Genomic DNA, 175,126 nt, shown 5'->3' on the forward strand with positions numbered 1-175,126 from the left:
TAGACCAGAAGAAACTGAACATGATAAATAGCAGTAACTTGATGGACCGTCTCGCAGGACAAATTCCGGGCTTAAGCGTAACTACTGGTGATGCGAAACCGGGGGCAGACCAAACCCTCCGTGTACGTGGTGAAAACTCACTAAGTGCTGACAATGCACCGCTTATTGTATTGGACGGTATTCCTTACAATGGTTCTTTGAGTGATATTGACCCAAACATCATCGAAAGCCTTAGTGTCTTGAAAGATGCTTCCGCAGCAGCTATCTACGGCTCACGCGGTTCCAATGGTGTTATCTTGATTCAATCAAAGAAAGGCAAGAAAGGTGCACCCCAAGTTACATACAAAGGGCAGTTCAGAATGTCGCAACCCCAACAGACTATTGATGTGATGACTCCAGACGAATACATCACATTTAAACAAGACATTGCACGCCTGAAAGATGGATGGAGCGGAGACCAATTGGCTCCTGAGAATATTCTGAGTGCCAGCGAACTTATAAATTACAAGAAAGGCGTTACAAACGACTGGCAGGACTATATTTTCCGCAATGCATTTACCATGGAACATCAAGTAGGCATTTCCGGAGGTACTGAAAGCACCACTTATATGGGGGCAGTTTCCTATCTGGATCAAGAAGGTGTAGTCTACAATTCTGCTATGAAACGTTACAATATCAATTTGAATGTCACACAAGTATTAAACAAATGGCTGACTATTGGTATACAGACCCAATTTATTCAAAGAGATGGCGGTGGTATAACCCCGAATATTGAACATGCTGTAAAGCAAAGTCCTTATGGTATCTACAAAGATGAAAACGGCAAGTATTATGAAGAACCTATGGACCAATCCCTGATTATTAACCCGATGGCCAATGTCAATGCCGACCAAGATCAAACAAGACGTAACTTCTTCATCAACACCTATGCTGACATTCTGTTGCCGGTAAAAGGTCTTTCAGCCCGTACAACCTTTGGTTACAACTATCGTAGCGACTTTACCGGCACATACTATGGCCGTGACACCAAAGACGGTAGAACAGCCAGCGGAAAAGCCAGCATCAACAATGAACACTACTGGGATTACACTTGGGAAAATCTGCTCAAATATAATCGTGAATTTGGCAAGCACCGTTTCGACGCTACAGGTTTGTTCAGTGTACAACAAACTCAGAAAAAGACTTCCAAGTCAAGCGCCGAAAGTTTTGTAAACGATGATTCCAGTTATCATAACATCAATGCAGGTGAAAAGAATAAAACCGTAAGTTCTGGTTTATCAGAAACCTCGATGCTGTCTTATATGCTTCGCTTGAATTATTCATATGCAGGAAAATATATGTTGACCCTGACCGGACGTTCCGACGGTTATTCTGCCTTCGGTGCAAACAACAAGTATGCATTCTTCCCGTCAGTGGCTGCTGCATGGAACATTGCTTCCGAAAGTTTTATGGAAAATGCACAAAACTGGCTGGACCAATTGAAGCTCCGCGTATCTTATGGTTCTAACGGTAACCAAGCCATCAACCCCTATCAGACATTGGACCGTCTGCACCTCACAAACTATATCTGGGGTGACGGTGGAGCAGGTGTCAACGGTGCTTATCTGGCCAACGACGGTGTCGGAAATCCGAATCTAAAGTGGGAAACAACCCAAACATTCAACGTCGGTATCGACTATTCATTCTTCAACGGCCGTATCAACGGTAACATTGAAATGTATGTCGCCAACACAAAAGACTTGCTGATGAAACGTACTGTTCCTATCATGAACGGCTATAAAACCATTTGGGATAATGTGGGTAAAACACGCAATAAAGGTGTTGAATTTACCTTGAACACCGTCAACATACGTAATAAGGACTTCGAATGGAGCACCGGAATCATCTTTTCACTGAACCGTGACAAGATTGTAGACCTACGTGGTGACAAAAAAGATGATATCACCAATAAATGGTTCATCGGCAAACCCTTGCGAGTTTACTACGACTATGACGTCGACGGCATCTGGCAGGAAGGTGACAAATTCACCTATACCGCAGCAGACGGTACAGAAAAAGAGATCCAAAAAGGTGCCAAACCAGGTTCTGCCAAAGTGAAAGATGCAGACGGAAACGGTTATATTGACTCCAATGACAAAGTTATCATCGGTTCAAAGAATCCAAGCTTCCTCATGTCTATGAGCAATACATTGACTTACAAGAACTTTTACTTGTCATTCTTACTGAATGGAACCTTCAAAGTTACACGTGAGTTGAACGAAGCCAATATCGGAAGTTGGAGTTACAACTTATACAACTATCTGCATAATGCCGATTACTGGACACCGGAACACACCAATTCCAAATATGCTTCTCCAGCATATAACAACTTCGACGGACACAGCTATTACAAAGACTTTACATACATCCAAATAAAGAATATCACTTTAGGATACAATTTTGAAAAGAATTTTGTAAAGAAATTGGGACTGAGCGGTTTGGGAGTCAATATCAGTGTGGAGAATCCTTATACATTCTGTGACATACGCAGCGTATTGAACTATGACAACAGTTGGTTTGCCTCTTACCCGACTGCACGTTCCTACGTACTTGGGCTGAACTTATCATTCTAAACTTACTTAAATATATATACAATGAAAAATTATATATCAAAAGCAACTCTAGCTCTGTTAGTAGCTCTGTCTGCTACCGGTTGCTCTGACTTTCTGGATGAGAAACTGAAAAGTGAACTGGCTCCGGACAACACATATACAAGTTCCTATGGTTTCGAAGTAGGTTCTACCGGACTTTATGCCGAAGCACGCTCTGAATACAACACTTGGGGTGAAAACGGTGCCTTCATGCACAATGCCGCTTGCCCTTACGAAGCATTACAGATTGCCACTGACCTTGCTACCATGGGTACCAAAGACGGTTCTATCCAACCGTTCGGTTTCTTGACATTAACTCCAAATACCGGTATTGTAGGCTCCTACTGGAACTGGGCTTATAGTCTGATTGCAGGAGCCAATGAGATGTTGAAATACTCGGAAATAAACACGAACTGGGATAATAGCACAGACAAGGCGCTCTATCAGGCAGAATCACGTTTTTTCCGCGCCTATGCATACCGTACATTGGTTTATCTGTATGGAGACGTTCCTTATGTAGACAAGATTCAAGATCAGTTCAGAATCGATTTTACCCGTACACCGAAGGAAGAGGTTATTGCCCACATGGTAGAAGACCTTCAGTTTGCTGTCGAGAACCTGCCTACTGACCCTGATGCCGTAAAAGTCGGCAAGCTGACCAAATGGGCGGCAGAACACTTACTAAGTGAGGTTTACTTGATGCAGGGTGATTATGCAAAGGCTGAAACTGCTGCAGAGAATGTCATCAACAGCGGATATTTCCACTTGATGGAAGACCGCTTCGGTGAAAAGGCAAAAGCAAACGGCGATGTGTTCTCCGACCTATTCGTTGAAAACAACCAAAATCGCACATCCGGCAATATGGAAAGCATTTGGGTCATGCAGTTTGAATATAACACTACTGGTGGCGGTACAAATTCCGATGACTGGACACGCCGTGCCTGGGAACCCAAATACTTCGAGATTACCGGTTTTGTTTTGGCAGACTCACTGGGTGGCCGCGGCTTGTCGCAATTGGTACCAATGAAATGGTGGATTGGAGAAGATACCGGTTTCTTTGATGAAGAAGACATTCGTAATTCCGAATACAACATCAAACGTAACTGGTATTACAACAACGAGAACATGCCCGACCTTTATGGTAAAAAAGCCACGATTACAGACGAAACATGGTTTACCACCTTCCGTCTTTATCCGGCTCTGACAAAATTCTTCTATGGCCGTTCCGAAAACCTTTCTTTGACCGGTTCCTACCGTGACCGCATGAAGTTCCGTTTGTCCGAGACTTATCTCTTACTCTGCGAAGCAAGGTTGGGGTTGAACGATATTTCAGGTGCCCGCGAAGCAATCAATGTTGTACGCCGTCGCGCACATGCTCCTGAAATTACGGACAGTGAAATGACCATGGACTTCTTGCTGGACGAACGTATCCGCGAGTTGGTAGGTGAAGAATCACGCCGCTTTACCTTATGCCGTACCGGCAAATTATTGGAGCGTACCCGCAAATACAATACAGAATCGGGGCCCGTTATGCGTGATTACCACACATTATGGCCGATTCCTCAGAGCATAATCGATTCAAATACGGGTGCAGAATTCCCGCAAAACGAAGGATATTAACAGCACAAAGACAAAATAAAACACGAATAAAGGTAAAAAGATAGTTTTCAAGATTCTCATAAAGGGAATTGTCCGCGTCCATTGAGAACAAAGGCAATTCCCTTAATTTTATCAATAAACAATCATGAAGATACACAGACAATTAACAGCAGCAGCCTTTCTGTTTATCAGTATGGCAATCATGGCACAAGTGCCATTCAGCAAAAAGGAAGTAAAAGAGAAAATGAAGCAAGTGGCAGACTGGCAAATTTCCAATCCTAACACTGCCCACGAACACCACGACCTGGATTGGACCAATGGAGCACTTTATGTAGGTATGGTAGATTGGGCTAAACTGGCAGAAGAGGAGTACAATGACAGCACCTACTATCAATGGCTCTATAAAATAGGAAGACGAAACTGCTGGCAACCCCATCAGCGGTTGTACCATGCAGACGATATAACCGTTTCCCAATCATTCATTGACTTATACCGTAAATATAAAAAAGAGGAAATACTGGCTCCTACCCTGGCACGTACGGAATGGATTGTCAACCATCCATCCAACGGTACATTCAAACTGGAGTATGGTGACAACAAAACCCTAGAACGCTGGACCTGGTGTGATGCCTTGTTTATGGCCCCCCCGGTTTATGCCAAGCTATACCGTGAAACCAACAACCGGAAATACCTCCAATTCATGGACAATGAATACCGGGCTACCTACGAATACCTATTCGATAAGGAAGAGAACCTTTTCTACCGCGATTGGCATTATTTCGGTAAAAAAGAAGCCAATGGCAAAAAGGTGTTCTGGGGACGTGGAAATGCCTGGGTACTGGCCGGTCTGGCAGAAGTATTGCAGGAGTTGCCCAAAGGCTTGATGGAACGCGCTTATTACGAAGAACTGTTTATCCGGTTATGCACACGTATCGCCGGATTGCAGAACGAAGACGGTTATTGGCATGCCAGCCTTCTGGATCCGGCTTCTTATCCTTCTCCCGAAACCAGTTCCACCGGTTTCTTTGTATATGCGTTGGCCTATGGCGTAAATGCGGGACTCTTGAATGAAGACGATTTCATGCCAGTCATTATAAAAGGCTGGAAGGCACTGATCGATGCTGTAGATGCAAGCGGTAAACTTGGCTGGGTACAGCCTATCGGTGCCGACCCCCGTAAAGTGACGCGTGACATGACAGAAGTTTACGGTGTCGGTGCGTTTCTTGCAGCAGGATGCCAGATATACAAGATGGCTGTAGATACGGAAGCTGATTATATAAAAATCTGGCCAGACAGAAAAACCATGCAGGGAAACCCTTTAAGTGGTTGGGTTGTTTATGCAAATGAGAATGTCAGCGATGACTTCTGGAAAAAATACGACCATATCTATGTACCGGAAAAAGGAACAACCGTGAAAATCTCCGATTATGCACGCGCACTCTATATCCGTACGCATTGGAGTACCTTCAATCCCGCCGAAGGAGTCTACGGCTGGGATACCAACGAAAAGTTGAAAAAAGTAATTCAAGGGGCACTCGACAGAGGTATGCGTCTCTCTTTCCGTGTAGTTGTCGACAGCCGCGACCGAAAAAATGAAGCCACTCCGGCCTATGTATTCGATGCAGGAGCCAAATACTATACAGACAATGGAAAACGCTCTCCCTATCCTGATGACCCTATCTTCCAGGAGAAATATGCAAAGTTCATAGAAGCATTTGCCCAAAAATACAATGACCCTGACCTGGTGGAATTTATAGACGGCTACGGTCTTGGCAAATGGGGTGAGGCACACACTATGAAGTACATTGACCCCAAGAACCGGGAAGCTGTGTTCAATTGGATTACAGACCTCTACGTCAAACACTTCACCAAAGTACCTTTAGTTATCAACTACCATCGTTGGATGGGTGCAGGCAAAGACTGGGCAGGTGAGGAGAATTTTGATCCCGATAGTAAACGCTTGTTGGACAGCGCTTGCGAGAAAGGCTTTTCCTTACGTCATGATGCTTTCGGAATGAGAGAGTATTACGGCCAGTGGGAGCGAAACTATGTGAAACCTTGGATTATGAAACGCCCGGTTCTACTGGAAGGTGGATGGATTGTGAGCAAGCACCCTTATCACAATGACCCGAGCGGTTACAAAACAGCCAAAGATGTGCGTATCGGAGAATTTGAAGACGGTCAGGAAGCTCATGTCAACATGATGGATTTCCGTGTAGGAGACGAAACCATGAGTTGGTTCCGTGATGCCTATCCTTTGGTTGAGCGTTTCATCTCCGAAGGAGGTTATCGTTTATATCCCGATTCCATTGTAGTTCCCAAAGAAATGAAGAGTGGTTCAAGAATAAAGATAGTACATCGCTGGAACAACTTAGGCTGGGGATATTGCCCAACCAATATACCACAATGGAACCAAAAGTATAAAGTAGCTTTCGCATTATTGAACCAAGACAATCAAGTAGTCTACTCTTATCTGGACAACAATACTGATTTATCCGTCTGGATAAAAGGCTATCCCACTTCCTATGAGTTCACTCCCAAACTTCACGGGGTAAAAAAAGGAACCTATACCTGGGCAGTAGCTTTAGTCGATACAACCAAAGGCAATGGAAGCAATGTTAAGGGGCTGGATATCTCTGCCAAGGGAACCTTCACTAATTCTGGTTGGTTAAAACTGTCAGAAGTAACTGTAAAATAAATAAGACACCCCATCGACTTTATAAACAAGAGGCTGAATTCAAGATTGAATTCAGCCTCTTGTTTATAAAGTCCAATCCATCTATTTCTTTTGCGGCAACCTCTTCAGCAAGTGGTCCACCGCCGCTTTCAGCTGTGCATCTTCTCCCTTCAAAACAGCTTCCGGTTCATTATAGACCAGGATATCAGGCTGCAACGTGCGGTTCTCCAGATAGTTGCCCTGCATATCCATGCAACCTACCTGCGGAATACCGAATACAATACTTGGATCGATCTGGCTTTCCCACCAGACAGCAGTCATGGTTCCTGCCACGGGAGCACCTATCAGCTTACCGATACCCAACGTCTTGTACACAAAAGGAGTACCGTGGGCATTGCTGTAATTATCCTCGCAAACCAGCATACACGAAGGTTTCAGCCATCTGTCAAAAGGATCGCTGCCGATGTACTGGCCACGCGGCACAAAGCGTTCATACTCCTTGCCGCTAAGTAACGTCGCTACTTGTTCGTGCAGCCACCCGCCTCCGTTATGGCGGGTATCCACCACAACAGCCTCTTTCTTACGACTGCTTTCGCTCAACAAATCGGAGTAAATCTTACGGAAGCTCGGACTATCCATACCTTTGATGTGAATATAAGCAATGCGTCCGCCGGAATATTCATCCACCTTCTTGCGGCAGTTTTCCACCCAGCGCTTATACAACAGCTCATTCTGGGCACCGTAAGATATGGGCTTCAAGGTTTCTTCAAACCGCTTTCCGGTAACAGGATCATAGACCGAGAGAATCACCTTGCGGCCTGCCTTACCTTCGAGTAACGGGAAATAATCAGCGCCAGCCTTAATGGCAACACCATCCACTTTCTCGATAATACAGCCCGGCTTGACATCCGTCTTTTTCTTCGTCAATGGACTCTGAGCTATAATTTCTTTAATCTTCAGTCCATCGCCCGCATAAGCTTCATCATAGAACACTCCCAAAGCAGCCGTAGGAAGTGCTGCGCCCGAAGCATAATAACGCGCTCCCGTATGAGAACCGTTCAATTCACCCAGCATCTCACTCAGCATTTCCGCAAAATCGTAGTTATTGTTGATATACGGCAAGAAGCGCTTATAAGTTTCTTTGTATCCATTCCAGTCCGTACCTTGCAAGTCTGCCACATAGAACTTATCATTTACCTGCTGCCAGATGTGGTCGAAGATATATTCACGCTCACCATAAGGGCGGTAATCGAAGAAAGCCTCAAATTCAATTGGAGAAATCTTGCTGCCTTCAATCTCTATCTTCTTCATTCCGTCGCGGGCACAAAGGAAGATATTCTTCCCTTCCTTGTCAGGCTGCAAAGCGCCTGCACCTACTTTCTTCAAAAGAACTTTTGTAACATTCTCTTTCAGATTGTGTTCCCAAAGATCGTACCCATCCTCGAAAACAGAAAGATAATAGAGTTTATCCCCTTTAGCAGAAAGCATGGCATCTGCCATATGCGAGGAGTTGACGGTCAGGCGTACAATACGGTCAAAGCGGTTTGCGAGGTCGAACTTTAACGGCTCTACCTTTTTCTCCTTATCTTTGTCGGCATCCCCTTTTTTCTTCTTGGCATCCTTTTCGTCTTTCTTCCCGGCTTTTTCCTTCTCTGCCTTCTCCGCTTCCTCGAGTAAAGCGGTTTCTTCCTTATTCATCAAAAAACGGTCGTATGCTTCAGCATCAAAGAACATGATATAAGTATCGTCTTCGGCTCCCCAACTGCCGTGGCTGCGATACCCCGCACGGTCACTGGTCCAAATCATGGCTTTTCCACCCAATACCCATTTGGCATTGCCATCGTTGTATCCGCTCTCGGTCAGGTTCACCATTTCACCCTTGCCATCGGCATTCAGCAGCACAACATCTTTGTTGTTCCATCCACCTACACCGATATAGTCCGAAAGAATCCATTTGCTGTCCGGACTCCACTGAAACCACTGGTCACCGTCCGAATAAGAGTATTGATACTTGCCATCCATAACGGTACGCACATCCTTTGTCTTCAAATTGATGACACGGATGGTGCTGCGGTTTTCGAGAAAGGCAATCTCTTTACCGTCAGGGCTGTATTGGGGTTGGAAAGAAGCGGCATCCGAGTTTGTCAAGCGTTCTTCCTTCAGCTCTGTGGCATAGGTAAACAGCTTTTCATCCTTACGCACAATCGTCGAAGTGTAAAGTTGCCAAAGCCCGCCACGTTCGGAAGCATAAACCAGTGTCCGCCCATCGGGGGCAAAGTCTACGGTACGTTCCTGACAAGGAGTATTCGTTATCTGCTTCGTAGTCTTATATTCCACTGAAGTGACGTAGACATCGCCGCGCAAAACGAAAGCCACTTCCTTACCATCCGGAGACACTGCCATTTCCGTGGCACCGCTACTCTTAATCTGGCGGATAATATCCTTGTCGTTTCTGTCGGAAACAATGCTGATGTTCACCTTTTGCGCTTCTCCACCGGGAAGCAGGGTGTAAATCTCACCATCAAATCCATAGCACAACCTTCCGTCCGTAGCGGCACTGAGATAGCGTACCGGATTTTTGGTATAGTGCGTCAACTGCACGGCCTTCGCATCTCCGGGAGTACGTCGGTAGATATTGAAAGAGCCGTTTTCCTCACTCAGATAGTAGAATGTTTTTCCATCAGGAGCCCAAACCGGTTCACGGTCTTCTCCTCCGAAAGTGGTCAGCTGGCGGTACTGCGGTTCTTTTCCCGGAGTATACATCCAGATGTCACGGGCAATGGGCGATACGTGATGTTTACGCCAGTAGTCCTCGTAACCTTTCTTATCTTGATACAACATCGCTCCCTCCTTATTGATGGAGATGCACTCCATAGGCATGGACGAAATCATCGTCGGGCGCCCTCCCTCCACTGATACTCGATAGACCTGATTGAACTGCCCGTTAGAGGGAAAGACAACAGCCTCGGCAGACGGCATGATGCCCGCAGAGAACAAGACATGTCCGGCATCTGTAAAAGCAAGCGGCGTTTCGCTTCCCGAGTGGGTAGTCAGCCGTCGTGGTTCGCCTCCGTCTTTGGCCACAATGTAGACGTCCAGGCTTCCCATACGGTCCGAAGCAAAAGCAATCCGCTTACTGTCCGGACTCCATACCGGAGCCGTATCATATGCGGGATTGGTAGTTATCTGCATGGCACGTCCACCGGCAACCGGCACCGTATAGATGTCTCCTTTATACGTAAAAGCAATGGTGGTCCCATCGGGAGAGATGACACTATGACGCATCCACAGCGGAGCATCCTGCGCAAAAGTAAAACCAGCCAGGCAAACGGCAGCAATACCTAATAGTAGTTTTTTCATAATGATTCTTGTTTTTGGAGAATAAAAAAAACCTCACGACTTTTCCTTTCGGAAAAAGACCGTGAGGTTTGCTTATCATTTTAAGTTACCCTCAATTAGAGAGCACCTACTTCCTTCAAAGCGGCATTTGTCTTGTGAACGGCAGCAGCGCTGGCAGCAAATTTAGCTTTTTCGTCAGCAGTCAGTTCCAGTTCAACGATTTTCTCGATACCGTTCTTGCCAAGGATTACGGGAACACCGATACAGATGTCTGATTCACCGTATTCTCCTTCCAGATATACTGAACAAGGAATCATCTTCTTCTGGTTGTGGATGATAGACTCAACGACATAAGCGCCTGCCGCACCCGGAGCATACCATGCAGAAGTACCCAGCAACTTAGTCAGTGTAGCACCACCTACCATAGTAGAAGCTACCACTTCGTTCAGTTTTTCTTCGCTCAGCAGTGTGCTTACCGGCTGTCCTTTGTAAGTAGCCAGACGAGCCAACGGAATCATGGTAGTATCACCGTGACCACCGATAACCATGCCTTCCACTTCGTTGGCGTTGCAGCCCAAAGCCTGAGACAAGAAATATTTGAAACGAGAGCTGTCCAAAGCACCACCCATACCGATGATACGGTTCTTCGGCAAGCCCAGAGACTTCAATGACAGATAAGTCATGGTATCCATCGGGTTGGAGATAACCACAAGGATAGCATTCGGAGAATATTTCAAGATGTTCTGTGCAACCGACTTAACGATACCTGCATTAACACCGATCAATTCTTCACGAGTCATACCCGGTTTACGGGGAATACCGGAAGTAATCACTACAACGTCGGAGTTGGCAGTCTTCTCATAATCGTTGGTACAACCTACAACAGTGGTGTCGAAGCCCAGCAGTTGAGCAGTCTGCATCATATCCATTGCCTTACCTTCTGAAACGCCTTCTTTCACGTCCAGCATTACCACTTCGTCAGCCACTTCATTAAAGGCTAACACATTAGCGCATGTAGCACCTACGTTACCTGCACCTACTACGGTTACTTTTGACATAATTTCTAAAGTTTTTTGTTTATAAGTGTTCTTTAAAGATGACGCAAAAGTACAGCGAACTTCGTAATTAGAGAAATATTTCCGTAATAATTTTAGTTAAATACACATTTAGCCAATGATTAGTGGACGATGATTAATGATTAATGATTAATTTTGCGGACGATTAATGAATGTAGGACGAATAATCAGCCACCAACCATTAATCACTTAACCATTAATCATTATCAAAAATGGCAGTTAAGAAGAATACACTTCTCATCGTGGCAGGCAGCCTCCTTATCTTATTATTAATAGGAGTTACCATTCTGCTGATTTCCGAAAAGCAAACCAACAAGGAACTGGTGATGGAATTCAATCTGGATAAAGAAGACCTTGAAAATCAATACACAGACTTCGCCAGACAATATGACGAACTGAAGTTGACAGTCTCCAACGACTCCCTCTCCGTACTCTTGGAGCAGGAACAATTGAAGACCCAACGTTTATTGGAAGAACTCCGCACCGTGAAGAGCAGCAATGCCACCGAGATACGCCGTCTGAAGAAGGAACTGGCTTCTCTCCGCAAAGTCATGATAGGCTATATCAACCAGATTGACTCGCTGAACCGCCTGACTGCCCAACAGAAGGAAATCATAGCAGATGTCACCAAGAAGTACAACGCCGCTTCCCGGCAAATCAGCAACTTGTCCGAAGAGAAGAAGAACCTGACCAAGACCGTGACACTTGCCGCCCAACTGGACGCCACCAACATCTCTGTGCAGCCCACAAACAAACGCGGCAAGACTGCCAAGAAGGTGAAAGACATCGTGAAGTTCAAAATAAACTTCTCCATCGTGAAAAACATCACTGCAGAGACCGGCGAACGTACCCTCTACATCCGCATCACCAAACCGGACAATGACGTGCTGACCAAAAGTTCCTCGAACACCTTCCCATACGAGAACCGGGAACTGGTATATTCCATCAAGAAGTATATAGAATACAACGGAGAAGAGCAAGCCGTCACCGTATATTGGGATGTAGAAGAATACCTCTATGCAGGCACCTACCGCGTAGACATTTTTGCTGACGGTACCCTTATCGGTTCGCAATCATTCAGCTTGAATTAATACAAAAAAATCTAAATTATTTTGCAATATCATTGAAAGCCTATACATTTGCATCGTTGTTTATGCAATTATTGTTGCTGTATAAACAACAGATTCATCACCTTAATTAATGTATAGCCCAATGAAAAAGTTCTTCTGTTTCATCTGTTTGGCATACCTATCCTTCCCCATGAAGGCCCAGGAAGCATTAAGCTTGGATAGTTGCCGTGCATTGGCAATCTCCAACAACAAAGAACTGCTGATAAGCCAGGAAAAAATCAACGCTGCCCACTATCAAAGGAAAGCGGCATTTACTAATTACCTTCCCAACATTTCGGCCAGCGGCGGATATATGCGCAGTCAAAAAGAGTTGTCCATCCTCAGCGACGCTCAGAAAGGAGCCTTGTCCGGATTGGGTACAAGTCTCAGCGGACCGTTACAGCAGGCTGCCCAAGTCATCGTACAGCTTCATCCAGAACTGGCAGGCCAATTGCCGGCTTTAGGACAAAGCCTGGTAGGTGCCCTCGACGGTGCAGGCCAATCCTTGGTTGACGCCTTTCGTACAGACACCCGCAACATGTATGCGGGCGCACTGACCTTGACCCAACCCCTATATATGGGCGGCAAGATACGTGCCTACAACAAAATTACCAAATACGCCGAAGAGCTGGCCCGCCAGCAGCACAACACCGGTATGCAGGAAGTAATCCTGAGTACAGACCAGGCATATTGGCAGGTAGTGTCCCTTGCCCATAAAAAGAAGCTGGCAGAAGGTTATCTGAAACTACTGCAGAAGCTCGACAGCGACGTTGACAAAATGATTGCCGAAGGCGTTGCCACCAAAGCAGACGGACTCTCCATCAAAGTAAAAGTGAATGAGGCCGAAATGACCCTGACCAAAGTAACCGATGGCCTGAGCCTTGCCCGGATGCTGCTGTGCCAATTGTGTGGTCTCGACCTTTCCACTCCCGTCATGCTCACAGACGAACAGAAGGAAGACCTGGCTCCCACTACTCCGGAAAACGGTGCCATCGACATCAACAATGTTTATGCTACCCGTCCCGAAGTACGTAGCCTGGAACTTGCCACGCAGATTTATAAGCAGAAAGTAAATGTCACCCGTTCGGAATATCTTCCTTCCATAGCACTAATGGGCAGCTATATGGCAACCAACCCTTCCGTCTTCAACAGTTTCGAGAAAAAGTTCAAGGGGATGTGGAATGTGGGTGTCATGGTGTCGGTACCCATCTGGCACTGGGGCGAAGGCATCTATAAAGTAAAAGCAGCCAAATCGGAAGCACGCATCGCCCAATACCAGTTGGATGACGCCAAAGAAAAGATAGAGCTGCAGGTCAACCAGTCGGCTTTCCAAGTGAACGAAGCTGCCAAGAAACTGACCATGGCCGAAAAGAACCTGGAAAAAGCCAACGAGAACCTGAGATACGCCACACTTGGCTTTGAGGAAGGCGTTATACCTGCCAGCAATGTGCTCGAAGCGCACACCGCATGGCTTTCTGCCCAATCGGAAAAGATAGACGCACAGATTGACGTAAAACTGACGGAAATCTATCTGAGAAAGGCAACGGGGGAATTGACAATTGATAATTGATAGTTTCTTCAATCGTAAATAGTAAACAGTCAAATAGTAAATAATATGTTGGATACAAAATCACAAAACAGTAACATGTTGTTGGCATTCCTCACGCTGACGGGAGTGATTGCCATCGTTGCCCTTGTAGGTTTCTTCATGTTGCGTAAAGGGCCGGAAATTGTGCAAGGACAAGCAGAAGTAACGGAGTATCGAGTATCGAGCAAAGTGCCGGGACGTATTCTGGAATTTCGTGTAAAAGAGGGACAAAGCGTACAAGCCGGAGACACCCTTGCCATTTTGGAGGCTCCGGACGTGCAGGCCAAACTGGAACAAGCACGCGCCGCCGAATCGGCAGCCCAAGCCCAGAACGAAAAAGCTCTGAAAGGCGCCCGTCGGGAACAGATACAAGCTGCCTATGAAATGTGGCAAAAGGCACTGGCCGGACTGGAGATTGCCGAAAAATCCTACACGCGTGTGAAGAACCTGCACGACCAAGGCGTGATGTCTACACAAAAGCTTGACGAAGTTACCGCCCAACGCAATGCAGCCCGGGCTACAGAGAAAGCCGCCAAAGCCCAGTATGATATGGCCAAGAACGGTGCGGAACGCGAAGACAAAGCCGCTGCCGCTGCCTTGGTGGAACGCGCCAAAGGAGCTGTGGCCGAAGTTGAATCGTACATCAAGGAAACTTACCTGATTGCACAGACTGCCGGTGAGGTATCCGAGATATTCCCAAAAGTAGGCGAGCTCGTGGGCACGGGTGCTCCCATTATGAACATCGCCATTCTGGACGATATGTGGGTAACCTTCAATGTACGCGAGGACTTGCTGCAAGGGTTGGGTATGAATACCGAATTCGAGGCGTTCATCCCTGCACTCGATAAGAATATCCGCCTGAAAGTGTACTATATGAAAGACCTCGGCACATATGCCGCCTGGAAAGCGACCAAGACTACCGGCCAGTTCGACCTGAAAACATTCGAAGTAAAAGCCGCTCCGCAAGAGAAGGTGGAAGGACTGCGTCCGGGAATGAGTGTTGTATTGAAGAAGTAAAGGAGTTATGAGTTATTGGAGAGGATGATGGAAAGAAATAAGAAACATACGGCTTTGTGGAATGTAGCAAGACGCGAATGCCGCCGTCTTGTTTCCCGCCCGCTCTATCTGTTCTGTATGGTGATAGCACCGTTGTTCTGCTACATATTCTTCACCACGCTGATGGACTCCGGGCTTCCTACGGACATGCCCGTAGGTGTGGTAGACCAGGACATGAGTGCCACTTCACGCCAGCTGATACGTAACTTGGACGCTTTTGAGCAGACAGCCGTCGTGGCTCGCTATCCCAATATCAACGAAGCCCGCACCGCCATGCAGCGCGGAGAGATTTACGGCTTCTTCTATATACCCGAAGGCACCTCCGCCAAGGCGCAGGCGCAACGGCAGCCCAAACTCTCGTTCTACACCAACAACACACTACTCATTGCCGGCTCACTGCTCTTCAAAGATATGAAGATGATGAGCGAACTGGCATCGGGGGCCGCCGCCCGCACCGCCCTCTATGCCAAAGGCGCTACCGAGGAGCAAGCGATGGCCTTCCTCCAGCCCATCGTCATAGATACGCATCCACTCAATAACCCGTGGCTGAACTACTCCGTATATCTGTGCAACACCTTTGCACCGGGTGTATTGATGCTGCTTATCTTCATGGTGACCGTCTATTCCATCGGAGTTGAGATAAAAGACCGCACCGCCCGCGAATGGCTGCGCATGGGCAACAACTCCATCTGGATTTCCCTTGCCGGCAAACTGCTGCCGCATACCGCCATCTTCTTCCTGATGGGAATATTATATAATGTATACCTCTACGGTTTCCTCCATTTTCCCTGCAACAGCGGCATCCTGCCGATGCTGCTTGCCACCCTTTGCCTGGTGCTGGCATCGCAAGGCATGGGAATATTGATGATAGGAACCCTGCCTACCCTGCGTCTGGGACTCAGTTTCGCTTCCCTATGGGGCGTACTCTCTTTCTCCATGTGCGGATTGTCATTCCCCGCCATGGGCATGCACCCCGTATTGCAGGCATTGGCAAATCTGTTCCCCCTGCGCCACTATTTCCTGATTTATGTGGACCAGGCACTGAATGGATACCCCATGATTTACTCGTGGGTCAACTACGTAGCGCTGCTTATTTTCATGATGCTCCCGTTCCTTATAGCCCATAGGCTGAAAGGAGCGTTGGTTTACTATAAATACATGCCCTAATGAAAGACCTGACGTTCAGACAGAAAGTGATACAAGGCATTCATGACTTGTTCTATATATGGAAACGGGAATTCGGCACCACCTTCCGCGACCAGGGCGTGCTCATCTTCTTCGTGCTCGTTCCGTTGGTCTATCCGTTGATATACGCTTTCATCTATACCAACGAAACTATCCACGAAGTACCCACTGTCGTGGTGGATGACTCACGCTCCTCGTTGAGCCGCGAATACCTGCGGAAAGTGGACTCCAGTCCCGAAGTGAGCCTCGTGAGCTACTGCGCTGATATGGAAGAAGCCAAACTGATGTTGAAGGACCGCAGGGCATACGGTATTATCTACATCCCCTCCACCTTCAGCGACGACATTGTACGCGGTAAGCAAACGCAGGTCAGCATCTTCTGCGACATGAGCGGACTGCTGTATTACAAAGCCTTGCTGACCGCCAACACCAACGTGTCGCTCGCCATGAACGCAGACATCAAAGTGGAGCGAAGCGCCAATACCACCGACCGCCAGGACGAAATTACCGCCTACCCGATAGAGTATGAGGATGTCGCCCTCTATAATCCGACCAACGGATTTGCCGCTTTCCTGATTCCGGCAGTATTGGTATTGATTATCCAGCAAACGCTGCTACTCGGCATCGGCTTGTCTGCCGGGACGGCACGCGAACAGAACCGCTTCCGCGACCTGGTGCCTATCAACCGCCACTACAACGGCACACTACGCATTGTGATGGGAAAAGGGCTGAGCTACTTCATGGTATATTCACTGGTATCGGTATATATACTGTGTGTGGTTCCATGGCTTTTCAGCCTCAACCAAATAGCGATACCCGGTGTCCTGACTCTGTTCACCCTGCCCTACCTGGCCGCTTGTATTTTCTTTGCCATGACAGCATCCATTGCCATCCGCAACCGCGAAACGTGCATGCTGCTGTTCGTGTTCACCTCCGTGCCGCTGCTGTTCCTCTCCGGCATTTCATGGCCGGGAGCTGCCATGCCCACTTTCTGGAAGTACTTCTCGTACATCTTCCCTTCTACCTTCGGCATCAACGGCTACGTACGCATCAACAGCATGGGAGCCACACTCAATGAAGTCTCTTTCGAGTACCAGGCACTATGGATACAAACGGGTTTCTACTTCATCACCACGTGCCTGGTATATCGCTGGCAGATATTGCAGAGCAGGAAACATGTGATTGAAGAGTATAAGAAGCATAAGAGTATAGAAGCGTAACACATTGTTCCAAGCCTACGAAACAAAGTGTTCACATGCGTTTGAACACTTTGTTTCAGCGTATCAGAACAATTTGTTCCAATATATAAAAACAGTTTGTTCGTCATATTGAAACAGTCTGTTCCCTTATAGGAAACAGACTGTTTTGTTAAAGGAAACAAATAGTTGCCCTACAGCATCGGCAAGGCAGCAAACAGACAAACGGTTGTAATACCTAATTACGGTCGCATGTGTTTCTCCAATATCGGGTAAAGTATCTCAGCATACCTCATAAAGCCCAAATCGGTAAAATGAATGCCGTCTACTGTAGCCTCCCCGTCGTGGCCGATGATGTCACGGGAAGAAAGGAAATAGATGTTTTTCTCTCCACGTTGCTTCAAAGAACGGAAAAAGGCATTCAATGTCTCATTCTTGTCCTTTACCTCCTTGGCAATCCTGGTGTCAAAAGGAGAGTGGGTAAAGAGAGGGTCTTCCACGAAAAGGACAGGCGTATCGGGATGCTTGCTGCGGATGATGGTATAGAATTTGTCAGCACGCTCCTTCATCTGCTCTACAGTGGCATTGGGTACGAAGTCAAGGACAAACATGGAAGCATCTACGCCAGCTATGACATCAGCAATCTCCAAATCGAGCAAGGCATTGCCACTAAAGCCCAGATTGATACACTCGCGATTGAGCCAACGTTCCAGAATATTGGTATGTGCCATACCCGGACGAGAAGCACAACCACCCTGCAAGATACTGGTACCATAGAACACCACCGGTTTCTCGCGGTGCGGCAAGTCCACTGCCGGTTGAGTAATCTCGGCAAGAGAATCCACTCCGATAGAAAGTGAAGTAACCCCGTCATATAAAGAAAGGTACAAGAGATATTCACGCTCCTCAGGCAACATATTGCTTACAATAGTTGCCTTGTTGACTTTGCCCTGCGGACGCCCGCTACCGGCAAATATCCACTTGCCGTCTTGCAAGCAGTAGAGGTCGAGGCCTTTAATGCCGGTCGGTGTCATGTGGTTCATACTCATATTGTTCCTTACTTCCCATTTGGCGGAAATGCTTGTAGAGTTGGAACGGAAGCGCACGGCGAGTCCGGCACTGTTGCGGCCTAAGTCCCACAATGGCTTGCGGGAGATGTTCTGCAGAGAGTCCGGCAGACGCTCATAGCGGGTAAGGGTAGATTCTGTTGCTTTGCCCAGAAGGGGGAAGGTGGAAGCATCATGATAAACAGTCTGGGCATTGGCAACAGCGGCCAACAACAAGCCCATCAGAAGAATTCGGATTCTCATATGACAAGATATTAAGTGTTAAGTATTAGGTTGCAAAGTTACTACAAAAAAGTGAAATGCGGAAAGATATAGTGATAGAATTGAGTTACAAGGGTTTTAGTTAAAGTGGCGATAATTCGTGAAGCCATTACAATCCTTGCCGAAGCCAAATCTTGACGCCGCAACGTTACTTGTTCGTAACCATGTCCGAAAATGCGACAAACGGGTACGAATGGCGAAACAAGACACTATGTTATAGTGAGTTACCCACAACTCACGTAACAAATACGGTTACGGAAAAAAGATTGCGCCGTTCCTCCCCGTTTTGCGTACCGACACCGGACTCTTCACCAACTAATTTTGAAATCCAAAAATTAAGAACGATGAAGAGTACATTTTCAGTAATCTACTACCTCAAGCGTCAGGTAGTGAAAAAGGACGGGACGGTTCCCGTCATGGGACGCATCACGGTGGACGGCAGCCAGACGCAGTTCAGTTGCAAGTTGAGTGTCGATCCGAAGCTGTGGGACACCAAAGGGGGACGTGTCACGGGCAGAAGCGCGGCGGCACTCGAAACGAACCGTATGCTTGACAAGATGCGGGTGCGCATCAACAGACACTATCAGGAAATCATGGAGCGTGACAACTTCGTCACGGCGGAGAAGGTAAAGAACGCCTTTCTCGGACTGGAACACCGCTACCACACGCTGATGCAGGTGTTCCGTCGGCACAACGAGAACTATGAGAAACAGGTGGAAGCAGGCATGAAAGCAAAAGGTACACTGGAAAAGTACCGTGTCGTTTACAAGCACCTGCAAGAGTTCCTCGACATCCGCTACCATGTGAAGGACATCGCCCTAAAAGAGCTTACTCCCGCTTTCATCTCCGACTTCGAGATGTTCCTGCGCACGGACAAGCACTGCTGCACCAATACCGTGTGGCTGTACGTCTGCCCGCTACGGACAATGGTGTTCATAGCCATCAACAACGAGTGGCTGACACGCGACCCGTTCCGCGAGTATGAAATCAAGAAGGAGGAAACGACACGCAGTTTCCTGACCAAAGACGAAATACGCCTGCTGATGGAGGGGAAACTGAAAAACGCCAAACAGGAACTGTACCGCGACCTCTACCTGTTCTGTGCGTTCACCGGATTGTCGTTCGCGGATATGCGCAACCTCACGGAAGAGAATATCCGTACCTATTTCGACGAACACGAGTGGATAAACATCAACCGCAAGAAAACGGGCGTGGTGTCCAACATCCGCCTGCTTGACATCGCCAACCGCATAATCGGCAAATACCGTGGGCTATGCGAGAACGGCAGGATATTCCCCGTTCCGCATTATAACACGTGCCTTGCCGGTATCCGTGCCGTCGCCAAGCGTTGCGGCATCACCAAGCATATCACGTGGCATCAAAGCCGCCACACGGCAGCCACGACAGTTTTCCTTTCCAACGGCGTACCCATCGAAACGGTCAGCTCCATGCTTGGACACAAGAGCATAAAGACGACGCAGATTTACGCGAAGATAACCAAAGAAAAACTCAATCAGGATATGGAAAACCTTGCCGCAAGGTTAAACAACGTCGAGGAATTTGCAGGTTGCACCATCTAAAAAAGAGGAGCCATGAAACGTGACATAATCATCATAGAGGACAAGGCGGTCAGCGTAACCGGTAACGATGTGTGGATGACCGCCACCGAAATAGCCGGACTGTTCCATACGACCGTCCCGGCAGTGAACGCCGTCATCAAAGCCGTCCGCAAGTCTGACGTGCTGAACGACTACAAGGTGTGCCGCTACATGCAGCTTGAAAACGGGCTGTACGCGGACGTGTACGCGCCTGAAATCATTATTCTGATTGCTTTTCGGCTGAACACCTACAACACCTACCTGTTCCGCATGTGGCTGGTAGGAAAGGTTCTCTCACAAGAGAAGCGGCAAACATACGTGATGTTTATACAGAACGGAAAAACTGCGTACTGTTGAAGATATCAAATGAAAATTATACGAAAGAATTTCTATATGGATCCTTATCTAAATAGCCATATCATATCTCAAAAAATATAGAGGTAATAATATGGCTATTATTTAATTCTTTTGATTTGTCGTTATGCAACGAATTCCGTTCATAAAATGTTTTAATATATATTTGTCAAATGAATGGAGATTAGGTATTTTTTGTTCAAGGTATTCAATTCCTATCGTGTTAAATTCCTGTATAACGATTGTAATCTCTTTAGAATCGTCTTCAAGATTTATAAGACCTGCATTTTGTATCTTTTTACTAATCATCCTCGGTAATCCGTATTCTTCAAGTTGAAATACAATTTTAGGTAAAAAGGCATTTGATGCTTTATATACAAAATTGGCGATATTTGAGGAATTAGGATAAAGTTCTTGACGTATAATATTAATTACCGCAATAATAGATGAGAGATTAAAGGATACATATCTTTCAAATGTAAATATATCCTCATATGTAATACCATAATCTTTTACTGTGTTATATAGCTCTTTTATAGTCATTTTCCATCCATTACTACATGCACATGCATAATACCGTAAATGTCCTTTTCGATGATATTCCAAAATTTCTATGATATCTCCTAAAGCATCCCTCCATTCCCATGTATTATTGTTTTGTAAAGCATCGCAATTTGTTGGCCAATTGGAATCAGTTTTCAATTTTTCCGCAATTATCTTTAACATTGATGGTTTACAACTTCTGATTTGTGGTATTCTTTCAATTCTATGCCAAATATCCGTTCCAAGAAGTTCTATCATTTCATCTTGATATCGTTGAATTTTTACATATTGTTCATTATTCAATTTTATACCGGGGTCATTTCCATCAAGTTTTTTTACTACATCATCAGGAAACTCTAATCTCAATTTAGTATTTTCTTGACTTGGTGGCTCTTCAAGCATATAGACACGACCTACAAAATAACGAAACATTCTGCCTGCGCGTCCAATGATGTTGCGAAAGGTAAAATAATCAATCTTATGAGCCCCGTTCTTATTTGACCATAAAACGACACTCTCTGCTTGAGTATTTACTCCTTCAATTATAGACGAGGTCGATACCAAATAATCTAACCCATTCTGTTCTTCAAATAGTTTTATTTGAATTTGACTAAGAGAACGATGTAGCTGACCATTATGAATACCAATACCATGTTTGACTAAATCTTTAAGAATATACTTTTCTCCATAATTGCATTCCAGCCAATCAGAAAAATTAGCAAGCAGTTCAGAGTCTTTATTATATAAATTTCTGTTAAGAATTGTTGTTACTTCTTCAATTCCCTTATATGTGCCGGTATATATCAAAGCTTTACCTATACCTGTATTTATTAATTCAATAAGTTTACGTGTCTTAAAACTCTGTTTATCTTCATTCTTTGGTCTGCTTTTATATAACCGCCATGCATGCGTTACAACGGTCTTAAAATCCATACGCAGAAATGTCATCCCTTCAGTGAATACATTTTCTTCTATTTCATGGATATTTGGGGCAAGATAATATCTTTGTTTAGCTTTCTTTCCGAGTTCTACCATTGAACTGAGTAAAGTGGAGCTTCTTTCAAGATCAAAATTTGTACTTGCCTTATAAAACTCATCAACGATTAGAATATCAATTGAAGGAAGTTTATCTATATAGGCAAAAGCTCTTTCTTGCGGAAATACCAATATGTTTTTCTCCGCAAGTTCTACATCTGTTGTTGTAATTATTTTATATTGATGAGAGAATTTTCGGCAAATTCGTCTTCTTGTTTCATCTGCAAGAGCAACCGTAGGTACTAATATTACAACATTAATTGGTTGTTTAATCGCAATAAATGCATCAATAACAAAACTTTTACCAAAACTTGTAGGAGCACTCACCGCAACGCTTTTCCCTTCTAATAACTTCTTTAATACCTGTGATTGAGCAGTATGTAAGACACAAGGTTTTCTTTCTCCAATATTAACTTTAAAAACTTCACATACAAACCGATCTTCCCAAGATGCAGTATATGTATCAATATACGGTAAAAGCCCCACTTCACGAATAAGATGGTTGACTAATTCCATATATGAATTATTGTTAGTACCATTAATCTCATGAAGTAATGTAATTACTTTGGATCTTGCATTACTTATATCACCAGCATTTAGAACATTACTTATATCTAAACATGTATTATATATATCATTCGTCTGCATCATTTTTGAGATTTTTTGCTTGTGAAATAAACCAGTTTACTATTTTTGTTTTATCAGGAACAGGAAAAAGAATCAAATGAAAGTTTATTTCCGAATACTTATGAACAGAACTAAGCTTGTTGATCTGCTTCTTAAAAAACGAATGAGCACGATCTCTATGAAAAGAAATAATACTATTTTTATACTCATCACTCATTTCAGTAGTACTTGCTGTTATCTGGCATTCATGTAATAAAAGAATAGGTATATGTAGTTTGGGTTTTATTTCGTCAATGGAAGTATTCTCATCGAAACATTCTTTTATCTTTTTAAGTAATGTTTGGTTTTCAATTTGTTTATCAAGTTCATTGAGATTGGTCATTATTCCGCATTCCTTTTTCATAATAGGTTTGCGCAACATTTGTTCAACAGAATTTATTGGTTCGTATAATCGCGCATCCTCAAGAGAATTATAAAATTTAGCTTCTCCTAACCAAAGTTGAAAGCCTCCATTTGGGTCAATTACAATGTGTACAGAATCAGAGCCCTTTGCATTATCATTATCATTCTGTTTATAAAAAATTTTAGGTATTGCAGATAAGGCTTTATAATGGTTCTTCATTATGCCATATAGAATAATTTCCGCTATTTCACTTCCCTTTCCATTCTGCTCTTTGTCAACAAGTCGTAAATGTTTGGCAGCCTCAATAAGCCTACCGTAATCATTATCTATTAATTTCTCTCGTTCTTGTGCAGACAAAGCTGTTTCTGCAATATTACTGAAAACAAATTCTTTGAATTGACGATATCTCCAACTGCCATCTTCAAAGCCATTAGCAACTGATAATAACCTGTCATTATGATCTGGATTTATTTCTTGCTTTTTTGTATTAAAATTAACAAAACAATCATCAACTAATATATCAAAATTCCAAATTTTATTGCTCATACACTTTATTTACATGCTTAAAAATGGTGAAACATCTATATTCCTTTAGATACTATTTTTTTGTATGACAAATAAGTTCATGAACATCAACATCAAGCAAATTTGCAATACGAACAAATGTGTACAAATCAGGTTGAGAATGATTATTACACCATTTAGATACTGTTGCAGGATCTTTCTGTAATTGTTTTGCCAACCATTTGCTCATAACTCCTTTTTCTGATAGTACATTTTTAATGTTGTTTAAAATTGCCATTACAATTAATTTTTAGATTGCGTTAAATGCAAAGTTACAACTTTTTATTAACTATATGAATTTCTAACGATAGAAATTGGTTGGATCAATCAAAAAACTGGTTTTAAGGTCATTAAAACACCCAAGTATATAAAAAGTAAACGGGCAGCACCACAAAATGTCGCCCGTTTCCTTTTTCATGTTGGCCGCCTCACTCCAGCGGCTTGCGGTAGTTCGCTTCCAGCACCTCGCGCAGCCCCGTTTCCGGGTAAAGCACCTTCCCTCCCAAAAGTATGAAGGACAACACGCGGTTGTTGCGGTATTCCTGCAAGGTGCGTCGGCTGACACGGAGCAGTTCCGCCACCTCACCGTCAGTCAGGTAACGTTCCCCGTCCAGCGGAGGGCGGTAACTTTCCAGAAATACAGACAGCCATTTCGAGCCTTTGCGCATATCCTGCATCACAGAGGCTATCGGCTCGTCTTCCATCGTAAAAACATCGTTGGTCTCGTTCATCATAACTTCGGATTCAGTGGGTGAATAAATCAAATCATCTGCCGTGCGAATAGAGCGTGCCGATAAGCGGTATCAACCTCTTAACCTCCTCCGGCTTGTAATAGAACCTGCGGTTTATCTGCGAGTAGCCGATAAGCCGCCTGTCGCGCAGCGTCTGCAACGTGCGCGGGCTTATTCTCAACTGCCCGCAGACCTCCTCGCCCGTGAGCCATCTTTCCATGCGCCCCGTGTCGCTTTTGCGCCTTAGGGCGGCGACCTTCTCCGAGAGTGCGCCGAATGCCGCCACCATCATCTCGAAAGTCTTTTTCTCGATAGATACTATTTCCATATTCATGCAATTATCGGTTTGCCCGCAAAGGTAACGATGCAGCCCTTAACACGTACCGTTTTCCGCTGAAAGGCTGCCTGTTGCACCGTTTGACCGGGTTACGGAGCCATCTTCCGTAAAAATCTTACGTGAGTCACGTAGTGAGTTGTTAAAGCCCCTTTTGTTTATTGCCGAATTTTGTCGCAGAAACATAGAGCAAGCCGAGTGTAGAGCGTCAAACTTGCTTGAACGGTATGCCGAGGCGCAGCCTATGTTCATGAAAATAAACAAAAATAAAGGACTGAATATGAAAGTGATAACGATGGAAAGTTCTGCCTTCCGGTCATTGACGGAACAGATAGCGGAGATTGCGGCACACGTCCGTGCCGCCTCCGGCGACAAGAAAGCGGCATCGCCCGACAGGTTGCTCACCACACGCGAGGCGGCGCACCTGCTTAACGTGAGTACCCGCACCCTCCAGCGTATGCGCAGCGAGCAACGCATCGGTTATGTCGTGCTTCGCGGTAAATGCCGCTACCGGCAGTCGGAAATAGACCGCCTGCTTGAAGCGTGTGCCGTCAACGAGGACGCGGCGACACCGCAGGAATTGAAACGCAACCACACGCTGCGCACTGGCGGCAAACCAAAAGGAAGGAGGACATAGGTCATGGAACTGCTCACACGAAACAACTTCGAGGGCTGGATGCAGAAGCTGATGGAACGGCTCGACCGTCAGGACGAACTGCTGCTGGCGATGAAGGCTGAGGGGAAACAGCCTACTATCACGGAAAGCATCCGCCTTTTCGACAATCAGGATTTGTGCATGCTGCTCCAGATAAGCAAGCGCACACTGCAACGCTACCGCAGTGTCGGCGCATTGCCCTACAAGACACTGGGCAAGAAAACCTATTACAGCGAGGAGGATGTGCTGACATTCCTTTCCAACCATATCAAGGACTTCAAAAAAGAAGATATAGCCTTCTACAAGGCTCGTATCCATAATTTCTTTCATAAATAACCCATTAAAACATTTTTCAAATGGCAAAGAAAAAAGACGAAAAGGACGTGCTGGTAGTCCGTGACGAGAAGACGGGCGAGATCAGCGTGGTAGCCGGGCTGAATGCAGACGACACACCCAAGCGTACCCCTGCGAAAGCTGAGAACGCGCAGAGTTTCCTGCAATTCGACCGACACGGCGACGTGCTGGACAACTTCTTCAAGAACTTCTTCCGGCAGTGCAAGGAACCCAGCCGCTTCGGTTTCTACCGCATCGCGGCAGACCAAGTGGATTCCATGCTTGGCGTGATGAAAGACCTGCTTCAGCATCCGTACCAGAACAAACAAATCCTTGCACCGCACAAAATCGACACCTTCCCTTATCAACAGCAGGTGCAGGAAGAGATGGCGGCACAAAAGACAGAGAAACAAGAACCTCAAAAACAGGAAAACATGGAACAACAGAAAGAACAGCAGGAAAGCCCGCAACAGACGCAGGGCAGACAGGGCTACCAACCCATCAACGAGAGCAAAATCAACTGGCAGGAGCTGGAGGACAGATGGGGCGTGAAGCGTGACGACCTTGAAAAGTCCGGAGACCTTACGAAGATGCTCCACTACGGCAAGTCCGACTTGGTAAAGGTCAAGCCCACCTTCGGCGGCGAATCATTCGAGCTGGACGCCCGCCTCTCCTTCAAGAAGGACGGCGAGGGAAATGTCAGCCTCGTGCCGCACTTCATCCGCAAGGAGCAGAAGTTAGATGAGTACAAGGAACACAAATTCTCCGACGATGACCGGAAGAACCTGCGCGAAACGGGCAACCTCGGCAGGGTCGTGGACATTGTGGACAGGGAAACGGGCGAAATCATCCCCTCCTACATCAGCATCGACCGCAAGACGAATGAAATCACGGACATTCCGGCAAACAAGGTGCGCATCCCGGAGCGCATCGGCAAGACGGAAATCACCAAACAGGAGCAGGACATGCTCCGCGCCGGACTGCCCGTGCGCGACAAGCTCATCGAGCGCAACGACGGCAGGAAGTTCGTCACCACCCTTCAAGTGAACGTGGAGCAGCGCGGCGTGGAGTTCGTGCCGGGAACCGGAAGGTCGCCCCGTACCGCACAGACGCAGGAAGCCAAAGGTGACACCTCGAAAAGTCAGGCGCAAGGCGGGGAAAATGCCGCACAGACCAAGAAGGAGCAACGCCGCAACACGTGGATGAACGAGGACGGCAGCATCCGCCCCATCAGCAAATGGAGCGGCGTGAACTTCACCGACAAGCAGAAAGCCGACTACGTGGCGGGTAAAGCCGTGAAACTGGAGAACGTGACCGACAAGCAGGGCTTCCATGCCACGATGTATATCAAGTTCAACCCGGAGAAGGGCCGCCCGTACCGCTACGAAACGAACCCCGACAACGCCCAGCAGGTCGCCCCGTCCAACGAGAGCCGCACACAGGTGGCGGTGAACAACGAGGGCAAAACCAACGAGGCGACAAAGAACCTGAAAGAGCCTTTGCAGAAAGGTCAGACCGCCCCAAAGGACGACCGCCAGCAACAGCAGCAGGAGAAGCCGAAAAAGAAGAACAACAAAGGCATGAAAATGTAATCCCGTGTCCGCCACTGAATCCAAAATAAAATCCAAAGTATCAACAAAAAAGCAAGAAAACATGAAGACAATCATTGCAGAAAAGCCCTCCGTGGCACGTGAAATCGCCCGCATCGTGGGCGCGACAAAGAGAGAGGAAGGATATTTCGAAGGAGGCGGCTATGCCGTGACATGGGCATTCGGACACCTCGTTCAGCTTGCCATGCCCGACGGCTACGGCGTGCGCGGATTTGTCCGTGACAACCTCCCGATTATTCCCGACACATTCACGCTCGTCCCCCGTCAGGTCAGGACGGAGAAAGGTTACAAGCCCGACAGCGGCGTGGTGTCGCAGATAAAAGTCATCAAAAGACTGTTCGACACAAGCGAACAAATCATCGTGGCGACCGATGCCGGACGCGAGGGAGAGCTTATCTTCCGCTACCTCTACCACTATACGGGTTGCACCACTCCTTTCGTGCGTCTGTGGATCAGCTCGCTCACCGACAAGGCTATCCGTGAGGGACTGCGCAACCTCGAAGACGGCAGCAGGTACGACAACCTATACCTCGCCGCCAAAGCGCGGAGCGAATCCGACTGGCTCGTGGGCATCAACGGCACTCAGGCGTTATCCATAGCCGCCGGACATGGCACGTATTCGGTGGGGCGTGTGCAGACACCCACGCTGGCGATGGTGTGTGAACGCTATTGGGAGAACCGCCGTTTTACGTCCGAAGCATTCTGGCAGCTCCATATCGCAACAGACGGTTGCGACGGCGAGGTCGTGAAACTCTCATCCTCCGAGAAATGGAAGTCGAAAGAACCGGCAACGGAGCTATATAATAAGGTAAAGGCGGCAGGCAGCGCAACGGTAACGAAAGCAGAGCGTAAGGAGAAGACGGAGGAAACTCCCTTGCTGTACGACCTGACCACGCTCCAAAAAGAAGCCAACGCCAAGCACGGCTTCACGGCGGAACAGACGCTTGAAATCGCGCAGAAGCTCTACGAGAAGAAGTTGATAACCTATCCGAGAACGGGAAGCCGCTACATCCCCGAAGACGTGTTCGCTGAAATCCCCAAGCTACTCGCCTTTATCGGCACGCAGCCCGAATGGAAAGACAAGGTGCGGGCAAAAGCCATCCCGACACGCCGTAGCGTGGATGACGGCAAGGTAACAGACCACCATGCCCTGCTCGTCACGGGAGAGAAACCGCTCTTCCTCTCCAAAGAGGACAGCACCATTTATCAGATGATTGCCGGACGAATGATAGAGGCATTCTCCGAAAAATGCGTCAAGGACGTGACTGCTGTCACGGCAGAATGTGCCGGAGTGGAGTTCACCGTGAAAGGCAGTGTCGTGAAGCAAGCCGGATGGCGTGCCGTCTATGGCGAGGAAAAGGAGGAAACTACCATCCCCGGCTGGCAGGATGGCGACACGCTCACGCTGAAAGCCACCTCCATCACCGAAGGAAAGACCAAACCCAAGCCGCTGCATACCGAAGCCACCCTGCTCTCGGCAATGGAAACAGCGGGCAAGGAAATTGAGGACGACGCGCTGCGGCAGGCGATGAAGGACTGCGGCATCGGCACTCCCGCCACACGAGCGTCCATCATCGAAACGCTTTTCAAGCGCGGTTACATGGAACGCTGCAAGAAGTCGCTTGTTCCCACCGAAAAGGGACTCGCCCTCAATTCCGTGGTGAAGACGATGCGCATCGCCGATGTAGCCATGACGGGCGAATGGGAAAAGGAACTGGCACGTATCGAGCGCGGGGAACTGCCCGCCGACACTTTCCGCAAGGAGATAGAGGCGTACACACGGGAAATCACCTCCGAACTGCTCTCGTGCGACAAGCTCTTCGGCAGCCGTGATTCCGGCTGCGCGTGTCCCAAGTGCGGCACGGGCAGGATGCGGTTCTACGGCAAGGTGGTACGTTGCGACAACACGGAGTGCGGACTGCCCGTGTTCCGGCAGAAAGCGGGACGCACCCTGTCCGACGACGAAATCAAAGACCTGCTCACCGACGGGCACACCAAGCCGCTCAAAGGCTTCAAGAGCAAGCAGGGCAAGAACTTCGATGCCATAGTCGCCTTTGACGGGGAATATAACACGACGTTCGTGTTCCCGGAAAAGAAATGCAAGTCTTCCTATCCGAAAAAAAGGAAATAATCACTAACTTTTGATAAGTTAGGCTGCATCTCAACAATAGAAACAAACAAGTTTTTTTCGTATTGTCTTCGATTTGCACTAACTTTGCCACTTGTTCAGAGTAATGAATTGTTCTTCGATACCGGATTACACTCATACTTTGGATTTAGTGGTGGCACTCGGAGGGATACCGAGTGCCTTTTTCTTCCTTTTTCCAATCAATTATCCCGTTAAATATCAATCCACTAAACTCCAAAGTAATGAACAACAAGAAGAAAAACGAGGGTCAGACCGACTTTTCCTATTACGGTCTGTACCTGCTGGACTACCTCCGCACGAACAAGTTTGAACAGGCGACTGACACCGCTTTCATACGGGAACGGGCCGACCGTGCCGCCGAAACGTATGAAAAGGCGCGGCTCGAAGGCTATCCCGCCGATGGCGCGCAAGAGCAGGCGATGGACACGCTGCTGCGCGGGCTGCGCTATTCCCGGTACGCCATTCTCCGTGAAGTCGTGGAGAGCGAGTTTTTCGACGAAGTGCCGGAAGAGAAACAAGAAGCCTTTATTCTGAAACTCATGCCGCTTGTCGGCAACGTGTTCTCCGTCTATGACCTTTCGGACGACAACTTCGCCCTGTCTTCCGATTACGACCTGCTCTACACGGAGCTGACGGGGGCAACCGTCCTTTACATCGGGGAATATGGCGTTTAACCGCAAACAGAAACTGCGGGACAACATCGAGGCGATACGGACGGCATTCATCCTTGACAGGGAAAACAGGACAGCGACAACCGAAGAGCGTGCCATACTTCAAAGGTACTGCGGTTTCGGCGGTCTGAAATGTATCCTCAACCCTGCAAAGGAACTGACGGATGCCGTCCGGTGGGCGAAATCCGACCTCGAACTGTTCGCCCCGACAGTGGAGTTGCACAGGCTTATCCGTGAGAACAGCAAGGACGAAACAGAGTACAAGCGGTTTGTGGATTCGCTGAAAGCGTCCGTGCTGACCGCTTTCTACACCCCCAAAGAGATAACCGACACCATCGCGGACGTGCTGGCAGATTACAGCGTCCGCCCCGCCCGTATGCTCGAACCGTCGGCGGGGGTTGGCGTGTTCGTGGATTCCATGCTGCGGCACAACCCCAATGCGGATGTGATGGCTTTCGAGAAGGATCTGCTCACGGGTACAATCCTGAGGCATCTCTATCCCGGCAAGAAAACGCGCACCTGCGGTTTTGAGAAAATCGAAAGACCGTTCAACAATTATTTCGACTTGGCGGTGTCCAACATTCCGTTCGGAGACATAGCCGTGTTCGACCCTGAGTTTCAGCGGAGCGACTCATTCGGCAGACGCTCCGCCCAGAAAGCCATCCACAACTATTTCTTTCTCAAAGGACTGGATGCCGTGCGTGACGGCGGTATCGTGGCGTTCATCACCTCGCAAGGGGTATTGAACAGCACCAAGACCTCCGTGCGTAACGAGCTGTTCAGTAAGGCTGATCTGGTATCCGCGATACGCCTGCCCAACAACCTGTTCACGGACAACGCGGGGACAGAAGTGGGCAGTGACCTGATTGTCCTGCAAAAGAACCTCAGCAAGAAGGAAATGTCGCAGGACGAGCGGCTGATGACCGTAATACAGACGGACACGAAAACCGACCTGACCGACAACGCCTATTTCATCCACCACCCGGAACGCATCGTGCATACGACGGCGAAACTTGACACCGACCCATACGGGAAGCCCGCTATGGTCTATCTGCACGAGGGCAAGGCAGCAGGCATCGCCGGGGATTTGCACCGTATGCTCGACGAGGATTTCCATTACAGGCTCGCCATGCGTCTGTATTCGGGTTCAATCCGGCAGTCGGGAACGGAAGAAAAAGTTACCGTTCAAAAGGAGGTGGAGCGTACTGCCATAAAGATGGAAACAACATCTTCGATGCAGGCGGTGGAAACTCCGACGGAGAAACCGCAACCCACAGAGGAAAAGCCGGAGATAGAGCCACGTCCGAAATATTCTGACGGTGTGCAGCTATCCTTGCTCGATCTCTGGGGGATGACGGAAGAAGTCAGCCAACAACCGAAAACCGCCAAAAAGAAAAAGGAGGCGAAAAAGGAAAGCTCGGCAAGGCGCGTTCTACCCAAGCCACAGGTGCATGTCACACAAAATGTTACGGCTGTGCCGACGGCTACCACCCCTAAGACTGTAACAGAGAACAAGGAGGCTAAAACGGAGAACACCGCCAAGCCTGCCGACCCGGACGACATCTATGCCACGTTGGACTGGGATACCAATCCTCCCATCAACGGCTTCTACGAGATGATGATGGATTTGACGCCGGAACGCAGGAAGGAACTTCGGGAACTGGCAAGGCAGCATAACGAGAAACAAGCGGCGGCGGAAAAGATGGAAGTGAAAGCCGTGCCGGACACTCCCCGTGAGCAACCACGGCAGGAGGAAACACAGCCGGAAGCAGTCACCGCACCTGCCGTTACAGATACCCCACCGGAAGCGGTGGCGACCTCCCTTTTCCCCGACATCGAAGCGGAGAAGCCGAAGGAAGAAGTCGTGGACCTTTCGCCGCGTGCCTACCACCGCACGCCGGAGATGCACCTGCGCGAAGGGTCGCTGGTGGCTGACAGGGGGCGTCATAACATCGGCTACCTGAAGGACATCACGCCATACGGGGCGACATTCCAGCCGCTCGACCTGAAAGGCTACCAGAAGGAGAAGGCGTTACAGTATGTTTTACTCCGTGACGCCTACGAGCGGCTGTACCGCTATGAATCGAACCTGCATGAAGCAAATGTCCCGTGGCGAGAGCATCTAAACACCTGTTACGATGAGTTTGTCATGCGCTACGGCAACCTCAACGCCAAGCAGAACGTGAAGTTAGTGATGATGGACGCGGGCGGGCGTGACATCCTTTCGCTGGAACGGGCGGAGAACGGGAAGTTTGTCAAGGCGGACATCTTCGAGCGTCCCGTTTCCTTCTCCGTGGAGAGCCATGCCAACGTCGGCTCACCCGAAGAAGCACTGTCCGCGTCGCTCAACAAGTTCGGCACTGTCGATCTCGACTATATGCGGGAGATAACCGACAGTACGGCGGAGGATTTGCTCACAGCCCTGCAAGGGCGCATCTATTACAATCCGCTCGTAACCGGTTACGAGATTAAGGACCGCTTTATTGCCGGAAACGTGATAGAGAAAGCGGAACGCATAGAGGCTTGGATGGGCGAAAACCCCGAAAGTGAACGTATGCCGGAGGTGAAGCAGGCGTTGGAGGCTCTGAAAGATGCCGAACCGCCGCGCATCGCTTTTGAAGACCTTGATTTCAATTTCGGGGAACGCTGGATTCCGACGGGTGTCTATGCCGCCTACATGAGCCGGCTGTTCGACACGGAGGTGAAAATCGCCTACTCTGCAAGCATGGACGAGTTTTCGGTGGCGTGCGGCTACCGCACCATGAAAATCACGGACGAGTTTCTGGTGAAGGGGTATTACCGTAACTATGACGGCATGCACCTTCTGAAACACGCCCTGCACAACACCTGTCCCGACATGATGAAGTCCATCGGCAGGGACGAGCATGGCAACGACATCAAGGTGCGCGACAGCGAGGGAATACAGCTCGCCAACGCCAAGATTGACGAGATACGAAACGGCTTCTCCGAATGGCTCGAAGAGCAGTCGCCACAGTTCAAGGAGCGGCTGACGACGATGTATAACCGCAAGTTCAACTGTTTCGTGCGCCCGAAGTATGACGGCTCGCATCAGACTTTTCCCGACCTCAATCTGAAAGGGCTGGCAAGCCGGGGCATCAGGAGCGTCTATCCCTCGCAGATGGATTGCGTCTGGATGCTGAAACAGAACGGCGGCGGAATTTGTGACCACGAGGTTGGAACCGGCAAGACGCTGATAATGTGCATCGCCGCGCATGAAATGAAGCGTCTGAACTTGGCGCACAAGCCGATGATTATCGGGCTGAAAGCCAATGTTGCGGAGATTGCCGCCACCTATCAAGCGGCATATCCCAACGCGAGGATTCTGTACGCTTCGGAGAAAGACTTTTCGACCGCCAACCGCGTGCGTTTCTTCAACAACATCAAGAACAACGACTACGATTGTGTCATTATGTCGCACGACCAGTTCGGCAAGATACCGCAGTCGCCGGAGTTGCAGCAGCGCATCCTGCAAGCGGAGCTTGACACGGTGGAGGAAAACCTCGAAGTGCTGCGCCAGCAGGGAAAGAACGTATCGCGGGCGATGCTGAAAGGTCTGGAGAAGCGCAAGCATAACCTTGAAGCGAAATTGGAGAAGGTGGAACACGCCATAAAGTCACGCACGGACGACGTGGTGGACTTCAAGCAGATGGGCATCGACCACATTTTCATTGATGAATCGCACCAGTTCAAGAATCTGACTTTCAACACGCGCCACGACCGTGTGGCGGGATTGGGGAACAGCGAGGGAAGCCAGAAGGCACTGAACATGCTCTTTGCTATCCGCACCATACAGGAGCGCACGGGCAAGGACTTGGGGGCGACCTTCCTCTCCGGCACGACTATCAGCAACTCGCTGACTGAGCTGTACCTGCTGTTCAAGTACCTGCGCCCGAAGGAGCTGGAACGGCAGGACATTCGATGTTTTGATGCGTGGTCGGCGATATTTGCCAAGAAGACAACGGATTTTGAGTTCAACGTGACGAACAACGTGGTGCAGAAGGAGCGTTTCCGCTACTTCATCAAAGTGCCGGAGCTTGCCGCCTTCTATAATGAAATCACGGACTACCGCACGGCGGAGGATGTGGGCGTGGACCGTCCCAACAAAAACGAGATACTGCACCACATACCGCCCACGCCGGAGCAGGAGGACTTCATACAGAAGCTGATGCAATTCGCCAAGACGGGCGACGCCACCCTGTTGGGCAGACTGCCGCTTTCGGAAACGGAGGAAAAGGCGAAGATGCTTATCGCCACGGACTATGCCCGGAAGATGGCACTCGACATGCGCATGATAGACCCGCATTACGAAGACCACCCCGACAACAAGGCGAGCCACTGTGCCAAAATAATCGCGGAGTATTATCAAAAATACGACGCGCAGAAAGGCACGCAGTTCGTTTTCTCTGACTTGGGGACTTACCAGCCGGGCGATGGGTGGAACGTCTATTCGGAAATCAAGCGCAAACTGACGGAGGACTACGGCATACCGCCAAGCGAGGTGCGCTTCATTCAGGAGTGCAAGACCGACAAGGCTCGGAAGGCGGTGATAGATGCCATGAACGCCGGGACGGTGCGTGTGCTGTTCGGCTCCACCTCCATGCTCGGAACGGGTGTGAACGCACAGAAACGGTGTGTGGCAATTCATCATCTTGATACGCCGTGGCGACCGTCCGACCTGCAACAGCGTGACGGACGGGGAGTTAGAGCAGGCAACGAGATAGCCAAGCATTTCGCCGGGAACAACGTGGACGTAATAATCTACGCGGTGGAAAAATCACTGGACAGTTACAAGTTCAACCTCCTGCACTGCAAGCAGACTTTCATCAGCCAGCTTAAAAGCGGTGCTATGGAAGCGCGTACCATCGACGAGGGGGCAATGGACGAGAAATCGGGCATGAACTTCTCGGAATATATGGCGTTGCTATCCGGCAACACCGACCTGCTGGACAAGGCGAAACTGGAAAAACGTATCGCCTCGCTCGAAGGGGAACGCAAGTCGTTCAACAAGGGCAAGCGTGATTCGGAGTTCAAGCTGGAATCGAAGACCCGCGAGCTGGGCAACAACACAGCTTTCATAGATGCCATGACGGAGGACTGGAACCGCTTCCTCTCTGTGGTGCAGACCGACAAGGAGGGCAATCACCTTAATATAATAAAGGTGGACGGAGTGGATTCCGCCGATGAGAAAGTCATCGGAAAGCGTTTGCAGGAGATAGCCAAGAATGCCACGACCGGAGGGTTGTACACGCAGGTTGGAGAGTTTTACGGTTTCCCGATAAAGGTGGTCAGCGAAAGGATACTCAAAGAGGGATTGGAGTTTACCGACAACCGCTTCGTGGTCGAGGGGAACTACAAGTACACCTACAACAACGGGCATCTGGCGCTGGCTGACCCGTTGGCCGCCGCCCGCAACTTCCTCAACGCGATTGAGAGAATCCCCTCCATCATCGACCAGTATAAAGCGAAGAATGAGGTCTTGGAACGTGAGATACCGCAGTTGCAGGAGATAGCAGGCAAGGTGTGGAAGAAGGAGGAAGAACTGAAACAGTTGAAGTCCGAACTTGCCGCCCTTGACCGCAAGATACAGCTGGAACTTGCGCCGCCTACACCCGAAATCACCGAAAAGGAGCATGAAGGGCAACAGGTCAAACCGGAAGCGAAAGGTGTGCGAAACGGTATCAGGCAATATCCCGAAGATACATCACCGCAAATACGCAATCCATCGGAAAGTATTATCGCCAATCACACCATAACTGGGCATCCGGGGCTGTATGCCAAGGAGGAAACCCGGTCCAAAGGATTGAAAATATAACCTTAGGAATTTTATCTGAAGTATTAATAAGGGCTATCCCAAAAGGTCTAAAAGTAAATTTTATCCTTTCTGCAAGTATCTGTAGGATGGCAACTGCATTTTTTTTCTTTTTGGGCAGCCCTTATTAAAATTTATTCTTATTTTAGATTTTTCTCGGTTTGACTTAACCGATTGAGAAATAAACTTTTAGCGAATTATTTGAGAAATAGAAGTAACGATTTAGCAACTGTGCGAATTTCAGCGTTTTGCGTTGCTATGCTGTCAAATAACTCTTTCATTTGCAAATATAACATCTTTTTCCGAAAGTACGAACTTTCGGTGGCAATTTTATAAAATCAACTTGCGAAAAAAGAAAATCATTCATCCCATTCATGGGTTGTGTCATCGGTGGCGTTGTACTGTTTCCAACGTCCCGATTTCTCGCCGTCGGTGTATTGCCCCTCGATGGTTATATAGGGTTTTCCGTCCCGTGTCGATTCCACACGATAAAAGCCGTCAAGTTTTCCGTTACGGTAGTGTCGTGTAGTCCTGCTGCGAAGCGTGCGCCCATCCTCGAATATTTCCCATTCCTCACCCTCTTTTTTGCCGTCTATATAATGAGATTCAAAAATCTGCTCACCCGTCTTGCTGTCAAAGCGGCGTTCCCGTCCGCTCTCCACACTCTGCCTATACTCCTTTTCGATTTCTATTTTGCCGTTACGAAAATAGGTCTTTACAGTTCCGTCTATCTTGCCTTGCTGCATGGGTGTTTCTTTTCGGGGAGTAACGCCATCTTGGTAATACTCCGTGAATATGCCGTTGCGCTTTCCTTTGGCATATATGCCCGATTCACGCAGTACCCCATCACGATAGCGGAGATAATCACCGTTTATTATGCCGTCGGAAAGTTTAACACGCTCCTCGTCAAGCCCTCGTATAATGCGATATTCTCCCTGCAACGGCTGTTTACTGCCTTTTTCATAATAGACCGTGCGCCGTGCGTTATCCGTTATAGTCTGTAAATCGTCCCATTTTACTATTTGTTGTGCGGAAGCCGTGCCACACAATAGCAAAAAGAGGTATAGTGTTAATATTCTATTCATTGTATTTTTGCTTTTCGAGGTTGATAACGGTTCTCAGCTATACGCAGGCAGGGATTTTAACCACTGAACTTCCTACGAAGAACTGAACTTTAAATTTACCACTTAACTGTCCTACGAAGCACGAAACCCCTGCTTGCGTATAGGTGATGTTATGCGGTCGGTTTTCATTTTCTCTTCTTTCTCGTTAATTTCTGCTGCAAAGTTACTAAATTTGCAGTCAAGTATTCACCTGTAAGAAGTTACTAATGACAAAAAAGAAATTGCCCGTTCGTTTTACGGGTCAGCACTTTACTATTGATAAAGTGCTAATAAAAGATGCAATAAGACAAGCAAATATAAGTAATCAGGATACGGTTTTAGATATTGGGGCAGGCAAGGGGTTTCTTACTGTTCATTTATTAAAAATCGCCAACAATGTTGTTGCTATTGAAAACGACACAGCTTTGGTTGAACATTTACGAAAATTATTTTCTGATGCCCGAAATGTTCAAGTTGTCGGTTGTGATTTTAGGAATTTTGCAGTTCCGAAATTTCCTTTCAAAGTGGTGTCAAATATTCCTTATGGCATTACTTCCGATATTTTCAAAATCCTGATGTTTGAGAGTCTTGGAAATTTTCTGGGAGGTTCCATTGTCCTTCAGTTAGAACCTACACAAAAGTTATTTTCGAGGAAGCTTTACAATCCATATACCGTTTTCTATCATACTTTTTTTGATTTGAAACTTGTCTATGAGGTAGGTCCTGAAAGTTTCTTTCCACCGCCAACTGTCAAATCAGCCCTGTTAAACATTAAAAGAAAACAGTTATTTTTTGATTTTAAGTTTAAAGCCAAATACTTAGCATTTATTTCCTGTCTGTTAGAGAAACCTGATTTATCTGTAAAAACAGCTTTAAAGTCGATTTTCAGGAAAAGTCAGGTCAGGTCAATTTCGGAAAAATTCGGTTTAAACCTTAATGCTCAAATTGTTTGTTTGTCTCCAAGTCAATGGGTAAACTGTTTTTTGGAAATGCTGGAAGTTGTCCCTGAAAAATTTCATCCTTCGTAGTTCAAAGTCGGGTGGTTGTCAAGATGATTTTTCTGGTTTGGTGTCGTCTTTTAAGCTGCCGCATAACATTGTGCTAACAGCGAAATCGGCTGTTATTTTCTTCAAGTATATCACCTTGCGAACAAATATAAAAAAAGTGCAGTACACCACGAACAGCGTACCGCACTTTTTTCGGCAAATCGGGCAGGATTTAACATTTATAGCTTGAATCCCTTGCCTTTCCTTTGCGGTTGTATAGGTCGGCGTATGTTCTGCCTTAACTTCTCGAACTGTTCCTTGAACCACTCGGCAATGGGCTTTCGGTCGATGGCAAGAACCAATTTAGTCCCGTCCGTGGGGTCTTTCAGCACTTGGAAACCTGCCCTTTCGGTCGTGAATTTCCGTCCGTGTTCCTCCGAGTAGAGTTCCCCTGCATACTCCAACGGCTTTCCCTTGACGAGCGTTGCGGTCTGCCTTTCATCGAACCCGACAAGGCGGCAGAGGTTTTCGATACGGAGCATTTCACGGAAATAGGGAAACCATGCTGCCGCCCTTGCGATTACCGTTTTCAGAAACGATATTTTCTGCTTGTGCCTTGTGTCCTTGTCGGCTATCTCCCTGCCGTGCTTTTGCTGCATTTCCCGTATCTCCCTGCTGTGGTCTGCCTGCATGGTCTGTATCCTATCTTGCAGGGCTTCGATGGTTTCCTCGTGGTCGGCTACCTCCTTATGCAGGGCGGTGTTCTCCCTTTCCAGCGTCTTGACCTTGTTACTGCCGAAAAGAGAACCGACGCTCTCGGCGATGTTGGCGGCTGCGGTGGTTGCCGCCCCTTTCAGCTTCTCGGTCTGTATTTCTTTTTTCGCCCGTCTTAGTTCCTCCTGTGCCGTTTCTTTCTGCTGCTGCAAATCCACCACTTCCGCTTTGAGGTCGTCGGAGAGTTTCTGTATATCCCGATAATACTGCTGCGTGGACTTGTGGCGAGCTTTCGAGCCGTCTATGCCCCTTTGCAGCCCGTATTTCGCCATCGCCACGGCATAGGTATCTTGGTAGGACTTCAATTTCAGCCGTGTCATAATATCGTCTGCGCACAGCCTCACGGTGTCGGTCGGCTTCTTGCGGTATCGCTTCTTCGTCTGTTCCTCCCTTTTCCTGCGCTTGCGCTCTCCCTTGACGATGGGGACGAGTGTAACGTGTATGTGCGGCGTTTCCTCGTCCCTGTGCAGGTGAGCCGCCACGATGTTCTCCTTTCCGAACGTGTCGGCGAAGTATTTCAGATTGTCGGCGCACCACTCGTCCAAACGCCCCTCTTCCTCTATCCGCTTCATGTCCTCGTGCGTTCCCGATACGTTGATGCGGATTGCCCGTACTTGGTTGCTTCCGATTTTGCGTGTCAGCCCCGCTTCTTCTAATCTCTGCTGTATAGCCGCCGAACGGTCTTTTATCCCGTCGGGGTATTCGATAAGCCTGCGGTTTAGGTGCGTGCGTGTGGGGTCGGCGTTCTTCGGTATGATGAAACGCTCGATATGTGCGGTCGTTCCGCTGTCGCTGCCGTGCGCCTTTTCCATGTGTAAAACTACGAAACCCATATATTTTTCCTTTCTTCCTTGACTTGTGAAACAATGATTTTTCGTATCTTCGGGGCGGCAAATGCCGTCCCCGATGGGGTGTGCAGAGGGGCTTACCCCTTGCCTTATTGGGGAATTTTCAGCGATACGTAGTATTGCGGCTCGGAAAATTCCCTAATAAGCTACGGTATTTTCTCCGTAAATACCCTGCGGCGTGCCGTCTGCCTGCCCGTCTGCCTTTCGGCTATGGCTGTCCCTGCCGCCTGCTTGCCCGTAACCCCACCTTATTTTTTTCCTTTCGGTCGGTGGGTGGCGGGGCGGTCGTTTCCGTTTTCAAAGGCTCTTTTGCACGGGGCGGTCGGATACAAGGTTTTCCCGATAAATACGCTCGCAGCGAAGCGAGAGGAAGATTTATTGGGAAACGGCGCAGCCGCCTGACCTTTTAGCCGACGTAAAGCCCCGTGCTTGCTTTGCCTTTGTAAACGAAAACGATTGCTCCGCTTTCCTCTGAAAAGAGAAATAGACCCTGCAATATATATCACCATAGTGATAGGTTTGCATGTTTGCATGCTGGTATGCTGGTACGTTTGCATGTTGGTATGTTGGTATATCATCATGCTTTCCAACGGCTGTTGGGCTTGCCGTCCGAAACAACCGACACGAATACCGTCGTTTTCTCTTTTCGCCCGTGTATAATCCTCTCTAATAATGCCCTGCGGACTTTCGCCGCCCCGAACGATTCGACACGGAAAGCGAGGGCGGCTATCGTTTCGAGGTTGTAAACCTCCGCGCTGTATTTGTCCGATAGGCGGATAATGTGCTTTATGTCATATATAGATAAAACTCCGCTTTTGCAGAGTGCCTTTATCCCTGCCCTAACCGTCGGGGCGATAACCCCGAACAGTTCGCAGATTTCCCGCTCGGTCATGGCGGTTGCGCCTATATCGCTCGGCAGGGAGATATTGCCCTGCCCGTCCATCGTGATAATGTTCCTTTCTTCTTTCATCGGTATTCTGTTCTTAATTAGATGGCTCGGCAGATATTCTTCTCCATATCTTCCAACTTGTGCGACAAGGTTTCCATGTCTTGGCTTATCTTCTGGGCGGTGATTTTGGCGTAAATTTGGGTGGTCTTTATGTTCGTGTGCCCCAAAAGGCGGCTCACCGTTTCGATGGGTACGCCGTGCGACAGAAGTACGGTCGTGGCGTTCGTGTGGCGTGCGACATGGTAGGTCAAGCGTACCTTGAAGCCGCATTGTCTGCCTATATCTTTGAGTATCTTGTTACAACTGCCGTTGTTCGGAACGGGGAAAACATGACCGTCCCTTGCCAGCCCCTTGTACTTCTCGATGATACGCTTGGGAACGTCCAAAAGGCGGATGTTCGATTCGGTGTTGGTCTTCTTTCTTCGGGTGATTATCCACAGGTTGCCGTCGAAGAATGTTTGCAGGCGGTCGGCGGTGAGGTTCTTCACGTCCGAATACGCCAAACCCGTGAAAACAGAAAAGACGAACAAGTCCCGTACAAGCTCGTGGGTGGCGTTCTTCATCGGTGCGTTCATGAGCGTCTGTATCTCCGTTTGGGTGAGGTAGCCCCTGTCCACGCTTTCGGGAGAGTTGATATATCCCGCAAAGGGATTAAAGGGCAAACGCCCGTCGTTCCTCGCTATGGAAACGATGTGTTTCAACACAATCATGTAGCCCCACACGGTATTGGTGCGGCATTTCTTCTCCGTGCGCAGAAAATACTCGAAGTCGTTGATGAACGTGAGGTTGAGTTCCTTTAATGGAATATCCTCACGCTTGTAGGTATGGGGCAGGAACTCCCGAATATGGTTGCAGACCGTCCGATAACGGGTAAATGTACCCTGCGCCCTGCTGTGCCCGACTTTCTTCTCGAACTCGGCGTTGTGCTGCTCGAACAGCTTCAGCAAAGTTTCCTGCTTGACGCCGATACCGAGATAGGCGTCTTTGAGTTTGGCGGCGGTAACATAACCGTCCGTCTGCATTAACTCTTGATAGCGGCGGTTTACTTCCACACGGATTTTATCTACCGCAAGGTTGATTCTCTGCGCTTCGACGCTCTTGCCCGAAGCACGGTTGTTCTTCACGTCCCACAGCCGTGGGGGAACGTCCATCTTGCAACTGAACTGTTTAATCTCGCCGTCCACCGTGATACGGCACATTAAAGGCAGGTTGCCGTTCGGCTTCTCGCTGCCTTTCTTCACGTAAAATAATACCTTGAATGTACTACGCATAACTCACTCCTTTTTTTGGTTACAAAATTAGTTATTAGTGAGTTACCGACTGCTATGCAAAATTACGCAAATCGCAGAAACAGAACCATTTAGCAAGAAATTCACACCCGTTACGGGGGTAATGAGGTGGTAACTGAACTTCTGCGCTGTTTGGCTTCGAGGTGGTATTTCGTTGGCTCTGTCCCATAGAAAAACAAAGCGTAACGAACGCTGTATCAGCTAATTCGCTACGTTTTACCCAAATTTACTTTTTCGCTATGTGTTTATTTTAGGTTATATACATTCATGTCCATTTATGTAAAAAATCCTGCTGACCTTGTTTATGTCTTGTCAGTCACCATTTGCAAAACCATATTTGACCCTCAAAGAGGCTGAATTTGATAAGCAACTTGCTACATACTCATAATAAGGAGCTAAATAGAACACGAATGGGAAATACTCAAATGCCAAACTAAAGAAGATATTGGCCAAAATAAACGTTATACCGAGAGAGAAACTTGATTTTTTTCAACTTCCTAAAACGTTGTTGTTCAAACATTTCTACTTATTTGTACTTACCAGTTGAACCTACGCTTCCCTAATAAAATGTCTATGGTAAAAAGTTAAAAAATCCTCCCACTTTTGTTAGATATATTTTTTTGTGTAATTTTGTAATCGTTATGCGGCAGTAATAATATACATATTAATACGAGTTAGTAATCCTGTAGTTCTCACATGCTACGAGGAGGTATTAAAAGGTGCGTTTCGACAATGCATCTATTGTAGTATATTATTGCTTAATCCAAATGAATATTATAAATTTAGGAATTCTTGCTCACATTGATGCAGGAAAAACTTCCGTAACCGAGAATCTGCTGTTTGCCAGTGGAGCAACGGAAAAGTGCGGCCGTGTGGATAATGGTGACACCATAACAGACTCTATGGATATAGAGAAACGTAGAGGAATTACTGTTCGGGCTTCTACGACATCTATTATCTGGAATGGAGTGAAATGCAATATCATTGACACTCCGGGACACATGGATTTTATTGCGGAAGTGGAGCGGACATTCAAAATGCTTGATGGAGCAGTCCTCATCTTATCCGCAAAGGAAGGCATACAAGCGCAAACAAAGTTGCTGTTCAATACTTTACAAAAACTGCAAATCCCGACAATTATATTTATCAATAAAATTGACCGTGACGGTGTGAATTTAGAGCGTTTGTATCTGGATATAAAAACAAATCTGTCTCAAGATGTCCTGTTTATGCAAACTGTTGTCGATGGATTGGTTTATCCGATTTGCTCCCAAACATATATAAAGGAAGAATACAAAGAATTTGTATGCAACCATGACGACAATATATTAGAACGATATTTGGCGGATAGCGAAATTTCACCGGCTGATTATTGGAATACGATAATCGATCTTGTGGCAAAAGCCAAAGTCTATCCGGTACTACATGGATCAGCAATGTTCAATATCGGTATCAATGAGTTGTTGGACGCCATCTCTTCTTTTATACTTCCTCCAGAATCAGTCTCAAACAGACTTTCAGCTTATCTCTATAAGATAGAGCATGACCCCAAAGGACATAAAAGAAGTTTTCTAAAAATAATTGACGGAAGTCTGAGACTTCGAGACATTGTAAGAATCAACGATTCGGAAAAATTCATCAAGATTAAAAATCTAAAGACTATTTATCAGGGCAGAGAGATAAATGTTGATGAAGTGGGGGCCAATGATATCGCGATTGTAGAAGATATGGAAGATTTTCGAATCGGAGATTATTTAGGTACTAAACCTTGTTTGATTCAAGGGTTATCTCATCAGCATCCCGCTCTCAAATCCTCCGTCCGGCCAGACAGGTCCGAAGAGAGAAGCAAGGTGATATCCGCTCTGAATACATTGTGGATTGAAGACCCGTCTTTGTCCTTTTCCATAAACTCATATAGTGATGAATTGGAAATCTCGTTATATGGTTTGACACAAAAGGAAATCATACAGACATTGCTGGAAGAACGATTTTCCGTAAAGGTCCATTTTGATGAGATCAAGACTATCTACAAAGAACGACCTGTAAAAAAGGTCAATAAGATTATTCAGATCGAAGTGCCACCCAACCCTTACTGGGCCACAATAGGGCTGACGCTTGAACCCTTGCCGTTAGGGACAGGGTTGCAAATCGAAAGTGACATCTCCTATGGTTATCTGAACCATTCTTTTCAAAATGCCGTTTTTGAAGGGATTCGTATGTCTTGCCAATCTGGTTTACATGGATGGGAAGTGACTGATCTGAAAGTAACTTTTACTCAAGCCGAGTATTATAGCCCGGTAAGTACACCTGCTGATTTCAGACAGCTGACCCCTTATGTCTTCAGGCTGGCCTTGCAACAGTCAGGTGTGGACATTCTCGAACCGATGCTCTATTTTGAGTTGCAGATACCCCAAGCGGCAAGTTCCAAAGCTATTACAGATTTGCAAAAAATGATGTCTGAGATTGAAGACATCAGTTGCAATAATGAGTGGTGTCATATTAAAGGGAAAGTTCCATTAAATACAAGTAAAGACTACGCCTCAGAAGTAAGTTCATACACTAAGGGCTTAGGCGTTTTTATGGTCAAGCCATGCGGGTATCAAATAACAAAAGGCGATTATTCTGATAATATCCGCATGAACGAAAAAGATAAACTTTTATTCATGTTCCAAAAATCAATGTCATCAAAATAATGGAGCGGTCAGGAAATTTCTATAAGGCAATACAGTTGGGATATATACTTATCTCCATTCTTATCGGATGTATGGCATATAATAGCCTCTATGAATGGCAGGAGATAGAAGCATTAGAACTTGGCAATAAAAAAATAGACGAGCTCCGAAAAGAAATAAACAATATCAATATTCAAATGATAAAATTTTCTCTATTGGGTGAAACAATACTGGAATGGAACGATAAAGATATCGAGCATTACCATGCACGGCGTATGGCAATGGACAGTATGCTCTGCCGTTTCAAGGCCACCTATCCAGCAGAGCGCATCGATAGTGTGCGCAGTCTTTTAGAGGATAAGGAACGACAGATGTTCCAGATAGTCCGGTTAATGGATGAACAACAATCTATTAACAAGAAGATAGCCAATCAAATTCCGGTTATTGTGCAGAAAAGTGTGCAGGAACAGTCCAAAAAGCCAAAACGAAAAGGTTTCTTGGGCATCTTTGGCAAAAAAGAGGGAACGAAGCCAACGACAACAACGACTACGCTCCGTTCATCCAATAGAAACATGGTCAACGAACAGAAAGCGCAGAGCCGTCGATTGTCAGAACAAGCCGATAGTCTTGCTGCCCGTAATGCAGAACTTAACAGACAACTGCAAGGATTGATTTGCCAAATCGAAAAGAAGGTACAATCTGATTTACAAAATAGAGAAAGCGAGATAACAGCGATGCGTAAAAAATCATTTATGCAGATAGGCGGCTTGATGGGATTTGTTCTTTTGCTGTTGGTCATTTCCTATATCATCATACACCGTGATGCAAAGAACATTAAACGATACAAACGCAAGACAACGGATTTGATCGAGCAATTGGAACAGTCCGTGCAACAAAATGAGGTACTCATAACCTCCCGAAAGAAAGCGGTACATACTATTACCCATGAGTTGCGTACACCACTGACGGCAATAACTGGCTATACCGAACTTTTGCGGAAAGAATGCAATAGCGGTAATAATGGGCAATATATCCGAAATATACTGCAATCCTCCGACCGTATGCGGGATATGCTCAACACTTTGCTTGACTTCTTCCGCCTGGACAACGGCAAGGAACAGCCCCGTCTGTCACCCTGCCGGATTTCTGCAATCACGCACACACTTGAAACGGAGTTCATTCCTGTTGCAGTGAACAAAGGGTTGTCCTTGTCCGTGAAGACTGGACACGATGCCATTGTATTGACCGACAAAGAGCGAATAATACAAATCGGGAATAACCTGCTGTCAAACGCAGTCAAGTTCACAGAAGAAGGCGGTGTTTCTTTGATTACTGAATATGATAATGGAGTTCTGACACTGGTCGTTGAAGATACAGGTACAGGCATGACAGAAGAGGAACAGAAACAAGCGTTCGGTGCGTTTGAACGTCTATCAAATGCCGCCGCAAAGGAGGGTTTCGGGCTTGGGCTTGCCATAATGCGTAATATTGTGTCGATGCTTGGCGGAACAATCCGTTTGGACAGCAAGAAAGGGAAAGGCAGTCGTTTCACAGTTGAAATTTCTATGCAGGAAGCTGAAGAACAGCTTGGATATACAAGCAATACACCTGTTTATCATAACAATAAATTCCATGATGTTGTCGCCATTGACAATGATGAGGTATTACTTCTGATGCTGAAAGAGATGTACTCCCAAGAAGGAATACACTGCGACACTTGCACCGATGCTGCGGAACTGATGGAAATGATACGCCAGAAAGAATACAGCCTGTTGCTGACAGACTTGAATATGCCCGGTATAAACGGTTTCGAATTACTGGAACTGTTGCGTTCGTCCAACGTGGGCAATTCACCAACAATCCCGGTGGTTGTGGCAACCGCTTCGGGCAGTTGTAACAAAGGGGAACTATTGGCAAAAGGCTTTGCCGGATGCCTGTTCAAGCCGTTCTCCATATCGGAGTTGATGGAGGTTTCCGACAGGTGTGCCATAAAAGAAACACCGGACGGGAAACCGGATTTTTCAGCTTTGCTGTCTTACGGCAATGAAGCCGTTATGCTGGAAAAGTTGATGACGGAAACTGAAAAAGAGATGCAGACAATACGGGAAGCGGCAACAGAAAAAGACCTGCAAAAGCTGGATTCCCTGACACACCACCTGCGCAGCTCGTGGGAGGTGCTACGTGCCGACCAACCGCTAAATGTACTTTACAGATTGCTTCATGGCGATGTACTCCCGGATGGTGAAGCGTTAAGCCATGCCGTGACTGCCGTGCTGGATAAGGGAGCGGAAATAATCCGGTTGGCAGAAGAGGAAAGGAGAAAATACGAAGATGGATAAGACAACAATAATTGTGGTAGAAGACAATATCGTGTACTGCGAGTTTGTCTGCAACATGCTGGCGCGGGAGGGCTACCGCACCGTGAAGGCTTACCACCTCTCAACCGCGAAGAAACATCTACAACAGGCGACAGATAATGACATCGTGGTTGCCGACCTGCGCCTGCCTGACGGTAACGGCATTGACCTTTTGCGCTGGATGCGAAAGGAGGGAAAGATGCAGCCCTTCATCATTATGACCGACTACGCCGAAGTTAATACCGCCGTGGAAAGCATGAAACTCGGCTCGATAGACTATATTCCCAAACAGCTTGTGGAGGATAAACTTGTCCCCCTGATCCGTTCCATACTGAAAGAACGTCAGGCAGGACAACGCCGTATGCCTGTGTTCGCCCGTGACGGTTCCGCATTTCAGAAAATCATGCACCGTATAAGGCTGGTAGCCGCTACCGATATGAGCGTGATGATATTCGGAGAGAACGGCACGGGTAAGGAACATATTGCCCACCACCTGCACGACAAGAGCAAGCGGGCAGTCAAGCCATTCGTGGCGGTGGACTGCGGTTCACTCACCAAAGAGCTTGCGCCCTCGGCCTTCTTCGGACACGTCAAGGGAGCGTTTACAGGAGCAGATTGTGCCAAGAAAGGATATTTCCATGAGGCGGAAGGCGGCACGCTGTTTCTGGACGAGGTAGGAAACCTCGCGTTGGAAACCCAACAGATGTTGCTCCGCGCCATACAGGAGAGGCGGTATCGCCCGGTCGGAGACAAGGCAGACAGGAGTTTCAATGTCCGCATCATCGCCGCCACCAACGAGGATCTGGAAGCGGCAGTGAGTGAAAAGCGTTTTCGGCAGGATCTTCTGTACCGCCTGCACGACTTCGGGATAACCGTTCCTCCGTTGCGTGACTGTCAGGAAGACATCATGCCGCTGGCAGAGTTCTTCCGTGATATGGCAAACAGAGAGCTGGAGTGTAGCGTGAGCGGGTTCAGTTCCGAAGCACGTAAAGCGTTGCTGACACACGCATGGCCGGGCAACGTGTGGGAACTTCGGCAGAAAGTTATGGGTGCTGTATTGCAGGCGCAGGAAGGTGTTGTCATGAAAGAGCATCTGGAACTTGCCGTGACGAAACCGACCTCTACTGTCAACTTCGCCCTGCGCAATGACGCGGAGGATAAGGAGCGGATATTGCGTGCGTTGAAACAGGCAAACGGCAACCGGAGTGTCGCCGCCGAACTGCTCGGAATAGGCAGGACAACACTATACAGCAAACTTGAAGAGTATGGACTTAAATATAAATTCAAGCAATCATAGCCTGTAATTCACTGAATTTGGCTATCTTTGCATAACATTTGAGAAAAACGGCGATTGGCAGGAGCTTTTCGCCGCCAACATATAGGATAAGACCGCAAGGCGTTTCAAGCGAAAATCTGGTAAATTGGAACTACGGAGACGATTGCGTGATGCTTATGCTATGCTTACGCATAGCGTGCATTCACGTACTCTCCGTAAAGGCTTTACCAGAGCCATCGCTTGAAGGTAGTGTGAATTGCACGCTACTTTTTTGCCCTTGCCTAATGAAAGGTAACGATTATGGGTAAAGTTCAGATTCTCGCCGTACTGACGATGGACGGATGTCTTTCTTCAGAGTTATATTATAAAGCACATCAGGATTTGTGCCTTGACCGTTGCGGTCTTGATGAAATCAGGAAGAACGCCCTTTACCGCGTGACACCAGACTATTCCATTTCAATGCTGCACGAATGGAGAAAAGACGGCACAAACATCCGTTACCTCGCGGAAGCCACACCGGACACGGCAGACTATATAAACGGACTACTGCGTATGCACGCTGTGGATGAAATCATACTATACACCGTTCCTTTCATATCCGGAAGCGGACGACATTTTTTTAAGTCGGCTCTGCCAGAGCAACACTGGACGCTTTCCTCTTTGAAAAGTTTTCCCAACGGTGTATGCCGCATTATCTACATCCTTGATAAAAAAGCAAGATAGCCAAAATGTGCGGCAAGCATACATTTTTATTTTCAAGAATAGAATAAATGTTCTGATTACAAACAATTTAAGTCGGAGATAATTTGTCCCTGTGAAAAAATATTGAATTTTATACCACTGAAATACAACACTTTGTAAAATTGAGCGTTGGATTTTTTGTTTTCTGCCGCGTTTTTTGCCAATTATATTCATGTGCGCATACCGAAAACAGAGTGTAAAATTTCAAAATTGACAGGACATGAATTATTTTTTATTGGCGGAAACCGAGTTCTTCCGCCGGATAAACGAAGCCGGAGACTGCAATATGGAAAAAGCATACACGGCTTTCGCCACCCAAGTAATAGAACTGTGCAACGGCGGCATGGACATGAACCTTACCGTCATCGCGCTTGCCTACATCGAAATCGAGTTGCAGCACCATCCGGTGCGTAATCTGTCAGAAGAAAGAAGAGAGATTGCCGCCTACGTCAGCAAGGCTCTGTCTTTCGTAAGAAAGATGCAGAAATTCCTTGCCACGCCCCAAGTGCCACCACTAATATCCGCCAACAACGCAACAGAAACCACCGCCAGCCTTCTTTGGACGGGCAACGCCATCGACCTCGTGGAACTTATCTACGGCATAGACGAGATGGGCTGTATCAACAACGGCAATATGCCGCTAAAACAGCTCGCCCCGATTCTCTACAAGATATTCGGTATTGAGTCGAAGGATTGCTACCGCTTCTATACCGACATCAAACGTCGGAAAAACGAAAGCCGTACCTATTTCCTCGACAAGATGCAGGAGAAACTGAACGAGAGAATGCTGCGCGATGAAGAGCTGGAACGTATGAGAAGATAAAATCAGGTATAAGCGGGAGAATGGTATCATGCTGTTCTCCCGTTTGAGTAAAATCTATACGAAAAAGGGCGTTTTCGGCGCGCTATTGCCCCGAATTTCAGCGAAAAACGCTATCTTTGTACAATTGTTACGAATTGAATATGAACATAGACAACCTCGATATAGTAAAACAACTGATAGCCGAAAAGGAAAACGGGCAGGTGGAGTTCAAGGAAACCACCGGGCAGTTGGAGCGCGGCATGGAAACGCTCTGCGCTTTCCTTAACAGCGAAGGTGGCACGGTGTTGTTCGGTGTGACCGACAAAGGAAAGATCATCGGGCAGGAAGTGAGCGACAAGACGAAGCGTGATATTGCGGAAGCCATCCGGCGTTTTGAACCATTTGCCACACTCGAAGTTTCGTATATCAGTATCCAAAATACAGACAAGAGTGTGATAGCCTTGTCTGCGGACAGCCAACGTTATATGCGTCCGTTCTCCTATAAGGGACGGGCTTATCTTCGATTGGAGAGCGTGACATCCTCCATGCCGCAAGACGTATATAACCAACTGCTTATGCAGCGAGGTGGGAAATACGCTTGGGAGGCGATGACGAATCCCGACATCAAAGTTACTGACCTTGATGAACATGCCATTATGGGAGCGGTACGTGGAGGCATCCGGTGCGGTCGCCTACCCGAAGCCACCATAAGGGAGGATTTGCCGACCATACTCGAAAAATTCAACCTGTTACATGACGGAAAACTGAATAATGCTTCCGCAGTCTTGTTCGGTCGTGATTTTTACTTCTATCCCCAGTGCCTGCTTCGGTTGGCGCGTTTCAAAGGAACTACAAAAGACGAGTTTATAGACAATCAGCGTACCACTGGCAATATCTACACACTGCTGGACACTGCAATGTCGTTCTTTTTCAAGCATCTTTCCCTTTCGGGCAAAGTTGAAGGCTTGTATCGGGAGGAAGAGCTTGAGATTCCTTACAAGGCATTGAGGGAATGCTGCACAAATGCCCTTTGCCACCGCTCATACCACCGTCCCGGCAGTTCGGTAGGAATTGCCATCTATGATGACCGTGTGGAGATTGAGAACAGTGGAACTTTTCCGCCGGATATAACAATGGAAAAGTTATTGAGCGGGCATAATTCAGAACCTCAAAACCTGATTATTGCGAATGTTCTGTATAAAAGCGAGGTTCTGGAAAGCTGGGGACGAGGCATCGGGCTTATGATAAGCGAATGCCGGCGTGTCGGCATTCCCGATCCGGAGTTTCATACAGATGGAAATAGTGTATGGGTTATTTTCCGCTATACCCGAAAAACTGTGGGGCACGACCCGACAATTACCCGACAGTTACCCCACAGTCACCCCACAGTTACCCCACAGGTGGAAAAGGTGTTGTCTGCAATCGGCACACAGACACTTTCAACCAAAGAGATTATGTGTGTGATAGGATTAAAGGACAAAAGTAATTTTTTAGAACTATATCTGTATCCAGCCATAAGGCAGAATTTGGTAGAGCCTATTTACCCGGAAAATCCGAAACATCCCCGGCAGAAATATCGTCTTACCGATAAAGGAAAAGAACTGTTGATATAATAACGGGGTATGGTGGCGAAAAAGAAGAAACAACAGGGGCATTACTGTCGGATTTGTAGCGAGTACAAAGCCAACGAGCAATTCAGCGGCAAAGGACACTCGCGGCATATCTGCAAGGAATGCCGGTCGCTTCCCGATGATGTGAAGGCGGACATGGTGCGCTGTAACGAGGTGGAACGAGCCGTTTTCAAATGCCCGATGAGCCGTCAGGACTGGGAACTGCTGGAAAAATATGCCAAGAAGTACAAGGACAAGGAATCCGGGCAGTTCGCGCAGGATATGTTGGACATGAAACGGGGCAATCAGACACCGGACGAGGATATGGAAGAGGATGATGTTTTAATAGAAGGCATCTATGAAGAGGAAACCATACCATTTGCCGAACTGGAGGATGACATCCGTTATCAGTTGGAAGAATTGTTGGCGGACAACATCAACGAGTTCATGATACACAAGAATTACATTCCCGAAGGCAAGGAACTGAAAGACATCAACGAATGGGTCATGAAAGAAACCCGTGACACCTTTTTTATAAAGGTTATTCCCGATGCCGCTTATGACAGTCTGGTGGAAGAAACGATCAACAGGCTTGTGAAGGAATGGAAAGAGGACGGATTTGAGATAAAGACCTATTCCGCATCGCTGGTCGTCATGGAAACGGAACGGCTGCTTATCCGCAGGATAACCCGTAAGGATATGGACGCACTCCTTGCCATAATGGGAAAGCCGGAAGTCATGTACGCTTGGGAACACGGCTTTACCAAAAAGGACGTGCGCAAATGGATAAACAGGCAACTCATCCGATACCGCAAGGACGGGTTCGGATATTTTGCCGTCATACTGAAAGAAAGCGGCGCATTGATAGGACAAGCCGGTCTGATGAATAGTACCCTAAACGGGAACGAGACTGTCGAGCTTGGCTATATACTCGATAACACATACTGGCATAACGGTTACGGTACGGAAGCCGCCCGCGCGTGTTTGGAATACGCCTTTGGAGAGCTGGAACTGAAAACTGTCTGTTGCAGTATCCGACCGGAAAACGTGGCATCCATCCGTGTGGTTGAAAGGCTGGGAATGACCTTGTGCGACAACCATACAATAATATACAACGAAAAAGAAATGCCGCATCAGATATATGTGGCAACCAATAGTAAATCCTATATCTTATAAGCGAAATCACTCAACAATGAAAACAAATAATATTAATTTATTTTGCGATATAGTTACTCAAAGGTCAGGAGAACATTCTTGCGCTATAAATATTTTGTTGCAACAACAATTATATGGGCAGGTAATATCTATTCTGCGTCAAGAATTAGATTCTATGGTAAGAGTTATGTTTTTGTTGTCAATTAGCGACTTAAACCTTAGAGAGCATTTTATAAACCAAACTTTGGAGGGAATAAAATGGTCTTATCCCAATACAAAGAAAGTCGTGACCGATAAACAAATGGTGGATTTAGCTGATAAATTTTATGGCTGGCCTTTTTTTGTTTATAAATTAGGATGCGCTTTTATTCATCTTTCAGCAATGGTATATTATAAAAACAGTAATCCATTTTTGCTTTTATCTGTTTCAGAAAGAAATGACATCACAAGGTTTTTACATCAATATCATAGTTTCCCGTTAGAGTTGGAATTGAATTTGGAAAATATCATCCCATATCTTGATAAAGTATTTAATAAAGTTTCAAGTAACTTAGCATGTTACATTGAAGATTTACGTCAAAATAAACTTTTGGAGGAATATTAAAATAAGGGAGGATTTTAGCTATCCTCCCTTATTTTAATAGGTTACTTCTGCTGCAACAGATGCTTCAGGTTGTCATCGCCCGCGATGCGCTCCAATTCCTCCTGAACAATCTGCTTCACCTCCTCCTTGATGCGCCGGTAATTTGCCTGCACCGTTTCCTTCATGCGGTCGTTGCCGTCTGCGTCAGTGAAATCGGTAATAACGGGGATTTTCTTGTAGGCACTTTCCTCCCGTTTTACCTTATCGGCATCCACCACAATCTCGCAGTGGAAAATCTTCTGTTCGATACGCTCGTTGAAGTTGTCGGACACCGAACCGACAAACATTCCCTGCGTCAAACCGGAAATCTTGCTGGGCGGGATAAGCGCGTCCATCTGCGTGTTAATGGAGGTGGAAACATCCTGCCGGTTGATGGAGATAGACTGCCGTTTCTGCAACACCTTACCGAATCGTTCCGATAGTGTCTTTGCCGTTTCACCTACCACCTGCCCGGAGAAAATGTTACCGACCGTATTCATCACCACTTTCGCCTCCTTATCACCGTAGTCGCGCACCAGCTGGCTGAAATCCTGAAATCCCAGACACACGGCAACCTTGTTGCTTCGGGCGGTAGCTATAAGATTGTCCAACCCTTTGAAATATATCGTCGGCAGCTCGTCTATGATGACCGACGACTTCAGCATCCCCTTCTTATTGATGAGCTTCACGATGCGGGAGTTATACAATCCGAGAGCCGCCCCGTAGATATTCTGACGGTCGGGATTGTTGCCCACGCATAGGATTTTCGGCTCTTCGGGATTGTTGATGTCCAGCGTAAACTCGCTGTCCGACATCACCCAATAGAGCTGCGGTGAAATCATCCTCGAAAGCGGAATTTTTGCCGACGCTATCTGCCCCATGAGCTGCTCCGCAGCCCCTCCGAGCCACGCATCCATGAACGGGGAAAGGTAGTTCTCCAGTTCGGGATAGGAAGTCAGTATCGGAAAAATATCCTCGTAGCGGCGGTTCAAAAATTCGATGGCATGGGGAAACGTGCAATATTTCCCGTTCTGATAGATTTTAAGATACCATATAATACTGGCGAACAAAATGATAGGTGATTCCACAAAGAAGTCACCCTGCTTTTGCACCCACGTTTTATTGAGGTTGAGCATTATTGTATAGGCACTCTCGTAGGCGTCCGTAATATCTTCCATAAAATCCGGGTGAATGGGATTGCACCGATGAGAGCGTCGCGGGTCGTCGAAGTTGATCACATAGAACTTCGGCTTCACCTTGTAGCCGTCAGGGTGGTTCAGCAGATGATTGTAGGCAATGGTGGACAAGTCGCTGAATTTGAAGTCATACACGTACATCAAGAAGCCCTTTTCAATCTGTTGCTTGATAAAATTGTTTACCACGGCGTATGACTTGCCGCTGCCCGGCGTACCCAACACGATGGACGCACGGAAGGGATTCACCACATTGATCCAACCGTTGTTCCAACGCTTTTTGTAATAGAAGCGTGTCGGCAAATTGACCGAATACTCGCTTTCGATGAGTCTTGTTTCCTGCATGAAACTCTCGTTCTCGTTGTTGAAAACATCCTCCATCAAATTGTGTTTCAACAGACGGCTCATCCACAGACCTCCCATCAACAGGCAGACATAGCCCGTACCGATGGTAAGGACATACAGCCCCATCACCGCCTCAATCGGAAGCGGCAGAGCCAGTATCCACCAGTTTAGGAAAAACAGCACGGACCCGGCGGCGAGTGCCGTCCATATTCTTCCCCAAGTGATTTTCTCTCCCTTGACCCCCTTTGTACCCAGACAGGACAGGGCAAGCAGCAGGACGGCAAACAGCTTTGTGTACAGTATGGAATGGAACAGCCCCGCCGTGCGGTCGAAGTTCAGAAGGATTCTGTCCACCACACCGATGTTCACGCCCCACAGCCGGATGACTTCGTAACAGAACCAGTACACGTTCATAACCACTAAAATAATACTCACGGCACGCAGAAAATCCATGATTTTCGCCAATGCCCTCAAATCGTCTTCTTGTTGTGACATACATTGATTTTTTAATTGTTGATACTCCGATTACAAACCCAAGCCCTTGCGCTTTTTCTTCTTTTTGCGCTTCATCGCCCGGATGAAAGCCTTTTCCTCAGCATCTACCGCCGGACCTTCGGGAGTGAGCAAGCCCATTCCGCCCGATACGTCTTCACGGTCGTATGCGGTCTGTCCGTATGCCTTGTCCGCAGCATCCATAGGGATGGATAACGGTATCGGCGGTTGTCCGGCGTATGGCAGGGTGAAGTGTTCCTGCAAGGCATTCGCCGAAAGCTCCTTGCCCATGCGAGAGCCGTTCAGTACACATCCTGTGCGGTGGTCGATAAACGTCGCTCCATAGATACGCCCTTCATCCGTGTAGCGCAGTACGGTGTCGATGCCCTTCTCTTTGAGTTGGGATACAAATTTGTCCTTGTCATAAGTGCCTTGCAGCACGGAAAGAACGGTGCGTTTCGTCATGTCGGCGAGCTTCCTGTCCTTAATCTCTGATTTGGAACGGATAAATTTTCTCTGTACGGCTTCATAACCTGCGGACTTCCCGAAAAGCGAGGACTTGAACGGGTTGCCCACCTTGTTACCCTTGTCGTCCGTGACGGAATAAACCAGCCCGTGATACTCCCGTCCGCGCACGTTGCCTCTCGCTTCCTCCACCGTCATATTATATAAGGAAAGGAGCGCACGGTATTCGCCCATCGTCTGAAAACGGTACTGCCCGTTCAGAGCCTTCACAGTGCCAGCCACCTGCTTCTTCACATCACCTGCCGATGCGTCCACCTTGCTTAGCGGCGTGTCAAGCCGGCGGTTCCTGCGCTCCGCGCCGTGCAGCCCGTATTTCTTCTCCAGCTCACGGGTGATTTGTTTGCTACGATAGTAGTTGTTCTTGTCGCTGATACATTTCCCGTTATCGTCCACCCGCACCGTCACGATGTGCAGGTGGTGGCGGTCGATGTCCTCGTGCTTGAAAACAAGATAAGGCTGGTTGCCGAAACCGAGTTTTTCCAGATACTCGCGGGCTATATCCTGCAATTCCGCATCGGTCAACACATCCTCCGGATGTGGGTTGAGCGAAATATGCACCACCGGCTTCTCCACCTTCATCTGTGGCGGCATGAAGGTGAGAAAACCCTCCATCGCCTTGTTGATGTCCACCTTTCCCGAACCGTCATTGTAGATGCGGTTGGTCGTAAGCAACCGCCCCTGCGCCTCGTTAATCTTCTCCCCGTTATAGGCAATCGCGCCGTACAACGAGTTTCCTACACTGATTTTTGCGACCATTTCGCCTCCATTTCCCTTGAAAGTTCCACAATCCGGCGGCTCAGTTTCACGAGTTCGACGGTGTGTTGCTCTAATTTGTAGAGCAACGCCATCGCCTTTTTCTCTGAAAAATGCAGCCTCAGTTCCTTCACGACTTGGTTGTAATTCGTACCCACGGCGCGGAACTGCGCATGAAAATCCGATAGCTTGGTGTAATAGTCCACCAGCGTCTTGTCCACCTTCAGCACCTTGAACGGCTGTCCGAAGAAGTGCGCTTTGAGGAAAACCGACCGTGCATAGACACCCGATTTTCCGAACATGGCGAGGAAACGATTGTGTTCCTCCTCGTTGAAACGGACGGTGTAACGGTACACCGCCGGATCAAGTTTGGGATTTCTCCCTGCTTTGCTTTTCCTTTTCTCTTTCATATTACTTTGGATTTAGCGGATTGACGGCATAAGCCGCCGCTTCGGATCACAGCACCGCAGTTCTGAAAGGCTTTCCGACTTCGGAGGGAAAGCCCGCCCCCTGCAAGGGCAAGGCGTTTTCCGGGATGCTCAAAATATTTTGAGCGGCTGAAAACATACCTTGCTATGTTCAGGTGAACATAAAAATCCGTCAGGGGACGGATGGGAAGATACCTTTCAGGACTCCGGGCCGCGCACCATCGGCGAACCCTGCTGTCCGGGGGGCAAAGTTACGCCCTTAAAGCTGTATTGGACAGATGCTTGACCCGGTCAATGACTGCCAACCGGCGCAACGTGCTGCCACTTGCCGGAGAAGTGATACAGGTTCCAAAATATACTTGTTTATTTGCAGCATGATTCAAGAAACGAACGATTTGAAAATATGAGAAAAGGAACATTCAAATACCCGGACAATCGCTTCGGCGGATACTTGCCGAAGCGGATACCCGAACCGTCGGAACCCCGGTTATCCGACAATCTGGTGAAGTACAGATTCAATGACTTCATGACGCAGTGTCGTCATTCATCACTTGTTCGCCGCACCGCTTCACCACAGAACCGGATACGCGATGACCCGCCCATGTGTCTGTTCACTGAAGCGGATAATGTAGCAACCAAATCCGCATATAAATAGAAAAAGAAATCTTCAACAATTAAAATAAATGGAACTATGAGTAAGGAAATCTTCGTTGCATTCGCAACACAGAAAGGTGGCATCGGCAAATCCACTGTCACGGCACTTGCCGCCAGCTACCTGCACAACGTGAAAGGCTACAATGTCGCCGTCGTGGACTGCGACGACCCGCAGCACAGCATCCACGGGCTGCGCGAACACGAAATGGGGCTTATCGACAGCAGCACCTACTTCAAGGCTCTCGCTTGCGACCATTTCCGCCGGATGAAAAAGAACGCCTACACCATCGTCAAGAGCAATGCGGTGAACGCCCTCGACGATGCCGAGAGGATGATTGCCACTGAGGACGTGAAACCCGACGTGGTGTTCTTCGACATGCCCGGCACACTCCGTAGTAACGGCGTGATAAAGACGCTCTCGCAGATGGACTACATCTTCACTCCGCTGAGTGCCGACCGCTTTGTTGTGGAGAGTACCCTGAAATTCGTCACAATGTTCCGCGACAGGCTGATGACTACCGGACAGGCGAAAACAAAGGGGCTTTATCTGTTTTGGACGATGGTGGACGGCAGGGAGAGGAACGACCTGTACGGCATCTACGAGGAAGTGATAGCCGAAATGGGCTTTCCGGTACTTTCCACCCGCTTGCCCGACAGCAAGAAGTTCCGCCGTGACCTTTCGGAAGAGCGCAAGAGCGTTTTCCGCTCCACCATCTTCCCGATGGACACGGCACTGCTGAAAGGGAGTGGCATCCGGGAGTTTTCCGAAGAGATAAGCGACATCATCAGACCGCAGTGAGCATGGGCAGCAGGAAAGTGAACACGGAAGGCATCGACGAGGAACTGCTGTTAGCTTCCATCGGGCGGCGCACACAGGACGGGACACTGCGCCCCGCACAGGAAGTACCCGCAGCTGCACCGACCGAAGAGGACACCGCCGCACCGGAACCACCTCCTGTGCAACCAGTAACACGGGAAAAAGCGCAGAGGGAAAGTGGCCGCCGGAAAAGGCAGGATGAGGACTATAACGAGCTGTTCCTGCGCCGCAACGAGATAAAGACCCGCCAGTGTGTCTATATCAGCCGCGATGTCCACGGCAAAATCCTCAGAATCGTGAACGACATCGCCGGAGGTGAAATCTCGGTGGGCGGCTATGTGGATACCGTGCTGCGCCAACATCTGGAACAGCACAAGGAGAGAATCAACGAACTGTACAAGAAACAACGTGAAGATCTGATTTGAAAATGGAAAAAGAAATGACACCGAATGAAAAAAGACCACAGCAAGACTGCGGAGGTATGTTTGCCCAAGTGCAGGCGAGTGTGGAAATCCTGTCGCCTGTCCCGGTAAGCGGCAAATGCTGCGAGAAGGACTATGAACGTCTGTTCATCCGTGACTCGGAAGTAAAGGCACGTGAGGGGAAGATGGCGTATGTGCGCCCGGAGTACCACGAGCGTATCATGTGTATCACCCGTGTAATCGGGCATGACCGGCTTATGCTGTCCGCTTACATCGACCATGTGCTGACGCATCACTTCAACCAGTGCGAGGATGCGATAAAGAGCCTTTATGCCCGAAATTATAATTCAGTATTCTAACCAAAAACGGAAGGATATGAATTACACAATCAGCATGACAGACATTCTGCTGGCGGTATCGGTCGGCTGCAACCTCTGGTTCCTGTTCCTGCTCCTTTACGAGCGCATCATGGACACGCGGATTGTCCGCTTCTTCAAGGGCATTGTCGGATTATGGCGGTCACTGGACGGGAATGAGGCTAAACGCATAGCGGCACACGAGGAAGTCCCTGCGGAAAAGGCGGACATCATCGGCAAGAGCCGTTTCAGGATGGCATCCACCCGGACAACCGCTGCCATACCGACGCAAGAAGCCGCCACTATGGAAAAAGGCATTGAGCTGTCGGAGGAAGAGGCTACTTTTGACGACGGAAAAACGGGAAACGCATCCCGCCCGGCACAAGTTCCGGAGGAAAAACTCGATGAGACCTTCACGAGCATACCGCCGGAGGAACTGGGATACGGGGACGACGAACCGGAAGAGGACGCCTCGGACACGCCACGGGCTTCGGGCAGCAGCTTTGACGAGATTGACGACGCCTGCAAGACCGCCAAGAACCCGGACGCGACACAGGCGGAACGTGAAAAGGCGGCGAAGGTGTTCACCGACATGGAGGGCACGGAGTTGTACGAGAAAATGATGGAAGGCTCTTCGGAGATAGGCATCCGCATCAAGGGGCTTATCGAGATTCGGCTGAAGAAACCTGAAAAGGAGTTCGTCGTGCCGGACAACATCGAGGAGTTCGACATTCGCAACTATGTATGACAACAATAAAAGAAATGAACATGAAAGAATGACATCAACCCACGCGGCGAGGAAACGCAAGGCGCATCCCTATCCGCAACGGACACGCCCACGTCCGTGGAAACAAACGGGCATCCACTAAAACCAAAGTAAAGAAACAAAGTATCAACCGCCCGACAAAGGACCATCCACCCTTTTGACGGCAAAAAACAAGAACAGTTTATGAACAAGAACATCTTGAAAAACAGAAAAGCAATCCTCTCCGCGGCACTTGTCATCGCCGCAACCGCCTCCGCTTTCGCGCAGGGAAACGGCATCGCGGGCATCAACGAAGCCACCTCTATGGTGAGTTCTTATTTCGACCCCGGAACTAAACTGATATACGCCATCGGTGCAGTCGTCGGGCTTATCGGGGGCGTAAAAGTGTACGGCAAGTTTTCATCGGGCGACCCCGACACCAGCAAGACAGCCGCCTCGTGGTTCGGCGCGTGCATCTTCCTGATTGTTGCCGCCACCATCCTGCGCTCATTCTTCCTTTAATAAATAATGTATGGCTGAATACCCAATCAACAAGGGTATCGGCCGTCCGGTAGAGTTCAAGGGCTTGAAGGCACAGTACCTCTTCATCTTCTGCGGAGGTCTGCTGGCTCTCTTCGTCCTGTTCGTCATCCTCTACATGGTCGGTATCGACCAGTGGATATGTATCGGCTTCGGCGCGGCATCGTCCTCCCTCCTTGTATGGCAGACCTTCGCGCTGAACGCCCGGTACGGCGAACACGGGCTGATGAAATTAGGAGCGGCACGGAGCCATCCCCGATACCTTATCAACCGGCGGCGGATACCCCGTCTGTTCAAACGACAACGAAAGGAAGAAAGACAATGAGGAATACATCGAAAATGACAACACTGGAAAACAGGTTCCCACTTTTAGCGGTGGAGCATGGCTGCATCATCTCAAAGGACGCCGACATCACGGTGGCTTTCGAGGTGGAACTGCCGGAACTTTACACCGTGACGGGTGCGGAGTACGAGGCGATACACAGTTGCTGGTGCAAGGCTATCAAGGTGCTGCCGGACTACTCCGTCGTCCACAAACAGGACTGGTTCATCAAGGAACGCTACAAACCGGAGCTTCAGAAGGACGACATGAGCTTTTTAAGCCGCTCTTTCGAGCGTCACTTCAACGAGCGTCCGTACCTGAAACACACCTGCTACCTCTACCTGACCAAGACAACAAAGGAGCGTAACCGGATGCAGAGCAATTTCAGCACGCTGTGCCGGGGACATATCATCCCGAAGGAGCTGGACAGGGAAACCACGACCAAGTTCTTGGAAGCCTGCGAACAGTTCGAGCGCATCATGAACGACAGCGGGCTTGTCAGGCTGCGCCGCCTCTCCACCGATGAGATTGTGGGTACTGAGGGAAATACGGGACTTATTGAACGCTACTTCTCGCTCATGTCGGAAGGTGACACCACCTTGCAGGACATCGAGCTTTCGGCAAGGGAGATGCGCATCGGCGACAACCGCCTGTGTCTGCACACCCTCTCCGACGCGGAAGACCTGCCGGGCAAGGTGGCTACCGACACCCGTTACGAGAAGCTCTCCACCGACCGGAGTGACTGCCGACTGTCATTCGCCTCCCCGGTGGGGCTTCTGCTCTCCTGCAACCATATCTACAACCAGTATGTGCTGATAGACAACAGTGAGGAAACCTTGCATAAGTTCGAGAAGTCCGCCCGTAACATGCAGTCGCTATCTCGCTATTCAAGGAGCAACAGCATCAACCGCGAGTGGATAGACCAATACCTGAACGAAGCCCATTCCTACGGACTGACCTCGGTACGGGCACACTTCAACGTCATGGCGTGGAGCGACGATGCGGAGGAACTGAAGCATATCAAGAACGACGTGGGCAGCCAGTTGGCAAGCATGGAATGCGTGCCGCGCCACAACACCATCGACTGCCCGACACTCTACTGGGCGGCGATACCCGGCAATGCGGCGGACTTCCCGGCGGAAGAGAGTTTCCACACCTTCATCGAACAGGCGGTGTGCCTGTTCACAGAGGAAACCAACTACCGCAACTCGCTCTCGCCCTTCGGCATCAAGATGGTGGACAGGCTCACGGGAAAACCGCTGCACCTTGACATCTCCGACCTGCCCATGAAGCGGGGTATCACGACCAACCGCAACAAGTTCGTGCTGGGTCCTTCGGGCAGCGGCAAGTCTTTCTTCATGAACCACCTCGTGCGCCAATATTATGAGCAAGGCGCACATGTGGTATTGGTGGACACGGGAAACTCCTATCAGGGCTTGTGCGGCATGATCCGACGCAAGACAGGCGGAGCGGACGGCGTGTATTTCACCTACACGGAAGAGAAGCCCATATCGTTCAACCCGTTCTACACCGACGATTACATCTTCGACGTGGAGAAGAAGGACAGCATCAAGACCCTGCTGCTGACGCTCTGGAAGTCGGAGGACGACAAGGTGACAAAGACGGAGAGCGGCGAGCTGGGCAGTGCCGTGAGTGCCTATATTGAGCGCATCCAATCCGACCGTAGCATCGTGCCGTCGTTCAACACCTTCTACGAGTATATGCGTGACGACTACCGCAAGGAACTGGCACAGCGTGACATCAAGGTGGAGAAGTCCGACTTCAACATCGACAACATGCTCACCACCATGCGGCAGTATTACCGGGGCGGACGCTACGACTTCCTGCTCAACTCCACGGAGAACATCGACCTGCTCGGCAAGCGGTTCATTGTCTTCGAGATAGATTCGATTAAGGAAAACCGCGAACTGTTCCCCGTCGTGACCATCATCATCATGGAAGCCTTCATCAACAAGATGCGGCGACTAAAAGGGGTACGGAAACAGCTTATTGTGGAAGAGGCTTGGAAGGCTCTCTCTTCAGCGAACATGGCTGAATATCTGCGCTATATGTACAAGACGGTCAGAAAATATTACGGCGAGGCAATCGTGGTGACGCAGGAGGTGGACGACATCATTTCCTCTCCCGTGGTCAAGGAGAGCATCATCAACAACTCCGACTGCAAGATACTTCTCGACCAGCGCAAGTACATGAACAAGTTCGACCAGATACAGGCGTTGCTCGGACTGACGGAAAAGGAGAAAGGGCAGATACTCTCCATCAACATGGCGAACAACCCTTCACGGCTCTACAAGGAGGTGTGGATAGGCTTGGGTGGCACACAATCGGCGGTCTATGCCACCGAGGTCAGTGCAGAAGAATATCTGGCGTACACCACCGAGGAAACGGAGAAAGTGGAGGTTTACCGTCTGGCGGAGAAGTTGGGCGGCGACATCGAAGCCGCCATCCGGCAACTTGCCGAGAAGCGGAGAACCAAAAGTTAATCATTTAATCATCAGCTAAAAACAAGAAATGCGTATGAATTTATCAAAAGTTAAAATGCTGCAAGTCAGCAAGTGCCTGATCGGATTGGCGGTCATGATGCTGCAATCCTGCGATGTGGTCGATAACCGCCGTGATATGCTGTGCGGGAACTGGGAGAGCGTGGAGGGGAAGCCCGATGTGCTTATCTACAAGGAGGGCGAAGCCTACAAGGTGACGGTGTTCCGCCGGAGCGGTCTGCGCCGCAAGCTGAAACCGGAAACCTATCTCTTGCAGGAGGAAAACGACAACCTGTTCATGAACACCGGCTTCCGCATCGACGTGTCCTACAACGAGGCAACGGACGTGCTGACCTTCTCGCCGGGCGGCGACTATGTGCGGGTGAAACCGCAGCCGGGACACCCGACAGAAGAATAACAACCACTAAAATCCAAAGTAACATGAGAACAAGAATAACAATGATTATCTGCCTGTGCCTGCTTTTCGCAGGCAGGGCAAGCGCACAGTGGGTCGTAAGCGATCCGGGCAATCTGGCGCAGGGTATCATCAATGCCTCCAAAAACATCATCCATACCTCCAAGACTGCCACGAACATGGTGAGCAACTTTCAGGAAACGGTGAAAATCTATCAGCAGGGCAAAAAGTATTACGATGCCCTCAAATCGGTGAACAATCTCGTCAAGGACGCCCGCAAGGTGCAGCAGACCATCCTGATGGTAGGCGACATCACCGACATTTATGTAAACAGTTTCCAAAGGATGCTCCGTGATGGAAATTTCAGACCAGAAGAGCTGTCGGCAATCGCTTTCGGTTACACGAAACTGCTGGAAGAGAGCAACGAAGTATTGACGGAACTGAAGAATGTGGTGAACATCACCACGCTCTCCATGACCGACAAGGAGCGCATGGACGTGGTGGAACGCTGCTACTCCAAAATGAAGCGTTACCGCAACCTTGTGAGCTATTACACCAACAAGAACATCTCCGTGAGTTATCTGCGTGCGAAGAAAAAGAACGACCTCGACCGCATCATGGGGCTGTACGGGAACATGAACGAAAGATACTGGTAAGCCTATGGAGTTCGATAACCTTCATCAGATTTTACGCTCACTTTATGAGCAGATGATGCCGCTATGTGGGGACATGGCGGGTGTGGCGAAAGGCATCGCCGGGCTGGGTGCGCTGTTCTACGTCGCCTACCGGGTATGGCAGTCGCTGGCGAGAGCCGAACCGATAGACGTATTCCCGATGCTCCGTCCTTTTGCCATCGGTCTGTGCATCATGTTCTTCCCGACTGTGGTGCTGGGCACGATAAACAGCATCCTCTCACCCGTCGTACAGGGCACGGCAAAGATGCTGGAGGCGGAAACGCTGGACATGAACCGATACCGGGAGCAGAAGGACAAGCTGGAATACGAGGCGATGGTACGCAACCCCGAAACCGCCTACCTCGTGTCCAACGAGGAATTTGACAAGCAACTGGAGGAACTCGGCTGGTCGCCCTCCGACATGGTGACGATGGCGGGAATGTATATCGACCGGGGAATGTACAACATGAAGAAGAGTATCCGCGACTTCTTCCGCGAGATACTGGAACTGCTGTTCCAAGCCGCCGCCCTCGTGATAGACACCGTCCGCACCTTCTTTCTCGTGGTGCTGGCGATACTCGGTCCGATAGCCTTCGCCCTGTCGGTATGGGACGGTTTCCAAAGCACGCTCACGCAGTGGATATGCCGCTACATACAGGTCTATCTGTGGCTTCCGGTGTCGGACATGTTCAGCACCATACTGGCGAAGATACAGGTGCTGATGCTGCAAAGCGACATCGAGCGGATGCAGGCAGACCCGAACTTCTCGCTGGATTCGAGCGACGGGGTGTATATCGTGTTCCTCTGCATCGGCATCATCGGATACTTCACCATTCCCACCGTTGCCGGCTGGATTATCCAAGCCGGAGGCATGGGCGGTTACGGTCGCAACGTGAACCAGATGGCGGGACGAGCCGGAAGCATGGCGGGCAGCGTGGCGGGTGCAGCCGCAGGAAACGTGGTCGGACGTGCCGGGAAACTGCTGAAATAATCAACTGACAATTAAAAACGAATAAACAACAATGGAATTTAAGTCACTTAAAAACATCGAATCATCGTTCAGGCAGATACGCCTGTTCGGTATCGTCTTCCTCTCGCTGTGCACCGTGGTGACGGTGTGGAGCGTGTGGAACTCCTACCGTTTCGCGGAGAAGCAACGGGAGAAAATCTATGTGTTGGACAACGGCAAGTCGCTGATGCTTGCGCTGTCGCAGGATCTGTCGCAGAACCGTCCAGCGGAGGCACGGGAGCATGTGCGCCGCTTCCACGAGCTTTTCTTCACGCTGTCACCTGAAAAAAGCGCGATTGAACACAACGTAAAACGTGCCTTGCTGCTGGCAGACAAGAGCGTGTACCACTATTATTCGGACTTCGCCGAGAAGGGGTACTACAACCGCATCATCGCCGGAAACATCAACCAAGTGTTGAAGGTGGACAGCGTGGTGTGTGACTTCAACGCCTATCCCTACCGAGCCGTGACCTACGCCACGCAGAAAATCATCCGGCAAAGCAACGTCACCGAGCGCAGCCTCGTGACCACCTGCCGCCTGCTGAACGCATCACGGTCGGACGACAATCCCAACGGCTTCACCATCGAGGGTTTCACCATCATCGAGAATAAGGATTTACAGACTATCAAACGGTAACGGATTATGAAACGGAAAGTAAAAAGTATCAGAAAAACAATGTGGGGCGTGTACTGGAAGCTCCACGACAAACGGAAACGGCTGGTGGCAAGGCTCAAAGGGTATCTGGACGGTTTGCCGCCGGAAACACGCCGCCGCATCGTACTGGGGATGCTCGCCGCCTTCGCGGTGCTTGCCCTCTACACCTTCGGCAGAGCCGTCTATGACATCGGCAGGAACGACGGCTTACGCATGGAAACGGGACACGCCGGACGGGTGGAACTGCCGACCCCGGTGGAAACTGACAATCACTTAACACCTTATTTATATGGAACAGACGAAGAATGAACCGACGAAAGAGAACAAAGCCGCTCCCGACACGGGAAAGCCGAAAAAGGGGCGCGAACCGCTGACCGAGGCGCAGCGGCTGAAACGGCAGAAGATGATAGTCCTGCCCGCTATGGTGCTGGTGTTCATCGGGGCGATGTGGCTGATATTCGCCCCGTCCTCCGGCAAGGAGCAACAGCCGGGAACAGACGGATACAACACCGAGATGCCCGACGCGGACAAGGCGAACCGGCAGATTATCGGCGACAAGTTGAAAGCCTACGAGCATGGGGAGATGGAAGAGCGTCTGGAGAGCCGCAACCGTGCCATCGGGCAGCTGGGCGACATGTTCGACCGCGAGATAGCTGGAACGGAGGACGGGACGGACTTCGACCTCGCCAATCCGGGCGGCAAAGAGGAAAAGGCACAGCCCGCCACGCCGCAGACCATCCAATCCTCCGCAGCCGCCTACCGTGACCTGAACGCCACCCTCGGCAACTTCTACGAACAGCCGAAGAACGACAATGCCGAGATGGATGAGCTGTTGGAGCGCATCGCCTCGCTGGAGTCGGAACTGGAAAGCGAGAAGGGCAGGACTTCATCTATGGACGAACAGGTGGCACTTATGGAGAAGTCCTATGAGCTGGCGGCAAAGTACATGGGCGGTCAGAACGGAGGAAAGCCGGAACAGGCGGCAGAGCCTTCCACCGTGCAGAAGGGAAAGAAGAACACGGCGACACCCGTAAGGCAAGTGACCCGCCAAGTCGTTTCCTCCCTTGCACAGCCCATGAGCAACGCGGAGTTTGTCGCCACCTTCTCGCAGGAGCGCAACCGGGGGTTCAACACGGCTGTCGGCACTACAGAGGTATCGGACCGGAATACCATCCCGGCATGTGTGCATGGTGCGCAGAGCGTGACGGACGGACAGACGGTAAGGTTGCGCCTGCTGGAGCCTATGGCGGTGGCGGGCAGAACAATCCCACGCAATGCAGTGGTGGTCGGCACGGGCAAGATACAGGGTGAGCGGCTCGACATCGAGGTCACCTCGCTGGAATACGATGGCACGATTATCCCGGTGGAGCTTGCGGTCTATGACACGGACGGACAGCCCGGTATCTTCATCCCGAACTCGATGGAGATGAACGCCGTCAGGGAGGTCGCCGCCAACATGGGCGGCTCGTTAGGGAGCAGCATCAACATCTCCACCAATGCCGGGGCGCAGCTCGCCTCCGATTTGGGCAAGGGGCTGATACAAGGCACGAGCCAGTACATCGCCAAGAAGATGCGAACCGTAAAGGTGCATCTGAAAGCCGGGTACAGGGTCATGCTCTATCAGGAAAAGGACTGAAAACAACAATCAATCAAAAAAACATTTACCACTAAAATCCAAAAGTAATGAGAAAAGTAATCATCATGTTTGCCCTCGCTATGGGCATCGCAACTGCCAACGCGCAGGAGAATGTAACCGTTGAAACGACCAAAGGAAGTGAACAGCCGACCTTGACGAAGGAGGTCTATCCGCAGAAGGAGGCGGACGGCGACCTGTATCACGGTCTGTCGCGCAAGCTGACCTTCGACCGCATGATACCGCCGCACGGACTGGAAGTGACCTATGACAAGACCGTCCACGTCATTTTTCCGGCGGAGGTGCGCTATGTCGATTTAGGCTCGCCCGACCTGATTGCCGGGAAAGCCGACGGAGCGGAGAACGTCATCCGCGTGAAGGCTACCGTGAGAAATTTTCCCAACGAAACGAATATGTCCGTCATCACGGAGGACGGCAGTTTCTACACCTTCAACGTGAAGTACGCCGCCGAACCGCTGTTACTCAACGTGGAGATGTGCGATTTCATCCATGACGGCAGTACGGTGAACCGCCCGAACAATGCGCAGGAAATCTATCTGAAAGAGCTGGGCAGCGAAAGCCCGATGCTGGTGCGCCTTATCATGAAGTCCATCCACAAACAGAACAAGCGCGAGGTGAAGCATATCGGCTGCAAGCGTTTCGGCATCCAATACCTGTTGAAAGGCATCTACACGCACAACGGCTTACTCTACTTCCACACGGAGATAAAGAACCAGAGCAACGTGCCTTTCGATGTGGACTACATCACTTGGAAAATCGTGGACAAGAAGGTGGCGAAACGTACCGCCGTGCAGGAGCAGATCATTCTGCCGCTCCGTGCGCAGAACTACGCCACTCTCGTGCCGGGCAAAAAAAGTGAGCGCACGGTCTTCACGATGGCGAAGTTCACCATCCCCGACGACAAGTGCCTCGTGGTGGAGCTGAACGAGAAGAACGGCGGCCGTCACCAGTCCTTCGTGATTGAGAACGAGGATTTGGTACGAGCCAGCACCATTAACGAACTTCAAGTGCGCTGACCATGAGAAAATACATCGCAATAATCATCGCGTCGCTTGCCCTTTTCACGGGGCAGGCGCACGCCCAGCGGTGTCTGCCGAAGATGCATGGCATCGAGGTAAGGGCGGACATGGCGGACGGTTTCAATCCCGGTGGCAAGGACGGCGGCTACAGTTTCGGGGCGTCTCTTTCCACCTACACGAAGAGGGGAAACAAGTGGGTGTTCGGTGGCGAATACCTCCTGAAAAACAATCCTTACAAGAACACCAAGATACCCGTGGCGCAGTTCACGGCGGAGGGCGGCTATTACTTCAAGATACTGTCGGACGCTCGAAAAATCGTGTTCGTCTATGCCGGGGCTTCGGCTCTTGCCGGATATGAGTCGGTGAACTGGGGAACGAAGGTGCTGCATGACGGTTCTACGCTGCACGACCGGGACGCCTTCATCTACGGCGGCGCGCTGACGCTCGATGTGGAATGCTACGTGGCAGACCGTATAGCCCTGCTTGCCAATCTGCGGGAGCGTTGCCTTTGGGGTGGCGACACGCGGAAGTTTCACACGCAGTTCGGGGTCGGTATCAAGTTCATCATCAACTGACACGGGCATGGAAAGGACGGAAATAGATGCTGTCAGAAGGATGCCGCTTACGGATTTTCTCGCACGGCTGGGGCATGAGCCTGTTAGAAGGAGCAGTAACGAGCTGTGGTATCTTGCCCCGTACAGGGGCGAGCGCACACCCTCTTTCCGTGTGAACGTGGCGAAACAGCTCTGGTACGACTTCGGTTTGGGCAAGGGCGGCGACATCTTCACGCTTGCCGGGGAGTTTCTGCAAAGCGATGACTTCATGAAGCAAGCGAAGTTCATAGCGGAAGCCGCCAATATGACGGTTGCCGGATGGGAAAAGCCCGCCTATCTCCCGAAGCCGACCGAACCCGTCTTTGAGGATGTGGAGGTCGCTCCGTTACTTCGCTCACCGTTGACGGACTATCTGGCGGAACGTGGCATACCCATCGCCATCACATCCCGTCACTGTTGCCGTCTGAACTACAGTGTGCGTGGAAAACGGTATTTTGCTGTCGGTTTCCTGAATATGGCAGGTGGATATGAAGTCCGAAGCCGATTTTTCAAGGGGTGCATCCCGCCAAAAGATGTGTCTTTGGCAAGGACGAAGGAAATCCCGGCTGACGAGTGCCTCGTGTTTGAGGGCTTCATGGACTTTCTCTCCGCTGTGACGCTTGGCGTAACCGGTAACGCTGACTGCCTTGTTCTGAACTCTGTCGCCAACGTGGAGAAGGCGGCGGAATTGCTGGACGGCTACGGGCGCATCGGATGCTTCCTTGACCGTGACGAAGCCGGACGGCGGACGCTTGACGCTCTTGCCAAACGGTATGGGGCGCGTGTCGCCGACCGTTCCTCCCTCTATGACGGTTGCAAGGACTTGAATGAGTACCTGCAACGGACAACGAAAAAACAGAAAAACAATCATCTAAAAATCGAAGAACAATGAACATACTGAACAACAGAAACAAGAGTACAAACATCTTTAAGGTGGTGGCGTTATGCCTGATAGCCGCTGTGTCATTCACCCTCGTGTCGTGCGATGACGACATGGACATCCAACAGTCCTATCCCTTCACGGTGGAGGTCATGCCCGTGCCGAACAAGGTGACAAAGGGGCAGACGGTGGAAATCCGCTGTGAACTGAAAAAGGAGGGCGACTTCGCTAACACGCTTTATACCATCCGCTATTTTCAGTTTGAGGGAGAAGGAAAGTTGAAAATGGATAACGGCATCACCTTCCTGCCCAACGACCGCTACCTGCTGGAGAACGAAAAGTTCCGCCTGTACTACACGGCGGAGGGCGAAGAGGCGCACAACTTTATTGTGGTGGTGGAGGACAACTTCGGCAACTCCTTCGAGCTGGAATTTGACTTCAACAACCGGAATGTAAAGGATGACGGTTTGACCATCGTTCCCATCGGCAACTTCAGCCCCTTGCTGAAATGATGCGTGTATTCATGGTAATGCTCTGTTCGCTTATGGCGGTCTGTTCCGTGTCCGCACGGATCAGCCGCCGAGAGGGAATGGACGGGCAGGCGGCAATCTACCGTTTGCCACTTTTCGAGAGGGCGGTGTGCTGCACGAAATATTTTGAGGGCTGGCACTCGGAAAAACACCACCCATACGTGGGTTGGGGTCACAAAATTCTGCCGGACGAAAGATATTCGGCACGAACCATGACGAAGCGGCAGGCGGACGTGCTTCTGCGGAAAGACTTGCGGAAGTTCTGCGCGATGTTCCGGCAGTTCGGGAAAGACAGCCTTTTACTCGCCACGCTTGCCTACAACGTGGGTCCATACCGGCTTTTGGGTAGCAAGACAATCCCCAAAAGCACCTTGATAAAGAAGTTGGAGGCTGGCGACAGGAACATCTACCATGAATATATTGCTTTTTGCAGTTACAAGGGAAAACGCCATGCCATGCTGCTCACACGGAGAAAGGTGGAGTTTGCGCTGCTGTATATCCCGTGATTGATGCAAAATTCGTAAAAAAAATAATTACCTCTGTTTTATAATTCAAGAGCAGGGGTAATTATGTATCACCTCAATATTACTTTAGTTGTATTATTTTATGATAACATTTTGTCATTCAGTATAAAATGCCTAATTTTGCGTCCAAAGACAGAACAATTATGAATAATAAATTAAATATAAAAATAGAACAATTAAAGAACATCAATAATATTGAGTTAAATCTACCAATAGAAACAGGACTTTATGCTATAACTGGAGCTAATGGAACAGGCAAAAGTACTATCATGACAGTCATTTCTAAGGTTGTACGTAACTCTGCATTCAATGTTTTTCAACCTCATGATTATTCATCTAATAGTAAAATCACAATATCCTATGATGGAAAAGAAAATTCTTGGACAAAAGCCAGTAGAGGATGGAGTTGTAGTTCAACTGATATAATATCTCTAAAAGGTTTTTATGAAGGTAGCATAATACATGGAATGCGTTTTATAGATGCAAATTATGATACATTACTAAAAGCTGAAAGAGTTAATAATACAATTTTAACTGATGCAGATTCGTTTGTTTCGCGCAATTTAAGTTATATTTTGCATGGAAATTATGATTTCTATACAAATCTTAAACGCATTAAAAATAGAACATTAGCACAACTTAAAGCGTTCAAAGGAATTCCATATTTCATTGAAGGAACTAATGGAATAGTTAATCAGTTTTGTATGAGTGCAGGAGAAAATATGTTGATTAGCTTATTGCATATGTTGAATGTTGTCATTGTTCGCCCTGCAAAGTCTGAAGATGTACGGCTTATATTGATAGATGAAATTGAATTAGCATTGCATCCATCTGCAATCATGAGGTTAGTTGATTTTTTGCAAAAATTGGCTACAGAGTATAATCTTGCTATATATTTTTCAAGTCATTCAATAGAATTACTTAGGAAAATAAAGCCTTCAAATATTTTTCATTTACAAAAGGAGTTGGATAATATCGCTATTGTAAATCCATGTTATCCATCATATGCAACACGAGATATTTATCAACATTCGGGATACGATTTTCTTATTTTAGTAGAGGATGTGTTGGCTAAATATATATTGGAGAATATAATTGATGAAAATGCCTTGTATAAAAGTAAATTGATTAATATTCTACCAAGTGGTGGTTGGGAGAATGTGTTAAAAATGCAAGATGATATTTGTAAGTCAAATTTAGCAGGGGTTGGAACAAAAGTATTAAGTGTTCTTGATGGTGATGTAAAACCGGATTTTGAACAACTATATAAGCAAAAGGGATTATATACTAATTTAACAATAAATTTTCTGCCAATACATAGTTTGGAAAAATACCTACATGAAAAAATTATTGTAAATAAAGATGCTGATTTTTTCAAGGAAATAGGTGACCGTTTTTTCAAAGTTAAATCACTAAAAGAAGTGGTGGATAGTTTAATCAAAAAGAATGACGACAAGGCGTTTTATAATTACCTCATTAAAAACTTAAAAGAACAAGGAATAGAAGAAAATGTATTTGTTCAAAAAGTTTGTGAAATGATATATCGAAAGGAAGATATGTCTAAACTACTAACATTCTTACAAAAAACATTTCAAAATTAAAATACTTAATGATTATTTCGGAAAAATCCGATGAAGCCGCCAACTTCATTGGATTTTCCGCTTTTCATACATTCGGGATTGTTCCCGTGTCTATCACGCCACCGTCCCTGCAATGCTCAATGCTACCGGGCGTAAACCCCATGCTCCCAATTGCGATGTGGCTAATATAGTCCGCATACTCCTGACCTTGAAAATTCCTTCCCGTAAGGTTTCTGAAAATCATCTTTATGCTTATGCCGTCGTTGCTGTGCAAGATGATTTTTCCGTTCTGTCTGATTGCTTCCATGATTAAAACTTGTTTTTGTAAATTGTATCACAGATTGGAACTTGGGCTTTTTGCTACTTTTGTGCCGCCCACTGCTCACTGACAAAAGTAGCGGGCGGCGATTTTACCGCCCGTTCCTCTTCTTAAAAGCGTGTGTAAAGTCCCGTCACCATCGTGAACATTTCCTCCAGCATATCAAAATAGATACCCTCGTGTACGGCAATGTCCTTCGTCCTGCACTCGAATGTCTTTTTGCTGAATGTCCTGCGGTAGAAGCGCATATTGTAGAGATCTGCCCCCGCATCATAGATGATGTCAAGGCGGTTGGCACTTGTCTTGTTCCTTGCAAGGCTCATCCGTAAGCCGTTGCCCATATTGATGTAATCTCGGCTACCTGTCATGGCGGTAAAGCGTTTTCCACCTATCTGCTGTAATATCGTCTGTGCTATCATATTCGTTGTTTTTAGGGTTTTAAGTGCTGGCGGTGCGGACACCGCCAACTTGTTCAAAATTCTCGCATCTCGGCAATGGGTGTCTGCCGTTGCAGCCACTCCTTCACACACTCCATATTGTACTCGCTCGTGATGACTGCCGTATGGCTGTCGGTGGCGGTGAAACGTGTGCTTTCGTAATCATCTATCCACCCTTTGAGGGTGTCCGTTCCCCACGCTTGGGCATCGTCAAAGATACCGTCCAATGCCGCGATAGGTTCGCTGAATTTGACTATCAGCGTTTGATAGGTCGTGTTCATCGGTTGCCCTCCTTTCCCTGCTTTGCGTTCAGCCACTTGTTCCTTGCGGTTCGGCACTCGTCCAATGTGGGTTTGACACAAGTGAACAGTTCTCCGTCCGTATGGCGGTAGTCGTACTGCACAAGTGTCCGCTTGCGTCTGCCGATACCCGATTGGAAACGCTCATATTTCTCCGTCCCTGCTTCCGTACAGGTGCTTACTCCGTTGATGGTCATTCGTGTTGCCATAATGTTGCTTTTTAGATGATTAAAAATGTACTGACAGAACTCTGTTCTTCATCACTATTTCGGGGTTGCTCGTGTAGCGTTGGTGCAGGTAGAAATGGTGAGAGCCGAAGCCGTAAAGGAAAAACTTGTCAAGTTCGTGCTTCTCGGCAAACTCCTTTACGCTCTTTCTTAATCCCTCCTCACTTGTTGAGAGAGTGAGGAGATTTACAAATTCAAGGAACAAGGTGGGGATTTTATCGTCCCACACACAAATCATGCTTTCGATTCTTACTTCCATATCAATGTTGTTTTAGGGTTTATGCTATGCCGCTTTCATCCGCTCACGGATAAGGTTGGCGTTCTTGTTCACAAGGTCTATGATGCGCTCGTGGTATTCGGTGTCTTGGTTGTACTTGCCGTGGCACTGCACCACCTTGAGTGTCCGCAAATCCACCTCTACGGTTTCAATTATCTCACCGCCAATCCTTGCCGAGAGTATGAGGGTGTCGGCTTTCTTGTAGTATTCACTGCCGAACACGCAGATGTTCTGTGCCTTGCCCTCGCTGTAATACTCGTCTATGCTTTCAAGTACCTTGACGATTATTTCCTCGTCAGTGATTACCAATCCGAAGAATTTGGATTTGTTGGCAATGAAATCCTCCGCATCTTTTTCCCTTTGCAGTTGCCGCTGTTGTTCACGCTCACGCCTTTCAATCTCCCAGCGGCGGCGTTGTTCGGCCCGTTCCTTCTCGTGTATGGCTTCAATCTTTCGAGTTGCGTTGTCGTGTGCCGCCATGAAATCTTCGGGGCAGATGTTCTTCGGGTTGCGGAGGTCTTGACCGAGTTTGTTGAGCATACGCAGATAGTCGCACCACATGGAGAAGTTGTCTATCCGATACTTGTGACGCTTGGCAATCAGATATGATGCCCAGCATTCATCGGCAGTACGGGCATTGAAAAGAAAGTGTTTCATGACCTCAATCTCATCGCCTTTCATAAGGGTTTCAATTCTTGGGTCTGAAAGCAAGGCTTTGAAAAGACGCACGGGGGAAATGCCGTGGAAATCGCCCTTGAAGCCGTTGCGTCTGAGTTGGGGTAATACCCTCATCTTAGGATATGCACAGCTTCTTGCCACAACATCATCGTATAGGCTGTTGTGCGGTCTTATCTCCATCGCGCTGCACAATGCCCATACATCGCAGTAATAGAATGTGAAGCCACGGAGCAACGCCATGTCCGTAACCTTACCGTCGGGTGAAATCCAACGCTGCACAACCTCGTGGCAATAGAAGTGCATCGGCTCGCCTTTCCTGCTCTCGCATCTGACCTGCGCCACACGGATTACCTGATAGCCTTTGCAGGTGGTTATCACGCTGAAATACTGCGTTTCCTTGTAGATACGTTTGCGTGTGTCCTGCACTTTGAGTTTGGCATAGCATTTGGGGCAGGTACAGCCTTCAAGGGTGTCGCACAGTACGCTGTTGCTGTACCACTCGTGACCGCAGTCGGAGCAGGTAATGTTCCCTTTCTTGGTGCGGTAGCCGATATGTTCAATACAGTGGCGGTATGCCCAATCTATTTGTGTCGCTGATATGGGGCGAAGGTTGGCTGAAAGTCTTGCCACCTTTTTCTGTATCTTGGTCTTCGGTTTCATAAGCCTAAATCAAATAATGAGGGTTGGGATTGGGTTACTTTTCTCGCTGGCGGTCTGTTGCGGTTTTGCAACTTGCGGAGTTCCTCCTCTTGGTATCTGCGAGCTGCGTTCTGACGTGCCTCCGCCTTTTCCTCTTCCGTGAGTTCCACAACATGGTTCACCACCACTTGGCAGTTCATAGGTTTGCCCACCTCTATCTCGTTTTCCTCATAGTAGTGGATGGCTTGCCCGAATATCTCTCCGTCCGTGAAGCCGCTGCAACCGCTTTTCTGCACATAGTTCAGAATGTGGGTCACGCACTCGTCTATGTTTTTGGCAGGGTTGCGGTACTTCTTCGCAAAGAGCGTATCTTCCTCCGCCCGCTGTTCCAGATACATTTGTATCGTTCTTTTGAAATGGTCTGTTCCTTTCATATCGCTGTCGTTTTTAGATTGTCTGTTTAAGTCTCTCTCTCCAATAGGTCGGCTCTACCTCGCTGAGAAGGAAGTCCATGAAGTCCCTCCGTGTGTCCTTGTTCAGTTCGTGGTACAATCTTCGGAAAGTTTCAAAATTACCGTTGATGTACGTTTCCACCATATACACGAAGATGTTGTCCACCTCGTAATATCTGCACTGCTGCGCTACCGTCTTGCTGTTTCTCTTTGCCATGTCGGTAAGGGTTAAAGGGTGAATAACCAAAGGATGAAGCCGAAGTAGGCAATGGTGGAAAGGATAGCCACGATTACACCTATCGCCACTCGGAACACTCCGTTTATAATCTCTCTGATGATGTCCCAAAGGATGCCGAACACCCCGAAGGCGGTGCGCATCATCAAGCCGCATATCGCCAACCCGATGTATTGCGCCACTTGTCTGAAATTTGCCGTTGCCGTCATATCTTCGCTGTTTTTGATTTTTTTGTTTTTTATGCGGATTCAAGAGCTGAGGGAGTTGAGTTTCAAACTATCTTATCTGCCTCTCGTTTATCCGACATTTTTTTTATGCGTCTTTCTGTCGCATCGGTCGTTTTCGTTTCGGGTGCTTGAAAAGGTAGGGATTAGGGAATGCAAGGTTTTTCGGGGAAATACTACCCGAAGGGCTGGAGATTTCCGCAGAAAACAGGAGGCTTGACCTTGCTTTCCCGTCCAATCCCGGAATTACCTTTGCGCCCTGAACGAAAATGACTGACTGATGCGGCTCACTGAAAGGCGCAAAATGGAGGTAAACGAAACCAGAGGCAGATTGGGTAGAAAAAACTTCAGGGGAAAATCCGTAAAAAAGGAATCACCAAAAGGAAAAAGACATCACCGGAAGCGTGAAAAGGGCAAACCACAACAAAGGGAGTATGATTGTTTTCCGATCCGACGGGACTTGTCCAGCCGGGTGGCAACAATCATTCTTCCCGGATTGCCCGCTGTGTGTGGCCGCTTGTTTCATTTATGGGGCAGGCTGACACTCTCTGCATTCACTTTCCGCTTCCGGCACAAAAAACAGCTAAAAAAGAAAAATCATCTGGTAGCCCGTAAAAGCACCTCTTGGCATAGACGCAAAAGAAAGGGGCATTGCTTCATCAGTCTAAACATCGTTTAGGCGTGAGGCAATGCCCTTTTCTCTGGCTATGCGGTAGTCGGCACACGTTTGTTCTAAACTCGTTTTGGGCAATGGTGTTCCGACGAACAATACCGCTTTTACGGAAAAACTAATGAATGAGGTGATAAAAAATCCGGGAGTTTATATCAAAATCTCGGATAAAATAGCTACTTTTGCATACAAAGAGTTCTTTGAAGGTTACGCGACGCGCAGAAGGATAATGCAGTAGATAACTAACTAAATCGTAACCTATTACTATCAAGAGCAATTAACCTACGCTCATTTTCAATAAATTACACTCTTTTCGTAACTTCAGGTTGCAAAGATACAAGGTTTCTTTGAAAAATGGAGAAATAGGAGCATTTTACATCAATTAACTCCCACATGCTTGTTTCTTTACGAAACATTCGTAATTTCGCAAAAAACAATTCATATGAGACACATCCATTTCATCTTAGCAGGCTTCCTACTGTGTATCTGCTGTACCCTGCAAGCCAAAAACCGAGTGATTGACCAACCACCGTTTATCGTAAGAAACACGACTTCCATCGAAGTGAGTAAAGTAGTCATCAGTGACACGGCAACCGTGCTCCATATCTATGCTAAGTACCGTCCCAAGAACTGGATACAGATTGCACCCGACAGCTACTTGACAGACAATAACGGAGAAACCTACCAACTGCGTTCCGGCATAGGCATCACACCAGGCAAGGAATTCTGGATGCCCGAATCGGGCGAAGCGGAATTCCAACTGGTCTTTCCTCCCCTATCCGACAATGCTACCTCCTTCGACTTCACCGAAGGCGAAAAGGTGGAAAACGGATTCAGCATCTGGGGAATACAACTGAAAAGCAAGAAACTGCCGGAACTGGCACTTCCCCAGAACGCCGTAGTGCACAAAGCCGACCCTAATGCCGAACTTCCCGAACCGGCCATCCAATACGGAAAAGCCATGCTGAAAGGAAAACTCCTGGATTCACGCCCCAATATGGGAATGCCAATCAGTATTGCCGTGTGGGAGAATATCAAAGGAGACATCACGGACATACCACTCGACATCCAGCCTGACGGCAGTTTCACCAAAGAAGTAACGTTGCCCGGCACTACCCCATGTACCATGTATCTGGGCAGAGAACATATGCTCCAATTCTTCATGGAACCGGGCAAGACAACAGAAATATACGTCAATCTACGCGAAGCTTCCCGACGCAAATCTAAATTCCACAGCGAGGGGAAACCCTATGGAGAAATGGTATACATCAACGGGCCGCTGGAAACCGTGACACAAGAGTTGAACGGAAACCACCCCGGCATCGACATGCAAGACAAGCTCTATCAAAACATAGCTGCACTGGCCGGCAAGGATATTGATGCAGCCAAAGCATACGTACTCCAAATATCCGGCGAAACACAAGAAGCAATAGACAAGTTGCCTTGTAGTGCTTCTACCCGACAACTTTTGACTATCAATAACAAACTGATTACAAATGCCATGCTGTCTTCCGTTGCCAGCATCTTGACATCGGCTGCCCTACACGCCAATCTCATCAAACGGGAGGAAGCAAACAACTACTATCAGGAACTTGCCCGGAAAGTACCCGCCAACTACGTGTCCGACGAAGATATGAGTATATTGAATGTGCCGCAGGCAGTCTTGTCCAACCAGTATGTACAAATGGCTTCAAGGAATGTCGAACGGAGTGGAGAATTGGCCAAAGCCTGGGGAACCGACAAAGGTATCTTCTTCGATATAGCCCGTAATGTCACCCTCTACCGGGGTATCAAGAACTTCACCCCGCTCACCGACGAGCAAAAGGCCACCGTTGCCGCCATGCCCGCCGCATACCGCGAAATGCTGACTGCCGCCAATGACGAGTTGCTTGCACAGCTCGAAGCCAACAAGAAAAAGACGGGTTACACCATCAACCAAGTGGACGCCAACGTCAGCAACGAAGATTTGTTTACTTCCATCATCAGCAAATTCAAAGGAAAAGTATTGTTAGTAGATTTCTGGGCCACCTGGTGCGGTCCATGCCGTATGGCAAACAAGATGATGGCCCCCATGAAGGAGGAACTGAAAGACAAGGATATCGTATATCTGTACATCACCGGTGAAACCTCCCCCTTGAAGACCTGGGAGAATATGATTCCCGACATCCACGGCGAACACTTCCGCCTGACGGATGCCCAATGGAAATACCTATCGGACGCATTCAAGATAGAAGGGGTACCGACTTATCTGATTGTAGACCGCGAAGGAAACACCACGTTCAGACAAACCGGCTTTCCGGGAGTAGAGAAGATGAAGGAAGAGTTGCTGAAAGTGACTAAATGACAAACTGATAAAACAAAAAAACAGCAGGCTTATCACCTGCTGTTTTTTTGTTTTATCAGTATACCGCTATTACTTTTCAGCCCATTCCTTGGCTCCCTGCTCTTTCAGTTTAGCAGTAAATGCCTTTGCCTTCTCCATAGCAGCCGCTTCCTCTTCCGGAGTTGCATATGCATGCTTGTAGCCCTTCACCACATTCCATTCACCACGGGTGAAATCGGGGAATGCCACAGCCGCACAACCGTTGTCCATAGAAAGTTCTCCCAATTCTGCAAGGCAGCACCACTCAGCAAGGTCGTATACATCCATATCCAAAGGAAGACCGTTTTGCAGGCAATATACCAGACGGCTGTCCATCACGAAGTCCATGCCACCATGACCTCCTACTTCCTTCGCCATCTCACCGTACTTCTTTAAAATGGGATGCTGGTATTTCTCCACGAGTGCCTCCATCTCCGTCTCCGGCAGGAAACCGTGTGAATTCAAATCATCCACTTTGGGCTGAACGCCCGATGCACTCAGCTGGTCAGCGTCAAGCGCATACCCTTCTACCGGATATTTGTTGGCGAATCCCTTGGTACCCGTAAGCTGATACAAACGGTTATAAGGCTGTGGTGTCATTACATTGTGCTGAATCTCAATCACCTTTCCATTGGCTGTACGAATCATGGTCGTGGTATGGTCACCGTTACGGAACTCCTTGCACTCCTCACCGGTTCTTTTCTCTACCAGCTCCTTGCCTACCACAGACTTGGTATCCATGGCTACCAGCGTTTCCATACGGTCACCACGGTGAATATCCAGTGCTTGCGCCACCGGACCAAGGCCGTGGGTGGCATACACGTCACCGCGATGCTTCATGTTGTAGTCCAAACGCCAGCCCAACTTGTCATTTTCTCCATTCTTCCAGTAATGGTCCCAAAACGGGCTCAAATTATGTATATAAGCACCTTGTGCACGGATAACCTCACCGAATACGCCATGCTGCGCCATGTTCAGCGTATTCATCTCGAACCAGTCATAACAGCAGTTCTCCAAGATGAAGCAATGCTTGCGGGTAGACTCACTCAGGTTAATCAAATCCCAGCATTCCTGCAGGTTCATGGCCGAAGGTACTTCTATCGCTACATTCTTTCCGTTCTCCAGCGCACACTTGGCAACGGGGAAGTGATGCAGCCAGTCCGCAGCAATATAAACCAAGTCTATGTCATCACGTTTGCAGAGTTCCTCGTATCCCTTATCACCGGAATAGACGGCGGCTTTGGGCATGGATGCCTTCTTCAAGAGCTCCTGACATTTATCTGCACGGGCCTCTTCATAATCACAAAGAGCCACTACCTGCGTACCCGGAATATAAGTGAAACGTTCCACTGCTCCGGGACCACGCATACCCAGACCAACAAAACCCACACGGACTGCCTCCAGCTTCGGAGTAGTCAGTCCCAATACACTCTTTTGTCCTGCCGGACGCTCGGGAGTCTTGACAACAATGGTACCATTCTGCCATTCCCATTGAGTTCCCTTCTCTGTGGTTTGCACAGTAGAAGTCTGGCTTGTGCATGCACCCAATACGAAGCACATTCCCAGCAACAACGATTTAACTGTTCCCATATTTCTGCTTTATTTAAGGTAAAAGAATTCATTGCAACAAAGACAGCGCAAACCGAATGCAGAATAAAATGAACCCGTTCATTTTTTATGCTGAGGTGCCGCCAGTCTTCGCTTCTTCTGCAAAGATAGATAATCTTAACCAAAAGAAGATTATCAACAGCCATGTTCTTTTCAATCAGACAAAAGAATATACATACAGTAAACGCATTTAGATTAATTAACTCACTGTTTGATGCTACTTTACGAAATATTCGTAGATTTGCATTGAATTCATTTAAATACTTTATCCATGGAAAAGTTAACGATACAAGAAGAAGAAGCAATGTTGTACATTTGGGAACTGGGCAGTTGCTTCGTAAAAGACATTGTTGCCAAATACCCCAAACCGGCGCCTCCCTACACAACAGTAGCATCTATTGTGAAAAACCTGGAGCGCAAGCAGTATATCCGTGCCGCACGTGTAGGCAACACCTACCAGTATACTCCGCTTATACGCGAAAGCGAATACAAACGTACCTTTATGAGCGGTTTTGTGCGCAACTACTTTGAAAATTCTTATAAGGAAATGGTTTCGTTCTTCGCCAAAGACCAGAAGATTTCGGCCAATGACCTGAAAGACATTATAGATATGATAGAGAAAGGAAAGGAGTAAACATGTTAGCCTATTTTCTGAAAGTGAACGTAGCGATAGTACTGTTTTATGCATTCTATCGGCTATTCTTCTACAAAGACACGTTTTTCGGCTGGCGCAGAACCGCACTGCTCTGTTTCTTTGCCGTTTCCGCCGCCGTACCTTTGCTGAACATACAAACGTGGATTACGGAGCAGGAACCGATGGTAGCCATGGCAGACCTCTATGCCAGCGTTGTACTGCCGGAACTCACAGTAGGCACCGAAGCGGCTCCGACCGACTGGAAAAGCATCCTTTCAGAATATGCCAATATCGCCTATTGGGGAATAGCGGCATTGCTGATGATACGCCTCGTCGTGCAACTGGCAGGCATCATTCGCCTGGCATGCCGATGCCGCAAGATACAAATAGGCAACACAAGTATACATCTGCTTCCCAAGGCAGACGGGCCTTTCTCTTTTTTCCACTGGATTTTTATCCATCCGTCCTCGCATACGGAAGAGGAGTTCAACGAAATATTGACCCATGAGCAGACACACGCCCGGCAATGGCACTCCATTGATGTCATCATCAGTGAACTGGTGTGCATTTTCTGCTGGTACAATCCCTTTGCCTGGCTCATGAAACGGGAAATCCGTACCAATCTGGAATATATGGCCGACGCCCGCGTATTGGAAAACGGCTATGACTCCAAAACCTACCAGTACCATTTGTTAGGATTGTCACATCAAAAGGCTGCAGCAAATATCTATAACAGTTTCAATGTTTTACCTCTAAAAAAACGCATCAAGATGATGAACAAAAAGAGAACAAAAGAAATAGGAAGAACCAAATATTTGATGTTCCTTCCTTTAGCGGCCTTACTTATGATTGTCAGCAATATCGAAACCGTGGCACGGACTTCCGAGATATGGATGCCCACCCTAACGGCAATAGAAGAGCTGCCCCTCAGTATTATAAATCTTGAACAGAAAGGCGAAACGACCTTCCACGTCACCATAATAGACAAGCAAGGGAAAGTTGTGCCGAACGTAAAAATCCAAACCACGCTGGCGGGAAAGCAACTGAACTTCAAGACCGGAGGAGATGGAAAGACCGACATCACCTTAGACATGAACGGACTGAAACATGCCACGATGTATGCCACCTCCCAAACCGGGAACAACTTCATTTTTGTTCTCTCTCAAGGAGAAACCACACGCACCATCAACATGGATGAGCATCAGTACACCCCACCTACACTCGCCCCCGATGCGAATGGTATTTTCGAGGTAGTAGAACACATGCCCGAATTCCCCGACGGAGGAATGTCAGCACTGATGGAATATTTGAAAAAGAACATCAAGTATCCGGAAGCAGCCATGAAGAAAGGTACACAAGGGCGGGTAACCGTACAATTCGTGGTGGAAAAAGACGGTAGCATCGCCAATGCGAAAGTGCTTCGTGGTGTTGACCCTGAGTTGGACAAAGAAGCCGTGCGCGTAGTCAGTGTCATGCCCAAATGGAAACCCGGTACACAAAAAGGAGAAGCCGTACGAGTAAAATATACAGTTCCCGTGATGTTCCGTCTGACAGAAGACAATACACAAGTTAAGTATGCTCCCATTGAAAACAAGATAGATGAAATGGTAGTAGTGGGTTACGCTCCCGAAGAGACAACCTACCCGGAGGAAGTAACCGTTTTCGAAGTCGTAGAAAAAATGCCGGAATATCCCGGCGGCATGTCTGCAATGATGGCATTCATCAGTAAAAACATCAAATATCCGGTAGCTGCACAAAAAGCTAAGATTCAGGGAAGAGTGGTCATACAGTTTATAGTGGATAAAGAAGGGAACATCATATGCCCCAGAGTAATCCGTGGTGCCGACCCACTGCTGGACGCTGAAGCAATCCGTCTGACTACCATCATGCCCAAGTGGAAGCCCGGCATGCAAAGAGGACAAGCTGTAAACGTAAAATATACAGTCCCCATCATGTTCCGTCTGCAAGAACCGGAGAAAAACCCTGCTGTCCAGAATGCCACTGTTACTCCAACTAAATAAACTAATTTTCTCTCTAAACAAGTTTAAATGAAAAAGGAGCAGTTACCCGGCGACGGGCAATTGCTCCTTTTTCATAAGGAAAATATCCATGTTTATTTATGCACTTCCACAATCCGTGTCGGCGCCATTTCCATATTTCTGCGGTCTACCTGACGGACTACGGCAGCAGCCAGTTGCAGGAACGCACGCCCGGTCACTGTATTCTCATCCAAAGCAACCGGAGTGCCCTTATCACCACTCTCACAGATGCTCTGTACAATAGGTATCTGCCCCAGCAACGGTACATTCATCTCTTCCGCCAACCTCTTGGCTCCTTCTTTACCGAAAATATAGTATTTATTCTCCGGCAGTTCGGCAGGTGTAAACCAAGCCATATTCTCTACCAAACCGAGGATAGGCACATTCACTTTGTCATTGGTGAACATATTGATGCCTTTGCGTGCATCTGCCAGTGCCACAGCCTGCGGTGTGCTGACAACGATAGCCCCCGTCAGCGCCAAGGTCTGCACCACGGTCAAGTGAATGTCACTCGTTCCGGGAGGAAGGTCAATAAGGAAATAATCCAGTTCTCCCCAGTCGGCATCACCAATCAGTTGCTTTAAAGCATTGCTTGCCATGCCTCCACGCCACAAGGTGGCCTGATCGGGGTCGACAAAGAAACCGATGGAAAGCAGCTTGATGCCATACTTCTCTATCGGAACAATTAAATCACGTCCACCAATGTTCTCCGCCACAGGACGGGCATCTTCCACTTGGAACATCTTAGGAACGGAAGGCCCGAAAATATCTGCATCCAGCAGCCCTACCTTGTAACCCAACTTTGCCAAAGATACAGCAAGGTTGGCAGCAACCGTAGACTTGCCCACACCACCTTTTCCGGAAGACACTCCGATAACATTCTTCACTTGAGGCAAAAGTTTGCCTACTTCCGGTCGCGCCGCCTGGCGGCTCTCTGTGGTAATCACAACCTCCACTTCGGGAGAGACATATGTGTGTATAGCTGTCTCGGCAGCTTTCACCATCGACTTCATGAAAGGATCGGTCGGTTTCTCAAACGTCAGCGAGAAGCTGACCTTCATCCCGTCAATTCGCATATTATCGGCTACCATCTCTGCCTCGACAAGGTTCTTTCCGGTGCCGGGATAACGCACTGTTGCCAATGCATCAAGGATTAATTTTGGATATAATGCCATTGCATTTACTATTTGACAATTTACTATTTACTATTTTTATGCGAATCAGTGGCTTAAACTACTACTGATTCGCATCACTTGCTGGTTTGCAGTCCGCTACGCTTGCTACGGTTATAACTGCGGTACTCATCCAGTTCTATCTCCACATCCGGCTCCTGCAACTCGCCTGCTTGCGGAAGATGGAACTTGATGTACTTGATATTCAAACCACGATCCAGCCATTGTTGTTCATAATAGGTCTTGATGCTGAGTATCTCATCAGCCATGCCGGAGTGGTACAAGTCTTCCGTCATCACATCCACCGGCAGCCGGTTTCTTTCAATCATGTACCGGGTATAGGTAAACATGAAGTTGCTGTCCGTCTTCAGATGGACTATGCCGTCATTCTTCAGGAACTTGCGGTAGCGCTCCATGAAATAAGTGGAAGTAAGCCTTTTGGTCGCCTTCTTCATCTGCGGGTCCGAGAAAGTGAGCCAGATTTCACTCACTTCATCCGAAGCAAAAAAACGGTCGATGATTTCGATATTCGTACGCAGAAAGGCCACATTCTTCATTTCCGATTGCAGCGACTCGGTAGCTCCCGTCCACATACGGGCTCCCTTTATATCCACTCCGATGAAGTTCTTGTCGGGAAACATGCGTCCCAATCCGACAGTATATTCTCCCCTACCACAGCCCAGTTCCAGGACAATAGGATGGTCGTTCTTGAAAAATTGCCCGTGCCAGTTCCCTTTCATGTCAAACGGTACATCATCTACCGCAGAATACGGATATTCGAAAACATGCGGATAACTCGCCATATCAGCAAACTTCTCTAACTTGTTTTTTCCCATAATTACTTGGTCCTATATATATATGCTATGCCCCGAAAACAGAAGTGCACACAGATGACACAGATTAGACAGATTTTCACAGATTATTTTTTTTCTCTTTATCTGTGGTCATCCGTTTAATCTGTGTCATCTGTGTGCCATCTTGGTTTCGGGAAACTTTCACGACACAAGAGAATCTCTAATTATTCAACGATAGTCACCCAGCCATGAGTATCCGGCTCATCGCCATACTGGATAGCACGCAGCTTGTTGTAGAGCTTCGTACATACCGGTCCTGGTTTTCCATCTTTGGAAATAACGTATGACTTACCGTTCTCTACGTCGTCAATACGTTCGATGGGGCTGATAACGGCAGCCGTACCGCAGGCACCCGCTTCCTCGAAAGTCAGCAACTCTTCTTCAGGAACCGGACGACGCTCTACCTTCATACCCATGTCCTCTGCCAACTGCATCAGGCTCTTGTTGGTGATGGAGGGCAGGATGGAAGTGGATTTCGGAGTGATATACGTATTGTCCTTGATGCCGAAGAAGTTGGCAGCACCACACTCGTCCATGTATTTCTTTTCTTTGGCATCCAGATAGAACTCGCAGGCATAACCCAAATCGTGCGCTTTCTTATTGGCACGCAAGCTGGCTGCATAGTTACCACCTACCTTATAAGTACCGGTACCCAACGGTGCAGCACGGTCGAATTCGCGGATAATGACATACGGATTGGTTGAGAATCCACCCTTAAAGTAAGGACCTACCGGGGTCACGAACACCACAAACAGATATTCGCTGGCAGGATGCACACCTACTTGTGCACCGGTACCCACCAGCAACGGACGAATATACAGAGAAGCACCCGATTCATAAGGCGGAATGAAACGCTCGTTCAGCTTCACCACCTTCAAAATGGCTTCTTTGAAACGCTCCGTAGAAAGCTCCGGCATCAAGATACCCCGGCAGGTGGACTGCAGACGCGCCGCATTCTCTTCCAAACGGAAGATGCGCACCTTACCGTCTTTACCACGAAAAGCTTTCAAACCTTCAAATGCTTCCTGACCGTAGTGCAAACAAGTGGCAGCCATGTGCATAGGAATGGTTTCCTCACTGCAAACTTCCAGTTCACCCCATTGTTCGTTACGATAATAAATTCTCACATTGTAATCTGTCTTCATATATCCGAACGGCAGATTAGCCCAATCAAGTTCTTTCATATCTCAAAGTATTAGTTACTGCATTACGTACAATTTGCAACAAAAATAGCTTTTATTCTTCAGATTCTCGCTTCTCCGACAGTAATTTTTCAATTTCCTTGTCGGCTTTGGTCAATTTATCGCTGCAAAATGCTATAATTCCGTTTGCCTCCTTTATCTTTTCGGCAAGTACATCTATCTCCAGTTCGTTGTTGTCTATCTGGCTGACAATTTTCTCCAAACGCGCCATGGCTTCGGAGTAGGTTTCTTTTTTCTTTGTTGCTGGCATAATTGAAATTTAATTAATCTTTGTACTTCTCAAGCCGTTTGTCAGAATTCCCGTCTTTGGGCGATGCATTCTCCCACTTCATTTCCTTGGACGTCAGTTTCAGAATATGATATTGTTCGGTATAATGTTCCTCTTTATCATACAACATAATCAATTTTTTATCAAGACTTATGATATAAGTACCACGAAGAGGAACTCCGTTAGATGACGGGCTTCCGGTATAAACTTCATAGGTCTTGTCTGCATTAAACGTGTAGCTGGTCACAAAATCGTCCGGCAGGACTGGTTCTTTCACAATCCACTTACCTACCAGTTGAGAAACTTCGACCTTATCATCCTCATCCGTACATGAAATAAAACTAAATGCCATGACCATCAGCATCAGCATACGAAACAAATTTTGTGCTTTCATATTAATTCATTTTAAATGATTTAAGTAATATTGATAAAATGCAAAATACAGCAAAACACTGCATGAATGTGACTTAAATATGTACAGTTGAGATCACCTTACCATTTTGCAGGCAAGTCATTATCTCGTCATTCGCTTGCAGCTCATCTGCATTTTTCACAACTTTCCCATCTTTCAACGTAATGCTGTAACCACGGGCAAGCAGCTTTTCTGGTGAAGCATCTGCCAAGCGCTGCTGCAACAATTCCAGACGGTGGCGATAGCGGGACAAATAGGAAGTGACAGCTTGCACTACATCTTTCCGCGCAGTCAGTAAAGCTATTTTTGCATCGGATATGCAACGGTATGAAGCAGAAGGAATCCAGTTCTTGCAGACAGACAACTTGCGCTGTTCCTGCTGCAACAGATTCTTGACCCCCTCATGCAAGCGGGAAACAAGCATTTCCAGTTCATCGGCGGCATTGTTCATGAGGTCTATCAAGAACTCGGCGGCGGCCGTAGGGGTCTTTACACGGGTATGTACCACAGAATCCAGCACCGTGTCGTCCCGCTCGTGACCGATACCCGTTATGATAGGTAACGGAAACTGTGCACAAGCAGCAGCAAGCAGATAGGTATCGAAACCGGACAAGTCGGACGTGGCGCCTCCACCGCGAATAATGACAACCACATCAAACTCGGACAAGCGTGCATTCACCCGGTCGAGAGCAGAAAGGACAGACTCCTCCACACGGTCACCCTGCATCAAGGCAGGAAACAGCTCCGTATAAAAGTAGAACCCCCGGGAATTGTTTCCCAGCTGATGACAGAAGTCACCATAGCCCGCCGCCGTCGGTGAGGATATGACGGCAATACGTTGCGGCAGGCGAGGCATCTCGAGTTCCTTATTGAGGGTGAGCACCCCCTCTTCCTCGAGCTGTTTCAGTATCTCCCTGCGGCGGCGTGCCATATCGCCTAAGGTATAGGTAGGGTCTATGTCCTGCACTGTAAGGCTGTAGCCATAAAGCTCATGGAAGTTGACAGTGACCTGCACCAGCACTTTGATGCCCGAAACAAACGCCTGCCCCGTGGCTTCCTCAAAATAGGGCTTCAGCAGGCGGAACACATTTGCCCAGATTGTTCCTCTCGCCTTAGCTATCAAGCTGTTGCTGCGAGGGTCTTTCTGCACAAATTCCAGATAGCAATGCCCCGTACTGTTGGTACGCACATCGCTCAACTCCGCCTGCACCCAAAACTCATCGGGGAGACACTGCTCCAGACTGCGACGCACAAGGGCATTCAACTCATGTAAAGACAAGGCTTCCATATTGCTATCATTCAACCAGTTACAACTTTATAAGATTTTATCCGTAATAAAGTGGCACTTTATCCGCAGTAAAGTAATGCTTTATCCGCAGTAAAGTAACACTTTATCCGTGATAAAGTGACAATACACTATTGGCAAACCAACAGAAGTTCCCGCTATTTGTTTCTTTCGGGCTGATAATCCTGATACGCCTTCCACATATCGGGCACGCCATAACCGTAGATGTTATCGGGAAAATCGGCACGGTCACCGGAACGGCGCACCAATTCTATCACTTCTTTTGCCGTAAGTTCGGGGCAAGCCTGCCACAAGCAGGCCACCATGCCGCACATAATGGGTGAGGCAAAAGAGGTACCGTTCGCCCTTCCCTGGTTGCCGTCCGTGCGTATCACGTCGGCACCCAGCCCGACAGCTACAATATCCGGCTTTATCCGATGGTCTGCCGTATTCCCTACAGACGAGAAAGGAGCCAGAACAGCCTCCTTGTCGACAGCGCCCACCGTCAACACATTCTCGGCATCGCCCGGAGGCGTAATCTTCTTCCAAGAACCGGCGCCCGAATTTCCGGCACTGCATACCAATACCATGCCCTTATCGGCTATGCGCGATGCCTGACGTGACATCAGCGCATGGTGCCCATCCAGATTGCGGAGCTTATAATTCTTGGATTTATCATCGAAAGCGTAATATCCCAATGAAGTATTGAGTACATCCACTCCCACGCTATCGGCATATTCCACAGCCGCAGCCCAGTAGTCCTGCTCTACCAGATGCTCGGAGTATTCGTCTTCGCTGCGCAGCAACCAGAAAGAAGCTTCGGGAGCCGTACCGGTCATGACACCGGGACGGTTCATGGCGATGCACGAGAGCACCGCCATGCCGTGGCTGCTTTCGGCAAATATATCCGATTGGGGATTCACAAAATCCTTCGTACCCAGGATGCGGATATTCTGCATGGCGGTTATCTTGTCGGCATTGTGGAAACCCGCGTCGATAACGGCAATCGTCATTCCTTGTCCCTTGAAGCCTTCTTCGTGCAGCTTATCGCCATTGCTCAGCCGTATCTGGTCGACAGCCAGTCCATAAATGCTGTCGGGATGCACGCTCGGGCGGTTTATCAGAGAGTCGCGTCCTGTCGCCATGAACGGCCCGTCACCTCCGGGAGCTATCCATACCTTTTCCGTCTCCCGGACAAAAGGCAGGGCGGCAATGCGCTCCACCAATGCAGAGTCGTTGCAGGACACCGTAACAAAATTCTCCCACTTGCCGGTAACGACAATCTTCACGCCTTGCCTGCGAATCTCATCCACATACTTACGGCATACCGGAAGGTCTGTCGAGTCTATCGGAAGGTTCTGCTTCAGGCGACGCTCAATCGCCTTTTCAGAGAGGAACGCTTCCGGATGTTCCAGCGAATACGTGGTGGCAGCCTTGTCCTTCAGGCTGATGCGATACTTCAAAGTGTCTTGCCGGGCCGATGCACCACCTACAGCAGCCAAGATGAAAAGTAGAAGGAAAAAGAGTTTTCTCATATATCTGTGTTTTTATTATTTTCTGCAATATACATCCCGATGCCCCGTTGGGAAGCGATGAATGAGCCGCCAACCACACGCCGGCCAACGTAGAACACGGCAGACTGTCCCGGAGCAATGGCAGAAGCCTCCGACAAGAAGCGCACCAGCAGACGCCCGTCCTCCAGGCGCTTCACGGTGCAAGGGATGGGTTTGCTGCGGTAGCGGATGCGCACGGTAAGCTCTTCACTGCCAAAGAATTCCGCCTCATCAATCAGTTTTTCCTCTTCGGCAAGCATGTATCCGGCTTTCAACTGCTCCGCATCGCCCAGCATCACGGTGTTCTTCTGCGGATTGATTTTCAGCACGTAGGCGGGTTTGCCCAAAGCAATCTCCAGCCCCTTCCTCTGCCCGATGGTGTAGTAAGGGAATCCTTTGTGCCCGCCCAGCTTGACGCCTTCCGAATTGACAAACCATCCCGGCCCCACCTCGCTGTCTATCTCCGGGGAGTGCTCGCGCAAGAAGTCGCGGTAGTCGCCCTTGATGAAGCAGACTTCCATGCTTTCCCCTTCTTCCGCCTTAAGCGTATATCCTTTATCACGAAGATACTCGCGAACCTGCATCTTGGTGAAGGCTCCCAACGGGAAGATACATCGCTTCAACACCTCCTGCCCCAGTCGCCAAAGGAAATAGGACTGGTCTTTCTTATCATCATCCCCGGCAACAATGTAAACCTTCCCGTTCCGTTCCTCCAGACGGGTGTAGTGTCCGGTAGCAATGAATGCACATCCCAGCCTGTCGGCCCACTCCGTCAGGATACGGAACTTGAATAACGGGTTGCACATCACACAAGGATTGGGAGTACGCCCCCGACGATATTCATCGATAAAGTTTTGAACGATAATCTGCCGGAAAGCCTCACGCTCATCTGCCACATGGTGCTCGATTCCCATACTGTCGGCAAGGTTGCGGGCTTCCGTCGGTTCGTCTCCCCACACCCACATGGTAAGGCCGACTATCTCATAGCCCTGTTCCCTCAACATCAGGCAAGTGGCGGTACTGTCTATACCTCCGCTCATTCCCACTAATACTCGCTTTTCGGATTTGTTCATATTCTGCCATTCATTCATACAGTTTGCAAAAATACACGTTTTCAAGCAGAATACACAGCTTTTCAGCTAAAGAGAGAGTATTTTCATCCTCCACCGCCTTCACCTTCTTCCTCAATCTTTCTATTCATCGGCTTTTCCGGTAAGACCTCTTTCCTTCGCACTACCGCACCTCATAGGTGTTCCGGTATTTTCTTATCAATTACGCATCTGTCTTTGATTATACCTCCTTTCCTCTTAGCATAACCATTTATGAATCAACAGATAATCAGAGCAAAAAAATGTATCCATTTTGCACTGATGCTACACCCCTACTACAGTGAGGTTAGCAGCAGGCAATTGACAGCTCCCGAGCCTTCAACGGGAAAGCGAACGCAAGGAGCTTACCCGATAATCCACTTACTGCCCGGTATCAACGAGATGAGCTTGGTTACCACGAAACAACTGATAAATGTACATACCGCTATTACCGGAATGGCAGCCACAGTGGGCAATCCCAATGTAGACTTAAACACCGACACCCACAAGCCAAGCCAGAAAATGTGCATAAGGAACATGCCGTAGCTGAGTTTAGACATTTCGGCAATGATGCGCGGAGGCTGCGGAATGCTGATACAGCCGAACAACAAAAATGTGCCTGCCGTCAACGCCACGCAATTAAGGGTGCAGAAAGCCCATCCCACCTCAATGACCGGCGTAGAATGAACCACTCCCGGAACAGCCTGGACATAGAACGACCATATGGTAGCCGCCGCGCCGACCAGCATAAGCAGGAAACCGACCCGCAGACGCAAGGAGCGCCCCCAAGTAAGATGCACGCGGATATAATGTGCCAGCACAAGGTAGCCCAAATAACCCGAAAAATACCATAACATGTGATATTCGTTCCAGAAACACTGTCCCCATACCTCACCAAACCAACGGTTGAGGAAAGGTATACAAGTAGAAATCAGAAACAGTCCGATGAAGAAACGTTCTTCTTTGGCCGAAACCTTCTCCAGCCACGGTGAGATGACCGGGATGAACAGATAAAGACCTATCAACGGATACATGAACCAGAAGTGCCCGGCAAGCGCAGGAAAGTTCAGCCAGATACGTGAAAGGTCGTTCAGAGATTGTTCGCCGTCCATCTGTCCCCACAACATGGGCAACGTGCTATACAGCACCATGAAAAAGACGAACGGCGGCATGATGCGCAGGAAACGTTTGCGATAAAACTGCCAACAGCTCTGCCCTTTCTTCATCGGTGCAAGCAGGTAAGCCGAAACAATCATGAACAGAGGCACAGACATACGGGAGAAGCCATCGTAAACTGATACCCACAACCTATCGGCCTCATTCTGAAGGAAAGACTGCGGTCCTGCCATGTCCGTAGAGCCGGCGGCTCCATAAAAATTCTCGCTGGCATGGACCAACATGACCAAGAAGCACGCAAATACGCGCACATAATCCAAAAAAGCAATTCGTTTCATTTTATTTTAAGTTTTCTATTTATGCAAATCAAGAGTTAAAAGTGTTAGTGCTTCACTCCTATTCGCATCATTCATCAATTTATTCTCTTGTATTCGGGAACGCAGATATCCTTAACCGCGCAGCTCCCATAGGGATGAGTGTGATTTCTTCTTTATCGCCTCTCGCTGCATCCTCTTCGGGCAACACGCCACACAACCCGGTTTCATCTATTTTCCATTCGGGAACCAACCGGCCGACAGCCTTCACCTCCAAAGGTACATTGGCCACTGTAAAAGGGTAGTCGTCGGCTGGCCATGATTTACGGATTACCTCGAAGTGCTTCAAAGGTTCTGTCTTGTCCAACACCAGCGAATAATTCCACGGGCTGCCGGGATATATCTCAGTAGTAGGCCATTTTTGAGGGTCAGCATCTTTCTGCCATTTAGAATCACCGATAGCCGTTTCGCGGCTGTCTTTCTCTACATATTTCTCTGCAATCTTAAGAGATAGGGTGAGAGGGCCGTAATCCACACTTACGCTATTCTTATTGACCTGCCAGGTGCGCATGGACAAAGACATCGGAAACGTCAATTCCACACAGTCCCCATCCGACCACTCGCGATGGATGCAGAGATACTTTCCTGCCACGGGAACCACATCCACTTCCTCACCATTCACGCGCACTTTCGCCTTTTGAGTCCACGAAGGAATCCGGAAATAGAACGGGAAGGTGACTTTTCCCTCGGTAGAGACAGAAAAACGGATGTCTTCCTCAAAAGGATAATTCGTCTCTTCGTACAAAGTGATTTCCTTTCCATCAGCTACTTTCACCACAGCCTTGCAAGCTGCATAAAGAGCCGTTGCCACTCCATTGTCGGGAGTTGCCAAAACCAGATGTTCGGCAAAGTAGGGCCAGCCTTGTGTATGATTGTGCTGGCAGCAACGACTGCTGAAAGGATTCATCGAAAGAAACGGTCCGCGGTTGTCGATACCCGGATGATGATTCTTGGAATCACTGACGACATGGTTCGGGCAAGTGATATAACGCAGCGCTTTAAAGTCCGGCATCACGGCAACCGGATAAGAGTTAAATGCCACTTCTTCGCAATGCTCAGCCCACAAGGGGTCGCCCGTCATGCGAAGCATAATTTCATCGGAAGCCATCTGTTCAACCAGCCCACAAGTTTCCACCCCCTGGCGGGGGTCGATATATCCCAAACGGGCATTCTCATCTGCCCCGAACATGCCGCCGGGCACCTGCCCGAAAGTACGACGAATCAGCCTATGGACATTATAAGAGGCGTTCAGCATAGCAGAATCACCGGTCTGCATATAATAAGTGGCAGGCTCACGGAAACATTGGGCAATGTTTACGTTGTGCCAGTTGGGCAAAGAGGTCGACTGAGTCCAGTCGGCAGTGTTGCGATGAATCTTTTCGGCCAATTCGAGCAAAAAAACATCTCCCGTATGACTGTAAAGCCAGTAGATGCTGATGATGTTATCACCTCCACGACTGTTCTCCCAATAGTCTTCCAGAAGTCGGTCGTCGGGAACCGTCATCTGCCATTTAAAGTAGTTTGTCATCAGGTCTATGACACGCTGGTCTTGAGAATACTCGTAATAAGATTGCAGGCACCAAAGCATAATCATCTGTACCCAAAGTTCGCGTTTCCCATTGCGTTCGTTGACCGGGCCGAAATAACCGTCCGGCTGGCGACTGGCAAATACGCCTTCAATCCAGTATTTGGTTTCTTCTATCATCTTCGGATCATTCAGAATATATGCCAAACTGCTATACCCTTTGAGCCAATAGGGAACTTCCTCCCAACCATGATCCCCACCGGTCGTAAGCCAGGCATTGTTATCCTTTTCCAACCAAGCGCTGATTTCCCCTAAATGTCCGGTTAGGCCATCGCGCTGCAACTCCAAAAATTTCCTTACCCAACCCTCGGGGCGGATGCTGCCTACCGGCAATTTTATAAAGTTCAACGGACGAAGCGGGGCACGGTAACCCATATAATTGACATTGACAGCATGTGTATCCGGCCGGTCCACCACCGTCACCGTACCGGCAGAAGAGGCAGAAGTACAAGCCGTAACCGAAACTGTCAATGCCACGAAAAGGAGGGCAGCCACCCATGTATATAAGTTCTTCATATTATATCTTAATCAATGTTATTCAATAAATCCACCTTCCCCTCATTAACCAACTTCAATATCAACTCACCGAAAAGGGTGTTCTGCCAGGCAAACCAAGGGCGGGTGAAGTTGGCTGCATCATCCTTATGGAACGATTCGTGCATAAAGCCAGTACCGGCATCCGTATCCATCAGCATCTTGATGCAAGTTTTGATTTCGGCATCATCCCGGCTTGTGAAGGCTTTCATCATAATGCTCATGGGCCACACCATGTCATAGCCGATATGCGGTCCGCCGATACCCTCGCCGGCTTTGCCGCTGAAGAAATAGGGATTGCTGTCGCTCCACACAAAACGGCGGGTATTCTGATAAATGGGGTCATTGACATCTACATCTCCCAAATAGGGCATGGCAAGCAAGCTGGGCACATTGGCATCGTCCATCAGCAGATGATTGCCGAAACCATCAACCTCGAAAGCATAAATGGTACCGAATTCAGGATGGTTGTAGGTTGCATAGCGTTTCAAAGCCATCTCCACCTCATCGGCTAAGGCACGGCAGTCGGCAGCCAGGGCAGTCTCCTTGTTCACTGTTTCCAGAATCTCGGCAGCCTTGCGCAAGGAAGTGACGGCAAAGAAGTTGGAAGGCACAAGGAACTGAAGCGTTGTGGCATCGTCCGACGGGCGGAAGCAGGACACGATGAGTCCCACCGGACGGACAGGAGCACCCAGACCGTCATTGTTCAGCGTATCGAGCGCACGCTCCGTCTTGCGTTGAAATTTGTAGGGACCGACACCCTCTTTACGCTGCTGTTGACAAAAAGTAGTATAAATATTGCGGATAGCTTCCAGCCATTCAGCACCGAAAACCGAAGTGTCACCCGTCACCTGCCAATAGTGATAAGCCAACCGCAAGGGATAACAAAGCGAGTCGATTTCCCATTTGCGTTCATGCAGTTCGGGCTTCATGTCAGTAAGGTCACTCATCCAATGCCCATCGGGCAGTGCACCATCGTTGTAAGCATTCGCATATGGGTCGATATTGATACACTTGAACTGGCGTAGAATAACACCGGCCAGCATCTCTTTCAGTTTCGGGTCGTTGTTGGCAAGCTGCACATATGGCCATACTTGCGCCCCTGAGTCACGCAACCACATAGCATGGATGTCACCCGTATATACAAAAGTATCAGGCTTTCCATCGCTACCCTTGCGGAAGTGCACAGTAGTATCCAGCGTATTGGGAAAACAGTTGGCAAACATCCAGGAAAGCTTGCGGTTCTTCAAAAGTTTCTGTACACGGGCAATCTCTTTCTCCACGGCAGTGGAACGGAAAAGTCGTTGTTTCTCTTTAGGACGATTAGAGGAATAGTTTCCGGCAGATGCCGTATTATCCTGCACGGCCACAAAACCCGCATCGGCAAGAAGGCAGCTACCATTGGCAGCCTGAACCATCCCGGCAGCCGCAGCCAGAACAAGACTGAAACAAATCTTTTTGGTATTAAGACTCATATTTCTTCTATATAAATTTGAATTGAAAATTGCTATTAGTCAAGTGGGGTTTGGGTAGCTTTCACTCCCTCGAAAGTCATGCGCACCGGCTTTATCTTTCCTTTTTTGTCAAAGTACATCCGGTCAATGCAGGTGGCACGACTGTTTGCAGCCGTTTCTCCCAACGGACGACGGTGGTAAATGATGTACCATTCGTCCTTACCTTTCCCACGCACCACCGAATGATGTCCGGCACCGGTAGCTACATCGGCATCCTGCTGAAGAATGATTCCCTCGCGACGGAACGGTCCGAAGGGAGAGTCGGCAATGGCATAGGCCACACGGTAGTCGGGGCTTCCCCAACCGCCTTCCGACCACATGAAGTAATACTTTCCGTTACGTTTCAACATGAAAGGACCTTCTACATAGTCCTGAGGGGTCACTTCTTTATAGACTGTGCCATCATCAAAAGGAACGACACCAAGTAAATCGGGAGACAGTTTCACGATGTTGCAATGCCCCCATCCGCCATAGTACATATAGTAAGTGCCATCGTCATCACGGAACACAAACTGGTCAATGGGCTGTGCACCATTCACAATTTTATCAATCAGGGGCTTGCCCAGCACATCTTTGAAAGGACCTGCCGGATTGTCTGCCACAGCCACACCGATACCGCCAATCTCAGAGTTGTTCTGTATATCGTTCCCTCCGAAGAAAAGATAATAGCGGTCATTGGCCTCGATAACAGCCGGCGCCCACAAAGCACGGCGCAACCATGGGATATTTTCCTTTGAAAGCACGCGTGGATGTTTGGTCCAATGCACCAAGTCGGGCGAAGAATAGGCATCCATAAAAGTCTGTTCATCATAAGGAGCGGAATATGTAGGATAAATCCAGAACTTCCCGTCCAGCACTACTCCCTCAGGGTCGGCATACCAACCGGGAAAAATCGGATTGCCGCTACGTTTCTTTTGAACTTCTTCACCAGATTGCGCATAAAGAGATGAAGAGGCACAAAACAATGCCAAGCAGTAAACAGTAAGTTTCTTAAGTTTCATGGTAAATAGGGTTTTCAAACAGTGATTCATCGTAAAAGAGAGAGGGTGTGTCAAAACGTTTTTCAGCGATTACTCCGTCAGACATCCGGCACACCCTCATCATTGATTGCTATGGTTTTGGCTTTGAGGTCACTTCTTCTTTTTAAGCGTTTTCGAGAAGGAGTAAGGAGCATCCTCCTCTCCTGCCCCACGCTGTTTGTTGGGCACATTGTCCATAGTGAAGCGCAGTGAGGAGCCGTTCATCAGTTGCTCGTGTGTCAGATAGTTGCGTGTATAGTCAACGCCATCCACTGTGAGTTTCTGCACGTAGCGGTTGGCACGGCTATTCTCAGGAGCTTCAATCGCCACAGTCTTACCATTTTCCAAGTGCAGACGCACAGAACGGAAGAGAGGAGCACCCAGCACATACTGGTCTGTACCCGGACAGACAGGATAGAATCCCAAAGCAGAAAACACGTACCAAGCAGATGTCTGGCCGTTGTCCTCATCACCGCAATAGCCGTCGGGATTGGCATTGTACATGCGCTCCATAACCTCACGCAGCCAGTACTGCGCCTTCCACGGCTGAGAGGAATAGTTATAGAGGTAAATCATGTGCTGTATGGGCTGGTTACCGTGAGCGTAGTTGCCCATATTCATGATTTGCATCTCCCGGATTTCGTGGATGACACTGCCATAATAGCTTTCGTCGAACACAGGCGGCAACACAAACACGGAATCCATCATTTGGTTGAAGGAATCCTTGCCTCCCATCAGGTCAATGAGTCCTTGCGGATCATGGAAAACCGACCACGAATAGTGCCAGCTGTTTCCTTCCGTAAAGGCATCACCCCACTTCAAGGGATTGAACGGCGATTGGAATGTGCCGTCCTCATTCTTGCCGCGCATCAGCTTGTAGTCAGAATCGAAAAGATTCCGGTAGTTCAGCGCACGTTTGGCAAAAGGAGCCAGTTCTTTCTTCGACTTGCCCAGCGAAAGTCCCAGCTGGTAGATGCACCAATCGTCATAGGCATACTCCAGCGTACGGGCTGCATTCTCGTTGATACCCACATTATAGGGCACATAACCCAGCTTGTTGTAATACTCATGCCCCAAGCGTCCGGTAGAGGGAACATTGGGATGCACATTCTCCGTACCGCTCTTCACGGCTTCCCACAATGTCTCGATGTCGTAGCCACGCAGCCCCTTCAGCCAGGCATCCGCCACCACAGAAGCGGAATTGTTCCCCACCATGCAACCACGGTGTCCCGGACTGGCCCATTCGGGCAGGAAACCGCTCTCCTTGTAAGTGTTGGCCAATCCTTCCTGCATCTTGGTATTCATGGACGGATACATTAGGTTGAGGAAGGGGAAGAGACAACGGAAAGTGTCCCAGAAACCGGTGTCGGTAAACATATAGCCGGGCAGCACCTCACCATTATAGGGGCTGTAGTGCATTACCTGACCTTGCGCATCTATCTCGTAGAAACTGCGCGGGAAAAGCACCGAACGGTAGAAACAAGAGTAGAAAGTACGCAGACGGTCGAGGTCGGTATCCTGCACTTCAATGCGGCCCAGCACCCGGTTCCATTCGTCACGCCCGGCTTTCGCCACCTCTTCAAGCGTCCGGCCACCCAGTTCCTTCAAGTTCAACTCGGCCTGCTCGTGACTGATGAATGAGGAAGCCACACGTACATTCACCTGCTCGCCACGGAGGGTATGAAAACCGATGATGCCACCGGCATGATTGGCACCTGCCTCGGTGGTACGGGGGTCAATCTTTCCGTCCTTCACGGCAGCAGTATAAGTAAAAGGCTTATCGAACTGCAATACAAAGTAGTTCTTGAAATTGCTTGGCACACCACCACTGTTCTTGGTGGTGTAGCCTATGATTTTCTTTTCAGCCGGAATGATTTTCACAAAAGAGCCGTTGTCCATGGCATCTACCACCACATAGGCTTCCTCCGTTTCAGGGAAAGTGAAACGGAAAGCAGCGGCACGCTCGGTAGGAGCAAACTCCGCCGTCACATCATGGTCGGCAAGATAGACCTTATAATAATAAGGAGTGGCAGTCTCGGCTTTGTGAGAAAACCAACTGGCACGCCCGTCCTGGTCGAAAGCCACCTTTCCGGTAACGGGCATAATGGCAAACTGTCCGTAGTCGTTAATCCACGGGCTGGGCTGGTGTGTCTGCTTGAAGCCGCGAATCTTGTCGGCATCATAGGTGTATGCCCATCCGTTACCCATGGTTCCGGTCTGTGGAGTCCAGAAATTCATGCCCCAAGGCATAGCCACGGCAGGATAAGTATTACCCGTAGAAAGGGAATGCTTGGACTGCGTGCCAACCAAGGTGCTGACGTAATCCACAGGTGTAATCGGCTCATCAACCGGCAACGAGGCCGCCTGCATACCGCCTACAAGAAGGAGGGCGGTTCCCCATGCAAAGAGTCTTTTCATTCGTTTGGTAAATTTTGTCATTGTTTATTCTGTATCAACTTGCCTTCAAGCATCTTCATGTAATATCCGCCTACTACCGAGCGGGCCTTGAAGCCACGCCAGTTGGGCTTGTCGGTAAATACCCAGTCGGACATCGGCACGCGGTCTATCGTTTCGTTCATGAACTTATGCACCGGGACGATGAATTCACGGAAAGTAGCCCGGTCGGAAGCCATTGTGGCAGTCCACATAATCCAGTCGGTCTTGGTGTAAGTCTCACGATTGTCGAGGGGCAAACCATAGATATTCTGTTTGGTCAGGTAATAAGGTATCTCCATTTCTGCAATTTTGCTGTCGAAGATGTTCAGTCCGAGCAGTTTGTCCCAGACCAGGTTGTACTTCTGGCTCCATGTACCCGGCTTGTCGAATGTCAGGCGATAATGGTCGCCGTCGTTGGCCATGCGTTCCCATTCAGCTGCCATCTGGCGAGCCTTCATGGTATAGGCTTCAGCCACATCCTTCTTGCCGAGCATTTCAGCCAACCGGCCATAAGAGGCTACTCCTAAAATTGCCTTGATGGAGAGATTGGTGTTATGGGCAAAGTGTCCGGCGAAGTCATCGGTACAGAGTTGGTTTTCAGGGTCAAGTCCCTTTTCCACCAGATAGTCTGTCCAAGTGGTGAGCACTTCCCAATGTTTGGCAGCATAGTCGGCATTGCCTTCTACGGCAGCAATGGCAGCTGTAAGAATCAGCATGTTTCCACTCTCTTCCACCGGCATATCGCCTCCGTATACCTGGCCGTTGGCAAGAGGATAAGTACCCAAATCATGGGCGGCGAAGGGCTTGGTCCATTTACCGCTTTCACTATAATGGAAGATACCGTTCATCATGCCCTTCTCCAGTTCCGGATTATAAATCAGATAGAGGGGAGCCGAGGGGTAAGTCAGGTCTACGGTGTTGATACAGCCGTTGCTGTTGTTCTCCTTCGACAGCCACAACAGGTCACCGTTGGGAGCTTCCACCAGTTTGTGGGCGGCAATGGACTGACGGTAGGCCAACGCGCAGAGGTCGGCATATTCCTTGCCTCCTGCTGCCGAAGCGTCTTCCATCAACTTTTTATCGAAAGCATAGCAACGTGCCAGCAATTTGTCATACTCATTGTAGGCAGCCAGCATTTCAGCCTCGATGGTACGGTCGCCTTTTGAGTTCCAGTAAGGACGCAAGTTTGTACCGAAGTACTGGATGGAATAGATGTCGTCATATCCCAGCATAATCTTGTCGGTAACATTCTTCACTTTGCCATAGCTACGCACCAAAGCCATGTTTCCATTGCTGTCCTCTCCCTCGAGCGAAGCTGAGTTCAAAGTTCCGTTCACGAAGTTCTTGCGCAGTTCGGTACTGTTGCCAACACTGTATGCAGTGTTTTCTTTGCCGGCAACCATGTAGAAATATCCCCAGTCAATGCGGAGGTCATCGCCCTGCTTTGCCAGGATGTTCTGTTCCTTGCTTCCACTCTTCAGGTAGAGCAGTCCGTCAGCTTCATATCCCTTGCTTGCAGATTGCTGGTAAGGCTGGTCGAGCGCCCAGCGCGGAGAAGCCTCAAAATACACCTCCACCTCGTGTTCCTTGCCGTCACGGGCAGCAACACTATAAGTAAGGTAATTCACGGGACGGCTCAGCAGCTTCAGGTCTTCCATAAAGAGAGGTGCCGTGAAGGTGACTTTCAAGTCGACATCACCACAGGTAAAAGCGTAGTGTGTCTGCATGGGCTGCACGTCGGCAGAGGTCTGCACAGCTGTATTGCCAAACACGGTTTCCAGATGTTTCGGAATCTGCAGGCCGAAGTCGAGCAAGCCGTTACCAACCGGATTGATACATTCGGCGGCAATGATGTTGTCGCCCTGCTTCAAAACCGCCAAAGCCTCATCGGGAAGTTTCACGACTTTGTTCTTGTTGCACGTGGTTCCTGTGCCGTGTATTTTCACTCCGTTGATGTAGAATACGGCATCGTCATCGTTGGAGAATTCCAGATAGACAGGTATACCGGTCAAATCACGGTCAATATTTACCGTACGGCGCACCCAGATATTGCGGGTTCCCCACTGGGTTTTTGCCGTAGGCTCATTTTCTTTAGTACCAAAGGCACCACGGTCTGACTTCCATTTGGAATCGTCGTAACCGGCAGAGGTCCAATCGCCCGCAGGCTTCTCTGTGGTATACCGGCCCGTCCAATCGCCTTGCTGCGAGGTGGGCACGATGGCATTCATCTCCAATTCCTCGGTTCCCATAAAACGGTAGGAAACACCGTCCACCTTCACCACGCCAATCAGCGGGAAATCCTTACCCGTCCAATGGCGCACGGGGCTGTCGTAAAGGTTATCACTCATGGACCATGCACTGGCATAAGGGTCGATGGTTACAAGCGGATAGGCAGGTGCTCTCAAGTCGTTCTTTATGACTTCGTAAGACGTATCCTTGTCACTGCATGCAAAAAGGCATGAAGCCAACAAGGTGTATAAAAGCTTTTTTCTCATATTGTTTATATAAAATAATTGTTTATGTTGTTACACTTTAAAAAATAAAAGGCCTGAGATTACCAGCAAAACTTCACCGACACTCCGTCAGGATTATTCTCAAACTCTATCAAATATGTATGGCTTGCTACATGCCAACGCTTGGCATCGAATACCTCTCTGCCGTCGACTGTCACACTCTTAGGACAACGGGGCAGCAGCACACGCGATACGTTTGAAGTCTCGGCAGGACTTTTCGCCACATAGGAGTACCGGCCTTTTCCGCGTTCTTCCTGTTCTTCGCGACTTGCCGAAGCCAGAACCTGCGGCTTCTTCTTACCGGCTACACGTTCTACATTCAGCAACAAGGCTTGCTCACCCGGATTTATCCGCTTGGAAGTGTATATCGGTAACTTGGGGTCGAAAAGGTCAATCAAACATCCTTCCACAGTAAACGGCTCGTCGCTCACGCTTTCTTCAAGCACAGCAGCCAAGTCGTAATCTCCCCTTTGCAGATAGAAGTTATTTTTGAACTCCAGCTTCCCCGCTTTCGCATTCTGCTCGTACATTCGGGCTGCAAGATACAAAAAATCTTTGTCACCGCCTTCATGCAGGACATAATCTTTAGGGTCGGTACGGACAATACATACGGTTCCCTTACCGTAACTGTATTCTCCCTGTTCCGGTCTGGCAGGAAGTCCCATCTGCTCAAAAAGATGTGCGGAAGGAGTAGCATAGTTATGCCCGTTGGTATTCCACCATTCCCTTACATTCTGGAAAGGGTCGTTGTCCGTTCCACTGTAAATCAGCACTCCGCCCTTCTTCACCCAATCGGCAATGTGGCTGTGCGCTTCGGACTCAAGCGGTTTCATGTTTGCATAAGTCATCAGCAACACTTTTGTGTCAGCCAGCGCTTCTTTATAGCCGAGGTTCTCAATGTGGACGGTCTTGACGGGCACGCCTCGTTTGAGCAGAGGCAATGCCTGACCGTAAAAGTTAGCCAGTTGCGGGTCTTCATATCCATTATGCGTAGGAAAACGCTGGAACATCAAGGAATTTGCCATCAGTACGCTGAATCCTTCGCTTCCGGTCAGTTTATTATCAGTCAGAGGCATACGGTTCAGGGCGTTAATCATCACTTGCATCTGTGTGGAATAGAAACGGGGAATACGTTCCTTCTTGTCGCTATTCGCACTTGTACGGTATAGTCCTTCGTAGATACGTTCCGGCCAAGGCATCACTTCGTAATCGGCTATATTCGGATAGAGTAGCTGTGCAGTGAAAGTGGCCTGATAGTTTTTCTTATAATCCGCCCAGTCACGCGGCCAGTCTTCAATAGGGTCGGTCAGGAAGAACATCTTACGACCGGTGGGAGCAGTCATCGACTCCATGGAACCATACTCCAGATAGGCAGTCTCGAACACACGCTCACGTTTGCGACCGTCAAAGAAATTCGGCTCGCGCGAAGTTCCGGTCCATACCTGGGCGATGTAACCGTCTACACAAGGAAGTGAAGCAAGACTTGCTTCCGGACTGACAATCTGCCATTGCGAATAGTTCACCAACGAGTGGGTGGGAACGTAGCACTTCACGTCCATCCTTTTGCTTTTACCATATTCCTTGGCAAAGGTGAAGACTTCATTCAGTGCACGATAGTACAAGTAATACTTGAGTTTGCTCGACAAATAAGTATTTTCCGGTGACTCATGTTGCGGTCTCCAGTCGAAGCCATAGTATTTTTTCCATTCTTTCTTAAAGGACTCACTGTAACCGGCTCTTGCCCAGAATTCCGGTTCCTCCATGAAGATGGCATCCACACCGGCGTCGATTACTCTCTTCACATGTCTCTCTTTCAGATAACTTAAAAAATTCTCCGACGGTACGATATAGGGCACCATGTGACCGTGCCATATCGTGTCTCCGGCCTGCGTGACCTGCCCCTCGTCCAAATGCCATTTCCCGTCCCATTGTCCGGTGAAATAGTCCTGATATTCACCCCAAGCAATACCGGTCATAAAGTGTATGATATATCCGCGCTCCTTCCAAGACTTTACCCGTTCTTCGAAAGATAGTTTGCGTGACTTGTCCGAGGGATTTCCTCCTACTCCATACACCATCACCGCATCAGCCCTATTGTCAATGGAAGGCTTCCACTCGCGTGAGGTTTGAAAAGTGGTCTTGACATTGTCTTTGGTTTGGGCACCTACGGAGATGCCTGTTGCCAGGACAGCCAAACTTATCAAAAAATGTTTTTGCTTCATATTGGTTTCTTGTTTTTATGGTATTAATCGTTACTCTTGCCATTATAGTGGCAAAAGATTGCCCACATACAAGCAAGGCTTTGCCACTATAGTGGCAAAGCCCCGGCTGTATACCATCAGGCTACGGAATAAGCACTTCCATCGGCTCGCTGTAGTTCCAACGGCGTGTACCGCTACCTACGGGTGTGTCGTAGTTAATACGTGCGGCAGCGCGTACAAACACTTTACGCCCCGAAGGCACGTTGCCGTTCGACTGGATGGTAACTTCCTTCCCCAGTAAGCCCTCGAAACTCTTGCCCTCATAGTTGATGCTGCTCGACCAACGCTCGTCGCGTGCCCGGTAGCCTACTGTGTTTGAGTAGCTGACAAAGAGTTGGATGTCGGTTACGTTCAAGTATTCGTCTTTCCAATTGCCCATCGGCTCGATTTTCTCACGGAAGACTTCATCCGACACGCCGCGTGTTACGCGTACTTGCGCCTTGATGACACCGTTGCTCACCTGCGGATTGCCCACAAGCTCGACGTTCAGGAAGGGCTGCACCTCGAACTTCACTTTCGTCGTGCCACTGATTTCAGTATTGATAGAACCGTCGTGAAGCAAGGTACCGTCTGTATTCTCACGTACTAAGGGAATGAACGGACCGTCGATACGGACATTATACTCACCCTTGAAGATTTTCGTGTTCTGGAATGTACCGTCCATCATGCAGTAAAAATCCGGGTTGTGTTGCACGTTGTCGCCCCAGCTCAATTCAGTCAGGCGGACACGGATGCCCTCACTGCCCTGGTCGGTCAATACACGCTTACCGGTTGCTTCATCTACCACCTCGCCCCAGATAGTCTCGGCAGGTTCCTCATAGTTGTCTATTTCGAACATACTACACGAGGTTAACATGAACAGGGCGCTGAATAAGCTATAGAATATTGTCTTTTTCATACGTTTTAAGTTTTTAATTTATTGAGTTTTATCGATTAGGCTGCTGGTCAATCACAGGACTCTTTGAAACCTCACCACCCGGAATCGAGAAGTAATAGTCCAACGGAGTGTAACCAAAGTCCTTGTCACCGGCAGTCGTATAGTTGAAACAAACATCGAAGAACCACTTGCCGGTTTCCGTCGAATAGAACGGATAGATACCACGGAAACGATAACGAGTCGTGTTGCTGAAGCGGTCCTTGTTGCATTGTTCACCCCAGAATCCGTCGCGACCTTCATAGTGGTTCACACGCCAGCGACGCAAGTCCCACTTGGTCTTATGCTCGAAGGCCAACTCTTTGCGGCGCTCCTTGCGGACGATGTCGCGGCTGTCGGTCGTGCCGGTCAGCGAGGCAGTCAGCAACCGGGCACCGGCACGTTCACGGATGTCATTGATAGCTTTCGTGGCTACGCTCAGCATATCCGTACCATCCGGCGAAGATACACCAGCCAACGAAAGTTCCACAGCAGCCTCGGCTGCATTCAGCAGCACCTCGGCATAACGCATCAAGATAAAGGGTTGCGCACTATTTCCTTCTCGGGGAACAAATGCAGGGTCAGGATTCAACCATTTGCGTGCCAACAGACCGGTCATGGCGCTTCCACCATCTTCATAGAAAGGACCGTTCTCGCCGGCAGCCGTCATCGTAGAGCCGTCGGGCAAGGTCACAATTTCTTGCTGGTCTTTAGGTTTCGGGCTGAGATAAAGTGTCTTGGGTTTCTCTTTATAAGCACTCAGATGATTGTACTTAGTAGTGGCCGAACCATACGAATAGTCGCTAAGAAGTGGTTTGATAGGCGCAGAACCCGTATAAACACCGGCATAAATATCAATTTCTTTACCTTTGAATACATCACCGGGGAAGATGACATAAGCACGCAAACGAGGCTCAGCATTTTTATAATAATCCATCGGGCTATCATACATAACGTAGTTGCCTTCGGTAGGAGAATTGCCTGTTGTCACCTTCAAGGTGCCGTCGGGATAACGATCGAAACCGTCGAACAACTCTACAAAGTCGGCTGTCGGACAGACACCGCAATTCAACGGAGCCTTGAAGGTAAGCGGCAGGTTGTAAGAATCGTAAGCGTGAGTGCTCGTAGGATAAGTGTACTCCTTCACATAGATATTTTCAGGGTTATTGCTGAGATCGGAGAACATATCTACCATATTCTGATATTGTGCTTCCGGATCATTGGCAGCCCATTTCTTCTTGTAAAGTGAATACACACCGCTTTTAATCACCTCGGAAGCAGCTTTGTAGGCTTCGGTGAAGTACTTCTTGGAAGCCTCTTGCCAACGGTTTTCATCGAATCCAATGACGCGTACGCCTGTCTTGGCACCCAAGCCGGTCAGACGGCCGGTTACCGTTTCATTATACTTGGCTACGCTACCTGCATAGAGCATGGCTTCCGACTTGAAGGCCAATGCTACATACTTGTTGCTGTAACCGCTCTTGGGACTGTTGGGCATCATCAGTTCGATGGCCTTGTCATAGTCTGCCAAAACCTGATTCCAAGTTTCTTCCTCACTGGCACGGGGTACTTCCAAATTGCCGTCCCCGGGATACTGGATGACCTTTGTTACCAAAGGGATACCACCGAAACGACGAGCCATGGCGTAGAAGACCGTGGCACGCACGTAATAAGCTTCACCCAAATAGTGATTGTAGGTAATCTCGGCGTAGGAACCTTGGTATTTCGGCAGGTTCTCAATCAGGTAGTTGGCATCACGCAATAACATGAACGGGCTTCCTTTACTTCCATCAGTGCTCCAATAAGCATAGTCTTCACCGGTAAACGCAGTGCAGATACCGTCACGGTTCATTGCTTCACCGGTACCGTCGATACCTATGGCATTCAGCCATCCGCTAAAGTTAAAACCCCATTGGGACAAGTACTTGAAATCTTCCCACGGCATATAACTATATAGACGCGCCATGTAGATGTCCATACCCGATTCGTTGGAAAGCAACGACTCGGAAGTCACGATATTCTTGGGAGCAATATCCATATCGACACATGAAGTGGCGAGGGTCATGCACAACATCGCGGATATCAGTTTATGTTTCATATTTACTATTTTTTAGGTTTATATCATTGATTACTTAGAAAGAGAGGGAAACTCCCAGTGTATAGGTCTTGTTCAACGGATACATACGGCCCAGGTCATCATCGGGATGCTCAGGGTCAACGAACTTCACGCCTGTGAAAGTCAGCAGGTTGTAGGCATTGGCATAGACACGCAGGCTGGCATTGGGAATCTGCTTCAATTTCGGGAAGGTATAGCCCAACTCGATGCTCTTCAGACGGAGGTAAGCAGTACTTACGCGGTTGAAAGCGGAATTGGTTCTTGCCCAACGACCTGTGTAAGCGTAGTGACCGGAAGTCCAGACGGCAGAAGGATCATAGGGATCGGCTTGGGGGTCTACGGGATGCCAGCGGTCGAGGAATTGCGTCAACGCACCACCGCCATTCTTACCCCAAATTTCATGCAGAGGCTCTTTGTATTCCATAGAACCCAGTGCAGAACCTTGCAACAGCATATTAAAGTCGAAGTTCTTCCATTGCAGGCCGGCATTCAAGCTGAATTGCAACCACGGAGTCTGGTCAAAGGCAAACGGATGTTCGTCCTGACCGTTAATCTCGCCGTCGCCGTTCCAGTCTTCATACTTATAATCACCCGGCAAGACATCGCGTTCCTTGAAACCGTAGTAATTCCAAATGTCGTTCCAACTGGTGTAACGACCGGCAGAAGTATAACCAAACTGTACACCTTGGTAACGGTTCGTCAGATTGTCGTTGCGCCAGCGATCATACGAGTTGGCCCAAGGTCCTTTCTCCGAAGCAGTCATGTATTTCTGACGGGTAACGGTAGCAATACCCTTCAGGTTATAGCCTACTTCACCAATCTTATTGCGGTGGGTCAGCTCCAGTTCCATACCGAATTGGCGGTCGCTGTCCAGATTTTCACGCGGAGCAGTGGCACCTACCACGGTAGGCAGGGCACCGGTACGGCGAGCGAAACGGCCAGTACGCAAACGGTTGAAGTAGTCGAACGAAACACCCAGCAGACCGTCCCATCCTTCAAAGTCGAAACCGATGTCGAATGTCTTCGATTTGAACCAAGTGATGTTTTCGTTAGGCAATGCCATAGGGCTGGCCGCGCTGATAAACTTGCCACCGAAGATGTAGCCCGGCGAATAACCGTTGTAGTCGCCGTTGGCCATGTTGCCGCTGGTCGAAGGGTAGGTGTACCCCATAGCCCAGTCATAATTCAAGTCGCCGTCGTCCCCCAGTATACCATAGCTGGCACGCAGCTTCAACTGATTGACGAACTTCAGCGCATCGATACTCTTGAAGAAAGGCTCTTCGGAAATTCTCCATCCAGCCGATACGGAGGGGAAGAAGCCCCACTGGTGTCCCTTGGCAAACTTGCTGGAACCGTCGTAACGGAACTGTGCTTCCAGCAGGTAACGATCGGCAAACGAGTAGTTGATACGACCTATCAAGGCTTCGTTGGCTTGTTCATAGAGGTCGTTATTACCGGTCTGCATGGCACCAATCTGACCTTCGGTCACACCTGCCAGCAGGTAAGGCATGGAGAACGCCAGGTCGCGGACAGCGTAGAAGTTGTCACCGTTGCGCTTCTGCACCTCCCAACCGATAACACCGCCCACGTGGTGAACATCGTTAAAGGTTCGGTCGTAGTTCACTGTGAATTGTCCCAGCATCTGCGACTTGTCATAGAACTCGCGGCGCATGTTGCTGGGCGAACTTTCGTTATAGACCTTCTGCTTGTAGGTACCGGTCTGTTCGTCATAAGCATACTGATAGTACTCTTTACGGAAAGCCTCGTTGTTGTCGGCACGATAGTCATAACTGAACATGGCTTTGGCAGTCAAGCCCTTCAACACCGGAGTGTATTCACCGAAGTCGGCCGTCAAAGTAGCCGAGGACTGGAAATATTTCTGCTTGTACTTCTTGTAACCGGAAATGTCGGCCGTCATCATGGCCACAGTGTTCTGTTCCATATCCAAACCGTTGTAGTTCAGCATCGTTCCCTCGGGGTCGGCGTATGCCGGATAGAGAACACCTTGGCGCCAGTAATTACGGATGATGTCTTGTGAACTGGTGTAAGGCGTGTTGCGTTCGTCGGAGATACCGCTCACGCCAAGTTCGAACTTTATACCTTTAGCAATTTCAGTCGAAATGTTAGAGCGCAGGTTGAACTTATTGTAGTTCAAGTCTCCTGAACGGAAGATACCTTCCTGATAGAAGTAGCCCATGCTGATGTAGAACTTCGTCTTCTCGGTACCACCGGAAATACTGATGTCGTGTTGCGTTTGCGGAGCCACGTTAGAGATAATCAGGTCGTTCCAATCCGTTGTACGACGCGTGCCGTTGCGGAATGCTTCGAAACTCTCTTCGCTGAAAACCCATGAACCGCCGTTGATGTTGTTCATCGACATTTCGTTGAACAGTGTCATGGATTCATAAGGGTCACACAGTTCGGGCATACGTGAAGGTTGCTGGAAAGTGTAGGAACCGTTGTAAGAGAATTCCGTTTTTCCTGCTCCTCCTTTTTTAGTAGTCACCAGTACTACACCGTTGGCGGCACGTACACCATAAATAGCGGCTGAAGCGTCTTTCAACACAGAAATGTCATCAATATCCATTGCATTCAAACGCTGGAACTCTTCCGTGCTCCGGGGAATTCCATCGATGATAATCAATGGAGCACCCATACCGCGAACATCGAAACTGTTGTTGAAAGTTCCGGGTTCAGAACTCTTCTGCCATACACGCAAACCGGGGATACGCCCCGTCAGCATGTTCTGCGGATTTTCATTCTTGGTCTTTATCATATCCTGACCTTTTACGGCAGAAACGGCACCCGTCACCGACCCGCGGCGCTGTGTTCCGTAACCTATCACCACCACTTCGTCTATCATCTTGGAATCGGTTTCCATGATGATATTGATAGTGGTACGTCCGTTCACTTTCTCTTCCTTGTTTTTCAATCCCACATAAGAGAAGCTGAGGATACCGTTCGCGGGAGCACTGATGGTATAGTGGCCGTCAATGTCGGTAATGACACCGGTGGTAGTACCTTTCACCATGACGGCAGCACCAATGACAGGCTCGTTGGTATCGTCCATGACTATTCCCGAAACGGAAATAGAGTTTTGTGCGAATATATCTGCCGGAACCAGCATCAGAAGTAGTGCCATAACCATGCAGGATAATCCTTGTCGCATCTTGCTAAAATTCTTCATAGTCCATTATTTTTAAAATTATTTTTTGCTCCATTCATAATTCGCCAACACTGCATACTCGGCTGCAAAAGCAAAAGTGAACATGCCTTCCACGTTGTTCTTGGTCCTTTCGGCTTTATTCCAGCCCACCAGCAGGTTAGTGGGAAGCATATGCTTGTATTGATAGTTTTCGTAGGCATAATCCAGGTTGTTCTGGAAGGCCTCGATACTGCTTGCGGCGGCAGCGTGGGCTGAATAGGCATCCACATACCCGCGCATCAGCACACCGTTGAACCAGTTACAGAATCCGCTGATATCGAATGCATAGCAACCCGATTTTGTGGCATCGGGCTTGGCAAAGTAGGCAAAGCTGTTATCAGTCAATTCAGCCAGGTCTGTCCGGTAGGCAGCATCGCCCGTAGCCCTGAGGAGGTCGGCGGCACCGGAAAGCATCGTACCGCTGTTGTAAGTGATGGCCGGACCTACGCGGTCGCGCAGTTTGGAACCTTTCCGATAGCGTTCGCCGTCAATGGTGACATATTCTATGTCGGACGACTCGGAACCGCCCATCATGTCATCGTACACTCCGTCGGGTCTCAGCAAATATTTCTTTTGCCAATCATAAACGGCTTTGGCGAAGTTCAAGTAATAGTCGGACTTCTTCTCCGTACGCAGCTTGCGGCTGTTGTCGGCAGCCACGTAGCCATAGGTCACTTCATCGGACTTTCCTTTGTAAATTTCGTGAAGCCACACCAACGGACTGACAATGGGACCGTTGCTGCAAGAGTGCTTGGTGAGGTATCCGGGTCCCCATGTGATGCCTCCCAACTGATTGCCTTGTTCGTCAAGGGTGCAGTCCCAACCGTCGAGCACGTATTCCATCAGGTATTCCGCCTTTTCCAGATAACGCTGCTCACCGGTGATATGATAGGATTCCAACAATTCACGCACCAGCCACATCTGGTCGTCATAAACATTGAGGATGCCTTCTACCTGTGCAGCTCCCTTGTCGTTTCCACGGTTTACGCCGTATACAGTCCACTGCCTGGTCTGTGTATAAGAGGTCAGCGTAAAGGTGCCTGCATAATACTCCAGATTGTCATAGAGTTGAGACAAAAGCTCCTTGTAACGGTTAAAGTGAGAGTCATAAAGAGCCGCCTCACCCTTTGCCTGCCCGGTCTTCATGGCTTTCATCGCAGCATTCACAGCCTCAATGGAACTGGTGTACATCCACACACTGCCCACCTCGCTGGAACGACTTCCGGTATAAGGGTTATAATAACGTGACATAGCCATGCCCGTTCCGGTGAAATAGCACTCCACGGCATTGTCAATCAGTTCGATGGCACGCGCCACGTTCTGCACCGGCAGATTGCCCGGAACTTCCGTCCCCCCGTTGCCCGGCTTTTCGTCAACAGCAGAGTCATTGCTGCAAGCCATCAACGTCCATAAAAGTAATATCAGTAAAGTAAATAGATTTTTCATTCTGTTCATACAATTAGTTTGTTATTCCATTGTTATGCCACGCAGCACCAGTTTGTTCTCGTCGCCGTTCTCTTCTCCCTTGAAGACACCGATGGTCAGCATCACGTCTTCCCCGTTGAACTGAGACAAATCGTAGACAAAGTCGGCATACGCGTCCGGGTTGCCCTTTCCTCCGGCCTCATGGATAAACTTCCAGCAACCGTCGGCGGCAGCCTCGGCAAACTGAGCCGTATTGGATGCTGGTGCCAGGTGTATGGCAGTTCCATCCATACGGATGGCCGTCACCTTGAAGAAGGTGGCATTCGTTCCGCTGAAGTTACGGGTCTTCAATGTCATCTTGTTGCGTCCGGATGCAATGGAGAACTTGGCATAGAAATAAGATTCGGGCACGGTGGTGCTTACATTGTTTCCACCACGTGTCTTAATCAGATAACCTTCGGAAGGGAATACCTCAGGGTCTTTGCTGAGCGGCATATACGACCACTCGGCACAAACATGGTCCACCTCGCGCCATGCACGATAAGCGTCCACATAGTTGTCGCGATTTCCTTCAATGGGACTCATACCCGTGAACTGCGACTTCACGTGCGGCATGGTAGAGCGTACCATTTCCTGAGTCATCTTCCAGCCGTCCAGTTCTTCGACTGCCGTTCCCGGCAACCATCCCCAACCTTCAACGACTTCCTTGGCAAAAGCGATGCGGCGCAATACCAGCTGCTTCCAATAGTCGCCCGTCTGGGCACGGAATGTACCGATGGCAATGATTACTTCCTTGCCGATGTATTTGCTCAAGTCCACCGGAACAGAGCCGTAGTCTCCCGAGGCATAGGTTCTGACGTCGCCCACCATCTCTGCTTTCGGTTCAGCCGCGGCCAGGTCTACCACCTGCACGCCATAGTAAGCCGGAGAAGCTTCGTCGGCACTGTGCGTACGAATCTGCAGGGTCATCATGTAGTTGTCTTCTGTAATCAGTTTGCTTCCGAATACAAAGGAATCGAACATTTCCAAGTCGGCGGGATTCTTGCGGTCGTCTTCATTGTTGCGGATGCGGAGAGTGGTTCCTTCGTTCTGCTCTTCCCAGTCGCCGCGGAAGTCCATCGTACACATGTAGTTGCAAGCCCAGTCCCAGTGGGGATAGTTTTCGGCGTTTCGTCCGCCGCGGTATTCGTTATAATACCATTTTTCGGCAGCCTTCAAGTCGTCGAGGGTCAGTCCGCGCAGGATTTCCGATCCACCCATGCGCACGTCTGCAGTGGCAATACCATCCACAAAGTCGGCCATAGCCACTTTCTTCACGATAGAGGCATAACCATCCTTCGTAAAGGTAACGGTATAGTCCGCCAGCGGCAAATTGCCGATTTCAAACGTACCGTCGCTTCCGGTGGTGGTAGTCTGTGTGGAGCTGATGCTGACCGTCACTCCTTCCAACGGAGCACTTCCCTTTCCCGCATCGGTCACTTTTCCCTTGATTTTTGCAGCTGCGTACTCCATCTTAGGACTGACTTCGGCCACTTGCTCTTCGTTGAATTTTCCTGCCACAACGGTAACGCTTACCGTCTGGTAATCGGCTTTCGTAAATGTAATTATATGTGTACCTATTGAAATGTTTTCGAGTGTATATACACCCTGTGAATTTGTCGTGGCCCGAGGGCCGTCCGGTGTAGCCGTTATACCGGAACCATCGACTTGAACCGTTACCCCTTCGAGGGGAGAAGATAAATCGTCCGTGACGACACCCGTCACCTTTCCATAAGATAAAGCCCCTCCGCCCGTGTCATCATCCGAGCAGGAGCTTAGCGCGAACACCATACTTATAAGCATGGTCATCAGTCCGAAGACTTTCAGCTTTCTTGCCTGTTTCATAGTTTAAATTATTATTAGAAGTTAATATAACAAAGGAGCCGATGCCAATCGCCCACATCAGCCTCAGGGCTTGCAAAGCGCCCCCTCGACCACAAATTTGATTTCGCATGGGTTAATTTTAGGGTTAATTTGCGTATAATGGAACAAAAAAAACATTAATCCGAGCTATTTTAACCCATAAAAGAAAGGACTGACTGCACTTGACTCTTTAAGTTTCGAAAGGGAAGACGTGAGTCAAACAATTATCGCACGGTTCTACTAAATACCCATTTCCAAGAGTCCATTTGTCCCCTTTTATCAATGCCGGAACCTTATTTTTTAAAAGACTGATTATCAAAGGCATTATAATAGCTCTATCTCAGTATACGACTGAGGTACCCTGAATATGCGGCTGAGTTCAAAAGTGTTTTGCTTTGTAAACATTTATCAGCCACACATGAAACATAACAAGAGTTATCGGACAAGCTGAAAGAGGCAGACCGAAGAACAAAAAGAGAAAAGACTGAAAGTAGCGGATGCAACGTGCCGGGGAACTAACTCCAGTAAAGACTGAAAGGATTAGGATAATCTTCCCCCGTGTGTTTTTTGTATTCCGCCACAAATTTCTGGTAAGTGCCAATAGCGGCATTCTCATGCTTGAGTATGAAAAGTGACTTGAGGCAACAAGACAAGGCTGTCTCGTTCACCGGGTCGATATTGAATTCCGCTTCGGCCAGGCTCACAGCTTCCGCATAATCCTGCGCCTCGAAAGCCTCCTTCATCAACTGCAAGACAAGCACTTCCAAGCGGCACTCCACATCCTGCTTGAAACCGTCGAACAACGGATCGTCCATAAAGCCTACAAACTTGCCACGCCCCACGATATGCAGAAACTCTTGCCGACATTCCTCTATCCGGTTCTCGGTGACTATTGCCTTAAACCGCAAGTAGTCGCAATAAAAACCGGAGGACAGTGTGAAACGGAAACATCCTTTCTCGTAGACCAATTCTATACCGTCCAGTTCTTTCAGAATCTTGCGCAAGTGGTTGATGGCTACACCACGAGAGTTTTTCACCTTATCCTTCGGCTTGTCGGGCCATATCAGGTCACTCAATTGTCTGGAAGAAATTCCGTCGGCATCGCTATAACGCAAAATGAGACAGAATATCTGCTTGATACGCAAGGAAAACATATAGGAGATATTACGCCCGTTCCGGTCGAACACGGAGAAGTCACCGAATAAATACATCGAATTGGCAGCTCCCATATCTACCGCCATCTTCTCTGCCTTTGCATCAGAGACATCAGAAAGCTGTTCCTTGTCTTGTCGCACAGCTTTGCCATCCTTGCACTTACCGGAGTTTCGGCACCACTTGCACACTATCCACACGCCCCCGCCAGCTACAGCCACAACCGCGACTACCAGTAACAGCCACACATGTAAAGCATTTCCTCCACCGTTATTTGCAGTATATTTTTCAAGAGAAACCGATGGGAATAGCAACGAATAGACAGAAAATTTGGAAGACACGTCGTCTCTTGTTTCCTGCACAGTCACAAAAAGCCTGCTTTGACGCTCGTTGTAATAAAGACGAGCGTTCGTCATGATTCTGTCGGAGTAAATGGGAATGGAATCACCCAATATATGACAACTGCCATCTTTTACAGAAAAGCGGTAAAGATGCAAAAATGAGTTGGACACACTCTCGGGATAACGCAAGACATAGAAACAAGAGTCATTCAGTATAACCATATCCTGCGCCGGAACCATATTAGGCTGTCCTTCTGAAATGTCCCAAAGCTTCTGCACACGCATTTCTTGCAAATCCACCTTATAAAAATCGTGAAAATAACGACGGCCTATCACCTGGTCGCCCGATTCATTGCCCATACCGCCGAAAATATAGACAGAATGATTACTGTCCAGATAACCAACCGAAGAGAAATAACGCGGACAAAGAAAATCGCCGGACAGAGAACCCAGCGTATCCCAACGTTCCTCCTCCGCATTGAACATATAGAACTTATTGCTGTAGTACATATTGCCGAAGCCGCCGAAGATGGTGTAACGTTTGCGAACTGCATCATAATAGGAACAGTGATGATGCAATTGCATACTCAGCCGACTGTAACTCTCCACCCTCCAGCCCAACGTATGCAAGTCCAAACTCGCTATCATAGGCTCTGAATCTCCATTCTCGGTATACACCTCGTAGGCATAGAGCCTTTCACTGCCACTATCGAAGAAACTGCCGGCAAGAAACAGCTTCACAGGGCACCGTTCGGCAAAAGCCTTGGCAGAAGTGCTTCCCGTCTCCATATTGTAGACGAACAACGAATCACGGTTGAAATAATAAATCTCGTTTCTGTCGGCATTGTAGCAAGAACCAGCTTCCGAAGCCGACGCAAAGCCACCCTCTTTCCTCCAGTGATAGGCCTCGTTAATCAACCATATCGGGTTCTCCACTTTTCCATAAAGAGTACCCTCTTGGTTACAGACAGATTCTCCGTCCGCCTCATCCAAGGGAAATGTGTAAGTATGCTCAGCATTCACAACCAGCTTGTCAACAGCTATCTCCGGAACGTCAATGATGTGGTCGCTCTTACCGAACACGATTTTCGGACTGAACTCATCAGAGAGCAACACCCCCTTACATACCTTTTCTTGATCGTGAATCTTGAGAGTAATCTCATCCTGCTTCAGATTGAAAGCTATCTTCACCTTAAACCAATGGGATTTCATAGCCCCGGCCTTACTGACTGGCAAGGCTATCAACACACACTTCCCCTCCTGGTTCAGACGGAACAAGATGTCATCACCACGAAAATCAAAGAAAAGATTGAAAATCTGTCCTTCGTCACCCCCCTTCACTCGCAACACATAACCGACACTTTCTGTAGAATACAGAGCCATATTGAATTCCAAGTCAAAGTAGTCTTTGAAAGAGGGACAACTGTGGGCAAACACATCATAGGATGTCCTTTCGTCGATAGGGCTGGCTGCGCCACGAAATCTCAATCCGTATGCGGAAACCATTTGGGTAGTGCAAAGACTGATTATTAAAATGATATATCTATATAAATGTACCATTAGGTTTTCATTTAAGGTTATGCAATGCCATCATAAAACATTAGCCAACATTTATTAAGAAATGATGGGAAGATTGAAATGCAAATATATAAAATATTAATGAACGAATAATATTTTGCTAAAATAAAGTAAGTTCCTATACAGCTATTATAAAAGACTAAAAGTCCGTATCATCCTCGCTCCTATAGAAGCGGAAGATGTACGGACTGGATGAGAAGTAGATACGGAGAGATTAGGAAAGCAGCATGGAAAAGTTATGACGCAGGTACTCCCGTCACAATTCCCCGGCCATGTGTCCCTATATAAACCCGCCCATATTCCTGCATATCACCGCAGATATGCAATACCAGGCCATATTGATGGGCATCATCGTTGATACGTACCCAAGAGTTCGCCGCATCGTCAGAACGGAAGAAACCATATTGCCCGTTGACTACGCCTATCAGGTAGATGGCAGGATAATCATTGCCTGGCTTTGCCTTGCCAAAACCAAAAGCATAGATGGTACGTACCTTATCCAAAGCTCGGAAATCAAATTTTTCTGAAGCAGCAGAGCGGTACAAACCATCATAAGCTGCAATCCACAAATCTTTTTCATGACCGGGAGTAGCGTAGATACGGTCTTGCCCTCCACGCGGATCTCCTCTTCGTACGGCGGCACCGGCATTACCCCGTTGGAACCGTTTAACAGTTAAATTCAATGTGTCGGCATGAAAAGTCGCCCCACCATCCTCGCTGCTATACAATATTTCGGCCACAGCATCTACAGCATAAAAACGTTGGGGGTTCACCTTGTCTGCAATGACGCGGATATTCTTAGGCAAACCACGACAAGATTGCCAAGAAGCCCCTTTATCACGAGTCAGATAAGCCTCCGAGCGGTCGGGTGTCCAAATCCAAGAAGAGCCGTCTGCTGCCACGGCGATATGCCCATTACGAGATTTTTCAGTCGGAACAGTGGCACACATAGTCCAGTGCCTGCCTCCATCTTCTGAATATGAAATAGTCTTTGCACCCGGCTGATGGCCGAACAGTGTACCAACCCTGACTATCAAATCCTGCTTCAGCCAGGCACCCGTCACTCCATTCGTATTTCCGAAATGAGGATTGGCATGGCTGCCCAACGGGTCGGGCCGATTGAGGTCGAAATGCGTAAAGCCACCATAATCACCGATACCGGAAATCAGACGCGCCCCTTTTTCGGGAGCATAGAGTTCGAGGGGCACGGTCTCTTCGATACCGGCAGACATGATACTCCATTTCACCGGTTCCCCACGTTCCACGGCAGAGAGATTAAAAGTTTCCCAACCACCGAAACCGGTGGTAAACATGGCATGTTCGGCGTCGGCAGGGTCTATCTCAATATCGAACATCCAGTGCAGAGGGGCTACTTTTGTATAGGGAGCCTTAGAATAATCATACTCATATCCCGTCTTGAAAATCGGTTTCCAGCTCTTGCCACCGTCAGTCGTACGGAACATCTCATCACTTTTATAACCGTGCTTGCCCCCCAGACTGTGTGTACTGGCAATCAGATGCTTCGGATTACGAGAATCTACAGATACGGCTGCATAGCCAAATCCTGCCTTTTCGCCACCTGGCAGTCTGACGGGAGAAATGTCTGTCCATTTGCCTTTACGGGTATCGTATTTCCATACGCCTCCATCCCCCATCTGGCTTGGACCGGGAGTATCTCCATACGTCAGAACCAATTGCCCGTCACCGGTCAAGACCATATGCGTGGGGCGATACTGCACCGGCTGTCCCCCGACCGGCTGCCAACTTTCACCATAGTCGTGGCTCACGAACAGATTTTCCCTGCCCATCAATGAAACTGCCACATAAATGTCACAGGTGCCGCGCCCATCACGAGTGCCTTGTGCATCATAGGCAACACAGACAATGCCACTGCCGCGATTCCCCCATGCGACACGGTCGGCGGGATTGAACTTCTCGGAGACATCCGGGAAAGACGCCACCCGTGCCCAGCTCTGTCCTTTATCCGTACTGCGCCACAAGCCATGCAAACGGGTCCCCATATAAATGATATTCCCATTCTGCGGGTCCACCATCATCCGTTCCCCATTGCCACGCCCATTCTCGTTGCCGCCCATCGTAAAGGGCACATCGACACGAGTAAAGGTTCTGCCGCCATCATAAGAACAAAGTATGGCCCCATTGGAGCTACTGGTATACGTACCGCAGGCAATATACACGTTCTGCGGATTCTGCGGGTCGATGGCAATGCTCTCCACCCCCTGCAGATTACTTTCATCCAGACTTATCCAGTCCAGCAAAGGCGTCCATTGGTTGGAAACAGTGTCCCACCGATAGGCTCCTCCCATATCGGTGCGGCAATAACGGACACCAGGAGCTTCTGGGTGAAAAACGATACCGTCCACAAAGCCTCCTCCCACTATCGGTACGCTCTTCCATTCGTAAGAAACGGAATTCACCGGAGATATATCTTGAGCAAGCATCGGCATGCCGCCCAACATCAAACTTATTCCTGCTAAAAACAACTGTCTTTTCATAAGCATCAAGGTCCTAAAACAAACATTCTTTATATTGCTTCCAAAGATAAGAATATTTCATTGATATTTCAGGCTGAAACATTTGACACTTCGCATATACAATACTAATAAACAACATATTAACAAAAACAAGAAACTAAATCAAGCCATAAAAAGATTAAAATAGTACCCATAAGAACTCTCCTCTCCAACAGCTTTTGTAACAACAATGCAACATATATGACACAAAAACACAACACGCATGTCCGAACTTTGCCGCCGACAAATCATTCGACAACAACAAATCATGAAGAAAAGCGTATTGACAGTACTGATTGCCCTGCTGCCACTGGCCGCAATTGCCCAGCCCCCTTCCATCAACGAGGACGGGAAAAAGATGGAAAAGGAAAAGATGGAAACGAAAGACTACCTGCCGGAAGTCCACGGAACCATCCGCGCCAAATACGAATATCAGACCACTATGGGTGCAGGACGTTTCGAGGTACGCAATGCACGTATCAGCGTAACGGGCAACGTACTGCCCATTGTTGCCTACAAAGCCGAGATAGACCTCTCCGACGAAGGCCAAATCAAGATGCTGGATGCCTACGCCCGGCTTTTCCCGACAAAAGGACTGACGGTCACCGCCGGACAAATGCGTGTTCCCTTCACCATCGATGCCCACCGCTCACCGCACCAGCAATACTTCCCCAACCGGTCGTTCATCGCCAAGCAAGTGGGCAATGTACGGGATGTAGGATTCACAGTAGGATATACCCTGCCCACCGATGTACCTATCACCGTGGAAGGAGGACTTTTCAACGGTTCCGGACTGACCAACCAGAAAGAATGGCACAAGGAAGTGAACTACTCCGCCAAAGCCCAGTTCCTCTTCACCAAAGGACTGAACCTGACACTGAGCGTGCAGAGCATCCAACCGGAAGAAGTACGTATGCAATCCTACGACATCGGTGCCTACTATGAAACCGGCCGTTTCCACATCGAAGGCGAATACTTGTACAAGCAATATTCCGACAATGCCTTCAAAGATGTACATGCCGTCAACACTTTCATCAACTACGATCTGCCGTTACGGAAAGTATTCAACAAAATGTCTTTCCTGCTACGCTATGACATGATGACCGACCAGAGCGACGCCAAAACCGCCGATGAGGAAACCGGCAGATTGACAGTGACCGACTACAAACGCCAACGCCTAACGGGCGGCATCACCTTCAGCCTCAGCAAGGCATTCCGCACAGACCTCCGGCTGAATTACGAGAAATACTTCTATGCCAAAAACAGCATAGCGAAGGAGTCGGAACAAGACAAAATAGTATTGGAATTGATGGTACGTTTCTGATATTTCTTGGCTTCCCCTTGTTTCTTTCATTCCAAAAATGTATATTTGGAATAAATTATTCCGAGCTATGGCAAATCCAATCATACCCGGTATACCGCAGACTGAACAAGACTTATTGTATAGTAAACTGAATGCATACAATCAAGGGAGAGCCTCTTATAAGGAAGTAGGCGCCTATCTTGTCGTACTGCCCCGGCCGGAACATCCCCAATATACTTTGTGGGTTTACTCTCCACTGCCCGGAAGACAGTCCATCTTCTACATTTGCGACCTTTCCACCGACATTCACGAAACGCTACAGATGGCAAGCACGCTATGCTTCTACTCGCCGCGCAGCCTGCTGCTTGTGGAGTATAATGCCAAAAGAATGCAGAGCAAAGGGGACGACATTATCTCCATAGGCAAATACCACGGCCACTTCCTGCACGAAATTCTCCGTATAGACCCTGCCTATCTCACGTGGATAGCCTTCAAATTCCAGCCTCGCATCCCCAAACAGGAACGTTTCGTACAGATTGCCAAGATTTACCATTCGGTCTACCTCGACATACAACGAAGAAAAACGTACCAAACCAACGGCGGACGTTTTCTGGGGAAGGAAGGGGAAAGAGTGGAGAACCTGACACTGACCGTACTCAGCGTACGACTGGAAGACAACCCCTACAAGACACAGCTCAAAGGAACCACTCCTTATTTCTACGTACGCCAAGTGTTGAAACTGAAAGACTCCGTCGGCAACTTCGTCAGCATCCGGATGAACGCACGCACGGCAAGCCGGAAATCATGCCAACTGCCTGCCGTGGAACATGCCTACCAAGTAGGGGAAATCATGGAAATAGCATCGGCACGCATAGCACGTACCTATATGATAGGAAGCAGCAAATATACCCGGCTGACACATGTGAAGTTACACGTCCCTACCGGGTAAAGGATTTTCTATCAGATACGAACCACACGCTGCATACGGCTGCTTTCCCAGGCTGCCTCTATCAAGCGGATGACTCCGATCACCTCGCGGGCATCGCTCTGCAAAGGTTCGCCGTGGCGGATATGCCGATAGATATTCTCGTAAAAAGCAGCATAATTACCGGGAAGGCTCGGATAGGACTCACGCACGACTTTGCCGTCCCTTTCAGTATGAAGCAGCCCCCAAGAGGACTCATCCTCCTCGCCCCAGTGCGGAGTGCCAGGCAATACACCCTCGGTCAAGGCCGCTTCCTGCGGGTCGAGGCCATATTTCACGTAAGACCCTTCCCTGCCGTGAAGGACGAAACGGGGTTCGTTCTCGCACATCAGATAGCTGGATTTCAGTGTTATCTTCACTTCAGGCGCTTTTGAGGGACACAACAAATGGATAATGAAATAATCATCCACCTTGCCGTCCTTGCGCAGCGTGGCAATATCTGCAAAAAGGGCTTCGGGCATCCCGAACAGTTGCACAGCCTGGTCTATGACGTGGGCGCCCAGGTTATAGGTCAAGCCGCCGCCATCTTGTCCGGTTTCCTTCCAAGTATTCGGCTTGATGAAATTACGATAACGGGGAAAGGTGGATTCAAACTCCACCAGATGTCCCAGCAAGCCCTTGGACAGTATTTGCTTGACTGTCAGGAAATCACAGTCCCACCGGCGGTTCTGGTAAACGCTCAAGGTCAGCCCCCGGCTTGCGGCAAGTGCCACAAGTTCCTCAGCTTCTGCTACGGTGGTGGTGAAAGGCTTCTCCACAACCACATGCTTACCTGCTTCGAGGGCGCGGCGGGCATACTCATAATGAGTGCTGTCCGGTGTGTTGATGACAACCAAATCCAACCCTTCAAGTCCGATAAGTTCCTCAAAACTCCGCACAATACAAGCGTCGGGATACTTCTCCCGGGAGAGTTCCTTACTGCGCTCCGTAACGGCAGTCAATTCAAAATGAGGGTTGGTGGAGATGAAGGGAGCATGGAAAACACGTCCCGACATTCCGTAAGCGGCTAATCCGGTTCTTATCTTGTCCATATCGTTCTTTTTAAGTTCACCCTTATTCCGTCACCAACGGACGCTTACGCCAATCGTCTTTCACATAGCTGTCGGGGTAGACCGTTTTATCAATGATTTCACCACCTTTCAGACGAATCCAGGTGGTGAAAGTACGGGCACCTTCCTTCATCACAATGACACGGGCACCGTTGGACAAATGGTTGTACTCGGTATTGCCACCGGTGAAACGGCCGTAAGCCAGCAGAATGCCTTTCCACATTACGGCATAATCGTTGTCATGGTCGTGTCCGACAAACATACCCATCACATCACCGGCCTCTTTCATGGCAGTGAACATGCCCGTATTCAGCTCCGGAGCGCAAGCCTTTTCCATGCGAGTACCTATCAGTATGGCGTTCTCATCGGAAGCGGCTTCGTTATATTCCGGCAGAGGGATGTGGAAGAATGCCAGTGCAGGCAAAGGTTGCCCACCGTTTTTTGCTTTATAAGCGGCACTCTGCTGGCGGTACCAGTTCACCTGGTCGAAAGTGAGCCAGTCGTACCCTTTTACATCGGGCAGTTTGGAGTAGGAATGGGAATCCAGACAGTAAAGCAGGGCTGCATCCTTCTTGCCGTCCGAGGATTTCAGTGTGAGGACATAGTCGGGGGATTCAACTCCGCCACGGTCGGGTTGGATATTGAAAGGCATGGAACGGATAACATCATAAAGTTCGGCACGTGTTTTTCCCTGCTCGTTGTCGTGGTTACCAAAGGTTACGACAAAAGGAATCTTACGGTCCGTAGCATAGGAAAGCACCTTGCGCATGGCTGTATCGGCAGGTGCGGCATAGACCACATCGCCGGTAAAGACTACTAAATCGGGGCGCTCAGCATCGAGCACCTCGCCAATACGCTTCAAAGCAATGTCTGAAGCCGGATTACCATACTTAAAGTGGATGTCTGTAAACTGGACGATTTTAAACTCTCCATTCTTGTTGAACTGTAAAGGCGATACTTGTGCCGGGCAGAACAAGGAGGATAAAAGTGCCAGACAAAAGGTCAAGGAGATTTTCTTCATATAAGTGGATGATTAAATTGAGTTGATATTATTTCATGTCATTCCTTCACTATCAATACAGTGGCATAGGCGGATATACCTTCCTCCCTGCCCGTAAAGCCGAGTTTCTCCGTGGTGGTGGCCTTGATGGAGATGTCATCCTCGTCTATTCCCATCACCGCGGCAAGCGTACGTTGCATTTCGGGAATATAGGACTTCAACTTAGGCCGCTCAGCGCAGATGGTAGCATCAATATTACCCACCAAATAGCCTTTAGCAGCTATCAGTTCTATTGTTTTCTTTAACAGAATCTTGCTGTCTATATTCTTGAACTCACCGGCAGTATCGGGAAAATGATAGCCGATGTCGCGCATATTCGCCGCTCCCAGCAATGCGTCACAGATAGTATGGATGAGCACGTCTGCATCCGAGTGCCCCAACAATCCCTTTTCATGTTCCAGGCGGATACCGCCCAGCCAAAGCTCGCGCCCTGCCACCAGTTGGTGGACATCAAAGCCGAAACCTACACGTATCTTCATATCGTTACTTCTTTAAGTTGATACGAAAGTACGGAAAAAATAGGAACAAGAGAAGGAACAAGACACAAATTGCACGGATTACGCCGTTTTTTGCTCCCCTTGTGGAAAGAAAATCGAACGTAAACCGTGCAATCGGTATGGAGCATGAAGAATATGTTACGGTCTGTCGGGCAGACTGTCTACAATTCCTTTATAAAAAGCTCTCACATCTTGCCAGTGATAGAAAGGAGCCATATCCGTCTTCACCGGGATACTTACTTCATGCTCGTGCAGCAACAGTTTTACAATCACATCTTCCGGCGAGCCTTTCTTGCGGAAGAACACCAGCTGTATATTTCCTGCCATCGGCGCAACCTTGTAGTTGCACCACGCCTGATAGAACTTATCGGGGTCGGCCTCCTCGTTATAGCAGTTCTCCAACTTCATCAATCCTGCCAGGGGGATAATGTTTCCATCATGTGCAAAGCGGAAAGTAGCCGAGTTTCTACCCGAAGCAATAGCCTCGTCGGCAGCGGCAATGATGTTCTCCAGTGTCGGTTTGGCGTTTGCCACCATCAGTCCGTTGGTCATGGGCGAGGGACCGTCGCACACGTAGTTCTTGTAGTTGTGTATCTGCCAAATGTCGAATAACTCTTGCTTCTCAAAAATATCATAGAACGATACTTCCTGCTCCACGTCCTGCATGTCCGAGGCTATCGCATAAAGACCGCGCATCAGTTCCTCCGGATTCACACGTTTATGGACAAACTCTTTATCGGAGAAAAGTGAGTTCATCAGACGTTCGGGACGAACATGGCTCTTCTCGAATTTGCGGAACTCCTCGTACCAAGGGCCCTTGTGCGAAGTGAACTTCATGGCTTCCTGCGTATGAAAGTTCAAGTAAGGCATGTATTTGTTGCTGGATTCACGCTCAATCTTCAGTTGGGGATTGAATTCCTTCAGACGTTCGCAGAAGGCATCCATACTGAGTACGCAACGTATTACGAGTGTAGCACATGCCGACATCTCCGGCGCACCTTTAAAGACTTCGGGAAATGCCTGATACATACGTTCGGCAATACCGCGCTGCTGATCCACGCCCACTGGGCTCAAGTCTCCACCGCGTCCTTCGGCATCTGCCCAGACAATAGCCAACCGCTTGCGCACATCTTCGCCCAGCGGAGTAAGTTTACCTGCCTGATGTGCCTTTTCAAACACTTCCATCACACGGATATACTCCTCGTCAGAAATCAGCCAGCGCGAGCCATGACGTCCGAAGTGACTGATATAGAAAGGCTCGTAACCCTTCGGTGCCTTGGTCTGTACACCCGGTGCCGGATAGGCATAATACACTCCTCCGGTAACGGCAATGTTATCGAAGATTTCTTCGCGCGTGGCTTGTGCATACGACGATGTATGCACAGCCGATGCGGCAAAAAGAATGGTAGAAAAAACGATTCGTTTCAATCTAAAATTCATAGGATAATAAAGCTTTTCAGTTCAAGAAATCAGGATTTTGTGTCAAATTAGGATTGGTGGTAAACTCGTCCTGCGGAATGGGGAAGAGGTTGTATTTGTCGTCCACATCCTTACCTATGTAAGAACCTGCCACGCCATTGTCACTACCTTTCCAGTCCCAGTTATATCCCTTGGTGAACTTACCAAAACGAATCAGGTCTGTACGGCGAACCAACTCCATGTGCAACTCGCGGGCACGTTCATCCAAAAGGAAATCAAGATTCAACCGACTGTCGCTGATGCGTCCCGATACGCCATTACCATATTTGCCGGACATGTAAGCACGGTCTCTGATTTCATTCACATACTCCAACGCTTCGGTACGCGAACCACCTTCGGCGCCACGCAGAATAGCCTCAGCCGCCATCAAGTAGGCATCTGCCGTACGGAACATCGGATAATCGACAGAGGAGTACTTCGTGCCGCCTGGTTCCAGTTCACTGCCGTCTTTGCGCACGTTTCTCCACTTGATGCAGGCGTAGCCGTTATTGAAATCGCTCTGGAACTCCTTGCCTTCTACCCAAGTTTCTTTGGTGTGGCCAATAGAGAAGAATTGGGCACGCTTGTCTTTCTTGCCGTTCCCCCAGATGTCGTCTGCCACAAAAGTCTGGTCTTCTTCTTCGAACATATCCACCAGCTGTGTCTTTACGCGGGCATTGCCCCAGGTGCCGTTCACACCTATCCGGATATAGTTGCCCATATCTCCATTCATCAACGCCTTAATCAGGAAGTTAGTACCTGCGCTGCCTTGCGCATAGTCTGCATCCTGCACCAGCGGCCAGATGATTTCGGAACAAGTTTCATTGTCTGCCAAGAAGATGTGGCGATAATCGGAAGCCAGCGGATAATTACCTTCCGTAATTACCTTTTTGGCATATTTGTATGCGTTTGTGTATTCATTCTTTCCTACCCAAGTTTCGGCATTCAAGTAAACACGTGACAGCAAGAACCAGGCTGCTACACGGTCCACACGGGCATATTCGTTCTTTTTGGGTTCTTTCAGCAGGGTGGTCAATTCTTCCAGTTCGGACACCACAAAGTTGTAGATTTCCTCGCGAGTGGCTTGCTCGGGCATGTCACCTACTTCCATCGTTTCGTCCACGAAGGGTGTAGAACCGTAAAGGTCGCAGAGCATACTGTAACTATAAGCACGGATGAAGCGGGCTTCGGCACAATAGTATTGATACTCGTCTTTCAAGGCTTCATACACACCTCTCTCCTGCAATTTGCTCTCTGTACATTCACGTAGGAACTCGTTGCAATAGTTAATGGTCATGAAAAGACGGTAATAAGGATAACCCACAATCTCAGTAGAAGCATCCCAATTCAAGTAAAGCATGGCACGTACACCCTTGCTGCCACCGGACTGGAATACGATTTCATCCGTACAAGCTTCCTGCAAGTAGAACAAGGCACGAGTATAACCAGAATATCCTTCATCGATGCCCGACACATCGCCGTCTCCTCCGTCACCACCCTTCTGCCCTGTCTGTATCAGGGCAGCATAACACTTGGCAATCATGCCGATATAGCCCTCGGGAGTAGAGTACACCATCTCACCGGTCAGTTCGTTATCATCCAGCGGCAATGTATCCAGGTCGCCCAGGCAAGAAGCAAAAAGTGACACAGCCAGCAAACATACTGTTACTAATTTGAAATATCTAGTTTTCATAATCATGTATCTGTTTTTAGTCATTAAAAATTAAGGTTAACTCCCAGCATGAACGTACGCGGACGCTGATAGATGTTTTTATCGATTCCGTCATAAAGCTCCGGATCAAGACCGGAGTATCCGCTCAAAGTGCATACATTCTGTACGGCGAAGGAGAGACGGAGCGATGTCCCGTCGTTCCACAGTTTATTGAACGTATGACCGATGGTGATATTGTCTATACGGAAGAAGTTGCCTCTCTCCAGGAAATGGTCGGTGAACTGGCGGTCTTGCGTAAACTTGTTTTCGAGCGTAGAACGCAGGATGTTGCTGGAAACGCCGTTGCTGCCATAGAGTGCATCCAAGGAGTTGGAAGCAGCCACATAGTTATAGACATAGAAACCGAAGCTACCGTGTCCGTTGATGCCCAAATCCCAATTCTTGTAGGACAGACGGGTGGACAGACCGCAATAGTAAGGGGCCTTGGAACTCTTACCAGTGACGTACTTGTTAGAGTCTTCTTCGCTAGAAGTGATGGAGCCGTCTTTGGCAATGTATTTACCGTCCAGCGGCTGTCCGTTTTCGTCATAAGCTTGCTTCAGTAGATAGTAGGTATTCGGAGTCTCTCCTACCATGTGTACTTGCAGATAGCGGCCTGTACCTCCGGCGTTACCTGTCTTTACGTAGTTGCTCTCGTTGTCGATGGTGTTCAGCTTGGTAATCTTTGAGGCATTCCAAGTGAAGTTACCGCTGATGTTCCATTCCCAATCTTTGGTCTGGATGGGAACCAAGTTCACACCGATTTCAAGACCTTTGCTTTCCATATCACCGATGTTGGTTTCGATACGGTTGGTGAAGTTACTGCCGGCAGGTACAAAAATGTCGTTCAGCAGGTCTTTCGTGTTACGCCAGTAGTAGTCAATCGTACCCGAGATGCGGTTGTTCAAGAAACCGTAGTCGATACCGATGTTGTAAGTTTCCGTAGTCTCCCATTTAATGTTGGGATCGTAGCCGTTGGGGCGGTAGGTGGTGTACCACTTGTTACCGAACAAGTATCTGGACTCATCGTAAGATGCAGTATAGGTGGACAAATGCTGGTAGTAGGAACCGATGGACTGCTGGCCGGTCTGACCGTAGCTCAAACGGAGTTTTAGGTCGGACACTACTTTGTTGTCTGCCAAGAAAGCCTCATCGTTCACACGCCATGCAGCGGCTACGGAAGGGAAGTAGCCCCAACGGGTCTCGGGCGAGAAGCGAGAAGAAGCATCGGCACGTAACGTAGCAGTCAGCATATAACGCTGTTTCCAAGAGTAGTTCAATCGACCGTAGAAGGAGAGCAGGTAGAGTTCAGCTTCCTCGTGCTTGGGAGAGGTAAGATCCTCACCCTTGGTGTCGGTAGTGGTATCATGGTTCTTGTACCAGAAACGTTGCCAGCCGTAACCAGCCATGGCATTGAGGTTATGGTCGTTGAAGTCTTTGGCATAGTTGGCGTAGAAGTCGAGTAGTGTATTGCGTTTGTCGTTATGATATGTATAACGCTTTCCGGTACCATCCTGTTCGTTGCCGGTGTACATGGCGGGGGCCAAGTCAGGCATGTTATCGTGTTTGTCTTCCGTCAGGAAATCATACCCCATGTTCAGGTTCAGTCGAAAGTCTTCAAAACCGTGTATTTTATAATCGAGGGCAATATTACCGATGGAGCGTTTGGTCTTGTTCTGCTTGTCGGCAAGTTCCAAGTCGGAGACGGGGTTTGAGGCAGCTAGCGTGATGGGGGTATTACTTACACCCATCCACATATAGTACCCCAAACCTACATTACCGTCATAGTTCTGATATACAGGGCGTGTAGGGTCGAAACCTACGGCACTTCCGATGACACTGGTGGAAACCGGCTTTTCGTCCTCGATGCTACCCTTGATATTGATGTCAACAGAGAGATGCTTGTCGAAGAACTTGGGCGACAAACCGATACTGGCATTGAGGCGCTGGTAGTTGTTGTTTTTCAACGTACCGTTCTGGTTGGTATAGCCCACGGACACGCGGTAAGGCATATTCTTCAAAGCACCAGTCATGGAGAGGTTGTGGTCTGTACCCATTGCCACGCGGTAGATTTCATCCTGCCAGTCGGTATTGACATCACCCAGCTTGAAAGCCTCCGGAGCATTGGCATACTTGGCAAAGGCTTCGCGATATTCGGAAGCGGAAAGTACATCCAGTTTCTTATACACATTGCCCACCGTCACGTTGGCACTGTAGCTGAAAGAGGGACGTGAAACACCGTCGGTGTTTCCTTTCTTCGTAGTGATAATGATGACACCGTTGGAGGCACGCGAACCGTAGATGGCTGTTGCCGAAGCATCTTTCAATACCGTAAACGAAGCAATGTCATTCGGGTTGATAGAGCTGATGGAGGCGTTGCTGACAGGCACACCGTCGATAACTATCAGTGGGTCGTTGTCTGCTGACAAAGAAGCTCCCATACGGATACGGATGGTACCGCCGCTGCCCGGAGCACCGCTGCCCGGTACAATGTTCACACCGGCAACCTTACCCACCAGAGCGTCTTCGGCAGTCAATTGCTTTCCTTTGTTCAGCTCGTCCGGCTTCACAGTTAGCAGAGAACCAGTGACATCTCCTTTCTTCACTTGACCGTAACCGATTACAACGACTTCGTCCAGCATCTCCGTGTCTTCCTGCAAAGTGATGACGAGCGGTGTATTGCTGCCGGTAACCGTCAGTTCCTGGCCCTTAAAACCGATACATGTAATGGAGAGAATATCATTGACGGCAGCTTTCAAAGTAAAGTTACCGTCCACATCAGAGATAGTTCCCACAGAGGTACCCTTTATCAAGATGTTAGCCCCAATCAGTGGTTCACCTGTGTGGTCTTTCACATGTCCTTTCACTGCAATATCTTGTGCCGAAAGTGACAAAGACAAGAGCAATCCCAGCAACGGGAGAATACTCTTTGCGATTTTAATCATGCTTTTCATATAATACAATATATAGTTAATAAAAATAATGTTTGCCAAGAAAAGGAACCAAGCACGCCCGGTTCCATGCAATCCTTATACCCAATCTTCTTAACTAATACTTATCAAAAAACTACAGTTAACTTTAATCTTTTGTCGATGTTGCAAAGGTATATGATTAACTGTCCCGCGAAAAAGGCGAGTAGAAGCTTAAAGTAGACGCAAGCAGATTAGCTTTATCTATAAAACATTAAAAAACAGCATATTGTGAAAATCAGCAGAAAGTAAGAAAGTAGATTCACATAAAGGGCATAGGAGGAGTTTTACCCTATTTTCTGCACCATATTCAGGAAATCTTCTTTAGAAAGAAAGGATTTGCTCCGCACTTTCAAGCGGTAATTATATACGGTCTGCGAAGAGTAATGCAGGAAGGTGGCAATCTTTCCGCTATCTGAAATTCCCAACCGAATCAAGGCAAACACACGGAGTTCCGGAGTCAGCAGTTCGCCCTCTTTAGGATAGATGCGCTCGTTCTCCTGCAAAAGGTTATTAAAGTCGTTCACAAACTTAGGATAGAGTTTCAGGAAGACGCTGTCGAACGTATGGAAGAATTCTTTCAACTCGCCGGTGACAAAGGTGGTGGAGTGGATGGTTTTCACCAGGTCGTCCAGCTGCCCGGCCTTCACTTTCCTTGCCAGCATCTTGCGGAATTCTTCCTGCTTGTCTATATAGACGGAACACATGTTGAAGACGTAGCCGATGTACTCCTCCTTCACACGGTTCGACTCCTGCAACCGAGCATTCAGTTCCTGCAAGTCACCGTTGATGTGCTTCAATTCCTTGTTCATGTCATCCATGGTCTTTCTGGCAAGGGAAAGGCGCTTCATCTGATGATAAATATAGACCAAGGCCACCAGCAATACTGCCGCCAGGATGGATATCCATATAAATAAGGTGACCAGCTGTTCTTTTTCCTCATGCAACTTGGCCTCGTAGGTGGAGTTGATGACGGGCAACATCCCCGAAATCTCCATCGTACGGTAGCGAGCATTACAGAAGGTAGCATCTTGCATGGAGCATTCCATATAGGTATACGCACGTTCTATGTCGCCCTCGCCATAGAGCAGGTTGGCAAGTTTCCAAAGCGAAATGTATTCCTTTGTTCCGCTTTGCACGTCGGCTATTGCCGAGATGGTAAGATATTTCTTTTCCTGCTTGTGGTCTCCTTTGGCACCATAAACGCTTGCCAATGCAACAGAAGGAATGGCAAGGCTGAAGTCCTTCTGGCTATGGATATCATAGCAACCCTCCAAAACACCTATGGCTTCGTCATACTTACCCTCATACAGTAGTTTGTCGCCCAAAGTCAGTTGATAGCCTTGCGAATCGGGACGCTTCACACGCAGAATGGAGTCTTTGTACTGATATGCCAGCCGGGAGTATGACGCCTGCAATTCTTCTGAAAAAGCATAGGATGCCATCAGCGTGTACACTTTATGATAAAGATTATAGTAGTAGAACATATCTATCGCACCCAGTTCCTCCTGGGGAATGTCTTCCAAAATTTCCAGTCCTTCCTTATACATTCCTGTACCAATCATCACCTCTGCCACACGCATACGGGCAGAGTAGAGATGCGATGCTACGGACATACGCTGGGCTACTTCCACGCAACGATTTGCTGCCCACAAGGCAGAGTCCATGCGGTAGGCGCTGTATTTGCCGAACAACTCCTGGTAGATTTCCAGTAATTCCGCATCGGAACGGGTAGCCTTCAGCTGGCACTGCAAGGCATTGATTTGAGACTGACGTTCCAGTGTATATCGTTCACGCCCCTGCACAGATGCATCAAGCACCCGAAGCAATGAATCCACCTCTCTATCTTGGCAGAATAAAGGCATAGCGCAAAACAAAGCGAAAAGGATGGCAAACAAACGTTTCATGCAGTACGGTTTCTCTGTCTATAGTTCAAGATTACATCACAAAAGTAAACATTTACCCGTTGATTACAAAGTTCTTTGGACAAAAGATGTTTGGACGAAATTAGTAAAGGGATACTTTAGCTTTATAAAGCAGAAGTTTAGTAAGCTAACATAGAGGTTTACGGACAAAAATCCCGAATGCTGCTCAGCGGATATTGAAGTCAAGTACTTTCTCTTCCCCAAGATAGCCCTGCAAGTGCTGTCCGATGCTGACGGGACCTACTCCCACAGGGGTACCCGTGAACAGCAAGTCACCGATTTTCAAGGTCATGAAGCGGCTGACATAAGCAATGATTTCATCTACCTGAAAAAGCATATCCGATGTATGACCGCGTTGCACCTCCTTATCATCAATCGTCAAATGGAAGTCCAAATTCTGTACATTGCCGCCCACTTGTTCCAAAGGGACAAAGGTGCCGATAGCTGCCGAATTGTCGAACCCTTTGCAAAGCTCCCACGGATTACCCGCCTCACGGAACTTACGTTGCAAGTCGCGTGCCGTGAAGTCGATGCCCACCGTCACCGCATCGTAATAGCGATGGGCAAAGCGAGGAGCAATATTCTTGCCCAAACGGCAGATGCGCACCACCACTTCCGTCTCATAATGTACCTCGTTGGAAAAATCGGGGATAAAGAAAGGCTTGCCATCTTTCAGAATGGCCGAATCGGGTTTCAAGAAAATAACCGGTTCCTTATTCTCGTGTGTATGTCCCAGCTCTTTGTTGTGCAGAGCATAGTTCATTCCTACAGCAATAATCTTCATTACTTGATTTCGTTAAAGTTCAGTCTGTTAAACATCACGGCCAGATGGGCATAAAGGGAAGTGTTCTGCACGACAATGTTCTCGGGAACACGGATACGGAACGGGGTGAAGTTCCATACGGCCTTGATACCGCCCTCTACCATGGAATCCGTTATCTGCTGGGCTATTTCGATAGGTACCGTCAGCACGCCTATATTGACATCGTACTCCTGCATCTTCTGCTTGAACTCGTCCGAGTGATAGATGGGGATGCCGCTCAGTGTCGTACCCACCAGTTCGGGCTTCACATCGAAAGCAGCCACTATCTCCAAACCGAAATGGCTTAGGCCCGAGTCGCGCAGCAAGGCACCTCCCAAGCTTCCGACACCGAACAGAAAGGCTTTGTGTATATTGGTAAATCCCAGGAAGTCCTCCAGTACAGCTATCAGTGTGTCCACCTCATAGCCCACACGCGTACGCCCCGAGATATTGACATACGAAAGGTCTTTGGCAATTTGTGAAGCATCAATATTGATTTCCTTGGAAATCTGGGTGGATGATACGAATCGTTCCCCCTTTTGTTTCAGCAACTTTACATTAGAAAGGTACCACGGAAGCCGGCGCAAGGTAGGTTCCGGCACCTTCATGGTTTCTTTTTTCTGTAACGGACTGCTCATAGTTTCTTATTTAAGTTCTCAATATTGCGATTGACAAAAGTAGTGCTTTTTTTCTAATCAGTAACACGGATGCAACAAAAGCTTAACATAATTTCTAATTGCATAATTCCACATAATATCGTACTTTTGGGAAGTTTAAAAGAAAGAAGTATGAAGAATAATGATTGGAAAGAACGGTTGAATATAGTCTATTCCACCAACCCGGACTACAACTATGAGATGAATGACGATGAGGAGCAAGCTAGCCTCCCCCCTGCACAACAACGCCTGCGTGTACAGCTGGACCGCAAGAACCGGGGTGGCAAAGTCGTCACTCTTGTCACCGGTTTCGTGGGCACCGACAATAATCTGAAAGAACTGGGCAAATTGCTGAAAAGTAAATGTGGAGTAGGCGGAAGTGCCAAAGATGGAGAAATCATCGTGCAAGGCGACTTCAAACAACGTGTCATCGACCTCCTGAAGGCAGAAGGATACACGCAAACCAAGCCCGTGGGATAAACGCATCATCCGTCTCACTGCAACTGTAGAGGCATAAAAAAGTGACCGTTTAGGAATTCAACTCCATATACGGCCACTTCTTTTTATAGAATCGTTTCTAAGCGGAATTATTCAGCGCGCAAAGTAAAACGTTTGAAGTCAACAACCTTCAATTCAGGATCAGCTTCTTTCAAGACTTCTCTAACTGTCTTCTTGCCGTCCATGATGTCTTCCTGGTTCAGCAAGCAAACTTCTTTCAAGAACTTGCCAAGACGGCCCTTAGCAATATTCTGAATCATTTGTTCAGGCAGATGTGCAGCTTTCTCGGCAGAAACAGTAGCAATGATTTCCTTTGCCTTTGCCACGTCTTCAGCAGTAATCCAGCCTTTGGCCATGTTGCTTTCCATGTGGTCTTCGCTGTCCACGTGAGCCGGGTTGATACCAGCCTTCTTCAAAGCGGCCTCAACAGCCTTCTGTACCTGTTCAGCTTTTGTCTTCTCGATAGCAACATCTATTTCCTTCTGCTTGATTTCTTCAGATACGCCATCTTCGTCTACTGCAATCGGGTTCATGGCAGCAATCTGCATGGCAATCTGCTTAGCCAGTCCTTCTTCAACAGCCTTGTTGAAAGCAACAATAGTGCAGAGGCCATTTCTGTTCATGTGGTTATAAACCACAGTGCTTGCACCTTCTACAGTCATGTAACCATCCAACTCCATCTTCTCGCCAGTGATACCGCTACGGTCTGTTACAGCATCCTGTACAGTACCGTTGCCCATCGGCAGAGCTTTTACTTCGTCCAGAGTCTTGCACTTGTTAGCCACGGCAAGGTCCAGAATGTCCTGAGTCAATTTCACGAAATCAGCATTCTGAGCCACGAAGTCAGTTTCGCACTTCAGAGCGATGATAACGGCAAAGTCACCCGTAGTCTTAGCCAGCACACAGCCTTCAGAAGCCTCGCGATCTGAACGCTTAGCTGCAACAGCTTGTCCCTTCTTACGGATAATTTCCATTGCCTTGTCGAAATCGCCTTCAGCTTCAGTCAAAGCATTTTTGCAATCCATCATACCAGCACCGGTCATCTTGCGGAGCTTGGTTATATCAGCCATACTTACAGCCATAATATCTTTTTATTTTAATTGTTAATAATATCCTTATAAAGTAATTGAGAGTTGAGAATAGAGAATTGAGAATTGCCGTAAAGTAACTCTCAACTTTCAATTCTCAACTCTCAACAGTATGATTAAGCCTCTTCTTCCTTCATGAAAGCAGCAGCCTTAGCGGCATTGATTGCTTCCTCGTCGGACTTGTCGAGTCTTGCTTTTGTAGCTTTCTTCTTACCTTTGTTGGCAGGAGCTTCACCGGCAGCTTCCATGTCTACCTTTTCGGCCTTACGTTCTTCCAGACCTTCCTGCATAGCAGCGCAGCAAGCATCAAGAATAACTTCTACTGACTTAGTAGCGTCATCATTTGCCGGGATTACGAAATCGATATTCGTAGGATCGGAGTTTGTATCAACGATACCGAATACGGGAATCCCCAGACGGTTAGCTTCACGAACTGCGATGTTTTCCTTCATTACGTCGATAACGAACAGAGCAGACGGCAGACGAGTCAGGTCAGCGATAGAGCCCAAAGTCTTGTCCAACTTTGCACGTTGACGTGAAATCTGAAGAATTTCTCTCTTGGAGAGGTTTGAATAGGTACCGTCGCTTGTCAACTTGTCGATGGTAGCCATCTTCTTGACAGCCTTACGGATAGTCGGGAAGTTAGTCAACATACCACCCGGCCAACGCTCGATTACATAAGGCATATTTACAGATGCAGCCTTATCGGCAACCACCTGCTTAGCTTGTTTTTTAGTAGCAACAAACAGGACTTTCTTTCCTGATTTAGCGATTTGCTTCAAAGCTTCAGCAGCTTCGTCAATTTTAGCAACCGTCTTGTTGAGGTCAATGATGTGAATACCATTGCGCTCCATGAAGATGTAAGGAGCCATTGCAGGGTTCCACTTTCTTTTCAAGTGACCGAAGTGGCAACCGGCTTCCAATAATGTATCAAAATTTGTTCTAGACATTTTCTTTTAAATTAATCGTTTACTTTCTTTTTTGTTTCTTCTAAACCAACCGCCGGGTAGTCTGAATCTGAAGAGTCCCGGTAGTTTAGATACTAAACGCTTTTTCAGTTGAGAGTTGAGAGGTGAAAGTCGAGAATTAAGCAACTTGTCCGCCCCAACCGTTCTCCAACTCTTAACGTTTACTGAACTGGAATCTACGACGTGCTTTCGGTTGTCCCGGTTTCTTACGTTCAACAGAACGAGGATCACGAGTCATGAAACCTTCAGAACGGAGAGCAGCCTTGTCCTCAGCATTGATTTTCACCAGTGCGCGGGCAATTGCCAAACGCAAAGCCTGAGACTGGCCGGTGAAACCGCCACCGCAGAGATTAACTTTGATGTCGTACTTTTCAGCAACACCCAGCTTATTCAACGGCTGTTTAACTACATACTGAAGAATGCTTGATGGAAAGTACTCTGCGAGGTCTCTCTTATTAATAGTAATCTTTCCAGTACCTTCGCTTACGAAAATACGTGCAATTGCACTTTTACGTCTGCCTAATGCATTTACTACTTCCATTATCTCTTATTTAAGTACGTTAATATCAATCATTTTCGGGTTCTGAGCATCGTGTTTGTGCTCGCTGCCGGCATATACATACATATTGCCCAGCAATTTTGCGCCCAACTTGTTCTTAGGCAACATACCCTTTACTACTTTTCTCAGTAACTTGTCATCACCGTTCGGTTTTGCCTGCAAACGGGCAGGAGTGATTTCTCTCTGGCCGCCGGGATAACCTGTATATGACAGATATACCTTGTCATTCCACTTGTTACCGGTTAATTTTACTTTGTCGGCGTTGATAATGATTACATTATCGCCACAATCTACGTGAGGGGTAAAGTTAGGTTTATACTTTCCTCTCAACAGTTTCGCAACTTTTGCGCCCAGACGACCCAATACCTGGTCTGTAGCGTCAACAATGACCCATTCTTTAGTCACTGTAGCTTTGTTTGCAGAAATGGTCTTGTAACTTAAAGTATCCACTCTTAATTGTTTTTTAAAATGTTACTACTAAAATGTTTTTCTTCACCGCAAGCCAGTCATCCCGGACAATGGAAGATTAACTCGCTATGAATTAAATGCTTATCCTTTTGAGATAATAATCGGCTTGCAAAGGTACGGTTTTTCTTAGAACTGGCAAAAGTTTTCCACTTTTTTTTAGAGAGCCACTTGGCTGATATACAACAGACAAAGTTATCCTGCGGAGAAACGAAAGAATCTCCGCTAGAACAACTCTTTATGATGCGGCCTTCATCGGCCAATGCCGTCATAGAAGACCTTCAAAGCTGCATTGAGAAAGAAACGGGAAAGAGAAAGAAATATCAACGGACAAGGTCCTCGGGGAATTTCGCGGGCATGCCCACCCGCTTCCATGTTTCATGGAACCATGTATTCAGTTCATTCCCATTCAAGTCCTTAGCTATAAAATACTTCAGGTACATTACCCCGTCGTCCCCTATTTCAAACTCCAGTATATTGTCTTTGTGGTCCAACATGGGCAGATGGATGTTTTTCTCAATACTTTCCTTATAGGAACTATCCGTCAGCTGCTGATAAGTCCCATACCCCGTGATGATGGCATCCTTGCCTGGAATAATTGTAAAGTTGACAATGCGGCCGTCATCACTCAGCACTTTAAAGGTATTACTCGGTTTCAATATCCCGGGAACATCCGGGATTTCGGACACATAATGACATAACTGCCAAATTCCTGCCAGTTCCGCAGGCCTAAACTCTGCGCTCTCCTGCGCATTGGCTCCCGCTACCGCAAGCAGCACCGCTGCCAGCATGGTAAAGAAATAGTTCCGTTTCATATTCGTATGATGTTGGTTAACGTTATGTCGTTCCGCTAGACACAAATATAAAGATTTATTTTGAGATTATAACATTTTTGGGTATAAAAAAACCGCACAAACAACAGAATGTTTGTGCGGATGATTTTATCCAGTTTGTATATTCCGAAACCTAGAACTCGGCGTTGCGCGGCGTACGCGGGAACGGTATGACATCACGAATATTCGTCATGCCCGTAACGAACAGCAGCAAGCGCTCAAAGCCTAAACCGAACCCGGAGTGGGGACATGTACCGAACTTACGGGTATCGAGATACCACCACATATCCTTCATCGGGATGTGAAGTTCGTCAATGCGCGTCATCAGCTTGTTGTAATCCGATTCACGTTCGGAACCGCCAATGATTTCTCCAATCTTCGGGAAGAGTACATCCATGGCACGCACGGTCTTGCCGTCTTCGTTCTGCTTCATATAGAACGCTTTGATTTCCTTCGGATAGTCAGTCAGGATAACCGGACGCTTGAAGTGGTCTTCCACCAGATAGCGCTCGTGTTCGGAAGCCAAGTCAACTCCCCAGTACACCGGGAATTCAAACTTATGCCCTTTGGCAACAGCCTCTTCCAATATCTTGATACCTTCCGTATAAGGCAGGCGCACGAAGCTTTCTTTCAAGACACCTTGCAGACGTTCAATCAAGCCCTTATCAAACATGTCATTGAGGAACTTCACATCGTCGGCACAGTTGTCCAAAGCCCACTGTACACAATATTTGATGAAATCTTCCGCCAGGTCCATATTGTCCGTAATATCATTGAACGCCACTTCCGGCTCAATCATCCAGAACTCTGCCAAGTGGCGGGGAGTATTGGAATTCTCGGCACGGAACGTAGGACCGAATGTATAGATGGCTCCCAATGCAGTAGCGGCAAGTTCGCCTTCCAACTGTCCGGAAACAGTCAGGCTGGCCTGCTTTCCGAAGAAGTCATCATCGTAAATAATGGAACCGTTCTCATCTTTCTTCAAGTCGTAAAGGTTCTTCGTAGTCACCTGGAACATCTGGCCTGCGCCTTCGCAGTCGGAAGCCGTGATAATCGGAGTATGAAAATAGAAGAATCCTCTGTCATGGAAGAACTTGTGGATGGCAATCGCCATATTATGACGAATACGGAACACAGCCCCGAACGTATTGGTACGGGGACGCAGATGGGCTATCTCACGGAGGAACTCCATGGAATGACCTTTCTTCTGCAACGGATACGTGTTATCGCAAGTTCCCAGCACTTCGATTTCGCGGGCCTGCACTTCGGCCTTCTGACCGGAACCGACAGATTCCGTCAGCACACCGTTTACGCTCAAACAAGCACCGGTAGTAATCTCTTTCAGCATCTCCTCATCGAAGTTACCCAAGTCTACTACAATCTGCACATTATTTATTGTAGAACCGTCATTCAGCGCGATAAAGTTTACTTGCTTACTACCTCTGCGGGTACGAACCCAGCCCTTCACGTTGACCATAGCGCCAAAATCTTCACGCTTCAGCAGGTCAACAATCTTTGTTCTACTAATCTTTTCCATAAAACAGTTATTATACCTTATTATATATTACTCAAAAGAACCCATGCGCAGGAAGTTCACCTCTTGTTCCGTGAGGTAACGCCATTCGCCGCGGCGCAGGCCTTTCTTGGTTAAACCGGCAAAATACACACGGTCCAGTTTCATCACCTTGTATCCCAGCGATTCGAAGATACGACGCACGATACGATTCTTGCCGGAGTGGATTTCAATACCGACATCATCTTTCTTGAAGTCATCCGTATAGCTGATGGCATCTGCATGGATTTCCCCGTCATCCAGTTGAATACCGGCTGCAATCTGCTCCATATCGGCTTTTGTCAGGTTCTTGTCCAAATGCACATGATATATCTTCTTCTTCAGATACTTGGGATGCGTCAGCTTGGAAGCCAGGTCACCATCGTTTGTCAGCAGCAATACACCTGTAGTATTGCGGTCCAGACGACCTACCGGATAAATACGTTCGTCGCATGCGCCCTTCACCAAATCCATCACCGTGCGACGTGCTTGGGGGTCATCCGAAGTAGTCACAGTATCCTTCGGCTTGTTCAGCAGTACGTAAATCTTACGTTCTATGCTGACCGTCTGGTCGTGGAACTTCACTTCATCACCGCGCTTAATCTTGGTTCCCAATTCCGTCACCACCTCTCCGTTTACAGAAACGACTCCGGCAGTGATGAATTCATCAGCCTCGCGACGGGAGCAAACACCGGCATTGGCCAGGAATTTGTTCAAGCGGATAGGCTCGTTCGGGTCCACAAACTGCTCCTTATATTCTATCTGTTTCTTCTTGCTGTACTTAGCATTGGGGTCATAATCGGCCGAACGACGGACTGGACGGCTATAGCTGTCTCTGTTGCCGTATCCGCCAGGTCTTCCACCACCCGAATTGAAGCGTGGACGATAAGGACGGTCACCACCCTCATTATTGTAGCGAGGACGCTGCGGACGGTCGCCATCTTCGCTGTTGTAGCGCGGACGATAGGGACGGTCCGTATTATAAGAACGGTCGCTGTTGTAGGAGCGGTCGCCGTTATAAGGACGTTGCGGACGGTCACCACCCTCATTGCCATAACGCGGGCGCTGCGGACGGTCACTATTATAAGGGCGTTGCGGACGGTCGCCACCTTCGCTGTTATAGCGCGGACGGTAAGGACGGTCACCCGAATTGTTTCCATAAGGGCGTTGCGGACGGTCGCCGCCTTCGCTGTTATAGCGCGGACGATAGGGACGGTCGCCATTATCGTTATTGTAACGAGGACGCTGCGGACGGTCACCATTGTCCGCACCAGGATTAAAGCGCGGGCGATAAGGGCGGTCACTGTTATAAGGACGCTGCGGGCGGTCCCCGTTTTCACTGTTAAATCTGGGGCGATAAGGACGGTCGCCATTATCACGGTTGTAAGACGGACGGCTGTAGCCACCTTCCTTGTTAAATTGGTTACCATCGCGGCCGGCACCTGAGTTCTCCTCTGCGGAAGAAGCATCACGCCAAGTTTCGTTTTCTGTACTCATTGTTTTTTATTCGAATAAAATTAAACCTTGGCCTCACGGCCATTCATTGTCTCTATTATACCTTGAATTTTATATGTTTCTATAACAATTGCCGGAGTAAAAAGTTGAAATTCCTCCGGTACACTTCTGTGGTTGCTTAAATTCCCGTATAAGTATGGGGGGTAATCACCCGCAATTCTTTCTTTATCTCTTCACTTACATTCAGTCCCTCTATAAATTCCTTGATAGACGCTTCCGTAATGGCCTGATTGGTACGGGTCAACGCTTTCAACGCTTCATAAGGATGCGGATAGGCCTCGCGGCGCAGAATGGTCTGGATAGCCTCGGCCACCACGCTCCAGCAATTGTCCAGGTCACGGTAGATGGCCGGTTCGTTCAACAGCAACTTACGCAAACCCTTCAAAGAGCTTTGTATGGCAATAATGATATGCCCGAACGGCATACCCACATTGCGGAGCACGGTAGAGTCCGTCAAGTCACGCTGCAAACGGGAAACCGGCAGTTTTACCGCCAAGTGCTCAAGAATAGCATTCGCCATACCCAGGTTTCCTTCCGCATTTTCAAAGTCAATCGGGTTCACCTTGTGCGGCATCGCGCTGGAGCCCACCTCACCGGCTTTAATCTTCTGCTTGAAATATTCCATAGAGATATATTGCCAGAAGTCACGGTTCATATCAATCATCACCGTATTGATGCGCTTCATGGCATCAAAGATGGCAGACAGATTATCGTAATTGGATATCTGGGTAGTATACTCCTCGCGTTCCAAGCCAAGCTTTTCGGAAACGAACTTATTGCCGAATGCCTTCCAGTCATATTCCGGATAAGCCACATGATGGGCATTGTAATTACCCGTAGCGCCACCGAACTTTGCTGTCACCGGACAAGCCTTCAGCGTTGCCAACTGGCGTTCCAGACGGTAGACAAACACCATTACCTCCTTGCCCAAACGGGTAGGCGAAGCCGGTTGTCCGTGTGTCTTGGCAAGCATGGGGATAGCGGCCCACTCTTCCGCATAAGCACGGAGCTGCGCTATCAGTTCCTCTATTTGAGGATAGTACACCTGCTCCAACGCCTCCTTTACAGACAAAGGAACAGACGTATTGTTGATATCTTGTGAAGTCAGGCCAAAATGGATGAACTCCTTATAGTCGTCCATACCACCCAACTTATCAAACTCTTCTTTTAAGAAATACTCCACAGCCTTCACATCATGGTTCGTCACACTCTCAATATCCTTGATGCGTTGCGCGTCGGCTTCGGAGAAGTTACGGTAAATGTTTCTCAAGGTTTCGAAAACACCCTTATCCACCCCTTTCAGTTGCGGCAAAGGCAGCTCACACAGCGTGATAAAGTATTCTATTTCAACTTGTACACGGTATTTAATCAGTGCAAATTCTGAAAAATAGGCAGCCAAAACATCCGTTTTGCCTCTGTATCGACCGTCAATCGGAGAGATTGCGGTAAGTAAATCAAGTTTCATACGTCGTATTTATGATGATAATTATCGGACTGCAAAATTACTGCTTTTTTCTGAGTAACAAGACATAAAGGATAAAGATTTTAAGAAAAGGAAGTTAACGGATAAAAAAATGGCCTTACAATCACTTGCAAGACCACCTTCGAATGAAAATTTCCAGTGGGCGTTGACGGATTCGAACCGCCGACCCTCTGCTTGTAAGGCAGATGCTCTGAACCAGCTGAGCTAAACGCCCGTACACTTCCGTTTCAAAAGCGATGCAAAGGTACAGCTTATTTTGACATTACCAAAACTTTTGCATAATATTTTTCGATATTTTTTTAGTCATTTAGCGACACGCTCTGTTTCTCAAGCATTTAGTACGTTCACTTTTTTGCCTCATTTTTCCGGATGACCTTTGCCGGATTACCAACGGCTATGCTATCGGATGGAATATCTTTCGTCACCACACTACCCGCACCGATGATACAACGGTCGCCGATGGTGACGCCTGGACACAGAATGGCACCGCCGCCAATCCAGCAATCCTCTCCTATCGTCACCGGATAGGCATATTCCTTTTCCGTACGACGCTCGATATAATCCATCGGATGATGGGGAGTGTATATCTGTACGCATGGACCGACCAACGTATGGGCACCAATCGTGATATATCCCCCGTCCAGGAAAGTGCAATTGGCATTGACAAAGACATGCTCACCCAGCCGGATCCCATCCCCGTGGTCGCAATGGAAGGGCGGGCAGATGATGGAAGTAGCAGGAATACCTGGCACCAGTTCCTCCAGCAAACTCCGGTAATCCTCATCGTAAGTACTCATCACACGCATTTTTGCCAGCAAGCGCTTGGCATGCTCGAACTTCACCTGTATCTCCGGAACGGACATATCCGCCAACTGGGAGCTACGCATTTTTTCCACTTCATTCATATTATTTCTTCTTTTGATTCATACAGAGACTCAGCCCCGAACAAAAATACGGAAATAAACGCAGTATACCAAAAGAGCGGAAAACCTTTCGGCTTTCCGCTCCTGCAATCGTTTACAGAGCAAACAATTTATTTGTACTCCTGCCAGCTCTTAATCTGGATATCTTCCAGCTTCATTTCACAGAATGCCTCGATAAAGGCACTTGCCAGGCGGGCATTGGTAATCAACGGAATGTTGTGGTCGATGGCACCGCGACGAATCTTGTAGCCATTGGTCAGCTCGCGTTTCGTATGGTTCTTCGGAATGTTGACAATCAGGTCGAAGGCATGGTCGGCAATCATCGTCATCACGTTGTTTTCCGCATCCGGGCGTTCATCCGGCCAGTAAACGGCTTCCGTCGTCACGCCATGGGCGTTGAGGAAAGCGGCTGTACCTGCCGTAGCATAAATCTTATAGCCTTTGGCAAAGAGCATGCGGCTGGCATCCAGCAAATCCACCTTGGACTTCATGGCTCCGGAGGAGAACATCACGCCCTTCTCGGGACGGGGGATTCTGAATCCGGTAGCAATCATGGCATTCAGCAATGCTTCGGAGAAGTCGTCGCCAATACAGCCTACCTCGCCCGTAGACGACATGTCCACACCCAATACCGGGTCTGCCTTGTGCAGACGGGAGAAGGAGAACTGGCTTGCCTTCACACCGATACGGTCGATGTCGAATGCCGACTTGTCCGGTTGTGTATAGGGAGCGTCCAGCATGATACGGGTAGCAGTCTCGATGAAGTTACGCTTCAGCACCTTGGATACGAACGGGAAGCTGCGCGATGCACGGAGGTTACACTCGATAACCTTCACCTCGTTGTTGCGTGCCAGGAACTGGATATTGAAAGGACCGGAAATATTGAGTTCCTTCGCAATCTGGCGGCTGATTTTCTTGATGCGGCGTGCCGTTGCAAAGTAAATCTTCTGTGCCGGGAATACCAGCGTAGCGTCACCGGAGTGTACACCGGCAAACTCTACGTGCTCGGAGATGGCGTATTCCACCACTTCACCGTTTTGGGCAACAGCGTCGAACTCGATTTCCTTGGTGTTCTGCAAGAACTGGGATACCACCACCGGATATTCCTTAGATACCTCAGCAGCCATCTTCAAGAAGTTTTCCAGTTCTTCTTCATCGTAGCATACATTCATCGCAGCACCGGAGAGTACGTAAGACGGACGCACCAGTACCGGATAGCCCACCTTCTCTACAAAGCCTTTCACATCTTCCAGGCTGGTGAGTTCCTGCCAAGCCGGTTGGTCGATGCCCAGCTGGTCGAGCATGGCAGAGAACTTGTTACGGTTTTCGGCACGGTCGATGGAGATGGGGGAAGTACCCAACACGGGAACTGACTGGCGGTGAAGCTTCATTGCCAGGTTGTTCGGTATCTGTCCACCCACGGACACGATGACACCGCGCGGCTGCTCCAGGTCGATAACGTCGAGCACACGCTCGAAGGAGAGCTCGTCGAAGTAGAGACGGTCGCACATGTCGTAGTCCGTAGAAACGGTTTCGGGGTTATAGTTAATCATGATGGACTTGTAGCCCAGCTTGCGGGCAGTCTGGATGGCATTCACCGAGCACCAGTCGAACTCTACAGACGAACCGATGCGGTAAGCGCCCGAACCAAGCACAACCACTGATTTTTCATTCTTATAATAGTTCACATCATAACCTTGAACGGCATACGTCATGTAGAGGTAGTTCGTCAGTTCCGGATGTTCGGAAGCCACCGTATTGATGCGCTTCACGGCGGGCAGGATGCCCAGCTCCTTACGACGGGCGCGTACGGCAAGGTTTTCCTTCTCCATATTGCCTTGCGGATTCAGCACGAAGCGGGCAATCTGGAAGTCGGAGAAGCCAAGCACTTTGGCTTCGCGCAGCACGTCGGCGGGGATGTCTTCCACCTTATTATATTGGGAAAGTTTCTGCTTGTAGTCTACGATGTTCTTCAGCTTGCCCAAGAACCAGGGGTCAATCTTGGTCAGCTCAAAGATGCGGTCGATGGCATATCCCTTTTCCAGAGCCTCGGCAATGGCAAAGACGCGCAGGTCGGTGGGATGTGACAGTTCGTAATCCAAGTCATCGAACTCCACTCCCTCATTGCCCACGAATCCGTGCATTCCCTGACCAATCATACGCAAGCCCTTCTGGATAATTTCTTCAAAGGAACGTCCGATAGACATGATTTCGCCTACCGACTTCATGCTGGAGCCAATTTCGCGGCTGACACCTACGAACTTTGTCAAGTCCCAACGCGGAATCTTGCAAATCAGGTAGTCAAGCTGCGGAGCTGCATATGCCGAGTTGGGAGTTCCCATCTCGCCGATTTGGTCGAGCGTATAGCCCAACGCAATCTTGGCAGCCACGAATGCCAGCGGATAACCGGTAGCCTTGGAAGCCAATGCGGAAGAACGGGACAGACGGGCGTTCACCTCGATGACACGATAGTCGTTTGTCTCGGCGTTGAACGCATACTGGATGTTACATTCGCCCACGATGCCCAGGTGGCGGATACATTTGGTGGAAAGCTCCTGCAACATTTTCACCTGCTCGTCGGTCAATGAGCAAGTGGGAGCCACTACGATGGACTCACCCGTATGGATGCCCAGCGGGTCGAAGTTTTCCATGCTTGCCACCGTGAAGCAGTGGTCGTTGGCATCGCGGATTACCTCGAATTCAATTTCCTTCCAACCCTTCAGAGACTCTTCTACCAGAATCTGCTTGGAGAAAGTGAAAGAGCTTTCGGCCAATTTAATGAAGGCTTCCTCGTCCGGACAAATACCGCTTCCCAGTCCACCCAGAGCATAAGCCGAGCGCACCATCACGGGGTAGCCAATCTCGCGGGCTGCCTTCAGTGCGTCTTCCATGCTCTCCACAGCGTGGCTCTTCGGAGTCTTCATCGGAATCTCGTCCAGCTTCTTCACAAAGAGGTCACGGTCTTCGGTGTACATAATCGCCTCAACGGAAGTACCCAGCACGCGCACGCCATATTTCTGAAGAATTCCGTTCTGGTAGAGTTCCGTACCGCAGTTCAGCGCCGTCTGTCCGCCGAATGCCAGCAAAATGCCGTCGGGACGTTCTTTCTTGATGATTTCTTCCACAAAATAGGGAGTTACCGGCAAGAAATAAACTTGATCGGCGATACCTTCCGATGTCTGGATAGTAGCAATGTTCGGGTTTACCAAAACAGAACCGATACCTTCTTCGCGCAACGCCTTCAGCGCCTGCGAACCGGAATAGTCAAACTCTCCGGCCTGACCAATCTTGAGCGCACCAGAACCCAAGACAAGCACTTTCTTTAAATTCTTTTCCATATTCTCTTGTTGTCTATTAAGTTACGAGTTACAAGCTACGAACTACGAGTTGTAGCTATTTCACAAAAAAAATGCGTCACCCAATAAAGGATTAACGCATTACCAAAGAACTAAAAATATCTTTCTCGAAAAAAGAGAAACTGACGGCTCCCGAATGAAATTCATTCGAACGGAGGTTATATTTGCTTCTCATTTCCTGCGATTGCATAGTCTCTTTAAAATTTGTGCAAAGTAACGACTTATTTACGAAAAGAGCAAATTGTGGCATATTTTTTTGTATAAAAGAAACGTCATCCTCCATAATAGAAGAGCGGCCGTCGCCCACAACCGAAATCTTTTTCCGAAAAATGCGATTCCATATAAAAAAGAAAGACTATATCTCAGTAAAGGCATTTGCGGATAAATATGAAGATTCTCCCCACCAAAACTTGCTTTTCTCGCCACGGAAACTTACCTTTGTACCTATACAAAAATAGAACAAGGATTCTGTTTCTACAAACAAAGCCTTTATTCTTAAAAATAAAATTTCTATTCCTTGGAATAAAGGCTTTATTCTAAGATTTCTCCGCCACCAAAAGAACTTTGCTCCGCAGGGAAAAGGACTTTGCAACGAAGGAAAGAAAAGAAAGGAGAACGCAACAATGACCACACGCTACCAAATGAAAGAAATGCCCGACTTGCAAGGCACGGGCGAACCAATCACCTACCCCAAGATGGTGATGACCGGACAGACCGGCACGCGCGAACTGGCGGAATACATCGCCATGACCTCGGGATTCTCGAAAGGCGTAACCGAAGGAATTATCTGCGAACTGGGCGAAGCCCTGGCCCACGAAATGGGAATGGGACGCTCGGTGAAGATAGAAGGATTGGGCGTATTCACCCCCGCACTGTCCATCTACCCCGACAAGGAACGCGAACAGCCCCAAGAAAGCACCACGAAGCGAAACGCGCGGAGCATCTACGTAAGTGGCGTGAACTTCCGCACAGACAAGGCCTTGATTAGAGAAACCAACCATTGGTGCGAACTGGAACGTGCCTCCTGGAAACCCGCACGTTCGTCGAAGAAATACACTCCCGAACAACGTCTGGCTCTGGCGCATCAGTATCTGGACAAGCATGCCTTCCTTACTGTCAGCATCTACCGGCAACTGACCGGACTCGTCCGCTCCACCGCCACCGTGGAACTGCGCAAATGGGCACATACTCCCGGCAGCGGAATCGATACAAGCGGCATCGGAAGCCATAAGGTATACGTGAAAAGGAAAGAAAGCGTCATCCCTTGAGGTTTCGATAATTATAGGTATCTTTGCCGGTCCTAATGGCTTTTACACAATGAAGAAACTAAAAAATACATAATATGGCAAAAGAAAAAATCATCCTTACGGGCGACCGCCCCACAGGACGCCTGCACATAGGACACTATGTAGGCTCATTGAGAAGAAGAGTGGAACTGCAAAACTCCGGCTTGTACGACAAGATTTTCATCTTCATCGCCGACGCACAAGCGCTGACGGACAATATGGAGAATCCGGAAAAGGTGCGCCAGAACGTCATCGAGGTGGCACTGGACTACCTGGCTTGCGGACTGGACCCGACGAAGAGTACCATCTTCATCCAATCCCAGATACCGGAACTCTGCGAACTGACCTTCTACTATATGGACCTGGTGACCGTGAGCCGCCTGCAACGCAACCCGACGGTAAAGACCGAAATCCAGATGCGTAATTTCGAGACAAGCATCCCCGTAGGTTTCTTCACCTACCCCATCAGCCAGGCAGCGGACATTACCGCCTTCCGCGCCACTACCGTGCCCGTGGGCGAAGACCAGGAGCCGATGATTGAACAAGCTCGTGAAATCGTACGCCGTTTCAACTATATATATGGTGAAACCCTCGTGGAACCGGAAATCCTGTTGCCCGACAATGCAGCCTGCCTGCGCCTGCCGGGAACGGACGGCAAAGCCAAGATGAGCAAGAGCCTCGGCAACTGTATCTATCTTTCGGACTCTGCCGACGAGGTGCAGAAGAAGGTGAAGAGCATGTATACCGACCCCGACCACCTGCGTGTGCAAGACCCCGGAAAATTGGAAGGCAACACCGTATTCACTTACCTGGATGCCTTTTGCCGTCCGGAACACTTCGGCCTTTATCTGCCCGAATATCCGAATCTGGACGAACTGAAAGCCCACTACCAACGTGGCGGTCTGGGCGACATGAAAGTGAAGAAGTTCCTCAACGAAATTATGCAGGAGACACTGGAGCCTATCCGCAACCGCCGCAAGGAGTTTGAAAAAGACATTCCCGCCATCTACGACATGCTGAAGAAAGGTTGCGAAACTGCCAGGGAAACCGCTGCCGCAACCTTGGACGATGTACGCAAGGCTATGAAGATAAACTACTTTGATGATGCGGAACTGATTGCAGAGCAAGTAAAGAAATTCGGCGGAGAATAAGGGATAGGAGATACGAGTTACAGAAGTTACGAGTTACAAGGAGCTACCTGTTACAAGTTACTGGTTACAAAAAATGAGGGGCATGCGTCATAATAACGCATGCCCCTTCTCATTTCTATAACTCGTAACTCCTTGTAGCTTGTAGCTCGTAGCTTTCTAATTGGCAGATTTCACCAATACCACACGGTTCAGAATCGGCTGTCCGAACTTATCGACACCACCACCGGCATCCACCTTCAGGCGGTCAGCAGGAATTCCGTATTGTTTTACCAATACATCGACCACGGCTTGTGCACGCTTCAAACTCAACTCTTTGTTGAATGCCGGCGTACCGGTTGCAGAGTCTGCATATCCGTTTACAGTGTAAGTGGCGTTCGGGAACTGTTTCATCTGGTCTGCCAGATAAGACAAGTTCATTGCTTCACGTGGAGAGACTTCGGCAGAACCGATATTGAAGAATACGGTACGCGGTGCTATATCCGGATCGGGAACAATCACTTCGGTTTCCGTAACTTCGGCCACCGGCTGGTTCTGTGCAGCCACCAATGCATTCTGCAGCTGCTGGTTGGCAGCTCCCATCTCTGCAAGCTGTGCCTGCATGGCAGCCAGCTCTACCTGAGAAATCAACTGAGGCATCGGGCGACGGAATCCACGGGCGGGGAAACGGTATGTCAACCCTACCGTTGCACTCAGCACGCCATCATATCCATGATCGCCGCCAACTTCGCCATCGAACTTATCTTCAACGCCCATTGCGCTCAGCTCCAGGTTAATATCTATCGCATTGGAAATACGGAAGCGATTGATGATACCCGCGTTTACAGACAGAGCTTCGCGGTGAGGCTTTGTGTAGTTGTGAGTGAAGCCAGCACCTACATAAGGAATGATTTCATACACACGGTGCTGGTTGTATCCTCCAAACAGCGCATTCAGATTGAACATCACATCTCCGTGCAGATTCATATAGTCGAAACGCTGTTTGTAGTAGCCGTCATCCATCTGAGTGCCTTTCACGTAGTCAGCACCTGCATCATACGTATATCCTCTTGCCTGAAGGCCGCTATATTGCAGACGTACTCCCAGTCCCGGGGTGAACCATTTGCCGATGGCAAAATTCAGCGTCGGACTGATACGCTTGCCAAAACTTCCTGCCTTATCATTATCTCCAAAAGTTGCTTCGGCACCACCGCCTATAGAGAAAAACCAATTACTCCAGAACGGATTAGTGATTACCTGATATTTATCCTGAACCTGGATAACACCAAATTCTTCCACAACTTCAGTCTTTTGCTGCGCCATGGCAACAGAAGACACACCAGCTAAAGCCAGTAACATTAGAATCTTTTTCATATACCTTAAAATAGTTAAGTGGTTAATTAAACTCTTTATCATTCAAACTGTCTAATTAACGCCAACAGAACTAAAAGGTTCTGAATATTTGTACTTTTTTTGCCTTGATGCAAAAGAAAGTACTCTTCCTTATTTGGAGAAAAGCTTTTCTATGTCGTCTTCTTTAATGGTCGCCAGCACCGTCTTTCCGTCCGGAGTATAATTCGGGGATGGGCATGCAAACAGATTGTCCACGAGATTGGACATTTCCTCGTTGCTCAGCACTTGTCCATAGACGATGGCCGCAGCACGTGCCAAGGTCGATGCAAGAATTGTCTGCACCTCTTCCTTAACGTCATTCCCTTTTTCCATAGCAGTATGTACCATATTCCGGACCAATTCTACCGGGTTCAACCCCTCTATGCCCGAAGGTATGCCGTTGATGGCATAGCTGCCGCCACCCAGCGGGCTCAAATCGAAGCCTACTGCCGACAAATCTTCCAATATACTTTCCAGTACGGCAGCTTCCGAAGCCGGCAACTGGATAATCTCCGGAAACAATACCCCCTGGGATACGCCTTGTTTCTGTCGAATCTGGCTCATATAGCGGTCGAACAATACCCGGACATGCGCCCGGTGCTGGTCTATCAGCATCAGACCCGATTTAACGGAAGTCAGAATAAAACGCCCCTTGAACTGGAAGTGTTGCGCTCCTTTCTCTACCGTTGCCTCATTGCCATAGAAAGAGGCGCTTGCTCCGGAAGGAACCGTTTCCTGGAAATAAGGAACCCTCTCCTCCTCTCTTGGAGCCGTACCGGTAACCGTATCCTCTACAAAAGGCTCTTCCTCCATCGGCTCGTTCATCCTGCTGGCTTTTTCCAAACCGGAATAAAGCCCCTCCCACTCCACTTTGGGGCGCGAATAATTGCCACCGCCTCCATAGGAAGAAGCGGAAGACGTCTTGAAGGGATTGAAATCCGTGTTATAGTGTACCTTCGGAGGCTCTATCGGACGAGCCTGCTCGAATGCAGGAATATCCGGCATGTCCTCGGTATCAAAATCGATAGTAGGTATAGCGCTAAACTTGCCTAAGGATTCCTTGACCGCAGCCGACAGAATCTGCCAGATAGCCTGCTCATTCTCGAACTTAATCTCCGTCTTCGTCGGATGGATGTTCACATCGATATTGGCAGGGTCTACCTCGAAATAAATAAAGTAGGAGATTTGCTCACCGGCAGGAATCAGCTGCTCATAAGCGTCCATCACCGCTTTGTGGAAATAGGGGTGACGCATATAACGCCCGTTCACAAAAAAGTATTGGTGCGCTCCTTTCTTGCGCGAGGTTTCCGGCTTGGCAACAAAACCGGAAATCTTTATCATCGTCGTATTGACGTCTACGGACAGCAACTGCTGATTCAGTTTCTTTCCGAAAACTGCCATGATGCGTTGCCGCAAAGGCATTACCGGAAGATTGAACAATTCCGTATCATTACTATACAGATAGAAGGCTACCTCAGGATGCACCAGCGCTATACGCTCGAATTCCGTAAGGATATTGCTCAACTCCGTAGAGTTGGCTTTCAGGAATTTACGCCGGGCAGGAATATTGAAGAATAGGTTCTTGATGGAAAAATTGCTTCCCTTAGGGCAGGAAACGGCTTCCTGGCCCTCGACTTTAGAGCCGGCAATCAACAGTCGCGTCCCCAGTTCCTCGCTGGCTGGGCGTGTTTTCAACTCCACTTCAGCTACCGCAGCAATGGAAGCCAACGCTTCTCCACGGAAGCCCATGGTGCGTAGGGCAAACAAATCGGCAGCTTCGCGTATCTTTGAAGTTGCATGGCGTTCAAAAGAAAGACGCGCATCCGTTTCGGACATCCCCTTTCCGTCATCAATCACCTGGATGCAGGTCTTGCCCGCATCGGTAATCAGCACATGTATTTCCTCTGCTTCGGCATCAATTGCATTTTCCACCAATTCCTTCACAACAGATGCCGGACGCTGAATCACCTCTCCGGCAGCAATCTGATTGGCAACCGAATCGGGCAGCAAATGAATGATATCGCTCATGATAATGTTTAATGATTAGAGATTAATGATTAATCATTATTAAATGATTCCGTTACTGATGGCATACCACAGATAAATCAGCACAGCTATGACAACAAGGATTATGCCCAAATGCATCGGCTTACGTCCGCTCTCCTTGCGCCGCTTCAAGTGAGTTGTTCCTTCTATGAATTTGCCCCGTATATCCTCGGGCGAGAATTCCTTTTCCGGCAGCATACCCAGGTCACGCTTGGCGTTTTCTTCCATCTTCGCCAACTTCTCTTTCCGCTCATCCACATAGATATAGCTATGATTGAAGCCACGAGGCTTCCGCATTGCAAACATTCCCATGACGCTACTTATTATTTCGTTTAATATGCATATTCCTTGGCGAAGTTACAGGTTTCCGGTCACTTTTCTTCAATACTTCACCTGCTTTTTTAGCCCTCCACTCGAAGATGTCCTCCTTGTTGAGCGGACGGATGTAGTCGAACCAAACAAAAGAAGGCAGCCTGCTCTTATCTGGTGGAATCTGGTCCAAAGGATAGGCTGTACCGGTAGTCTTTCCAACAAAGACTCCGCGCTCCATTCTTCTCTCCTTCAAGTACATTTTCAAAAGTCCACCTTCCGAATAGTTCATCATAATCAGCGAACTGTCCTTCTCCTCTACCGGATAATACACCACCAATACATTGCCGTTTACCTCCACCAGACGCATGTCTCCATCTATGAAGAAAGCTTTCATCTCCTTACCGGAAACTTGGTTATAGTGAATACTGTCCTTTTTCTCTACCGTCAGGGCCTGATTGATGATATGTGCCCAGTCGATGGTACTATCGTTCATGTAAATTTTAATTTCCTCGCCCAACAACTGTTGTTCCCCGTGCCACAAGATAGGGTCGGTGTACATCGTCATGCAAGAGTCCTTGGAATTATACACCAACGAATCGCATACGGCCTGCACATCCGTGCGATAAGCACGCACCTTATGATAGGCACGCATCTCCCGGTACATGGAATCGGTATTCATATGGTAGGTAATCAGCCGCAAAGTATCACCGTGCATAAACAGACTGTCGCCCTGCGAATAGTCGATAGCTACGGCACGTTTGGTGGCAACGGCGCTTCCGGTCAGTTCGTTGTAGAAACAATAGTCGCCAGTCAACATGTTCCGGTTGACCGTATCATTCATCTGTACATTGTCAAAAGCCTCGCCGTATCCCAAGATGCGGTCGTAGAAAAGGCTGTCACCGGTCAGTTTCTTGCCTTCGTTAGTCAGTACGGAACGGTCGAGCAGTTCTGCCTGCTCAGTAGTCGTATTGTACACGCCACGTTCGGAATAAATATGATTTTGGTCACTCACAATGTCGGAGGGGCCTAAAATAGTAGCAATCTTGGTAGCTGTACTATACTTCAAGGTATCCGAAGTCAAGACAAACTTCGGATTGACCAGCTTCACGTCGTGATTGAAGACAGCCAACTTGGTGGCAGGGCTATATTCTCCCCACTCGGAAGTCAGCACATTATCCTCGTCGGTCAGCGTACCGCCTTCGAAGTAATAACCCAAATCGTACAGACGGTCATAGTTCAAACTGTCGGTTGTCAGCACCGTATTACGATTTATCATACGTACATTCTCACGCAGCATGGCCAGCTGCGACATGCCGTCATAATACAGATAGTCTCCATAGATAAACAAGGTGTCGCCCTGCTCCATACGCACATTGCCGAATGCCTCCACAGAATTTATCTTTTCGAATATCAGCGCACTATCACAGAACATGTACATACTGTCATGCTTCATCCTCACCGAACCGATGAGTACCTGCACATCAGGACGCAACTGTTTGTCCGCCTGCGCCTCATCTGCGTACAACAAATCGACGCGCGTCTTCTTCTTTTCCGACGTCTCCGTCTTTTTCTGTTCAATCGAGTCCACTTTCCTCTTCTCCGGTGCACCAGTACTCTTCTTTTTGTCCTGCGCACTCAGCAGACAGATGCCAAACAAGCATAGAATGCCTACCAGGAGGTATCTATGCTTGTTCAGGAAATGATTTTTTGTATTCTTCTTTTGCATACAAATCCATGTAAATCCTTCCGGATTATTCTTTGATCCAGCCCGGATACTTGAACGTACAGTTATTCTTCCAATTATCCTTGATACGGACATACGTGTGCTTCTGCTTCTCACGAATCCACTTGTCCAGCACTTCGTCGCGGCGTTTCTCCAACACAATCTCTTTCAAGTTCTGATAGTCATCGGCAATGGTAGCCTTGTGTCCCGTCGTACGGCTCTTCAGTTTCACAATCACACACTCTTCTTTTCCGGTCTTTTGCGGAATCATGGTGAAGGCTTCGGAGATTTCGCCCACTTTCATCTTATCCACCACCTTGGCTATTTCAGGGGGAAGTTCCTGCATCTCAAAACGGGAAGTGTTCGTATTGGGATTCGGCAACAAACCATGATTGTTACGCGTATCCTTATCCTGCGAAAGCACTGAGGCAGCCTCTTCAAAAGAGAACTTGTTATTGCGGATATCATCGGCAATAGAATCCAAACGGGCACAACCGGCAGCCAGAGCTTCTTCCGGAATATGCGGTTTCAACAGAATGTGGCGTGTTTTAATACGGTCACCGCGCTTCTCTATCAACTGAATGATATGGAAACCATATTCAGACTCTACAATCTTGGAAACCTTGCTGGGGTCTTGCAAGTTGAAAGCTACATTGGCATAAGCGGGGTCCAGCATACCGCGTCCCGAAAACTCTATTTCACCGCCACGCATGGCCGAGCCACGGTCCTCGGAGTACAGACGAGCCAACATGGAAAAGCTTTCGCCCTTATTGACACGGTCGGTATACTCACGCAGACGCCTCTTTACATCTTCTATTTCCTCCAAAGGAACCTTGGGCTGCTGAGTGATAATCTGCACCTCCACCTGGGTAGGGATATAAGGAATGCTGTCCTGCGGCAAATCCTTGAAGTAACGGCGCACCTCAGCCGGAGTTATCTTAATCTCACCCACCAGTTTCTGCTGCATCTTCTGAACTTTCAATCCTTCACGGGCATTCTCGCGCAGCGTTTCACGAATCTGGCTGGAAGTCTTATTGAAGTATTCCTCCATTTTCTCACGCGAACCGATGTTGGCGATATACATGTTCGTCATATAGTCCACACGCTGGATAACCTCACTCTCGGATACTTCGATACTGTCGAGGGCAGCCTGGTGAAGATACAGCTTCTGCACGGCTATCTCCTCCGGTATCACGCAATAAGGGTCACGGTCAAATTTGCGTCCTTCATACAATGCACTCATGCGTGCTTCTTCCACTTCGGACTTCAGTATAGCCTCGTCACCTACTACCCACACTACCTCGTCAATTACGTTGTCTTGTCCATAAACGGTAGAACCGACTAATAGCGTCAAGGCAAATAAAATTACAAACTTAAAGTTCATACACTGTTTCATTCTTGGTGTCTTATTCTAAATAATATTTAATCTTGTCTCTTTTCACCGCCCGTTGGTACAAATCATCCTTCACTTGCTTCATGAATTCCACCTGCTTCACGTTCAGCAGCATATCCTTCACTTGCCTACGGGCAAACTCATAGGGTTCCTGCTCTCCCACCGGGCGATAATCGCTCACATTCAGGAAATAATGGAAAGCCGTATCCTTCAGCTCTACATGGCGATTCTTGTCCAGATACTCGTCCACATTAGGAACCTTCAAGGGCAGCATATCCAGCACTTCCGATACCGGCACCCATTTATCATAAAAATACTCATACTTCACAGCATTCTGCAGACTGTACTTTTCCAGATGTTCCACCGCCTCACGGGTTTCCGTCTTGTACCAGCGACGAACATTGCCCAGCTGCGGGGCTGTCAAAGGAACTTTGATGAACAAGCCTTTCATCAACGGACGTTCCACCTTGAAGAGCGCCTGGTTCTTCTCGTAATACTCCGTCAAGTCTTGTTCTGAAATCTCCTCTGATAGCCGCTGATGTATTAAAGCCTGCTGATAGGTATGCATTATCAATGCTTTGCGATAATTCTCCACAAGTTTATCAATCTCACCGTTATTGGGAATATTGCTCTGCGCTTTATCGTACAGCAAAATATCTTCCACCCAATTACGGATATAATGTTCTGCAAACAACAGACTGTCGTCTTTGGACAAACCGGCAGGAAGTACCGATTGCAAATCTTCCCGGTAAAGGAAATTGCCGTCCAACTCCACTAACGGTGTCCGCCCTTTATGGTCGTGCTGCTCGCTGCACGCCGCACAGAGAAGGAAAATTAAAAGCCCAAAGCAGGTTGTTCGCATCACCAACTGATATTTACTTCGTTTTGAGGTACGAAGATAGTGTTTTAATCGGTTGCATCAGTGATTATTAACGGTTTTTAAAACCTCTTGGTCAATTTCAACCTTACCGGCAGTACGCAACTTTGCCACCCAATGCGTTTCCAAATAGTTCCGATAAGCGGTTACGAGCGGCTCTCGCACCTCTTGCCAACTATCTGGTCCCTTCTGCTTGCGACCTTGTACAGCAGTAAAGGGAAATGACAAAACCGGGGTTGCATTCTTCCCTTTGAACACCAATTCATCCACATATGCATTATCACCGGGAGCAAATAATCCTTGCTCTGCCCGCACCTTGGGAGTATCGCCGGCATTGAAAGTGAGACGGATGGCATCCATCCACTCCTCTTCCGGAATCTGTTTCAGAAATTTCCGTACTTGCTTCGCCACCCGCTTGGTAGTACAATGCAGCACAATACCCTTATAACGCGGTTCGTCCCAATGGAAGTCCGAACGGTGCGCCTCAAAATATGCTTTCAATCCCGCTTCATCCACCACACTCCTCTTTCCCACTTCACGGTCAGTGATTTCGGCAAGCAACATGCTGTCACGATGCCCCTGCACCAACGCACAGAATTCGGGATGCTTCAATTCCAGACGGGAGTTTTCATAGTCCAGAATCGTTTTTACTGTAAAAGCCTCCAACTGTCTGCGCGTCCCTGCCGGATAAACAGCGGCAAATCCGGCAAACTCTTTTCCACCGTATGCCTTGCCATCCAGTGTAAACAATACACGGGAAGTGCTTCCTTTGGCCAGCAGTTCGTCGATACCGGCTTTATCCGGCATATAGTGATATTCTTTCTTCAGTTTATCCACAAAAGCCCGCGTTCCTTTATCCATTCCATGACGACGGGTTTGACAACGGATTATCTTGTCCTTCATCCTCTCAAAAGGAAGGATTTCCTGCTGTTCGAGTACTTTCACGATATGAATGCCTTGAGGAGTGAGGAACGGACGGGAAATCTCTCCGGCATTCAACCCGAATACAATATCCTCAAACTCCACCGGCATCTGCAGCCAACCCACCCAAAACGCTTTCTTCTCATCGGAAAATTGCTCGACGCAAGCATCAAAAGACGGCACAGCTCCCCCTTCCTTTGCAAGAGCCCTGTAGATAGAATCCATCCTAGACTCCATCTCACGCAAGGTATGACCGGAAATATTCTGGGGGAGATATTTAAAAATATGCTTCACATATACCCGGCCCGCACGCCGGCCGGATTTCATCTTGTCATAATACTGCCGTGCCTCCTGCTCTGCCGTCTCCTCATCTGTCAAGTATGATTTAATCAGACAGCGGCGATACTCATCCTGCTCCTTCTGGAAGACACGGGAAGTATCCAATCCCACAACTTCGGCAGCCTCTATTTTCAGCCTGAAGTCTATAAACTTATTCACATATGCATCCAATGCCTTCCGGCCTGCACCGACAGAGGTACCGCCCTTATTATAGCTACGTTCGAATTCAGAACGGAGGACCTCCTTTCCATTGATACGCATCAGTACCGGATCGTCCTGGGCCGAAACAGCCAATCCGAACCCGAGGAAGAAAAACACCCAAAACAATCTAACCATAAGCACCATCCGTTCTTTTTATACGGCTGCAAATATAAACAAAATGCCCGGAAAGCGGCAATCTCTCTCCGGGCATTCACTATTATTTTGTTATTATCTTACTCAGGACGGCTATAGTTCGGTGCCTCACTGGTTATAGACACATCGTGCGGATGACTTTCCAGTACACCTGCATTAGTAATGCGGGTAAACTTGGCATCGTGCAGTTTCTCTATATTGGCTGCACCGCAATATCCCATACCGGCACGCAGACCGCCAACCAACTGATAAATCACTTCATACAAAGTACCTTTATAAGGAACGCGAGCAGCAATGCCCTCCGGAACCAATTTCTTCACATCACTGGTACCGCTTTGGAAGTAGCGGTCCTTAGAGCCATTTTCCATAGCTTCCAGCGAGCCCATACCCCGATAGGACTTGAACTTACGACCGTTGAAAATAATCGTATCGCCCGGAGACTCTTCCGTTCCGGCAACCAGCGAACCGATCATCACGCTGTAACCACCGGCAGCCAACGCCTTCACTACATCGCCCGAGTAACGCAAACCGCCATCGGCAATCAAAGGAATACCCGTGCCCTTCAGTGCCTTTGCCACATCATAAACCGCAGACAACTGAGGAACACCCACACCGGCAACTACACGGGTAGTGCAGATGGAACCCGGACCGATGCCCACCTTTACTCCATCAGCACCAGCCTCGACCAATGCCTTCGCAGCTTCACCGGTAGCAATATTACCAACAACAATATCAATATGAGGGAAGTTAGCCTTGGCTTCTTTCAATTTTTCAATAACCCCCTTGGAATGTCCGTGAGCCGTATCAATGACAATGGCATCCGCCCCTGCATCCACCAAAGCCCGCATGCGCTCCAAAGTGTCATTCGTCACTCCCACTCCGGCAGCAACGCGCAGACGACCTTTGCTATCCTTGCACGCCATAGGTTTATCCTTTGCCTTGGTAATATCCTTATAGGTAATCAGACCTACCAATTTGTTGTCTTTATCTACTACCGGCAACTTCTCGATTCTATGTTCTTGCAGAATTTGAGAAACAGCCTCCATATCCGTCGTAGGATTGGTAGTAATGATGTTCTCCTTAGTCATTACCTCATCGATACGCTTATTCATATCTTTCTCAAAACGAAGGTCACGATTGGTAACAATGCCTACCAAATATCTTTCATCATCTACCACCGGAATACCACCAATCTTGTATTCAGCCATCAAAGCCAGCGCATCAGCTACCGTAGAACCTCTCTTGATAGTCACCGGGTCATAAATCATACCGTTTTCGGCACGCTTCACAATAGCTACCTGACGTGCCTGCTCCTCAATGGACATATTCTTATGAATAACTCCGATACCACCTTCGCGGGCAATGGCAATAGCCATCTTCGCTTCGGTAACCGTATCCATGGCAGCAGTTACAAACGGGATTTTTAACTCAATGTTTCGTGAAAACTTAGTCGAGAGTTCGACTGTTTTGGGCAAGACTTCAGAATAAGCGGGGATTAACAGTACGTCGTCATAAGTTAATCCATCCATTACAATCTTATCAGCAATAAATGACATAGGGCTATGCGTTTAAAATTTATTGCGTGCAAATATACGGTTTTTATTCCATTCCGTATACTTGCACGCAACATTTTTTTTCTTTTTTATCAACTAAAACCAATCAGTTTGCCATCTCTGAAATAAACTTGATGCGTACCAAACGTACCTCTTCTTCCGTAAAGTCATCACCCAACTCATCCAGAGCATCGTCAATCTTATCAGTGGTAGATTCCTTGAAATAATCATAGATATCCAGCAAGTGGTCTTCATCCATAATATCCTCCAAGAAATAGTCGATATTCAATTTCGTTCCGGAGTAGACGATAGCTTCTATCTCATCCAGCAGCTCTTCAAACTCAATGCCCTTTGACATGGCAATGTCATCCAATGCCACCTTACGGTCAATGGCCTGAATGATGGCCACCTTCATTTTTGACTTATTGGCCACAGTACGCACACGCAAGTCCTCGGGACGTTCAATCTCATTCTCCTCACAGTGCCGCTTAATGAGTTTACAGAATTCCTCGCCGTAGCGTTTTGCCTTTCCGGCTCCTACACCCGGTATGTTCTGCAACTCGTCCAAAGTCACCGGATATATGGTCGCCATCGCTTCCAAAGACGGGTCTTGGAAAATGACATAAGGAGGCACTTCCAACTTCTTGGACAACTTCTTTCGTAAGTCCTTCAACATGGAGTACAATGCCGGGTCTACCGCACACGCACCGCCTCCACGTGCAGGTGCTTCCTCTTCCACATCCTCAAAGTCATTGTCTTCCACTATTTTGAATGATTTGGGATGTTTAAGGAACTTCTTACCGTCATCTGTCACTTTCAGCAAGCCATAGTTTTCGACATCCTTACTCAGGTAACCGGCAATAAGTGCCTGACGGATCACAGCATTCCACGTTTTGTCTTCTTCGCCCATACCAGAGCCGAACACTTCGAGATCTTCATGCAGATGCGCCTGCACTTCTGAAGTTTCCTTACCTTGTATTATGTCTATAATATAGTCCGCTTTAAAATTTTCTTTCACCGCGAGAATAGCTTCAATCACGGTACACAATAATTCTTGAGCTTCCACTTGTTTTTTCGGATTTAAACAATTGTCACAATTACCACAATTTTCTTCTATATATTCTTCGCCGAAGTAATGAAGCAATGCTTTTCGGCGGCATACGGAAGATTCGGCATACGCAGCAGTCTCCAGCAGAAGCTGCTTGCCAATTTCCTGCTCTGCTACAGGTTTGCCTTGCATAAACTTCTCGAGCTTCTGCAAGTCTTTATTGGTATAGAAAGTAATACACTGCCCTTCTCCTCCATCTCTTCCGGCACGTCCGGTCTCCTGGTAATATCCTTCCAGACTTTTGGGAATATCATAATGGATAACATAACGCACATCCGGTTTGTCAATACCCATACCAAAAGCAATGGTAGCTACAATCACATCAATTTTTTCCATCAGGAAATCATCCTGGTTCTGTGTTCGTGTAGCCGAATCCATTCCGGCATGATAGGCACGGGCATTGATTCCGTTTGCCTGCAGGATTTCAGCAAGTTCCTCCACTTTCTTCCGGCTCAGGCAATAGATAATGCCTGACTTTTCGGGATTGTTCTTAATGAACTTGATGATGTCCCGGTCTACATTTGCAGTCTTGGGGCGTACCTCATAATAGAGATTCGGGCGGTTGAACGATGACTTGAACACCTGCGCATCCACCATACCCAGATTCTTCTGGATGTCATGCTGCACTTTCGGTGTAGCCGTCGCAGTCAACGCTATCAGAGGGGCTTTTCCTATTTCATTGATAATGGGACGGATGCGGCGATACTCAGGACGGAAGTCATGACCCCATTCAGAAATACAATGGGCTTCGTCCACGGCATAGAACGAAATCTTCACCGTTTTCAGAAACTCCACATTCTCTTCCTTCGTCAGTGATTCCGGAGCTACATACAACAGCTTTGTCTTACCACTGAGTATGTCGGACCGGACCTGGTCTATCGCGCTCTTGTTTAGGGAAGAATTGATGAAGTGGGCTATCCCATCCTCTTCGCTGAAGTTACGCATCGCATCGACCTGATTCTTCATCAAGGCAATCAGAGGAGAAATCACGATACCCGTGCCCTCCATCAACAAGGACGGCAGTTGGTAGCACAAAGATTTTCCACCACCGGTAGGCATCAACACGAATGTATCATTACCCGCCAACAGATTCTCTATGATTGCTTCCTGATTTCCTTTAAATGTATCGAACCCGAAGTATTTCTTCAGCTGGTCTATCAAATTAATCTTCTTCCCTGCCATGATTCATTAGGTTGTTGTTTATTGAGTTAACTTTTAATAGTGGTACTCCGCCTTGTTTTCACAAAGAACCCTAACAAAGTTATAAACAACTTCTTAAATTTCAAGCATAATCCATCGAATATTTTTCAATAAAAAGTAAAATAGTCGGTTTTACCCCGTATTACCATCTGATTCTTAAGCACTTTGCAGTCGTGCTATATTTGCCTTTTCAAGCTGGCGCTTGGCGTAGTCCAACGTCACAACAAAATTGTCCTTCTGTTCTGACGGAATTTCGAACATGGCATCCATCATAATTGTCTCCACAATGGAACGCAAGCCGCGGGCTCCCAACTTATATTCTACCGCTTTATCCACGATATATTCAAATACAGCATCTTCAAACGTCAGCTTCACATTGTCCATCTCAAACAGTTTGATGTATTGCTTGATGATGGAATTCTTCGGTTCCGTAAGAATGGAGCGCAATGCCGCACGGTCCAACGGATTCAGATAAGTCAGCACCGGAAGGCGGCCGATAATCTCGGGAATCAGTCCGAACGACTTCAAATCCTGCGGAGCAATGTACTGCATCATGTTGCTCTTATCAATGGTTGCCGTATTGCGTACAGCGCTATACCCGACAACGTGCGTATTCAGCCGCTGGGCAATTTTCTTTTCAATGCCATCGAAAGCCCCACCGCAAATGAACAGAATATTCTTGGTATTGACCGGAATCATTTTCTGGTCGGGATGCTTGCGCCCACCCTGGGGAGGCACATTCACCACAGAACCTTCCAGCAGTTTCAGCAATCCCTGCTGCACGCCTTCACCACTCACATCACGGGTTATGGAAGGATTATCACCCTTGCGCGCTATTTTGTCTATCTCATCAATAAACACGATACCTTGCTCTGCCTCGGGCACGTTATAATCCGCCACCTGGAGCAGACGTGTCAAAATGCTTTCAATGTCCTCACCCACATAACCTGCCTCTGTCAGAACTGTTGCATCTACAATAGTAAAAGGAACATGCAGCAACTTTGCGATAGTACGCGCCAATAACGTCTTTCCCGTACCGGTACTGCCTACCATGATGATGTTCGATTTTTCAATCTCCACATCATCACCGCCGTCCTTCTGGAGCAGACGTTTGTAATGGTTGTACACCGACACAGACAAGAAACGCTTGGCATCGTCCTGACCAATGACATATTGATCGAGGAACTTCTTTATTTCTACGGGTTTAGGAAGTTCTTTCAGATTCAGCTTCGTGGCACTTGCCTTCTTGCCAGCCCCCAAAGCCTCCTGAGTAATCTCATAAGCCTGGGTGGCGCAACTGTCGCAGATATAGCCATTCATCCCCGTTATGAGAAATCCGACTTCATCTTCGGTGCGACCGCAAAAACTGCATCTATTTTTATTCTTTCTTGAATCTGCCATATTTATTTTTTAATCAAAACCTCATCTACCATACCATATTCTTTGGCTTCCTGGGCTGTCATCCAGTAGTCACGGTCAGAATCTGCCCATACCTTGTCAAAGGGAGTGTGGGAGTGGTCGGCGATAATGGTATAAAGTTCTTTCTTCAACTTCTGGATTTCACGTGCCGTGATTTCAATATCCGAGGCCTGCCCCTGGGCACCTCCCATCGGCTGGTGTATCATCACGCGGGAGTGGGTCAATGCGGAGCGTTTGCCTTCGGCACCGGCAACCAGCAATACGGCTGCCATGCTTGCCGCCATTCCAGTACAGATGGTAGCCACATCACTACTGATGAACTGCATGGTATCATAAATACCCAGACCGGCATATACCGAACCGCCCGGCGAATTGATATAGATGGAAATATCCTTGCCCGGATCCACCGAATCCAGATAAAGCAACTGAGCCTGCAAAGTATTGGCTGTATAGTCATCAACCTGCGTACCGAGGAAAATGATGCGGTCCATCATCAGACGGGAAAACACGTCCAACTGCGTTACATTGAGCTGGCGTTCCTCGAGGATATAGGGATTCAAATAGCCGGCTTGTGATTTAATCACATCGTCCAGCACCAAACTGTTCATACCAAGATGCTTGGTAGCGTATTTTCTAAAATCATCCATTTCTTTCTATTTTTTAATTTATAAGGATACAAAGAAACAAAAAAGAACACAGAGACACAAAAAAACACAGAGTTATAGTTTGTCAAACTCTGTGTTTCTTTATAAATTTTAGCCGTAGGCTCACATTACTCTTATGCAAACATCTTATTGAACTCTTCAGCAGAAACGTTCTTATGCTCCAGTTCCACCTGAGACTTCAATGCTGTAGCCAATTTAGATTCAACCACACGATTAACCAAGCCTTCTATGCTCTCTTTCTTCTTAAGCATTTCCTTTGAGTAGTTTTCCAGGATTTCTTCAGGCACACTCATCATACCATATTGTGCAAACTGTGCGCGGGTAGCTTCCTTAGCCATGTTTGTGATGTCTTCCTGCTCAACCTTGATATCATTGGCTTTCACCAGCTGTTCTTTAATCAGGTGCCAAGTCAGCTCTTCGATGCTCTTGTCATAGTTGTCCTCTACAAAGCTTTCTTCCTTGTCAGGATTGTTCAGACGCATAATGCGCTTCAGTAATGCATCCGGGAATTCCAGCTTGCCTACTTTCTCTGTCAGCATCTTACGTGCGTCAATCAAGAACTTATAGTCACTGTCTGCCACGAACTGGTTGGCAATAACTTCCTTCACTTTGGCACGGAATTCCTCTTCCGTTTTCACATTACCTTCGCCAAATACCTGGTCGAAAATTTCCTGAGTCAAGTCACCCGGAACGAAACGTGTGATTTCTTCTACCTGGAAGCTGAAATTGGATTTTACTTCGGGAGCAGCTTCCTTGTCAATCTTCAATAAAGAAGACAATTCGGCAGCATTTCCGTCCCAAGCAGTATTCGGATTGAATACAAGCACATCGTTCACTTTTGCACCGGCAAAGATAGCTTTCTGTTCATCATTTTTCATGTACGAAGGCATCATTACAGCACCTTCCACCTGAATACCACCCTCTTTGGTATTACCTTCTTCATCCAGTTCAGCAAGCAAACCTTTCAGCATGTCATTGTCCTCGTAAACGTCTACCTTGTCATACTTGCCGTTACGTTGAGTGTAAGCCTTGACCTGGTTATCCACCATTTCGTCTGTAACTTCAATAGTATAGTAATCTACCTTATCTTTTGCACTGACTTCAGCTTTAAATTCCGGAGCCAAAGCAATATCAAACAAGAATTCGAACTCTTCCATAGTATCGAAATCAATTTCCTGCTGCTTGTCTTCGTTGGGCAAAGGCTCGCCCAATATATTTACCTTATTGTCCTGGATATACTTATATACTGTTTCTGAAAGCAGCTTGTTCACCTCTTCAGCCAATGCAGACTTACCATACATTTTCTTAACTAAGCTCATAGGAACCATTCCCTTACGGAAACCGGGAATCTGTGCCTTCTGACGGAAGCTCTTCAATGATTTGTCTACTTTTTCCTGATAATCTGCTTTCTCAAGCTTTACAGTAAGCAGTGCGCTTACTTTGTCAATGTTTTGTAATGAAACGTTCATTCTGACAATTATTTATTTGATTTATACTTTGTTCCATATCTCAAATGGGCGTGCAAAATTAGCGTTATTCTTTCAATTATCAAAAGAACATTGCCGATTTATTTCAGTTTAATTCTTGGATAGAGCGGTAGAAGAGCCCAACCATCGGACTGACAACGGAGGACGTTTATGGGAAAGATACTCAGGGAAAAGACGATGATAAACCGAACCGTCCAGTTTCTATGAAGAGAAATGGGAGTTGCCCGAAGGCACGACAATCTACAAAAATAATTAAGGAAAAACATTGTTTATCCGAATTTTATGCGTTTCTTTGTCGCGGAATGATGGCGCATTAGTTTTTCGATTTCCATTACATGGTTTTTACTTCCGTTTTCAAGAACGCTTTTGTAAACTCTCTGTCGTTGTAATCCATTTATTATTCAGCCTTCCTTCCAAGAGAGTTTTATTCATTATATTTATTTTATCAATTTCATTATGAACATTTATGTTGGAAACCTTAACTACCGCGTTAAGGAGAGTGACCTGCAGAAGGCAATGGAAGATTACGGCACAGTATCTTCTGTAAAATTTATCAATGACCGCACCACCGGACGTTTCAGAGGCATCGCTTTTGTAGAAATGGAAGATGACGCTGCTGCAGCTAAAGCTATTGCCGAACTAGACGGTGCTGAATTCTTCGGCCGCCAAATGGTAGTGAAAGAAGCAAGACCTCCAAAATATTAATCATAGAGATTTAAGGAGAAATAAAAAAGGCCACTGAATGAGTGGTCTTTTTTATTTCTATCAATCGACAGTATCCGGGATTACTTCATAAAATCCTTGCGACGAAGTACGAAGCTATTACTCAGGTACTTTTCACGTACAATCTTATTCTCGGCCAACTCTTCCGGCGTACCCTGGAACAGAATTTTTCCTTCAAATAGCAGATAAGCACGATCGGTAATGCTCAGCGTCTCCTGCACATTGTGGTCAGTAATCAAAATGCCGATATTCCTATCTTTCAACTTCCACACAATCTGCTGAATATCCTCCACTGCAATCGGGTCTACACCAGCAAAAGGCTCGTCCAACATAATAAATTTGGGGTCAATGGCCAGACAACGGGCAATTTCTGTACGGCGCCGCTCGCCACCTGATAACTGGTTACCCTTGTTCTTCCTTACCTTCTGCAAGCGGAACTCTGCAATCAGGCTCTCCAGCTTGTCTTTCTGATACTCCAAAGGCTTGTCAGTCATTTCCAGTACAGATGCAATATTGTCTTCCACACTCATTTGACGGAACACGGAAGCCTCCTGCGCCAAATAACCGATACCCGTCTGCGCACGCTTGTATACCGGATATTTCGTTATATCCAAATCATTCAAGAAGATACGTCCCTCATTGGGAGTAATCAGCCCTACGGTCATATAAAACGAAGTTGTCTTACCAGCACCATTCGGTCCCAGCAAACCGACAATTTCTCCTTGCTTCACATCAATGGACACATGGCTCACCACCGTACGCTTTCCGTACTTTTTCACCAAATCCTCCGTACGCAGCACCATGCTACCTTCCTCCCGTGGCTCTGCCCCGGCAGTCAAGCTTGGTCCAGCCTGCAGATTTTCCTTAACTTCCTCTACATTGTCCTTTATGCCTTTTTCTTCTTCCATACTCTAAAGGTTTTCGCCGCAAATGTAGCAAAAATAAGCCGAAATAGTGTACATTTGCATTCAAATACTTATATGTTATGTTTAAAGCACTTAAGACAGTGGGACGATATATCATACTGATGGGACGCGTATTTGCCCGTCCCGAACGTATGCGTATGTTTTTCCGCCAATATGTCAACGAGTTGGAACAGCTCGGCGTGAACTCTATCGGCATCGTATTGCTGATATCGTTCTTCATCGGAGCTGTAATCACCATACAGATAAAGTTGAACATCGAGAGTCCTTTCATGCCTCGATGGACAGTGGGATATGTAACCCGAGAAATCATGCTGCTGGAATTCTCCTCCTCCATCATGTGTCTGATTCTGGCAGGAAAGGTCGGGTCAAACATCGCCTCGGAGCTGGGCACCATGCGAGTCACCCAGCAGATAGACGCCCTTGAAATTATGGGTGTCAATTCTGCCAACTATCTCATCCTACCGAAAATTGCCGCTATGGTGACAACCATTCCACTGATGGTGACGTTCAGTATATTCGCCGGTATCATAGGTGCCTTCTGTACTTGCTGGTTCGGCGGTATCATGTCGGCAGTAGATTTGGAATACGGCTTGCAGTACATGTTTGTCGAATGGTTTATTTGGTGCGGCATCATCAAGTCGCTGTTCTTTGCCTTTATCATTGCCAGCGTATCGGCATTCTTCGGTTACACCGTCGAAGGCGGTTCCATCGAAGTGGGCAAGGCGTCCACCGACTCCGTAGTATGCAGCAGCGTACTTATCTTATTCGCCGACCTAATATTAACTCAACTTTTAATGGGATGATTGAACTGAAAGGACTTTGCAAATCATTTGAAGAAAAAGAGGTACTGAAAGATATCAATGCCACTTTCGAGAATGGAAAGACCAACCTGATCATAGGGCAGAGCGGTTCGGGAAAAACCGTACTCATGAAATGTATCGTGGGTCTGCTGACACCGGACAAAGGAGAATTGTTGTATGACCACCGCAACTTCCTCGCCATGGGAAAGAAGGAAAAGAAAGCGCTCCGCCGGGAAATGGGAATGATTTTCCAAAGTGCCGCGCTGTTCGATTCCATGACGGTACTGGACAACGTGATGTTTCCACTGAACATGTTCAGCAACGATACCCTGCGCGACCGGACTCGTCGTGCCATGTTCTGCCTGGAGCGTGTAAACCTGATTGAAGCCAAAGACAAATTTCCCGGAGAAATCAGCGGCGGTATGCAGAAACGCGTAGCCATTGCCCGTGCCATTGCCCTAAACCCGCAATACTTGTTCTGTGACGAGCCGAATTCAGGACTTGACCCCAAGACCTCGCTTGTCATCGACGAACTGATACAAGATATAACCCGAGAATACAATATGACTACTCTCATCAACACTCATGACATGAACTCTGTAATGGGTATCGGAGAAAAAATCATCTATATTTACGAAGGACACAAAGAATGGGAAGGCAATAAAGACGATATCTTCACTTCCACCAACGAGCGGTTGAACAGTTTCATATTTGCATCTGACCTATTCCGGAAAGTCAAAGAAGTGGAGATACAGAACCTTGAAGGATAAAACCACACCTCATTTTCTAACCTATTACATAAGAAAGCGTCCGGAAGCTATGTTCCGGACGCTTTCTCTTCATAAAACCAGTTAATAGAATCGACTATATCATCACGATATATTTTACTTCTGCCGGATATAGATATTTATCGGAGTTCCGGTCAACTTCCATTTCTCACGCATCTTATTTTCCAGGAATCGTCTGTAAGGCTCTTTCACATATTGTGGAAGATTTGCAAAATAAACAAATGACGGCACCTGGGTATTGGGCAACTGCGTAATATACTTTATCTTGATATACTTACCCTTAATTGAAGGGGGTGGATACGCCTCGATAAGCGGCAGCATTTCCTCGTTCAAACGAGCTGTCGGAATACGCGTCATACGATTTTCGTACACATCACGCGCCTCTTCCAATACCTTCAGAATACGCTGTTTGGTCAGTGCCGAAGCAAAGATGATAGGAAAATCCACAAACGGAGCGAAACGGTTGCGGATAGCATCTTCGAAAGTCTTCATCACCTTCACAGTCTTGTCCTTCACCAAGTCCCACTTGTTCACCACAACCACCAGCCCCTTGGCATTCTTCTGTATCAAGGAGAAGATATTCAAATCCTGGCTTTCGATGCCACGCGTAGCGTCTACCATCAAAATACATACATCTGCATTCTCAATGGAACGAATGGAACGGATTACGGAGTAGTACTCCAAATCCTCATTCACCTTGTTCTTCTTACGGATACCCGCCGTATCTACCAGGTAGAAATCAAAACCGAATTTATTGTAGCGGGTATAGATAGAATCGCGCGTGGTACCGGCAATCTCCGTCACGATGTTGCGGTCTTCTCCAATAAAGGCATTGACTATGGAAGACTTTCCGGCATTAGGGCGTCCCACTACTGCAAAGCGGGGAATATCCTCGTCCAGAATTTCATCAGATTCCTTCTTGAACTTGCTGACGATAAGGTCCATCATATCGCCCGTACCGCTACCCGTTACAGCAGAAATACAATAAGGGTCACCCAAACCCAAGCTATAGAACTCAGGGGCATTGTATTGCAGTTCATGATTATCAGTCTTATTGGCAACCAGCAACACAGGCTTCTTGGCACGACGCAAGATGGCAGCTACCTGCTCGTCGAGGTCCGTAACCCCGTTCATCACATCCACCACGAACAGTATCACGTCGGCTTCGTCCACCGCCATCAATACCTGCTTACGAATCTCTTCTTCGAAAATATCATCAGAGTTCACTACCCAACCGCCGGTATCTACCACGGAGAACTCACGTCCCAACCATTCGGTCTTTCCATATTGGCGGTCACGGGTGGTTCCCGCTTCCTCATTCACAATTGCCTGACGTGTCTTGGTCAGACGGTTAAATAATGTAGACTTTCCCACATTGGGACGTCCTACGATTGCAACTAAATTTCCCATAGTTCACACTCTTTGTTTTTTGCGACTGTCACAGTCGTATGAATAACTCTTAATCCAGCTGATAACCAAAATTACGCAGTTCCTTGTCCGAACTCCGCCAATCCTTATCAACTTTCACAAACGTCTCCAGGAATATCGTTTTCCCGAAAAACCTCTCCAAATCACGGCGCGCTTCAGTAGCCACTTTCTTCAAAGCCTTCCCCTGCTTGCCTATGATAATACCTTTTTGCGAATCACGCTCCACATAGATTACGGCACTGATATGAATCTTCTTTGCCTCCTCCTTAAACTGTTCTACCATCACCTCCACCGAATAAGGGATTTCCTTATCGTAGTACAACAGAATTTTCTCACGGATTATTTCGGTCACGAAGAAACGCGCCGGCTTGTCCGTCCACTGGTCCTTGTCGAAATAGGGAGGAGAGTCGGGCAACAGCTCCTTCACCCGCTTCATGACATAATCCACATTAAATTTCGAAGTAGCAGAGATAGGAATAATTTCCGCCTTCGGCAGCAATTCCTTCCATGCTTCCACCAGTTCCACCAGCTTTTCCTGGTTGCTTAAATCAATCTTATTGATAAGCAGCAATACCGGAACGTCCAAGTGTCCCACTTTCTCCACAAAGTCATTATGCTTGTCGGGAGTCTCAACCACATCTGTCACATACAGCAACACATCCGCATCCGTCAATGCCGAAGTGGAGAAATTCAGCATGGACTCCTGTAACTTATAGTTTGGCTTCAATACACCCGGAGTGTCCGAAAACACAATTTGCATGTCATCCGTATTATAGATGCCCATAATCCGATGACGGGTGGTCTGCGCCTTGAAAGTGGCGATAGAAATGCGCTCACCTACCAAAACGTTCATCAATGTGGATTTGCCCACATTCGGATTTCCCACGATATTTACAAAACCTGCTTTGTGCATGACTTCAGTATTTGAATTGAGACAAAAAAACGCATCGAATCGAAATAGGATGCGTTTTTATCATATTATATTTAGCAATAGTATGTTACTGCTTCTTTCCGTCGTATCCCCACTTCACATACACGGCTCCCCAGGTAAATCCTGCGCCGAATGCAGTGAAAATAAGGTTGTCGCCTTTCTTCAGCTTATCTTCAAAGTCCCAGATGCAAAGAGGCAACGTAGCAGCACTGGTATTGCCGTAACGTTCGATATTAATCAGTACTTTCTCACGAGGAACTTCCAGACGATGTGCCACAGCATCAATGATACGAAGATTGGCCTGGTGCGGAATCACCCAGTCAATGCTATCCTTTGTCAGACCGTTTTTCTCGGCAATGGCCGCGCTAACATCCGACATATTGGATACGGCATACTTAAACACAGTACGTCCTTCCTGATAAATGTAATGCATGTGGTTGTCTACAGTAAAATAAGAGGGAGGACAAACCGACCCACCCGCTTTCATATGCAGGAAAGGCAAACCTTTGCCGTCGGTTCTCAGAATAGCATCCATAATACCTACATCTTCTGTTGTCGGCTCGAGCATGAAAGCTGCAGCGCCGTCTCCAAAGATAGGACAAGTAGCACGGTCTGTATAATCAACCATTGACGACATCTTGTCGGCTCCCACAATGATAACCTTCTTATATCTTCCAGAACGGATGAAATTGGCCGCCGTCTCCATCAGATAGAGAAATCCGCTGCAGGCTGCCTGCAAGTCAAAAGCATATGCATTTTTCAGCCTTAGCTTATCACATAAAATAGAAGCTGTAGAAGGGAAATGATAATCCGGAGTGGAAGTAGCTACAATCACCAGATCTATATCATCCGGATCCGCGCCAGTACGTTGCATCAGCTGTTTGGCAGCTTTACGCGCCATATAGGAACTACCTAACCCTTCTTCATTCAGGATACGTCTTTCCTTTACTCCGATACGAGTCATAATCCATTCGTCATTGGTATCCACCATTCTTGAGATTTCGTCGTTCGTCAAGACGTAATCAGGTACATAACCGCCGACTCCTGTAATTACTGCATTTATTTTTTCCATTAAAATCTTGTTTACTTATAGAACTACTGAAACAACGGTAGTCTAAAAAGGTTTGCTTATTAAATTACAAATCTTTTTAGACGCCCGATATTCAAGTATAAGTTTTAGTCAAACTGACCGTAATTATACGGCAGCTTCCTTTTCAACTGCAAGCTTACCTCTATAGTAACCACATGCACCACATACAGTGTGATATACATGCCACTCACCACAATTCGGGCAAATAGCCAGTGTAGGAGCTACTGCTTTATCATGAGTTCTTCTCTTCGCAGTTCTTGTTTTTGACTGTCTTCTCTTAGGATGTGCCATTTTCTTTAATCTTTAATTGTTATCTAATATTTTCTTTAATTCGTCCCAACGCGGGTCTACCTGCGTTTCTTCTTCATTCATCAGCTCCACCTCTTCTTCCGGAGCAAATGTGTCCTCAGCCATATCATCATCCGGAGTAGTGCGCATATGCTTACTCAATTTGCTGGTCATTGCCTTGTTACACTTACCCGGAGCATGCACATGCTTCATGGGGATGGCCAAAGCTACAAACTCGTACATAAACCATGCTACATTAATCTCACCTTCCTCTTCGGGAATTACAATGAGATTGTCACCTTCTTCGGCATATTCATGACCGAACTTAACCAGCAGCTTATCTGTCGAGCTGACAAGCTGTTCCATATCGTCCAAACAACGGTCACATGGCACCCACACCATTCCGTCTGTCTGGAAGTTCAATTCGAAAGCACGAGATGTTTTCTTTACAACTAACACCACATTGACTTTACCCTTCTGCACTTCCGGTCCATCAATATTGGCAAAGAAAAGGTTGTCTAGCACAAACTCATATTTGCATGAATCTGCTTGCATACCTTTCAGGTCTATTTTGTATTTATCAAACTTTCCCAAAGCTTCTTTTGTTTATTCGGGCGACAAAGATACGAATAATTATCCTCATTATGTAGTATTTAGAGTAAAATATTCATTTTTTTATGTTCATTTCACCCTGATATCACTACAAATCAGCAGAAAACTCATGGCCTAAAACACAAGAACAATCCATGCCGGCATCCAAGTATATGTAAAGATATAAAACGAACAAAGCCTCCGTATCCTTATCAGACACGG

At 48.1% G+C, this 175,126-nt stretch carries 140 protein-coding genes, 1 tRNA gene and 2 pseudogenes (1 of these 143 only partly in view); 58 read left to right on the forward strand and 85 right to left on the reverse strand.

Annotated features, from left to right (window positions below; all coding sequences use genetic code 11):
* The 3 genes and pseudogenes from DW800_RS08070 to DW800_RS19925 all read left to right on the forward strand — a co-directional run.
* A protein-coding gene (locus DW800_RS08070) for a TonB-dependent receptor (protein WP_016273123.1) crosses the window boundary here: on the forward strand, positions 1 to 2,612 show its 3' portion. 628 nt of this gene lie to the left of the window's left edge; 2,612 of the gene's 3,240 nt are visible here — the last part of the coding sequence; its start codon lies beyond the left edge, outside the window; it ends in the stop codon at positions 2,610 to 2,612.
* 21 nt (positions 2,613 to 2,633) lie between these two features.
* A complete protein-coding gene (locus DW800_RS08075) occupies positions 2,634 to 4,250 on the forward strand; it encodes a RagB/SusD family nutrient uptake outer membrane protein (protein ID WP_009037857.1) in 1,617 nt (538 codons plus the stop codon).
* Positions 4,251 to 4,374: 124 nt separating this feature from the next.
* A pseudogene (locus DW800_RS19925) lies at positions 4,375 to 5,484 on the forward strand (glycoside hydrolase family 105 protein); the annotation flags it as partial.
* Positions 5,485 to 7,008: 1,524 nt separating this feature from the next.
* Here the strand turns inward: DW800_RS19925 and DW800_RS08085 are convergent.
* Positions 7,009 to 10,266: a S41 family peptidase gene (locus DW800_RS08085; protein ID WP_057087132.1), complete on the reverse strand. Its 3,258-nt coding sequence runs from the start codon at positions 10,264 to 10,266 to the stop codon at positions 7,009 to 7,011.
* 95 nt (positions 10,267 to 10,361) lie between these two features.
* Positions 10,362 to 11,303 carry a malate dehydrogenase gene (mdh, locus tag DW800_RS08090; protein WP_005829779.1) on the reverse strand — a complete coding sequence of 314 codons (942 nt, stop codon included), beginning with the start codon at positions 11,301 to 11,303 and terminating at the stop codon, positions 10,362 to 10,364.
* Between the two features lie 230 nt (positions 11,304 to 11,533).
* Here mdh and DW800_RS08095 point away from each other — a divergent pair, with 230 nt between their 5' ends.
* From DW800_RS08095 to DW800_RS08115, 5 genes are all read left to right on the forward strand, one after another.
* Positions 11,534 to 12,412, forward strand: a complete 879-nt coding sequence (locus DW800_RS08095) for a hypothetical protein (protein ID WP_005829777.1) — start codon at positions 11,534 to 11,536, stop codon at positions 12,410 to 12,412.
* 121 nt (positions 12,413 to 12,533) lie between these two features.
* A complete protein-coding gene (locus DW800_RS08100; protein WP_117703932.1) occupies positions 12,534 to 14,000 on the forward strand; it encodes a TolC family protein in 1,467 nt (488 codons plus the stop codon).
* A gap of 45 nt (positions 14,001 to 14,045) precedes the next feature.
* Complete coding sequence (locus DW800_RS08105; RefSeq protein WP_035450104.1) at positions 14,046 to 15,035, forward strand: HlyD family secretion protein; 990 nt, start codon at positions 14,046 to 14,048, stop codon at positions 15,033 to 15,035.
* 27 nt (positions 15,036 to 15,062) lie between these two features.
* Positions 15,063 to 16,241, forward strand: a complete 1,179-nt coding sequence (locus DW800_RS08110; protein WP_057281719.1) for an ABC transporter permease — start codon at positions 15,063 to 15,065, stop codon at positions 16,239 to 16,241.
* On the forward strand, positions 16,241 to 17,479 hold the full coding sequence (locus DW800_RS08115) for an ABC transporter permease (RefSeq protein ID WP_117703923.1): 1,239 nt from the start codon (positions 16,241 to 16,243) through the stop codon (positions 17,477 to 17,479). The genes DW800_RS08110 and DW800_RS08115 overlap by 1 nt, the downstream gene beginning before the upstream one ends.
* 218 nt (positions 17,480 to 17,697) lie before the next feature.
* Here the strand turns inward: DW800_RS08115 and DW800_RS08120 are convergent, their stop codons facing one another.
* A complete protein-coding gene (locus DW800_RS08120) occupies positions 17,698 to 18,765 on the reverse strand; it encodes an SGNH/GDSL hydrolase family protein (protein WP_117703922.1) in 1,068 nt (355 codons plus the stop codon).
* 362 nt (positions 18,766 to 19,127) lie between these two features.
* Here DW800_RS08120 and DW800_RS08125 point away from each other — a divergent pair, with 362 nt between their 5' ends.
* Together DW800_RS08125 and DW800_RS08130 are read left to right on the forward strand one after the other, a co-directional pair.
* Positions 19,128 to 20,363: a site-specific integrase gene (locus DW800_RS08125; RefSeq protein WP_002561011.1), complete on the forward strand. Its 1,236-nt coding sequence runs from the start codon at positions 19,128 to 19,130 to the stop codon at positions 20,361 to 20,363.
* Between the two features lie 12 nt (positions 20,364 to 20,375).
* Positions 20,376 to 20,738, forward strand: a complete 363-nt coding sequence (locus DW800_RS08130) for a hypothetical protein (protein WP_002561010.1) — start codon at positions 20,376 to 20,378, stop codon at positions 20,736 to 20,738.
* Between the two features lie 102 nt (positions 20,739 to 20,840).
* On the opposite strand, the gene DW800_RS08135 is transcribed toward DW800_RS08130, so the two are convergent.
* From DW800_RS08135 to DW800_RS08155, 5 genes are all read right to left on the reverse strand, one after another.
* On the reverse strand, positions 20,841 to 22,964 hold the full coding sequence (locus tag DW800_RS08135; RefSeq protein WP_004355287.1) for a DEAD/DEAH box helicase: 2,124 nt from the start codon (positions 22,962 to 22,964) through the stop codon (positions 20,841 to 20,843).
* Positions 22,948 to 23,889, reverse strand: a complete 942-nt coding sequence (locus DW800_RS08140) for a DUF1837 domain-containing protein (protein WP_002561007.1) — start codon at positions 23,887 to 23,889, stop codon at positions 22,948 to 22,950. The genes DW800_RS08135 and DW800_RS08140 overlap by 17 nt, the downstream gene beginning before the upstream one ends.
* A gap of 52 nt (positions 23,890 to 23,941) precedes the next feature.
* Positions 23,942 to 24,145 (reverse strand): helix-turn-helix transcriptional regulator, encoded by a 204-nt coding sequence (locus tag DW800_RS08145; protein ID WP_002561006.1) that lies wholly within the window; start codon positions 24,143 to 24,145, stop codon positions 23,942 to 23,944.
* Between the two features lie 190 nt (positions 24,146 to 24,335).
* Positions 24,336 to 24,641: a helix-turn-helix domain-containing protein gene (locus DW800_RS08150; protein WP_002561005.1), complete on the reverse strand. Its 306-nt coding sequence runs from the start codon at positions 24,639 to 24,641 to the stop codon at positions 24,336 to 24,338.
* A gap of 31 nt (positions 24,642 to 24,672) precedes the next feature.
* Positions 24,673 to 24,972 (reverse strand): helix-turn-helix domain-containing protein, encoded by a 300-nt coding sequence (locus DW800_RS08155; RefSeq protein ID WP_019131010.1) that lies wholly within the window; start codon positions 24,970 to 24,972, stop codon positions 24,673 to 24,675.
* Between the two features lie 280 nt (positions 24,973 to 25,252).
* On the opposite strand from DW800_RS08155, the gene DW800_RS08165 reads away from it, so the two are divergent.
* The 6 genes from DW800_RS08165 (at position 25,253) to DW800_RS08190 (ending at position 36,223) form a co-directional block, all read left to right on the forward strand.
* On the forward strand, positions 25,253 to 25,609 hold the full coding sequence (locus DW800_RS08165; protein WP_002561004.1) for a helix-turn-helix domain-containing protein: 357 nt from the start codon (positions 25,253 to 25,255) through the stop codon (positions 25,607 to 25,609).
* 3 nt (positions 25,610 to 25,612) lie between these two features.
* Positions 25,613 to 25,963: a helix-turn-helix domain-containing protein gene (locus DW800_RS08170; protein ID WP_004291454.1), complete on the forward strand. Its 351-nt coding sequence runs from the start codon at positions 25,613 to 25,615 to the stop codon at positions 25,961 to 25,963.
* A gap of 20 nt (positions 25,964 to 25,983) precedes the next feature.
* Complete coding sequence (locus DW800_RS08175; RefSeq protein WP_002561002.1) at positions 25,984 to 27,552, forward strand: DUF3945 domain-containing protein; 1,569 nt, start codon at positions 25,984 to 25,986, stop codon at positions 27,550 to 27,552.
* 61 nt (positions 27,553 to 27,613) lie between these two features.
* Positions 27,614 to 29,701: a type IA DNA topoisomerase gene (topB, locus tag DW800_RS08180; protein ID WP_002561001.1), complete on the forward strand. Its 2,088-nt coding sequence runs from the start codon at positions 27,614 to 27,616 to the stop codon at positions 29,699 to 29,701.
* Positions 29,702 to 29,940: 239 nt separating this feature from the next.
* A complete protein-coding gene (locus DW800_RS08185; protein ID WP_002561000.1) occupies positions 29,941 to 30,393 on the forward strand; it encodes a DUF1896 domain-containing protein in 453 nt (150 codons plus the stop codon).
* The gene (locus DW800_RS08190; RefSeq protein WP_002560999.1) at positions 30,383 to 36,223 is read left to right on the forward strand and encodes an N-6 DNA methylase; all 5,841 of its coding nucleotides are present in this window, start codon (positions 30,383 to 30,385) and stop codon (positions 36,221 to 36,223) included. The genes DW800_RS08185 and DW800_RS08190 overlap by 11 nt, the downstream gene beginning before the upstream one ends.
* Positions 36,224 to 36,579: 356 nt before the next feature.
* Here DW800_RS08190 and DW800_RS08200 read toward each other — a convergent pair whose 3' ends face one another.
* Positions 36,580 to 37,305 (reverse strand): toxin-antitoxin system YwqK family antitoxin, encoded by a 726-nt coding sequence (locus DW800_RS08200; protein WP_004293712.1) that lies wholly within the window; start codon positions 37,303 to 37,305, stop codon positions 36,580 to 36,582.
* 245 nt (positions 37,306 to 37,550) lie between these two features.
* On the opposite strand from DW800_RS08200, the gene erm(F) reads away from it, so the two are divergent.
* Positions 37,551 to 38,351 (forward strand): 23S rRNA (adenine(2058)-N(6))-methyltransferase Erm(F), encoded by an 801-nt coding sequence (erm(F), locus tag DW800_RS08205; RefSeq protein ID WP_004295323.1) that lies wholly within the window; start codon positions 37,551 to 37,553, stop codon positions 38,349 to 38,351.
* A gap of 197 nt (positions 38,352 to 38,548) precedes the next feature.
* Here erm(F) and mobV read toward each other — a convergent pair whose 3' ends face one another.
* Positions 38,549 to 39,916, reverse strand: coding sequence for a MobV family relaxase (mobV, locus tag DW800_RS08210; RefSeq protein WP_119957966.1), 1,368 nt, complete (start codon positions 39,914 to 39,916; stop codon positions 38,549 to 38,551).
* A 107-nt stretch (positions 39,917 to 40,023) separates the two neighbouring features.
* Here mobV and DW800_RS19645 point away from each other — a divergent pair, with 107 nt between their 5' ends.
* Positions 40,024 to 40,341, forward strand: coding sequence for a hypothetical protein (locus DW800_RS19645; protein ID WP_155272781.1), 318 nt, complete (start codon positions 40,024 to 40,026; stop codon positions 40,339 to 40,341).
* A gap of 167 nt (positions 40,342 to 40,508) precedes the next feature.
* Here DW800_RS19645 and DW800_RS08220 read toward each other — a convergent pair whose 3' ends face one another.
* On the reverse strand, positions 40,509 to 40,901 hold the full coding sequence (locus DW800_RS08220; protein ID WP_004293707.1) for a hypothetical protein: 393 nt from the start codon (positions 40,899 to 40,901) through the stop codon (positions 40,509 to 40,511).
* Between the two features lie 17 nt (positions 40,902 to 40,918).
* Positions 40,919 to 42,151: a site-specific integrase gene (locus tag DW800_RS08225; RefSeq protein WP_004293706.1), complete on the reverse strand. Its 1,233-nt coding sequence runs from the start codon at positions 42,149 to 42,151 to the stop codon at positions 40,919 to 40,921.
* 785 nt (positions 42,152 to 42,936) lie between these two features.
* Between DW800_RS08225 and tet(Q) the strand changes: the two genes are divergently transcribed.
* From tet(Q) to DW800_RS08265, 8 genes are all read left to right on the forward strand, one after another.
* Positions 42,937 to 44,862 (forward strand): tetracycline resistance ribosomal protection protein Tet(Q), encoded by a 1,926-nt coding sequence (tet(Q), locus tag DW800_RS08230; RefSeq protein WP_002560998.1) that lies wholly within the window; start codon positions 42,937 to 42,939, stop codon positions 44,860 to 44,862.
* Positions 44,862 to 47,180, forward strand: coding sequence for an ATP-binding protein (locus tag DW800_RS08235; RefSeq protein WP_002560997.1), 2,319 nt, complete (start codon positions 44,862 to 44,864; stop codon positions 47,178 to 47,180). The genes tet(Q) and DW800_RS08235 overlap by 1 nt, the downstream gene beginning before the upstream one ends.
* Positions 47,173 to 48,495, forward strand: coding sequence for a sigma-54-dependent transcriptional regulator (locus DW800_RS08240; RefSeq protein ID WP_119957967.1), 1,323 nt, complete (start codon positions 47,173 to 47,175; stop codon positions 48,493 to 48,495). Before DW800_RS08235 ends, DW800_RS08240 begins: the two co-directional genes overlap by 8 nt.
* Positions 48,496 to 48,774: 279 nt before the next feature.
* A complete protein-coding gene (locus tag DW800_RS08245) occupies positions 48,775 to 49,197 on the forward strand; it encodes a dihydrofolate reductase family protein (RefSeq protein ID WP_002560995.1) in 423 nt (140 codons plus the stop codon).
* Positions 49,198 to 49,435: 238 nt separating this feature from the next.
* On the forward strand, positions 49,436 to 50,038 hold the full coding sequence (locus tag DW800_RS08250; RefSeq protein ID WP_002560994.1) for an RteC domain-containing protein: 603 nt from the start codon (positions 49,436 to 49,438) through the stop codon (positions 50,036 to 50,038).
* 140 nt (positions 50,039 to 50,178) lie between these two features.
* Positions 50,179 to 51,630, forward strand: coding sequence for an ATP-binding protein (locus DW800_RS08255; protein WP_002560993.1), 1,452 nt, complete (start codon positions 50,179 to 50,181; stop codon positions 51,628 to 51,630).
* A gap of 9 nt (positions 51,631 to 51,639) precedes the next feature.
* Positions 51,640 to 52,803, forward strand: a complete 1,164-nt coding sequence (locus DW800_RS08260) for a GNAT family N-acetyltransferase (RefSeq protein WP_002560992.1) — start codon at positions 51,640 to 51,642, stop codon at positions 52,801 to 52,803.
* 16 nt (positions 52,804 to 52,819) lie between these two features.
* Complete coding sequence (locus DW800_RS08265) at positions 52,820 to 53,386, forward strand: hypothetical protein (RefSeq protein WP_002560991.1); 567 nt, start codon at positions 52,820 to 52,822, stop codon at positions 53,384 to 53,386.
* A 41-nt stretch (positions 53,387 to 53,427) separates the two neighbouring features.
* Here DW800_RS08265 and mobC read toward each other — a convergent pair whose 3' ends face one another.
* From mobC to mobA, 3 genes are read right to left on the reverse strand one after another with little or no spacing between them, the layout of a single operon-like run.
* Positions 53,428 to 55,437 (reverse strand): conjugal transfer protein MobC, encoded by a 2,010-nt coding sequence (gene mobC / locus DW800_RS08270; RefSeq protein WP_002560990.1) that lies wholly within the window; start codon positions 55,435 to 55,437, stop codon positions 53,428 to 53,430.
* Between the two features lie 30 nt (positions 55,438 to 55,467).
* Positions 55,468 to 56,715 carry a conjugal transfer protein MobB gene (gene mobB / locus DW800_RS08275; protein WP_002560989.1) on the reverse strand — a complete coding sequence of 416 codons (1,248 nt, stop codon included), beginning with the start codon at positions 56,713 to 56,715 and terminating at the stop codon, positions 55,468 to 55,470.
* Positions 56,694 to 57,122, reverse strand: coding sequence for a conjugal transfer protein MobA (mobA, locus tag DW800_RS08280; protein ID WP_002560988.1), 429 nt, complete (start codon positions 57,120 to 57,122; stop codon positions 56,694 to 56,696). The genes mobB and mobA overlap by 22 nt, the downstream gene beginning before the upstream one ends.
* 421 nt (positions 57,123 to 57,543) lie before the next feature.
* Here mobA and DW800_RS08290 point away from each other — a divergent pair, with 421 nt between their 5' ends.
* From DW800_RS08290 to DW800_RS08385, 20 genes are all read left to right on the forward strand, one after another.
* On the forward strand, positions 57,544 to 57,795 hold the full coding sequence (locus tag DW800_RS08290; RefSeq protein WP_032529375.1) for a hypothetical protein: 252 nt from the start codon (positions 57,544 to 57,546) through the stop codon (positions 57,793 to 57,795).
* Between the two features lie 36 nt (positions 57,796 to 57,831).
* Complete coding sequence (locus DW800_RS08295; protein WP_002560987.1) at positions 57,832 to 58,593, forward strand: ParA family protein; 762 nt, start codon at positions 57,832 to 57,834, stop codon at positions 58,591 to 58,593.
* A gap of 2 nt (positions 58,594 to 58,595) precedes the next feature.
* Positions 58,596 to 59,036, forward strand: a complete 441-nt coding sequence (locus DW800_RS08300) for a DUF3408 domain-containing protein (RefSeq protein ID WP_002560986.1) — start codon at positions 58,596 to 58,598, stop codon at positions 59,034 to 59,036.
* Between the two features lie 2 nt (positions 59,037 to 59,038).
* Positions 59,039 to 59,392 carry a DUF3408 domain-containing protein gene (locus tag DW800_RS08305; RefSeq protein WP_025880727.1) on the forward strand — a complete coding sequence of 118 codons (354 nt, stop codon included), beginning with the start codon at positions 59,039 to 59,041 and terminating at the stop codon, positions 59,390 to 59,392.
* Positions 59,393 to 59,408: 16 nt separating this feature from the next.
* Positions 59,409 to 60,137 (forward strand): hypothetical protein, encoded by a 729-nt coding sequence (locus DW800_RS08310; protein ID WP_008764732.1) that lies wholly within the window; start codon positions 59,409 to 59,411, stop codon positions 60,135 to 60,137.
* 201 nt (positions 60,138 to 60,338) lie between these two features.
* Entirely contained in the window at positions 60,339 to 60,656 is a 318-nt protein-coding gene (locus DW800_RS08315; RefSeq protein WP_002560983.1) for a DUF4134 domain-containing protein, read from the forward strand.
* A gap of 10 nt (positions 60,657 to 60,666) precedes the next feature.
* Positions 60,667 to 60,999, forward strand: coding sequence for a DUF4133 domain-containing protein (locus DW800_RS08320; protein WP_008764731.1), 333 nt, complete (start codon positions 60,667 to 60,669; stop codon positions 60,997 to 60,999).
* Complete coding sequence (locus DW800_RS08325; protein WP_004356142.1) at positions 60,996 to 63,500, forward strand: TraG family conjugative transposon ATPase; 2,505 nt, start codon at positions 60,996 to 60,998, stop codon at positions 63,498 to 63,500. The genes DW800_RS08320 and DW800_RS08325 overlap by 4 nt, the downstream gene beginning before the upstream one ends.
* 34 nt (positions 63,501 to 63,534) lie before the next feature.
* Positions 63,535 to 63,915, forward strand: coding sequence for a DUF3876 domain-containing protein (locus DW800_RS08330; RefSeq protein ID WP_002560979.1), 381 nt, complete (start codon positions 63,535 to 63,537; stop codon positions 63,913 to 63,915).
* A 23-nt stretch (positions 63,916 to 63,938) separates the two neighbouring features.
* A complete protein-coding gene (locus DW800_RS08335; RefSeq protein WP_002560978.1) occupies positions 63,939 to 64,568 on the forward strand; it encodes a DUF4141 domain-containing protein in 630 nt (209 codons plus the stop codon).
* A gap of 4 nt (positions 64,569 to 64,572) precedes the next feature.
* On the forward strand, positions 64,573 to 65,577 hold the full coding sequence (traJ, locus tag DW800_RS08340; protein ID WP_002560977.1) for a conjugative transposon protein TraJ: 1,005 nt from the start codon (positions 64,573 to 64,575) through the stop codon (positions 65,575 to 65,577).
* Positions 65,578 to 65,608: 31 nt separating this feature from the next.
* The gene (traK, locus tag DW800_RS08345; protein ID WP_002560976.1) at positions 65,609 to 66,232 is read left to right on the forward strand and encodes a conjugative transposon protein TraK; all 624 of its coding nucleotides are present in this window, start codon (positions 65,609 to 65,611) and stop codon (positions 66,230 to 66,232) included.
* Positions 66,233 to 66,271: 39 nt separating this feature from the next.
* Positions 66,272 to 66,559: a TraL conjugative transposon family protein gene (locus tag DW800_RS08350; protein WP_002560975.1), complete on the forward strand. Its 288-nt coding sequence runs from the start codon at positions 66,272 to 66,274 to the stop codon at positions 66,557 to 66,559.
* Positions 66,540 to 67,886, forward strand: coding sequence for a conjugative transposon protein TraM (gene traM, locus DW800_RS08355; RefSeq protein WP_002560974.1), 1,347 nt, complete (start codon positions 66,540 to 66,542; stop codon positions 67,884 to 67,886). The genes DW800_RS08350 and traM overlap by 20 nt, the downstream gene beginning before the upstream one ends.
* Positions 67,887 to 67,933: 47 nt before the next feature.
* Positions 67,934 to 68,920: a conjugative transposon protein TraN gene (gene traN, locus DW800_RS08360; RefSeq protein WP_002560973.1), complete on the forward strand. Its 987-nt coding sequence runs from the start codon at positions 67,934 to 67,936 to the stop codon at positions 68,918 to 68,920.
* A 2-nt stretch (positions 68,921 to 68,922) separates the two neighbouring features.
* Entirely contained in the window at positions 68,923 to 69,498 is a 576-nt protein-coding gene (locus tag DW800_RS08365; RefSeq protein WP_008764729.1) for a conjugal transfer protein TraO, read from the forward strand.
* 7 nt (positions 69,499 to 69,505) lie between these two features.
* Complete coding sequence (locus tag DW800_RS08370; RefSeq protein WP_002560971.1) at positions 69,506 to 70,408, forward strand: toprim domain-containing protein; 903 nt, start codon at positions 69,506 to 69,508, stop codon at positions 70,406 to 70,408.
* Entirely contained in the window at positions 70,405 to 70,908 is a 504-nt protein-coding gene (locus DW800_RS08375; RefSeq protein WP_002560970.1) for a DUF3872 domain-containing protein, read from the forward strand. The genes DW800_RS08370 and DW800_RS08375 overlap by 4 nt, the downstream gene beginning before the upstream one ends.
* Positions 70,905 to 71,432: a glycoside hydrolase family protein gene (locus DW800_RS08380; RefSeq protein WP_002560969.1), complete on the forward strand. Its 528-nt coding sequence runs from the start codon at positions 70,905 to 70,907 to the stop codon at positions 71,430 to 71,432. Before DW800_RS08375 ends, DW800_RS08380 begins: the two co-directional genes overlap by 4 nt.
* Positions 71,433 to 71,593: 161 nt before the next feature.
* Positions 71,594 to 73,051 carry an ATP-dependent nuclease gene (locus tag DW800_RS08385; protein ID WP_002560968.1) on the forward strand — a complete coding sequence of 486 codons (1,458 nt, stop codon included), beginning with the start codon at positions 71,594 to 71,596 and terminating at the stop codon, positions 73,049 to 73,051.
* Between the two features lie 64 nt (positions 73,052 to 73,115).
* Here DW800_RS08385 and DW800_RS08390 read toward each other — a convergent pair whose 3' ends face one another.
* From DW800_RS08390 to DW800_RS08430, 9 genes are all read right to left on the reverse strand, one after another.
* Positions 73,116 to 73,337, reverse strand: a complete 222-nt coding sequence (locus tag DW800_RS08390; protein ID WP_004356138.1) for a hypothetical protein — start codon at positions 73,335 to 73,337, stop codon at positions 73,116 to 73,118.
* A gap of 122 nt (positions 73,338 to 73,459) precedes the next feature.
* On the reverse strand, positions 73,460 to 73,768 hold the full coding sequence (locus DW800_RS08395) for a hypothetical protein (protein ID WP_002560966.1): 309 nt from the start codon (positions 73,766 to 73,768) through the stop codon (positions 73,460 to 73,462).
* 53 nt (positions 73,769 to 73,821) lie between these two features.
* A complete protein-coding gene (locus DW800_RS08400) occupies positions 73,822 to 74,067 on the reverse strand; it encodes a DUF6956 domain-containing protein (RefSeq protein WP_002560965.1) in 246 nt (81 codons plus the stop codon).
* Positions 74,064 to 74,294, reverse strand: a complete 231-nt coding sequence (locus DW800_RS08405; RefSeq protein ID WP_002560964.1) for a DUF3873 domain-containing protein — start codon at positions 74,292 to 74,294, stop codon at positions 74,064 to 74,066. The genes DW800_RS08400 and DW800_RS08405 overlap by 4 nt, the downstream gene beginning before the upstream one ends.
* Positions 74,295 to 74,313: 19 nt before the next feature.
* Positions 74,314 to 74,571, reverse strand: coding sequence for a hypothetical protein (locus DW800_RS08410; protein ID WP_002560963.1), 258 nt, complete (start codon positions 74,569 to 74,571; stop codon positions 74,314 to 74,316).
* A 24-nt stretch (positions 74,572 to 74,595) separates the two neighbouring features.
* Positions 74,596 to 75,927, reverse strand: a complete 1,332-nt coding sequence (locus DW800_RS08415) for a PcfJ domain-containing protein (RefSeq protein ID WP_002560962.1) — start codon at positions 75,925 to 75,927, stop codon at positions 74,596 to 74,598.
* A complete protein-coding gene (locus DW800_RS08420) occupies positions 75,924 to 76,340 on the reverse strand; it encodes a PcfK-like family protein (RefSeq protein ID WP_002560961.1) in 417 nt (138 codons plus the stop codon). Before DW800_RS08420 ends, DW800_RS08415 begins: the two co-directional genes overlap by 4 nt.
* A 13-nt stretch (positions 76,341 to 76,353) precedes the next feature.
* A complete protein-coding gene (locus DW800_RS08425) occupies positions 76,354 to 76,575 on the reverse strand; it encodes a hypothetical protein (protein ID WP_002560960.1) in 222 nt (73 codons plus the stop codon).
* Between the two features lie 11 nt (positions 76,576 to 76,586).
* Positions 76,587 to 76,802 (reverse strand): hypothetical protein, encoded by a 216-nt coding sequence (locus tag DW800_RS08430; RefSeq protein WP_002560959.1) that lies wholly within the window; start codon positions 76,800 to 76,802, stop codon positions 76,587 to 76,589.
* Positions 76,803 to 77,468: 666 nt separating this feature from the next.
* Here DW800_RS08430 and DW800_RS20120 point away from each other — a divergent pair.
* Together DW800_RS20120 and DW800_RS08450 are read left to right on the forward strand one after the other, a co-directional pair.
* Positions 77,469 to 77,658 (forward strand): annotated as a pseudogene (locus DW800_RS20120) (hypothetical protein).
* A 271-nt stretch (positions 77,659 to 77,929) separates the two neighbouring features.
* Positions 77,930 to 79,831 carry a TlpA family protein disulfide reductase gene (locus DW800_RS08450; protein WP_117703921.1) on the forward strand — a complete coding sequence of 634 codons (1,902 nt, stop codon included), beginning with the start codon at positions 77,930 to 77,932 and terminating at the stop codon, positions 79,829 to 79,831.
* A gap of 69 nt (positions 79,832 to 79,900) precedes the next feature.
* Here the strand turns inward: DW800_RS08450 and DW800_RS08455 are convergent, their stop codons facing one another.
* Positions 79,901 to 81,439: a Gfo/Idh/MocA family protein gene (locus tag DW800_RS08455; protein WP_005829763.1), complete on the reverse strand. Its 1,539-nt coding sequence runs from the start codon at positions 81,437 to 81,439 to the stop codon at positions 79,901 to 79,903.
* Between the two features lie 289 nt (positions 81,440 to 81,728).
* Here DW800_RS08455 and DW800_RS08460 point away from each other — a divergent pair, with 289 nt between their 5' ends.
* Both DW800_RS08460 and DW800_RS08465 read left to right on the forward strand, forming a co-directional pair.
* Positions 81,729 to 82,091: a BlaI/MecI/CopY family transcriptional regulator gene (locus DW800_RS08460; RefSeq protein ID WP_005829755.1), complete on the forward strand. Its 363-nt coding sequence runs from the start codon at positions 81,729 to 81,731 to the stop codon at positions 82,089 to 82,091.
* 2 nt (positions 82,092 to 82,093) lie between these two features.
* On the forward strand, positions 82,094 to 84,112 hold the full coding sequence (locus DW800_RS08465; protein ID WP_117703920.1) for a M56 family metallopeptidase: 2,019 nt from the start codon (positions 82,094 to 82,096) through the stop codon (positions 84,110 to 84,112).
* Positions 84,113 to 84,204: 92 nt separating this feature from the next.
* Here the strand turns inward: DW800_RS08465 and DW800_RS08470 are convergent, their stop codons facing one another.
* The 22 genes from DW800_RS08470 to DW800_RS08575 all read right to left on the reverse strand — a co-directional run bounded on the left by DW800_RS08470 (position 84,205) and on the right by DW800_RS08575 (position 120,464).
* Positions 84,205 to 85,305 (reverse strand): Mrp/NBP35 family ATP-binding protein, encoded by a 1,101-nt coding sequence (locus tag DW800_RS08470; protein WP_016273135.1) that lies wholly within the window; start codon positions 85,303 to 85,305, stop codon positions 84,205 to 84,207.
* Between the two features lie 74 nt (positions 85,306 to 85,379).
* The gene (gene trmB / locus DW800_RS08475) at positions 85,380 to 86,138 is read right to left on the reverse strand and encodes a tRNA (guanosine(46)-N7)-methyltransferase TrmB (RefSeq protein ID WP_016273136.1); all 759 of its coding nucleotides are present in this window, start codon (positions 86,136 to 86,138) and stop codon (positions 85,380 to 85,382) included.
* A gap of 182 nt (positions 86,139 to 86,320) precedes the next feature.
* Complete coding sequence (locus tag DW800_RS08480; RefSeq protein WP_016273137.1) at positions 86,321 to 87,340, reverse strand: branched-chain amino acid aminotransferase; 1,020 nt, start codon at positions 87,338 to 87,340, stop codon at positions 86,321 to 86,323.
* A gap of 52 nt (positions 87,341 to 87,392) precedes the next feature.
* The gene (gene xseB, locus DW800_RS08485) at positions 87,393 to 87,608 is read right to left on the reverse strand and encodes an exodeoxyribonuclease VII small subunit (RefSeq protein WP_044468264.1); all 216 of its coding nucleotides are present in this window, start codon (positions 87,606 to 87,608) and stop codon (positions 87,393 to 87,395) included.
* 13 nt (positions 87,609 to 87,621) lie between these two features.
* A complete protein-coding gene (locus DW800_RS08490) occupies positions 87,622 to 88,020 on the reverse strand; it encodes a lipocalin family protein (protein WP_044468265.1) in 399 nt (132 codons plus the stop codon).
* A 73-nt stretch (positions 88,021 to 88,093) separates the two neighbouring features.
* Positions 88,094 to 89,326: an exodeoxyribonuclease VII large subunit gene (gene xseA / locus DW800_RS08495; RefSeq protein WP_057281565.1), complete on the reverse strand. Its 1,233-nt coding sequence runs from the start codon at positions 89,324 to 89,326 to the stop codon at positions 88,094 to 88,096.
* A gap of 155 nt (positions 89,327 to 89,481) precedes the next feature.
* On the reverse strand, positions 89,482 to 90,858 hold the full coding sequence (locus tag DW800_RS08500) for a S8 family peptidase (RefSeq protein ID WP_005833416.1): 1,377 nt from the start codon (positions 90,856 to 90,858) through the stop codon (positions 89,482 to 89,484).
* Positions 90,855 to 91,949, reverse strand: coding sequence for a tRNA 2-thiouridine(34) synthase MnmA (gene mnmA, locus DW800_RS08505; protein WP_119957983.1), 1,095 nt, complete (start codon positions 91,947 to 91,949; stop codon positions 90,855 to 90,857). The genes DW800_RS08500 and mnmA overlap by 4 nt, the downstream gene beginning before the upstream one ends.
* A gap of 380 nt (positions 91,950 to 92,329) precedes the next feature.
* Positions 92,330 to 93,418, reverse strand: coding sequence for an acyltransferase (locus DW800_RS08510; protein ID WP_087331524.1), 1,089 nt, complete (start codon positions 93,416 to 93,418; stop codon positions 92,330 to 92,332).
* Between the two features lie 79 nt (positions 93,419 to 93,497).
* The gene (locus DW800_RS08515; RefSeq protein ID WP_119957968.1) at positions 93,498 to 95,555 is read right to left on the reverse strand and encodes a beta-L-arabinofuranosidase domain-containing protein; all 2,058 of its coding nucleotides are present in this window, start codon (positions 95,553 to 95,555) and stop codon (positions 93,498 to 93,500) included.
* An 8-nt stretch (positions 95,556 to 95,563) separates the two neighbouring features.
* Positions 95,564 to 97,048: a glycoside hydrolase family 125 protein gene (locus DW800_RS08520; protein WP_057281561.1), complete on the reverse strand. Its 1,485-nt coding sequence runs from the start codon at positions 97,046 to 97,048 to the stop codon at positions 95,564 to 95,566.
* A gap of 35 nt (positions 97,049 to 97,083) precedes the next feature.
* Positions 97,084 to 98,088, reverse strand: coding sequence for a glycoside hydrolase family 43 protein (locus DW800_RS08525; RefSeq protein ID WP_044467585.1), 1,005 nt, complete (start codon positions 98,086 to 98,088; stop codon positions 97,084 to 97,086).
* Positions 98,089 to 98,217: 129 nt separating this feature from the next.
* Positions 98,218 to 100,524 (reverse strand): GH92 family glycosyl hydrolase, encoded by a 2,307-nt coding sequence (locus DW800_RS08530; RefSeq protein WP_119957984.1) that lies wholly within the window; start codon positions 100,522 to 100,524, stop codon positions 98,218 to 98,220.
* 17 nt (positions 100,525 to 100,541) lie between these two features.
* Positions 100,542 to 103,037 (reverse strand): glutaminase domain-containing protein, encoded by a 2,496-nt coding sequence (locus DW800_RS08535; RefSeq protein ID WP_119957969.1) that lies wholly within the window; start codon positions 103,035 to 103,037, stop codon positions 100,542 to 100,544.
* Between the two features lie 59 nt (positions 103,038 to 103,096).
* Positions 103,097 to 105,277, reverse strand: a complete 2,181-nt coding sequence (locus tag DW800_RS08540; protein WP_119957970.1) for a hypothetical protein — start codon at positions 105,275 to 105,277, stop codon at positions 103,097 to 103,099.
* Between the two features lie 121 nt (positions 105,278 to 105,398).
* The gene (locus DW800_RS08545) at positions 105,399 to 106,214 is read right to left on the reverse strand and encodes a DUF3823 domain-containing protein (protein WP_119957971.1); all 816 of its coding nucleotides are present in this window, start codon (positions 106,212 to 106,214) and stop codon (positions 105,399 to 105,401) included.
* A gap of 28 nt (positions 106,215 to 106,242) precedes the next feature.
* Positions 106,243 to 108,327 (reverse strand): RagB/SusD family nutrient uptake outer membrane protein, encoded by a 2,085-nt coding sequence (locus DW800_RS08550; RefSeq protein WP_087331508.1) that lies wholly within the window; start codon positions 108,325 to 108,327, stop codon positions 106,243 to 106,245.
* Between the two features lie 34 nt (positions 108,328 to 108,361).
* On the reverse strand, positions 108,362 to 111,532 hold the full coding sequence (locus tag DW800_RS08555) for a SusC/RagA family TonB-linked outer membrane protein (protein WP_119957972.1): 3,171 nt from the start codon (positions 111,530 to 111,532) through the stop codon (positions 108,362 to 108,364).
* Between the two features lie 18 nt (positions 111,533 to 111,550).
* Entirely contained in the window at positions 111,551 to 113,005 is a 1,455-nt protein-coding gene (locus DW800_RS08560) for a glycoside hydrolase family 76 protein (RefSeq protein ID WP_119957973.1), read from the reverse strand.
* Between the two features lie 12 nt (positions 113,006 to 113,017).
* On the reverse strand, positions 113,018 to 114,859 hold the full coding sequence (locus tag DW800_RS08565) for a collagen binding domain-containing protein (RefSeq protein WP_087331495.1): 1,842 nt from the start codon (positions 114,857 to 114,859) through the stop codon (positions 113,018 to 113,020).
* A gap of 533 nt (positions 114,860 to 115,392) precedes the next feature.
* Positions 115,393 to 117,930, reverse strand: a complete 2,538-nt coding sequence (locus tag DW800_RS08570) for a hypothetical protein (RefSeq protein WP_119957974.1) — start codon at positions 117,928 to 117,930, stop codon at positions 115,393 to 115,395.
* A gap of 254 nt (positions 117,931 to 118,184) precedes the next feature.
* A complete protein-coding gene (locus DW800_RS08575) occupies positions 118,185 to 120,464 on the reverse strand; it encodes a sialidase family protein (protein WP_243634912.1) in 2,280 nt (759 codons plus the stop codon).
* Positions 120,465 to 120,750: 286 nt separating this feature from the next.
* Between DW800_RS08575 and DW800_RS08580 the strand changes: the two genes are divergently transcribed.
* Positions 120,751 to 121,806, forward strand: coding sequence for a porin (locus DW800_RS08580; RefSeq protein WP_087331488.1), 1,056 nt, complete (start codon positions 120,751 to 120,753; stop codon positions 121,804 to 121,806).
* Between the two features lie 67 nt (positions 121,807 to 121,873).
* Entirely contained in the window at positions 121,874 to 122,734 is an 861-nt protein-coding gene (locus DW800_RS08585; RefSeq protein WP_119957976.1) for a hypothetical protein, read from the forward strand.
* 11 nt (positions 122,735 to 122,745) lie between these two features.
* Here the strand turns inward: DW800_RS08585 and DW800_RS08590 are convergent, their stop codons facing one another.
* The 9 genes from DW800_RS08590 to DW800_RS08630 all read right to left on the reverse strand — a co-directional run bounded on the left by DW800_RS08590 (position 122,746) and on the right by DW800_RS08630 (position 134,879).
* Positions 122,746 to 123,801, reverse strand: a complete 1,056-nt coding sequence (locus DW800_RS08590; protein WP_087331486.1) for a Gfo/Idh/MocA family oxidoreductase — start codon at positions 123,799 to 123,801, stop codon at positions 122,746 to 122,748.
* Between the two features lie 22 nt (positions 123,802 to 123,823).
* Positions 123,824 to 124,840 (reverse strand): metallophosphoesterase family protein, encoded by a 1,017-nt coding sequence (locus DW800_RS08595; RefSeq protein WP_025835266.1) that lies wholly within the window; start codon positions 124,838 to 124,840, stop codon positions 123,824 to 123,826.
* Between the two features lie 38 nt (positions 124,841 to 124,878).
* Complete coding sequence (gene ispF, locus DW800_RS08600) at positions 124,879 to 125,358, reverse strand: 2-C-methyl-D-erythritol 2,4-cyclodiphosphate synthase (RefSeq protein ID WP_005833434.1); 480 nt, start codon at positions 125,356 to 125,358, stop codon at positions 124,879 to 124,881.
* Between the two features lie 156 nt (positions 125,359 to 125,514).
* The gene (locus DW800_RS08605; protein ID WP_005833436.1) at positions 125,515 to 126,816 is read right to left on the reverse strand and encodes a histidine-type phosphatase; all 1,302 of its coding nucleotides are present in this window, start codon (positions 126,814 to 126,816) and stop codon (positions 125,515 to 125,517) included.
* Positions 126,817 to 126,832: 16 nt separating this feature from the next.
* Positions 126,833 to 128,527, reverse strand: coding sequence for a RagB/SusD family nutrient uptake outer membrane protein (locus DW800_RS08610; RefSeq protein WP_005833437.1), 1,695 nt, complete (start codon positions 128,525 to 128,527; stop codon positions 126,833 to 126,835).
* A gap of 23 nt (positions 128,528 to 128,550) precedes the next feature.
* Entirely contained in the window at positions 128,551 to 131,499 is a 2,949-nt protein-coding gene (locus tag DW800_RS08615; RefSeq protein WP_016274427.1) for a SusC/RagA family TonB-linked outer membrane protein, read from the reverse strand.
* A 302-nt stretch (positions 131,500 to 131,801) separates the two neighbouring features.
* Positions 131,802 to 133,421 carry a DUF6377 domain-containing protein gene (locus DW800_RS08620; protein WP_119957977.1) on the reverse strand — a complete coding sequence of 540 codons (1,620 nt, stop codon included), beginning with the start codon at positions 133,419 to 133,421 and terminating at the stop codon, positions 131,802 to 131,804.
* A 184-nt stretch (positions 133,422 to 133,605) separates the two neighbouring features.
* Entirely contained in the window at positions 133,606 to 134,223 is a 618-nt protein-coding gene (locus DW800_RS08625) for a fumarylacetoacetate hydrolase family protein (protein WP_016274429.1), read from the reverse strand.
* On the reverse strand, positions 134,223 to 134,879 hold the full coding sequence (locus tag DW800_RS08630) for a redox-sensing transcriptional repressor Rex (RefSeq protein WP_005829607.1): 657 nt from the start codon (positions 134,877 to 134,879) through the stop codon (positions 134,223 to 134,225). Before DW800_RS08630 ends, DW800_RS08625 begins: the two co-directional genes overlap by 1 nt.
* A 150-nt stretch (positions 134,880 to 135,029) precedes the next feature.
* Between DW800_RS08630 and DW800_RS08635 the strand changes: the two genes are divergently transcribed.
* Entirely contained in the window at positions 135,030 to 135,377 is a 348-nt protein-coding gene (locus DW800_RS08635; protein ID WP_119957978.1) for a translation initiation factor, read from the forward strand.
* 107 nt (positions 135,378 to 135,484) lie between these two features.
* Here DW800_RS08635 and tsf read toward each other — a convergent pair whose 3' ends face one another.
* The 11 genes from tsf to carB all read right to left on the reverse strand — a co-directional run bounded on the left by tsf (position 135,485) and on the right by carB (position 148,119).
* Entirely contained in the window at positions 135,485 to 136,477 is a 993-nt protein-coding gene (tsf, locus tag DW800_RS08640; RefSeq protein ID WP_005829605.1) for a translation elongation factor Ts, read from the reverse strand.
* Positions 136,478 to 136,599: 122 nt separating this feature from the next.
* Complete coding sequence (gene rpsB / locus DW800_RS08645) at positions 136,600 to 137,433, reverse strand: 30S ribosomal protein S2 (protein ID WP_005829604.1); 834 nt, start codon at positions 137,431 to 137,433, stop codon at positions 136,600 to 136,602.
* 172 nt (positions 137,434 to 137,605) lie between these two features.
* Positions 137,606 to 137,992 carry a 30S ribosomal protein S9 gene (gene rpsI, locus DW800_RS08650; RefSeq protein ID WP_005829603.1) on the reverse strand — a complete coding sequence of 129 codons (387 nt, stop codon included), beginning with the start codon at positions 137,990 to 137,992 and terminating at the stop codon, positions 137,606 to 137,608.
* A 6-nt stretch (positions 137,993 to 137,998) separates the two neighbouring features.
* The gene (gene rplM, locus DW800_RS08655; RefSeq protein ID WP_005829602.1) at positions 137,999 to 138,460 is read right to left on the reverse strand and encodes a 50S ribosomal protein L13; all 462 of its coding nucleotides are present in this window, start codon (positions 138,458 to 138,460) and stop codon (positions 137,999 to 138,001) included.
* 338 nt (positions 138,461 to 138,798) lie between these two features.
* Positions 138,799 to 139,290: a DUF4488 domain-containing protein gene (locus DW800_RS08660; RefSeq protein ID WP_117703915.1), complete on the reverse strand. Its 492-nt coding sequence runs from the start codon at positions 139,288 to 139,290 to the stop codon at positions 138,799 to 138,801.
* Between the two features lie 151 nt (positions 139,291 to 139,441).
* Positions 139,442 to 140,845 carry an asparagine--tRNA ligase gene (gene asnS, locus DW800_RS08665; protein WP_005829597.1) on the reverse strand — a complete coding sequence of 468 codons (1,404 nt, stop codon included), beginning with the start codon at positions 140,843 to 140,845 and terminating at the stop codon, positions 139,442 to 139,444.
* Positions 140,846 to 140,872: 27 nt separating this feature from the next.
* Positions 140,873 to 142,357 (reverse strand): pseudouridine synthase, encoded by a 1,485-nt coding sequence (locus DW800_RS08670; protein WP_008664272.1) that lies wholly within the window; start codon positions 142,355 to 142,357, stop codon positions 140,873 to 140,875.
* Between the two features lie 136 nt (positions 142,358 to 142,493).
* Positions 142,494 to 143,840 (reverse strand): adenylosuccinate lyase, encoded by a 1,347-nt coding sequence (gene purB, locus DW800_RS08675; protein ID WP_005829591.1) that lies wholly within the window; start codon positions 143,838 to 143,840, stop codon positions 142,494 to 142,496.
* A gap of 157 nt (positions 143,841 to 143,997) precedes the next feature.
* A tRNA-Val gene (locus DW800_RS08680) sits at positions 143,998 to 144,072 on the reverse strand.
* A gap of 130 nt (positions 144,073 to 144,202) precedes the next feature.
* Positions 144,203 to 144,763, reverse strand: coding sequence for a sugar O-acetyltransferase (locus DW800_RS08685; protein WP_044467352.1), 561 nt, complete (start codon positions 144,761 to 144,763; stop codon positions 144,203 to 144,205).
* A 128-nt stretch (positions 144,764 to 144,891) separates the two neighbouring features.
* Entirely contained in the window at positions 144,892 to 148,119 is a 3,228-nt protein-coding gene (gene carB, locus DW800_RS08690) for a carbamoyl-phosphate synthase (glutamine-hydrolyzing) large subunit (protein ID WP_005833447.1), read from the reverse strand.
* Positions 148,120 to 148,760: 641 nt separating this feature from the next.
* Here carB and DW800_RS08705 point away from each other — a divergent pair.
* Together DW800_RS08705 and trpS are read left to right on the forward strand one after the other, a co-directional pair.
* The gene (locus DW800_RS08705; protein WP_005833449.1) at positions 148,761 to 149,405 is read left to right on the forward strand and encodes an HU family DNA-binding protein; all 645 of its coding nucleotides are present in this window, start codon (positions 148,761 to 148,763) and stop codon (positions 149,403 to 149,405) included.
* 74 nt (positions 149,406 to 149,479) lie between these two features.
* Positions 149,480 to 150,574, forward strand: coding sequence for a tryptophan--tRNA ligase (gene trpS, locus DW800_RS08710; protein ID WP_005829577.1), 1,095 nt, complete (start codon positions 149,480 to 149,482; stop codon positions 150,572 to 150,574).
* A gap of 156 nt (positions 150,575 to 150,730) precedes the next feature.
* Here the strand turns inward: trpS and DW800_RS08715 are convergent, their stop codons facing one another.
* From DW800_RS08715 to tig, 12 genes are all read right to left on the reverse strand, one after another.
* A complete protein-coding gene (locus DW800_RS08715; protein WP_009037822.1) occupies positions 150,731 to 151,924 on the reverse strand; it encodes an OmpA family protein in 1,194 nt (397 codons plus the stop codon).
* A gap of 129 nt (positions 151,925 to 152,053) precedes the next feature.
* Positions 152,054 to 153,970: a DNA mismatch repair endonuclease MutL gene (gene mutL / locus DW800_RS08720; protein ID WP_005829573.1), complete on the reverse strand. Its 1,917-nt coding sequence runs from the start codon at positions 153,968 to 153,970 to the stop codon at positions 152,054 to 152,056.
* Between the two features lie 39 nt (positions 153,971 to 154,009).
* A complete protein-coding gene (locus DW800_RS08725) occupies positions 154,010 to 154,300 on the reverse strand; it encodes a hypothetical protein (protein ID WP_005829571.1) in 291 nt (96 codons plus the stop codon).
* A 4-nt stretch (positions 154,301 to 154,304) separates the two neighbouring features.
* Complete coding sequence (locus DW800_RS08730; protein ID WP_005829570.1) at positions 154,305 to 156,026, reverse strand: OstA-like protein; 1,722 nt, start codon at positions 156,024 to 156,026, stop codon at positions 154,305 to 154,307.
* A 25-nt stretch (positions 156,027 to 156,051) separates the two neighbouring features.
* Complete coding sequence (locus DW800_RS08735) at positions 156,052 to 157,419, reverse strand: peptidylprolyl isomerase (RefSeq protein WP_005829568.1); 1,368 nt, start codon at positions 157,417 to 157,419, stop codon at positions 156,052 to 156,054.
* Positions 157,420 to 157,429: 10 nt separating this feature from the next.
* The gene (locus DW800_RS08740; RefSeq protein ID WP_117703912.1) at positions 157,430 to 158,278 is read right to left on the reverse strand and encodes a peptidylprolyl isomerase; all 849 of its coding nucleotides are present in this window, start codon (positions 158,276 to 158,278) and stop codon (positions 157,430 to 157,432) included.
* Positions 158,279 to 158,335: 57 nt separating this feature from the next.
* Positions 158,336 to 159,898 (reverse strand): peptidylprolyl isomerase, encoded by a 1,563-nt coding sequence (locus DW800_RS08745; protein WP_034522839.1) that lies wholly within the window; start codon positions 159,896 to 159,898, stop codon positions 158,336 to 158,338.
* Positions 159,899 to 159,987: 89 nt separating this feature from the next.
* Positions 159,988 to 161,463, reverse strand: coding sequence for an IMP dehydrogenase (gene guaB, locus DW800_RS08750; RefSeq protein WP_005829561.1), 1,476 nt, complete (start codon positions 161,461 to 161,463; stop codon positions 159,988 to 159,990).
* Positions 161,464 to 161,566: 103 nt separating this feature from the next.
* Entirely contained in the window at positions 161,567 to 163,750 is a 2,184-nt protein-coding gene (gene recQ, locus DW800_RS08755; RefSeq protein ID WP_005829559.1) for a DNA helicase RecQ, read from the reverse strand.
* A gap of 174 nt (positions 163,751 to 163,924) precedes the next feature.
* Entirely contained in the window at positions 163,925 to 165,169 is a 1,245-nt protein-coding gene (gene clpX, locus DW800_RS08760; RefSeq protein ID WP_005829557.1) for an ATP-dependent Clp protease ATP-binding subunit ClpX, read from the reverse strand.
* Positions 165,170 to 165,171: 2 nt separating this feature from the next.
* The gene (clpP, locus tag DW800_RS08765; protein ID WP_005829555.1) at positions 165,172 to 165,834 is read right to left on the reverse strand and encodes an ATP-dependent Clp endopeptidase proteolytic subunit ClpP; all 663 of its coding nucleotides are present in this window, start codon (positions 165,832 to 165,834) and stop codon (positions 165,172 to 165,174) included.
* A gap of 131 nt (positions 165,835 to 165,965) precedes the next feature.
* Positions 165,966 to 167,321 carry a trigger factor gene (gene tig / locus DW800_RS08770; protein ID WP_005829551.1) on the reverse strand — a complete coding sequence of 452 codons (1,356 nt, stop codon included), beginning with the start codon at positions 167,319 to 167,321 and terminating at the stop codon, positions 165,966 to 165,968.
* Between the two features lie 474 nt (positions 167,322 to 167,795).
* On the opposite strand from tig, the gene DW800_RS08775 reads away from it, so the two are divergent.
* Positions 167,796 to 168,044 (forward strand): RNA recognition motif domain-containing protein, encoded by a 249-nt coding sequence (locus DW800_RS08775; RefSeq protein ID WP_005829545.1) that lies wholly within the window; start codon positions 167,796 to 167,798, stop codon positions 168,042 to 168,044.
* 80 nt (positions 168,045 to 168,124) lie between these two features.
* Here DW800_RS08775 and lptB read toward each other — a convergent pair whose 3' ends face one another.
* Positions 168,125 to 168,865, reverse strand: coding sequence for an LPS export ABC transporter ATP-binding protein (gene lptB / locus DW800_RS08780; RefSeq protein WP_034523256.1), 741 nt, complete (start codon positions 168,863 to 168,865; stop codon positions 168,125 to 168,127).
* A gap of 182 nt (positions 168,866 to 169,047) precedes the next feature.
* Between lptB and DW800_RS08785 the strand changes: the two genes are divergently transcribed.
* Both DW800_RS08785 and DW800_RS08790 read left to right on the forward strand, forming a co-directional pair.
* Positions 169,048 to 169,791, forward strand: coding sequence for an MlaE family ABC transporter permease (locus DW800_RS08785; RefSeq protein ID WP_005829541.1), 744 nt, complete (start codon positions 169,048 to 169,050; stop codon positions 169,789 to 169,791).
* Entirely contained in the window at positions 169,788 to 170,558 is a 771-nt protein-coding gene (locus DW800_RS08790) for an ABC transporter ATP-binding protein (RefSeq protein WP_005829539.1), read from the forward strand. The genes DW800_RS08785 and DW800_RS08790 overlap by 4 nt, the downstream gene beginning before the upstream one ends.
* A gap of 114 nt (positions 170,559 to 170,672) precedes the next feature.
* Here DW800_RS08790 and der read toward each other — a convergent pair whose 3' ends face one another.
* The 5 genes from der to DW800_RS08815 all read right to left on the reverse strand — a co-directional run bounded on the left by der (position 170,673) and on the right by DW800_RS08815 (position 174,907).
* A complete protein-coding gene (gene der / locus DW800_RS08795; protein WP_005829538.1) occupies positions 170,673 to 171,986 on the reverse strand; it encodes a ribosome biogenesis GTPase Der in 1,314 nt (437 codons plus the stop codon).
* A gap of 49 nt (positions 171,987 to 172,035) precedes the next feature.
* Positions 172,036 to 172,917, reverse strand: coding sequence for a GTPase Era (era, locus tag DW800_RS08800; protein WP_005829536.1), 882 nt, complete (start codon positions 172,915 to 172,917; stop codon positions 172,036 to 172,038).
* A gap of 85 nt (positions 172,918 to 173,002) precedes the next feature.
* Positions 173,003 to 174,007 (reverse strand): beta-ketoacyl-ACP synthase III, encoded by a 1,005-nt coding sequence (locus tag DW800_RS08805; protein ID WP_005829534.1) that lies wholly within the window; start codon positions 174,005 to 174,007, stop codon positions 173,003 to 173,005.
* Positions 174,008 to 174,130: 123 nt separating this feature from the next.
* Complete coding sequence (rpmF, locus tag DW800_RS08810) at positions 174,131 to 174,316, reverse strand: 50S ribosomal protein L32 (protein ID WP_004288267.1); 186 nt, start codon at positions 174,314 to 174,316, stop codon at positions 174,131 to 174,133.
* Positions 174,317 to 174,328: 12 nt separating this feature from the next.
* Complete coding sequence (locus DW800_RS08815) at positions 174,329 to 174,907, reverse strand: DUF177 domain-containing protein (RefSeq protein WP_005829530.1); 579 nt, start codon at positions 174,905 to 174,907, stop codon at positions 174,329 to 174,331.
* Between the last annotated feature and the right edge of the window lie 219 nt (positions 174,908 to 175,126).

The organism is Bacteroides sp. AM32-11AC (assembly GCF_003603515.1).
Classification (GTDB): Bacteria; Bacteroidota; Bacteroidia; order Bacteroidales; family Bacteroidaceae; genus Bacteroides; species Bacteroides uniformis.

What these genes read in the sequence shown, in the direction of transcription:
- era (WP_005829536.1), bottom strand. Translation starts at nt 172,917, where the DNA reads ATGCACAAAGCAGGTTTTGTAAATATCGTGGGAAATCCGAATGTGGGC.
- DW800_RS08150 (WP_002561005.1), bottom strand. Translation starts at nt 24,641, where the DNA reads ATGATGAACGAGACCAACGATGTTTTTACGATGGAAGACGAGCCGATA.
- DW800_RS08520 (WP_057281561.1), bottom strand. Translation starts at nt 97,048, where the DNA reads ATGAGTCTTAATACCAAAAAGATTTGTTTCAGTCTTGTTCTGGCTGCG.
- DW800_RS08615 (WP_016274427.1), bottom strand. Translation starts at nt 131,499, where the DNA reads ATGAAAAGCATGATTAAAATCGCAAAGAGTATTCTCCCGTTGCTGGGA.
- DW800_RS08590 (WP_087331486.1), bottom strand. Translation starts at nt 123,801, where the DNA reads ATGGACAAGATAAGAACCGGATTAGCCGCTTACGGAATGTCGGGACGT.
- DW800_RS08190 (WP_002560999.1), top strand. Translation starts at nt 30,383, where the DNA reads ATGGCGTTTAACCGCAAACAGAAACTGCGGGACAACATCGAGGCGATA.
- DW800_RS08395 (WP_002560966.1), bottom strand. Translation starts at nt 73,768, where the DNA reads ATGATAGCACAGACGATATTACAGCAGATAGGTGGAAAACGCTTTACC.
- DW800_RS08420 (WP_002560961.1), bottom strand. Translation starts at nt 76,340, where the DNA reads ATGAAAGGAACAGACCATTTCAAAAGAACGATACAAATGTATCTGGAA.
- DW800_RS08740 (WP_117703912.1), bottom strand. Translation starts at nt 158,278, where the DNA reads ATGCGAACAACCTGCTTTGGGCTTTTAATTTTCCTTCTCTGTGCGGCG.
- DW800_RS08480 (WP_016273137.1), bottom strand. Translation starts at nt 87,340, where the DNA reads ATGAAAGAACTTGATTGGGCTAATCTGCCGTTCGGATATATGAAGACA.
- DW800_RS08550 (WP_087331508.1), bottom strand. Translation starts at nt 108,327, where the DNA reads ATGAAACATAAACTGATATCCGCGATGTTGTGCATGACCCTCGCCACT.
- DW800_RS08320 (WP_008764731.1), top strand. Translation starts at nt 60,667, where the DNA reads ATGGCTGAATACCCAATCAACAAGGGTATCGGCCGTCCGGTAGAGTTC.
- trpS (WP_005829577.1), top strand. Translation starts at nt 149,480, where the DNA reads ATGGCAAAAGAAAAAATCATCCTTACGGGCGACCGCCCCACAGGACGC.
- DW800_RS08370 (WP_002560971.1), top strand. Translation starts at nt 69,506, where the DNA reads ATGGAAAGGACGGAAATAGATGCTGTCAGAAGGATGCCGCTTACGGAT.
- DW800_RS08300 (WP_002560986.1), top strand. Translation starts at nt 58,596, where the DNA reads ATGGGCAGCAGGAAAGTGAACACGGAAGGCATCGACGAGGAACTGCTG.
- DW800_RS08290 (WP_032529375.1), top strand. Translation starts at nt 57,544, where the DNA reads ATGAGAAAAGGAACATTCAAATACCCGGACAATCGCTTCGGCGGATAC.
- DW800_RS08295 (WP_002560987.1), top strand. Translation starts at nt 57,832, where the DNA reads ATGAGTAAGGAAATCTTCGTTGCATTCGCAACACAGAAAGGTGGCATC.
- DW800_RS08385 (WP_002560968.1), top strand. Translation starts at nt 71,594, where the DNA reads ATGAATAATAAATTAAATATAAAAATAGAACAATTAAAGAACATCAAT.
- traK (WP_002560976.1), top strand. Translation starts at nt 65,609, where the DNA reads ATGGAATTTAAGTCACTTAAAAACATCGAATCATCGTTCAGGCAGATA.
- DW800_RS08335 (WP_002560978.1), top strand. Translation starts at nt 63,939, where the DNA reads ATGAGAACAAGAATAACAATGATTATCTGCCTGTGCCTGCTTTTCGCA.
- DW800_RS08620 (WP_119957977.1), bottom strand. Translation starts at nt 133,421, where the DNA reads ATGAAACGTTTGTTTGCCATCCTTTTCGCTTTGTTTTGCGCTATGCCT.
- DW800_RS08225 (WP_004293706.1), bottom strand. Translation starts at nt 42,151, where the DNA reads ATGCGTAGTACATTCAAGGTATTATTTTACGTGAAGAAAGGCAGCGAG.
- DW800_RS08685 (WP_044467352.1), bottom strand. Translation starts at nt 144,763, where the DNA reads ATGAATGAAGTGGAAAAAATGCGTAGCTCCCAGTTGGCGGATATGTCC.
- DW800_RS08365 (WP_008764729.1), top strand. Translation starts at nt 68,923, where the DNA reads ATGAGAAAATACATCGCAATAATCATCGCGTCGCTTGCCCTTTTCACG.
- DW800_RS08540 (WP_119957970.1), bottom strand. Translation starts at nt 105,277, where the DNA reads ATGAAGCAAAAACATTTTTTGATAAGTTTGGCTGTCCTGGCAACAGGC.
- DW800_RS08330 (WP_002560979.1), top strand. Translation starts at nt 63,535, where the DNA reads ATGAATTTATCAAAAGTTAAAATGCTGCAAGTCAGCAAGTGCCTGATC.
- DW800_RS08175 (WP_002561002.1), top strand. Translation starts at nt 25,984, where the DNA reads ATGGCAAAGAAAAAAGACGAAAAGGACGTGCTGGTAGTCCGTGACGAG.
- DW800_RS08660 (WP_117703915.1), bottom strand. Translation starts at nt 139,290, where the DNA reads ATGAAACGGAACTATTTCTTTACCATGCTGGCAGCGGTGCTGCTTGCG.
- DW800_RS08400 (WP_002560965.1), bottom strand. Translation starts at nt 74,067, where the DNA reads ATGAACACGACCTATCAAACGCTGATAGTCAAATTCAGCGAACCTATC.
- DW800_RS08555 (WP_119957972.1), bottom strand. Translation starts at nt 111,532, where the DNA reads ATGAAGAATTTTAGCAAGATGCGACAAGGATTATCCTGCATGGTTATG.
- mobB (WP_002560989.1), bottom strand. Translation starts at nt 56,715, where the DNA reads ATGGTCGCAAAAATCAGTGTAGGAAACTCGTTGTACGGCGCGATTGCC.
- DW800_RS08500 (WP_005833416.1), bottom strand. Translation starts at nt 90,858, where the DNA reads ATGAGAAAACTCTTTTTCCTTCTACTTTTCATCTTGGCTGCTGTAGGT.
- xseA (WP_057281565.1), bottom strand. Translation starts at nt 89,326, where the DNA reads ATGGAAGCCTTGTCTTTACATGAGTTGAATGCCCTTGTGCGTCGCAGT.
- DW800_RS08745 (WP_034522839.1), bottom strand. Translation starts at nt 159,898, where the DNA reads ATGGTGCTTATGGTTAGATTGTTTTGGGTGTTTTTCTTCCTCGGGTTC.
- DW800_RS08570 (WP_119957974.1), bottom strand. Translation starts at nt 117,930, where the DNA reads ATGGTACATTTATATAGATATATCATTTTAATAATCAGTCTTTGCACT.
- DW800_RS08790 (WP_005829539.1), top strand. Translation starts at nt 169,788, where the DNA reads ATGATTGAACTGAAAGGACTTTGCAAATCATTTGAAGAAAAAGAGGTA.
- DW800_RS08510 (WP_087331524.1), bottom strand. Translation starts at nt 93,418, where the DNA reads ATGAAACGAATTGCTTTTTTGGATTATGTGCGCGTATTTGCGTGCTTC.
- DW800_RS08410 (WP_002560963.1), bottom strand. Translation starts at nt 74,571, where the DNA reads ATGGAAGTAAGAATCGAAAGCATGATTTGTGTGTGGGACGATAAAATC.
- tsf (WP_005829605.1), bottom strand. Translation starts at nt 136,477, where the DNA reads ATGGCTGTAAGTATGGCTGATATAACCAAGCTCCGCAAGATGACCGGT.
- DW800_RS08455 (WP_005829763.1), bottom strand. Translation starts at nt 81,439, where the DNA reads ATGGGAACAGTTAAATCGTTGTTGCTGGGAATGTGCTTCGTATTGGGT.
- DW800_RS08575 (WP_243634912.1), bottom strand. Translation starts at nt 120,464, where the DNA reads ATGAAAAGACAGTTGTTTTTAGCAGGAATAAGTTTGATGTTGGGCGGC.
- DW800_RS08775 (WP_005829545.1), top strand. Translation starts at nt 167,796, where the DNA reads ATGAACATTTATGTTGGAAACCTTAACTACCGCGTTAAGGAGAGTGAC.
- DW800_RS08170 (WP_004291454.1), top strand. Translation starts at nt 25,613, where the DNA reads ATGGAACTGCTCACACGAAACAACTTCGAGGGCTGGATGCAGAAGCTG.
- DW800_RS08425 (WP_002560960.1), bottom strand. Translation starts at nt 76,575, where the DNA reads ATGGCAAAGAGAAACAGCAAGACGGTAGCGCAGCAGTGCAGATATTAC.
- DW800_RS08465 (WP_117703920.1), top strand. Translation starts at nt 82,094, where the DNA reads ATGTTAGCCTATTTTCTGAAAGTGAACGTAGCGATAGTACTGTTTTAT.
- DW800_RS08470 (WP_016273135.1), bottom strand. Translation starts at nt 85,305, where the DNA reads ATGGCATTATATCCAAAATTAATCCTTGATGCATTGGCAACAGTGCGT.
- DW800_RS08165 (WP_002561004.1), top strand. Translation starts at nt 25,253, where the DNA reads ATGAAAGTGATAACGATGGAAAGTTCTGCCTTCCGGTCATTGACGGAA.
- DW800_RS08730 (WP_005829570.1), bottom strand. Translation starts at nt 156,026, where the DNA reads ATGCAAAAGAAGAATACAAAAAATCATTTCCTGAACAAGCATAGATAC.
- DW800_RS08390 (WP_004356138.1), bottom strand. Translation starts at nt 73,337, where the DNA reads ATGGAAGCAATCAGACAGAACGGAAAAATCATCTTGCACAGCAACGAC.
- traM (WP_002560974.1), top strand. Translation starts at nt 66,540, where the DNA reads ATGGAACAGACGAAGAATGAACCGACGAAAGAGAACAAAGCCGCTCCC.
- topB (WP_002561001.1), top strand. Translation starts at nt 27,614, where the DNA reads ATGAAGACAATCATTGCAGAAAAGCCCTCCGTGGCACGTGAAATCGCC.
- DW800_RS08250 (WP_002560994.1), top strand. Translation starts at nt 49,436, where the DNA reads ATGAATTATTTTTTATTGGCGGAAACCGAGTTCTTCCGCCGGATAAAC.
- traJ (WP_002560977.1), top strand. Translation starts at nt 64,573, where the DNA reads ATGGAGTTCGATAACCTTCATCAGATTTTACGCTCACTTTATGAGCAG.
- DW800_RS08260 (WP_002560992.1), top strand. Translation starts at nt 51,640, where the DNA reads ATGGTGGCGAAAAAGAAGAAACAACAGGGGCATTACTGTCGGATTTGT.
- DW800_RS08585 (WP_119957976.1), top strand. Translation starts at nt 121,874, where the DNA reads ATGGCAAATCCAATCATACCCGGTATACCGCAGACTGAACAAGACTTA.
- DW800_RS08535 (WP_119957969.1), bottom strand. Translation starts at nt 103,037, where the DNA reads ATGAGAAAAAAGCTTTTATACACCTTGTTGGCTTCATGCCTTTTTGCA.
- DW800_RS08220 (WP_004293707.1), bottom strand. Translation starts at nt 40,901, where the DNA reads ATGAAAGAAGAAAGGAACATTATCACGATGGACGGGCAGGGCAATATC.
- DW800_RS08560 (WP_119957973.1), bottom strand. Translation starts at nt 113,005, where the DNA reads ATGAACAGAATGAAAAATCTATTTACTTTACTGATATTACTTTTATGG.
- lptB (WP_034523256.1), bottom strand. Translation starts at nt 168,865, where the DNA reads ATGGTGCTGCGTACGGAGGATTTGGTGAAAAAGTACGGAAAGCGTACG.
- xseB (WP_044468264.1), bottom strand. Translation starts at nt 87,608, where the DNA reads ATGCCAGCAACAAAGAAAAAAGAAACCTACTCCGAAGCCATGGCGCGT.
- rpsB (WP_005829604.1), bottom strand. Translation starts at nt 137,433, where the DNA reads ATGTCTAGAACAAATTTTGATACATTATTGGAAGCCGGTTGCCACTTC.
- DW800_RS08325 (WP_004356142.1), top strand. Translation starts at nt 60,996, where the DNA reads ATGAGGAATACATCGAAAATGACAACACTGGAAAACAGGTTCCCACTT.
- tig (WP_005829551.1), bottom strand. Translation starts at nt 167,321, where the DNA reads ATGAACGTTTCATTACAAAACATTGACAAAGTAAGCGCACTGCTTACT.
- guaB (WP_005829561.1), bottom strand. Translation starts at nt 161,463, where the DNA reads ATGTCATTTATTGCTGATAAGATTGTAATGGATGGATTAACTTATGAC.
- DW800_RS08610 (WP_005833437.1), bottom strand. Translation starts at nt 128,527, where the DNA reads ATGAAAACTAGATATTTCAAATTAGTAACAGTATGTTTGCTGGCTGTG.
- DW800_RS08265 (WP_002560991.1), top strand. Translation starts at nt 52,820, where the DNA reads ATGAAAACAAATAATATTAATTTATTTTGCGATATAGTTACTCAAAGG.
- DW800_RS08530 (WP_119957984.1), bottom strand. Translation starts at nt 100,524, where the DNA reads ATGAAAAGACTCTTTGCATGGGGAACCGCCCTCCTTCTTGTAGGCGGT.
- DW800_RS08315 (WP_002560983.1), top strand. Translation starts at nt 60,339, where the DNA reads ATGAACAAGAACATCTTGAAAAACAGAAAAGCAATCCTCTCCGCGGCA.
- DW800_RS08430 (WP_002560959.1), bottom strand. Translation starts at nt 76,802, where the DNA reads ATGACGGCAACGGCAAATTTCAGACAAGTGGCGCAATACATCGGGTTG.
- trmB (WP_016273136.1), bottom strand. Translation starts at nt 86,138, where the DNA reads ATGGGAAAAAACAAGTTAGAGAAGTTTGCTGATATGGCGAGTTATCCG.
- DW800_RS08095 (WP_005829777.1), top strand. Translation starts at nt 11,534, where the DNA reads ATGGCAGTTAAGAAGAATACACTTCTCATCGTGGCAGGCAGCCTCCTT.
- DW800_RS08785 (WP_005829541.1), top strand. Translation starts at nt 169,048, where the DNA reads ATGTTTAAAGCACTTAAGACAGTGGGACGATATATCATACTGATGGGA.
- DW800_RS08565 (WP_087331495.1), bottom strand. Translation starts at nt 114,859, where the DNA reads ATGAAACAGGCAAGAAAGCTGAAAGTCTTCGGACTGATGACCATGCTT.
- mnmA (WP_119957983.1), bottom strand. Translation starts at nt 91,949, where the DNA reads ATGAACAAATCCGAAAAGCGAGTATTAGTGGGAATGAGCGGAGGTATA.
- mobC (WP_002560990.1), bottom strand. Translation starts at nt 55,437, where the DNA reads ATGTCACAACAAGAAGACGATTTGAGGGCATTGGCGAAAATCATGGAT.
- DW800_RS08515 (WP_119957968.1), bottom strand. Translation starts at nt 95,555, where the DNA reads ATGAAGAACTTATATACATGGGTGGCTGCCCTCCTTTTCGTGGCATTG.
- DW800_RS08625 (WP_016274429.1), bottom strand. Translation starts at nt 134,223, where the DNA reads ATGAAGATTATTGCTGTAGGAATGAACTATGCTCTGCACAACAAAGAG.
- clpP (WP_005829555.1), bottom strand. Translation starts at nt 165,834, where the DNA reads ATGGATGATTTTAGAAAATACGCTACCAAGCATCTTGGTATGAACAGT.
- traN (WP_002560973.1), top strand. Translation starts at nt 67,934, where the DNA reads ATGAGAAAAGTAATCATCATGTTTGCCCTCGCTATGGGCATCGCAACT.
- DW800_RS08725 (WP_005829571.1), bottom strand. Translation starts at nt 154,300, where the DNA reads ATGGGAATGTTTGCAATGCGGAAGCCTCGTGGCTTCAATCATAGCTAT.
- DW800_RS08305 (WP_025880727.1), top strand. Translation starts at nt 59,039, where the DNA reads ATGGAAAAAGAAATGACACCGAATGAAAAAAGACCACAGCAAGACTGC.
- DW800_RS08415 (WP_002560962.1), bottom strand. Translation starts at nt 75,927, where the DNA reads ATGAAACCGAAGACCAAGATACAGAAAAAGGTGGCAAGACTTTCAGCC.
- DW800_RS08110 (WP_057281719.1), top strand. Translation starts at nt 15,063, where the DNA reads ATGGAAAGAAATAAGAAACATACGGCTTTGTGGAATGTAGCAAGACGC.
- purB (WP_005829591.1), bottom strand. Translation starts at nt 143,840, where the DNA reads ATGAAACTTGATTTACTTACCGCAATCTCTCCGATTGACGGTCGATAC.
- DW800_RS08635 (WP_119957978.1), top strand. Translation starts at nt 135,030, where the DNA reads ATGAAGAATAATGATTGGAAAGAACGGTTGAATATAGTCTATTCCACC.
- DW800_RS08715 (WP_009037822.1), bottom strand. Translation starts at nt 151,924, where the DNA reads ATGAAAAAGATTCTAATGTTACTGGCTTTAGCTGGTGTGTCTTCTGTT.
- mutL (WP_005829573.1), bottom strand. Translation starts at nt 153,970, where the DNA reads ATGAGCGATATCATTCATTTGCTGCCCGATTCGGTTGCCAATCAGATT.
- DW800_RS08135 (WP_004355287.1), bottom strand. Translation starts at nt 22,964, where the DNA reads ATGATGCAGACGAATGATATATATAATACATGTTTAGATATAAGTAAT.
- DW800_RS08630 (WP_005829607.1), bottom strand. Translation starts at nt 134,879, where the DNA reads ATGAGCAGTCCGTTACAGAAAAAAGAAACCATGAAGGTGCCGGAACCT.
- DW800_RS08595 (WP_025835266.1), bottom strand. Translation starts at nt 124,840, where the DNA reads ATGAAGAAAATCTCCTTGACCTTTTGTCTGGCACTTTTATCCTCCTTG.
- ispF (WP_005833434.1), bottom strand. Translation starts at nt 125,358, where the DNA reads ATGAAGATACGTGTAGGTTTCGGCTTTGATGTCCACCAACTGGTGGCA.
- DW800_RS08245 (WP_002560995.1), top strand. Translation starts at nt 48,775, where the DNA reads ATGGGTAAAGTTCAGATTCTCGCCGTACTGACGATGGACGGATGTCTT.
- mobA (WP_002560988.1), bottom strand. Translation starts at nt 57,122, where the DNA reads ATGAAAGAGAAAAGGAAAAGCAAAGCAGGGAGAAATCCCAAACTTGAT.
- DW800_RS08130 (WP_002561010.1), top strand. Translation starts at nt 20,376, where the DNA reads ATGAAACGTGACATAATCATCATAGAGGACAAGGCGGTCAGCGTAACC.
- DW800_RS08235 (WP_002560997.1), top strand. Translation starts at nt 44,862, where the DNA reads ATGGAGCGGTCAGGAAATTTCTATAAGGCAATACAGTTGGGATATATA.
- DW800_RS08085 (WP_057087132.1), bottom strand. Translation starts at nt 10,266, where the DNA reads ATGAAAAAACTACTATTAGGTATTGCTGCCGTTTGCCTGGCTGGTTTT.
- DW800_RS08380 (WP_002560969.1), top strand. Translation starts at nt 70,905, where the DNA reads ATGATGCGTGTATTCATGGTAATGCTCTGTTCGCTTATGGCGGTCTGT.
- mdh (WP_005829779.1), bottom strand. Translation starts at nt 11,303, where the DNA reads ATGTCAAAAGTAACCGTAGTAGGTGCAGGTAACGTAGGTGCTACATGC.
- DW800_RS08350 (WP_002560975.1), top strand. Translation starts at nt 66,272, where the DNA reads ATGTGGGGCGTGTACTGGAAGCTCCACGACAAACGGAAACGGCTGGTG.
- DW800_RS08580 (WP_087331488.1), top strand. Translation starts at nt 120,751, where the DNA reads ATGAAGAAAAGCGTATTGACAGTACTGATTGCCCTGCTGCCACTGGCC.
- DW800_RS08100 (WP_117703932.1), top strand. Translation starts at nt 12,534, where the DNA reads ATGAAAAAGTTCTTCTGTTTCATCTGTTTGGCATACCTATCCTTCCCC.
- DW800_RS08545 (WP_119957971.1), bottom strand. Translation starts at nt 106,214, where the DNA reads ATGAAAAAGACAATATTCTATAGCTTATTCAGCGCCCTGTTCATGTTA.
- der (WP_005829538.1), bottom strand. Translation starts at nt 171,986, where the DNA reads ATGGGAAATTTAGTTGCAATCGTAGGACGTCCCAATGTGGGAAAGTCT.
- mobV (WP_119957966.1), bottom strand. Translation starts at nt 39,916, where the DNA reads ATGGGTTTCGTAGTTTTACACATGGAAAAGGCGCACGGCAGCGACAGC.
- DW800_RS08310 (WP_008764732.1), top strand. Translation starts at nt 59,409, where the DNA reads ATGAATTACACAATCAGCATGACAGACATTCTGCTGGCGGTATCGGTC.
- DW800_RS08145 (WP_002561006.1), bottom strand. Translation starts at nt 24,145, where the DNA reads ATGGCAATTTTAAACAACATTAAAAATGTACTATCAGAAAAAGGAGTT.
- DW800_RS08105 (WP_035450104.1), top strand. Translation starts at nt 14,046, where the DNA reads ATGTTGGATACAAAATCACAAAACAGTAACATGTTGTTGGCATTCCTC.
- DW800_RS08185 (WP_002561000.1), top strand. Translation starts at nt 29,941, where the DNA reads ATGAACAACAAGAAGAAAAACGAGGGTCAGACCGACTTTTCCTATTAC.
- DW800_RS08405 (WP_002560964.1), bottom strand. Translation starts at nt 74,294, where the DNA reads ATGGCAACACGAATGACCATCAACGGAGTAAGCACCTGTACGGAAGCA.
- DW800_RS08460 (WP_005829755.1), top strand. Translation starts at nt 81,729, where the DNA reads ATGGAAAAGTTAACGATACAAGAAGAAGAAGCAATGTTGTACATTTGG.
- DW800_RS08605 (WP_005833436.1), bottom strand. Translation starts at nt 126,816, where the DNA reads ATGAATTTTAGATTGAAACGAATCGTTTTTTCTACCATTCTTTTTGCC.
- DW800_RS08525 (WP_044467585.1), bottom strand. Translation starts at nt 98,088, where the DNA reads ATGAAACTTAAGAAACTTACTGTTTACTGCTTGGCATTGTTTTGTGCC.
- DW800_RS08255 (WP_002560993.1), top strand. Translation starts at nt 50,179, where the DNA reads ATGAACATAGACAACCTCGATATAGTAAAACAACTGATAGCCGAAAAG.
- DW800_RS08670 (WP_008664272.1), bottom strand. Translation starts at nt 142,357, where the DNA reads ATGAGTACAGAAAACGAAACTTGGCGTGATGCTTCTTCCGCAGAGGAG.
- carB (WP_005833447.1), bottom strand. Translation starts at nt 148,119, where the DNA reads ATGGAAAAGAATTTAAAGAAAGTGCTTGTCTTGGGTTCTGGTGCGCTC.
- DW800_RS08075 (WP_009037857.1), top strand. Translation starts at nt 2,634, where the DNA reads ATGAAAAATTATATATCAAAAGCAACTCTAGCTCTGTTAGTAGCTCTG.
- recQ (WP_005829559.1), bottom strand. Translation starts at nt 163,750, where the DNA reads ATGGCAGGGAAGAAGATTAATTTGATAGACCAGCTGAAGAAATACTTC.
- DW800_RS08450 (WP_117703921.1), top strand. Translation starts at nt 77,930, where the DNA reads ATGAGACACATCCATTTCATCTTAGCAGGCTTCCTACTGTGTATCTGC.
- DW800_RS08125 (WP_002561011.1), top strand. Translation starts at nt 19,128, where the DNA reads ATGAAGAGTACATTTTCAGTAATCTACTACCTCAAGCGTCAGGTAGTG.
- DW800_RS08375 (WP_002560970.1), top strand. Translation starts at nt 70,405, where the DNA reads ATGAACATACTGAACAACAGAAACAAGAGTACAAACATCTTTAAGGTG.
- DW800_RS08115 (WP_117703923.1), top strand. Translation starts at nt 16,241, where the DNA reads ATGAAAGACCTGACGTTCAGACAGAAAGTGATACAAGGCATTCATGAC.
- asnS (WP_005829597.1), bottom strand. Translation starts at nt 140,845, where the DNA reads ATGGAAAAGATTAGTAGAACAAAGATTGTTGACCTGCTGAAGCGTGAA.
- DW800_RS08705 (WP_005833449.1), top strand. Translation starts at nt 148,761, where the DNA reads ATGACCACACGCTACCAAATGAAAGAAATGCCCGACTTGCAAGGCACG.
- DW800_RS08805 (WP_005829534.1), bottom strand. Translation starts at nt 174,007, where the DNA reads ATGGAAAAAATAAATGCAGTAATTACAGGAGTCGGCGGTTATGTACCT.
- clpX (WP_005829557.1), bottom strand. Translation starts at nt 165,169, where the DNA reads ATGGCAGATTCAAGAAAGAATAAAAATAGATGCAGTTTTTGCGGTCGC.
- DW800_RS08200 (WP_004293712.1), bottom strand. Translation starts at nt 37,305, where the DNA reads ATGAATAGAATATTAACACTATACCTCTTTTTGCTATTGTGTGGCACG.
- DW800_RS08490 (WP_044468265.1), bottom strand. Translation starts at nt 88,020, where the DNA reads ATGAAAGCACAAAATTTGTTTCGTATGCTGATGCTGATGGTCATGGCA.
- rpmF (WP_004288267.1), bottom strand. Translation starts at nt 174,316, where the DNA reads ATGGCACATCCTAAGAGAAGACAGTCAAAAACAAGAACTGCGAAGAGA.
- DW800_RS08120 (WP_117703922.1), bottom strand. Translation starts at nt 18,765, where the DNA reads ATGAGAATCCGAATTCTTCTGATGGGCTTGTTGTTGGCCGCTGTTGCC.
- rpsI (WP_005829603.1), bottom strand. Translation starts at nt 137,992, where the DNA reads ATGGAAGTAGTAAATGCATTAGGCAGACGTAAAAGTGCAATTGCACGT.
- DW800_RS08240 (WP_119957967.1), top strand. Translation starts at nt 47,173, where the DNA reads ATGGATAAGACAACAATAATTGTGGTAGAAGACAATATCGTGTACTGC.
- DW800_RS08155 (WP_019131010.1), bottom strand. Translation starts at nt 24,972, where the DNA reads ATGAATATGGAAATAGTATCTATCGAGAAAAAGACTTTCGAGATGATG.
- DW800_RS08735 (WP_005829568.1), bottom strand. Translation starts at nt 157,419, where the DNA reads ATGAAACAGTGTATGAACTTTAAGTTTGTAATTTTATTTGCCTTGACG.
- DW800_RS08140 (WP_002561007.1), bottom strand. Translation starts at nt 23,889, where the DNA reads ATGAGCAATAAAATTTGGAATTTTGATATATTAGTTGATGATTGTTTT.